The sequence below is a fragment of the Streptomyces sp. NPDC055254 genome, from assembly GCF_053606025.1.
Window position 1 is genome coordinate 57672 of the sequence record NZ_JBSGQV010000001.1, and the last position, 230686, is coordinate 288357.

At 71.6% G+C, this 230686-nt stretch carries 193 protein-coding genes, 5 tRNA genes, 2 pseudogenes and 1 riboswitch (2 of these 201 only partly in view); of the genes and pseudogenes, 62 read left to right on the forward strand and 138 right to left on the reverse strand.

The annotated features are described in order from the left end of the window. A protein-coding gene (locus ACWFQ8_RS00230) for a DUF4190 domain-containing protein (RefSeq protein WP_453783943.1) crosses the window boundary here: on the reverse strand, nucleotides 1-119 show its 5' end (the start). It extends 619 nt beyond the left edge of the window; 119 of the gene's 738 nt are visible here — the first part of the coding sequence; its start codon is at nucleotides 117-119; the stop codon falls past the left edge of the window. A gap of 109 nt (nucleotides 120-228) precedes the next feature. Between ACWFQ8_RS00230 and ACWFQ8_RS00235 the strand changes: the two genes are divergently transcribed. Together ACWFQ8_RS00235 and ACWFQ8_RS00240 are read left to right on the forward strand one after the other, a co-directional pair. Further along, nucleotides 229-1254, forward strand: a complete 1026-nt coding sequence (locus ACWFQ8_RS00235; RefSeq protein WP_453783944.1) for an adenosine deaminase — start codon at nucleotides 229-231, stop codon at nucleotides 1252-1254. 36 nt (nucleotides 1255-1290) lie between these two features. Next, nucleotides 1291-1995 carry a glycerophosphodiester phosphodiesterase gene (locus ACWFQ8_RS00240; RefSeq protein ID WP_453783945.1) on the forward strand — a complete coding sequence of 235 codons (705 nt, stop codon included), beginning with the start codon at nucleotides 1291-1293 and terminating at the stop codon, nucleotides 1993-1995. 174 nt (nucleotides 1996-2169) lie between these two features. On the opposite strand, the gene ACWFQ8_RS00245 is transcribed toward ACWFQ8_RS00240, so the two are convergent. Continuing rightward, the gene (locus ACWFQ8_RS00245; RefSeq protein WP_453783946.1) at nucleotides 2170-3609 is read right to left on the reverse strand and encodes a gamma-aminobutyraldehyde dehydrogenase; all 1440 of its coding nucleotides are present in this window, start codon (nucleotides 3607-3609) and stop codon (nucleotides 2170-2172) included. A gap of 170 nt (nucleotides 3610-3779) precedes the next feature. Between ACWFQ8_RS00245 and ACWFQ8_RS00250 the strand changes: the two genes are divergently transcribed. From ACWFQ8_RS00250 to ACWFQ8_RS00295, 10 genes are all read left to right on the forward strand, one after another. Then, on the forward strand, nucleotides 3780-4283 hold the full coding sequence (locus ACWFQ8_RS00250; RefSeq protein WP_037686641.1) for an Lrp/AsnC family transcriptional regulator: 504 nt from the start codon (nucleotides 3780-3782) through the stop codon (nucleotides 4281-4283). Beyond that, the gene (locus ACWFQ8_RS00255; RefSeq protein WP_453783947.1) at nucleotides 4268-5647 is read left to right on the forward strand and encodes an aspartate aminotransferase family protein; all 1380 of its coding nucleotides are present in this window, start codon (nucleotides 4268-4270) and stop codon (nucleotides 5645-5647) included. The genes ACWFQ8_RS00250 and ACWFQ8_RS00255 overlap by 16 nt, the downstream gene beginning before the upstream one ends. A gap of 234 nt (nucleotides 5648-5881) precedes the next feature. After that, the gene (locus ACWFQ8_RS00260) at nucleotides 5882-6631 is read left to right on the forward strand and encodes an ABC transporter ATP-binding protein (protein ID WP_453783948.1); all 750 of its coding nucleotides are present in this window, start codon (nucleotides 5882-5884) and stop codon (nucleotides 6629-6631) included. Next, complete coding sequence (locus tag ACWFQ8_RS00265) at nucleotides 6613-7689, forward strand: hypothetical protein (protein WP_453783949.1); 1077 nt, start codon at nucleotides 6613-6615, stop codon at nucleotides 7687-7689. Before ACWFQ8_RS00260 ends, ACWFQ8_RS00265 begins: the two co-directional genes overlap by 19 nt. A gap of 26 nt (nucleotides 7690-7715) precedes the next feature. After that, a complete protein-coding gene (locus ACWFQ8_RS00270) occupies nucleotides 7716-8807 on the forward strand; it encodes an LOG family protein (protein ID WP_453783950.1) in 1092 nt (363 codons plus the stop codon). Between the two features lie 79 nt (nucleotides 8808-8886). Further along, nucleotides 8887-9792 (forward strand): hypothetical protein, encoded by a 906-nt coding sequence (locus tag ACWFQ8_RS00275; RefSeq protein WP_453783951.1) that lies wholly within the window; start codon nucleotides 8887-8889, stop codon nucleotides 9790-9792. A 107-nt stretch (nucleotides 9793-9899) separates the two neighbouring features. Next, nucleotides 9900-10535 (forward strand): hypothetical protein, encoded by a 636-nt coding sequence (locus tag ACWFQ8_RS00280; RefSeq protein ID WP_453783952.1) that lies wholly within the window; start codon nucleotides 9900-9902, stop codon nucleotides 10533-10535. A gap of 112 nt (nucleotides 10536-10647) precedes the next feature. Further along, on the forward strand, nucleotides 10648-10893 hold the full coding sequence (locus tag ACWFQ8_RS00285) for a ferredoxin (RefSeq protein WP_453783953.1): 246 nt from the start codon (nucleotides 10648-10650) through the stop codon (nucleotides 10891-10893). After that, nucleotides 10890-12296, forward strand: coding sequence for an NAD(P)/FAD-dependent oxidoreductase (locus ACWFQ8_RS00290; protein ID WP_453783954.1), 1407 nt, complete (start codon nucleotides 10890-10892; stop codon nucleotides 12294-12296). Before ACWFQ8_RS00285 ends, ACWFQ8_RS00290 begins: the two co-directional genes overlap by 4 nt. A 60-nt stretch (nucleotides 12297-12356) precedes the next feature. After that, complete coding sequence (locus ACWFQ8_RS00295; protein ID WP_453783955.1) at nucleotides 12357-13601, forward strand: cytochrome P450; 1245 nt, start codon at nucleotides 12357-12359, stop codon at nucleotides 13599-13601. Nucleotides 13602-13654: 53 nt separating this feature from the next. Here the strand turns inward: ACWFQ8_RS00295 and ACWFQ8_RS00300 are convergent, their stop codons facing one another. The 9 genes from ACWFQ8_RS00300 to rpsB form a co-directional block, all read right to left on the reverse strand. Beyond that, nucleotides 13655-14704 carry an ABC transporter ATP-binding protein gene (locus tag ACWFQ8_RS00300; RefSeq protein WP_453783956.1) on the reverse strand — a complete coding sequence of 350 codons (1050 nt, stop codon included), beginning with the start codon at nucleotides 14702-14704 and terminating at the stop codon, nucleotides 13655-13657. Continuing rightward, nucleotides 14704-16320, reverse strand: coding sequence for an ABC transporter permease (locus tag ACWFQ8_RS00305; protein WP_453784274.1), 1617 nt, complete (start codon nucleotides 16318-16320; stop codon nucleotides 14704-14706). Before ACWFQ8_RS00305 ends, ACWFQ8_RS00300 begins: the two co-directional genes overlap by 1 nt. An 89-nt stretch (nucleotides 16321-16409) precedes the next feature. Next, entirely contained in the window at nucleotides 16410-17510 is a 1101-nt protein-coding gene (locus tag ACWFQ8_RS00310) for a thiamine ABC transporter substrate-binding protein (protein WP_453783957.1), read from the reverse strand. 289 nt (nucleotides 17511-17799) lie between these two features. Beyond that, nucleotides 17800-18912, reverse strand: coding sequence for a 23S rRNA (adenine(2503)-C(2))-methyltransferase RlmN (gene rlmN, locus ACWFQ8_RS00315; RefSeq protein WP_453783958.1), 1113 nt, complete (start codon nucleotides 18910-18912; stop codon nucleotides 17800-17802). Between the two features lie 75 nt (nucleotides 18913-18987). Next, nucleotides 18988-20052, reverse strand: coding sequence for a phosphatidate cytidylyltransferase (locus ACWFQ8_RS00320; RefSeq protein WP_453783959.1), 1065 nt, complete (start codon nucleotides 20050-20052; stop codon nucleotides 18988-18990). Beyond that, the gene (gene frr / locus ACWFQ8_RS00325) at nucleotides 20052-20609 is read right to left on the reverse strand and encodes a ribosome recycling factor (RefSeq protein ID WP_360894482.1); all 558 of its coding nucleotides are present in this window, start codon (nucleotides 20607-20609) and stop codon (nucleotides 20052-20054) included. Before frr ends, ACWFQ8_RS00320 begins: the two co-directional genes overlap by 1 nt. 85 nt (nucleotides 20610-20694) lie before the next feature. Then, nucleotides 20695-21474, reverse strand: a complete 780-nt coding sequence (gene pyrH / locus ACWFQ8_RS00330; RefSeq protein WP_453783960.1) for a UMP kinase — start codon at nucleotides 21472-21474, stop codon at nucleotides 20695-20697. Between the two features lie 162 nt (nucleotides 21475-21636). After that, complete coding sequence (gene tsf, locus ACWFQ8_RS00335) at nucleotides 21637-22473, reverse strand: translation elongation factor Ts (RefSeq protein WP_453783961.1); 837 nt, start codon at nucleotides 22471-22473, stop codon at nucleotides 21637-21639. A 138-nt stretch (nucleotides 22474-22611) separates the two neighbouring features. Further along, nucleotides 22612-23541, reverse strand: a complete 930-nt coding sequence (gene rpsB, locus ACWFQ8_RS00340) for a 30S ribosomal protein S2 (RefSeq protein WP_453783962.1) — start codon at nucleotides 23539-23541, stop codon at nucleotides 22612-22614. A 244-nt stretch (nucleotides 23542-23785) separates the two neighbouring features. On the opposite strand from rpsB, the gene ACWFQ8_RS00345 reads away from it, so the two are divergent. Next, the gene (locus ACWFQ8_RS00345; RefSeq protein ID WP_453783963.1) at nucleotides 23786-24238 is read left to right on the forward strand and encodes a M23 family metallopeptidase; all 453 of its coding nucleotides are present in this window, start codon (nucleotides 23786-23788) and stop codon (nucleotides 24236-24238) included. A gap of 15 nt (nucleotides 24239-24253) precedes the next feature. Here ACWFQ8_RS00345 and ACWFQ8_RS00350 read toward each other — a convergent pair whose 3' ends face one another. The 18 genes from ACWFQ8_RS00350 to proS all read right to left on the reverse strand — a co-directional run bounded on the left by ACWFQ8_RS00350 (nucleotide 24254) and on the right by proS (nucleotide 39272). Then, nucleotides 24254-24811, reverse strand: coding sequence for a TetR/AcrR family transcriptional regulator (locus tag ACWFQ8_RS00350; RefSeq protein WP_453784275.1), 558 nt, complete (start codon nucleotides 24809-24811; stop codon nucleotides 24254-24256). 52 nt (nucleotides 24812-24863) lie between these two features. Then, on the reverse strand, nucleotides 24864-25700 hold the full coding sequence (whiG, locus tag ACWFQ8_RS00355; RefSeq protein ID WP_453783964.1) for an RNA polymerase sigma factor WhiG: 837 nt from the start codon (nucleotides 25698-25700) through the stop codon (nucleotides 24864-24866). Between the two features lie 209 nt (nucleotides 25701-25909). Beyond that, complete coding sequence (dprA, locus tag ACWFQ8_RS00360; RefSeq protein ID WP_453784276.1) at nucleotides 25910-27190, reverse strand: DNA-processing protein DprA; 1281 nt, start codon at nucleotides 27188-27190, stop codon at nucleotides 25910-25912. Between the two features lie 527 nt (nucleotides 27191-27717). Continuing rightward, complete coding sequence (locus ACWFQ8_RS00365) at nucleotides 27718-29349, reverse strand: YifB family Mg chelatase-like AAA ATPase (RefSeq protein WP_453783965.1); 1632 nt, start codon at nucleotides 29347-29349, stop codon at nucleotides 27718-27720. Then, nucleotides 29349-29720: a YraN family protein gene (locus tag ACWFQ8_RS00370; protein WP_453783966.1), complete on the reverse strand. Its 372-nt coding sequence runs from the start codon at nucleotides 29718-29720 to the stop codon at nucleotides 29349-29351. Before ACWFQ8_RS00370 ends, ACWFQ8_RS00365 begins: the two co-directional genes overlap by 1 nt. A gap of 140 nt (nucleotides 29721-29860) precedes the next feature. Then, nucleotides 29861-30169, reverse strand: a complete 309-nt coding sequence (locus ACWFQ8_RS00375; RefSeq protein WP_005311352.1) for a DUF2469 domain-containing protein — start codon at nucleotides 30167-30169, stop codon at nucleotides 29861-29863. Nucleotides 30170-30224: 55 nt separating this feature from the next. Then, the gene (locus ACWFQ8_RS00380; protein WP_453783967.1) at nucleotides 30225-30731 is read right to left on the reverse strand and encodes an NUDIX hydrolase; all 507 of its coding nucleotides are present in this window, start codon (nucleotides 30729-30731) and stop codon (nucleotides 30225-30227) included. Further along, the gene (gene lepB / locus ACWFQ8_RS00385; protein ID WP_453783968.1) at nucleotides 30721-31557 is read right to left on the reverse strand and encodes a signal peptidase I; all 837 of its coding nucleotides are present in this window, start codon (nucleotides 31555-31557) and stop codon (nucleotides 30721-30723) included. The genes ACWFQ8_RS00380 and lepB (ACWFQ8_RS00385) overlap by 11 nt, the downstream gene beginning before the upstream one ends. A gap of 43 nt (nucleotides 31558-31600) precedes the next feature. Next, a complete protein-coding gene (gene lepB / locus ACWFQ8_RS00390) occupies nucleotides 31601-32497 on the reverse strand; it encodes a signal peptidase I (RefSeq protein WP_453784277.1) in 897 nt (298 codons plus the stop codon). 113 nt (nucleotides 32498-32610) lie between these two features. Further along, nucleotides 32611-33459, reverse strand: coding sequence for a signal peptidase I (gene lepB, locus ACWFQ8_RS00395; protein ID WP_453783969.1), 849 nt, complete (start codon nucleotides 33457-33459; stop codon nucleotides 32611-32613). Beyond that, entirely contained in the window at nucleotides 33452-34192 is a 741-nt protein-coding gene (lepB, locus tag ACWFQ8_RS00400; RefSeq protein ID WP_453783970.1) for a signal peptidase I, read from the reverse strand. Before lepB (ACWFQ8_RS00400) ends, lepB (ACWFQ8_RS00395) begins: the two co-directional genes overlap by 8 nt. A 44-nt stretch (nucleotides 34193-34236) precedes the next feature. Then, nucleotides 34237-34587 carry a 50S ribosomal protein L19 gene (rplS, locus tag ACWFQ8_RS00405; protein WP_453783971.1) on the reverse strand — a complete coding sequence of 117 codons (351 nt, stop codon included), beginning with the start codon at nucleotides 34585-34587 and terminating at the stop codon, nucleotides 34237-34239. Between the two features lie 132 nt (nucleotides 34588-34719). After that, nucleotides 34720-35541 (reverse strand): tRNA (guanosine(37)-N1)-methyltransferase TrmD, encoded by an 822-nt coding sequence (gene trmD / locus ACWFQ8_RS00410; protein ID WP_453783972.1) that lies wholly within the window; start codon nucleotides 35539-35541, stop codon nucleotides 34720-34722. After that, nucleotides 35541-36092 carry a ribosome maturation factor RimM gene (gene rimM / locus ACWFQ8_RS00415; protein ID WP_453783973.1) on the reverse strand — a complete coding sequence of 184 codons (552 nt, stop codon included), beginning with the start codon at nucleotides 36090-36092 and terminating at the stop codon, nucleotides 35541-35543. The genes trmD and rimM overlap by 1 nt, the downstream gene beginning before the upstream one ends. Nucleotides 36093-36173: 81 nt before the next feature. Further along, nucleotides 36174-36413 carry an RNA-binding protein gene (locus tag ACWFQ8_RS00420; protein WP_042810017.1) on the reverse strand — a complete coding sequence of 80 codons (240 nt, stop codon included), beginning with the start codon at nucleotides 36411-36413 and terminating at the stop codon, nucleotides 36174-36176. Nucleotides 36414-36415: 2 nt separating this feature from the next. Then, nucleotides 36416-36853, reverse strand: coding sequence for a 30S ribosomal protein S16 (gene rpsP, locus ACWFQ8_RS00425; RefSeq protein WP_453783974.1), 438 nt, complete (start codon nucleotides 36851-36853; stop codon nucleotides 36416-36418). Between the two features lie 203 nt (nucleotides 36854-37056). Next, nucleotides 37057-37653: a hypothetical protein gene (locus tag ACWFQ8_RS00430; protein ID WP_453783975.1), complete on the reverse strand. Its 597-nt coding sequence runs from the start codon at nucleotides 37651-37653 to the stop codon at nucleotides 37057-37059. Nucleotides 37654-37859: 206 nt separating this feature from the next. Further along, complete coding sequence (gene proS / locus ACWFQ8_RS00435) at nucleotides 37860-39272, reverse strand: proline--tRNA ligase (protein WP_453783976.1); 1413 nt, start codon at nucleotides 39270-39272, stop codon at nucleotides 37860-37862. Nucleotides 39273-39403: 131 nt separating this feature from the next. On the opposite strand from proS, the gene ACWFQ8_RS00440 reads away from it, so the two are divergent. Further along, the gene (locus ACWFQ8_RS00440) at nucleotides 39404-40126 is read left to right on the forward strand and encodes a methyltransferase type 11 (protein WP_453783977.1); all 723 of its coding nucleotides are present in this window, start codon (nucleotides 39404-39406) and stop codon (nucleotides 40124-40126) included. Nucleotides 40127-40195: 69 nt separating this feature from the next. Here the strand turns inward: ACWFQ8_RS00440 and ftsH are convergent, their stop codons facing one another. The 6 genes from ftsH to nsdA all read right to left on the reverse strand — a co-directional run bounded on the left by ftsH (nucleotide 40196) and on the right by nsdA (nucleotide 50031). After that, nucleotides 40196-42172 (reverse strand): ATP-dependent zinc metalloprotease FtsH, encoded by a 1977-nt coding sequence (gene ftsH / locus ACWFQ8_RS00445; protein WP_453783978.1) that lies wholly within the window; start codon nucleotides 42170-42172, stop codon nucleotides 40196-40198. 103 nt (nucleotides 42173-42275) lie between these two features. Continuing rightward, nucleotides 42276-43847 carry a signal recognition particle protein gene (ffh, locus tag ACWFQ8_RS00450; protein WP_453783979.1) on the reverse strand — a complete coding sequence of 524 codons (1572 nt, stop codon included), beginning with the start codon at nucleotides 43845-43847 and terminating at the stop codon, nucleotides 42276-42278. 225 nt (nucleotides 43848-44072) lie between these two features. After that, nucleotides 44073-46499, reverse strand: coding sequence for a [protein-PII] uridylyltransferase (locus ACWFQ8_RS00455; RefSeq protein ID WP_453783980.1), 2427 nt, complete (start codon nucleotides 46497-46499; stop codon nucleotides 44073-44075). Between the two features lie 17 nt (nucleotides 46500-46516). Further along, on the reverse strand, nucleotides 46517-46855 hold the full coding sequence (locus ACWFQ8_RS00460; RefSeq protein ID WP_453783981.1) for a P-II family nitrogen regulator: 339 nt from the start codon (nucleotides 46853-46855) through the stop codon (nucleotides 46517-46519). Then, the gene (locus tag ACWFQ8_RS00465; RefSeq protein ID WP_453783982.1) at nucleotides 46852-48198 is read right to left on the reverse strand and encodes an ammonium transporter; all 1347 of its coding nucleotides are present in this window, start codon (nucleotides 48196-48198) and stop codon (nucleotides 46852-46854) included. The genes ACWFQ8_RS00460 and ACWFQ8_RS00465 overlap by 4 nt, the downstream gene beginning before the upstream one ends. A gap of 342 nt (nucleotides 48199-48540) precedes the next feature. Further along, complete coding sequence (gene nsdA, locus ACWFQ8_RS00470) at nucleotides 48541-50031, reverse strand: transcriptional repressor NsdA (protein ID WP_453783983.1); 1491 nt, start codon at nucleotides 50029-50031, stop codon at nucleotides 48541-48543. Between the two features lie 392 nt (nucleotides 50032-50423). Here nsdA and ACWFQ8_RS00475 point away from each other — a divergent pair, with 392 nt between their 5' ends. Then, complete coding sequence (locus ACWFQ8_RS00475) at nucleotides 50424-51092, forward strand: bifunctional DNA primase/polymerase (protein WP_453784278.1); 669 nt, start codon at nucleotides 50424-50426, stop codon at nucleotides 51090-51092. Nucleotides 51093-51164: 72 nt separating this feature from the next. Here the strand turns inward: ACWFQ8_RS00475 and ftsY are convergent, their stop codons facing one another. Beyond that, nucleotides 51165-52388, reverse strand: a complete 1224-nt coding sequence (gene ftsY, locus ACWFQ8_RS00480) for a signal recognition particle-docking protein FtsY (RefSeq protein ID WP_453783984.1) — start codon at nucleotides 52386-52388, stop codon at nucleotides 51165-51167. Nucleotides 52389-52624: 236 nt separating this feature from the next. On the opposite strand from ftsY, the gene ACWFQ8_RS00485 reads away from it, so the two are divergent. Beyond that, complete coding sequence (locus ACWFQ8_RS00485; RefSeq protein ID WP_453783985.1) at nucleotides 52625-53611, forward strand: LLM class flavin-dependent oxidoreductase; 987 nt, start codon at nucleotides 52625-52627, stop codon at nucleotides 53609-53611. Between the two features lie 42 nt (nucleotides 53612-53653). Here the strand turns inward: ACWFQ8_RS00485 and ACWFQ8_RS00490 are convergent, their stop codons facing one another. The 4 genes from ACWFQ8_RS00490 to ACWFQ8_RS00505 all read right to left on the reverse strand — a co-directional run bounded on the left by ACWFQ8_RS00490 (nucleotide 53654) and on the right by ACWFQ8_RS00505 (nucleotide 60447). After that, nucleotides 53654-55084: a sugar porter family MFS transporter gene (locus ACWFQ8_RS00490; RefSeq protein ID WP_453783986.1), complete on the reverse strand. Its 1431-nt coding sequence runs from the start codon at nucleotides 55082-55084 to the stop codon at nucleotides 53654-53656. Nucleotides 55085-55286: 202 nt separating this feature from the next. Then, a complete protein-coding gene (locus ACWFQ8_RS00495) occupies nucleotides 55287-59447 on the reverse strand; it encodes an AAA family ATPase (RefSeq protein ID WP_453783987.1) in 4161 nt (1386 codons plus the stop codon). 151 nt (nucleotides 59448-59598) lie between these two features. After that, nucleotides 59599-59817 carry a hypothetical protein gene (locus ACWFQ8_RS00500; protein ID WP_030032603.1) on the reverse strand — a complete coding sequence of 73 codons (219 nt, stop codon included), beginning with the start codon at nucleotides 59815-59817 and terminating at the stop codon, nucleotides 59599-59601. Between the two features lie 348 nt (nucleotides 59818-60165). Then, nucleotides 60166-60447 (reverse strand): acylphosphatase, encoded by a 282-nt coding sequence (locus ACWFQ8_RS00505; protein WP_266636384.1) that lies wholly within the window; start codon nucleotides 60445-60447, stop codon nucleotides 60166-60168. Between the two features lie 136 nt (nucleotides 60448-60583). On the opposite strand from ACWFQ8_RS00505, the gene ACWFQ8_RS00510 reads away from it, so the two are divergent. Next, the gene (locus ACWFQ8_RS00510; protein ID WP_453783988.1) at nucleotides 60584-61486 is read left to right on the forward strand and encodes a CAP domain-containing protein; all 903 of its coding nucleotides are present in this window, start codon (nucleotides 60584-60586) and stop codon (nucleotides 61484-61486) included. 26 nt (nucleotides 61487-61512) lie between these two features. Here ACWFQ8_RS00510 and ACWFQ8_RS00515 read toward each other — a convergent pair whose 3' ends face one another. Next, a complete protein-coding gene (locus tag ACWFQ8_RS00515) occupies nucleotides 61513-62133 on the reverse strand; it encodes a flavodoxin family protein (RefSeq protein WP_453783989.1) in 621 nt (206 codons plus the stop codon). A gap of 122 nt (nucleotides 62134-62255) precedes the next feature. Here ACWFQ8_RS00515 and ACWFQ8_RS00520 point away from each other — a divergent pair, with 122 nt between their 5' ends. Next, entirely contained in the window at nucleotides 62256-62630 is a 375-nt protein-coding gene (locus ACWFQ8_RS00520; RefSeq protein ID WP_453783990.1) for a winged helix-turn-helix transcriptional regulator, read from the forward strand. Here the strand turns inward: ACWFQ8_RS00520 and mutM are convergent. From mutM to ACWFQ8_RS00565, 9 genes are all read right to left on the reverse strand, one after another. Further along, entirely contained in the window at nucleotides 62603-63472 is an 870-nt protein-coding gene (gene mutM / locus ACWFQ8_RS00525) for a bifunctional DNA-formamidopyrimidine glycosylase/DNA-(apurinic or apyrimidinic site) lyase (protein WP_453783991.1), read from the reverse strand. The two genes, ACWFQ8_RS00520 and mutM, sit on opposite strands and share 28 nt — an antisense overlap. Nucleotides 63473-63637: 165 nt before the next feature. Beyond that, the gene (gene rnc, locus ACWFQ8_RS00530) at nucleotides 63638-64504 is read right to left on the reverse strand and encodes a ribonuclease III (protein ID WP_453783992.1); all 867 of its coding nucleotides are present in this window, start codon (nucleotides 64502-64504) and stop codon (nucleotides 63638-63640) included. 19 nt (nucleotides 64505-64523) lie between these two features. After that, nucleotides 64524-64697, reverse strand: a complete 174-nt coding sequence (gene rpmF / locus ACWFQ8_RS00535) for a 50S ribosomal protein L32 (RefSeq protein WP_003965982.1) — start codon at nucleotides 64695-64697, stop codon at nucleotides 64524-64526. Between the two features lie 2 nt (nucleotides 64698-64699). Continuing rightward, nucleotides 64700-65410 (reverse strand): YceD family protein, encoded by a 711-nt coding sequence (locus tag ACWFQ8_RS00540; RefSeq protein ID WP_453783993.1) that lies wholly within the window; start codon nucleotides 65408-65410, stop codon nucleotides 64700-64702. A 68-nt stretch (nucleotides 65411-65478) separates the two neighbouring features. Next, nucleotides 65479-66624, reverse strand: a complete 1146-nt coding sequence (locus ACWFQ8_RS00545) for a cell division initiation protein (protein WP_453783994.1) — start codon at nucleotides 66622-66624, stop codon at nucleotides 65479-65481. Between the two features lie 103 nt (nucleotides 66625-66727). Continuing rightward, nucleotides 66728-67207, reverse strand: a complete 480-nt coding sequence (coaD, locus tag ACWFQ8_RS00550; RefSeq protein ID WP_453784279.1) for a pantetheine-phosphate adenylyltransferase — start codon at nucleotides 67205-67207, stop codon at nucleotides 66728-66730. A 29-nt stretch (nucleotides 67208-67236) separates the two neighbouring features. Then, entirely contained in the window at nucleotides 67237-67815 is a 579-nt protein-coding gene (rsmD, locus tag ACWFQ8_RS00555; RefSeq protein WP_453783995.1) for a 16S rRNA (guanine(966)-N(2))-methyltransferase RsmD, read from the reverse strand. 72 nt (nucleotides 67816-67887) lie between these two features. Continuing rightward, nucleotides 67888-70092: an ATP-dependent DNA helicase RecG gene (gene recG / locus ACWFQ8_RS00560; RefSeq protein WP_453783996.1), complete on the reverse strand. Its 2205-nt coding sequence runs from the start codon at nucleotides 70090-70092 to the stop codon at nucleotides 67888-67890. Between the two features lie 60 nt (nucleotides 70093-70152). Continuing rightward, entirely contained in the window at nucleotides 70153-71826 is a 1674-nt protein-coding gene (locus ACWFQ8_RS00565) for a DAK2 domain-containing protein (RefSeq protein ID WP_453783997.1), read from the reverse strand. Between the two features lie 242 nt (nucleotides 71827-72068). Here ACWFQ8_RS00565 and rpmB point away from each other — a divergent pair, with 242 nt between their 5' ends. Beyond that, the gene (gene rpmB / locus ACWFQ8_RS00570) at nucleotides 72069-72254 is read left to right on the forward strand and encodes a 50S ribosomal protein L28 (RefSeq protein WP_007266795.1); all 186 of its coding nucleotides are present in this window, start codon (nucleotides 72069-72071) and stop codon (nucleotides 72252-72254) included. A gap of 127 nt (nucleotides 72255-72381) precedes the next feature. Here the strand turns inward: rpmB and thiD are convergent, their stop codons facing one another. Both thiD and ACWFQ8_RS00580 read right to left on the reverse strand, forming a co-directional pair. Next, nucleotides 72382-73182 (reverse strand): bifunctional hydroxymethylpyrimidine kinase/phosphomethylpyrimidine kinase, encoded by an 801-nt coding sequence (gene thiD, locus ACWFQ8_RS00575; protein WP_453783998.1) that lies wholly within the window; start codon nucleotides 73180-73182, stop codon nucleotides 72382-72384. After that, nucleotides 73179-74162 (reverse strand): thiamine-phosphate kinase, encoded by a 984-nt coding sequence (locus ACWFQ8_RS00580; protein ID WP_453783999.1) that lies wholly within the window; start codon nucleotides 74160-74162, stop codon nucleotides 73179-73181. The genes thiD and ACWFQ8_RS00580 overlap by 4 nt, the downstream gene beginning before the upstream one ends. A gap of 245 nt (nucleotides 74163-74407) precedes the next feature. Between ACWFQ8_RS00580 and ACWFQ8_RS00585 the strand changes: the two genes are divergently transcribed. Beyond that, nucleotides 74408-74641, forward strand: coding sequence for an Lrp/AsnC family transcriptional regulator (locus tag ACWFQ8_RS00585; RefSeq protein ID WP_030028650.1), 234 nt, complete (start codon nucleotides 74408-74410; stop codon nucleotides 74639-74641). Between the two features lie 23 nt (nucleotides 74642-74664). Next, entirely contained in the window at nucleotides 74665-75165 is a 501-nt protein-coding gene (locus ACWFQ8_RS00590; protein WP_453784000.1) for a DUF3515 domain-containing protein, read from the forward strand. Between the two features lie 128 nt (nucleotides 75166-75293). Here ACWFQ8_RS00590 and ACWFQ8_RS00595 read toward each other — a convergent pair whose 3' ends face one another. Genes ACWFQ8_RS00595 through ACWFQ8_RS00605 form a run of 3 tightly spaced genes read right to left on the reverse strand, consistent with a single transcriptional unit; the run spans nucleotide 75294 to nucleotide 78250 of the window. Beyond that, complete coding sequence (locus tag ACWFQ8_RS00595) at nucleotides 75294-76451, reverse strand: D-alanine--D-alanine ligase family protein (protein WP_453784001.1); 1158 nt, start codon at nucleotides 76449-76451, stop codon at nucleotides 75294-75296. Nucleotides 76452-76490: 39 nt separating this feature from the next. Next, nucleotides 76491-77501 (reverse strand): NAD(P)H-dependent glycerol-3-phosphate dehydrogenase, encoded by a 1011-nt coding sequence (locus ACWFQ8_RS00600; protein WP_453784002.1) that lies wholly within the window; start codon nucleotides 77499-77501, stop codon nucleotides 76491-76493. Continuing rightward, a complete protein-coding gene (locus ACWFQ8_RS00605) occupies nucleotides 77498-78250 on the reverse strand; it encodes a lysophospholipid acyltransferase family protein (protein ID WP_453784003.1) in 753 nt (250 codons plus the stop codon). Before ACWFQ8_RS00605 ends, ACWFQ8_RS00600 begins: the two co-directional genes overlap by 4 nt. Before the next feature lie 190 nt (nucleotides 78251-78440). Between ACWFQ8_RS00605 and cofC the strand changes: the two are divergent. Next, nucleotides 78441-79097, forward strand: a pseudogene (gene cofC / locus ACWFQ8_RS00610) (2-phospho-L-lactate guanylyltransferase); the annotation flags it as partial. 275 nt (nucleotides 79098-79372) lie between these two features. Here the strand turns inward: cofC and ACWFQ8_RS00615 are convergent. From ACWFQ8_RS00615 to leuC, 4 genes are all read right to left on the reverse strand, one after another. Beyond that, a complete protein-coding gene (locus ACWFQ8_RS00615; RefSeq protein WP_453784004.1) occupies nucleotides 79373-80053 on the reverse strand; it encodes an HU family DNA-binding protein in 681 nt (226 codons plus the stop codon). A gap of 145 nt (nucleotides 80054-80198) precedes the next feature. Further along, on the reverse strand, nucleotides 80199-80426 hold the full coding sequence (locus ACWFQ8_RS00620) for an SCO5555 family protein (protein ID WP_384537935.1): 228 nt from the start codon (nucleotides 80424-80426) through the stop codon (nucleotides 80199-80201). A gap of 137 nt (nucleotides 80427-80563) precedes the next feature. Then, on the reverse strand, nucleotides 80564-81157 hold the full coding sequence (gene leuD / locus ACWFQ8_RS00625; protein ID WP_453784005.1) for a 3-isopropylmalate dehydratase small subunit: 594 nt from the start codon (nucleotides 81155-81157) through the stop codon (nucleotides 80564-80566). Between the two features lie 3 nt (nucleotides 81158-81160). After that, a complete protein-coding gene (gene leuC, locus ACWFQ8_RS00630) occupies nucleotides 81161-82585 on the reverse strand; it encodes a 3-isopropylmalate dehydratase large subunit (protein ID WP_453784006.1) in 1425 nt (474 codons plus the stop codon). Between the two features lie 185 nt (nucleotides 82586-82770). On the opposite strand from leuC, the gene ndgR reads away from it, so the two are divergent. After that, nucleotides 82771-83487: an IclR family transcriptional regulator NdgR gene (ndgR, locus tag ACWFQ8_RS00635; protein ID WP_073911130.1), complete on the forward strand. Its 717-nt coding sequence runs from the start codon at nucleotides 82771-82773 to the stop codon at nucleotides 83485-83487. Between the two features lie 177 nt (nucleotides 83488-83664). Here the strand turns inward: ndgR and ACWFQ8_RS00640 are convergent. From ACWFQ8_RS00640 to ACWFQ8_RS00680, 9 genes are all read right to left on the reverse strand, one after another. Beyond that, nucleotides 83665-83737 (reverse strand) — tRNA-Glu (locus tag ACWFQ8_RS00640). Between the two features lie 27 nt (nucleotides 83738-83764). After that, nucleotides 83765-83836: transfer RNA gene (locus tag ACWFQ8_RS00645), tRNA-Gln, on the reverse strand. Between the two features lie 24 nt (nucleotides 83837-83860). Next, nucleotides 83861-83933 (reverse strand) — tRNA-Glu (locus ACWFQ8_RS00650). Nucleotides 83934-83994: 61 nt separating this feature from the next. Further along, nucleotides 83995-84067, reverse strand: a tRNA-Glu gene (locus ACWFQ8_RS00655). Nucleotides 84068-84094: 27 nt separating this feature from the next. Further along, nucleotides 84095-84166, reverse strand: a tRNA-Gln gene (locus ACWFQ8_RS00660). Between the two features lie 86 nt (nucleotides 84167-84252). Beyond that, a complete protein-coding gene (locus ACWFQ8_RS00665; protein WP_453784007.1) occupies nucleotides 84253-84981 on the reverse strand; it encodes an HAD family hydrolase in 729 nt (242 codons plus the stop codon). A gap of 152 nt (nucleotides 84982-85133) precedes the next feature. Continuing rightward, the gene (gene gltX / locus ACWFQ8_RS00670) at nucleotides 85134-86609 is read right to left on the reverse strand and encodes a glutamate--tRNA ligase (protein ID WP_453784008.1); all 1476 of its coding nucleotides are present in this window, start codon (nucleotides 86607-86609) and stop codon (nucleotides 85134-85136) included. Continuing rightward, entirely contained in the window at nucleotides 86602-87390 is a 789-nt protein-coding gene (locus tag ACWFQ8_RS00675) for a fumarylacetoacetate hydrolase family protein (protein ID WP_453784009.1), read from the reverse strand. Before ACWFQ8_RS00675 ends, gltX begins: the two co-directional genes overlap by 8 nt. Nucleotides 87391-87486: 96 nt before the next feature. Continuing rightward, nucleotides 87487-87672 carry a hypothetical protein gene (locus tag ACWFQ8_RS00680; protein WP_453784010.1) on the reverse strand — a complete coding sequence of 62 codons (186 nt, stop codon included), beginning with the start codon at nucleotides 87670-87672 and terminating at the stop codon, nucleotides 87487-87489. Between the two features lie 564 nt (nucleotides 87673-88236). Between ACWFQ8_RS00680 and ACWFQ8_RS00685 the strand changes: the two genes are divergently transcribed. The 8 genes from ACWFQ8_RS00685 to ACWFQ8_RS00720 all read left to right on the forward strand — a co-directional run bounded on the left by ACWFQ8_RS00685 (nucleotide 88237) and on the right by ACWFQ8_RS00720 (nucleotide 98586). After that, complete coding sequence (locus tag ACWFQ8_RS00685) at nucleotides 88237-91938, forward strand: nitrate- and nitrite sensing domain-containing protein (protein ID WP_453784011.1); 3702 nt, start codon at nucleotides 88237-88239, stop codon at nucleotides 91936-91938. Nucleotides 91939-91947: 9 nt separating this feature from the next. Beyond that, nucleotides 91948-92361: a roadblock/LC7 domain-containing protein gene (locus tag ACWFQ8_RS00690; protein WP_150212026.1), complete on the forward strand. Its 414-nt coding sequence runs from the start codon at nucleotides 91948-91950 to the stop codon at nucleotides 92359-92361. 151 nt (nucleotides 92362-92512) lie between these two features. After that, entirely contained in the window at nucleotides 92513-92905 is a 393-nt protein-coding gene (locus ACWFQ8_RS00695; RefSeq protein WP_453784012.1) for a DUF742 domain-containing protein, read from the forward strand. Then, on the forward strand, nucleotides 92886-93470 hold the full coding sequence (locus ACWFQ8_RS00700; RefSeq protein ID WP_243337754.1) for a GTP-binding protein: 585 nt from the start codon (nucleotides 92886-92888) through the stop codon (nucleotides 93468-93470). Before ACWFQ8_RS00695 ends, ACWFQ8_RS00700 begins: the two co-directional genes overlap by 20 nt. Before the next feature lie 293 nt (nucleotides 93471-93763). Next, nucleotides 93764-96952, forward strand: a complete 3189-nt coding sequence (locus ACWFQ8_RS00705; RefSeq protein WP_453784013.1) for a nitrate- and nitrite sensing domain-containing protein — start codon at nucleotides 93764-93766, stop codon at nucleotides 96950-96952. A gap of 10 nt (nucleotides 96953-96962) precedes the next feature. Then, nucleotides 96963-97376, forward strand: a complete 414-nt coding sequence (locus tag ACWFQ8_RS00710) for a roadblock/LC7 domain-containing protein (RefSeq protein ID WP_267717653.1) — start codon at nucleotides 96963-96965, stop codon at nucleotides 97374-97376. Nucleotides 97377-97469: 93 nt separating this feature from the next. Continuing rightward, the gene (locus ACWFQ8_RS00715) at nucleotides 97470-98021 is read left to right on the forward strand and encodes a DUF742 domain-containing protein (protein WP_453784014.1); all 552 of its coding nucleotides are present in this window, start codon (nucleotides 97470-97472) and stop codon (nucleotides 98019-98021) included. Beyond that, the gene (locus ACWFQ8_RS00720) at nucleotides 98002-98586 is read left to right on the forward strand and encodes a GTP-binding protein (protein WP_403631347.1); all 585 of its coding nucleotides are present in this window, start codon (nucleotides 98002-98004) and stop codon (nucleotides 98584-98586) included. Before ACWFQ8_RS00715 ends, ACWFQ8_RS00720 begins: the two co-directional genes overlap by 20 nt. A gap of 159 nt (nucleotides 98587-98745) precedes the next feature. On the opposite strand, the gene ACWFQ8_RS00725 is transcribed toward ACWFQ8_RS00720, so the two are convergent. Together ACWFQ8_RS00725 and ACWFQ8_RS00730 are read right to left on the reverse strand one after the other, a co-directional pair. Beyond that, entirely contained in the window at nucleotides 98746-98949 is a 204-nt protein-coding gene (locus tag ACWFQ8_RS00725) for an acyl-CoA carboxylase subunit epsilon (RefSeq protein ID WP_453784015.1), read from the reverse strand. A 21-nt stretch (nucleotides 98950-98970) separates the two neighbouring features. Further along, a complete protein-coding gene (locus tag ACWFQ8_RS00730) occupies nucleotides 98971-100554 on the reverse strand; it encodes an acyl-CoA carboxylase subunit beta (RefSeq protein ID WP_453784016.1) in 1584 nt (527 codons plus the stop codon). Nucleotides 100555-100827: 273 nt separating this feature from the next. On the opposite strand from ACWFQ8_RS00730, the gene ACWFQ8_RS00735 reads away from it, so the two are divergent. Further along, nucleotides 100828-101454 carry a YceI family protein gene (locus ACWFQ8_RS00735; protein ID WP_453784017.1) on the forward strand — a complete coding sequence of 209 codons (627 nt, stop codon included), beginning with the start codon at nucleotides 100828-100830 and terminating at the stop codon, nucleotides 101452-101454. Between the two features lie 56 nt (nucleotides 101455-101510). On the opposite strand, the gene ACWFQ8_RS00740 is transcribed toward ACWFQ8_RS00735, so the two are convergent. The 6 genes from ACWFQ8_RS00740 to ureA form a co-directional block, all read right to left on the reverse strand. Beyond that, nucleotides 101511-102845 (reverse strand): hypothetical protein, encoded by a 1335-nt coding sequence (locus tag ACWFQ8_RS00740; protein ID WP_453784018.1) that lies wholly within the window; start codon nucleotides 102843-102845, stop codon nucleotides 101511-101513. Nucleotides 102846-102946: 101 nt separating this feature from the next. Continuing rightward, a complete protein-coding gene (gene cimA, locus ACWFQ8_RS00745) occupies nucleotides 102947-104551 on the reverse strand; it encodes a citramalate synthase (RefSeq protein ID WP_453784019.1) in 1605 nt (534 codons plus the stop codon). A gap of 388 nt (nucleotides 104552-104939) precedes the next feature. Then, nucleotides 104940-105557 carry a TetR/AcrR family transcriptional regulator gene (locus tag ACWFQ8_RS00750; RefSeq protein WP_453784020.1) on the reverse strand — a complete coding sequence of 206 codons (618 nt, stop codon included), beginning with the start codon at nucleotides 105555-105557 and terminating at the stop codon, nucleotides 104940-104942. A 41-nt stretch (nucleotides 105558-105598) separates the two neighbouring features. Next, nucleotides 105599-106654: an agmatine deiminase family protein gene (locus ACWFQ8_RS00755; protein ID WP_453784021.1), complete on the reverse strand. Its 1056-nt coding sequence runs from the start codon at nucleotides 106652-106654 to the stop codon at nucleotides 105599-105601. 28 nt (nucleotides 106655-106682) lie between these two features. Then, nucleotides 106683-108416 (reverse strand): urease subunit alpha, encoded by a 1734-nt coding sequence (locus ACWFQ8_RS00760; protein ID WP_453784022.1) that lies wholly within the window; start codon nucleotides 108414-108416, stop codon nucleotides 106683-106685. Beyond that, nucleotides 108413-109222 (reverse strand): urease subunit gamma, encoded by an 810-nt coding sequence (ureA, locus tag ACWFQ8_RS00765; RefSeq protein ID WP_453784023.1) that lies wholly within the window; start codon nucleotides 109220-109222, stop codon nucleotides 108413-108415. Before ureA ends, ACWFQ8_RS00760 begins: the two co-directional genes overlap by 4 nt. Nucleotides 109223-109389: 167 nt before the next feature. On the opposite strand from ureA, the gene ACWFQ8_RS00770 reads away from it, so the two are divergent. Then, nucleotides 109390-110820, forward strand: coding sequence for a cytosine permease (locus ACWFQ8_RS00770; protein ID WP_453784024.1), 1431 nt, complete (start codon nucleotides 109390-109392; stop codon nucleotides 110818-110820). A gap of 11 nt (nucleotides 110821-110831) precedes the next feature. Here ACWFQ8_RS00770 and ACWFQ8_RS00775 read toward each other — a convergent pair. The 5 genes and pseudogenes from ACWFQ8_RS00775 to ACWFQ8_RS00795 all read right to left on the reverse strand — a co-directional run. Continuing rightward, nucleotides 110832-111914: pseudogene (locus ACWFQ8_RS00775) on the reverse strand (branched-chain amino acid aminotransferase); the annotation flags it as partial. 228 nt (nucleotides 111915-112142) lie between these two features. Then, nucleotides 112143-113183, reverse strand: coding sequence for a 3-isopropylmalate dehydrogenase (locus tag ACWFQ8_RS00780; RefSeq protein WP_453784025.1), 1041 nt, complete (start codon nucleotides 113181-113183; stop codon nucleotides 112143-112145). A 141-nt stretch (nucleotides 113184-113324) separates the two neighbouring features. Continuing rightward, a complete protein-coding gene (locus tag ACWFQ8_RS00785; protein ID WP_384538003.1) occupies nucleotides 113325-113453 on the reverse strand; it encodes a hypothetical protein in 129 nt (42 codons plus the stop codon). 260 nt (nucleotides 113454-113713) lie between these two features. After that, the gene (locus ACWFQ8_RS00790; RefSeq protein WP_453784026.1) at nucleotides 113714-114085 is read right to left on the reverse strand and encodes a hypothetical protein; all 372 of its coding nucleotides are present in this window, start codon (nucleotides 114083-114085) and stop codon (nucleotides 113714-113716) included. Beyond that, nucleotides 114086-114631 carry a GNAT family N-acetyltransferase gene (locus ACWFQ8_RS00795; RefSeq protein ID WP_453784027.1) on the reverse strand — a complete coding sequence of 182 codons (546 nt, stop codon included), beginning with the start codon at nucleotides 114629-114631 and terminating at the stop codon, nucleotides 114086-114088. It abuts the gene before it with no gap. Nucleotides 114632-114707: 76 nt separating this feature from the next. Here ACWFQ8_RS00795 and ACWFQ8_RS00800 point away from each other — a divergent pair, with 76 nt between their 5' ends. Continuing rightward, nucleotides 114708-115409, forward strand: coding sequence for a nitroreductase family protein (locus tag ACWFQ8_RS00800; protein WP_453784028.1), 702 nt, complete (start codon nucleotides 114708-114710; stop codon nucleotides 115407-115409). An 83-nt stretch (nucleotides 115410-115492) separates the two neighbouring features. Here the strand turns inward: ACWFQ8_RS00800 and pruA are convergent, their stop codons facing one another. Together pruA and ACWFQ8_RS00810 are read right to left on the reverse strand one after the other, a co-directional pair. Further along, nucleotides 115493-117133, reverse strand: coding sequence for an L-glutamate gamma-semialdehyde dehydrogenase (gene pruA / locus ACWFQ8_RS00805; protein ID WP_453784029.1), 1641 nt, complete (start codon nucleotides 117131-117133; stop codon nucleotides 115493-115495). Between the two features lie 30 nt (nucleotides 117134-117163). Further along, a complete protein-coding gene (locus ACWFQ8_RS00810) occupies nucleotides 117164-118090 on the reverse strand; it encodes a proline dehydrogenase family protein (RefSeq protein WP_453784030.1) in 927 nt (308 codons plus the stop codon). Nucleotides 118091-118249: 159 nt separating this feature from the next. Between ACWFQ8_RS00810 and ACWFQ8_RS00815 the strand changes: the two genes are divergently transcribed. Continuing rightward, on the forward strand, nucleotides 118250-119638 hold the full coding sequence (locus ACWFQ8_RS00815) for a PucR family transcriptional regulator (RefSeq protein WP_453784031.1): 1389 nt from the start codon (nucleotides 118250-118252) through the stop codon (nucleotides 119636-119638). 396 nt (nucleotides 119639-120034) lie between these two features. On the opposite strand, the gene ACWFQ8_RS00820 is transcribed toward ACWFQ8_RS00815, so the two are convergent. The 7 genes from ACWFQ8_RS00820 to ACWFQ8_RS00850 all read right to left on the reverse strand — a co-directional run bounded on the left by ACWFQ8_RS00820 (nucleotide 120035) and on the right by ACWFQ8_RS00850 (nucleotide 130581). Further along, complete coding sequence (locus ACWFQ8_RS00820; RefSeq protein WP_453784032.1) at nucleotides 120035-120622, reverse strand: TetR/AcrR family transcriptional regulator; 588 nt, start codon at nucleotides 120620-120622, stop codon at nucleotides 120035-120037. Nucleotides 120623-120856: 234 nt separating this feature from the next. Further along, the gene (gene serA / locus ACWFQ8_RS00825; protein ID WP_453784033.1) at nucleotides 120857-122446 is read right to left on the reverse strand and encodes a phosphoglycerate dehydrogenase; all 1590 of its coding nucleotides are present in this window, start codon (nucleotides 122444-122446) and stop codon (nucleotides 120857-120859) included. A gap of 272 nt (nucleotides 122447-122718) precedes the next feature. Beyond that, nucleotides 122719-123720: a ketol-acid reductoisomerase gene (gene ilvC / locus ACWFQ8_RS00830; protein ID WP_453784034.1), complete on the reverse strand. Its 1002-nt coding sequence runs from the start codon at nucleotides 123718-123720 to the stop codon at nucleotides 122719-122721. Between the two features lie 111 nt (nucleotides 123721-123831). Continuing rightward, nucleotides 123832-124356 (reverse strand): acetolactate synthase small subunit, encoded by a 525-nt coding sequence (gene ilvN / locus ACWFQ8_RS00835; RefSeq protein WP_384542584.1) that lies wholly within the window; start codon nucleotides 124354-124356, stop codon nucleotides 123832-123834. 31 nt (nucleotides 124357-124387) lie between these two features. Further along, on the reverse strand, nucleotides 124388-126274 hold the full coding sequence (locus ACWFQ8_RS00840) for an acetolactate synthase large subunit (protein ID WP_453784035.1): 1887 nt from the start codon (nucleotides 126272-126274) through the stop codon (nucleotides 124388-124390). A 204-nt stretch (nucleotides 126275-126478) separates the two neighbouring features. After that, a complete protein-coding gene (locus tag ACWFQ8_RS00845; RefSeq protein ID WP_453784036.1) occupies nucleotides 126479-129292 on the reverse strand; it encodes a putative bifunctional diguanylate cyclase/phosphodiesterase in 2814 nt (937 codons plus the stop codon). A 341-nt stretch (nucleotides 129293-129633) separates the two neighbouring features. Then, nucleotides 129634-130581, reverse strand: coding sequence for a 2-hydroxyacid dehydrogenase (locus ACWFQ8_RS00850; protein WP_453784037.1), 948 nt, complete (start codon nucleotides 130579-130581; stop codon nucleotides 129634-129636). 73 nt (nucleotides 130582-130654) lie between these two features. On the opposite strand from ACWFQ8_RS00850, the gene ACWFQ8_RS00855 reads away from it, so the two are divergent. The 3 genes from ACWFQ8_RS00855 to ACWFQ8_RS00865 all read left to right on the forward strand — a co-directional run bounded on the left by ACWFQ8_RS00855 (nucleotide 130655) and on the right by ACWFQ8_RS00865 (nucleotide 133357). Beyond that, nucleotides 130655-131662, forward strand: a complete 1008-nt coding sequence (locus ACWFQ8_RS00855) for an aldo/keto reductase (RefSeq protein ID WP_453784038.1) — start codon at nucleotides 130655-130657, stop codon at nucleotides 131660-131662. A gap of 300 nt (nucleotides 131663-131962) precedes the next feature. Then, entirely contained in the window at nucleotides 131963-133135 is a 1173-nt protein-coding gene (locus ACWFQ8_RS00860) for a PQQ-dependent sugar dehydrogenase (protein ID WP_453784039.1), read from the forward strand. A gap of 33 nt (nucleotides 133136-133168) precedes the next feature. Further along, on the forward strand, nucleotides 133169-133357 hold the full coding sequence (locus ACWFQ8_RS00865) for a DUF6191 domain-containing protein (RefSeq protein ID WP_453784040.1): 189 nt from the start codon (nucleotides 133169-133171) through the stop codon (nucleotides 133355-133357). Here ACWFQ8_RS00865 and ACWFQ8_RS00870 read toward each other — a convergent pair. The 7 genes from ACWFQ8_RS00870 to ACWFQ8_RS00900 all read right to left on the reverse strand — a co-directional run bounded on the left by ACWFQ8_RS00870 (nucleotide 133320) and on the right by ACWFQ8_RS00900 (nucleotide 142464). Next, on the reverse strand, nucleotides 133320-136388 hold the full coding sequence (locus tag ACWFQ8_RS00870; protein ID WP_453784280.1) for a helix-turn-helix transcriptional regulator: 3069 nt from the start codon (nucleotides 136386-136388) through the stop codon (nucleotides 133320-133322). The genes ACWFQ8_RS00865 and ACWFQ8_RS00870 overlap by 38 nt on opposite strands. An 82-nt stretch (nucleotides 136389-136470) precedes the next feature. Further along, nucleotides 136471-136638, reverse strand: coding sequence for a hypothetical protein (locus ACWFQ8_RS00875; RefSeq protein WP_453784041.1), 168 nt, complete (start codon nucleotides 136636-136638; stop codon nucleotides 136471-136473). Nucleotides 136639-136807: 169 nt separating this feature from the next. After that, nucleotides 136808-138259, reverse strand: a complete 1452-nt coding sequence (locus ACWFQ8_RS00880; protein WP_453784042.1) for an MFS transporter — start codon at nucleotides 138257-138259, stop codon at nucleotides 136808-136810. 66 nt (nucleotides 138260-138325) lie between these two features. Further along, nucleotides 138326-138928, reverse strand: coding sequence for a hypothetical protein (locus tag ACWFQ8_RS00885; RefSeq protein WP_453784043.1), 603 nt, complete (start codon nucleotides 138926-138928; stop codon nucleotides 138326-138328). A gap of 91 nt (nucleotides 138929-139019) precedes the next feature. Further along, nucleotides 139020-139574 (reverse strand): GNAT family N-acetyltransferase, encoded by a 555-nt coding sequence (locus ACWFQ8_RS00890; protein WP_453784044.1) that lies wholly within the window; start codon nucleotides 139572-139574, stop codon nucleotides 139020-139022. Between the two features lie 38 nt (nucleotides 139575-139612). Beyond that, complete coding sequence (locus ACWFQ8_RS00895) at nucleotides 139613-141862, reverse strand: MMPL family transporter (protein ID WP_453784045.1); 2250 nt, start codon at nucleotides 141860-141862, stop codon at nucleotides 139613-139615. Nucleotides 141863-142071: 209 nt separating this feature from the next. Further along, nucleotides 142072-142464 (reverse strand): signal peptidase I, encoded by a 393-nt coding sequence (locus ACWFQ8_RS00900; protein ID WP_453784046.1) that lies wholly within the window; start codon nucleotides 142462-142464, stop codon nucleotides 142072-142074. Nucleotides 142465-142523: 59 nt separating this feature from the next. Between ACWFQ8_RS00900 and ACWFQ8_RS00905 the strand changes: the two genes are divergently transcribed. Both ACWFQ8_RS00905 and ACWFQ8_RS00910 read left to right on the forward strand, forming a co-directional pair. Beyond that, entirely contained in the window at nucleotides 142524-143354 is an 831-nt protein-coding gene (locus ACWFQ8_RS00905) for a GNAT family N-acetyltransferase (RefSeq protein WP_453784281.1), read from the forward strand. Nucleotides 143355-143437: 83 nt separating this feature from the next. Next, entirely contained in the window at nucleotides 143438-143938 is a 501-nt protein-coding gene (locus ACWFQ8_RS00910) for a DinB family protein (protein ID WP_453784047.1), read from the forward strand. Between the two features lie 48 nt (nucleotides 143939-143986). Here the strand turns inward: ACWFQ8_RS00910 and ACWFQ8_RS00915 are convergent, their stop codons facing one another. Then, complete coding sequence (locus ACWFQ8_RS00915; RefSeq protein WP_453784048.1) at nucleotides 143987-144727, reverse strand: siderophore-interacting protein; 741 nt, start codon at nucleotides 144725-144727, stop codon at nucleotides 143987-143989. 77 nt (nucleotides 144728-144804) lie between these two features. Here ACWFQ8_RS00915 and ACWFQ8_RS00920 point away from each other — a divergent pair, with 77 nt between their 5' ends. Together ACWFQ8_RS00920 and ACWFQ8_RS00925 are read left to right on the forward strand one after the other, a co-directional pair. Continuing rightward, on the forward strand, nucleotides 144805-146931 hold the full coding sequence (locus ACWFQ8_RS00920; RefSeq protein ID WP_453784049.1) for a penicillin acylase family protein: 2127 nt from the start codon (nucleotides 144805-144807) through the stop codon (nucleotides 146929-146931). After that, on the forward strand, nucleotides 146928-147530 hold the full coding sequence (locus ACWFQ8_RS00925) for a GNAT family N-acetyltransferase (RefSeq protein ID WP_453784050.1): 603 nt from the start codon (nucleotides 146928-146930) through the stop codon (nucleotides 147528-147530). The genes ACWFQ8_RS00920 and ACWFQ8_RS00925 overlap by 4 nt, the downstream gene beginning before the upstream one ends. 81 nt (nucleotides 147531-147611) lie before the next feature. On the opposite strand, the gene gatB is transcribed toward ACWFQ8_RS00925, so the two are convergent. From gatB to ACWFQ8_RS00970, 9 genes are all read right to left on the reverse strand, one after another. After that, entirely contained in the window at nucleotides 147612-149066 is a 1455-nt protein-coding gene (gatB, locus tag ACWFQ8_RS00930) for an Asp-tRNA(Asn)/Glu-tRNA(Gln) amidotransferase subunit GatB (protein ID WP_453784282.1), read from the reverse strand. A 69-nt stretch (nucleotides 149067-149135) separates the two neighbouring features. Beyond that, entirely contained in the window at nucleotides 149136-149381 is a 246-nt protein-coding gene (locus ACWFQ8_RS00935; protein WP_453784051.1) for a hypothetical protein, read from the reverse strand. Then, nucleotides 149378-150871: an Asp-tRNA(Asn)/Glu-tRNA(Gln) amidotransferase subunit GatA gene (gatA, locus tag ACWFQ8_RS00940; RefSeq protein ID WP_453784052.1), complete on the reverse strand. Its 1494-nt coding sequence runs from the start codon at nucleotides 150869-150871 to the stop codon at nucleotides 149378-149380. Before gatA ends, ACWFQ8_RS00935 begins: the two co-directional genes overlap by 4 nt. 5 nt (nucleotides 150872-150876) lie before the next feature. Beyond that, complete coding sequence (gene gatC / locus ACWFQ8_RS00945; RefSeq protein WP_165335824.1) at nucleotides 150877-151173, reverse strand: Asp-tRNA(Asn)/Glu-tRNA(Gln) amidotransferase subunit GatC; 297 nt, start codon at nucleotides 151171-151173, stop codon at nucleotides 150877-150879. Between the two features lie 230 nt (nucleotides 151174-151403). Continuing rightward, nucleotides 151404-153584 (reverse strand): putative bifunctional diguanylate cyclase/phosphodiesterase, encoded by a 2181-nt coding sequence (locus ACWFQ8_RS00950; protein WP_453784053.1) that lies wholly within the window; start codon nucleotides 153582-153584, stop codon nucleotides 151404-151406. A gap of 388 nt (nucleotides 153585-153972) precedes the next feature. After that, on the reverse strand, nucleotides 153973-156174 hold the full coding sequence (gene ligA / locus ACWFQ8_RS00955) for an NAD-dependent DNA ligase LigA (protein ID WP_453784054.1): 2202 nt from the start codon (nucleotides 156172-156174) through the stop codon (nucleotides 153973-153975). A 30-nt stretch (nucleotides 156175-156204) separates the two neighbouring features. Then, the gene (locus ACWFQ8_RS00960; protein WP_453784055.1) at nucleotides 156205-157185 is read right to left on the reverse strand and encodes a methionine synthase; all 981 of its coding nucleotides are present in this window, start codon (nucleotides 157183-157185) and stop codon (nucleotides 156205-156207) included. Continuing rightward, nucleotides 157182-157871: an SDR family oxidoreductase gene (locus ACWFQ8_RS00965; protein ID WP_453784056.1), complete on the reverse strand. Its 690-nt coding sequence runs from the start codon at nucleotides 157869-157871 to the stop codon at nucleotides 157182-157184. Before ACWFQ8_RS00965 ends, ACWFQ8_RS00960 begins: the two co-directional genes overlap by 4 nt. A 67-nt stretch (nucleotides 157872-157938) precedes the next feature. Beyond that, complete coding sequence (locus tag ACWFQ8_RS00970; protein WP_453784057.1) at nucleotides 157939-158904, reverse strand: GlxA family transcriptional regulator; 966 nt, start codon at nucleotides 158902-158904, stop codon at nucleotides 157939-157941. Nucleotides 158905-159007: 103 nt separating this feature from the next. On the opposite strand from ACWFQ8_RS00970, the gene ACWFQ8_RS00975 reads away from it, so the two are divergent. Beyond that, complete coding sequence (locus tag ACWFQ8_RS00975; RefSeq protein ID WP_453784058.1) at nucleotides 159008-159931, forward strand: NADP-dependent oxidoreductase; 924 nt, start codon at nucleotides 159008-159010, stop codon at nucleotides 159929-159931. Nucleotides 159932-159964: 33 nt separating this feature from the next. Here ACWFQ8_RS00975 and mnmA read toward each other — a convergent pair whose 3' ends face one another. After that, nucleotides 159965-161098 (reverse strand): tRNA 2-thiouridine(34) synthase MnmA, encoded by a 1134-nt coding sequence (gene mnmA, locus ACWFQ8_RS00980; protein WP_453784059.1) that lies wholly within the window; start codon nucleotides 161096-161098, stop codon nucleotides 159965-159967. Between the two features lie 68 nt (nucleotides 161099-161166). Here mnmA and ACWFQ8_RS00985 point away from each other — a divergent pair, with 68 nt between their 5' ends. Continuing rightward, nucleotides 161167-161841 carry an N-acetylmuramoyl-L-alanine amidase gene (locus ACWFQ8_RS00985; RefSeq protein WP_453784283.1) on the forward strand — a complete coding sequence of 225 codons (675 nt, stop codon included), beginning with the start codon at nucleotides 161167-161169 and terminating at the stop codon, nucleotides 161839-161841. Between the two features lie 15 nt (nucleotides 161842-161856). Here the strand turns inward: ACWFQ8_RS00985 and ACWFQ8_RS00990 are convergent, their stop codons facing one another. The 11 genes from ACWFQ8_RS00990 to ACWFQ8_RS01040 form a co-directional block, all read right to left on the reverse strand. Beyond that, nucleotides 161857-163020, reverse strand: coding sequence for a cysteine desulfurase family protein (locus tag ACWFQ8_RS00990; RefSeq protein WP_453784060.1), 1164 nt, complete (start codon nucleotides 163018-163020; stop codon nucleotides 161857-161859). Nucleotides 163021-163233: 213 nt separating this feature from the next. Beyond that, entirely contained in the window at nucleotides 163234-164091 is an 858-nt protein-coding gene (locus ACWFQ8_RS00995) for a thioesterase family protein (RefSeq protein ID WP_453784061.1), read from the reverse strand. 58 nt (nucleotides 164092-164149) lie between these two features. After that, nucleotides 164150-164806 (reverse strand): trimeric intracellular cation channel family protein, encoded by a 657-nt coding sequence (locus ACWFQ8_RS01000; RefSeq protein WP_453784062.1) that lies wholly within the window; start codon nucleotides 164804-164806, stop codon nucleotides 164150-164152. Nucleotides 164807-164944: 138 nt separating this feature from the next. Further along, on the reverse strand, nucleotides 164945-166024 hold the full coding sequence (locus tag ACWFQ8_RS01005) for an ABC transporter ATP-binding protein (protein ID WP_453784284.1): 1080 nt from the start codon (nucleotides 166022-166024) through the stop codon (nucleotides 164945-164947). Nucleotides 166025-166065: 41 nt separating this feature from the next. Beyond that, complete coding sequence (locus ACWFQ8_RS01010) at nucleotides 166066-167178, reverse strand: ABC transporter ATP-binding protein (RefSeq protein WP_453784063.1); 1113 nt, start codon at nucleotides 167176-167178, stop codon at nucleotides 166066-166068. Next, complete coding sequence (locus ACWFQ8_RS01015; RefSeq protein WP_453784064.1) at nucleotides 167175-168173, reverse strand: ABC transporter permease; 999 nt, start codon at nucleotides 168171-168173, stop codon at nucleotides 167175-167177. Before ACWFQ8_RS01015 ends, ACWFQ8_RS01010 begins: the two co-directional genes overlap by 4 nt. 146 nt (nucleotides 168174-168319) lie before the next feature. Next, entirely contained in the window at nucleotides 168320-170098 is a 1779-nt protein-coding gene (locus ACWFQ8_RS01020) for an ABC transporter substrate-binding protein (RefSeq protein WP_453784065.1), read from the reverse strand. A 90-nt stretch (nucleotides 170099-170188) separates the two neighbouring features. Beyond that, entirely contained in the window at nucleotides 170189-171184 is a 996-nt protein-coding gene (locus tag ACWFQ8_RS01025) for an ABC transporter permease (protein ID WP_384540415.1), read from the reverse strand. A 418-nt stretch (nucleotides 171185-171602) separates the two neighbouring features. Next, on the reverse strand, nucleotides 171603-172343 hold the full coding sequence (locus tag ACWFQ8_RS01030) for an enhanced serine sensitivity protein SseB C-terminal domain-containing protein (RefSeq protein WP_453784066.1): 741 nt from the start codon (nucleotides 172341-172343) through the stop codon (nucleotides 171603-171605). A 96-nt stretch (nucleotides 172344-172439) separates the two neighbouring features. Further along, nucleotides 172440-173180 carry an enhanced serine sensitivity protein SseB gene (locus tag ACWFQ8_RS01035; protein WP_453784067.1) on the reverse strand — a complete coding sequence of 247 codons (741 nt, stop codon included), beginning with the start codon at nucleotides 173178-173180 and terminating at the stop codon, nucleotides 172440-172442. Between the two features lie 45 nt (nucleotides 173181-173225). After that, the gene (locus ACWFQ8_RS01040) at nucleotides 173226-173882 is read right to left on the reverse strand and encodes an AAA family ATPase (RefSeq protein WP_453784068.1); all 657 of its coding nucleotides are present in this window, start codon (nucleotides 173880-173882) and stop codon (nucleotides 173226-173228) included. 205 nt (nucleotides 173883-174087) lie between these two features. Beyond that, nucleotides 174088-174191, forward strand: a riboswitch (glycine riboswitch). Between the two features lie 187 nt (nucleotides 174192-174378). Between ACWFQ8_RS01040 and gcvT the strand changes: the two genes are divergently transcribed. The 4 genes from gcvT to ACWFQ8_RS01060 all read left to right on the forward strand — a co-directional run bounded on the left by gcvT (nucleotide 174379) and on the right by ACWFQ8_RS01060 (nucleotide 178983). After that, entirely contained in the window at nucleotides 174379-175494 is a 1116-nt protein-coding gene (gene gcvT, locus ACWFQ8_RS01045; RefSeq protein ID WP_453784069.1) for a glycine cleavage system aminomethyltransferase GcvT, read from the forward strand. Between the two features lie 112 nt (nucleotides 175495-175606). Next, the gene (gene gcvH, locus ACWFQ8_RS01050; protein ID WP_453784070.1) at nucleotides 175607-175990 is read left to right on the forward strand and encodes a glycine cleavage system protein GcvH; all 384 of its coding nucleotides are present in this window, start codon (nucleotides 175607-175609) and stop codon (nucleotides 175988-175990) included. Nucleotides 175991-176005: 15 nt separating this feature from the next. Continuing rightward, entirely contained in the window at nucleotides 176006-177262 is a 1257-nt protein-coding gene (glyA, locus tag ACWFQ8_RS01055; protein ID WP_453784071.1) for a serine hydroxymethyltransferase, read from the forward strand. Between the two features lie 338 nt (nucleotides 177263-177600). Then, nucleotides 177601-178983 carry an L-serine ammonia-lyase gene (locus tag ACWFQ8_RS01060; RefSeq protein ID WP_453784072.1) on the forward strand — a complete coding sequence of 461 codons (1383 nt, stop codon included), beginning with the start codon at nucleotides 177601-177603 and terminating at the stop codon, nucleotides 178981-178983. Between the two features lie 127 nt (nucleotides 178984-179110). Here the strand turns inward: ACWFQ8_RS01060 and ACWFQ8_RS01065 are convergent, their stop codons facing one another. The 3 genes from ACWFQ8_RS01065 to ACWFQ8_RS01075 form a co-directional block, all read right to left on the reverse strand. After that, complete coding sequence (locus ACWFQ8_RS01065) at nucleotides 179111-179359, reverse strand: hypothetical protein (RefSeq protein ID WP_453784073.1); 249 nt, start codon at nucleotides 179357-179359, stop codon at nucleotides 179111-179113. A gap of 479 nt (nucleotides 179360-179838) precedes the next feature. After that, on the reverse strand, nucleotides 179839-180426 hold the full coding sequence (locus ACWFQ8_RS01070; RefSeq protein ID WP_453784074.1) for a DUF6000 family protein: 588 nt from the start codon (nucleotides 180424-180426) through the stop codon (nucleotides 179839-179841). A 38-nt stretch (nucleotides 180427-180464) separates the two neighbouring features. Continuing rightward, nucleotides 180465-187445 carry a polymorphic toxin-type HINT domain-containing protein gene (locus ACWFQ8_RS01075; protein ID WP_453784075.1) on the reverse strand — a complete coding sequence of 2327 codons (6981 nt, stop codon included), beginning with the start codon at nucleotides 187443-187445 and terminating at the stop codon, nucleotides 180465-180467. Between the two features lie 573 nt (nucleotides 187446-188018). On the opposite strand from ACWFQ8_RS01075, the gene ACWFQ8_RS01080 reads away from it, so the two are divergent. From ACWFQ8_RS01080 to ACWFQ8_RS01090, 3 genes are all read left to right on the forward strand, one after another. Further along, a complete protein-coding gene (locus ACWFQ8_RS01080) occupies nucleotides 188019-192845 on the forward strand; it encodes an FG-GAP-like repeat-containing protein (protein ID WP_453784076.1) in 4827 nt (1608 codons plus the stop codon). Between the two features lie 173 nt (nucleotides 192846-193018). Then, nucleotides 193019-193543: an AMIN-like domain-containing (lipo)protein gene (locus ACWFQ8_RS01085; protein WP_453784077.1), complete on the forward strand. Its 525-nt coding sequence runs from the start codon at nucleotides 193019-193021 to the stop codon at nucleotides 193541-193543. 142 nt (nucleotides 193544-193685) lie between these two features. Continuing rightward, nucleotides 193686-194234 carry a PadR family transcriptional regulator gene (locus ACWFQ8_RS01090; RefSeq protein ID WP_453784078.1) on the forward strand — a complete coding sequence of 183 codons (549 nt, stop codon included), beginning with the start codon at nucleotides 193686-193688 and terminating at the stop codon, nucleotides 194232-194234. A gap of 44 nt (nucleotides 194235-194278) precedes the next feature. On the opposite strand, the gene ACWFQ8_RS01095 is transcribed toward ACWFQ8_RS01090, so the two are convergent. Next, nucleotides 194279-194491, reverse strand: a complete 213-nt coding sequence (locus tag ACWFQ8_RS01095) for an EF-hand domain-containing protein (protein WP_453784079.1) — start codon at nucleotides 194489-194491, stop codon at nucleotides 194279-194281. Between the two features lie 254 nt (nucleotides 194492-194745). Between ACWFQ8_RS01095 and ACWFQ8_RS01100 the strand changes: the two genes are divergently transcribed. Beyond that, a complete protein-coding gene (locus tag ACWFQ8_RS01100) occupies nucleotides 194746-195510 on the forward strand; it encodes a tRNA-dependent cyclodipeptide synthase (RefSeq protein ID WP_453784080.1) in 765 nt (254 codons plus the stop codon). Next, a complete protein-coding gene (locus ACWFQ8_RS01105) occupies nucleotides 195491-196732 on the forward strand; it encodes a cytochrome P450 (protein WP_453784081.1) in 1242 nt (413 codons plus the stop codon). Before ACWFQ8_RS01100 ends, ACWFQ8_RS01105 begins: the two co-directional genes overlap by 20 nt. 54 nt (nucleotides 196733-196786) lie before the next feature. Here ACWFQ8_RS01105 and ACWFQ8_RS01110 read toward each other — a convergent pair whose 3' ends face one another. From ACWFQ8_RS01110 to ACWFQ8_RS01140, 7 genes are all read right to left on the reverse strand, one after another. Then, nucleotides 196787-197974: a YncE family protein gene (locus tag ACWFQ8_RS01110; RefSeq protein ID WP_453784082.1), complete on the reverse strand. Its 1188-nt coding sequence runs from the start codon at nucleotides 197972-197974 to the stop codon at nucleotides 196787-196789. After that, nucleotides 197971-198777: a polysaccharide deacetylase family protein gene (locus tag ACWFQ8_RS01115; protein ID WP_453784083.1), complete on the reverse strand. Its 807-nt coding sequence runs from the start codon at nucleotides 198775-198777 to the stop codon at nucleotides 197971-197973. Before ACWFQ8_RS01115 ends, ACWFQ8_RS01110 begins: the two co-directional genes overlap by 4 nt. 364 nt (nucleotides 198778-199141) lie before the next feature. Further along, nucleotides 199142-199657, reverse strand: coding sequence for an ATP-binding protein (locus ACWFQ8_RS01120; RefSeq protein ID WP_453784084.1), 516 nt, complete (start codon nucleotides 199655-199657; stop codon nucleotides 199142-199144). Between the two features lie 234 nt (nucleotides 199658-199891). Then, nucleotides 199892-200659, reverse strand: a complete 768-nt coding sequence (locus tag ACWFQ8_RS01125) for an enoyl-CoA hydratase/isomerase family protein (protein WP_453784085.1) — start codon at nucleotides 200657-200659, stop codon at nucleotides 199892-199894. Nucleotides 200660-200753: 94 nt separating this feature from the next. Further along, on the reverse strand, nucleotides 200754-201980 hold the full coding sequence (locus tag ACWFQ8_RS01130) for a L,D-transpeptidase (RefSeq protein WP_453784086.1): 1227 nt from the start codon (nucleotides 201978-201980) through the stop codon (nucleotides 200754-200756). A gap of 350 nt (nucleotides 201981-202330) precedes the next feature. After that, nucleotides 202331-204544: a choice-of-anchor A family protein gene (locus ACWFQ8_RS01135; protein ID WP_453784087.1), complete on the reverse strand. Its 2214-nt coding sequence runs from the start codon at nucleotides 204542-204544 to the stop codon at nucleotides 202331-202333. Between the two features lie 225 nt (nucleotides 204545-204769). Beyond that, a complete protein-coding gene (locus ACWFQ8_RS01140; RefSeq protein ID WP_453784088.1) occupies nucleotides 204770-205966 on the reverse strand; it encodes an Ig-like domain-containing protein in 1197 nt (398 codons plus the stop codon). A 206-nt stretch (nucleotides 205967-206172) separates the two neighbouring features. Here ACWFQ8_RS01140 and glgX point away from each other — a divergent pair, with 206 nt between their 5' ends. Both glgX and ACWFQ8_RS01150 read left to right on the forward strand, forming a co-directional pair. Beyond that, nucleotides 206173-208515, forward strand: coding sequence for a glycogen debranching protein GlgX (gene glgX, locus ACWFQ8_RS01145; protein WP_453784089.1), 2343 nt, complete (start codon nucleotides 206173-206175; stop codon nucleotides 208513-208515). A 200-nt stretch (nucleotides 208516-208715) separates the two neighbouring features. After that, nucleotides 208716-209438: a CDP-alcohol phosphatidyltransferase family protein gene (locus ACWFQ8_RS01150; protein WP_453784090.1), complete on the forward strand. Its 723-nt coding sequence runs from the start codon at nucleotides 208716-208718 to the stop codon at nucleotides 209436-209438. On the opposite strand, the gene ACWFQ8_RS01155 is transcribed toward ACWFQ8_RS01150, so the two are convergent. Next, nucleotides 209419-209907, reverse strand: coding sequence for an adenylyltransferase/cytidyltransferase family protein (locus ACWFQ8_RS01155; RefSeq protein ID WP_453784091.1), 489 nt, complete (start codon nucleotides 209905-209907; stop codon nucleotides 209419-209421). The two genes, ACWFQ8_RS01150 and ACWFQ8_RS01155, sit on opposite strands and share 20 nt — an antisense overlap. A 172-nt stretch (nucleotides 209908-210079) precedes the next feature. Between ACWFQ8_RS01155 and ACWFQ8_RS01160 the strand changes: the two genes are divergently transcribed. From ACWFQ8_RS01160 to ACWFQ8_RS01170, 3 genes are read left to right on the forward strand one after another with little or no spacing between them, the layout of a single operon-like run. Then, nucleotides 210080-211285, forward strand: coding sequence for a glycosyltransferase family 4 protein (locus ACWFQ8_RS01160; protein WP_453784285.1), 1206 nt, complete (start codon nucleotides 210080-210082; stop codon nucleotides 211283-211285). After that, on the forward strand, nucleotides 211282-213045 hold the full coding sequence (locus ACWFQ8_RS01165) for a lipopolysaccharide biosynthesis protein (protein ID WP_453784092.1): 1764 nt from the start codon (nucleotides 211282-211284) through the stop codon (nucleotides 213043-213045). Before ACWFQ8_RS01160 ends, ACWFQ8_RS01165 begins: the two co-directional genes overlap by 4 nt. Then, nucleotides 213042-214262, forward strand: a complete 1221-nt coding sequence (locus tag ACWFQ8_RS01170) for a hypothetical protein (RefSeq protein ID WP_453784093.1) — start codon at nucleotides 213042-213044, stop codon at nucleotides 214260-214262. Before ACWFQ8_RS01165 ends, ACWFQ8_RS01170 begins: the two co-directional genes overlap by 4 nt. A 31-nt stretch (nucleotides 214263-214293) precedes the next feature. On the opposite strand, the gene ACWFQ8_RS01175 is transcribed toward ACWFQ8_RS01170, so the two are convergent. Beyond that, entirely contained in the window at nucleotides 214294-215805 is a 1512-nt protein-coding gene (locus ACWFQ8_RS01175; protein WP_453784094.1) for a hypothetical protein, read from the reverse strand. A 96-nt stretch (nucleotides 215806-215901) separates the two neighbouring features. Between ACWFQ8_RS01175 and ACWFQ8_RS01180 the strand changes: the two genes are divergently transcribed. Both ACWFQ8_RS01180 and ACWFQ8_RS01185 read left to right on the forward strand, forming a co-directional pair. After that, the gene (locus ACWFQ8_RS01180; protein WP_453784095.1) at nucleotides 215902-216441 is read left to right on the forward strand and encodes a WcaF family extracellular polysaccharide biosynthesis acetyltransferase; all 540 of its coding nucleotides are present in this window, start codon (nucleotides 215902-215904) and stop codon (nucleotides 216439-216441) included. Beyond that, on the forward strand, nucleotides 216438-217556 hold the full coding sequence (locus ACWFQ8_RS01185; protein WP_453784096.1) for a glycosyltransferase: 1119 nt from the start codon (nucleotides 216438-216440) through the stop codon (nucleotides 217554-217556). The genes ACWFQ8_RS01180 and ACWFQ8_RS01185 overlap by 4 nt, the downstream gene beginning before the upstream one ends. A gap of 29 nt (nucleotides 217557-217585) precedes the next feature. Here ACWFQ8_RS01185 and ACWFQ8_RS01190 read toward each other — a convergent pair whose 3' ends face one another. From ACWFQ8_RS01190 to gmd, 4 genes are all read right to left on the reverse strand, one after another. After that, a complete protein-coding gene (locus ACWFQ8_RS01190) occupies nucleotides 217586-217804 on the reverse strand; it encodes a DUF6458 family protein (protein ID WP_453784097.1) in 219 nt (72 codons plus the stop codon). 151 nt (nucleotides 217805-217955) lie between these two features. After that, on the reverse strand, nucleotides 217956-218636 hold the full coding sequence (locus ACWFQ8_RS01195) for a hypothetical protein (protein WP_453784098.1): 681 nt from the start codon (nucleotides 218634-218636) through the stop codon (nucleotides 217956-217958). A 100-nt stretch (nucleotides 218637-218736) separates the two neighbouring features. Then, nucleotides 218737-221514: a CBM96 family carbohydrate-binding protein gene (locus ACWFQ8_RS01200; RefSeq protein WP_453784099.1), complete on the reverse strand. Its 2778-nt coding sequence runs from the start codon at nucleotides 221512-221514 to the stop codon at nucleotides 218737-218739. Between the two features lie 246 nt (nucleotides 221515-221760). After that, on the reverse strand, nucleotides 221761-222774 hold the full coding sequence (gene gmd / locus ACWFQ8_RS01205) for a GDP-mannose 4,6-dehydratase (RefSeq protein WP_453784100.1): 1014 nt from the start codon (nucleotides 222772-222774) through the stop codon (nucleotides 221761-221763). A gap of 302 nt (nucleotides 222775-223076) precedes the next feature. Here gmd and ACWFQ8_RS01210 point away from each other — a divergent pair, with 302 nt between their 5' ends. After that, a complete protein-coding gene (locus ACWFQ8_RS01210) occupies nucleotides 223077-224021 on the forward strand; it encodes a GDP-L-fucose synthase family protein (RefSeq protein ID WP_453784101.1) in 945 nt (314 codons plus the stop codon). 17 nt (nucleotides 224022-224038) lie between these two features. On the opposite strand, the gene ACWFQ8_RS01215 is transcribed toward ACWFQ8_RS01210, so the two are convergent. Then, complete coding sequence (locus ACWFQ8_RS01215; RefSeq protein ID WP_453784102.1) at nucleotides 224039-225514, reverse strand: sugar transferase; 1476 nt, start codon at nucleotides 225512-225514, stop codon at nucleotides 224039-224041. A gap of 381 nt (nucleotides 225515-225895) precedes the next feature. Here ACWFQ8_RS01215 and ACWFQ8_RS01220 point away from each other — a divergent pair, with 381 nt between their 5' ends. Further along, on the forward strand, nucleotides 225896-228163 hold the full coding sequence (locus ACWFQ8_RS01220) for a M4 family metallopeptidase (RefSeq protein ID WP_453784103.1): 2268 nt from the start codon (nucleotides 225896-225898) through the stop codon (nucleotides 228161-228163). Between the two features lie 133 nt (nucleotides 228164-228296). Here the strand turns inward: ACWFQ8_RS01220 and glgP are convergent, their stop codons facing one another. Then, nucleotides 228297-230686, reverse strand: partial view of an alpha-glucan family phosphorylase gene (gene glgP / locus ACWFQ8_RS01225; protein WP_453784104.1) — the 3' portion only. It continues 247 nt past the right edge of the window; the window shows 2390 of its 2637 coding nt (coding positions 248-2637); its start codon lies beyond the right edge, outside the window; its stop codon occupies nucleotides 228297-228299.

The following is a 230686-nucleotide window of genomic DNA, read 5'->3' on the forward strand; positions in this document are numbered from 1 at the left end:
GCCGTCGGGCCGCCCTGCTCGGACGGCGGGCCCGGCACCCCCTGCTGGTCGCGCGGATCCCCCGCCGGCCCGGGCGGCGGTGCCCACGGGTCCAGCGGCTCGGAGCTCTTCCCGGTCATACGGCGCCCCCCTCTCGTACAGCCATGCTATGCGCTGCCACTGACAGTCACCGGGCTGCCTACGATGAAGCCGAATCACCCGCACCCGCGTCCACCCGGAGGCACCTTCATGACCGACCTGCACCCCTTCATCGCGGGCCTGCCCAAGGCCGAACTGCACGTCCACCACGTGGGATCGGCGTCTCCGCGCATCGTGGCCGAGCTCGCCTCCCGGCACCCCGACTCGAAGGTCCCGACCGACCCCGAGGCGCTCGCCGACTACTTCACCTTCACCGACTTCGCGCACTTCATCGACGTGTACCTGTCGGTCGTCGACCTGGTCCGCACCCCGGACGACGTGCGCGACCTCACCTACGACATCGCCCGCGACATGGCCCGGCAGAACATCCGCTACGCCGAGCTGACCATCACGCCGTACTCCTCCACCCGCCGCGGCATCGACGAGAAGGCCTTCATGGAGGCCATCGAGGACGCCCGCAAGGCGGCCGAGACGGAACTCGGCGTCGTCCTGCGCTGGTGCTTCGACATCCCCGGCGAGGCGGGCCACGAGGCCGCGGCCGAGACCGCCCGCCTCGCCGTCGACCTGCGCCCCGAGGGCCTGGTCTCCTTCGGCCTCGGCGGCCCCGAGATCGGCGTGCCGCGCCCGCAGTTCAAGCCCTACTTCGACCGGGCCCGGGCCGCGGGCCTGCACAGCGTGCCGCACGCCGGCGAGACCACCGGCCCGGAGACGATCTGGGACGCCGTCCGCGAGTTGGGCGCCGTGCGCATCGGCCACGGCACCAGCGCCACGCGGGACCCGGAGCTCCTCGCGTACCTCGCCGAGCACCGCATCGCGCTGGAGGTGTGCCCGACCTCCAACATCGCCACCCGCGCGGTGACCGACCTCGACCTGCACCCGGTCAAGGAGATGGTCGCGGCCGGCGTGCTCGTCACCATCAACAGCGACGACCCGCCGATGTTCGGCTCCGACCTCAACAACGAGTACGCGGTGGCCGCCCGCCTCCTGGAGCTCGACGAGCGCGGACTCGCCCAGCTCGCCAAGAACGCCGTGGAGGCCTCCTTCCTCGACCCGGCCGGCAAGGCTCGGCTCGCCGAGGAGATCGACGCGTACACCGAGGCGTGGCTCGCGCGCTGACGCCGCTTTGATCGCGCAGCCCCCGAGAATGGGCCCATGCGCACCCTGACTGCCGTCGGCCACCGCGGCGATCCCTACCGTGTCCGAGAGAACACCCTGGCCTCGATCCGTTCCGCCTTCGCCCGCGGGGCGGACGCGGTCGAGATCGACGTACGGCTGACCCGTGACGGGGTGCCGGTCCTGCTCCACGACGAGACGCTCCAGCGGCTGTGGAGGCACGACGTGCGTCTCGACGCCGTCACGGCCGCGCAGCTCAAGGAGTTGACGCAGGGCGGGATCCCGACCCTGCGCGAGGCCCTGATGGCGGCCGGGGCGGGCCGGGTGATGCTCGACCTGCCCGGCGCCACCGCCGAGTCGGTACGGACGGTGGTGGGCCAGGTGCGGGAGTGCGGGGCGCGCGACCGTACGTACTACTGCGCCGGCCCGGACAGCATGCTGGCGGTCCGCGCCGCCGATCCGGGGGCGGAGATCGCGCTGACCTGGACCACGCTGTCGCCCCCGCGCCGGGTGCTGATCGACGCCGTGGCGCCGCGCTGGCTCAACTACCGCTTCGGGCTGGTCGGCCCGGAACTGGTGACCGCGCTGCACCGGGACGGGCTGCTGGTCTCGGCCTGGACCGCGGACACCAGGAGGACGATGCGCGCGCTCGTCGGCGCCGGGGTCGACTCCGTCACCACGAACCGGGTGGACGTGCTGGACGACGTACGGTCCCGCGCCGGCGTGCCGGCCGCGTCGCGGTGAGACCCGCACTCGCCCGAGGAGATGTCCCGGCAGGCGGGTTCGGGCATGCGCACCGCCCGGGCGACGGCGAAGGGGCGGACCATGGACGTGCTGTCCACTGTCCGCCCCCGAGGCGCTGTGCTCCGGCCGCAGCGACCGGCTACGGGCTGATCAGCTGCTGACGCCGGCCGGCGATCAGCCGTCGAGCGAGGTCATCACGTGCTTGATGCGCGTGTAGTCCTCGAAGCCGTAGGCGGAGAGGTCCTTGCCGTAGCCGGACTTCTTGAAGCCGCCGTGCGGCATCTCGGCGACGAGCGGGATGTGGGTGTTGATCCACACACAGCCGAAGTCGAGGTTCTTGGACATCCGCATCGCGCGGCCGTGGTCCTTGGTCCACACGGAGGAGGCGAGCGCGAACTCGACGCCGTTCGCGTACTCCAGGGCCTGGGCCTCGTCGGCGAAGGACTGGACGGTGATGACGGGGCCGAAGACCTCGTTCTGGATGATCTCGTCGTCCTGCTTGAGGCCCGAGACCACGGTCGGGGCGTAGAAGAAGCCCTTCTCGCCGACCTGGTGGCCGCCCGCCTCGACCTTGGCGTGGGCGGGGAGGCGCTCGATGAAGCCCGCGACCTGCTTGAGCTGGTTCGGGTTGTTCAGCGGGCCGTAGAGCACGTCCTCGTCGTCCGGCAGGCCGGTCTTGGTGTCGGCCGCGGCCTTGGCGAGCGCGGTCACGAACTCGTCGTGGATCGACTGGTGCACGATGACGCGGGTGGCGGCCGTACAGTCCTGGCCGGCGTTGAAGTAGCCCGCGACCGCGATGTCCTCGACCGCCTTGGCGATGTCGGCGTCCTCGAAGACGACGACCGGGGCCTTGCCGCCGAGCTCCAGGTGAACGCGCTTGACGTCCTTCGAGGCGCTCTCGGCGACCTGCATGCCGGCGCGCACCGAGCCGGTGATGGAGGCCATCGCCGGAGTGGAGTGCTCGACCATGGCCTTGCCGGTCTCGCGGTCACCGCAGATGACGTTGAAGACGCCCTTGGGCAGGACCGAGTCGATGATCTCCGCCATCAGGACGGTGGAGGCCGGGGTGGTGTCCGACGGCTTGAGCACCACCGTGTTGCCCGCGGCGATGGCCGGGGCGAACTTCCACACGGCCATCATCATCGGGTAGTTCCACGGCGCGACCTGGGCGCAGACGCCGACCGGCTCACGGCGGATGATCGAGGTCATCCCCTCCATGTACTCGCCGGCCGAACGGCCCTCCAGCAGTCGGGCGGCGCCCGCGAAGAAGCGGATCTGGTCCACCATCGGCGGAAGCTCCTCGCTGGCCGTGAGGCCCAGCGGCTTGCCGGTGTTCTCGGACTCGGCGGCGACGAGCTCGTCGGCGCGCGCCTCGAAGGCGTCCGCGATCTTCAGGAGCGCCTTCTGGCGCTCCGACGGGGTGGTGTCGCGCCAGCCCGGGAAAGCCGCGGCCGCGGCGGCCATCGCGGCGTCGACATCTGCCTGGCCCGAGAGCGGCGCGGTCGCGTAGGCCTCGCCGGTGGCCGGGTTGACCACCTCGGTGGTCCGCCCGTCGGCGGCGTCCTTGAACTCCCCGCCGATGTAGTTGCGCAGACGACGCAGTTCGGTGGTCACTACAGCCACACTCCTGATCACATGTCCAACGATTGAGACGATTCCCCCAGCCTAGCTCCTCGGCGGAGGCTTTCGACAGACCCGGACATCACCAACTACGAAATCCGTGAGATCCAGCTCGCCAAACAACGGATTTCATCGATTCCGTCTTGCGGAACAGACGACTCCTCGTGCAGAGTGAGGTCGTGGTCAGTCGAAGCGCAGATTCCAGGAACAGACAACCGTCCCCTTCGGTCGATGCTGTGTCCCTGGCGATCATCGAGCAACTGCAGGAGGACGGCCGCCGTCCCTACGCGTCGATCGGCAAGGCCGTCGGCCTGTCCGAGGCGGCCGTCCGCCAGCGCGTGCAGAAGCTGCTCGACCAGGGCGTCATGCAGATCGTCGCCGTCACCGACCCGCTCACCGTGGGCCTGCGGCGTCAGGCCATGGTCGGCATCAACGTCGAGGGAGACCTCGACCCCGTGGCCGACGCCCTGACCGCCATGGCCGAGTGCGAGTACGTGGTGATGACCGCGGGCTCGTTCGACCTGATGGTGGAGATCGTCTGCGAGGACGACGACCACCTGCTCGAAACGATCAACAAGAAGATCCGCACGCTCCCCGGCGTGCGATCAACCGAAAGCTTCGTTTACTTGAAGCTGAAGAAGCAGACCTACATGTGGGGAACCCGATAACCGTGAGCCAGGACCTCTCCAAGACCGCGTACGACCACTTGTGGATGCACTTCACCCGCATGTCGTCCTACGAGAACTCCCCCGTCCCCACCATCGTCCGGGGCGAGGGCACCTACATCTGGGACGACAAGGGCAAGCGCTACCTCGACGGTCTTGCCGGACTCTTCGTGGTCAACGCCGGTCACGGCCGCAAGGAACTGGCCGAGGTCGCGTACAAGCAGGCGCAGGAACTCGCGTTCTTCCCCATCTGGTCGTACGCGCACCCCAAGGCCGTCGAGCTCGCCGAGCGCCTCGCGCACTACGCCCCGGGCGACCTGAACAAGGTCTTCTTCACCACGGGCGGCGGCGAGGCCGTCGAGACCGCGTGGAAGCTCGCCAAGCAGTACTTCAAGCTCCAGGGCAAGCCCACCAAGTACAAGGTCATCTCGCGTGCGGTCGCCTACCACGGCACCCCGCAGGGCGCCCTGTCCATCACCGGCCTGCCGGCCCTGAAGGCCCCCTTCGAGCCGCTGGTCCCCGGCGCGCACAAGGTGGTGAACACCAACATCTACCGCGCCCCGATCTACGGCGACGACCCCGAGGCCTACGGCCGCTGGTGCGCCGACCAGATCGAGCAGGAGATCCTCTTCGAGGGCGCCGACACCGTCGCCGCCGTCTTCCTGGAGCCGGTGCAGAACGCCGGCGGCTGCTTCCCGCCGCCGCCCGGGTACTTCCAGCGGGTCCGCGAGATCTGCGACGAGTACGACGTCCTGCTGGTCTCCGACGAGACGATCTGCGCCTTCGGCCGTCTGGGCACCATGTTCGCCTGTGACAAGTTCGACTACGTGCCGGACATGATCACCTGCGCCAAGGGCATGACCTCGGGCTACTCCCCGATCGGCGCCTGCATCATCTCCGACCGCCTCGCGGAGCCCTTCTACAAGGGCGACAACACCTTCCTGCACGGCTACACCTTCGGCGGCCACCCGGTCTCCTCGGCGGTCGCGCTGGCCAACCTCGACATCTTCGACAAGGAAGGCCTCAACCAGCACGTGCTGGACAACGAGGACGCCTTCTTCTCGACGCTGAAGAAGCTGCACGACCTGCCGATCGTCGGCGACGTCCGCGGCAACGGCTACTTCTACGGCATCGAGCTCGTCAAGGACAAGGCCACCAAGGAGTCCTTCACGGACGAGGAGACGGAGCGCGTGCTCTACGGCTTCCTCTCCAAGGCGCTCTTCGAGAACGGCCTGTACTGCCGGGCCGACGACCGCGGCGACCCGGTCATCCAGCTCGCGCCGCCGCTGATCGCGGACCAGGGCACCTTCGACGAGATCGAGGGAATCCTGCGCTCCGTGCTCACCGAGGCGTGGACCAAGCTGTAACCGGGGTGTAGTCCCGCCCCCGGCGGGGCCCCCACCCTCCGGCCACCGGCCCGGATCCTCCGTTCGAGTGAGAACGCGGGGGTCCGGGCCGTGTGCTGTCGGCAGACAAGACGTTCATCTCTTTACATCTCTCTACGACGCCAGTGACCGATCGGGCTCCGCCTTCGTTCCCCCGGACGGGGAAGCCGGGCTGGTCCAGCCCCGATCCGCAGTCGAACCGAAGAGGTGTACGCCATGGTGTCCCCACCGGACAACGATGTGCTCTGGGCACGCTCCCTGCACTACTCCCACAGCGGCTCGCCCGGTCTCATCGGCGTCTCCGTCGGAGTCCGCCAGGGCGAGATCCTGGCGCTGACCGGCCCCCGCGGCAGCGGCAAGACCACCCTGCTGCGCTGCCTGTCCGGGCAGCTGCCGCCCGAGCAGGGCGAGGTCTGGTTCAACAGCGTCCCCGTGCACACCATGGGCGACCTCGCCCGCGAACGCCTGCGGCGCGACCGGTTCGGCTGGATCGGCCCCGAGCCGCAGCTGCTCCCCGAGCTCAAGGTCTGGGAGAACGCCGCCCTGCCGCTGCTGATCGCCGGCGCCCCGCACCGCCGCGCCCGCAGCGCCGCCTGCGCATGGCTGGACCGCCTCGACATCGGCGCCTTCGCACGCAAACGCCCCGGGGCGCTGACCCGGGCCGAGTCCCAGCGCGTCGCCCTGGCCCGGGCCCTGGTCAACGAGCCCGCCGTGATCTTCGCGGACGACCCCACGGCGCCGCTGCACCGGGCCGAGCGCGCGCTGCTGCTCCGTACGCTGACCACCGCGGCCCGCTCGCACGAGATCACCGTGCTCCTCGCCACCCACGACGAGGAGGCCGCGGCCGTCGCCGACCGCCGGGTCTCCCTGCTGGACGGACGGCTGGCGAGCACCGCCGCCGCGGCCGCCGCCGCGGCCGACGCCGAGACCCAGGAGGGCCAAGCCGCGTGCTCGCTCTCCGCCTAGCCCGGGGATCCCGGCCCCTGGTCCAGCTGCGCCGGATGCTCGTGGCCGCCGCCTCGGCCGGCACCGGCTTCCTGCTGCTGTACGTACTCGTCGGGGCCGTGGACCGGCCCGCCGGATCGTTCCCTCGCCTGCTGTGGGCCCTGATCCCGCTCGCCGCCACCGTCCAGTTCGCCGTCGCCGTGGCCCGTACCGACCCCGCCACCCGGCCGAGGGAGGGGCTCGACGCCGTCGGGCTGGGTCCCGTACGGCTGCTCCTGGCCGCGGCGGTCTCCACCGCCGTGGCCTGCACCCTGGGCAGCGCAGTGGCCCTGGCCGCCTTCCTCCACCTGCGGGGGGACCTGGCCGGTCTGCCGTTCGACGGAGCCGGGGCCCACCTGCTCCATGCCGAGCAGCCGCTGCCGGTCGCGGCGGCCCTCACCCTGCTGGCCCTGGTCCCGCTCGCCGCCTCGGCGGGCACCGCCCTCGCGCTGCGCCCCCGCGTCCGGCCGCCGGCTCCGCAGACCGTGCTGCCCTGGGGCATCACGCTGACCGCCTGCGGGATCGCCGTCGAGGCGTACGCGGGCCCCGGCGGGGCCGGTGTGCTGGCCGGATGGTCACTCACCGCGCTCGGCCTCGCCCTCGCCGGGCCCGGCCTGGCCCACGCCTGCGGCACCCTGCTCCTCGCCGTCCGCCCGGGTGCGCTCCGCCTGCTCGCCGGGCGGGCCCTCCAGGAGGAGGCGTCCCGGCTCGGCCCTCCCCTCGGCGTGCTGTGCGCGGTCGGCGCGGGCGCCCTCACCGCGCTGGCGCTGCGCGACCGGGGCGGGATGCTGGTCCCTCTCGGCCCGCTGACCGGGCCGGCCGCCGCGCTGGTGGCCCTCTGCGCGGCCGCGACCCTTCTCACATCCGCGGTCGAGACCCGCCAGAACCGGAGCTCCGGTCGGGAGGCCCTGCTCGACCTGGGCGCTCCGGCGAAGGTCCTGCGTACGGCGGCGAGCGTGCGGGCCGCCGCCCTGGCCGCGGTGTGCCTTCCGCTGAGCTGGGGTGTGGCGCAGCTGACGTCGCTGGCGTTGACCCGCTGACTCGGGCAGCCCTTAGGGTGGGCCGAATGGTCAACGCAGACATCGAGATCGAGACGCTCGCCGAATTCGACCAGGTCGCGGCCCGCGGATCGCTCAGCGGCTACCGGATCCAGTCGGTCAACCTGCTGGAGCGGACCTTCGCGCTGCTGTCCGCGGACACCTCGGCCGCCGTGTTCCTGGGCTGCCCGATGGAGCCCGACGCCTCGGTGAAGGTCCGGGCGGACGGCGCGCTGGTCTTCCCGCCGGTCCCGGACCTGCCCTTCAACCCGTACCGGGGCCTGCTGTACACGCCGGAGGAGCTGTACGCCGGCCTGCCCTCCGGTTACGAGGCCACCCCGGACGCCCAGGCCTACGCCTGGTTCCAGGAGACCAAGGCCGACGGCGACGTCTTCTCCTCGATGCTCCGCTCCCTCCACGACGACGCCGTCTCCGACGCCCTGGACGAGCACCTCGACGGGGCCCGCGTGGTCGGGGTCATGGGCGGCCACGCCATGTCCCGGGGCGGTACGGACTACCGGGGCGCGGCGGAGCTCGGCCGGTCGCTGGCCCGGTCCGGTCTGACGGTCGCCACCGGCGGCGGCCCGGGCGCGATGGAGGCGGCCAACCTCGGCGCCTACCTGGCCCCCGCTCCGGACGACGCCCTGGAGGAGGCATGGGAGATGCTGGCCAAGGCTCCCTCCTTCGTGCCGTCGGTCTCCGACTGGGCGCGCGCGGCCTTCGCCGTCCGCGAGCGCTGGCCGGCCGGCGGAGACTCGGTGGGCATCCCCACCTGGTTCTACGGGCACGAGCCGCCGAACGCCTTCGCCGGCCACGTCGCGAAGTACTTCGCGAACGCCACGCGCGAGGACGGCCTGCTCGCCCGGTCCACGGCGGGCGTGGTCTTCCTGCCGGGCGCCGCGGGCACCCTCCAGGAGATCTTCGACAGCGCGACCCCGAACTACTACGAGTCGCGGGGCGAGCCCGCGCCGATGGTCCTGGTCGGGTACACCCACTGGACCGAGTACCTGCCCGCGTGGCCGCTGCTGCGGGCCCTGGCGCGCGGCCGGTCGATGGAGTCCCGGATCGCGCTCGTGGACTCGGTGGACGAGGTCCCCGGCGCCCTCGCGACAATGGCCTGAGTTCCGAGGCAACTTCCCGGCCCGTTCTCGCGTCTGGCAGGGGTACCGCAAAACCTGCCAGACGTGAACGGAGCCCTTGGTGCTCATAGGCCTGCTGACCGCTGTCGCGGCGTCCATCTGCTACGGCACGGGTTCCGTGCTCCAAGCCGTGGGCTCGCGCCGCGCCGCCCGGATGTCCCCGCCCGCCGCCGGGGTGACGGCCCACGGCGGCCCCAATCTGTCGTCCACCGCGAAAGCGGCGATGACCTGGGAGTTCATCGTCGGCACGATCCTGGACTTCGTGGGATTCGGACTGGGCGCGCTGGCCGCGCGGATGCTGCCGCTGTTCCTCTCACAGACCGTGATCAGCGCCAACCTGGTGATCACGGCCGTGCTGAGCGTGAAGATGCTGGGCATCAGGCTCTCCCGCAAGGAGTGGACCTCAATCGGGGTCGTCTGCACGGCGCTGGTGCTGCTGGCGACGGCCGCGGGCCACGAGGGCGGGCACCACGCGCCGATGGCCACCCACTGGTGGCTGCTGGGCATCACCGTGCTGCTGATGGCGGGCGGCACGGTGGCGGTACGCCTGCTCGGCGGCGGCGCCGCGATCCTCGCGGGCCTGCTGTCGGGCCTAGGCTTCGGCGCGCTGGGCGTCGGGGTCCGGATCCTGAACGGCGTCGACCCGTTCGACCTGGGCGCGCTGCTCACGGACCCGGCCCTCTACGCGATCCTCGTGGCCGGCTTCGGCGGCATGTACCTGCACACCGTCGCCCTGCAGATCGGTTCGGTCAACGGCGCCACGGCCGCGCTGGTCGTGGGTGAGACGGTCCTGCCCGGAGCCATCGGTGTCCTGTGGCTCGGTGACGCCTCCCGGCCGGGCCTGGCCTGGCTGGCCGTCCTCGGCTTCGTCCTCGCCGTCGCCGGCGCGGTGGCCGTCGCCTGGTACGGCAAGCACGAGGCCGCCGACCCGGAGCCCGCGGTCCCGCAACCGGCGCCCGTCGGCTAGCCGGGCCGTGCGGCGAGGCCGTGCGGGGGTCACCCGCACGGCCTCGCCCCGGTGGTGGCGGGCGGGCGGCTGCCGCTTGCTGGACCGGGGGAGAAAGCGAGGGGCCCATGGAGCCCACGACGGAACGCATGCGCACGCCCCGGGCCGCCGGAACGGCCGGGATCGCCTTCGCGGTGCTGCTCGCGGCGGCGATCGTCCTCATGCGGATCGCCGTCCCCACGGGCAGTGCCGCCGACGCCGTCATCGCCTCGGGTGACCGCTGGGCGGTACGGCTCGCGCTGGAGATCGTGCCCTTCGCCGGCATCGCCTTCCTGTGGTTCATGGGCGCCCTGCGCGCACACGCCGGAGAGGCCGAGGACAAGTTCGTCGCCACCGTCTTCCTCGGCAGCGGGTTCGTCTTCGTCGCCGCCCTCTTCGTAGCCGCCGGTTCGGCGGGCACCGTGCTCCAGGACACCGCGGACGCCGTCTTCGGCCGCCACTACGCGTACACCCTGCTGACCACCTACGCGATGCGCATGGCCGCCGTGTTCGTCTTCGCGACCTCCACCATCGGCCGCCGACTCGGCATCTTCCCGAGGCCCCTCGCCCTCGTCGGCTACGCGGCCGGGCTGGTCCTGCTCGTCGTGGGCTCCGGCGTCCCCTGGTCCGAGCTGGTGTTCCCGGCCTGGGCGCTGGTCGTCAGCGTGCACATCGTGCGCGCCCGGCGCGACGGCGCTCCCGACGACCGGTCCTACCTCCCCTGAACTGGCGTTCCGCACTCCAGCGGGCGGTCCTCGGGGCCCGCGTGCATCCTGGGGGAAGGGACGGGGGCTCGGGGCGACGGGGATGATCAGGCCAGCGAAAGGCAGATCCGTCATGAGGCTTGTCGTCGACCTCAACCGCTGCCAGGGATACGCGCAGTGCGCCTTCCTCGCTCCCGACGTGTTCGCCATGCACGGCGACGAGTCGCTGCTGTACAACCCGCAGGCGGCCGCCGAGCAGCGCGAGAACGTGGCCCGCGCCGTGGCCGCCTGCCCGGTCGGCGCCATCCTCGTGGAGCTCGCGGACGAGGACCTGGAGGCCGTGACCACCGCCGGGGCCCCCACCGGAGGCGTGCGGTGAGCGGTGCGGGAGCGCACGACGGATCCCTGGAGCGGCTCAAGCGCGAGGGCCGCATCGTCGTCGTCGGCGCTTCGCTGGCCGGCCTGCGGGCCGCCGAGACGATGCGCGAGAAGGGGTTCACCGGTTCACTCACGATGATCGGCGACGAACCGTACGAGCCGTACGACCGGCCCCCGCTGTCCAAGCAGGTCCTGCTGGGCAACGCGGTCGCCGACCGCACCGCACTCCCCCGCCGCCGGGCGATCGACGCCGACTGGCGCCTGGGGGTGCCCGCCACCGGCCTGGACATGGGCGGGCGCCGGGTCCGGCTGGGCAACGGGGACGAGGTCGAGTACGACCGGCTGTTGATCGCGACCGGAGTACGGGCCCGGCCGTGGCCCCACGAGGACGAGGCCGCCCTCGACGGGGTCTTCGTCCTGCGCACCCGGGACGACGGCGAGGGACTGCAACGGGCGCTCGCCGCCGGTCCCCGCCGGGTGCTCGTCATCGGAGCCGGGTTCACGGGCTCCGAGATCGCCTCCGCCTGCCGGGAGCGCGGCCTGGACGTCACGGTCGCCGAACGGGGCGCCGCGCCGCTGGTCGGCGCGCTCGGCGGGGTCATCGGCGAGGTCGCGGCCGACATGCACCGCGAGCACGGGGTCGACCTGCGCACGGGGGTCATGGTGACCGGCCTGGAGGGCGACCCCTCGGGGCGGGTCCGTGCCGCCCACCTCTCCGACGGGTCCACCGTCGAGGCCGACGTGGTCGTCGTCTCGCTGGGCGCGCAGCGCAACACCGAGTGGCTCGCCGGTTCGGGACTGGGGGCCGGCCCCCGGGGCATCGCCTGCGACGCGGGCTGCCGGGCGTTCGACATCCGGGGCATCGTCACCGACGACATCTACGTGGCGGGTGACGTGGCCCGCTCCCCGCACGCCCTGTTCGGCTACCAGTTCCTGTCCCTGGAGCACTGGGGCAACGCCGTCGCGCAGGCCGACACGGCGGCGCACAACATGCTCAGCGAGAGCGCGGACCGCCGCCCCCACCTGTGGGTCCCCGCGTTCTGGTCCTCCCAGTTCGGCGTGAACATCAAGTCGGTCGGAGTGCCCCCGATGGGGACCGAGATCCTCATCACGCAGGGCTCCCGCGCCGAGCGCCGGTTCGCGGCCGTGTACGGCTACCAGGGGCGCGTGATCGCCGCCGTCACCTTCGACAACTGCCGGTGGCTCCCGTTCTACGAGCAGCAGATCGAGACGACCGCGCCCTTCCCGCCGCCCTTCGCGACGGTGGACCGCAGGCCGGAGGGGAGCAAGCCGGTGCCGGCGGACTTCCCCGACCCCTCGGTGCCGACCCACGGGCCGACGATCACCCTCAGCGGCTACTCCCCGGCCGACCGGAAGATGACCTTCGTCCCCGCACGTCCCTGACCGCGCCACGAGCCCGCCGCCACCGCACCGCGCGCTCCCCGAGGATCACGAGGACCCGTCATGACACAAGCCATCCTGCGGGAGATCATCGACTACGCGAACCGCGCCGACCCGTACCCGCTGTACGAGGAGCTCCGCAAGACGCCGGTCTCCCACGACGGGGACGGCCCGTACGTCGTCAGCACGTACTACGAGATCCGAAGCCTCCTCCACGACCCCCGGATCAGCTCCGACGCACGCAACCTGAAATCGGGCGCGGAGGATCCGCTGGGGCAGTCCGAGGAGGAGGGGACGACCCTGCCCCCGTCCTTCCTCAAGCTCGACCCGCCGGACCACGACCGCTTGCGCCGGATGACGAACCGGCCGTTCGGGCCGCCGCACGCCCCCCACCGGGTGTACGACATGCGGGGCGAGCTCGGCGGCCTCGTCTCCGGCCTGGTGGACGGCCTCGTCGAGGCCGGGAACCTGGACCGCATCGACCTGGTCGACCAGTTCGCGTACCCGTTCCCGGTCTCGGTGATCTGCCGGCTGCTGGGGGTGCCGCGGGAGGACGAGCCGCGCTTCCACGTGTGGGCGGAGACCCTCGCCGCCAGCCTGGACCCCGACCCGGACGCGGATCCCGCCCAGCACGGCAAGGGGTCGCAGGACGCCCGGATGGAGCTGGGCATGTACCTGGCCGGGCTGATCGAGGAGCGCCGCAAGAACCCGGGCGGGGACATGCTGTCCCAGCTGGCGACGGCGGAGGGCCCGGACGGGTCGATGACCACGATGGAGGTGCTCAGCACTTCCGCGCTGCTGCTGATCGCGGGCCACGAGACCACCGTCAACCTGATCACCAACGGCATGCTGACCCTGCTGCGCCACCCGGACGTGCTCAAGCGGCTGCGCGGCGAACCGGAACTGGTCGTACCGATCGTCGAGGAACTGCTGCGGTACGAGCCCCCCGTGCAGCTGCTGCCCCAGCGCAGCACCCTCTCCGAGATCGAGGTCGCCGGGGTCACCATCCCCAAGGGCGCTTCCCTGTGGCTGATCCTGGCCTCGGGGAACCGGGACCCGCGCCGCTTCGAGCACGCGGACCGCTTCGATCCGGACCGCGGGGACATCCAGCACCTCGGCCTCGGCAGCGGGATCCACAGCTGCTTCGGTGCCCCCCTGGCCCGCCAGGAGGCCCAGTTGGCGCTGAGCGAGCTGGCCCGCAGGCTGGAGAACCCGCAGCTGCTGGAGGACCCGCCGCCGTACCGCCAGAACGCGGTCCTGCGCGGCCCCCGGCACCTGCCGATCTCCTGCGACGGCATCCGGGCCTGAACGCTCCCCGCCGGATCCTGCGACGGCATCCGCGCCTGAACGTCCCCGCCGGATCAGGGGGACACGGGAGCCGCGTCCCGCCCCGCGGCCGGCAGGACGACGACCTCGGCCGGAGCGAAGGCCACCGCGACCCGGTCCCCCGCGGCCGGGGCACCGGCCAGTGCGCACTCGGCCTCCAGCTCCGGTCCCGACTCCGGCCGCAGCAGCAGCGCGACGTGCGTTCCCTGGAAGGTGCGCGACAGCACCTCGCAGGCGAGCCCGTCCTGCGCGAGCAGGACCCCGGCGGGCCGGACCAGCAACTGCCGCTCCCCCTCGGGGGAGCCGGCGGGGACCGGAACCTTCCCCCACGGGGTGACCGCCGCGCCGCCCGAGACCGTCGCGGGGACCACGTTCTCGAAGCCCAGGAACCGCGCCACGAACTCCGACGCCGGCCGCTGCCACACCTCCAGCGGGCTTCCGGCCTGCGCGATCCGCCCGTCCCGCATCACGACCACCCGATCGGCCAGCGCGAAGGCCTCTCCCTGGTCGTGCGTCACGGCCAGCACCGTCGTCCCCAACCGGGAGAACAGCCCCCGCAGCTCCACCACGAGCCGCTCCCGCAGCCCCCGGTCCAGCTGCCCCAGCGGTTCGTCGAGCATCAGGAGCCGGGGCGAGGGCGCGAGCGCGCGGGCCAGCGCGACCCGCTGCTGCTCGCCGCCCGACAGGGAGGCCACCGCCCGGCCCCGCGCCCCGGGGAGGCCGACCAGCTCCAGCAGCTCCGCGACCCGGGGCCCGTACGAGGCCTTCCCGGCGCCGCGCATCCGCAGGCCGAAGGCCACGTTGCCGCCGACGTCCCGGTGCGGGAACAGCTGGTGGTCCTGGAACATCAGGCCGACGCCCCGCCGGTGCACGGGTACGCCGGCCTGGTCGGCCCCACCCAGCAGCACCCGCCCACCGGACACCGGCTGGAGCCCGGCGACGACCCGCAGCAGCGTGGACTTCCCGCTGCCGCTCGGCCCGAGCACGCACACGATCTCGTGTGCGGCGACCGCGAGGTCCACGGCGTCCACGACCGCCCGCGCGCCGAACCGGACCGACACCCCTTCCAGCTGAAGCAGGGTCATCAGAACTCTCCGGAGGTCTTGTCGGGCCGCAGCCGCTCCAGCGCCAACAGGGACGCGGCGCACACCAGCATCAGGATCGTGCTCAGGGCCATCGCCTGCCCGTAGTTCAGTTCCCCGGCCCGCCCCAGCAGCCGCGCCACGGCCACCGGCAGCGTCGGCCGGTCCGGCCGCGCGATGAAGACGGTCGCACCGAACTCGCCCAGCGAGACCGCGAAGGCGAACCCGGCCGCGATCAGCAGGGCCCGCCGCACCAGCGGCAGGTCCACCTCGCGCCACGCCCGCAGCGGCGAGGCGCCGAGCACGGCGGCCGCCTCGCGCAGCCGGCCGTCGACCGCGCGCAGCACCGGCAGCATGGTGCGTACGACGAACGGCACGCCCACCAGCGCCTGGGCCAGGGGCACCAGGATCCACGAGGTCCGCAGGTCGAGCGGCGGCTCGTCCAGGGTGATCAGGAAGCCGAAGCCGACGGTCACGGCGGACACCCCCAGCGGGAGCATGAGCAGCGCGTCGAAACCGCGCACGAAGCGCCCGGCGCGCCGGGTCAGCGCCGCGGCCGCGAGCCCGCCGACGAGCAGGGCGATGGCGGTGGCGGCCAGGGCGTACTGAAGGGAATTCCAGATCGCCTCCAGCGGCGGCACGAGGAAGGTCCCGCCCCCGGCGCCCGCGTCCCCCAGAGCCCGGTAGAAGCCGAGCCCGTATCCGCCGGGAGCGTCGAAGGACCGCTCCACCAGCACCGCGAGCGGCAGCACGATGAGCAGGGCGATCGTCAGGAGCACGCCGCCCAGCAGCGAGCGCTGGGCGACGCCGCGCGGCGGGTGCCCCGTACGCCCCGGATCCACGAGCCGCAGGGCGGTCTCCCGTCTGCGCACGGTCCAGGCGTGCACCACGAGGATCCCCCCGACGGCGGCGAACTGCACCATGGTCAACACGGCCGCCGTGGGCAGGTCCAGGAGCTGCGCGGTCTGCCGGTAGACCTCCACCTCCAGGGTGGAGTACGACGGCCCGCCGAGGATCTGCACGACGCCGAAGGAGGTGAAGGTGAACAGGAACACCATCACCGAGGCGGCGGCCACGGCCGGGACCAGCGCGGGCAGCGTCACCCGCCGCCAGGCCGCGAACCGGCCCGCGCCCAGCACCCGGGCGGCCTCCTCCTGGCGCGGGTCGAGCTGCGCCCACAGACCGCCGACGGTCCGCACGACCACCGCGTAGTTGAAGAAGACGTGGGCGAGGAGGATCGCCACGACGGTGGTGTCGAGCCGGACTCCCCCCAGCTCGTCCAGCAGCCCGCCGCGGCCGACCAGCGCGAGGAAGGCGGTGCCGACGACCACGGTGGGCAGCACGAACGGCACGGTCACCAGGGCGCGCAGCAGTTGTTTTCCGGGGAACTCGAAGCGCGCGAACACGTACGCCGCGGGTAGCGCGACCAGCAGGGTCAGCACGGTGGAGGCGAGCGCCTGCCAGGTGGTGAACCACAGCACGTCTGCGATGTCCGGGCGGGCCAGCACCTCGCGGATCCGGCCGAACTGCCACCCCGCACCGGTCTTGAGCCCGCGCCCGACGATCGCGGCGACGGGCCAGCCGAAGAACAGCCCGAAGAACGCGAGGGGCAGGGCCATCAGGGCGAGGCGCGCGGCGGTCGCCCGCCGGCCCTCGCCGGATGCGGGCGCGGCGCCCCCCGGCGCCGCGCCCGTGTGCCCGGTGCCGCTTACTTCACGACGAGCGAGGTCCACGTCTTGACCCACTGCTCACGGTTCTTGGCGATGACGTCCGGAGTCACGTTCTCCGGCTTCTCGATCACCACACCGTGCTTCGTGAAGATCTCCGGCAGCGCCGCGCTCGCCGTCACCGGGTTCACGAACATCTGGAGCGGCATGTCCTCCTGGAACTTCTTGCTGATCAGGAAGTCCAGCAGGGCCTTGCCGCCCTCCGGGTTCTTCGCGCCCTCCAGCAGGCCCGCGAACTCGATCTGGCGGAAGCAGGTGCCGGCGGCGACGCCCGTCGGGGCCTCGGTCGGCTGCGGCTCGCCGTACAGCACCTCGACCGGCGGGCTGGAGGCGTAGGAGACGACCAGCGGGCGGTCGCCCTTGGCCTTCTTGCCGCCCGCGGAACCGGAGAACCGCTCGTTGTAGGCCTGCTCCCAGCCGTCGACGACCTCGACGCCGTTGGCCTTGAGCTTGGTCCAGTAGTCCTTCCAGCCGTCCTCGCCGTACTTGCCGACGGAGGCGAGCACGAATCCGAGGCCGGGCGAGGAGGTCGCGGCGTTCTCGGTGACGAGCAGGTTCTTGTACTCCGGCTTGACCAGGTCGTCCAGCGTCTGCGGCGGGGCGATCTTCTTGTCGGCGAAGTACTGCTTGTCGTAGTTGACGCAGATGTCACCGGAGTCGATCGGGGTGACCCGGTGCTGCTTGTCGAGGTGGTACTCCGGCTTCACGTCGCCCAGGCCCGCGGCCTCGTACGGGGTGAAGATCCCGTTGTCCAGGGCGCGCGAGAGCAGGGTGTTGTCCACGCCGAAGAACACGTCGCCGCGCGGGGAGCCCTTGGTGAGGATCTCCTGGTTCAGCGCCGCGCCCGCGTCCCCGGACTTCAGCACCTTGACGGTGTAACCGCTGTTCTGCTCGAACTCCTTCAGGACCGTGTCCGTCGCGTTGAAGGAGTCGTGGGAGACCAGCGTGACGGTCTTGGACTTCGGGGCGTCGCTCCCGCCCGCCGGCTTGTCCTTGGCGTCGCCGCCGCCGCAGGCGCTGAGCGCGGTGACGCCCAGCGCGGCCGCGAGCGCGGCGCCCGCGATCTTCTTGGTGGTGCTCACTGGTGATTCCTCCTGGGATGTCCAGGAGAAGACGCGGCCCTGCCCGGCGCTCTGGTGCGAGCGGACGCCGGGCAGGGCGCAACAGCTTGAGTGATGACCGAACTTCCTACCCCGAATGACCGGGGCGAGGTTCAGAGGGTCTGCGGATGACGGATACCGCACTCTCAGCGCTGTGGCGCTCCCCTGTCGGAATATGCAATTGGTTCGGCCACAGAGTACCCCGCGGTCGAACAGGGACGACTCGGGCCGGATCCAGTGCTGTGACCGGCACGGTTCGCCGGTCACGGCACTAGCGCTCCGAGGCGGCCAGCTGACCGCAGGCGCCGTCGATCTCCTGACCCCGGGTGTCCCGTACGGTCACGGGCACGCCGTGCCGGGCGATGGCCTCCACGAAGGCCTTCTCGTCCTCGGGGCGCGAGGCGGTCCACTTGGAGCCCGGCGTCGGGTTCAGCGGGATCAGGTTGACGTGGACGCGCTTGCCCTTGAGCAGCTTGCCCAGCAGGTCACCGCGCCAGGCCTGGTCGTTGATGTCGCGGATCAGGGCGTACTCGATGGAGATCCGGCGGCCGGACTTCTCCGCGTACTCCCAGGCCGCGCCGAGCACCTCGCGGACGTTCCAGCGGGTGTTCACGGGGACCAGGGTGTCGCGCAGCTCGTCGTCCGGCGCGTGCAGCGAGACGGCCAGACGGCACTTGAAGCCCTCGTCGGCGAACCGCAGCATCGCCGGGACCAGGCCGACGGTGGACACGGTGATGCCGCGCTGCGACAGGCCCAGGCCGTCGGGTTCCGGGTCCGTGAGGCGTCGGATGGCGCCGACCACGCGGTTGTAGTTGGCCAGCGGCTCGCCCATGCCCATGAACACGATGTTCGACAGCCGGGCGGGGCCGCCCGGGACCTCGCCGTCGCGCAGCGCCCGCATGCCGTCGACGATCTGGTGCACGATCTCGGCGGTGGACAGGTTGCGGTCCAGGCCGGCCTGGCCGGTGGCGCAGAAGGGGCAGTTCATGCCGCAGCCGGCCTGCGAGGAGATGCACATGGTGACCCGGTCCGGGTAGCGCATCAGCACGGACTCGACGAGCGTGCCGTCGTGCAGCTTCCACAGGGTCTTGCGGGTGGTGTCGTTGTCGCAGCTGATGTGGCGCACGACGTTCATCAGGTCCGGGAGGAGCTCCTGCTGGAGCTTCTCGCGGGAGCCCGCGGGGATGTCCGTCCACTCGGCCGGGTCGTGCGCGTAGCGGGCGAAGTAGTGCTGGGAGAGCTGCTTGGCCCGGAAGGGCTTCTCGCCGATCGCGGCGACCGCCTCGCGGCGCTCCTGCGGCGTGAGGTCGGCGAGGTGCCGGGGCGGCTTCTTGGCCCCGCGCGGGGCGACGAAGGTGAGCTCTCCCGGAACAGGGCGGGCCATGGCAGGTACTCCTCGTAAGACGAAAGGCGCGCCGCAGAAGCAGCGCGCCTTTCAAGAGTAACCGTTTGGGCGGTATCAGCCCGTGCCCACGAAGGCGGCCAGCAGCAGCCACACCACGGGGGCGGTCGGCAGCAGGGAGTCCAGGCGGTCCATGATGCCGCCGTGACCGGGCAGGAGCGTGCCCATGTCCTTGATGCCCAGGTCCCGCTTGATCATCGACTCGCCGAGGTCGCCCAGGGTGGCGCTGACCGCGACCGCCAGGCCCATTACCAGGCCCTGCCACCAGGAGCCGCCGTCGATCAGGAACTCCATGCACAGGGCGCCCGCCGCCATCGCGAAGGCGACGGCGCCGAAGAGCCCCTCGCGGGTCTTCCCGGGGCTGATGCGCGGCGCGAGCTTGGTCTTGCCGAACCGCCAGCCGACGGCGTAGGCCCCGGTGTCGCTGACCACGGTCAGCACCAGGAAGGTGACCACCCGCTGCGGTCCGTCGTCGGCGGTGAGGAGCATCGTGACGAAGGTGGCCAGGAAGGGCACGTAGAACGCCGCGAAGACGCCGGCCGTGACGTCCTTGAGGTAGTCCTCGGGCGGCTCGGTCATCCGCCAGACCAGGACCGCCAGCGCGGTAAGGGCCATGGCGACCCAGGCGCCCTCGGCCCCCCGGACGTACCCGGCGATGACCATGGCGGCTCCGCCGATGGCCAGCGGAACCAGCGGAGCCTTGATGCCCTTCTGCTCCTGGAGCCGGGACGTGAGCTCCCACAGGCCCACGACGACCGCCACGACGACGACGCCGACGAAGACCGCCTTGACGACGAACAGCGACGCGAAGATCACCGCGCCGAGGCCGACGCCGACCCCTATGGCGGCGCGCAGGTCCCGCCCGGCACGCTTCTTGGGCGGTGGGGACGCGTCCTGCGGCTGCGGGGGCGGGGGGCTGGGCATGGGCTCCTGCGGCGGCGTCTCGGCGCGGAAGAGGGGGCCGCCGTCCGCGGCGGCCCCCCGATCGCGTGCTTCCCGGTCGTCGAAGTCACGGCCGGCGGCATCGGGCACGATGGGCATGGGCCGAGTGTGCGGGCCCACCTGCGCATCGTATGCGGGACCCGCCGGAACCGGCTCCGGCTGCCAGGAAGAGTCGTTCATCAGACTTCGAGGAGCTCGGCTTCCTTGTGCTTGAGCAGCTCGTCCACCTGCGCGACGTACTTCGCGGTGGTGTCGTCGAGCTCCTTCTCCGCGCGGCGCACCTCGTCCTCGCCGGCCTCCTTGTCCTTGACGAGCTTGTCAAGGGCGTCCTTCGCCTTGCGACGGACGGAGCGGATGGAGACCTTGGAGTCCTCGGCCTTGTTCTTGGCGACCTTGATGTACTCCTTGCGGCGGTCCTGCGTCAGCTCGGGGAAGGTCACCCGGATGATGCTGCCGTCGTTGCTGGGGTTGACCCCCAGGTCGGAGTCGCGGATCGCCTGCTCGATGTTGCGCAGGGCGCTCTTGTCGAACGGGGTCACGATCGCCATGCGCGGCTCGGGGACCGAGAAGGAGGCGAGCTGGTTGATGGGCGTGATGGCGCCGTAGTACTCCGCCACGATCTTGTTGAACATCGCCGGGTGCGCACGGCCGGTGCGAATCGCGGCGAAGTCTTCCTTGGCGACGACGACGGCCTTTTCCATCTTCTCCTCGGCCTCGAGGAGGATCTCTTCGGTCACCACGTGCTCCTGCATGTCTTGAATGGATGGTTCAGGCTGGCGGGACGGGACGGACGGGTCCGGGCCGGGTCCGGTCGCGGACCGCTCAGGACCGGGTTCCCTGGTCGCTGACGAGCGTGCCGATCTTCTCACCCTTGACCGCGCGGGCGATATTGCCCTCGGCGAGCAGTTCGAAGACGAGGATCGGCAGCTTGTTGTCACGGCACAGCGTGATGGCCGTGGCGTCCGCGACCTTGAGGTCGCGGGAGAGCACCTCGCCGTACTCCAGCGCGTCGAACTTCACCGCGTCCGGGTTCTTCTTCGGGTCGGAGTCGTAGACCCCGTCGACACCGTTCTTGCCCATGAGCAGGGCCTCGGCGTCGATCTCCAGGGCACGCTGGGCGGCCGTGGTGTCGGTGGAGAAGTAGGGCATGCCCATGCCGGCGCCGAAGATGACGACGCGGCCCTTCTCCAGGTGCCGTACGGCACGCAGCGGAATGTACGGCTCGGCGACCTGCCCCATCGTGATGGCGGTCTGCACGCGCGAGTCGATGCCTTCCTTCTCCAGGAAGTCCTGGAGGGCGAGGCAGTTCATGACCGTGCCGAGCATGCCCATGTAGTCGGACCGGGCCCGGTCCATGCCGCGCTGCTGGAGCTCGGCGCCGCGGAAGAAATTGCCGCCGCCGATCACGATGGCGATCTCCGCGCCGTCGCGGACCACCGCCGCGATCTCACGTGCGATGGCGTGGACGACGTCGGGGTCGACGCCCAGTCCTCCGCCACCGGAGAAGGCCTCGCCCGACAGCTTCAACATGAAGCGGCGGCCCTTCTTCTGCTGGTCGCTCTTGTCGTCGGAAGCGGTGTGGTGGTCCACGCCCTGATTCATGGAGATCTCCTCGTGCACATACGAAGAAGGCCATTGCCGGTGGGTCCTCGCGGTTCCCTCTACGGCAATGGCCTCCTCGTCAGATCTGCGGTCGTCCTGCGCGAGCGCGGACGACTGCCTCAGACCCTACCGGGGTCCGGTGTCCGTCGCGTACGGACGGACTCAGATGCCGACCTTGATGCGGCTGAAGCGCTTCAGGGTGACACCGGCCTCGTCCAGAATCTTCTGGACGGACTTCTTGTTGTCCAGCGCGTAGGGCTGGCCGAGGAGGGTGGCCTCCTTGAAGAAGCCGTTGACGCGACCCTCGACGATCTTCGCGATGGCGGCCTCGGGCTTGCCCTCCGCGCGGGTGACCTCTTCGGCGATGCGACGCTCGGACTCGACCTTCTCGGCCGGGACGTCCTCGGCCGACAGCCACTGCGGCGCGAACGCGGCGATGTGCTGCGCGACGCCGCGGGCGACCTCGGCGTTCTCCTTGTCGAGCTCGACCAGGACACCGATCTGGAACGGCAGGTCGGGCATCGTGCGGTGCATGTACGAGGTCACGTAAGCGCCGGTGAACTGCGCGAAGCGGTCCAGGACGATCTTCTCGCCGAGGTTGGCGTTGGCCTCGTCGACGAATGCGGTGACGGTCTTGCCGGGCTCGATCTCGGACGCGAGCAGCGCCTCGATGTCGGCCGGGGAGGTGGCGGCGACGTGCGCGGCCAGCTGGTTGGCGACGGCCAGGAACTTCTCGCCCTTGGCGACGAAGTCGGTCTCGCACTTCAGCTCGACGATGACACCGGAGGTGTTGTCGTCGGCGATGAGGGAGACGACCGCACCGTTCTCGGCAGAACGGCCCTCGCGCTTGGCGACGCCCTTCTGACCCTTGATGCGGAGCGCTTCCATGGCCTTGTCGACGTCGCCGTCGGCGTCCACGAGCGCGTTCTTGCAGTCCAGCATGCCGGCGCCGGTGAGCTCGCGGAGCTTCTTGACGTCAGCGGCGGTGTAGTTCGCCATGAGTCTGTGATTCTCTCTCGAAGTCGTAGATCTACGGGTGAACGGCGGAGGCGCCGCGCCCTCGGGCGCGGCTCCCCCGCCGTCATCGTCCGTGCTGGGAGTGCCCGGCGCGTGAACGCCGGACACTCTCTCAGTGGGTCAGGCCTGCTCGGCGTCGGCGGCCGGGGCCTCGGTGGCCGGGGCCTCGGTGGCGTCGGCGGCCGGAGCCTCGACGGTCTCGGCGGCCGGGGCCTCGACGGTCTCGGCGGCGGCCTCGGCCGGAGCGGCCTCAGCGGCGTCGTCGGCCTTCTTGTCGCCCTCGAGCAGGTCGCGCTCCCACTCGGCGAGCGGCTCGGCGGCGGCCTTCTCGCCCGGCTTCGAGTCGCCGGTCGCAGCGCCGGAGCGGGCGATGAGGCCCTCGGCGACGGCGTCGGCGATCACGCGGGTGAGCAGGGTGACGGAGCGGATCGCGTCGTCGTTGCCCGGGATCTTGTAGTCGACCTCGTCGGGGTCGCAGTTGGTGTCGAGGATCGCGACGACCGGGATGTGGAGCTTGCGCGCCTCACCGACGGCGATGTGCTCCTTCTTGGTGTCGACGATCCAGACGGCGCTGGGGACCTTCGACATCTCGCGGATACCACCGAGGGTCTTCTCCAGCTTGATCTTCTCGCGGGAGAGGACCAGGAGCTCCTTCTTGGTGAGACCCGAGGCGGCGACGTCCTCGAAGTCGATCGCCTCAAGCTCCTTCAGACGCTGGAGGCGCTTGTAGACGGTGGAGAAGTTGGTGAGCATGCCACCGAGCCAGCGCTGGTTGACGTAGGGCATGCCCACGCGCGTCGCCTGCTCGGCGATGGCTTCCTGAGCCTGCTTCTTGGTACCGACGAACATGATGGAGCCACCGTGCGCGACGGTCTCCTTCACGAACTCGTAGGCGCGGTCGATGTACGACAGCGACTGCAGCAGGTCGATGATGTAGATGCCGTTGCGCTCCGTGAAGATGAAGCGCTTCATCTTCGGGTTCCAACGGCGGGTCTGGTGACCGAAGTGGACGCCGCTTTCCAGCAGCTCCCGCATCGTGACGACGGCCATGGCCATCTCCTTGGTTTCTCGGTTTGGTCCTGACGCCCCGCCGCGCCCTGCCCCGTGGGACCGAGAGACGCTGCCACCTGGCCGTTTCGGGCTGGTGGTGGGGCGTGCGAAGTCGACCCGGTGACCCGGATCGCCACAAGAAGTGTACGGGACCCGGCGGTGTGCCGGGTGACGCCGTTGTCCACAGTCCCCGCCCTGTCCACAGGCCCGGCGGGGTGCCGCGTCGGGGCGGGACGCTGGGGCCATGACGACACTGCTGCTCGGCCTCCTGCTCGTACTCGCCCAGCTCTCCGGCTCCGGGGTCCGCCCGCTGCCCGCGCCGCTGGTGGTGGCCCGCTGGTGGGATCCGCCGCCGACGCCGTACGCGGCCGGCCACCGCGGGGTGGACCTGTCCGCGCCGGTGGGCACGGAGGTCCGCGCGGCCGGCGCGGGCCGGGTGCACTTCGCGGGCCCGGTCGCCGGGCGCGGGGTGCTCTCGGTCGCCCTGCCGAACGGCTTGCGCACGACCTACGAGCCGGTACGCGCACTGGTCGCCGAGGGCGAGGAGGTGACGGCGGGGCAGGTGGTGGCGGTGCTCACCGCGGGCTCCCACTGCCCGTCCCCGTGCCTGCACTGGGGCCTCCTGGCGGGCGAGGCGTACCTCGACCCGCTCACGCTCCTGGCCCGCCCGACCCCCCGGCTGCTGCCGGGGCCGTGAACGAGGGCCGGGGCGTCAGCCCCGGACGCCGCGCAGGGCCATGGCGACGGCCGCCTCGGTCACGACGGCGGGATCCTCCGCAGCACCCAGCTCGATGCGCCGGACGGCGGCGTCCACCATGCCCTGGAGGAGCATCGCCGCGAGCCGGGGCTGCTCGTGCCCCAGGGCGGCCAGCGCCTCGACGATCATCGCCACCAGGCCCCCGTGCGCCGCGCGGATCTTCTCCCGCGCCCCGGCGTCCAGCTCGCTGGCGGAGATCGCCACCACGGCCCGGTGCCTGCGGTCGCCCACCAGCTCCAGCTGGCTCCGCACGTAGGCCTCGATCTTCACCTCGGGCGCCTCGGCCCGCTCCATCGCCGCTTCGATCTCGGCGGCCCACACGGGAAAGTCCACGGCGCACAGCTCTTCGACCACGGCCGCGCGGGACTTGAAGTACTCGTACACGGAGGACCGGGCGAGCCCGGTCCGCTCCGCGAGGGCGGGGAAGGTCAGGGCTTCCGTCCCGCCTTCGGACAGCAGGGAACGCGCGGCGTCCAAGAGGGCGCCGCGCTGCATCGACCGGTGCTCGGCCACGGAGGCCGCTCGAATCCTGGGCACGCGTCCACTCTACGGAGGTACCGCAAGGTCACCGGCCGACGTCCGCCAGCTTGGCCCGCAGTTGCAGCACCGACTTGGTGTGGATCTGGCTGACGCGGCTCTCGGTCACGCCGAGCACATGGCCGATCTCGGCCAGGGTGAGGCCCTCGTAGTAGTAGAGGGTCACCACCGTCTTCTCCCGCTCGGGAAGCGTGTTGATGGCCCGTGCCAGCAGGCGCCGCAGCTCCCGGTCCTCGGCCACCTCGACCGGGTTGTCGGCGGCGGTGTCCTCCAGGGTGTCCATCAGCGAGAGGCGGTCGCCGCCCTCGCCGCCGACGTGCAGCAGCTCCTCCAGCGCGACCACGTTGGCGAGCGACAACTGGCTGAAAACAGCGTGGAGATCCTCCACGGCGATGCCCATCTCGCCCGCGACCTCGCACTCGGTCGGGGTGCGCCGCAGCTGGGCCTCCAGCGTCGTGTAGGCGCGCTCCACGGCCCGCGCCTTCTGCCGGACCGAGCGGGGGATCCAGTCCAGCGCGCGCAGTTCGTCGATCATCGCGCCGCGGATCCGGGTGATCGCGTACGTCTCGAACTTGATCGACCGGTCGATGTCGAACTTCTCGATGGCGTCGATCAGCCCGAACACCCCGGAGGAGACGAAGTCGGCCTGCTCCACATTGGGCGGCAGGCCCACGCTGACCCGGCCGGCGACGTACTTCACCAGGGGCGAGTAGTGCAGGATCAGCTGCTCCCTGAGCCGCTCGTCGCCCGAGTCCTTGTACGAGCGCCAGAGCATGTCCAGGGACGAGGGCGCGGTGGACCGCACGCTGCCGCGGGCAGCGGGAGGCACCGCAGCGCGGTCAGACCCTGAGGTGTGCTGGGGCATGCTTCGCCTTTGCCGGAGCCGGATTCGTTGGGAGCGTAGCGTGACGGAATCGTCGCGGTGCGCGAAGAGTACGGGATCGCGCGGGGGCGCAGGCGCGCCCCGGATCGCACGGGTCGCCCGGGACCGGCGCCTGGCGCACGGTCCCGGCGACTGCCACCGGGAGGACCGCGTCTCTCATCGGTTTCACTCTTTCACCGGAACTCCCCAGGTCAACGACCGCCTCGCCGGGCGGCCCCGGATTGTGTGCCCGTGAGAAGTGCCCGCCCGGCCAACTGCCAGCCGTCGCCCTGCCGTTCGACGAACCCCAGAGAGTGAAGTTCGTACAGTCTGCCGATGACTTCATCGGTGCCGGTGCCGGAGGCAAGTGCCAGCTCCGCCAAGTCCGCCGGCCGTCCCGCCGGCAGCGCCTCCAGCACCCGCGCCGTGTCGGGGTGCAGCAGGTCCCGGGCGACCACGGGGCCGCGCCGCTCGGGAGCCAGCTCGCCCATGGAGCCGACGAGTTCGGCGATCTCGGCCGCGTCCGTGACGAGCACGGCGCCGTTCTCACCGCGCAGCAGTTCGTGCACGCCGGCCGAGAGTCCGCTGGTGGCCGGGCCGGGCACGCCCATGACGAACCGGCCCAGTTTCCGGGCCCGTCGGGCCGTGACCAGGGAGCCGCTGCGGTGGGCCGCCTCCACCACGACGGTGCCCCGGGTGAGGGCGGCGATGACCCGGTTGCGCAGTACGAATCGGCTGGGGGTCGGATGGCTGCCGGGCGGCAACTCCCCCAGCACCAGCCCCTGGGCGGCGATCCGGCCGAGGAGCCCGGCGTGGCCCCGGGGGTACGGCACGTCCACCCCGCAGGCCAGCACGGCCGCCGTGGCGCCGCCCGCGGCGAGGGCGCCCCGGTGCGCGGCGCCGTCGATCCCGAAGGCCGCCCCGGAGACCACGACCCAGCCGCGCTCGGCGAGCCCGGCGGCCAGGTTCTGCGCCATGTGCGCGCCGTACGGGGTGCACGCCCGGGCCCCCACGACGGCCACCGAACGCAGGGCCCAGGTCCGCAGGTCGGGCCGGCCGCGCAGCCACAGCCCTACCGGCCGGGCGTCGCCGAGGTCGTCGAGCTGCGTGGGCCACTCCGCGGTCCCGGGGCGGACGAACCGGCACCCCGCCTCCGCGGCCAGGGCCAGGTCCCGCGCGGGGTCGGCGAGGGCCGCCCGCCGGCGGTACCCGTCGAACCGCTCCCGCCCGACCCCCGCCGCGGCCGGCGGCTCGGCCCCGGGGCCGGTCAGCAGCCGTATCAGTCCCACCGCGCCGTACTCCCGCAGCCAGCGCCCGCCGTGCTCGTCCCCGGGCTCCAGCACCCGGGTCAGCGCGGCCCGCGCCAGCAGCTCCGGATCCGACCCCCCGCCGCCGCCCCCGGTGTCCCGGCCTCCCCGACCCCCGGCACCCGGAGCGCCGGTACGCACATCCCCACGCCTCGAACCCCGGGCACCCGCGACCCCGGCGCCGATACCGGCACCAGCAGCGGCACCGGGGGGACCCGGACCCGGACCGCCGTCATCCGGAACCCCCGGGGCACCGGCACCCGGATCCCCGCGGCCCGGACCCCGGGCAGCCGCGGCCCCGTACCCGGGGCCCGGACCGCCGGCATCCCCGGACCCGGGGGCACCCGCAGCACCGTCCCCGTGACCCGGGGCACCCGGACCCGGATCTCCCCGGCCGGGGCCTCCGGCTCGATCTCCGGCACCCGCAGCATCCGGCCCGGGAACCCCCCGGCCGGGGGCCCCGGCGCCCACTGCACCCGGGTCCCCGCCGTCGGGGCCGGTGCGAGCCGTATCCCCGCCGCCGGGGCTCGCCCGGGCCGGCTCCCGGCGGCCGGGGCGCCCGCCCGCGTCCCCGCCGTCGGGGCTCGCGGCGGGCGGGCTCCCCGTGGGTGGGGCTGTTCGCCTCCGAGGTTTCGGGGGCTGCGCCGGGGGTGGGGCGGCGCCCGGCGTTTCGGGGCGGTCGGGCGCGGGCCGGACCGGCTCCCGCTCCCCCGTCATGACCGGGCCCCCGCCGCCAGTGCCGCGCCTCGCGCGATCCCCGTCCGCAGCTCCAGCGCGACGGCCACGTCCACCGCCTCGGGCCGGCCCCCGCCCCTCAGGTCGGCCACGGTCCAGGCGACCCTCAGCACCCGGTCCAGGCCCCGCGCGGTGAGCAGTCCCCGTTCCAGATCGCGCTCGGCCTGCGCCAGGGCCCCCGGTCCCACCGGCCACCGCGTGCGCAGCTCCTGGCCGGGTACCTCCGAGTTGAGCCGCCAGGGGGTCTCGGCGAGCCGGTGCGCCGCGCGGTCCCTGGCCTCCCGGACCCGCTCCGCGACGACCGCCGTGGACTCCCCGCGCCCGCCCCGGCCCAGCAGGTCCGAGCGGGTCACCGGCTCGACCTCCACCCGGAGGTCCACCCGGTCGAGCAGCGGTCCCGACAGCCTCGCCTGGTACCGGCGAATCACCGCGGGCGGGCATTCGCACCCGGCCCCGTGCAGGGTGTGGCGCCCGCAGGGGCACGGATTCGCCGCGAGGACCATCAGGAACCTGGCCGGCAGCCGCACCACCCCGGCGGCGCGCGCGATGACCACGTGACCCGATTCCAGCGGCTGGCGCAGGGCGTCCAGCGCCCGGCCGTGGAACTCGGCGGCCTCGTCCAGGAAGAGCACGCCCCGATGGGCGAGGGAGACCGCCCCGGGCCTCGGGACGCCGTTCCCGCCGCCCACCAGGGACTGCATCGTCGCCGAATGGTGCGGAGCGCAGTAGGGCGCTCTGGTGACCAGCGGTTCGCCCGGCGGCAGGATCCCCGCGACCGAGTGGACGGCCGTGACCTCCACGGAGTCGCGCCGGGTGAGCGGTGGCAGGAGCCACGGCAGCCGCTCGGCGAGCATCGTCTTGCCGGCTCCGGGAGGCCCGCTGAGGAAGAGGTGGTGCCCGCCGGCGGCGGACACCTCCAGCGCCCGGCGCGCACCGTGCTGCCCGGCCACGTCGGCGAGGTCCGGAGCGTCGTGCGCCTCTGCCCCCGGGCGCCCCGGGGCCAGCCCCGTGCCCAGCCCGGCCCCCGGCAGGACCAGACCGGCCAGCATCGGGTCCGGCCGGCCGGGCGGGCCGGCGCTCTCCTCCTCCGGGACCACCCCGTCGGTCAGGACCGCGATCAGCTGGCGCAGGCTGCGCACGCCGAGGACCGCGACGTCGGGCACGAGCGCGGCCTCGGCCGCGCACTGCTGCGGCACCACCACCTGGCGGTAGCCCGCTTCCGCCGCGGCGAGCACGGCGGGCAGGATGCCCCGGACCGGGCGCACCCGGCCGTCCAGGCCCAGCTCGCCGATGAGGACGAGGTCGGCGATCGACCCCGGATCCACCACCTCGGCGGCCCCCAGGACCGCCGCGGCCACGGCCAGATCGAAGCCCGCGCCCGATTTCGGTACCGAGGCCGGACTGAGCCCGACCGTGAGCTTCTTCTGCGGCCAGGCCGCCCCCGAGTTGACGACGGCGGCCCGCACCCGGTCCCGGCTCTCGACCAGGGTCTTGTCCGGCAGCCCCACCAGGGTGAAGGCCGCCACCCCCGGCTCCAGATCGGCCTGCACCTCCACGACCACGCCGTCGACGCCCACCAGGGCCACCGAACAGGCTCGCGCGAACCCCATCAGGCCGCCCCCCTGACGTGCTCCACCAGGGGCGCACCGCGCGCCGGCAGCAGGACTCCGACCAGGTCGATGCGCACCCCGCCCGGCGGTGGCCCACCGTGATCGGCGAGCCACCGCCCGGCGAGGCGGCGCAGCCGCTCGGCCTTGCCCGGCCGCACGGCGGCCATGGGATGCTCGAACGCTCCCGCCCTGCGGGTCTTCACCTCGCACACGACGAGGGCGTCCCCGTCCCGCGCGACGATGTCGATCTCCCCGCTGCGGCACCGCCAGTTCCGCGCGATCACGGTCATCCCGGCCTCGGTCAGCCGCCGCGCCGCTAGCTCCTCGCCGTACCGCCCCAATGCCTGCTGTGCCACGCCCTTCGCGTTCATCCGGCACCACCTCCGGCACCGACGATCCCGCGTCCCCACCCACCCCGTGGATCTTGGTGGACAACCGGAGCATTGTGGAAAACCCCGTCACTCTTTCGGCTGACAGACCCCGGACGGCGCGGTCGGGCGCGGCCCCCGCCTCAGCTGCCGGGCAGTTCGAGGTCGCTCTTGTTGAGCTCCTCGATGTTCACGTCCTTGAAGGTCAGCACGCGGACCTGCTTCACGAAACGGGCCGGCCGGTACATGTCCCAGACCCACGCGTCAGCCATCGAGACCTCGAAGAAGACCTCCCCCTGGACCGAGTGCACCTGCATCTCGTAGTCGTTGGTGAGATAGAAACGACGTTCGGTCTCGATCACGTACTTGAACAGCCCGACGACGTCGCGGTACTCCCGATAGAGCTTCAGCTCCATCTCGGTCTCGTACTTTTCGAGGTCCTCGGCACTCATGGCATGTTCCCCTTCAGCCGTGCGTCCCCCTATTGTGCGCCAGGCCCGTGTGCCCCTAAACGATTTCCGGGGCCAGGACCACCGGCGCACCCGGAGGGCCGTCGTCGAGCAGCGATCGGAGCAGCTCGGCGAGTCTGGTCGGGTACACCGTCTCACGGGCCGCCAGAAGTTCCTCGGAGGTCCACCACCTGGCTCCGGTGACGCTGCGTCGCTCCAGCTCGGTGAGCCCGGCCGGCTCGATCGCGGTCCGGGTGGTACGGGCGAGGAAGTACCACTCGTCCTGCTCCCAGCGCCGCCCGTCGAAGGGGAAGGCGCAGTACCGCTGCCACAGCACCGGCCCCAGTTCCACCTCTGTGATCCCCGTCTCCTCCGCGAGCTCGCGCAGCGCGGCCTGCTCCCGGGTCTCGGTGCTCTCCAGCCCGCCGCCCGGCGTGAACCACCAGTCGTCGGCCGGGTCCGCCGGCTCGAAGCCGTGGAGCAGCAGGATCCGGTCCTCGGGGTCCAGCAGGATCACCCGCGACACCTTGCGCGGCCCCTCGGCCGCGGCCGGCTCAGCGGACACCGCTCCGCTCCCGACGTCCGCGTCCCAGGAGCCGTACGAGGGGCCCGTACGCGGACCCCAGCACCACCAGGGCGGCTCCGACCACCACCGCCGCCAGCTGGAGCCGCAGCGGTCCCGGCCGGGAGGTGCCGCCCGGCAGGGCGGCGTACGTGTTCGGGCGCTCGACGGCGGTCAGGGAGGGCCACACCAGGGTGTCGACGCGGGCCTGGACCGCGGATCGGGGCACCGTGCCCTGTCCGGCCTCCTGGAGGTGCGCCCGGGAGTCCACGGAGGCACCCCGCCGGTCGCCCAGCAGGAAGAGGTTCCCCTCGGGAACGGTCACCTCGAAGGGGGTTCCGGTGGCGGGGGGAGTCAAGGACGGCGAGGTGGGAGCGGCCCCGGCGACGGAGTCGGCCCCGCCCCCGGTCCCCGTACCGGCGCCCGCGGCGGGCTCCGCGCGGTCGATGTACGACTCGTCGAGGACCGCGCCGTTCACCGTAAGCTCGCCGCCCGCGCCGCAGCACTTCACGGTGTCGCCGCCTACGCCGACGACCCGCTTGAGCATGGGGGAGTCGCTCCACAGGGAATCGATGAAGACGACCACGTCTCCGCGCCGCACCTCGCCGCCGTCGATGCGCTCCGCCAGCACCCGGTCCCCCGGCCGCACGGTGGGCACCATCGAATCGGTCGGCACGGTGTAGGGCCGGTAGACGAGCGCCCCCCAGAGGAAGCCCCCGAGGAAGAGCGCGAAGCCGATGGCCACGGCGATCCCCGACAGGACGTGACCGGGGCCGCCGTGGCCATCGCCGCCACCACGTATACGACGTGTTGTTACCGTTCCGCCCATTGCAGCGCCCCCACACTCGGAGATCGTCGACCTGGGCGGCACCCTACCGGGCGGTAGTCCCGCCGGTCAGCCTCCGCCGCCGCCACAGGACGAGCGGCACCGCTCCGGCGAGGCCCAGGGCTGCGGGTCCCAGCCCGACCGGGGCGAGACCGGCGGCCCCGAGGCCGAGCGCGGTCGCCGCGGCCTGGTTGCCGATGCCGGGCTGGTCGAAGGTGTCCGGAACCGGCAGCGTGGACCAGCGGGTGATCGGCCACGCGACCACCACGGCCCGCCCGACGACCTTGTCCACCGGCACGAAGCCCTGGGTGGAGTCCTGCATGTGCCAGCGGGAGTCCTGGGAGTTCTGGCGGTGGTCGCCCATGACCCAGATCTTGCCCTTGGGCACGGTGATGGGGCCGAAGGGGGCGTCGTCGCACGCGGTGTTGCCGGGGAAGATGTACGGCTCGTCCAGCTCCTTGCCGTTGACGACGACCGGTCCCCCCTTCTTGCACTCGACCGTGTCCCCGCCGATCGCGATGGTCCGCTTGATCAGGTCCTTCTCCTCGGCGGACGGCATCAGGCCGATCCAGCTGAGGGCCTTCTGCGCGATGTTCTGCTCCGGGGTGGGCTCACCGGCCAGCCAGTTCGCCGGGTCGTGGAAGACCACGACCTCACCGCGCTCGGGCTCGGAGCCGAACCACGGGGTCAGCTTGTCCACCAGCACCCGGTCGCCCCGCTGCAGGGTGTTCTGCATCGAGTCCGACGGGATCGAGAACGCCTGCACCAAAAACGTCTTGATCAGCAGGGCCAGCAGCAGTGCGATGCCGATGAGGAGCGGCAGCTCCTTCCAGAACGAGCGCTGCGCGTGCGCCGCGCTGCCACCGTCCTCGGCCTCGCCCTCGACGGCGTCGTCCGGCCGCTCCTCGCCCTCGCCGCGTCCGGATCGTGCGCCCACCGCCACATCCCCCACATCCACTCCTCACTCGCAAATCGCCGCCCGCGCCGGATCGGGCACGGGCCCTCCCCTCCCCTAACGAGCGGGAGTTCCCTAAGGCGCGGGAGACCCAGGACACACTATGCGAACGCCGTGCCCCGGCGGCGCCGACCGCGACCGCGTCCCTCGCGTCTCGCCTGATCGGGGACCATCAGGAAGGTCGCGGGCTGCTCCAGCCGCTGCCAGTGCGCGTAGGGCCAGGCGATCACCACGGCCTCCCCCACGACCTCGTCCTCGTCGATCGTGCCCTGGAAGGCCTCGTCGAGGTGGAAACGGGAATCGGCCGAGTTCGCGCGGTGGTCGCCCATCACGAAGATCCGCCCGGCGGGCACCGTCACTTCGAAACGGATCTCCGAGGGCGCGTTGCCCGGGTTCACGTACGGCTCGTCGAGCGGCGATCCGTTGACGGAGACCCGGCCCTTGCCGTCGCAGCACCGGACGGTGTCCCCGCCCACGCCGATGACCCGCTTGATCAGGTCCTGCTCGTCGGCCGAGGGCAGCAGCCCGATGAAGGTCAGCGCCTGCTTGATCTGCTTGACCCCCACCGGATCGGGCTCCGGACGGGCGGCGTCCTTCGCGAGCCAGCCCCCGGGGTCCTTGAACACGACGACGTCGCCGCGCTCGATCTCCGAGCCGAACCACGGGGTCAGTTTGTCCACCAGTACCCGGTCACCGATCCGGATGGTCTGTTCCATCGAGCCCGACGGGATGAAGAAGGCCTGCACGAGGAAGGTCTTGAGCACCAGGGCGATGCACAGGGCGACGACCACCAGCAGCGGCAGTTCACCGGCCCGGCGCGTGCGGCGGCGCCGGCGCACCCTGCGGGCCGTCCGGCGCCGCTCGGCCCGGCCCCCCTCGACCACGACGGGTTCCGGCTCCGGCTCCGGTTCGGGCTCCCGTCCGGGCCGGGGCCGTCCGCGGCTACCCATGTCCGCCTCCGGCGCGGGTCGCGGATCCGACCGAACCCCACCGCGAGACCGGCCAGCCGATCCAGTCGGCCCGCCCGATCACCTTCTCCACCGGCACCATCCCCCCGCCCGGTTCGCCCAGGTGGTCCCGCGAGTCCCGGGACTGGGAACGATGATCACCCATCACCCACAGGGTCCCAAGGGGTACGACGATCCGGAAGGGCACCTTCGAGGCCGCGTCACCGGGGTACAGGTACGGCTCGTCGAGCGCGACGCCGTTGACCTCGATCCGGCCGTCCGCGTCGCAGCACACCACGTCGTCACCGCCCACGCCCACGACCCGCTTCACGAAGTCGGTGTCGGAGGGCTCCGCGAGCCCGAGCGCCGACGCCGCGCCGTGCAGGGCCTCGCCGATCGGACCGCCCTCGGCGGCCTCCCGTACGAACGACCCCGTGCCGTCGAAGACGACCAGGTCGCCGCGGACCGGTTGATCGCCGAAACGGTAGGCCAGCTTGTTGACCAGCACCCGGTCCCCGACCCGCAGGGTCGGCTCCATCGACCGGCTCGGGATCAGGAACGGCTGGACCAGGAAGTTGCTGACCAGCAGGAGGGCGACGGTGCAGACGATGCCCAGCACGCCGGCCCGCCTCCAGGAGAGGCTCCGCCACGACGACGGAAACGCGAAACGCGACCGCCCCTCCCCCTCGCCGGGGGAAGAGTGGCCGCGTGTCGTGTGAGGTGCTTCGGTGTCCATCGAGGGCGAGCCTATCCGGCCGCCCCCGGAACCCGGAGTGGACCTCAGTTGTCGCGCTTCTCCTTGATCTTCGCGGCCTTGCCGCGGAGCTCACGGAGGTAGTACAGCTTGGCGCGGCGCACGTCACCGCGGGTGACGAGCTCGATCTTCTCGAAGATCGGCGAGTGCACCGGGAAGGTACGCTCCACGCCGACGCTGAAGGAGACCTTGCGGACCGTGAAGGTCTCGGAGACACCGGCGCCCTGGCGACGGATGACGACGCCCTTGAACTGCTGGATACGGGAGCGGTTGCCCTCGATCACGCGGACGTGGACGTTGACGGTGTCACCCGGGCGGAAGGCCGGGAGGTCCGAGCGGAGCGCGGCGGCGTTGACGCCATCGAGCAGGTGAGACATGTTCTTCGTCTGCTTTCTTCGCACGACGCCACAGGTCGCCGGGCGGGTTTCCGTAGAGAGTTCGGGAGCTGTTACGACCGACGGGCGACGGTCCCCCTGTGGCAGGGGCGCTCGTGGGCGTACAGCAGCCGCCTATTCTTCCACGGCTCGCGGCCTGCGCCAAAATCGTCCGTCCGCGGACGGACGCCAGCCCAGGATGCCGAGGATCTCGCGGTCCTTCTTGTCGAAGGCCCCCGCCTCGCAGCGCTCGATCAGGTCCGGCCGGAACCGGGCGGTCCGGCGGAACGCCTCGTCGCGGCGCCACCGGGCGATCTTCCCGTGGTGGCCGCTGAGCAGCACCTCGGGGATGTCCCGCCCGCGCCACACCGGGGGCTTGGTGTAGACGGGCCCTTCCAGCAGGTTGGCCATCCCGCCGGGCGCGAAGGAGTCGTCCCGGTGCGACTCGGCGTTGCCGAGCACACCGGGCAGCAGCCGGGCCACCGCCTCGGTGACGACCAGGACGGCTGCCTCGCCGCCCGCCAGGACGTAGTCGCCGATGGAGACCTCGTACACCGGCATACGCGTGGCGTACTCGTCCACGACCCGGCGGTCGATGCCCTCGTACCGGGCCGGCGTGAAGATCAGCCAGGGGCGTTCGGAGAGCTCGACGGCCAGGTCCTGGGTGAAGGGCCGGCCGCTGGGGGTGGGCACGACCAGGACGGGCTCGCGCGCACCCGTCTCGTAGCCGTCGGCCAGCGCCGCGTCGAGGGCCTCGCCCCATGGCTCGGTCTTCATGACCATGCCGGGACCGCCGCCGTACGGGGTGTCGTCGACGGTGTTGTGCCGGTCGTACGTCCACTGCCGCAGGTCGTGGACGTGCACGTCGAGCTCGCCGCGGGCGCGGGCCTTGCCGACGAGGGAGACGTTCAGCGGCTCCAGGTACTCGGGGAAGATCGTGACGACGTCGAGACGCATCAGGACCCTTCCTCCACGTCCCTCGCGGAGGCGATCTCCGCGCGGTCGTCGATCAGCCCGGGCGGCGGCGTGATGACGCAGCGCTGCTCCTCCAGGTCGATCTCGGCGACGATCTCCTCCACGAAGGGGATCATGACCTCGGACCCGTCGGGCCGCTCCACGATGAAGAGGTCCTGCGAGGGCAGGTGGGAGATCTCGGTGATCCGGCCGATCCCGGTGCCGTCCACCAGGACCACGTCCAGGTCCATCAGCTGGTGGTCGTAGTACTCGTCGGGCTCCTCCGGGAGCTCCGCCGGGTCCACCTCGGCGATCAGCAGGATGTTGCGCAGCGCCTCTGCGCCGGTGCGGTCCTTGACGCCCTCGAAGCGCAGCAGCAGCCTGCCGCTGTGCACCCGGCCCGTCTCGATGGTCAGCGGTCCCGCCGACGCCGGTTCGGTCCGGAGCACGGCGCCGGGGCCGAGCCGCTGCTCGGGCTCGTCGGTCCGTACCTCGACGGTGACCTCACCCTTGATGCCGTGGGCGCGGCCGATCCGCGCGACTACCAGCTGCACTGTGTGTCTCTCCTGTTCAGACGACGACGGGCCGGGGCGGGCACGTGTGCCCTCCCCGGCCCGTGCCGGTGATTCAACTACTCAGCGGACCTGGTCCACGTCGACGAGGTCGACGCGGATCCCCCGGCCGCCGATGGCGCCCACGACGGTACGCAGGGCACGTGCGGTGCGGCCGTTGCGACCGATCACCTTCCCGAGGTCCTCCGGGTGAACCCGGACCTCCAGCACCTGCCCGCGGCGCAGGTTGCGCGAGGCGACCTGCACGTCGTCGGGGTTGTCCACAATGCCCTTCACGAGGTGCTCAAGAGCCTCCTCGAGCATGCTCAGGCCTCGGTCGACTCGGCGGCGGCCTCAGCCTCGTCCGCCTTCTTGTCGGCCTTCTTCGCCTTCTGCGTGATGGCGTCGCCCTTGGCGTCGCCACCCTCAAGGGCCTTGGCGAACTCGTCGAAGGAGCGACGCTTGCTCTCCTTCGTCACCGGCTGCAGCAGCGGCGCGGGGGCGGGGAGGCCCTTGTGGGCCTGCCAGTCACCGGTCAGCTTCAGGATGGCGAGCACAGCCTCGGTGGGCTGGGCGCCGACGGACAGCCAGTACTGCGCACGCTCGGCGTTGACCTCGATGCGCGACGGGTTGTAGGTCGGGTGGTAGATACCGATCTCTTCGATCGCGCGACCGTCCCGGCGGGTGCGGGCGTCGGCGACGACGATGCGGTAGTGCGGCTGGCGAATCTTGCCGAGGCGCTTGAGCTTGATCTTGACTGCCACTGGAGTGGTGTCTCCTGAACTTGACGTGGTTGGGCACATGAGATGCCACGTGGGGTTGCGGTACTCGGGTGCCCGATGGACGCGTCAGCCGGAGGAGAGAGGGGTCCTATGCGACTGTCGAGTACAGCTAGCCATTGTGCCATACGCCCGCGCCGCCCTCCGCCGGGCGGGTCGGCCCGCACCCGGCTCACCCGGCAGCGCCGTCAGGAGGCCGCCGCCGTGGTGACATCGGGGATGCGGAAGGGCTTCATGCAGCCGCCGCACACGATCGGCGCCTGGGCCAGGACGGAGGGCACGACCCGTACGTTGCGCCCGCAGTCGCAGACGGCCTTCACCCGTACGCCGCCGCCGGAGGAACCGTGCCGGGCGGCCGGCCCCCGGAAGCTGCGCTTGGTGTCCGCCGCCGTCGCGGCCGTGTGCGCCTTCAGGGCGCGCTGCAGCCGCTCCATGGTGGGGCGGTAGCGCTTCTTCGCCTCGGGGTTCAGGGTCACCAGGGAGAAGCCGCTGCTCGCGTGCGGCTCCTCGGAGTGGTCCAGCCCCATCTCCTCGGCGATCGCGAGGAATCTGCGGTTGTGGTAGCGGCCGGCGCGCGAGGTGTCGCGGACTCCGCGCGCGGCGGCGATGCCGTGGACTGCCTCGTGCAGCAGTCGCTCGAAGGAGAGCTCGCCGCCGCAGGCGGACGAGGACTCTCCGATCAGGGACTCGGGCGCGGCAAGGTCAGGCAGCTCGGGGTGGTACCGCTGAATATCGGCCCACGCCTGCGCCAGCTCTGCGGCGAGAACAGGGGGTGTCGTGCTCACGTCGTGACAACGAGCCGAGGTGCCCCGGTGTTCCGATTCCGGGCCATTCCAAATTTTTTGCACGTACCAGTCAGTTCAGTCTGATGCGTCCTGACGAGGACGGGTGCGTCGATCCCAGGAGGAGTCGGTACGTAACGACGACTACGCCCCGGCGCGCGGCTGGTGCCGCACGCCGGGGCGCGGGAGATCGACTCGGGCCGACCGGCTCAGTAGGAGCGGGCGACGATCGCGAGGGTACCGGGAGCGTCGTCCGTCTCCGGGACCGACCCGTCCGCGGCGATCAGGCAGCGTACGGAGACGGCCTGCTCGGCCAGCTTGGCCTCGCCCTCGGGGCCGAGGTCCGCCCACGGGATCCGGGCCCAGCCACCGGCGACGGCGGCCTCGGCGGCCTCCTCGATGGTCGAGACGTCGGACGTACGGGCCTCACGGCGCTCGCGGGACTCGCGCAGCAGCTGCGCCTGGTCCTCCTCCAGCACCTTGGGCAGCAGGTCGGCGAGCGCGTCGATCCGCACGGGGGTCTTGCCGCCCGGGATCCGGCGGGCCAGCATCGCGGTGCCGGCCTCCAGGTCGCGGGGACCGATCTCGATGCGGACCGGTACGCCCTTGAGCTCCCAGTCCACGGCGCGGCGCCCGAAGGGGGTGTCCACGCGGTCGTCGACCTGCACGCGCAGGCCCGCGGCCTTGAGCTGGGCACCCAGCTCGCGGACCTTCGCGACGGCCTCGTCGCCCTTGATCGCCACGACGACGACCTGGACGTGCGCCAGACGCGGCGGGACCCGCAGGCCGTCGTCGTCGCCGTGGGACATGATCAGGCCGCCGACCATGCGGGTCGAGACGCCCCAGGAGGTCTGCCAGACGAGCTCCTGCTTGCCTTCCTTCGACAGGTACTGCGTGTTGAACGCCTTGGCGAAGTTGGTGCCGAGCTCGTGGCTCGTGCCCAGCTGGAGCGCCTTGCCGTCGCCCATCATGCCTTCGAGGGTGAGGGTGTTGATGGCGCCGGCGAAGCGCTCCTTGGCGGTCTTGCGGCCGAGCACGACGTCGATGCCGAGCACGTTCGTCATGAAGTCGCCGTAGACGTCGCGGTGGATCCGGGCGGCGTAGTCGCGGGCGTCCTCGTAGGTGGCGTGGGCCGTGTGGCCCTCCTGCCAGAGGAACTCGCTCGTCCGGAGGAAGACGCGCGGACGCATCTCCCAGCGGACCACGTTGGCCCACTGGTTGATGAGGAGCGGCAGGTCGCGGTAGCTCTGGACCCACTTGGAGAAGTAGTCGTTGATGATCGTCTCGGACGTGGGCCGGACGACGACCGGCTCATCCAGCTCCTTGCCGCCGCCGTGCGTGACGACCGCGAGCTCGGGGGCGAAGCCCTCGACGTGCTCCGCTTCCCTCGTCAGGTACGACTGCGGGATGAACAGCGGGAAGTACGCGTTCTGGGCGCCCGCGTCCTTGATGCGCGCGTCCATCTCCTGCTGCATCCGCTCCCACAGGCCGTAGCCGTACGGCCGGATGACCATGGTGCCGCGCACCGGACCGTTGTCGGCCAGCTCGGCCTTGTTGATCAGATCCTGGTACCAGCGGGGGAAATCCTCCGCCTGCGGGGTGAGAACGGGTGCCTTTGCCATGGCGCGAATGGTACGGCGCCGCGTGCGCCGAGCGTGAATCGGGTGGCGCGCTCCTCTGGACGCGAGGGCGAATGGGGAGTTCCCTGGCAACGGGGGCAAGGGGGCGAAACGGAATCAGGAGCGCTCTTTCGATGACATTGACGCCGACCGCGACGCTCGTCGCCCGGGACTGGGCGGAGATCCAGGAACGGATGCTGGTACCGCTGTACGAGGCGGTCTACGACCGGCTGGAGGTCGGGCCGGGAGACCGGCTGCTCGGCCTCGACTGCGGGGCTGGCCTGGCCCTGCTGCTGGCGGCCGGGCGGGGAGCCGCGGCCACGGGCGTGGAGGCGGATCCGGCCCGCCGGGCGCTGGCCCGGGAGCGGCTGCTGGAGGTGCTGCCGGCGCCGCCCGCCCCGACCCGCCCGTACGACGCCCTGCTGGCCTTCTCCCCGACGCCGGCCGCCCTGGCGGCAGCGCTGCCCGCGGTCCGGCGGGGCGGGGCCGTGGTGCTGGCCGACTGGGGCCCCTCGGAACGCTGCACGGTGCCCGCGGTGCTGGGCGGCGGCCCGGCGCCCCAGGACCTGGACGCGCTCGCGGAACGGGCCGGGCTCAGACCGGACGGCTCGGGGCTGGTGTTCTGCCCCTTCGGGTACGCGGACCTGGACAGCGCCGTGCGCGGGCTGCTGTCGACCGGGCTGTACTGCGCCGCGGGGACCGGCTCGTGCGGGGCCGGGGGCGCGTCGACCTTCGCGATGTTCGACCCGGCGCTGGCGGAGAAGGAACTGGCCGAGGCCCTTCACCCGTACGAGCGGCCCGACGGCGCCGTGTGGCTGCCGAACATCTTCCGGTACGTCATCACCCGGGTGGCCTAGGGAGTTCGGGCGGATCGGCGGGCGGTAGCGGCCGGGGGACGCGGGCACCGGCGGCCCCGGCCGGCCGGCTCAGTCGGTGCCCGGTGCCTTCGCCAGGCGGGGGATGCCCGCGGCGGCGTAGGCGGCCGCCTCGTCCAGTGTCTCGGCGGCGAGGAGTGCCTCGGCCAGGGCGTCGAGCTTCGGTCGGTTCTCGCGCAGCAGACGGCAGGCGTCCTCGTAGCACTCGTCCACGATCCGCCGCATCTCGTGGTCCACCGCGTCGAGGGTGGCGGGGGCGGCGGACAGCCCGTAGGGGCTCTGCCCGTCCGCCGGGATCGCGGTGAGCCGGCCGACGCGCTCGCTCATGCCCCAGCGGCCGACCATGCCGCGGGCGAGGCCGGTGACCTGTTCCAGGTCGCTCTCCGAGCCCGTGGTGATCACGTCGTAGACCACGTGCTCGGCCGCCATGCCGCCCAGCGCTCCGATGATGCGGCCGCGGAGGTAGTCCTCCGTGTACGCGTACCGGTCCGCGTCCGGGGTGGAGAGGGTGACGCCGAGCGCGCGGCCCCGCGGAACGATGGTGATCTTGCGGACCGGGTCGGCGCCCGGTTGGAGCATGCCCAGGAGCGCGTGCCCGCCCTCGTGGTAGGCCGTCCGGCGGCGCTCCTCCTCCGGCATCACCAGGGAGCGCTCCGCGCCCAGCTGGACCTTCTCCAGGGCGTCGGACAGGTCGGCCCGGGTGACGGTCGGCTGCCCGCGCTTGACGGCCAGCAGCGCGGCCTCGTTGGCCAGGTTGGCGAGTTCGGCGCCGGTCATGCCGGGGGTGGTGCGGGCCACGTGGGCCAGGTCCACGTCGGCCGCGAGCGGGATGTCGCGGGTGTGGATGCGCAGGATGGCCTCCCGGCCGGTGCGGTCGGGCGGCGAGACGACCACCGTGCGGTCGAACCGGCCCGGCCGGGTCAGGGCGGGGTCCAGGACGTCCGCCCGGTTCGTGGCCGCCAGCACGATCACGCCCTCGGAGCCGGTGAACCCGTCCATCTCGGTGAGGATCTGGTTGAGGGTCTGCTCGCGTTCGTCGTGGCCGCCCACGCCCGCGCCCGCGCCGCGCGCCCGGCCGATGGTGTCGATCTCGTCGATGAAGATGATCGCGGGGGCCACCTTCCGCGCCTCGGTGAACAGTTCGCGGACCCGGGAGGCGCCGACGCCGACGATCATCTCGATGAACTCGGAGGCGGAGGCGGAGAAGAACGGCACCCCGGCCTCGCCCGCGACCGCCCGCGCCAGGAGGGTCTTGCCGGTGCCGGGCGGACCGGACAGCAGGACGCCCCGGGGCATCCGGGCGCCCATGGCCCGGTACGCCTGCGGGTTCCGCAGGAAGTCGACGACGTCGTTGAGCTCGCCCTCGACCTCGTCGATGCCCGCCACGTCCTGGAAGGTGGTGCGTTTCGCGCCCTCCTGCAGTTCCACCGGCTTGGGCGGGGCCTTGCGGCCCAGCCCGCCCATGCCCCCGCCCATCGCGCCGCCCATCCGGCGGGCGATGAACACCCACAGGAGGATCAGCAGCAGCATCGGGGCCAGGGAGATCAGCAGGTTCGCCAGGAGGCTGCGCTGCACGACGACCGGTTCGGCCGTGACGTTCACGTTCCGCTTGGTCAGGTCGGCCCACAGCTGGTCGTCGGCGAAGGCGGGGCGCTGCGTGACGAACTTGGTGTAGTCGCCCTCGTCGCCGTCGGGCAGCGGCTGCTTCGCCTTGAGCTCGCCCTGGATGGCGTCGCCCTTGGAGTAGATCTTCGAGACGTTGCCGGCGCCGACCTGCTTGCTGAACTCGGTGTACGAGATCGTCGGCTCGTCGCCCTCGTTGAAGAACGACAGCACGAGGTTGGTGATCAGGTAGACGATCAGGGCGGCGAGGATCAGCCCGCGCCAGCCGCCCGGCATCCCCCTTCTCGGCGGCGGGGCGGACGGGGCACCCTCCGAGCGCCAGGGCGTGTCGGCCCGGTCGCGGGGCGGTACGGGGGTGGGGCTGGGCACGGGGCGCCTCCTTCTGCCGTCCTCTCGGCCGACCATAAGGGACAAAACGCACCGTCGCGCCGGGAAGAACGGCGGGCCCCGGCCGTGTGAACACGTCCGGGGCCCGCCGCGAGCACCCGTGCGGGTGCTCCTTCACGCACTACTTCATGAACTTCTTGAACTCGTCCGGGAGGTCGAAGTCCCCACCGGGCTGACCGGCCGCCGGCAGGCCGAAGGGGTTGCTCGCGTCCGCGGGCTCGATCGCCTGCGGACCCTGCTCCCGGCGCGCGGCGGCTGCGGCTTCCTCTTCCCTGCGCTTCATCGGGTTGCCGCTCTTGCGCTTGCCCTTGGCCTGCTTGACCTGCTTCTTCTGCCGGCCGGGGCCGCCACCCATCCCGGGAATGCCGGGCATCCCGGGCATGCCGCCGCCCTGGGCCATGCGGGACATCATCTTGCGGGCGTCGAAGAAGCGCTCGACGAGGGACTTGACGGCGCTGACCTCGGTGCCGGAACCCTTGGCGATACGGGCGCGGCGCGAGCCGTTGATGATCGTCGGGTCCTGGCGCTCGGCCGGGGTCATCGACTTGATGATCGCGGCGGTGCGGTCCACGTCGCGCTCGTCGATGTTGTTGATCTGGTCCTTGATCTGACCCATGCCGGGGAGCATGCCGAGCAGCTTGGAGATGGAGCCCATCTTGCGGACCTGCTCCATCTGGGCCAGGAAGTCGTCGAGCGTGAACTCCTTGGGACCCTTGGCGAGCTTGGCCGCCATCTTCTCGGCCTCGGCCTGCGAGAAGGTCTTCTCGGCCTGCTCGATGAGGGTGAGCATGTCACCCATGTCGAGGATCCGGCCCGCCATGCGGTCCGGGTGGAAGGCGTCGAACTCGTCGAGCTTCTCGCCGTTCGAGGCGAACATGATCTGCTTGCCGGTGACGTGCGCGATCGAGAGCGCGGCACCGCCGCGGGCGTCGCCGTCGAGCTTGGAGAGCACGACGCCGTCGAAGCCGACCCCGTCGCGGAAGGCCTCGGCGGTGTTGACCGCGTCCTGGCCGATCATGGCGTCGACGACGAACAGGATCTCCTGCGGCGACACCGCATCACGGATGTCGGCCGCCTGCCGCATCAGTTCCTGGTCGATGCCGAGACGGCCGGCGGTGTCGACGATGACGATGTCGTGCTGCTTGGTGCGCGCGTACTCGATGGAGTCCTTGGCGACCTGGACCGGGTCGCCGACGCCGTTGCCGGGCTGGGGCGCGTAGACCGCGACGCCCGCGCGCTCGGCGACGACGGACAGCTGGTTGACGGCGTTGGGGCGCTGGAGGTCGCAGGCGACGAGGAGCGGGGCGTGGCCCTGCCCCTTGAGCCAGAGGCCGAGCTTTCCGGCGAGGGTGGTCTTACCGGCACCCTGGAGACCGGCCAGCATGATCACGGTGGGCGCGGTCTTGGCGAACCGGAGCCGACGCGTCTCGCCACCGAGGATGGTGACCAGCTCGTCATTGACGATCTTGAGGACCTGTTGCGAAGGATTCAGCGCCTTGCTGACCTCCTCGCCGCGGGCCCTCTCCTTGACGTTCGCGATGAAGGAGCGGACGACCGGGAGGGCGACGTCGGCCTCAAGGAGCGCGATACGGATTTCCCGGGCCGCTGCGTCGATGTCAGCCTCGGACAGCCGGCCTTTGCCGCGCAGGCCCTTGAAGGTATTCGCCAGGCGGTCGGAGAGAGTATCGAACACGGCGCTCGTAGGTCCTTGGGGTCGGAGGCGGTGGGTCGTCCTCCAGAGTATCCGGCCCCACAAATGAATCGACCTCGCCTGTCGGAATAGGCAGGCGAGGTCATGACCCCGCATTCGTGGGGAGCAAGCGTTGCCGATCTTCAGGACGTGCTGTCCGGGTGGGCCATCCCCGCAGTGATGGGGAGCACAGCCCGATCAACGTCGGCCTTGCCGTGACGGTTACGGTCACCTCAAACCCGCCTCCACCGCCCCGGCCAGGGCGGCCGCCGCGGGGGCGGGCAGGGGTTTGCCGTCGGCGTCGACCACGTACACGGTGTCCACCGCGTTCGCGCCCAGCGTGGAGACGTGCGCGCTGCGGACCCGTACGCCCCCGGCCTCCAGGGCGCGCCCGATGCGGTGCAGCAGCCCCACCGCGTCCGGGGCGCGCACCTCCAGGACGGTGGCCAGCGAGGACACGTCCGGGACCGCGGTGACGCGGGGCGGCGGCGGGACCACCCCGCGCCTCTTCGGGTAGGCCGCCTCGCGCTCCGCCAGCTTGGCCGGGACGTCCAGCGAGCCGTCCAGGGCGCGCACCAGGTCGGTACGGAGCCGGGCGGCCTGCGGCAGCGAGCCGTACTCCGCCGCCACCAGCCAGCGCAGGACGAGCACCTCCCCGAGCCGGTCGGGGAGCTCCAGGGAGCGCAGCTCCGCCGCCCGCACCGTGAGCCGGTGCAGCGCCAGCACTCCGGCCACCGCGGGGAGGACACCCGGCTGGTCGGGGACGGCCACGACCAGCTCCCCGCCCACGGCGTCCTCCTCCTGCCGGGGGTGCAGCGCGAGCACCGGCTCGCGGGTGCGCAGGGCCTCCACGGCCAGTCGCTCCTGTTCGGTGGTCGGGACCTCCAGGTCACGGGCCGCCGGGGCGGCGCCCTCCAGGACGGCGGCGACCCGCGCGACCAGGTCCGCCACCAGTGATCCGCGCCACGCGCTCCACGCCGCCGGTCCGGTGGCCAGGGCGTCCGCCTCGGTCAGGGCGTGCAGGATCTCCAGCGTGCCGATCGACCCGACGGCCCGCGCCACGGACTTGACGGTGGCCGGATCGTCCAGGTCGCGACGGGTGGCGGTGTCGATCAGCAGCAGGTGGTGGCGTACGAGGGTGCCCAGGACGGCGACGTCCTGCGCGTCGAAGCCGACCCGGGCGGCCATGTCGCGGGCGATGACCTCGCCGGCCACGGAGTGGTCGCCGGGCCAGCCCTTGCCGATGTCGTGGAGCAGGGCCGCCATCAGCAGCAGGTCGGGCCGGCCGACCCGGCGGGTCAGGGCGGAGGCCCGTACCGCCGTCTCGATCAGGTGCCGGTCCACGGTCCAGGTGTGCACGGGATTGCGCTGGGGGCGGCACCGCACCCGCTCCCAGTCGGGCAGCAGCCGTGTGATCAGGCCTTCCGCCTCCAGGGCCTCCCACACGGCCACCATCGGCTCCCCCGCCCCCAGCAGGGTGAGCAGCTGCTCGCGCGCCTCGGCCGGCCAGGGCACCGGGAGCGGCTTCGCCTGCGCCGCGAGCCGGCGCAGGGCGTGCAGGGAGACGGGGAGTCCCGCCTGCGCGGCGGCCGCGGCGAGCCGGAGCGGCAGGACGGGGTCCCGGTCGGGCCGCGCGGCCAGGGCGAGTACGGCCTCTCCGTCGGACTCCACGACGCCTTCGGCCAGGGGGGCCCGTTCGGTCGCCTGGGTGCCCCGGGGGCCGAGCAGTCCGCGCAGCCTGGGGCGGGCGGCGCGGGCCCGCAGGACCCGTCCGACCTCCCGCCAGGTCACGTCGCCCGCGTACGCGACGACGTGCGCGGCCGCGTACACCTCGCGCAGCAGCGCGTCCGCGTCGAGCAGCCCGAGCCGCGCCGCGACCTGGTCCTGGTCCTGGAGGGAGAGCCGGTCGGTGGACCGGCCGGTCACGAGGTGCAGGGCGTCGCGCGCGTCCAGGAGCCGGCGCCGGGCCTCGACGAGGCCCTCGCGGGGGGCGTCGGCCAGCCAGGACGCCGCCACCGCGCGCAGCGCGGTGGCGTCCCGGAGGCCGCCGCGGGCCTCCTTGAGGTCGGGTTCGAGCAGGAAGCGGAGTTCGCCGGCCCGCTCGGCCCGGTCGCGGCACAGGGCGTGGAGCTGCGGGAGGCGTTTGGCGGCCTGGTTGCGCCAGTCGGCCAGGACGGAGGTCCGCAGGCCGGCGAGGAGTCCGGCGTCGCCCGCGACGACCCGGGAGTCGAGCAGCCCGAGGTGCACCTTGAGGTCCTCGGCGGCGGTCTTGCGGGCCTCGGCGGGGGTGCGTACCGAGTGGTCGAGGGCCAGGCCCAGGTCCCACACGGGATACCAGACGCGGTCGGCCAGGGCGCTCAGCGCCCGGGGCTCCGCCTTGCCGTCGTGCAGCAGCACCAGGTCGAGGTCGCTGCGCGGGGAGAGCTCGGCCCTTCCGTAGCCGCCGACGGCCACGAGGGCCGCACCCCGCACGCCGGTCTCCCGTACGGCGGTCGTGAACAGCGAGTTCAGCCAGTCGTCGGTCAGCCCGGCGAGGGCGGAACGCCGGGCGGGCCCGGACCGCGACTCCTCCTGGAGGAGTCGCAGCCGGGCCGCGGCGTAGCCGCTGGGTCCCGAGTCGGCCGTGTGATCCGTGCTCTCTTCGACGCTCGACACCCAGGGGCTCCCGTCACTCAGAGCGCGTCAGCGCCGCGTTCGCCGGTGCGGACCCGGATGACCGACTCCACGGGGACGCTCCACACCTTGCCGTCACCGATCTTCTCGGTGCGGGCGGCGGCGACGATCACTTCCATCACGTCGTCGGCCGCGTCGTCCTCGACGACCACCTCGATGCGGATCTTCGGTACGAGGTCCACGGTGTACTCGGCGCCCCGGTAGACCTCGGTGTGGCCGCGCTGGCGGCCGTAGCCGCTGGCCTCGGAGACCGTGAGGCCCTGGACGCCGAAGGTGTGCAGGGCGTCCTTGATCTCGTCCAGCCGGTGCGGCTTCACGATCGCGGTGATGAGCTTCATGCGTCAACCTTCTTGCTCGCGGCGGCAGCGGTGGCGGTGGCGGAGGTGCTCCGGGAGGAGGCACCGCCGCCGGCTCCGCTGAAGTCGTAGGCGGTCTCGGCGTGCTCGACCTGGTCGATGCCGGAGACCTCGTCGTCCTCGCTGACGCGCATCCCGATCGTCTTGTCGAGGAGGAAGGCGAGCAGCGCGGACGCCACGAGAGAGTAGGCGAGGACGGCGAAGACCCCTACGGCCTGCTTGCCGAGCTGTTCCAGGCCGCCGCCGTAGAAGAGGCCGGCGACGTCGGACTGGACCCCGCCGGTGGCGAAGAGGCCGACCAGGAGGGAGCCGGCGATCCCGCCGACGAGGTGGACCCCGACGACGTCGAGGGAGTCGTCGTAGCCGAACTTGTACTTCAGGCCCACCGCCATGGCGCAGAGCAGACCGGCGATGGCGCCGACGGCGATCGCGCCGAGCGGGCTGACCGCGCCGCCGGCCGGGGTGATGGCGACGAGGCCGGCGACGGCGCCGGAGGCCGCGCCGAGGGTGGTGAAGGAGCCGTGGCGCAGCTTCTCGTAGGCGAGCCAGGCGAGCATGGCGGCAGCGGTGGCGACCTGGGTGTTGACGAACATGACGGCGCCGACGCCGTCGTCGTTGCCGAGCCAGGAGCCCGCGTTGAAGCCGAACCAGCCGAACCACAGGAGGCCGGCGCCGAGCATCACGAGGGGGAGGCTGTGCGGGCGCATGGGGTCCCGCTTGAAGCCGACGCGCTTGCCGATGACCAGGATCACGCCGAGGGCCGCGGCGCCCGCGTTGATGTGGACGGCGGTGCCGCCGGCGAAGTCGATGACGCCCAACTCGAAGAGCCAGCCGCCGGCGCCCCAGACCCAGTGGGCGACGGGGAAGTAGACGACCGTGACCCACAGGGCGGTGAACAGGGCCCAGGCGCTGAACTTGACGCGGTCGGCGAGCGCGCCGCTGATCAGGGCGGGGGTGATGACGGCGAACATCAGCTGGAAGACGGCGAAGACGTAGACCGGGATGGTGTAGCCGTCCCACAGCTCGGTGATGCCGATGCCGCTGAGGCCGACGTAGTCGGAGTTCCAGCCGATGAGGGAGCCGGAGTCGGTGCCGAAGGCGAGGCTGAATCCGTAGAGGACCCAGAGGATCGTGACGATCCCGAGGCTGATGAAGCTCATCATCAGCATGTTGAGACTGCTCTTGACGCGGACCATGCCCCCGTAGAAGAAGGCGAGTCCCGGGGTCATCAGCATGACCAGGGCGGAGCAGATGAGCATGAACCCGGTGTTCGCGGCAGACAGCGTCGGGGCGTCTGCCGCGAGGGTCGTGATGGCTGATGCCATCGGCGTCTCCTCGTCGTCGGTACGTTCGCGTGCGGGCGATCGTGAAAACCTGAGCGGCGTTAAGGGAACCGGCCGGGTGGGGGGCCTTGCCGGTCAATGGTCCTGAGATTCGCGCAGGCCGGTTTCCGGCGGCGCCGCTCGGTGTTTCACCGCGATGACGAAGACGCGCGGGCTGTTACGGGGGGATGAACACGGCCGCCGCCGTTCAGATGGCGGAGCTGGGCCCGCCCGGGGCGGTCCCGGCCGCGGCAGCACCCGGATGACCTGGCTGGGGGAGCCTGATCGGGCTTCTCGGGGTGTCTGCCGCGGCCGGGAGCAGGAGGGAGACGGCCGCGCGGACCGTCAGACGGCCTCGGCGGCTTCGGGGAGCCGCGAGGCGAGGTGGTCGGTGAGCCGGACCACCTCGGCGACGTCGCCGTACTCGCGGGCGGCGGTGTCGACGGTCTTGCGCAGGCGGGTGTTCACCCGTTCGGACCGGACCTTTCCCGCCACGTCGAGGGCGCGGCCGACCAGGACGGCGGCCTGCTCGGGCTCGCGCCGGAGCAGGTGCACGGTGGCCATGCCGATGAGGTTGAGGGCGTAGGAGCGCTGGTGCTCCTCGTCCTTCTCGAAGAGCTCGACGGCCCGCTCCATGACGGGTTCGGCGAGGGAGGCGTAGGTGGGGCTGCGGCCGGCCACGTAGGCCAGGTCGCGGTAGGAGTGCGCGTTCTCGCCGTTCAGTTCCGCCTCGGAGAAGAAGCGGATCCAGTCGGGCTCGGGTTCGCCGCCGAAGCCGGCGTCGCCGAAGGTGTCCTCGGCCATGCGCACCGCGCGCTTGCAGCGGCTGGGCTGCCCCATGTTGGCGTAGGCGCGGGCCTCCATCGCATACAGCATGGCCTGGGTGCGCGGGCCGGCGCAGTCGCGGCTGCCGTACTGCGCGAGGTGGATGAGTTCCAGGGCGTCCTCCGGCCGGCCGAGGTGGATCATCTGGCGGCTCATGCCGGAGAGGATGTACGAGCCCAGCGGCTTGTCCCCGCCCTCCTTCGCGGCGTGCAGCGCGAGGACGAAGTACTTCTGGGCGGTGGGGTGCAGCCCTATGTCGTAGCTCATCCAGCCGGCCAGTTCGGCGAGTTCGGCGGCGACCTTGAACAGCCGCTTCATCACCGGGGCCGGGTGGTTCTCCTGGAGGAGGTCGGTGACCTCGTGGAGCTGGCCCACGACGGCCTTGCGGCGCAGTCCGCCGCCGCACTGGGCGTCCCACTGGCGGAACATCACGGTCGTGGCGTCGAGGAGGTCGAGCTCGGGCCCGGACAGCCTGGGGGGCCGGGGGCCGCCGAGGGCGCCCGCCGGTCTGGCCTCGCGCGCTCCCGGGTCGGCGCTCGGGGCCGGGACGAGCCAGCGCTGCATGGGCTCGATGAGGGCGGGACCGGCGGACAGGGCGAGCGAGGTCCCGAGGAAGCCGCGGCGGGCCAGCATCAGGTCGCTGCGGGAGAACTCGCCGAGCAGCTCGACGGTCTGCGGGCCGGCCCAGGGCAGGTCCACCCCGGAGACGGAAGGGGTCTGGTGCGCGGTGCGCAGGCCGAGCTGTTCGATGGCGACGACGGAGCCGAAGCGTTCGGAGAACAGCTCGGACAAGATCCGCGGGACGGGCTCGCGCGGCTGCTCCCCGTCGAGCCAGCGGCGCACGCGGGAGGTGTCCGTGCTGATGTGGTGGGCGCCCATCTGGCGGGCCCGGCGGTTGACCTGGCGGGCGAGTTCGCCCTTGGACCAGCCGCTGCGGACGAACCACGAGGTCAGCTGCTCGTTACGGGCAGCCGGGTCCTCGATCGCTCCGCTTGCGCCGTTGCCGCCCACTGGAACGCCCCCATCCGCTCTGCTTCTCCACCCGAAACCCTGGCGGGGGCGCCGAGCGCCGCCACGGACCTTCACAGATCCTTCACGCCTTGCCTCCGGCATACCCACGATCGGGTCCGCCTCAGGGGTTCGTGCACCGAAAGTAATCCTACGATCACCCCTGCGGCGAGGGCGATTCCGGAAACGCCACCATTCGCCACCCCTTTGAACGAACTCGCCACCAGCCAGGCGCGATTCACTTGACAGCGAGGTGAAAACGGATGGGTGGACGGGAGTGCGCGAGGGGCGTGCGCCGGGGCGGCCCCGGAGGCCACCCCGCGGCGGACCGTCGGCAGCGGGCCCACCGCGCTCGTAACCACCGGCGCGTCCGACCCGTTGGAGGGGGCATGGGCATGGGCTTCACGATCGGCGGCAGCCGAGGCACCAGGGAGTTCCGCACCGGCGCCCGGCGCCGCGGCCGGACCTCGGAGTGCACGGTGGTGGCGGAGTACACAGGGCTGTGGGGCTGGGACGTGGTGCCCGGCGCCCGCGCCGCGGCACCCTCGCGCGACTGCTCCTGCGGGGACGCGCGGTGCGCCGCGCCGGGCGCGCATCCGCTCGACTTCGCCCCCACGGTCCCCGCCGGGGCAACCCTGGACGAGGTCACCAAGACCTGGGGCGAGTACCCGGGCGCGGCGGCGCTGCTCCCCGTCGGCCGCTTCTTCGACGTCATCGAGGTCTCCGAGGAGGTCGGGCGGCGCGCACTGGTCCGGTTGGAGCGGATGGGCCTGCCGCTGGGCCCGGTGATCGTCACCCCCGACGGCCGGGCGCAGTTCTTCGTGGCGCCGGGCGCGGCGGCGGAGCTGCCGCAGCTGCTGTACCGGATGGGCTGGGACGACGCCGACCTCGATCTGTGCGCCCTGGGCCACGGCGCCTTCGTGACGGCCCCGCTGTCCGACCGGGCCGGGCTCGGTCCGGTCGGCTGGCTGCGGCCGCCCGCGCTCGACTCCGCCGGTGGCCCGCCGCAGGCCCGGCTGCTGCTCGGCACCCTGGCGTACGTCTGCCACCGCTCGCGGAGGTAGTCCCGCTCGCGCCGGTGCCCCCGCGTTCCGGACGGAACGCGGGGGCACCGGCGTAGGTGCGCCGAGGGGTGCTCAGTCGCCGATCAGGGCGTCCACGAACGCCTCCGGCTCGAAGGGCGCCAGGTCGTCCGGGCCCTCGCCGAGACCGATGAGCTTGACCGGGACGCCCAGCTCGCGCTGGACGGCGACGACGATGCCGCCCTTGGCGGTGCCGTCGAGCTTGGTCAGCACGATGCCGGTGATGTCCACGACCTCGGCGAAGACACGGGCCTGGGTCAGGCCGTTCTGCCCGGTGGTGGCGTCCAGGACCAGCAGGATCTCGTCCAGCGGGCCGTGCTTCTCCACGACGCGCTTGACCTTGCCGAGCTCGTCCATCAAGCCGGTCTTGGTGTGCAGGCGGCCCGCGGTGTCGATGAGCACCACGTCGGCGCCCTCGGCGATGCCCTCCTTGACGGCGTCGTAGGCGATGGACGCCGGGTCGCCGCCCTCGGGACCGCGCACGGTGCGCGCGCCGACGCGTTCGCCCCAGGTCTGGAGCTGGTCGGCGGCGGCGGCGCGGAAGGTGTCCGCCGCGCCGAGCACCACGCTGCGGCCGTCGGCGACGAGCACCCGGGCGAGCTTGCCGGTGGTGGTGGTCTTGCCGGTGCCGTTGACGCCGACGACCATCACGACGGCCGGGGTGTCGACGCCGCTCTCGGTCTTCACGGCGCGGTCGAAGTCGGTGCCGAGCAGGGTCAGCAGTTCCTCCTTGAGCAGGGTGCGCAGGTCCGCGGGGGTACGGGTGCCGAGCACCTTGACCCGCTCGCGGAGCCGGTCGACCAGTTCCTGGGTCGGTACGACACCCACGTCGGCGATGAGGAGGGTCTCCTCGATCTCCTCCCAGGTGTCCTCGTCGAGGTGCTCGCGGGAGAGGAGCGTGAGCAGCCCCTTGCCGAGCGAGGTCTGCGACCGGGCGAGGCGGGAGCGCAGCCGGACCAGGCGGCCGGCGGTGGGCTCGGGCACCTCGATCCCGGGCGCGGGCGGAGCCTCGACGACCGGGTCCTCGACGGCGGTCGGGGATTCGAGGGCGGCCCCGGCGTCGGGGAGGCCGACCTCCTCGATGGTGCGGCGCGGCTCTTGCGCCGTCGGTGCGGCGTCCTCCCCCACCTGGGGTTCGGCGGGCGGGGCAGTGATGGTCGGCGTGCTCGACGGAGCCGGGGGCGGCAGCTGCTTCTTCTTGCGGCTGCCGATCACGAGCCCGCTGATCGCGCCGACCGCGACCAGGGCGATGACTACGGCAAGGATAAGGATGTCCATAACCCCTCCAGTATCAGCCACCGCGTGCGGCCGGGCCGGTGCCCCGCGGGCGACGGGCCCGCCGCAGGCTCGTACGGGGCATTGAGCCTCCGCTCATCGGGGTGGCGCGGTGGGGCGTACTGCCGGCCGTGGCCCTTCTCCGGGCGGTACCCGCCGGGACCCTGTCCAACTGACGCCACGTCAGCTAACGTCCCCCTTCGCCCGCCCACCCGCATCCGGCGAAGGGGGACTCCTCCATGCCCGTCACCGTGGCCCGGTTCAATCTCGTCGACCCGAACGGCACCCCCGCGTCCCTCTCCGCCCGGTACCGCACGGCCCTGGAGATGGCGCGCTACGCGGACGACCGGGGGATCGACACCGTCCAGACCGAGGAGCACCACGGCACCGCCAACAACTGGCTGCCCTCCCCCTTCGCCTTCGCCGCCGCGGTGTTCGGCGCCACCCGCCGGATCGCCGTCACCGTCTCGGCGATCATCGGCCCGCTGTACGACCCGCTGAGGGTCGCGGAGGACATCGCCGTCCTCGACCTGCTCAGCGGCGGCCGGCTCGTGACGGTCGCCGGCATCGGCTACCGGCCCGAGGAGTACGAGCAGCACGGGGTGGCGTGGAGCCGGCGCGGCAGCCTGCAGGACGAGCTGCTGGAGACCCTGCTGAAGGCCTGGACGGGCGAGCCCTTCGAGTTCCGCGGCCGGACGGTACGGGTCACCCCGACGCCGTTCACCCGCCCCCACCCGCTGCTGCTCGTCGGCGGCAGCTCCGAGGCGGCGGCCCGGCGCGCGGCGCGGCTCGGGCTGCCGTTCTTCCCGAGCGCGCACCTGCCGGATCTGGAGGCGTACTACCGCGCCCGGCTCGCGGAGTTCGGCACGGAGGGTTTCTGCATGATGCCCGCGGCCGAGACCCCGCTGCTGCACATCGCGGAGGATCCGGACCAGGTCTGGGCCGAGCACGGCGAGCACTTCCTGCACGAGGCGGGCATGTACGCGTCCTGGCAGTCCAAGGACATCCGCAGCGCCGTACGGTCGGGCGCGCGATCGGTGGCGGAGCTGCGCGCGGAGGGCGTGTACCGCGTCCTCACCCCCGACGAGGCGGTCGCGTACGCGCGGGGCGCCGGCGAGGCGGGCAACCTCGTCCTGCACCCGCTGTGCGGCGGCATGCCGCTGGACGAGGGCTGGCGCAGCCTGCACCTCCTGTGCGAACAGGTACTGCCCCGGCTCAAGGACTGAGCCGGGGCAGTATCGAGGAGACGGGGTGGTGGCGGGGGATGGTTACCCCATCTCCTCCAGCGCCTTGCCCTTGGTCTCCGGCACCCACTTGAGGATGAACGGGATCGAGAGCAGGGCGAAGGCTGTGTAGATCACGTACGCACCGGACAGGTTCCAGTCCGAGAGCGTCGGGAACGTGACGGTGATGACCCAGTTGGCGACCCACTGGGCCGCGGCGGCGACGCCGAGCGCCGCGGCCCGGATGCGGTTCGGGAACATCTCGCCGAGCAGCACCCAGACCACCACGCCCCAGGACAGGGCGAAGAAGAGCACGAAGGCGTGCGCGGCGACCAGTGCGACCGTGCCCTGGGCGTCGGGCATGGTGATGTTGTCGCCGGTGCCGGTCTTGAAGGAGAACGCCCACGCGCAGACGCCGAGCGAGACGGCCATGCCGGCCGAGCCGATGAGCGCGAGCGGCCTGCGGCCGATCCGGTCCACGAAGATCATCGCGATGACCGTACCGATGATGTTGATGATCGACGTGGTGAACGAGTACAGGAACGAGCTGGTCGGGTCGATACCGACCGACTGCCACAGCGAGGAGCTGTAGTAGAAGATCACGTTGATGCCGACGAGCTGCTGGAAGACGGAGAGGCCGATGCCGATCCAGACGATGGGCAGCAGCCCGAAGCGACCGCCGAGCAGGTCCTTGAAGGTGGACTTGTGCTCGGAACGCATCGCCAGGTCGATCTCGGAGACGCGGGCGTCCAGGTCGATCTTCGAGCCCTCGACCTCGCGCAGCACCTGCCGTGCCTGCTCCGTGCGGCCGACGGAGATCAGGAAGCGCGGGGACTCCGGGATGACGAAGGACATCAGCCCGTAGAGCACGGCCGGCACGACCATGACGCCGAGCATCCACTGCCAGGCCTCCAGGCCCGCGATCTCGCCGCGCTGGTCGCCGTCGGCGAGGTTGAGGATGCCCCAGTTGACGAGCTGCGAGACGGCGATGCCGATGACGATGGCGGCCTGCTGGAAGGAGGCGAGCCGGCCTCGGTAGGCGGGCGGGGACACCTCGGCGATGTAGGCGGGGCCGATGACGGAGGCCATGCCGATGCCGAAGCCGCCGATCACGCGCCACATGGCGAGGTCCCAGAGGGCGAACGGGAGGGCCGAGCCGATGGCGCTCGCGGTGAAGAGGACGGCGGCGATCTGCATGCAGCGGATACGGCCGATCCGGTCGGCGATGCGGCCCGCGGTGGCGGCGCCGAACGCGCAGCCGATCAGGGCGGCGGCGATCACCTGGGCCAGGACCTCGGAGCCGACGTCGAACCGGTCGCGGATCGCTTCGACGGCGCCGTTGATCACGGAGCTGTCGTAGCCGAAGAGGAAGCCGCCCATGGCCGCGGCCGCGGTGATGAAGATGACGTGGCCGAGGTGGTCGGGCTGCGACCTGGATCCGCCGCCCGGCGACGAGGCCTGCTCTGTGCTGGTCAAGATGTGCTCCGTGGGGGTTTCGTCCGTCCATACAGTGGCGCACAGGTCAAGATCGGGCACCACCCGAGGGCGGGAGACAGCGGAGCCGAGCCTATGCGTTCATTTTATGAAGTCAAGAGCTGCCATCTACTTCACATCGGGCGAGGAGGGGGCACACTGAGTTCACTTCTTGAATATGCAGTCGATGAACGGGCCGCCGCTGTCAGCGGAGCCGCTGGCTGATGACCTTCGAGACCCCGTCGCCCTGCATCGATACGCCGTAGAGGGCGTCCGCGACCTCCATCGTCCGCTTCTGGTGCGTGATCACGATCAGCTGCGAGCTCTCCTGGAGCTCCTCCATGATCCGGATCAGCCGCTGCAGGTTGGTGTCGTCGAGCGCGGCCTCGACCTCGTCCATCACGTAGAACGGACTCGGCCGCGCCTTGAAGATGGAGACCAGCAGGGCCACGGCCGTCAGCGAGCGCTCGCCGCCGGAGAGCAACGACAGCCGTTTGACCTTCTTGCCCGGCGGACGGGCCTCCACGTCGACCCCGGTGGCCAGCATGTTGCCGGGGTCCGTGAGGACGAGACGGCCCTCTCCGCCGGGGAACAGCCGGGAGAACACGCCCTCGAACTCCCGGGCCGTGTCCCGGTACGCCTCGGTGAACACCTGCTCCACGCGGGCGTCGACCTCCTTCACCACTTGAAGGAGATCGGCCCGGGTCTTGCGCAGGTCCTCCACCTGCTCGCTGAGGAACTGGTGGCGTTCCTCCAGCGCCGCGAACTCCTCCAGGGCCAGCGGATTGACCTTGCCGAGCTGCTGGTAGGCGCGTTCGGCCGCCTTGAGCCGCTTCTCCTGCTGAGCGCGGACGAAGGGGCCGGGCCGGTTGCGCGGGTGCTCCGGGTCCTGCGGGAGCTCCTCGCCCTCGGCCGGCGGAGACGGCGGCACCGGCTGGTCGGGCCCGTACTCGGCCACCAGGCCGACGGGCTCCATCCCGAACTCCTCCAGCGCCCTGCCCTCCACCTGCTCGATGCGCAGCCGCTTCTCGGCGCCGAGCACCTCGCCCCGGTGCACCGAGTCGGTGAGCTTGTCGAGCTCGCCCTTGAGGTCCCGGCCCCGGTTGCGGGCCTCCCCCAGCTCCCGTTCGCGCAGGCCCTTGGCGTACTCGGCGCCCGCGCGCTCCTCGTCGGCGCGGCGCAGCGAGACCTCCACGTGCGCGAGCAGCTGGCGTGCGCCGTCCGCCACCGCGCCGGCCACCTCCGCCTCCTGCCGCAGCCGGGCCCGGCGCCGCTCGGCGCGGGCACGGGCCTCGCGTTCCGCGCGGGCCCCGCGATCCAGCGCATCGGCCCGGCCGGCCAGTGCCTTGACCCGCTCCTCGTGCGTCCTGAGCTGGAGACGTGCCTCCATCTCGGTCTGCCGCGCATTGGCCCCGTCGGCGGCGAGCCGGTCCCGCCGCGAGGTGTCCGGCTCCTCCTCGACGGGCATCTCCTCGGCGGTCGCCAGCCGCTCCGCGCACTCCTCCACCTCGGCCAGGGCCTGCTCCAGGGCGGTCTGCGCCGTGGCCGCGGCGGCCGCGCTGCGCTCGGCCTCGCCCGCCGCGCCCTTCGCCTGCCCGGCGAGGCGTCCGAGCTGCTGCGCGGCGCCGGCCCGGGCTCGCTCGCCGGCCCGGCGCCGCTCCCCCAGCTCCTCGACCAGGACGGCCGCTTCCTCTCGGCGTGCCTGCGCCGCCGCCTGGGCCTCGCCGAGCTCCCGGCAGCGCCCGTCCAACCGGGCCAGCTCGGCCTCCGCCTCGTCGACGGCGGCCTGCACCTCGATCAGGCTGGGCGCGCCGGCGGAGCCGCCGTGCGCGAGGTGCGCGCCCAGCACGTCCCCATCGAGGGTGACGGCCACCAGCTCGGGCCGCTCCGCGATCAGCGCCTCGGCCTCGTCGAGGGTCGCCACCACCACGTGGTCCCGCAGGACCCGGCCTACGGCCCGCAGCAGCGCGGGGTCCCCGTGCACCAGGGCGGCGGCGCCGGCCGGGCGGTCGGTCGGCCCGCTCCCGGAACCCGCCCCGGCGAGGACGGCTCCGCCCTCGGTGCCGGCGCTCGGGCCCCGGGAATCCGGGTACCGAGGTACGGCCGGACGGGGGACGCCCGCCTGCGCCGCCCCGGCGGGCTCCGGCCCCACCCCCAGAAGTCCACCGACCGCGGCGCCGCCCGCCCCGACGGCCACGGCGCCGGGCGCGGCCTCGGGCGCGGCGCTCCCCGCCCCGCCCGGCACGGCCCCCCCGGCACCGCCCGGGGCCGCGGGGGCGGAGTCAGGGCCGAAGCCCGGGGCGCTGGTCGGCGCGGAGCCCGGGGCCGATCCCGGCACGGAGCCCGCGGCGCTCCCCGCCCCGCCCGGCACGGCCTCCGCGGCGACGCCTGGGGCCGATCCCGGCACGGAGCCCAGGCCGAAGCCCGGCGCGGAGCCCGCCGCACCGCCCGGGGCAACGCCCGCCGCAACGCCCGGCGCGGAGTCCGGAGCGGAGCCCAGGCCGAAGCCCGGCGCGGAGTCCGGGGCAACGCCCGGCGCGGAGCCCGGGACAACGCCCGGCGCGGAGCCCGGGGCAACGCCCGGCGCGGAGCCCGGGGCCGATCCCGGGGCGGAGCCCGGGGCCACGGACTGCTCCGGGACCACCGGGGCGGGCGGGGTGATCAGGAGCGTGGCGCGGCCGGCGTCCGACGCGCGCAGATGGCGGATCGCCCCGGCCGCCGATCCGGGCGAGGCCACGGCCACCGCGTCCGCCGCCGTGCCCAGCGCGGCGGCGATCGCGACCTCGTACCCCGGGGTCACCGAGAGCCGCTCGGCCGCCGGTCCCAGCAGCCCGGCCAGCCGCTCCCGCGCCGCGAGCAGCGCCCCCGTACCGTCCTTGCGGCGCAGCCCGAGCGCCAGCGCGTCCCGGCGTGCCGACACCGCCGCCCGCGACCGCTCCGCGGCCGTGACCGCGTCCCGGGCGGTGCCCAGCCCGGCCTCGGCCTCCGCGAGGGCGACCCGCGCCGCCTCGTACCGCGCCGCGACCGCCGCGTCGGCGTCCAGCGGTCCGACCTCCGCCGCCAGTTCCTCGTACTCCTCCCGCGCCGCCACCGCCCGGGACTCGGCCTCGTCCCGCGCCGCGACCAGCCGGTCGATCTCCGCCTGCGCCGCCCCCGCGCGGGAGCGGGCCGCGCCGAGCCGTCCCGTCAGCCGCGCCAGCGCCTCGCGCCGGTCGGCGACGGCCCGCGCCGCGTCCCGCAGCCGGCGCTCCTCCTCGGCCAACCCGCGCTCCAGCTCGGCCCGGTGCCCGGCCGTGTCCTCCAGGGCGTGCGAGGCCGCCTCCAGGGCGGCGGCCAGCTCCGCCTCCTGCTCGCGGATCCGGGCGGCCTCCTTCTCCATGTCCTCGGGGTCCCGGCCGCGCCGCTCCTCCTCCACCGGAGCGGTCGCGCTCCTCACGCGCGCCCGCGCCAGGGACTCCGTACCGCGCACCCGTTCCGCGAGCTGCGACAGCTCGTACCAGGTCTGCTGCGCGCCGCGGAGCCTCGGCGCGAGTTCCCGTACCGCCTCTTCCAGCTCCGCCTCGCGCCGCAGGGCGTCCGCGAGCTGGGCCTCGGCGGCCTCCTTGCGGTCCTTGAGCGCGGCCTCGTCGGCGACTTCCGCGTCGAGCGCGCGCCGCAGCGCGACCAGGTCGTCGGCGAGCAGCCGCAACCGCGCGTCGCGCAGGTCCGCCTGGATCACGGCCGCGCGCCGGGCCACCGCCGCCTGCCGGCCGAGCGGCTTGAGCTGCCGCCGCAGCTCGTCGCCCAGGTCCTGCACGCGCGCGAGGTTGGCCTGCATCGCGTCCAGCTTCCGCAGCGCCTTCTCCTTGCGCTTGCGGTGCTTCAGTACGCCGGCGGCCTCCTCGATGAAGGCGCGGCGCCCCATGGGATCGGCGTGCAGTACGGAGTCCAGCTGGCCCTGGCCGACGATGACGTGCATCTCGCGGCCGATGCCGGAGTCGGAGAGCAGTTCCTGGATGTCGAGGAGGCGGCAGGTGTCCCCGTTGATCTGGTACTCGCTGCTGCCGCCGCGGAACATGATCCGGGTGATGGTGACTTCGGCGTAGTCGATGGGCAGCGCGCCGTCGGAGTTGTCGATCGTCAGCGACACCTCGGCGCGGCCGAGCGGCGGGCGCCCGGTGGTCCCGGCGAAGATGACGTCCTCCATCTTCCCGCCGCGCAGTGATTTGGCGCCCTGCTCACCCATGACCCAGGACAGCGCGTCCACCACATTGGACTTGCCCGACCCGTTCGGGCCGACCACGCAGGTGATGCCGGGTTCGAAGCGCAGGGTGGTGGCGGAAGCAAAGGACTTGAAGCCACGCAGGGTCAGGGACTTGAGGTGCACGCCGCCGGACTCTACCTTTTACGGGCGGTTTCACCCATGAAGATGGAGGGCACGGCTCACCTCGGGCAAAGACCCCGGCAAAGAAAGAAGGGACGCCGGAGCGTCCCTTGCAGATCATGCGAGGCTGGAATCGAGCGACGAGTGGTGCGAATCAGGTGAGCGCAGGCTCCGCCTGGGGTACGTCGATGTCGATGCTGTCCAGCAGCGAGTCTCCGTCGTGCTGAGCGGCGGCCGCGTTCAGCGCGTCATTTTCGGACTGAATCCGTACGAGCTCGGACTCAAGGTCCTGGACGCGCTGCTGAAGCCGTCGCATCTCGGCGAGGAGTCGCGGGTCGGAACCGCCGACGTAACCGAGAAGCGCCTTTGCCATGATGGATGGTCCTCCACACTGAGTGACCGACCGAAGCGGTGGGGTCGTGAGGGAATGGCACCCGCGGATGTCCGGCAGCGACTGACAGTCACTGCGCTTACTACTGCCAACACTGCCAAACAGCTCAGGTGCGCGGGGCTTCCAGCGTCTCACCAAAAAGTTTGACGGTCAACACGATCACGCCCCGTATCGACGGGCGGCCCGGTCCCCGCAAGGGACCTGGAGATCATCCTCACTTCCGAGCTTTCCACGGATCACCTCCCTCGGCAACGCGTCACGGAAGAACGCGCAGTTCCGGGCCGGTACGGACACCCCCGAGGTGTGATCAGTACATGATCAGTCGTTCGGTCAGCGGATCGCGAACCCGTCGTAGCCACCGCGCGGTGTGCCCCAGATCTCTGTCACCCCGTCCACCCGCCCGGGCGTGTCGGCGGACCGCAGCCAGTCCAGCAGCCGGTGGCAATTCTCACGTTGACCTTCGGCCACCACCTGCACCCGCCCGTCGTCCAGGTTGAGTGCGAAGCCGACGACCCCGCCGATCTCCAAAGCATTCGCCCTGGTGAACCATCGGAAGCCCACTCCCTGTACACGGCCGCGCACCCAGGCGGTCAGGCGGACATCTTCATTCATGCGTGAACGCTAACCGGGCAAACACTTTCGGGGCACATCGCCCCCCTGGCCCCATGGCGTACAGTCGCGCACCAATGAGCTCACCCGTTCGGGCGAGTCACCACGATCTCGATCTCGCAAGGAAGGCCCGACGCCGATGGGACGCCACCGACTCCACGCCGCTCCGCGCCGCGGCGGCACGCGCGGCACCGTCGTGCGCACCGGTCTGCTCGGCGCTTCCGTGGCCGTGGCCCTCGGTGCGGCGGCCGTCACCACGGGCATGGTCCCGGTCGGCGGGTCCTTCCCCTATGTGGGCGTCAGCGGCTCGGACGAGGAGCGCACGCGGGCCGGGGCCGAGCCCTCGCGTGCCCCCGCGGGTGCCTCCGAACAGCAGGGCGGCCTCGCCAGCCTGTCCGGCCGCGGCGCGACCGGCGCCGAGACCGGATCGCCGTCCGCCGCCGCCTCGGCGTCCGCCTCGCCGTCGACCTCCGCGAGTCCGTCCCCGTCCGCTTCCGCGCCCCCGTCCCCGTCGGCACCGGCCTCGCCGAGCGCGACCCCGTCCGCGGCGCCGGCCCCCTCCACCAAGGCTCCGTCGAAGCCCACCAAGGCTCCGTCGAAGCCCGCCCCGGCTCCGGTCAAGCCGGCGCCGTCCACTCCCCCGGCCCCGCCGGCCGGTGACGGGCACTCCGCCGAGGAGGCCGCCGTGGTCGCCCTGGTGAACCAGGAGCGCGCCCAGGCCGGCTGCGGTCCGGTCCGGGCCAACCCGCCGCTCGCCGCACTGGCCGGAGCGTTCAGCAAGGACATGGCCGCCCGCGGCTTCTTCGGTCACACGGACCCCGACGGCAACACCCCGTGGGACCGTGCCGAGAAGGCGGGCCTTTCCGGTCTCGGCGGCGAGAACATAGCCCGCGGCCAGGGCGACGCGGACGCCGTGATGAAGGCCTGGATGAACAGCCCGGGCCACAAGGCGAACATCCTCAACTGCGAGTTCCGCACCCTGGGCGTCGGCGCGCACTTCGCCGCCGGCGGCCCCTGGTGGACGCAGAACTTCGGCTTCTAGCGGCGGCTCCCGCGGGGCGGCTCGGCTCAGACCGGGATGAGGGCCTCGGTGGCCAGGGCCGCGCGCCCCGCGAGGACGGTGCGGGCCTGCTCGGTGACGCGGCGGCCGAGGTGCTCGGCGGTCGCGACGTCGGCCGGGTGCACTGCCTCCGGACCCTCGTCGGAGTTGGTCTGGGCGGCGGCGCCGGAGAAGAACCCGAGGCGGTTGAGGTCGTTCTCGCTGCCGGTGCTGGAGTTCCAGCCCGGCTTCAGCCCCAGGTTGACCCAGCTCATGCCGTGCTGCGCGGCCAGGGTCTGGAAGAACTGCAGGGTGTGCAGCTTGTCGCCGCTCTTGGAACCGGAGTTCGTGAAGCCGGCGGCCAGCTTGTCCTGCCAGATGTCGCCGAACCAGCGCTTGGACGTGGCCTCCGCGAAGACGTGGAAGGCACCCGAGGCGGTGCCCATGTAGGTCGGGGATCCGAAGACGATCGCGTCGGACGCGTCGAGGAGTTCCCACTGGGCGTCGTCGATCTCGTCGACCTTGATCAGGTGGACGGTCGCCCCGGCTTCGGCGGCGCCGCTGCGGACGGCCTCGGCCACGACGGCGGTGTGCCCGTACCCGGAGTGGTAGGCGATCGAGACGACGGGGGCGTACGTGGATGCGGACATGGCGGCTTCTCCCTCGGGACGTTGCGGCACCCCTCGAAGTGCGGGGCGACGAGGAAAAGAGAAGCACTAACTTTTTGAAAGCGCAACCTGTCGGTTAGCGCTGCGTCGGGTACGCTCATTCCATGGAGACACTTCCGTTCGACGTGTTCGCGCGTGTGTGCCCCTCCCGGGAGACTCTGGAACACGTCACCGGCCGTTGGGGCAGCCTGACCGTGGGCGCGCTCCGCGAAGGCCCCACCCGGTTCAACGAGCTGCGCCGGCGCGTCGAGGGCGTGAGCGAGAAGATGCTGTCCCAGACGCTGCACGCGCTGGAGCGCGACGGGATCGTCCACCGCGAGGCGCAGCCGACGAACCCGCCGCGCGTCGACTACGAACTGACCCCGCTCGGCGTCGAGGTCGCGGACCGGCTGCTTTCCCTCATCCACTTCCTGGAGGGGAGCATGCCCGAGGTGCTGACGGCCCGGCAGTCCTACGACGAGATACGCGGCGGGCGCTGACAGCGCGGGCAGAAGTAGCTCGACCTGTTCATCCACGGCCGGCGGCGCATCGGCGTCCCGCAGCGGCGACAGGGCTCGTCCTCGCGGCCGTAGGCGTCGAGCGAGCGGTCGAAGTACCCCGACTCGCCGTTCACGTTGACGTAGAGGCTGTCGAAGCTGGTACCCCCGACGTCGAGGGCGGCGTTCATGACGTCCCGGACATGGCCGAGGAGTTCGGCGCTCCGGGGGCGCGTGAGGGTGCCGGCGGGGCGCTCGTAGTGCAGCTTGGCCCGCCACAGCGCCTCGTCGGCGTAGATGTTGCCGACCCCGCTGATCAGGGACTGGTCCAGCAGGGCCCGCTTGACGGTGGTCCGCCGGGCGCGCAGCGCCAGGTGGTAGGCGCCCTCGTCGAACCGCGGGTCCAGGGGGTCCCGGGCGATGTGCGCGATGACGTCGGGCAGCCCGTCGGCGCTGTCGGCGGCGGTCTCGTGCAACGAGAGCCCGCCGAAGGTCCGCTGGTCCACGAAGCGCAGCTCGGTGCCCTGCCCGTCCTCGAACCGGACCCGGATCCGCAGGTGCTTCTCGTCGGGGGCGTCCTGCGGCTGCACCAGCAGCTGCCCGCTCATCCCGAGGTGTCCGAGCACGGACAGGTCGTGGCCCTCCAGCGGCAGCCACAGGTACTTGCCGCGGCGCCGCGGCACCTCGATGGTCCGCCCGGTGAGCCGCGCCGCGAAATCGGCCCCGCCTCCGGGGTGGCGGCGTACCGCGCGCGGGTGCAGGACCTCGACGGACTCCACGGTGCGACCGGCCACCCAGCGTTCCAGACCCCGCCGCACGACTTCGACCTCGGGCAGCTCGGGCACGGTGGTCCTCCGGAGTGGCAGCGGGGGGGGGCGACGGTTGCGCGGCGGCGCGCGCGGAGCGGCGCCCGCGCCGAGCCTACCGGCCTTGGCGCAGGGCCCCGGAAACGGGACCGCCCCGCCGCCTGCGGTGCAGGTGGCGGGGCGGGGACACCCAGAAGGAAGAGGTCAGGCACCCGGCGTCGGACCGGCGGGCGTCGGCGCCCCGTCGTCCTCGGCCGGAGCCCCGCCGTCGGCGCCGTCGCCGGCCGGAGCCGTTGACGCACCTGCGGCGACGGCCGGGGCTTGCGCCCCGGTCCGCTCGTCCGCCGCGGCGCGGATCCCGCGCCACGCGGACTCGGCAGCCTGCTGTTCCGCTTCCTTCTTGCTGCGGCCGGTGCCGGTGCCGTACGAGACACCACCGACGCGAGCGGCAGCTGTGAAGGTCTTCTCGTGGTCCGGACCGGTCTCGGTGACCAGGTATTCCGGTACGCCAAGACCTTCGGCCGCCGTGAGCTCCTGGAGACTGGTCTTCCAGTCCAGGCCGGCCCCGAGGTTCGAGGACTTCTCGATGAGCGGGTCGAAGAGCCGGTGAACCAGCTCCGAGGCCGCGTCGAGGCCCTGGTCGAGGTACACCGCGCCGATCACCGCTTCAAGGGTGTCGGCGAGGATGGAGGCCTTGTCCCGGCCGCCCGTGCCCTCTTCGCCCCGGCCGAGCCGGATGAAGGAGCCGAGTTCGAGGCCGCGCCCGACCTCCGCCAGTGCGCGCGAGTTGACCACCGCGGCCCGAAGTTTGGCCAGCTGGCCTTCGGGGAGATCCGGGTGGGTCGTGTACAGCGTGTCCGTGACCACCAGGCCCAGCACGGAGTCCCCGAGGAACTCCAGCCGTTCGTTGGTGGGCAGACCGCCGTTCTCGTACGCGTACGAGCGGTGGGTCAGCGCACGCACCAGAAGGGCGGTCTCGAGTCGATACCCGAGCCGCCCTTCCAGAAGCGTGTGGGACGAGGCCGCGTTCTTACTGTCTGCCTGCTTCTCAGCGTTGGACAGCTCAGACATTGCGCCTCTCACCAGCCGCTCAGACCTCGAGGACCTGGCGCTTGTTGTAGGTGCCGCAGCTCGGGCACGCAATGTGCTGGAGCTTCGGCTCCTGGCAACGCTCGCACGAAACCAGGGTGGGGACCGCAGCCTTCCACTGCGACCGGCGGTGGCGCGTGTTGCTGCGCGACATCTTCCGCTTCGGAACAGCCACGGCTACTTCTCCTGCTTCTCGGCGGCGCTCTGAACGTCGTCAGATGCAGTGCCGCTCATGTTGTCCTTCTCGTCGTCCTGATCGGTCACGACGAGTTCCTGCAAAGCCGCCCAACGGATGTCGACGGCGTCATGGTGGTGGTCCGGGTCGTCGTTCAGGCCGAGCCCGCATTCGGGACACAGTCCGAGACAGTCCTCCCGGCACACCGGCTGCAGCGGCAGTGCGAGCACCACCACGTCGCGCAGCACGGGTTCGAGGTCGAACAAGCCGTCCTCGAGGAAGAGCGTGTCCTCGTCGTCCTCGGCGTCGTCGGCCGGTTCCGCCTTGGAGCGGCTCCGGTCGTCGGCGTCAGGGTACGAGAACATCTCCTGGAAGTCCGCCTTGAGCTCGCGCTCCACGGACTCCAGACACCTTACGCACTCCCCCTCGGCCGATGCACGGGCGGTGCCTGTGACAAGCACCCCTTCCATGACCGATTCGAGGCGGAGCCTGAGCTTGAGCGGGGTGCCTTCCGGCACTCCGATGACGCCGGCGATACCGAGGTCCGCCGGTGCCGGGATCTCGCGGGACAACCGCTGCATGGCACCAGGACGCCGACCCAGCTCGTGCGTGTCGAACACGAGGGGGTTGTGGTGGTCGAGGCGGGTATTCAGGGCCGTTCCTGCTTTCACTGATCGCTCAAGATCAAAAGTTCCGCCACACAAGGGCAGCATGGATCGCGGTGCATACGCGCGACCGAAGAGCCAGGATACCCGGCACGGCGCCCTGAGCCCAATCCGGGCTAGCGACCCTGTTCGTACTGGCGCAGCTGATCCAGGTTGATCATGCTCGTGTCGAAGAAGCTGGTCTCGTCGAGCCCCGGCTGCGGCGGCTGCTGGGCCTGGGGCTGCTGGTAGGCCGCGTACGGGTCGGTGCCGCCGTCGCCGTAGTGGGCCGCGTACCCCGTCCCGGCGCCGTCCGTTCCCGCCCCGGCGTAGGGGTCGGGCTGCTGCTGGTAGCCGGCGTACGGGTCCGCGTAGGAGGGCGCGGTGTAGGCCGCCCCGGCGCCGGAGTACGTGTCCTGCCCGCCGCCGGAGTGGTCCGAGTACTGAGCGGCGTAGGCCTCCAGGTCGGAGCCGGCGCCCGCGCCCGGGTACGACTCGTACAGCGGCTGCGCCGGGACCGGGGCCTGGGCCCGGCCGACCGGCTCGGGCTCGGCCAGGCCCGCCAGGAAGTCCGCGTCGCTGGCCGAGCGGGAGGGCTGCGCGTCCGCCGCGTCCTGGGCCGCCATGTGCGCGCCGAGGTCGTCGGACGGGACCCGGCCCAGCAGCTTCTGGCGGCCCCGGCCGACGGCCTCCAGGGTCTTGGCGAGCACCGCCTCGAAGGTGGCCAGCTTGGTGTCCACGTACGCGTCCGCCTGCTGCCGCTGCGTCTCGGGGTCGTGGCTGCGCTCGGGGGCGTCCAGGTAGTCGGGGTCCCCGTAGCCCTGGCCGTCCGGGCCCGGCCCCCGGCCCAGCAGCTTCTCCCGGCCCCGGTCCACCGACCCGATGGTCTTGGTGAGCACGACCTCGAAGTTCGCGAGCTTGCTGTCGACGTAGTCGTCCGCCTCGGCCCGGATCTCCTCGGCCTCCCGGCGGGCCTCGTCCAGGATCCGGTCCGCCTCCGCCCGGGATCGCCGCGCGATCTCGGTGTCGGAGATCAGCGAACCGCGCTGGTTGTGCGCGGACTCGATGATCCGCTCCGCCTCCCGGCGGGCGTCCTCGACCATCTGCTCGCGGCCGCCGATGAGCTCCTGGGCCTGCGCGAGCGAGCCCGGGAGCGCCTTGCGCACCTCTTCGAGCGCTTCGAGCAGCTCGGCGCGGTTGATCACGCAGGAGGCGGACATGGGCATGGAGCGGGCGCCGCCGACGGCCGCGACGATCTCGTCGAGCTTCTTCTGCACGTCCATGGGGGCTCGCACTCTCTCGGCCTCGGGCGGTTCCTGAGACGGACGGGACGACTGTAAGGCCACCGGGCGGGCCACCGGCACCGACTGATGGCCCGTCAGCCGGTCAGCGGTCGCGCAGTCGTTCCAGCAGCGCGGCGTGCACGTGGGCCGGCAGCAGGTGGGCGACGTCGCCGCCCCAGGCCGCGACCTCCTTGACCAGTGAGGAGGACAGGAAGCTGTAGGTCGGGTTGGTCGGGACGAAGAGCGTCTCGACGCCGGAGAGGCCTATGTTCATCTGAGCCATCTGGAGCTCGTAGTCGAAGTCGCTGACGGCACGCAGGCCCTTGACGATGGCCGGGATGTCCCGCTGCTTGCAGAAGTCGACGAGCAGTCCGTGGAAGGACTCGACCTCGATGTTGCCGTAGTCGGCCGTGGCCTCGCGGATCAGCTCGATCCGCTCCTCCACGGTGAACAGGCCCTGCTTGGACTGGTTGATCATCACGGCGACGTGGACCACGTCGTAGAGCCGGGAGGCTCTGCCGATGATGTCGAGGTGTCCGTTGGTGATGGGGTCGAACGACCCCGGACAGACGGCGCGGCGCAACTGAAGTCCCTCGCTCTCCGGTACGGACATCATGACTCTTCGCTGGTGGAGGCGGCGCGGCCGTACCAAAGGGTGCCCTCGCCGTACTTCCTCGACCGGAGCGGCTCGAACCCCTCGGGCCACGGGAAGGCGCCGCTCCTGGTGCTGCGCTCCACGGTGACGAGCGCGTCGTCCGTGAGCCAGCCATTGGACCGTAGTGTGAGGAGGATCTCCCGGAGGTCGTCATGGGTGACGGCGTAGGGCGGGTCCAGGAAGACGAGGTCGTACGGGTCCCCGGCGGCCTTCGCCGCGACGATCTGCTCGGCCTTGCCGGGCCGGAACTCCGCGCCGGGCAGGCCGACCGCCGTGATGTTGTCCCGGATGGACGTGGCGGCCTTGGGGTCGGTCTCGACCAGCAGGGCCCGCTCCGCGCCCCGGGAGAGTGCCTCCAGGCCCACGGCGCCCGAGCCGGCGTACAGGTCGAGGACGCGGGAGCCCTCGATGCCGTGCAGCGACTCCCAGGTGGAGAAGAGGCCTTCGCGCATCCGGTCCGAGGTCGGCCGGGTTCCGGTGCCCGGGGGCACGGCCAGCCGTCGCCCGCCGGCGCTGCCGGCGATCACGCGGGTCATCTGGGGTCCTTCGGTACGACGTCGGGGAGGTCCGCGGCGGCGCCGCGGACCTCCAACGATAGGTCGTACCGCTCAGCCCTTCTCCAGGTACTGCTCCCGGTCGGTGTCCAGCAGGGCGTCCAGCGCGGTCCGCAGTCCGGGCAGCCGCTCCAGGGCCGGGTCCTCGGCGACGACGCGGGTGGCCTCCTCCCGGGCCTGGGCGATGACTTCCTCGTCCTCGATGACGGCGAGCATCCGCAGCGAGGAGCGCACTCCGGACTGGGCCTGGCCCAGTACGTCGCCCTCGCGGCGCTGCTCCAGGTCGATCCGGGAGAGCTCGAAGCCGTCGAGGGTGGCGGCCACGGCCGCCAGCCGGGCCCGGGCCGGGCTGGCCTCGTGCATCTCGCTGACCAGCAGGCACAGGCCGGGCGCGGAGCCGCGGCCGACGCGGCCGCGCAACTGGTGCAGTTGGGAGACGCCGAACCGGTCCGCGTCCATGATCACCATCACCGTCGAGTTGGGGACGTTCACCCCGACCTCGATGACGGTGGTGGCGACGAGCACCTGGACCTCGCCCGCGGCGAAGCGGCGCATGACGTCGTCCTTGTCGGCCGGGTCCATCCGCCCGTGCAGCACCTCGACGGACAGCCCGGCGAGGGGTCCGCGGCCGAGCTGCTCGGCGATCTCCAGGACGGCGAGCGGGGGCCGCCGGTCCCCGTCCTCCGCCGCGGCCTTCTTCTTCTTGGCCCCGGCGCCCTCGTCGTCGCCGTCGCCGATCCGGGGGCAGACCACATAGGCCTGGTGCCCCTTCTCCACCTCCTCCCGGACCCGCTCCCAGGCGCGGGTGAGGAAGTGCGGCTTGTCCTGCGCGGGCACCACGTGGGTGGCGATGGGCGAGCGCCCGGCGGGCAGCTGGTCCAGGACGGAGGTCTCCAGGTCGCCGAAGACCGTCATCGCGACCGTGCGCGGGATCGGGGTCGCGGTCATCACCAGCAGGTGCGGGGGCTGCTTGCCCTTGGACCGGAGGGCGTCGCGCTGCTCCACGCCGAAGCGGTGCTGCTCGTCGACGACGACCAGGCCCAGGTCGTGGAACTTGACCTTGTCCTCGATCAGGGCGTGCGTGCCGATCACGATCCCGGCCTCGCCGGTGACCAGGTCGAGCAGGGCCCGGCGGCGGGCCGGCACGCCCATCGAACCGGTGAGGAGCACCACCTTGGTGCCCCGCTCGCAGCCGCCCAGCACGCCGCCCTCGGCCAGCTCTCCCATCATCTCGGTGATGGAGCGGTGGTGCTGCTGCGCGAGGACCTCGGTGGGCGCGAGCATCGCCGCCTGCCCGCCGGAGTCGACGACGGCGAGCATCGCCCGCAGGGCCACCATCGTCTTGCCGGAGCCGACCTCGCCCTGGAGGAGGCGGTGCATGGGGTGGCTGGTGGCCAGGTCGTCGAAGATCTCCTTCGAGACGGTCCGCTGGCCGTCGGTGAGGGTGAAGGGGAGCTCGGCGTCGAAGGAGTCGAGCAGCCCGCCGGGGGCGGGGCGCCGGGGCACGGCCGGGAGCTGGGCGTCCGCGTGGCGGCGGCGGGCCAGCGCGACCTGCAGGACGAAGGCCTCGTCCCACTTCAGGCGCCGGCGGGCGTCCTCGATGTCGGCCTTGGTGCCCGGCCGGTGGACCTTCAGCAGGGCCTCGGTCAGGGGGACCAGGCCCCGTCCCTCGCGCAGCACGGGCGGGAGCGGGTCCACGGTCTCGTGGACGGCGGGCAGCACCGCGTCGACGCACTTGGCGATCTTCCAGGACTCCAGCTTGGCGCAGGCCGGGTAGATCGGGATGAGCTGGTTCGCGAAGGCGCTGGCCGCGTCCCGGTCCGAGGCGTCGGCGCCGAGCGGCTCGTAGGCCGGGTGGGAGAGCTGGAGCTTGCGGTTGAACATGCCGACCTTGCCCGCGAACATCGCGCGGGTGCCGGGCAGCAGGTCCTTGTGCGGTTTGTGGACGCCCGCGCCGAAGAAGACGAGCTGGAGCCTGCCGCTGCCGTCGGTGATGGTGACTTCCAGGCGTTTGCCGCGGCCGCCGTTGAAGGTCAGGATCCGGGCGTCGGCGACCTGCGCGACCACCGTCACGTGCTCGTCGAGCTGGTCGGCGAGCTCGGCGAGCGGCGTCAGCTCGCCGCGCTCCGCGTACCGGCGGGGGTAGTGGTGCAGCAGGTCCAGGGCCGTGTGCAGGCCGAGCTGCTCGGCCAGCACCTTCGCGGTGGCGGGGCCGAGGGTCTTCTTGAGGTCTTCGTCGAGCGCGGGCACGTGTTCCATTGCACACCATGGCGCCGACAAGCCCGCTCCGCGACCCCGCTCGCGGCCCGCCCGGCGCTGCTACTCGACCCCGATGAGGAGGGGCGCCGAGTAGCGCCCGCCCCGGTAGGTGACCGTGTCCACGGCCAGGTGCCCGTGCTGGACGTACGCCTCCAGGCGCTCGGCCAGGGCGTCCGGCACATCGGGACCCAGGACCAGGGTGACCAGTTCGCCGCCGGAGCCGAGCATCCGGTCCAGGACGGCCTCGGCGGTCTCGGGCAGGCCCGGGCCGATCACGGCGACGTCCCCGTCGATGAGCCCGAGCACGTCGCCGGCCTGGCAGATGCCGGCGGAGGTGAAGGACTGCCGTTCGGCGACGGCGAGTTCGCCGTACCGGGTGGCGCCGGCGGCCGCGGTCATGGCGACCACGTCCTCGTCGAAGCTGCCGTCCGGGTCGTGCACGGCGAGGGCGGCCAGGCCCTGGACGGCGGACCGGGTGGGGACGACGGCCACCCGTACCCCCTCGGCGCGGGCCTGTTCGGCCGCGGCGGCCGCCGCGGCGCGCAGTTCGGAGCCGCCCTGCAGGAGCACGACCTCGCGGGCGTGTGCGCGCCGGACGGCTTCGAGCAGTTCGGCGGCGGCCGGGGGCTCGCCGGGGCGCGCGAGGACGGTGGTCGCGCCGGCCTCGGCGCAGAGTTCGGCCAGTCCCTCGCCGGGGACCACGGCGACCACGGCCCGCTGGGCGCGCTCCCCCCGGGCCCGGCGCCGTTCGTCGCCGAAGTGGGTGATCCGTATCCGGTAGGGCCGCCCGGCGACGACGCCGGCCTCCACGGCCGCGCCGGGGTCGTCGACGTGGACGTGGACGTTCCACAGGCCCTCGCCACCGACGACGACCAGGGAGTCGCCGAGCCCGTCGAGCCGGGCGCGCAGTTCGCCAACCGCCGTCTCGGTGGCCTCCAGCAGGTACACCACCTCGTACGCCGGTCCGGCCTGCTCCCGCGCGCAGGGCTCCGGCGGCACGGGTACGGGTACCGCCCTGCCGCGGACCGGTTCGTCGGCCGGCGCCTGGCCGGACAGCGCCTGCCACAGGGCGCCGAGTACGGCGACCACCCCGCAGCCGCCGGCGTCGACGACTCCGGCCCGGCCCAGCTCGGCCAGCTGCCCGGGGGTCTCGGCCAGCGCGGTGCGGGCGCCGTCGTAGGCGGCCCGGGCCACGTCCGCGGCGGTGCCCGCGGCGGCCTCCGCGGCCGCGCCGGCCCGGGCCGCGGCGGTGGCGACGGTGAGCATGGTGCCCTCCACCGGGTGCGCGACGGCCTCGTACGCGGATTCGGCGGCCCGGGTCAGCGCCTGGGACAGCAGCCGGCCCGGACCGCGCGCCCCGGGCTCGTCGGCGAGGACGTCGGCGACCCCGCGCAGCAGCTGCGCCAGGATCGTCCCGGAGTTGCCCCGGGCCCCTACCAGCGCTCCGTGCGCGTAGGCCCGTACGGCCGTGGCCAGGGAGGTGGCGGCTGTGGCGTCCGTCATACCCGTCCCGCCGGGGCCGGTGTCCTCGAAGGCCTCGTCCAGGGCGCGGTCCGCCGACTCGGCGGTCAGGTAGAGGTTGGTCCCGGTGTCCGCGTCGGCGACGGGGTAGACGTTGATCGCGTCGATGTCCTCGCGGGCCCGGCCCAGTGCGGCCACGGCCAGCGAGCTCCAGGTGCGCACCGCGTCGGCGTCGAGCTCATCAGGGGGCTGCGGCTGCGGCTCGTGCGGCACCGGGCGTTCCTCCTTGTGCGGGCCAGGGTTCACCGCAGGGTAACGAAGGGCTGCGGGGGCGCCGGGACCGCGGGGCGGGGGCGGTGGCGGCCGTGGTAGTTTTCTTGGGCCGGTGCAGGCGTTGTATGCTGCTCCGGTTGCCCGATGAGAGTCGGGCCATTCCCCCTGGCGAACCACTTCAGATCCTTGATCCGGTGCGCCGGGTTTCACTGTAAGTGCATCTGAAGTCTTTGGAGTGACCTGTGGCTGCCAACTGCGACGTTTGCGCCAAGGGGCCGAGCTTCGGCAACAACATCTCCCACTCGCACCGCCGCACTTCGCGTCGCTGGAACCCGAACATCCAGCGCGTCCGTGCCGTGGTCAATGGGACGCCGAAGCGCCTCAACGCCTGCACCTCGTGCATCAAGGCCGGCAAGGTCTCGCGCTGACGCCTCCCGTCGTAGCGCAGCCCTTTCCGGTTGCCAAGAAGGCCGGTTCACCTCTGGTGAACCGGCCTTTTGTCTTGCCCGGTTCCGGAACGCGTTCCGGGGTCGGTTCCGGGGCGGGGGACGGCGCTCAGCGCCACCGCCAGGCGTGATCCACCGGGCCGATGCCCGCGCCGAGCGAGAAGCCGGCGGCGACGGCCCCGGTGACGTACTCCTTGGCGGCCGCGACCGCCTCGGGGACCTCCAGGCCCTTGGCCAGACCCGCCGCGACGGCACTGGCCAGGGTGCAGCCCGTGCCGTGCGTGTGGCGGTTGTCGTGGCGCGGGGCCCTCAGCCAGTGCTCCTCGGACCCGTCGGTCAGCAGGTCCACGGCTTGCCCGCCGTGCGCGGACAGATGCCCGCCCTTGATCAGCGCCCACCGGGGCCCGTACCCGAGGACGGCGGCGGCGGCCCGCCGCATGTCGTCCTCGGTCTCCACCACCAGGCCCGTGAGCTGCTCCACCTCGTCCAGGTTCGGGGTGGCGACCGTGGCCCGCGGCAGCAGTTCCTGTCGTACGGCGTCCAGGGCGGACGCGGCGAGGAGCGCGTCGCCGTGCTTGGAGACGCCGACGGGGTCCACGACCACCGGGGCCCCGGTCCCGGCCAGCAGGGCCGCCACCGTCTCCACCAGCACGGCGGAGGACAGCATCCCGGTCTTCACCGCCCGCACGCCGATGTCGTCCACCACGGCCCGGTACTGGGCCGTGACGGCCTCGGCGGGCAGTTCCCAGGCTCCCCGCACCCCCAGCGAGTTCTGAGCGGTCACGGCGGTCACCACGCTCATGCCGTGGACGCCGAGGGCCAGCATGGTCTTGAGGTCGGCCTGGATGCCGGCCCCGCCGCCGGAATCGGATCCGGCGACGGTCAGGCACAGCGGCGGGGCGCCGCTCACCGGGGGCTCTCCTCCGCGGCCGGATCGGAGCCGAAGTGGTCCCAGCCGCCGGTGCTGGTCCAGGGCGCGCCGTCCACGGTGACCTGGGGCAGCGCGGAGCGGTTCAGCACCTCGCCGATGACCTTCCAGCGGGCCGGCAGCTTCACGTCTGGCGGGAAGGTCGCCACCATCGCGTGGTCCTCTCCCCCGGTGAGCACCCACTGCAGCGGGTCCACGCCGACGGCCTGCCCGATGTCGTGCATCTGGGTCGGGATGTCGACCGCGGACGAGCGCAGGTCGATCCGCACCTTGCTGGCCTCGGCGATGTGCCCGAGGTCGGCGATCAGGCCGTCGCTGACGTCCGTCATGGCCGTGGCGCCTAGGCCGGCGGCGGCGGGGCCCGCGTGGTACGGCGGTTCGGGGCGCCGGTGCGCCTCGACGAAGGCCCGCGGGGAGCGGAAGCCGCGCGAGAGCACGGCGAACCCGGCCGCGGACCAGCCCAGCCAGCCGGTGACGGCCACGACGTCGCCGGGCTGGGCACCGGAGCGCAGGACGGGCTCGTGGTTGCGCAGGTCGCCCAGGGCGGTGATGGCGACCGTGATGGTGTCCCCGCGCACGACGTCGCCGCCGACCACGGCCGCCCCCGCGACCTGGCACTCGTCGCGGATGCCGTCCATCAGCTCGGTGGGCCAGGTGACCGGCAGTTCGGCCGGGACGACGAGCCCGAGCAGCAGCGCGGTCGGCACCGCGCCCATGGCGGCGATGTCGGCGAGGTTCTGCGCGGCGGCCTTGCGGCCGACGTCGTAGGCCGTGGACCAGTCGCGCCTGAAATGCCTGCCCTCCAGCAGGATGTCGGTGCTCGCCACGACCCGCCGGTCGGGGGCCGACACCACCGCGGCGTCGTCGCCCGGCCCGAGCCGGACCGCCGGGGTGGTGGTGAGCCGTGAGGTGAGCTCCCTGATCAGCCCGAACTCCCCCAGCTCGCCCACAGTGCCCTTCATCGCTGTGCCCCTTCTTGCCCAGTCCGCTTGCGGTCGCGAGCCGTCACAGCTCTGGGTACCGTCAACAGATACGTCAACTTCTGCTCTGCGTACGCCCCGCCGTGCGCGGCGCCGGGCCCGCAGGTCTCCCCGCGGCGCTCGGCGACGCGGTACCGTGGCGTCCCTTCTTCCCCGGGCCCACCCGATCTCCCAGGGCCCATCCGAAGGTTAGGGGAAATGATCCTCGTGGCCGCCCTGGAGGTTCCGTGGTACAGGCGTACATCCTCATCCAGACCGAGGTGGGCAAGGCGTCGTTCGTCGCCGAGTCCATCGGGCAGATTCCGGGAGTGATTCAGGCCGAGGACGTGACCGGGCCGTACGACGTGATCGTGCGCGCCCAGGCCGACACCGTCGACGAGCTCGGCCGCATGGTCGTGGCCAAGGTCCAGCAGGTGGAGGGGATCACCCGCACCTTGACCTGCCCGGTGGTCCATCTGTAGCCCCCGTCTAGTCTTGGCCGGTGATGTCCCTCCACCGCCGGCCCCTCCGTCTCCTGGCCCTGCCCGCCGTACCGGTCCTGCTGGCCCTCCCGGCCTGCGCCCCGGACGGCTCCCGGGTCCGTGTGGACCCGCCGCCCACGCCGCCCGCCGCCGTCGCGGAGCTCTGTGCAGCACTGCACCACAAGCTCCCGGAGACGGTGGCCGGCCTGGCGCGGACCACCACCGAACCGGAGTCCGCTCTGACCGCCGCGTGGGGCGGCTCGGCGATCGTACTGCGGTGCGGTATCCCCAAGCCCCCCGAGATGGCTGATCCGGAGCAGGAGGGGGTCCACGTGAACGACGTGGCCTGGCTGCTGGAGAAGCTGCCCGAAAGCGCCGGCGGGGGGTTCCGGTTCACCACCGGGCTGCGGAAGGCGTACACGGAGGTCCGGGTCGACAAGGAGCATGCCACGGACGCGGGGATGCTGGTCGGGCTGTCCGCCGCGATCGCCGAAACCGTGCCCGAGGGCATCTCCCCGTACTGACGGGTGCCGGCCGCGCGGACGGGCCGCGCACCGCAGCGGCTCCCGCGCGGCAGGCCCCCCGCACACCGACCGCCCGCCGGGAATCCCGGCGGGCGGTCGGCCGTGCTCGCGGGGGCCGCGCGCGGTCGCTACCGCAACCCGGTGGAGCGGCGCAGGGCCGCCTGGATCAGGAGGTCCACCAGTTCCCGGTACTCGATGCCCGACTCCTGCCACATGCGCGGGTACATGGAGATCGGCGTGAAGCCCGGCATCGTGTTGATCTCGTTGATGACGAAGGTGCCGTCCTCGGTGAGGAAGAAGTCGGCGCGCACCAGGCCCTCGCAGGACGCGGCCTCGAAGGCCTCGATCGCGAGCCGCTGCACCTCGGCGGTCTGCTCCGGGGTGAGCGGGGCGGGCACGATCCCGGAAGCCGAGTCGATGTACTTGGCCTCGAAGTCGTAGAAGTCGTGGCTGGAGACCGGCGGGATCTCGGCGGGCGCGCTCGCGCGCGGGCCGTCCTCGAACTCCAGCACCCCGCACTCGATCTCGCGGCCGCGCAGCAGCGCCTCCACGATGATCTTCGGGTCGTGCCGGCGGGCCTCGCGGATCGCGGCGTCCAGGCCGGAGGCGTCGTCGACCTTGGTGATGCCGATCGAGGAGCCGGCCCGGGCGGGCTTGATGAACAGCGGCCAGCCGTGCTCGGCGGCGAAGTCCAGGATCTTCGCCTCGGCGGCGGACGGGTCCGCCTCCCACTCCCGGGGGCGGATGGTCACGTACGGGCCGACGCGCAGCCCGAAGGAGGTGAACACCCGCTTCATGTAGTCCTTGTCCTGCCCGACGGCCGAGGCGAGGACGCCCGAGCCGACGTACGGGATGCCGGAGAGCTCCAGCAGGCCCTGCAGGGTGCCGTCCTCGCCGTAGGGGCCGTGCAGCACGGGGAAGACGACGTCGATCTCGCCCAGCGCCTTGGGCACGGCGCCCGGCTCGGTGTAGACGACCTCGCGGTGGGCGGGGTCGACGGAGAGCACGACGGCGCCGTCCTCGGACTCCGCGAGCTCCTCGACGTTCGGGAGCCTGCGGTCCGCGATGGCCATCCGCGCGGGCTCGTCGGCGGTCAGCGCCCACCGGCCGTCCGTGGTGATGCCGATGGGCAGCACCTCGTACTTGGACCGGTCGATGGAGCGCAGCACGGCGCCCGCGGTGACGACCGAGATGGCGTGTTCCGAGCTGCGGCCGCCGAACACGACGGCTACGCGGGGCTTGCGGCCCTGCTGCTCAGGGGTCTGGGGGAGGTTCTCGCTGCTCATATCGCCACGAGAGTACCCGCTCATGCGTCCGGAACGGAGTCAGTGCCGTTCCGGTTTGGCGCTGCGTCCCATCAGTTCCTTGAGCGCCACCAGGGTCGGCTTGCCGTGGTGGACGATGTCGACGACCGTGTCGGTGATCGGCATGTCGACCCCGTAGCGGCGCGCCAGATCGGCCACCGACTGGCAGGACTTGACGCCCTCGGCGGTCTGCTTGGTGACCGCGATGGTCTCCTCCAGGGTCATCCCGCGGCCCAGGTTGGTGCCGAAGGTGTGGTTCCGGGAGAGCGGCGAGGAGCAGGTGGCGACCAGGTCGCCGAGGCCCGCGAGGCCGGAGAAGGTGAGCGCGTCGGCGCCCATCGCCAGGCCCAGACGGGTCGTTTCGGCGAGGCCGCGGGTGATGAGCGAGCCCTTGGTGTTGTCGCCGAGTCCCATGCCGTCCGCGATGCCGACGGCCAGGCCGATGACGTTCTTGACGGCTCCGCCCAGCTCGCAGCCGACCACGTCGGTGTTGGTGTAGGGGCGGAAGTACGGGGTGTGGCAGGCGGCCTGGAGGCGCCGGGCCACGTCCTCGTCCACACAGGCGACCACGGAGGCGGCCGGCTGGCGGGCGGCGATCTCGCGGGCCAGGTTGGGACCGGTGACGACGGCGACGCGCTCCCCGGGGACCTTGGCCACCTCCTCGATGACCTCGCTCATCCGCTTGGCCGTGCCGAGTTCGATGCCCTTCATCAGGGACACGAGGACGGTGTCGGGGGCCAGCAGCGGGGCCCACTCGGCGAGGTTGCCGCGCAGCGTCTGGGAGGGGACGGCGAGGACGGTGAAATCGGCGCCGCGCGCGGCCAGGGCCGGGTCGGTGGTGGCGCGGAGGTTCTCCGGGAGCACGACACCGGGGAGGTAGTCGGGATTGGTCCGGCCGTCGTTGACGGCGTCGGCCAGTTCCTGGCGGCGGCCCCACAGGGTCACGTCGCAGCCGGCGTCGGCGAGCACGATGCCGAAGGCCGTGCCCCAGGAGCCGGTTCCGTAGACGGCTGCCTTCACGGGACGTGTCACTTCTTGCCCTCCCCCGCGGCTTTGCGCCGCTGTTCCGCCCTGGCCTTGCGATGGTCGTACGGCTGCGCGGGCGCGGTTTCGCCCCGCACCTCCTCCAGGAGCCCGGTGATGGCCGCCATGATGGCCTCCGTCGCCTCCTTGAGCACGTCCGGGGTGGGTTCCCGATCGTAGAAGGCGGAGAGGTCCACGGGCGGTCCGGCGAGCACGCGGAGGGTCTTGCGCGGGAAGAGCCGTACCTTCTTCTCCCGCGCGTACGGCGGCACGGCGAGGTTCGCGCCCCACTGGGCCACCGGAATGACGGGCGCCCGGGTGATCAGGGCGACACGGGCGGCGCCGGTCTTGCCGGCCATGGGCCACATGTCCGGATCACGGGTCAGGGTGCCCTCGGGGTAAAAGGCCACGCATTCGCCGCGCTCGATCGCTTGCACCGCGGCCCGGAATGCGTCCAGGGCGTTGGTGCTCTCGCGGTAGACGGGGATCTGCCCCGATCCGTGCAGGATCGTCCCGACGAAAGGCACTTTGAAGAGGGCGGCCTTGGCGAGCAATCGCGGCACCCGGCCGGTGTTGTACTGGAAGTGCGCGTAGGAGAGCGGGTCCAGATACGAGTTGTGATTCACGGCGGTGATAAATCCGCCCTCGGCCGGAATGTGCTCCATTCCCCGCCAGTCCCGCTTGAAGAGCACTACCAGCGGCGGTTTTGCGATGACCGCCGCCAGGCGGTACCAGAAGCCGATTCTGCGGCGGGACACTCGGACACCTTCCTCTAGGACCGGGGCGCGGCCTGCACGCCTCGTCCGCCGGACAAGTGTCGCCTCAGGGCCCGGTCTCTGTCGAGGACACGGTACGCCCCGCTCGCGGCACCGGACTCCCGGGCCGCCCGGCGGAGGCGACAATGGGCCGACACAGGACCCGGCCCTGACCCGGCCATGGCCTACGACCGTGCCGGAGCGCACCGGAGGGAAGGGGTCGGCCACGAACGCCGTCTGGAGTCTGGTGGTCCCGCTGAAGCCCTTGGCGTCGGCCAAGAGCCGTCTCGCGGCGGCCGTGGGCGCGTCCCGTCCGGGGCTCGCGCTGGCCTTCGCCCAGGACACCGTGACGGGGGCGCTGGCCTGCCCGGCGGTAGCGGATGTGGTGGTCGTCACGGACGACGCCCTGGCGGGAGCGGAACTGGCCCGGCTGGGCGCGCGGATCGTCGCGGACGCCCCGGGCGCGGGGCTCAACGCCGCCCTGGCCCACGGGGCGCGGGAGATCCGTACGGACCGGCCCGGGGCGGCGGTGGCCGCACTGAACGCCGACCTGCCCGCGCTGCGGCCGCTCGAATTGCTACGCGTGCTCGAAAACGCCTCGGTATTCCCCAGGGCATTTCTGGCGGATGCGGCCGGAATCGGAACGACCCTGCTTTCCGCGGCGCCGGGAGCGGAATTGGCGCCTTCGTTCGGCGGCTCGTCCCGGGCCCGGCATTCGGCATCGGGGGCGGTGGAAATCGGCCTGACGGGTGTCGACAGCGTGCGCCGGGACGTGGACACCGGTGCCGACCTCCGGACGGCGCTCGCCCTCGGTGTGGGCCGTCACACCGCCCGATACAGTGCCGGTATGCAGGCGACCGCGTACACGTACGACTCCCGGACCCGCAGCGGCAGTGTGCTGCTGGACGACGGCACTCCGGTCCCCTTCGGGGCGCCGGCCTTCGACGCGGGGGGTCTGCGGCTGCTGCGTCCCGGGCAGCGGGTCCGGATCGAGACGGACGGGGAGGGCCCGGGCCTGCGGATCACCCTGGTGACGCTCCAGACCTTCTGACCCGCGAGGGCAGCACCGCGGGCCGGTCCCCCCGCCGACAGGGGAAACCGGCCCGGCGCGTGTGACCCGTACCCCTACTTCTTGCGGGCGGTGGTCTTCTTCGCGGTGGCCTTGCGCGTCGTCGTCTTCTTGGCGGGCGCCTTCGTCGCGGCGGTGGTCTTCTTGGCCGCCGGCGCGGTCTTCTTGGCGGTGGCGGTGGTCTTCTTGGCCGCCGGGGCGGCCTTCTTGGTGGTGGCCGTGGCCTTCTTCGCCGTACCGGTCGCCTTCTTCGCGGTGGCCGTGCTCTTCACCGCGGTCTTCTTGGCGGTCGCGGTGGTCCTCTTGGCCGCGGTCTTCTGTGCGACCGTGGTCTTCGCCGCGGACTTCTTGGCGGTGGTCGCCTTCTTCGCGGCGGCCTTCTTGACCGTCGCGGAAGCACCACCGGTGAGGCTGCCCTTGGGCGCCTTCTTCACCGACACCTCGCCGCCCTTGGGGAGCTTCTTGGTGCCGCTGACCAGGTCCTTGAAGCCCTGGCCGGCGCGGAAACGGGGCACGGAGGTCTTCTTGACCCGGACGCGCTCACCCGTCTGCGGGTTGCGGGCGTAGCGGGCCGGGCGGTCGACCTTCTCGAACGAGCCGAAGCCCGTGACCGAGACCCGGTCGCCCGCGACGGTAGCGCGGACGATCGCGTCCAGTACCGCGTCGACAGCGTCCGCGGCCTGCTGGCGGCCGCCCAGCTTGTCGGCAATCGCTTCTACGAGCTGCGCCTTGTTCAACGTCTTCCCCTTCGGAGACTTCGCCAGAACGAATGTGTTCAAGCTTATTTCGCACGTTAGGCGGATATATACCGCAAATCAAACACGAAACGGGCTAATCACCCTAGTGCCGCAACGCTGTAGGCCGTTACGGAGTTCCTTCGCATCAGTCGCCTTCAGGGAATCGACCCTCGTCGAGGTCCTTCATCAACCTGTCCAGGCGCCTTGCCGCATCGGCGAGATCGTGCTTCGCCGCGGCCGTGACGACCAACAGCTTCCGGGACAGCGCCATCCTTACGCCCTCCGGGACTTGCAGTGAGCGCACCCTTGCGTGAGCTTCTTTCAGCCGGTCCGCGACGAGCTCGTAGAGCTTGAGTTGACTGTCGCGTTCCATGCACAGATTGTGCCATCTGGGGCGAGTTGTCGCCTCACGGGGCCTCAACAAACGGCTGTGCCCCCCACCGGAGGGTGGGGGGCACCGTGTTGCCGGTGTGATCACCAGCGGCCGAATAAGGGCTGATCAGGCGGGAATCAGGCCTGAATCGTACGCGGCTTGTGGGCCGGCCGGCCGCTTTCGTACGTAGCGATGTCCGCTTCGTTCTGAAGGGTGAGGGAGATGTCGTCCAGACCCTCCAGAAGCCGCCAGCGGGCATTGTCGTCGAGCTCGAACTCCGCCTCGACGCCCTCGGCTCGCACCTGGCGGTCGACCAGGTCGACGGTGATCTCGGCGGTGGGGTCCGCCTCGGTCAGCTGCCACAGCCGCTCGACGGTCTCCTGCGGGAGCACGACCGTCAGCAGGCCGTTCTTCAGCGAGTTCCCGCGGAAGATGTCGGCGAAGCGGGAGGAGATGACCGTCTTGAAGCCGAAGTTCTGCAGGGCCCAGACGGCGTGCTCGCGGGACGAGCCGGTACCGAAGTCGGGGCCGGCGACCAGCACGGTCGCGCCCGCGCGCTCCGGGCGGTTCGTGACGAACTCCGGGTCCTTGCGCCAGGCCTCGAAGAGCCCGTCCTCGAACCCGTCACGGGTGATCTTCTTCAGCCAGTGGGCCGGGATGATCTGGTCGGTGTCGACGTTGCTGCGGCGCAGCGGGACGGCCCGGCCGGTGTGGGTGGTGAAGGCTTCCATGGTTCAGACTCCGGCGGTCGCGTGGGCGTCGGACAGGTCGGCGGGCGAGGCCAGATGGCCCAGTACCGCGGTGGCCGCGGCCACCTGCGGGGAGACCAGGTGGGTACGTCCGCCCTTGCCCTGCCGGCCCTCGAAGTTGCGGTTGGAGGTGGACGCGGAGCGCTCACCGGGAGCCAGTTGGTCGGGGTTCATGCCCAGGCACATCGAGCAGCCCGCGTGCCGCCATTCGGCGCCGGCCTCCTTGAAGACCTGGTCCAGGCCCTCTTCCACGGCCTGCAGGGCGACCCGGACCGAGCCCGGGACGACCAGCATCCGTACGCCGTCGGCGACTTTGCGGCCCTCGATGATCCCGGCGACGGCGCGCAGGTCCTCGATGCGCCCGTTCGTGCAGGAACCTACGAAGACGGTGTCGACCTTGATGTCGCGCAGCGGCTGCCCGGCGGTCAACCCCATGTACTCCAGGGCCTTTTCGGCGGCGTTGCGCTCCGAAGGGTCCTCGTACGATGCGGGGTCGGGGACGTGGGCGGACAGCGGAGCGCCCTGGCCCGGGTTGGTGCCCCAGGTGACGAACGGGGACAGGGTGGTGCCGTCGATGACGACCTCGGCGTCGAAGACCGCGTCCTGGTCGGTGCGCAGCGTCTTCCAGTACTCGACCGCCGCGTCCCAGTCCGCGCCCTCGGGGGCGTGGTCGCGGCCCTTGAGGTAGTCGAAGGTGGTCTGGTCGGGGGCGATCATGCCCGCCCGGGCGCCGGCCTCGATCGACATGTTGCAGATGGTCATGCGGGCTTCCATCGAGAGCTTCTCGACGGCCTCGCCGCGGTACTCCAGGATGTAGCCCTGGCCGCCGCCGGTACCGATCTTGGCGATGATCGCCAGGATCAGGTCCTTCGCGGTGACACCCTCGGCCAGCGCGCCGGTGACGGTGATCGCCATCGTCTTGGGGCGGGCCAGCGGCAGCGTCTGGGTGGCCAGCACGTGCTCGACCTGGCTGGTGCCGATGCCGAAGGCCAGCGCGCCGAAGGCGCCGTGCGTGGAGGTGTGCGAGTCTCCGCAGACCACGGTGGTGCCGGGCTGCGTCAGACCCAGCTGCGGTCCCACGACGTGGACGACACCCTGCTCGACGTCGCCCAGCGAGTGCAGGCGGACACCGAACTCGGCGCAGTTCTTGCGCAGCGTCTCCAGCTGGGTCCGGGAGACCGGGTCCGCGATCGGCTTGTCGATGTCGAGGGTGGGGGTGTTGTGGTCCTCGGTCGCGATGGTGAGGTCGAGGCGTCGGACTTTGCGGCCGGCCTGGCGCAGGCCCTCGAAGGCCTGCGGGCTGGTCACCTCGTGCAGCAGGTGCAGATCGATGAAGAGGAGGTCGGGCTCGCCTTCGGCGCGCCGGACGACATGGTCGTCCCAGACCTTCTCCGCGAGTGTCCTACCCATCGCTTTCCCTCCGGCCGGCCGGTTGTGCCGGCGCTTCATAGAGATCTTTTGCGCCTGGTCGCCCGTACCCCACGCGCGGGACGACCGGCTCGGACCCAGTGGTTCGTGGACCCGCACATACAGACTCGCTGGTTCTTGGAAAAATTGAACTTGCGTTTCACAGTGTGAGACGCGAATATCGTTTCATGGACAACTCTAGCGGCGTCGGCGTTCTCGACAAGGCAGCTCTGGTATTGAGCGCACTGGAGTCCGGTCCGGCCACCCTCGCCGGGCTGGTCGCGGCGACAGGGCTCGCACGACCCACGGCACATCGCCTCGCCGTGGCACTGGAACACCACCGGATGGTGGCGAGGGACATGCAGGGCCGGTTCATCCTCGGACCGCGGCTGGCGGAGCTCGCCGCCGCGGCCGGCGAGGACCGTCTGCTGGCCACGGCGGGACCGGTACTCACCCACCTGCGCGACGTGACGGGCGAGAGCGCGCAGCTCTACCGGCGGCAGGGAGACATGCGCATCTGCGTGGCGGCCGCGGAGCGGCTGTCGGGACTGCGGGACACCGTCCCGGTCGGCTCCACGCTCCCGATGAAGGCCGGCTCGGCCGCGCAGATCCTGATGGCCTGGGAGGAGCCCGAGCGGCTGCACCGCGGCCTGCAGGGCGCGCGCTTCACGGCGACCGCGCTCTCGGGCGTACGACGCCGGGGCTGGGCCCAGTCGATCGGCGAGCGGGAGCCCGGCGTGGCCTCCGTATCGGCTCCGGTCCGCGGACCGTCGAACCGCGTGGTGGCCTCGGTATCGGTCTCCGGGCCGATCGAGCGGCTGACCCGCCACCCGGGCCGGATGCACGCACAGGCCGTCATCGACGCGGCCGCGCGCCTCTCGGAGGCACTGCGCCGCTCCGGCTGACCCGCACCTCCACCTCTGTCCACCCCCGGGCCCGGGGGCGCGTACGACGCCGCACACGTCCGAACACGCGCCGCCGGGCCCGTACTTGTCCCGCCTCGTCCGCGCAACCACCGGTGCCCGGCAGGAAACGCCGAAGAGGCCCTCCGCGATGATCGCGGAGGGCCTCTTTTCGATGTGTACCCCCGACCGGATTCGAACCGGCGCTACCGCCTTGAGAGGGCGGCGTGCTAGGCCGCTACACAACGGGGGCAAAGCACTGCGCTACTTCTGCACTGCGCTGGGCTACCAGGACTCGAACCTAGAATAAGGGAACCAGAAACCCTCGTGTTGCCAATTACACTATAGCCCAAAGTGGTCTAGACCAGACCAACAGTACCCCCGACCGGATTCGAACCGGCGCTACCGCCTTGAGAGGGCGGCGTGCTAGGCCGCTACACAACGGGGGCCCTAGCGATCCTGCATCAAGACGTCCGGGTGCGACCCTGGAGATCTCGCGGGAAGGATCTGTACCCCCGACCGGATTCGAACCGGCGCTACCGCCTTGAGAGGGCGGCGTGCTAGGCCGCTACACAACGGGGGCAAAGCACTGCGTCACTACTGCACTGCGCTGGGGTACCAGGACTCGAACCTAGAATAAGGGAACCAGAAACCCTCGTGTTGCCAATTACACTATACCCCACCGAAAGTCAACCCCTGAGGGGTTTTTCTTTTCTGGTGGCGCCTCCGTCCGGCCTTTCGGCCCGCACCGGCGGCGCAGAAAGAACATTACCGGATGCCTGACCGTGCTCCAAAACGGGTATCCCCGGCCAGCAGGTCGGGGAGCCCGGCGAGTCCCTCGATCCGGTGCACGCCGTCTGGTCCCGGCCCCCGGACACCGTCCCGGTCCAGCCAGACCGCCAGCAGGCCCGCGTCCCGGGCCCCGCGCGCGTCGATCTCCGGCTGGTCGCCCACGTAGGCCACTTCGCCCGGGGACAGGCCCAGCGCTTCGCAGGCAGCGAGGAAGGCCGCCGCGTCGGGCTTGCTGAATCCGAGCTCCACGGCGCAGACCAGCACCTCGAAGCGGTCCCGCAGGCCGAGGTGGCGCAGCTTGGGGTCCTGGTTGGCGAGGGAGGCGTTGGAGAGCACGCCGTGCCGGTAGTCGACGGCGAGGGCGTCCAGCACGGGCACGACGTCGGGGAAGACGGTCCAGGCGGTCTTGTAGTGCTCGATGTACTGGTCGAACCAGGCATCGGCGGCCCGGGCGGTCATCTCCGGCGCGCCGAGGAAGTCGCGTACCCGGTCCCGGCGCTGCCCCTGGAAGGTGACCGCGCCCTCGGCGAAGCGCGCCCAGTGCCGGTCGGTGAGCTCCCGCCAGACCGCCAGCGCACGCTCGGGGCTCCCGTACCGGTCCCCCGGCTCCGTGGCGTCCAACTGCCGGGCGAGCCCGGCGGCGTCCGCGCCGGTGTAGTCGAACAGGGTGTCGTCGACGTCCCACAGCACGGCTCGGATCGGCATGCGCCCGACCCTACTCCGCCCCGTCCGTGCACGGGACCCGCCGGGGAGAACACCCCGGGGGCGGCAGCCCGGTGCGGCTGCCGCCCCCGGGGGGAGGTACGGGTGGGGCGGGCGGCCAGTGCTGTGGCCGGCACGGTTTGCCGGCCACAGCGCTAGGCGGCGAGCTTGGCCAGGGCCGCGTCGATGCGGGACAGCGACCTGTCCTTGCCCAGGATCTGCAGGGACTCGAAGAGCGGCAGGCCGACCGTGCGGCCGGTGACGGCGACACGGACCGGGGCCTGGGCCTTGCCGAGCTTGAGGCCGTGGGCCTCGCCGGCGGTCAGGACGGCCTGCTTGAGGGACTCCGGGTCCGACCAGTCGGCGGACGCGAGGTTCTCGCGGGCCGTGGTGAGCAGCGCGGCCGGCTCGCCCTTCATCGCCTTCGTCCAGGAGGCCTCGTCCTCGACGGGCTCCTTGAGGAAGAGGAAGTCGACGTTGGCGGTGATGTCCGAGAGGACCGTCACGCGCGTCTGGGCGTACGGGGCGATGGCCGCCCAGGCCTCGGCGTCGAAGTCCTGCGGTGCCCAGTTGGCGTGCGGGGCCCGCAGCCAGGGGGTGCAGGCGTCCGCGAAGGCCTTGGGGTCCAGGAGGCGGATGTGGTCGGCGTTGATCGCCTCCGCCTTCTTGAGGTCGAAGCGCGCCGGGTTGGCGTTCACGTCCGGGATGTCGAACTTCGCCACCATCTCCTCGATGGTGAAGATGTCCTGGTCCTTGGAGAAGGACCAGCCCAGGAGCGAGAGGTAGTTCAGCAGGCCCTCGGGGAGGAAGCCGCGCTCGCGGTACAGGTTGAGCGAGGACTCGGGGTCGCGCTTGGAGAGCTTCTTGTTGCCCTCGCCCATCACGTACGGCAGGTGGCCGAACTCGGGGACCGCCTTGGCGACGCCGAGCTCGATCAGCGCCTTGTACAGCGCGATCTGGCGCGGGGTGGAGGACAGCAGGTCCTCGCCGCGCAGGACGTGGGTGATCTCCATCAGCGCGTCGTCGACCGGGTTGACCAGGGTGTACAGCGGAGCGCCGTTGGCCCGGACGATGCCGAAGTCCGGAACGTTCTCGGGAGTGAAGGACAGCTCGCCGCGCACCAGGTCGGTGAAGGTGATCGTCTCGTCGGGCATCCGGAAGCGGACGATCGAGGTGCGGCCCTCGGCCTCGTACGCGCTCTTCCGCTCGGCGGTGAGGTCGCGGCAGTGGCCGTCGTAGCCGGAGGGCCTACCGGCGGCGCGGGCGGCGTCGCGGCGGGCGTCGAGCTCCTCGGTGGTGCAGTAGCAGCTGTACGCGTAGCCGCCGTCCTGGAGCCGGCGCGCGATGTCCGCGTAGATGTCCATGCGCTGGGACTGGCGGTAGGGGGCGTGCGGACCGCCCACCTCGGGACCCTCGTCCCAGGTGAAGCCGAGCCAGCGCAGCGAGTCGAGCAGCTGGCCGTACGACTCCTCGGAGTCGCGGGCCGCGTCGGTGTCCTCGATGCGGAAGACGAACGTGCCGCCGTGGTGGCGGGCGAACGCCCAGTTGAAGAGGGCCGTCCGGACCAGGCCGACGTGGGGGTTGCCGGTCGGGGAGGGACAGAAACGGACGCGGACGGGTGCGTTAGCCACGCTTGATCACCTTGTTGGTGAGAGTGCCGATGCCTTCGATGGTGACGGCGACCTCGTCGCCGACGTTGAGGGGGCCGACTCCGGCCGGGGTCCCCGTGAGGATGACGTCGCCGGGGAGCAGCGTCATGGCCTCGGTGATGTGGACGATCAGGTCCTCGATCGAGCGGACCATGTCGCTGGTGCGGCCGAGCTGGCGCTGTTCGCCGTTGACCGTGCACTGGACGGCGAGGTCGCTCGGGTCCAGGTCGGTCTCGATCCAGGGGCCGAGCGGGCAGGAGCTGTCGAAGCCCTTGGCCCGGGCCCACTGCTGCTCGCGCTGCTGGACGTCGCGCGCGGTGACGTCGTTGGCGCAGGTGTAGCCGAGGACGACGTCCTTGACGCGCTCCCTGGGCACTTCCCGGCACATGCGGCCGATGACCACGGCGAGCTCCGCCTCGTGGTGGAGGTCCTGGGAGAAGGAGGGGTACGTGATCGGGTCGCCCGGGCCGACCACCGAGGTGGAGGGCTTGAAGAAGGTGAGCGGGGTCCCGGGGACCTCCTGGCCGAGCTCCGCCGCGTGCTCCGCGTAGTTGCGGCCGACGGCCACGACCTTGTTCGGGAGAACGGGCGGCAGCAGCCGGACCTTGCTCAGCGGGACCTTGGTCCCGCTGAGCTCGAAGTCCGCGAACGGGATGCCCTTGATGATGTCGAGGACGAGCGTCGATTCGTCGCCGGGGGCGGTGCTGCCCTCGACCGCGCCGAACGCGACGTTGCCGTCGATCGAGAACCTGGCGATGCGCACGTGTTGCGTCTGCCCCTCTGTTTTCCGCTGGCTGGAGTCTGCGGGCTCCAGGCTAACGCGGCGGGCAGGGGCGCTTCGCGCTCCTTCGCGGGGCGGCTACGACGCGGCGGCGGCCACCGGCGCGTCCATCAGGATCGTGCGCCGCGGGTTGGCGGTCTGCGTCGGCAGCTCGACGGAGTGTTCCGGGGCCAGGGGGGCCTGCAGCTCCTCGGCGTCCTTCAGGTGCACGAGGGTGGTGCGGCGGGGGTTGGCTATGTTGCGGAACATCGTCGTCGTCTTCATCGGAGTCTGCGGTCCTCGGTTCGGTCTCGGGGTCTCGGTTGTCGCGCGCGCCAACCCTGTAAAGGGAAAGGCTAAACATCTGAATCCCCGACTCAACCGGGAAGTAATGGCCACGGCTGTGTGAGTTTGCTCACCCGTGACCTGACAATACCGGCATAACGGTCAGTCACTTTGACCCGAAGAAACGGACATTGTGCCACTGAATGAGCCATTCCGCTCCTGATCATCTCGACTGGGACACCTTGCCAGGCACAGCATTTGGTTGATGTAAGTCCGAATTCTCCCCATAGGCGCCCCACATGGCGTAGTGCACCCGTCACATGACGTGACCGACTCTCCGGGCCGACACGCGCACCTTGTTGGAGATCCGCCTCTGTGCTGGAATTCGCGGGACCGCCGCGGGAACAGCCGGCGCGCAGGTGGCGCGACACAGCGCCGAGCGCGGCGGCAAGGAGAGGGAGACGCGCCGGTCACCGACGACCACCATGGGGCGTTCTGCCCCACGACTCGACACCGTCCCACCGGTCGCCCGGCGGGACGCCTGGTCCAGAGGTTGCGACGCTAGTGCAGGGACGATTCAAGAGGGATGGCAGCGCTGCGGCGGAGCAGGAGCCGCGCGGCGGGACCGACCGTGGCTCCTCGCCCCAGCACGCCCAGAACCGCGGGCCGGCTGTAGAGGGCGCGGGCCCGGACTCCTCCGCCTCGGTGAAGGCGAGGGGCCGCGGCAAGTCCGCCAAGGGCAAGGCCAGGGACAACGCCGGACCGGTCGAGCAGCAGGACGTGGCGATACCGAAGGCCCCCAGCGGGCCCGGTTCTCGTCTGGCCATGCAGAACTGGCGCATCAGCACGCGACTGGTGTCACTGCTGACCCTGCCGGTCGTCGCTGCCACCACGCTCGGTGGCGTCCGCATCAACGACTCGCTCAACGACATCGCGCAGCTGGAGCACATGCAGCTGCTGACGACGATGACCCGGCAGGCCACCAACCTGGCCGCCGCGCTCCAGGAGGAGCGCGACAAGTCCGCAGGTCCGCTGTCGGTCGACAAGTCGGGCAAGCCCAACAGCACCGTCGACGGCGTGCGCGCGACGACCAACGCCGCCGCCGAGTCCTTCGCCGCCGCGACCGACCGGGTCGACAGCGTCTCCGACAAGGACGAGACCCTCAAGTCGATCCGCAACAACATCCTGCAGATCGGCCGCCAGCTCACCAACATCGAGGAAATCCGGCGCAAGGCGTACGCCAACGGCGCCCAGCAGACCGTCACCGAGTACAACGCGCTGATCGTCTCGCTGCTCTCGCTGTCGCAGGACATGGCCCAGGCCACCTCCAGCCCCGAGATGATCAAGCGCACCCGCGCCCTGGCGGCGTTCTCCTCCGCCAAGGAGTACGCGTCGATCCAGCGCGCGATCATCGCCGCCTCGCTCCCGAGCACCAACGCGGAGCAGGGCGAGCTGAAGGAGAACGACCGGCTCTACGCCCTCTCCGCCCTCAAGGGCGAGAGTCAGGCGAAGACCACCTTCACGCTCGTCTACCAGGGCCGGCCCGAGGAGCTCCTCGGCGCGCTGGGCGACGGCAACACGGAGATCGCCAGCGCCGACCACTACGCGCGCCGTGTGCTGAGCACCAAGGACCAGTTCGCCAAGGAGAAGAACCGGTCCTGGATGGACTGGTACGACGCCGACGACACCAAGCTCCAGGCCATGAAGGTCATCGAGCTGACCCTGCTCGAAGACATGGAGCAGAAGGCCCGCGAGCTCAAGAACGAGTCGCAGCAGGACGCCATCATCAACGGTGCCCTGATCCTCCTCGTCCTCGGTGTCTCGCTCGTCGGCGCCTTCGTCATGGCGCGCTCGATGATCCGCTCGCTGCGCCGCCTGCAGGACACCGCGACCCGCGTCGCCCAGGACCGTCTGCCGGAGCTCGTCAAGCAGCTGTCGGAGTCCGACCCGCAGGACGTCGACACGTCCGTGGAGTCGGTCGGCCTGCACACCCGCGACGAGATCGGCCAGGTGGCCGCGGCCTTCGACGACGTGCACCGCGAGGCCGTCCGCCTCGCCGCCGAGCAGGCCCTCCTGCGAGGCAACGTCAACGCGATGTTCACCAACCTCTCGCGCCGTTCGCAGGGCCTCATCCAGCGCCAGCTCTCGCTCATCTCGGAGCTGGAGTCGCGCGAGGCCGACCCGGACCAGCTGTCCTCGCTCTTCAAGCTCGACCACCTCGCGACCCGCATGCGCCGTAACGGCGAGAACCTCCTCGTCCTCGCGGGCGAGGAGCCGGGCCGCCGGTGGACCCGCCCCGTCCCGCTCGTCGACGTGCTCCGTGCCGCCGCGTCCGAGGTGGAGCAGTACGAGCGCATCGAGCTGTCGTCGGTGCCCGGCACCGAGGTCGCCGGCCGCGTCGTCAACGACCTCGTGCACCTGCTCGCCGAGCTGCTGGAGAACGCCACCTCGTTCTCCTCCCCGCAGACCAAGGTCAAGGTCACCGGTCACGCGCTGCCCGACGGCCGGGTGCTCGTCGAGATCCACGACACCGGCATCGGCCTCTCCCCCGAGGACCTCGCCGCGATCAACGAGCGGCTCGCCGCGCCGCCGACCGTGGACGTCTCCGTCTCCCGCCGCATGGGCCTGTTCGTGGTCGGCCGCCTGTCCCTGCGACACGGCATCCGCATCCAGCTGCGCCCCTCCGACTCGGGCGGTACGACGGCGCTCGTCATGCTCCCGGTCGACGTCGCCCAGGGCGGCAAGAAGCCGGCTCCGATGCCGGGCCAGGGTGGCCAGGCCGGCGGTGCCCAGGGCGCCCCCGGTGCCCAGGGCTCCGTGGCCGGTGCGGGCGCCCGCCCGCCCGTCGGCGGTGCCCCGCAGCGCGGCCAGGTCCCGTCGGGCAACCAGCGTGCCGCCCTGCCGGGACGCGACGGTTCCGGTCCGCAGGGCGGACGGCCCGGCCAGCAGGGTGGTCCGGGTGCTCCCGGCGGCCGCCCGCAGCAGGGTCCGACCACCGCCGGCCAGGGCCAGGGCGCCTTCGGCGGCGGTGCGCCGCAGCCGGGCCGCGGCCCGCAGGCCCGGCCGGTCGGCGCTCCGTCGGCAGCCGGCCCGGCCGCGTTCCCGCAGGGCAACGGCTTCGAGCGTCCCCAGCAGAACCAGCAGCCGCAGAAGCAGCAGCACCAGAACCAGCAGCCGCAGCAGTCGCAGAACCAGCAGCCGGCCGCTCCCGCGCCGGGTCAGGGCCAGGGGCCGGGTCAGGCGCCGCGCGGCGCCCGGCCGCAGCTGCCGCCCCGCGGCGGCGCCGCGCGTGCGGAGCTTCCCGGCGCGCAGACCGCCAGCTGGGGCGCCGACCAGGCCCGCGGGCACGACGAGCTCGCGGGTCCCGGCTCGACCGCCGAGTTCCCCCGCCCGGACTTCAACGCCCCTCCGCCCCGGGCGGACGGCGGCAACAGCACCACCGGGCAGTTCGAGCGTCCCGACATACGGGGGCCCCTGAACCCGTCCACCACGGGCCAGTTCGAGCGTCCCGAGCTGCGCGGTCCGGCGGACCCGTCCTCGACGGGACAGTTCGCCCGGCCCGGTACCCAGGCCCAGCGGCCCGGCGGCCCGGGAGTCGGCGGCTTCCCCCACCAGCCCCAGGCACCGCAGCAGCCCCAGGCACCCCAGCCCGGCGGCGCGTACGCACCCGTACCTCCCGCCGCCCGGCCCGAGGCGCCCCGGCTGCCGCAGGCGCACCGGCCGGAGGCCCTGCCGCCGGCCCGCAACGCCGGCGACGGCCGCAGCCCGATCTTCGACACGCTGGAGTCGAACTGGTTCCGCGAGGAGGGGCAGCAGCCCTCCGCGCAGGGACCGTCCGTACCCCAGCAGCCGCAGCAGTCCGCCCCGGTGTCCCCGGCCCCGCAGCAGCAGTCGCTGCCGCAGCGCGGCCAGGAGCCCGCGGCCGAGCCCGCCGCGACGGCGACCGGCAGCATGCCGACCGTCAGCTGGCGGTCCTCGCCGAACGACGAGCTGATGCGGCAGGCCGAGCGCGTGCGCCAGCCCGCCGCCGGCGGTATCACGACCTCGGGGCTGCCCCGCCGGGTCCCGCGGGCGAACCTCGTGGCCGGCACCGCGCAGCAGCAGTCCGAGGCACAGGCCGGTCCGCAGGTCTCGCGGGCGCCGGATGAAGTCCGCGGCCGTCTGACCAACCTCCGACGCGGTATCCAGCAGGGCCGTCAGGCCGGCAACAGTGGTCCGGCGACCGGCAGTTACCACATCGACCCCACATACCAGCAGGAGCGATAGTTGAGTTCGATGAGCCAGGCGGCACAGAACCTGAACTGGTTGATCACCAACTTCGTGGACAACACCCCTGGGGTGTCCCACACCGTGGTGGTCTCCGCCGACGGACTCCTTCTGGCGATGTCCGAAGGATTCCCCCGCGACCGCGCCGACCAGTTGGCGGCCGTGGCGTCCGGACTGACCTCGCTGACCGCCGGGGCCTCCCGTATCTTCGAGGGCGGCGCCGTCAACCAGACCGTGGTCGAGATGGACCGGGGGTTCCTCTTCCTCATGTCCGTCTCCGACGGGTCCTCGCTCGCCGTACTGGCGCACCCCGAGTGCGACATCGGCCTCGTGGGCTACGAGATGGCCCTCCTCGTGGACCGGGCCGGCAGCGTCCTCACCCCGGACCTGCGCGCGGAACTGCAGGGAAGCCTGCTCAGCTGACAACCCCCCTCCCGGCCGGACGGTACTTCCGGCCGGGGGACCCGGGCCCACGCCCAGGAACCCAGTACCCCCGCCAGGCCGTCATACCGTCCCCCCACCGGCCGCCCCGTCAGACGGCACGCTGACCACTGCTGTCCAGCCCGGAGGATCAATGACCCCGCCCCCCGCCTATCCCGACACGTACGGAGATTCGTACTCGGAAGGCGACCAGCCGCTGGTGCGTCCGTACGCGATGACCGGCGGCCGGACCCGGCCGCGCTACCAGCTCGCCATCGAGGCCCTGGTCAGCACCACGGCCGATCCGATGCACCTGTCCGGCCTCCTCCCGGAGCACCAGCGCATCTGCACCCTGTGCCGCGAGGTGAAGTCGGTCGCGGAGGTCTCCGCACTGCTGTCGATGCCGCTCGGTGTCGCCCGGATCCTCGTCGCCGACCTGGCGGAGGCCGGAATGGTGGCCATCCACCAGCCGGGCAATGGAGAGGCCGGCGGTACGCCGGACGTCACGCTGCTCGAAAGGGTGCTCAGTGGACTTCGCAAGCTCTAACGGCGGAGCGGCTCCCCGCTCCACCACCTCCGCGAAGATCGTGGTGGCGGGCGGCTTCGGCGTGGGCAAGACCACGTTCGTCGGCGCCGTCTCCGAGATCAACCCGCTGCGCACCGAAGCCGTCATGACCTCCGCCTCCGCGGGGATCGACGACCTCACGCACACCGGTGACAAGACGACGACGACCGTCGCGATGGACTTCGGGCGCATCACCTTGGACCAGGACCTGATCCTGTACCTCTTCGGTACTCCGGGCCAGGACCGCTTCTGGTTCATGTGGGACGACCTCGTCCGCGGCGCCATCGGGGCGATCGTCCTCGTCGACACGCGCCGCCTCGCCGACTGCTTCCCCGCCGTCGACTACTTCGAGAACAGCGGCCTGCCGTTCGTCGTGGCCCTCAACGGCTTCGAGGGACACCAGCCGTACACCCCGGAGGAGGTTCGCGAGGCCCTGCAGATCGGCCCGGACGCCCCCATCATCACCACCGACGCCCGCCACCGCGCGGACGCCAAGAGCGCGCTCATCACCCTGGTCGAGCACGCGCTCATGGCCCGGCTCAAGTAACGGGGTCGCGACTGCCGCGCGGGAGGGGCGGGCTGTGTCTTACGACACGGCCCGCCCCTGTCGTTCATAACGTTTCGACAGACAATTGCCGCCGATCGGCCACCCGGTGCGTTCGGTTGGTACCGCTACGCGCACAGCGCCCCTCACATTTGCCGCAGGACGCTCTTTATGTCCGATTTATGTGGGGCATAAGGCTCCGTGCCGCGCCGAATTCAACTGTTTGGAACACGGCCGTCAACCGTGCTGGAATTCAACGAACTAGCTAGTAGTACCGCCGAGAGGTTGTTGGTCGAGTGAGGCGAAGCAACTCAAGCCCCGCGGATGAACCCGCGCGCGGCAACTTCACCCCGCCGCCGCGAGCGGCCGCGTCGCCCGTCGACGTGCCCGTGGAGCCGCCCGCGAGCAGCGGAAGCACCAGCAGGTTCTCGCCCCGCAACTGGCGCGTGCCGACCCGTCTGAACGCGATCCTGCTCGTCCCCGCCCTGGTCGGTCTGGTCATGGGCGGCTTCCAGGTGAAGGGTTCCGTCGACACCTGGAACGAGGCCAAGGACGCCGAGAAGATAGCCAGGGTCGTCCAGGCCGCCTCCGAGTACAGCCAGGCGCTGCTCAACGAGCGCGACCTCACGGCCGAGCCCCTGCTGAGCGGCGACACCAAGAGCGAGGTCGTCACCACGGCCTACGGGGCCACCGACGCCGCCAAGGTGAAGTTCGACCAGGCCGTCCAGGACATGCCCAAGGACCAGGGCCTGGAGCGCCGCCTCGCCCTCTTCCGCACGGACGAGCCGAAGCTGAAGCTCGTCCGCGAGAACGCCTACGTCCAGGCCCGCGAGAGCGCCAAGAAGAACCTGCCGACCCTGCCCGGTCCCATCCCGACCGAAGAGGGCTATGTGCTGGTCCAGCACTACCTCATGCAGTTCGCCAACGAGCTCGGCCTCGGCACCGGCAACGTGACCTCGTACGGCCGCATGGTCTACGCGATCCAGCTGGCCAAGGCGGCCAACTCGCTGCAGCGGTCCGTCGGCACCCACCTCCTGGTGCGGCCCAACCCCGACGAGAACATCCGCAAGTCGCAGCTCGTGGCCTTCTCCTCGTACGCCTACCTCGAAGAGATCGCCATCGGCGAGTACGTCGCGGCGGGCACCGAGGAGGACACCGCCCGCCTCAAGGAGGTCATGGCCCAGAAGGCGAAGGACGGAGCCGCAGCGCTCGCCGACGCCAAGGGCAAGGCCGAACTCGCCGGCAAGGAGTTCAAGGCTCCGCCGGTCATCAACGACTCGGCGCTGCTCGGCATGACCGACGCCATCGCCAGCGGCGACAAGAACACCACGCTCGCCAAGAACGGCACCACGCCCCAGTTCTGGCAGTACGCGGCCACCGCGAAGTTCGACGGCTACGACCAGATCGAGAGGGAACTCCTCGACAAGGCCGTCAAGGACGCCGTCGCGATCTCCGACGAGGCCCGCAACGACGCGATCGTCAACGGCGCCATCGTCGTCGTGGCCCTGCTCGCCGCCTTCATCCTGGCGGGTCTCATGGCGCGCCAGATGGGCCGCGCGATGCGCCGCCTGCGCGGCGCCGCCTTCGACATCGCCGAGCAGCGTCTGCCGATGCTCGTCGACCAGCTCTCGCGCACCGATCCGGGCAAGGTCGACACCCGCGTCATGCCGATCCCGATCGACTCCCGGGACGAGATCGGCGAGGTCGCCCGTGCCTTCGACCAGGTCCACCGGGAAGCGGTGCGACTCGCGGCCGAGCAGGCCCTGCTGCGAGGGAACGTCAACGCGATCTTCACGAACCTCTCCATGCGCAACCAGTCTCTGATCGAGGGCCAGCTGACCCTCATCACCGAGTTGGAGAACAACGAGGCGGACCCGGACCAGCTGGAGAACCTCTTCCGCCTGGACCACCTGGCCACCCGTATGCGCCGCAACGGCGAGAACCTCCTCATCCTCGCGGGTGAGGAGCCGGGCCGCCGCTGGGACCAGCCGGTGCCCCTCGTCGACGTCCTGCGCGCCGCCTCCTCCGAGGTGGAGCAGTACGAGCGCATCGAGCTCTCCGGCGTCTCCGACGCCGAGATCCACGGCCAGGCCGTGACCGACCTCGTGCACCTGCTGGCCGAGCTCCTGGAGAACGCCACCACGTTCTCCTCCCCGCAGACCAAGGTCCGCGTGAACGCCACGCGTCTGCCCGACGGCCGCGTGATGGTCGAGATCCACGACAAGGGCATCGGCCTCACCGCCGAGGACTTCGCGGACATCAACCACAAGCTGGCCAACCCGCCGACCGTGGACGCCGCGATCTCGCAGCGCATGGGTCTGTTCGTGGTCGGCCGGCTGGCGGACCGGCACAGCATCCGCGTCCAACTGCGCCCCTCGGGCGAGGCGGCCGGCACCACCTCACTGGTCATGCTCCCCGACGCCATCACCCACGGTGGCGGTGGCGAGGGCATTCCGGACGACGACTTCACGGTCTCCTCGATCATCCCGGAGCAGCAGAGCCAGCAGGCCGCGCCGCTGCGCACCGCCGCGGAGCTCGGTTTCGACGACTCGCGCTACGACGCCCCGGGCGCCGACGGCCAGTCGGTCGACCCGGTCGTGCGGTCCCTGAAACGCGAGGAGCGCCGAGCCGCGCTGGAGGCGCAGGTCGCCTACCCGCAGGGGCAGCAGTACGCCGAGCCCGCCGCCCAGGACTATCCGGAACCCCAGCCCGAACACGGGTACCAGCAGTACCAGGGGTACGATCAGCAGCCCGAGCCGGGCTACGACGGCTCGTACGCGCCGCAGGGGGCCCAGCAGGGCTACGACGAATACGCGCAGCAGGAGTACGCGTATCCGGAGGCCGGCTACCAGGACCAGCCGCAGGCCGCCCCGTCCTACGACGGCGGCTACGAGGCCCGGCCCGAGCAGGCCCAGTGGCCCGAGCAGAACACGTATCCGGCGGGCTACCAGCAGGATTACGGGACCGAATCGGAATCACCCGCCGGTCCCGAAGCAGCCCCGGAGCGCGTAGGCTTCGACCGTCCGGATGCCGCTGCCGACACCGGTCACCAGGTGACCGGAGCGGGCCTGCCGCGCCGCGGCAGCCAGCAGCAGTGGCAGCCGGCACAGAAGGAAGCGGAGTCCACCGGATCCCTCTTCGAACAGCGGCCGCAGCGTCAGCAGCAGCCCGCTGAACCGGAGCGGTCCCCGGAGGAGACGGAAGGCACGGCGGCTTGGCGTTCACGCAACGACGAGCGCTGGCAGCAGGCCGGAAAACTCCGTGAGCCGAAGGCCGGCGGGGTCACCCCCTCCGGTCTCCCTCGGCGGGTGCCCAAGGCCAACCTGGTCGAGGGCGCGGCGGAGACGACCCCGCAGGGCGGCCCCCAGGTCTCCCGCGCTCCGGAGGACGTCCGCGGCAGGTTGAGCAACCTGCGGCGGGGTGTCCAGCAGGGACGCAATGCGGGTTCTGAGCAGTCAAGTAACAGCTATGACCAGGAGCGTTAGTGTGAGCCCGATGAGCCAGGCGGCACAGAACCTGAACTGGTTGATCACCAATTTCGTGGACAACACCCCTGGGGTGTCCCACACCGTGGTGGTCTCCGCCGACGGACTGCTTCTGGCGATGTCCGACGGGTTTCCGCGCGACCGCGCCGATCAGCTGTCGGCCGTGGCGTCCGGACTGACCTCGCTGACGGCCGGGGCCTCCCGTATCTTCGAGGGCGGCGCCGTCAACCAGACCGTGGTCGAGATGGACCGGGGGTTCCTCTTCCTCATGTCCGTCTCCGACGGATCGTCCCTCGCGGTACTGGCGCACCCCGAGTGCGACATCGGTCTCGTGGGCTACGAGATGGCTCTTCTGGTGGATCGCGCGGGCAGTGTCCTCACCCCGGACCTTCGCGCGGAACTGCAGGGCAGCCTTCTCAACTAACAGACAGGCAGTGCGTTTCGCGCCATCGCACCATAGGGTGCGGTGGCGCGGTTCCACAGGGAGTACTGCGCATTTGGAGTCGGAGGAGGAGACGTGACAACACCCGGAGGACATCCCTATGGCGGCGCACAGCAGCCGCAGGGTGGGCACGACCAGAACCGCTTCAACTTCCCCTCTGCTCCCAGCCGGCCTTCGCCGGAGCACAACCCCTACCAGCAGCAGCCGTACGGGCAGCCGCAGCAGCCCCCTGTACCTCCGCGGCAGCAGCCGCCGCGTGCCCCGCGGCAGCCGGCTCCGAAGGCGCACAACCCGCTGGTGCGTCCGTACGCGATGACCGGCGGCCGGACCCGGCCGCGCTACCAGCTCGCCATCGAGGCGCTGGTCAGTACCACGGCGGACCCCGCGCGGCTGCAAGGGCAGTTGCCCGAGCACCAGCGCATCTGCCGCCTGTGCCAGGAGATCAAATCCGTCGCGGAGATCTCGGCACTTCTTTCCATTCCTCTTGGTGTCGCCCGGATCCTCGTCGCCGACCTGGCGGAGGCGGGCCTTGTCGCCATTCATCAGCCCGGCGGCGACGAGTCTGCCGGCGGCCAGCCAGATGTGACACTGCTCGAAAGGGTGCTCAGTGGACTTCGCAAGCTCTAACGGCGGAGCGGCTCCCCGCTCCACCACCTCCGCGAAGATCGTGGTGGCGGGCGGCTTCGGCGTGGGCAAGACCACGTTCGTCGGCGCCGTCTCCGAGATCAACCCGCTGCGCACCGAAGCCGTCATGACCTCCGCCTCCGCGGGGATCGACGACCTCACCCACACCGGTGACAAGACGACGACGACCGTCGCGATGGACTTCGGGCGCATCACCTTGGACCAGGACCTGATCCTGTACCTCTTCGGTACTCCGGGCCAGGACCGCTTCTGGTTCATGTGGGACGACCTCGTCCGCGGCGCCATCGGCGCCGTCGTGCTCGTGGACACGCGCCGCCTCGCCGACTGCTTCCCCGCCGTCGACTACTTCGAGAACAGCGGCCTGCCGTTCGTCGTGGCCCTCAACGGCTTCGAGGGACACCAGCCGTACACCCCGGAGGAGGTTCGCGAGGCCCTGCAGATCGGCCCGGACGCCCCCATCATCACCACCGACGCCCGCCACCGCGCGGACGCCAAGAGCGCGCTCATCACCCTGGTCGAGCACGCCCTCATGGCCCGCCTGCGGTAGTCGGACAGCCGGCTGCCCCGCGCCGCCGAAGGCTCCCGAAAGGCCCCCCGTGTCACCGACCGGGGGGCCTTCGCCGTATGCGGGGAGCGGCCGGGCCGGACAGGCCGAAGGCCCCGCACCCGGGCGACGGGTGCGGGGCCTTCGGTCGTGCTCGGGTACTCAGCCCTGCCAGCTGTGCGGCGCCCGGAAGCCGGGCGTGCGCTCCAGGCGGCGCCAGCCGGCCTGGGAACGGCCCGTGCGGGCCGAGGCGCCCTCGGGGGTGGCGACGGCGCGGGCGAGCAGGATCGCGGTGATCGCGGCCAGCTCCTCCGGCTCGGCGTGGCCCTTCTCGACGCGCAGCAGGGTGTCCGTGGCAATGCTCATCGTTGGCAAGTCTCCTTCGTCTTACTGCGGCGGGTTGCCGTGCTTGCGCGACGGCAGGTCGGCGTGCTTGTTGCGGAGCATCGCGAGGGCGCTGACGAGGACCCCGCGGGTTTCGGCGGGGTCGATGACGTCGTCGACGAGGCCTCGCTCGGCCGCGTAGTAGGGGTGCATCAGCTCGGCCTTGTACTCCTTGACCATGCGGGTGCGCATGGCCTCGGGGTCCTCGGCGTCCGCGATCTGCTTGCGGAAGATGACGTTGGCGGCACCCTCGGCGCCCATGACGGCGATCTCGTTGGTGGGCCAGGCGTAGGTGAGGTCGGCGCCGATGGACTGGGAGTCCATGACGATGTACGCCCCGCCGTAGGCCTTGCGCAGGATCAGCGAGATCCGCGGGACGGTGGCGTTGCAGTACGCGTACAGCAGCTTGGCGCCGTGGCGGATGATGCCGCCGTGCTCCTGGTCGACGCCCGGCAGGAAGCCGGGGACGTCGAGGAGGGTGATGATCGGGATGTTGAAGGCGTCGCAGAGCTGGACGAAGCGCGCCGCCTTCTCGGAGGCGTGGATGTCCAGGACACCGGCGAGGTGGCCGGGCTGGTTGGCGACGATGCCGACGACCTGGCCGTCGAGCCGGGCCAGGGCGCAGATGATGTTGCGCGCCCAGCGCTCGTGGATCTCCAGGACGTCGCCCTCGTCGACGAGCTCCTCGATGACCTTGAGCATGTCGTACGGGCGGTTGCCGTCCGCGGGCACCAGGTCCAGCAGGACCTCGGAGCGGCGGTCCGCCGGGTCGTTGGTCTCGTGGACGGGCGGGTTCTCGCGGTTGTTGGAGGGCAGCATCGTGATGAGGTAGCGGACCTCGGCGATGCAGGTCTCCTCGTCGTCGTACGCGAAGTGCGCGACGCCCGAGGTCTCGGCGTGCACGTCCGCGCCGCCGAGGCCGTTCTGGGTGATCTCCTCGCCGGTGACCGCGCGGACCACGTCCGGGCCGGTGATGAACATCTGCGAGGTCTCGCGGACCATGAACACGAAGTCCGTCAGGGCCGGGGAGTACGCGGCGCCGCCGGCGCAGGGGCCCAGCATGACCGAGATCTGCGGGATGACGCCGGAGGCCTTGGTGTTGCGCTGGAAGATGCCGCCGTAGCCGGCGAGGGCCGAGACGCCCTCCTGGATACGGGCACCGGCGCCGTCGTTCAGGGAGACCAGCGGAGCCCCGGCCGCGATGGCCATGTCCATGATCTTGTGGATCTTCGTGGCGTGGGCCTCGCCCAGGGCGCCGCCGAAGATGCGGAAGTCGTGCGCGTAGACGAAGACCGTGCGGCCCTCGACCGTGCCCCAGCCGGTGATGACACCGTCGGTGTAGGGCTTCTTGTTCTCCAGGCCGAAGCCGGTCGCCCGGTGGCGGCGCAGCTGCTCGACCTCCCGGAAGGAACCTTCGTCGAGCAGCAGCGCGATGCGCTCACGGGCGGTGAGCTTGCCCTTGGCGTGCTGGGTCTCGGTCGCGCGGTCGCTGGGGCCGCGCCGCGCCTGCTCGCGCAGGGAGTGCAGCTCGGCCACGCGCCCACGGGCGTCCGTCGGCTCGCTCGGGATCTGGTCCACAACGGTCATGTACCGACCTTACGAAGCGCGCGGTCAAAAACCTCCGTTGATACCGCACAGTCTCAGCACTGATCCGCTGTGCGGCCCGGACAGAACCGCCCCCGGAAGTACGGACTCCGCCAGCCGGGACCTTCACCCTTTGTGGGACTCCCACAAATTCGCGCGACATAGGATCTGGAAGTTGAAATTTGAACAAGATGAGCCTAGTCTCGAACTCGTCGAAGTAATTGAAGCTTCAACGAACCTGTCCCGCGGAACGCGGGACCTACCGAGGAGGAAGTCATGGGTCTCTTCACCCGCCGCAACCACCAGGCCGCGCCCGCCCAGAACGGCACCACCGCCGTCGCCACGCTCGACCTGGACCCGGCCCTGGCCGCGCTCACCGGTGACTACGCCATCGACGCCGCCCACAGCAGCATCGGCTTCACCGTCCGCCACGCCATGGTGACCAACGTGCGCGGCGCCTTCGCCGGGCACGAGGGCATCCTCCACCTGGACGGCGCCGACCCGTCCCGGTCCACCGCCTCCATCGACGTGCGGACCGCCTCCGTCGACACGGGCATCGCCGACCGCGACGGCCACCTGCGCGGCGGCGACTTCTTCGACGCCGAGACCTTCCCCCTGATGACCTTCCGGTCCACCGGGGCCCGCCGCGTCGGCGCCGACACCTATCGCATGACCGGCGACCTGACGATCAAGGACGTCACGCGTCCGCTCTCCATCGACCTGGAGTTCAACGGGTCCGCCACCGACGTCTACGGCGCCGAGCGCGTCGGCTTCGAGGGCTCGGCCGAGATCTTGCGCTCCGACTGGGGCCTGACGTGGAACGCGGCACTGGAGGCCGGCGGCGTGATGGTCAGCGACAAGGTGAAGCTGACCTTCGACATCTCGGCCGTCAAGCAGGCCTGACCGGGCACCGGACCGCTGGACACGTGGGGCACGGCACCGGCCCCGGGGGCGGGCGGCTAGAAGCCGCCCCCGCCGTCGAAGCCGCCACCGCCGCCACCGAAGTCCCCGCCGCCGAAGTCGGACGGGTTGAAGTCGGCGCCGGAGGTGTCGCCCCCCTCGAAACCGCCGCCGAAGTCGGAGGCGTAGGCCGGGCCGGACATCATCGAACCGAGCATCGTGCCCATGAGCAGCCCGGGCAGGACGCCGCCGCCGAAGTAGCCGCCGGCCCACGGCCCGTACACGGGGCCGGCGTCGTAGTAGGGGCGAGGCCCGTGCTCGGTGTCGACCGTGCGGACCGCCGGGTCCAGGCCGTCGCGCAGCCGTGCGGCGTCCGCCGCGCAGACCGGAACGGTACGGGGAGTCCCGCCGGCCGGCGCCCAGCTCGCGTCCTCGGTGCTCGGACCGTGCCGCGGATCGAAGAAGCAGGGCGAGCGGCGCTCGGGAACGGGCGCGCCCCGCCGCCTCGCGTCCAGGCACGCCAAGGCGTACCGGCCGTCCTCCAGGGCCTGTGTGACCCCTTGGACCTCCTCGGGGCGCTGCACGGAGGCCATGGTGTGCTTGGCCTTGTCGTACGAGTCGAGGCCCTGGGCGTAGTCCTTGCGCATGGCGTCGTCCGCGCCGGGCTCACCGGGGTGGAAGTCGAGGCGTTCGAGTTCCTCGCCGAAGGCCGTGATGTCCTCGTCGACGACCACGCCGAGCCGGGCGACGGCCTCGCGGCGGGCCTCTTCCTTCTTCTTGCGGTTCCGGCGGACCAGGGCGTACGCGCCGCCACCGCCGACCACGGCCACCGCGCCGAGCACGACCAGCCCGCCGACCGGGGCGCCGTCGGCGGCGCGGGCGCTGTCCCAGGAGGCCGGAGCGGAGCCCCGGACCTGCCTCAGGGCCTGGTCCACGAAGTTGTTCAGCTGGGTGCCCGCGTCCACCGGCCCGCCGGTCTTCACGGACTCGCTGAGGTTGCGCACGGCGTTGCCCGGCATGACCGCGCGGTCGGCGGCCGCGTCGAAGCCGCTGCCGAGCCGGATCGCGTAGAGCCCGGTGACGCCGGTGCCGGCCCGGACCGCTTCGAGCACCTTGTCCGGCGGGAACTCGGCGGTGGCCGGCAGTACGGCGACGAACACCGGCTTCCCGGCGTCCTCGATCTTTTGCGCGAGCGCGTCCGCTTCGGCCGGTGGCAGCTGCGCCCGGGCCCGGGGGTCGACGTGGACCGGCCCGTTCTTGAGGGCCTCGGCGACAGCGGCGGTCCCGGTGGCGGCCGACGCCTGCGGCGCGGCCCCGAGGGCGGTCGCCGCAAGGGCCAGCAGCAGACCGGACAGCAGTGATCCCACGCGTACGGATATCAGCCTGGTCCTCATGTCACCGACGCTACCCGAACCGGCACTTTCTCGTGTGAGTAGGACATAAGGGTCATTTCTCGGCCGGCTGCACGTGCGCGGCCGGCCGGTGCTGCTCTCGGCTACTCGGCCGGTTCCACGCCCGCGTGGAGGAGGCCGTACGTGAACGCGTCCTCCAGGGCCTGCCAGGACGCGGCGATCACGTTCTCGGCGACGCCGACCGTGGACCACTCGCGGACGCCGTCCGTCGTGGCGATCAGCACCCGGGTCGTGGACTCCGTGCCGTGCTTCCCCTCCAGGATGCGGACCTTGTAGTCGACCAGCTCGAACTTGGCCAGCTGCGGGTAGAAGCGCTCCAGCGCCACCCGCAGGGCCCGGTCCAGGGCGTTGACCGGCCCGTTGCCCTCCGCCGTCGCCACGATCCGCTCCCCCTTGGCCCACAGCTTGACCGTGGCCTCGTTGGCGTGGGTGCCGTCCGGGCGGTCCTCGACGATGGCCCGCCAGGACTCGATGCGGAAGTACTTGCGGGCCCGGCCCTCCGCCTCGGCGCGCAGCAGCAGCTCGAAGGAGGCGTCGGCCGCCTCGTACGTGTAGCCCTGGAGCTCCCGCTCCTTGACCCGCTCCACGACCCGGGAGATCAGCGCGCGGTCCCCGCCGAGGTCGACGCCGAGCTCCTTGCCCTTGAGCTCGATCGAGGCGCGGCCCGCCATGTCGGACACGAGCATCCGCATGGTGTTGCCGACCCGCGCGGGGTCGATGTGCTGGTACAGGTCGGGATCGACCTTGATGGCCGAGGCGTGCAGACCGGCCTTGTGCGCGAACGCGGAGACTCCCACGTACGGCTGGTGCGTGGAGGGGGTCAGGTTGACGACCTCGGCGATGGCGTGCGAGATGCGGGTCATCTCGGCGAGCGCGCCCTCGGGGAGCACCTGGCGGCCGTACTTGATCTCCAGGGCGGCCACGACGGGGAAGAGGTTGGCGTTGCCGACGCGCTCGCCGTAGCCGTTGGCGGTGCACTGGACGTGGGTGGCCCCCGCGTCGACGGCGGCCAGGGTGTTGGCGACGGCGCAGCCGGTGTCGTCCTGGGCGTGGATGCCCAGGCGGGCGCCGGTGTCGGCGAGGACGGTCGCGACGGTAGCCGTCACTTGGGCGGGCAGCATCCCGCCGTTCGTGTCGCAGAGGATGACGACGTCGGCGCCGGCCTCGTGCGCGGTGCGCACGACGGACTTCGCGTACGCGGGGTCGGCGCGATAGCCGTCGAAGAAGTGCTCGCAGTCGACGAAGACCCGGCGGCCCTGGGCGACCAGGTGGGAAACGGTGTCGCGGACCATCTCCAGGTTCTCGTCGAGGGTGGTGCGCAGCGCGAGTTCGACATGGCGGTCGTGGGACTTGGCGACGAGCGTGATGACCGGTGCGCCGGACTCCAGCAGGGCCCGGACCTGGGGGTCCGTGGCGGCCGAGCCGCCGGCCCGCCGGGTCGCGCCGAAGGCGACCAGCTGGGCGTGCTTGAAGTCGATCTCGGCACGGGCGCGGGCGAAGAACTCGGTGTCACGGGGGTTGGCGCCGGGCCAGCCGCCCTCGATGAAACCCACTCCGAAGTCGTCCAGGTGCCGCGCGATCGTCAGCTTGTCGGCGACGGTCAGGTTGATGCCTTCGCGCTGCGCCCCGTCGCGCAGCGTGGTGTCGAAGACATGGAAGCTGTCGTCGAGGACCGATGTCGTCGTCATGCTGATCTGACTCCTGTCGGATGAGTGGCTCCGGGTACCCGGGATCCACTGCCCCCATCATCGCGCGCTGCCCGGCCCCGGCCGGTTGGGCCGGGAAACGAAAAAACCCCTCGCGGGTGCGAGAGGTCGGCGCGCGGGTCTGGGGCACGATGGCCGCCGCCGCGAAGTTCTTCCACGGTTCAGCGGTCAGTGCGGACCGGCGCGCTGCTGCCGATAATCATGGGCTGAGCAAGCACGCCGGCAGTCTGCCATACACCCCGCGGCGCGCGGACACGGATCTCACGATGCGGGCAGCGGGCATCCGGCCCGGGCCCGTCGTCGTTGTCGTTGCCGCCGTTGCCGCCGTTGCCGCCGTTTTGTCGCCGTCGCCGTCCGCCCGGGGCGGGCGTCAGTGGGGGGTCAGGGTGTCCGTGAGGAACTCCGTGACGTGGGCCAGGATGGAGGACCGGTCCAGGGTCGGCAGGCCCACCGCGAGCTGGATGCTGAATCCGTCCAGCAGGGCCCGGATGCGCGTCGCGACGCGGTCGGGGTCCACCGCGCGGAACTCGCCCCGCGAGACGCCCTCGGCGAGCAGCGCCACCAGGTCGCGGTGCCAGGCGCCCTCGATGGCCGCCTGCCGGTCGCGTTCCTCCGGTCCGGCGTTCTGCGAGCGGTTCCAGACCTCCAGCCACAGCGTCCAGTGCGGATCGCGGGGGCGCGTGGGCACGTACAGGTCGACGTACTCCCGCAGGCGCTCGGCCACCGGGCCGCGCCGGGACAGCAGCGCCCGCCGTTCGGCGCCAAGTTCCGCCTCGCTCCACTCCAGGGTCTGCAGCAGGAGCTCGTCCTTGCTGCGGAAGTAGTAGAGGAGGTGGCCGCTGCTCATGCCGACCTCGCGGCCCAGCCCGGCCATGGTCAGGCCCTCAAGGCCGCGTTCGGCGATCGTGGCCATGGCGGCGACGAGTACGTCCTCGCGCGGGGGCGCGTTCTTGCGCGCCGCACGTACCGGTACTCCACCCGCCGCCATGGGCCACTCCTCGTCGTCCGGTCGCCGGTCCCCCGTGCGGGTCAGACCTTCGGCTGCTGCTGGGTGATGCAGTGGATACCGCCACCCCCGGCGAAAATCGTACGTGCGTCGACGAGGGTCACGGTCCGCTCGGGGAACAGGCCCCTGAAGATCTCGGCCGCTTCCTCGTCGCGCGGGTCGTCGAAGGCGCACAGCACCACGCCGCCGTTGCACAGGTAGTGGTTGATGTACGAGTAGTCCACCCACTCCCCGTCCTCCACCAGCACGGTCGGCGCGGGGACCTCCACGACCTCCAGCTGCCGCCCGCGGGCGTCGGTGGACGCGCGCAGGATGGCGGCGATGGTCTTGCAGCGCTCGTGGTCCGGGTGGGCCGGGTCGGGCTGGGTGTGGACCACGACGACGCCGGGGCGGGCGAAGGCGGCGACGATGTCGACGTGGCCCTGGGTGCCGTAGGTGCCGTAGTCGCCCGCCAGGCCGTACGGGAGCCAGATCGCCTTCGTCGTGCCGAGGTGGGCGTGGATCTCGGCCTCCACCTGCGACCGGGTCCAGCCGGGGTTGCGGCCCTCGCCCAGCTGCACGGTGTCGGTCAGGAGCACGGTGCCCTCGCCGTCGACGTGCACGGCGCCGCCCTCGTTCACGAGAGGGGTGCTGAAGGTACGGGTGCCGGCCACGTCGGCGACGTGCCGGGCGATCTTCGCGTCGTGGTCCCAGCGGGCCCACTCCTGGGCACCCCAGCCGTTGAAGGTCCAGTCCACGGCGGCCAGCTCGCCGGCGTCGTTGCTGACGAAGGTCGGGCCGATGTCGCGCATCCAGGCGTCGTCGAGCTCGCGCTCGACCAGCTGCACCTCGTCGCCGACGATCGCGCGGGCGCTCTCCGCGTCCCCGGGCGAGACCACGAGCGTGACGGGCTCGTACGCGCGCACCGCGCGGGCCACCGCGCCCCAGGCCTCGCGGGCCTCGGCGAGCTCCTGTGCGTTGGTGAAGGTCGGATTGGGACCGGGCCACGCCATCCAGGTGCGCTCGTGGGGGGTCCACTCCGCGGGCATCCGGAATCCGGCGTCGGCCGGCTTGGCGGGGTTCTCGGGCTGTTCGGTCATGGCAGGGGTCCTTACGGGCGGTGCTGACTTACAAGAAGTAAAGGCGGTTCAGGGGGACCGAGTCGGCGGCTTCGGAGCGCAGCGGCTCCCCGTCGAGCGAGACGAGGCCGCTGCGCGCGTCCACATCGACCGCGCCGACCCGGGAGTTGAGGAGCAGGTCCCCGGGCCCGATGCCGCGGGTGCCGCGGACGGCGACGCGCCGGCGGCGGGTCGGCATCCCGTCACTGCCGAGGGCGGCCGCGGCGGCCGAGACGAAGGCGACGGAGATGTCCGCGGCGGTGGCGCCGTACGCGCCGAACTGCGGACCGAGGACCAGCGGTTCGCAGGTGTCGGTGGCCGCGTTCGGGTCACCGGTGACCCCGTAGGCCGGAAAGCCGGACTTGAGGACCAGCTGCGGCTTGGCGCCGAAGAACTGCGGGCGCCACAGCACGATGTCGGCGAGCTTGCCGACCTCGATGGAGCCGATCTCGTGGGCCAGGCCGTGGGCGATGGCCGGGTTGATGGTCAGCTTCGCCATGTAGCGCAGCACACGGGCGTTGTCGTCGCCCTCGCCGTCGCCGGCCAGCGGTCCGAGCTCGCCCTTCATCTTGGCGGCCATGGCGAAGGTCCGGCGGATGGTCTCGCCCGCCCGGCCCATGCCCTGGGCGTCGGAGGAGGTGATGCCGATCGCGCCCAGGTCGTGCAGTACGTCCTCGGCGCCCATGGTGCCCGCGCGGATCCGGTCGCGTGCCATGGCGGCGTCGCCCGGGAGGTCCGGCTTGAGGTCGTGGACGGAGACGATCATGCCGTAGTGCTCGGCGACCGCGTCCCGGCCGAAGGGCAGGGTGGGGTTGGTGGAGGAGCCGATCACGTTCGGCACGCCCGCCATCTTGAGCACGTTGGGGACGTGCCCGCCGCCGCAGCCCTCGATGTGGAAGGCGTGGATGGTGCGGCCGTCCAGGACGCGGAGGGTGTCCTCGACGGAGAGGCACTCGTTGAGGCCGTCGCTGTGCAGGGCGACCTGTACGTCGTGCTCCTCGGCCACCCGCAGGGCGGTGTCCAGGGCGCGGGTGTGCGCGCCCATGTCCTCGTGGACCTTGAATCCGCTGGCGCCGCCCTCGGCCAGCGCCTCGACGAGGGGGGCCGCGTCCGAGGAGGACCCGCGGGCGAGGAAGCCGATGTTGACGGGCCAGGCGTCGAAGGCGTTGAAGGCGTGCTTCAGAGCCCACGGGGAGTTGACGCCGACGCCCCAGACGGGGCCGAACTCCTGCCCGATGATCGTGGTGACGCCGGCGGCGAGCGAGGCCTCCATGATGCGCGGGGACAGCAGGTGGACGTGGGTGTCCACGGCGCCCGCGGTGGCGATCATCCCCTCGCCGGAGACGATCGAGGTCCCCGTGCCGACGACGACGTCGACACCGTCGAGGGTGTCGGGGTTCCCGGCCCGGCCGATCGCGTGGACACGGCCCTCGCGGATGCCGATCGAGACCTTCCGGATGCCGAGAACGGCGTCGATGACGAGCACGTTGCTGATGACGACGTCGCAGGTGTCGCGGACGGCGGCGGCCTTCAGGTGCAGGCCGTCGCGGGCGGTCTTGCCGAAGCCGGCGAGGAACTCGTCCCCGGGCTTCTGCGCGTCGGACTCCACCCGGACGGTGAGCCCGCAGTCGCCGAGCCGCACCCGGTCGCCGGCGCGGGGGCCGAAGACGGAGGCGTACTCGTGCGGGTCGATGTGCCGGCTGCCCGGCGCGCAGTGGTCGCTGTGCGGGGTCTTCTTGCTCACGTCTGGTCTCCGTCCGCGGGCTCGGTCGTGCCGGGGGCCGAGGTCCCGCGGCCCGGTGCCGCGCCGGGCCCGGTGGCGCCCTTGCCGCCGGTGCCCGGTCGGCCGGCGTCGGGCCCCCGGTGCGCGTCCGCTCCCAGGTACCCGCAGGCCGCCGCTCGCGCCAGGGCCTGCGCCTTGGCGCCGGGGGCGTCCAGCGGGCCGTCGACGAGGCCGGCGAAGCCGATGGCGACGCGGCCGCCGCCGATCGGGACCAGGCCGACCTCGCCCTCGCCGTGCGGGTCGAACCGTACGGACGAGCCGGCCGGTACGCACAGCCTCATCCCGTAGGCCGCGGCCCGGTCGAAGTCGAGGCGCGGGTTGGCCTCGAAGAAGTGGAAGTGGGAGGTGACGCTGACCGGGACGGGGGCCGTGTTGCGCACCCGGAGGTGCAGGACCGGCTCCGGCTGGGGGACGCCGGGGCCGGGCACGACCGCGCCGGGGGCGTCGTCGCCGAGCGGGACGGCGCCCCGGATCGGGGAGGAGACCACGGCGAGCCGGGAGCCGTCGTCGAAGACGGCCTCGACGTGCACCTCGGTGACCACGTCCGCGACGCCCGGCAGGACGTCGTCGGGGCCGAGGACGCTCCGGGCCTCCTCGATGGCCTCGGCCAGCCGCTTGCCGTCGCGCGCCGCCTCGCAGACCGTGTCCGCGACGAGCGCGGTGGCCTCCGGGACGTTGAGCCTCAGGCCCCGGGCCCGCCGGGCCCGGGCCAGTTCGGCGGCGCTGCGCAGCAGCAACCGGTCGCGCTCCGTTGGGGTCAGCCGCACGCCGATCCACCACCTCTTGAGTCGATGGGTTAGAGCATCACTCTAACTCTTCATATCCTGCGAGGGAACCATTGACCGGACAGCTCGGCGTGCGTCACATTGAGTGTCGCTCAAATCTTTCACCGCACCAGCGCGTGGCCCACGCCGCCCTGCCGAGGGAGTCCCCCATGCCCGTAGAACAGCGCGGAGTCGACACCATCCCGGAAGAGGAGCGGACGAGCGGTCCCCGGGACCTGGTATCGATCCTGCTCGGCTCCAACCTCTGCCTCGGCGTGATCGTGTTCGGCTGGCTGCCCCCGTCCTTCGGACTGGGCCTGTGGCCCTCGGTCACCGCCATCGTGACCGGCACCCTCGTCGGTATCGCCTTCACCGCGCCGCTGGCCCTGGTGTCCCTGCGGACCGGGACCAACCTCTCCACCTCCAGCGGCGCCCAGTTCGGCGTCCGAGGGCGGCTCGTCGGCTCCGTGGTCGGCCTGCTGCTGTCCCTCGGCTACACCGCGCTGACCCTCTGGATCGGCGGCGACGTGATGGTCGGCGTCCTCTCCCGCCTGACCGGACTCCCGGACACCGGCGCCTCCCGGGCCGCGATGTACGGGGTCCTGGCCGCCTTCACCGTCGTCGGGGCCGTGTTCGGCTACCGGCTGCTGCTGCGCCTGAGCAAGGTGCTGGCCGTCGCCATGGTGGTGCTGCTCGCCGTCGGCGTCTTCGCGTACGCGGGCGAGTTCACGACCGCCGCCCCGCCCGGGACCCCGTACCTCCTCGGCTCCTTCTGGCCGACCTGGCTGCTCGCGACCGTCGCCGCCGGGCTCAGCGGGCCCGTCGCCTTCATCACCCTGCTCGGCGACTACACCCGGTACGTCTCCCCGCGCCGGTACGGCTCCCGCACGGTGCTCGGGGCCACCTGTATCGGCCTGTTCCTCGGCCTGCTGGTCCCGCAGCTGTTCGGCACGTACACCGCGCTCGCCGCCCGGGCCGGCGCGGACTACGCGGGACCGCTCGTCGAGGCCGCGCCGTACTGGTACCTCGTCCCGCTGCTCGCGGCGGCCGCGGGCGGCTCGGTCGGCAACGCCGGGCTGATGCTCTACTCCATGGGCCTGGACCTGGACGCGATCGTGCCCAGGACCACCCGCACCGCGGCCACGCTGATCGCCGCCGCCGTCGCCACCGGCTTCGTCTTCCTCGGCTCCTTCGCCTGGAGCGCGCAGGCCGCGATGACCTCCTTCGTCCTGCTGCTGACCGCCCTCGGCACCCCCTGGGCCGTGATCACCCTCATCGGGTACGCCCGCTGCCGGGGCCGGTACGACGCCGACGCCCTCCAGGTCTTCAACCGCCGGTCGGTGGGCGGGGTCTACTGGTACCGGAACGGTTGGAACCCGGCCGCCACCGCGTCCTGGGTCCTGGGCGCAGGCGTCGGCCTGCTGGGCGTGTCCACGCCCTTCTACGAGGGCCCGCTGCTCGCCCTGACCGGCGGCGCGGACTGCTCCTTCGTCCTGTCCGCCCTCGCGGGCGGCCTGGCCTACGCCGCCCTCACCGCCCGCGCCGCCGCTCCCGTCCCCGCGCACCCCGCGCACCGAGCCGAGGAGCCGGCCCGGACCTGAGGACCGGGTCCGCCCACGCGGTGCATCCAGCCGTGGGTGTCGGCGGTCCGGCCGGTCTGGATGTCCATCAGGGCCCTGCGCAGGCGCATGGTGACCTCACCGGGCTCGCCGTCGCCCTGCGTCCAGTCGGCGCGCTCGGACTTGACCCGGCCGACCGGGGTGATCGCGGCCGCGGTACCGCAGGCGAACACCTCGGTGAGGCTGCCGTTCGCGGCGTCGCGCTGCCAGTCCTCGGTGCTGATGCGGCCCTCCTCGGCGGTGTAGCCGAGGTCGCGGGCGAGGGTGAGGAGGGAGTTGCGGGTGATGCCCGGGAGCAGCGAGCCGGTGAGCTCCGGGGTGACGATGCGGTCGCCGTACACGAAGTACAGGTTCATCCCGCCCATCTCCTCGACCCAGCGGTGCTCCACGGCGTCGAGCCAGACCACCTGGTCGCAGCCGTGCGAGGCGGCCTGGGCCTGGGCCACGAGCGAGGCCGCGTAGTTGCCGCCGGTCTTGGCCTCGCCGGTGCCGCCCTTGGCGGCGCGGACGTAGTCCTCGGAGAGCCAGACGGAGACGGGCTTGACGCCGCCGGGGAAGTACGCGCCGGCGGGCGAGGCGATGACGATGAAGAGGAACTCGTTGGCCGGACGGACGCCGAGGCCGACCTCGGAGGCGAACATGAACGGCCGCAGGTACAGGGAGGCCTCGCCGGAGTCCGGCACCCAGGCGCGGTCCTGCGTGATGAGGGCGTCGCAGGCCGCGATGAACAGGTCGGTCGGCAGCTCGGGCATCGCCATGCGGCGGGCGGAGGCCTGGAAGCGCTCGGCGTTGGCCAGCGGACGGAAGGTGGCGACGGTGCCGTCGGGCTGACGGAAGGCCTTGGCCCCTTCGAAGATCGTCTGCGCGTAGTGGAGGGTCATGTTCGCCGGGTCGATCGACAGCGGCGCGTACGGAACCAGCTCGGCGTCGTGCCAGCCGCGTCCCTCGGTCCACTTGATCGTCACCATGTGATCGGTGAAGTGGCGGCCGAAGCCGGGGCTGACCAGGATCGCCTCGCGCTCCGCGTCGGACAGCGGGTGCGAGGAGGGCTTGAGCTCGATCGTGGGCGTCGTCATGAGTGCGTGTCCTTCACCGGTTGTGTATGGCGGACCGCGCTCACGGCGTACTAGGACGTCCGAGCTTCCCCGCATTCCGCGGCCTCGCGTTCGATTATCGCGCGCGCGACTGCTTCGGAGAAACGGGGGATTGCGGCCCAGGGGAGATGGTGGCACCCGGGGCCGCGCAGGAAAAGCCGCCGGGTGGTTGTGTGACCCGGCGGCTCTGTCCGATGTGGAGCTGCCGGGTCAGCCGGCTACGCGAGCGGCGAGTGCGTCGCCGATCTCGTCGGTGGAACGGAAGGTGCCGTCGCGCTCGGCCAGGTCGGCGGAGACCGCGTCCTCGATGCGGGCGGCCCGGTCTTCGCGACCGAGGTGGCGCAGCAGGAGGGCGACGGAGAGGATCGTCGCGGTCGGGTCCGCCTTGCCGGTGCCCGCGATGTCCGGGGCCGAGCCGTGCACGGGCTCGAACATGGACGGGAAGGCACCGGTCGGGTTGATGTTGCCGGAGGCGGCGAGACCGATCCCGCCGGTCACGGCGGCGGCCAGGTCGGTGAGGATGTCACCGAAGAGGTTGTCCGTGACGATGACGTCGAAGCGCTCGGGCTGGGTGACGAAGAAGATCGTCGCGGCGTCGACGTGCAGGTAGTCGGTGGTGACCTCGGGGTACTCCTGGCCGACCTTGTCGAAGATGTTCTTCCACATGTGGCCCGCGTACACGAGGACGTTGTTCTTGTGGACCAGCGTCAGCTTCTTGCGCGGACGGGCGTTCGCCCGCTCGTACGCGTCGCGGACGACGCGCTCGACGCCGTAGGCGGTGTTGATGCTGACCTCGGTGGCCACCTCGGCGGGGGTCCCCGTGCGCAGGCTGCCGCCGTTGCCCGTGTACGGACCCTCGGTGCCCTCGCGCACCACGACGAAGTCGATCTCCGGACGGCCGGCGAGCGGGGTGGCCGTGTTCGGGAAGAGCTTCGAGGGGCGCAGGTTGATGTAGTGGTCGAAGGCGAAGCGGAGCTTCAGCAGGAGGCCTCGCTCCAGCACGCCGGACGGGACCGACGGGTCGCCGATGGCGCCCAGCAGGATCGCGTCGTGGTGCTTGAGGGCTTCGAGCTCGGCCTCCGGGAGCGTCTCACCGGTGCGGTGCCAGCGCTGGGCGCCGAGGTCGTACTCCTTGGTCTCCAGCTTCACATCCTGGGGCAGGACCGCGGTAAGGACCTTGAGTCCCTGAGCCACGACTTCCTGGCCGATGCCATCACCGGGGATCACTGCGAGATTGATGCTGGTCGACATGGCGAAACCGTACTCCGTGTCCCAGTCCTCAGACATATCGCGTCCATCATGTGGACCAATCAGGACGCGACACGCCTGGGGCCGGGCGGGTGAGGGGGCCGGGGGCCCGGCGAGTGAGGCGCCGGGCGGGTGAGGGGCCGCTCAGTGGCCGGTCGACCCGCCGTTGTCGCGGCGGTCGAGGGCGCGCTGGAGGGCGGCGGCGGCGTTCTTGCGGTCGGCGTCGGCGGTGGAGGAGTGGCGGACGCGGCGGCCTGCGGTGATTGCGGTCATGGTGATCGACTCCTTGAGATCACGGCGTGGCGGGGCCACGGACGAGGGGTTCCTTCAAGGCGCCGGAAGAGGCGGGGAGCAGTGCGCCGCAGGGGTTGCCTGCCAGGGGCGCGCGCTCTCGACCGCCATTCGCCGGATCGGCGAGACGTTCGGCTCCTACAAAGCTAGGGCAGGTCCCGCTGTATGTCTCCGCAATTACTCGGACTTCCTACTATCTGAGACGCCGAACGGCCCGGAACAACCCTCCAAAGCCTCCGCTTTCACCTCTTCTCGGAGCGGAGTTCCCTGATCAGAGCGCATACAGCGAATGTTGAAGCTGATTCCGGCACAGTGACGTAGCCCACCTTTCCCACCGGCCGGTAAGGCCCCAGATCAGTGATCTCGACCGCCTCGCCGGCCTCCCGCAGCGAGAGCTGAGGCCGGATCGCCCTGCCGAGCCCGCGGCCGACCATCGTGAGGTGCGGGGCCGCGCTGCGGAACGCGGCGATCCGCAGCACCCCGTCCACGGTGTCCCGGCCCGCGCCGCGCGCCTCCGCGCCCATCACCTCGTACAGCCACGCACGGCCCGAACCGGTTCCTGCGGCGCTTCGTCGGCGACGCCTTCCGACCGGCACGGTGTGCCGGTCACGCACCTAGAGCACGTCCCCGTCGCGCCAGTCGAAGTCGAGCCGACCGGCGGGATCGGGCAGGACCCCGCCGGGCGGCGCCCACAGGTAGGTGGAGCCCTCCTCCTCGGGCAGGAGGACCGGGCCCACGGGCGCCAGGGCGCCGATCCGGCCGCCCCACACCGTCCATCCCCGCCCGGCGTACAGGGCGGCTCCCTCCTCGGAGGCCGACAGCCCGCCGAGCACGTACGCGCCCGCGATGACCTCCTCCAGGGCGGCCATGACGAGGCCCCCGAGCCCCCGCCGCCGCAGGTCGCGGCGGACAGCGACCGCCTCGACGTACCCCAGGCGCAGGGCCCGGCCGCCGTGCACGACCCGCCGCTGCACCACGCTCCCGTGGGCGACGAGCTCGCCGCCCTCCCGCACCAGGGCGTGCATCCCGCCGAGCCCGTGCTCGAAGTCCTCGTCGGAGAAGTCCCCCTCGAACGCCGCGTCCAGCAGGGCCCGGACATCCTCCAGCGCTCCGGGGCCCAGTCGGGAGGTGTGCACGAGGCGTGTCCGCGTATCGGTCATGGCACCAGTGTCCCTGCGCCAGGATTCGGCCTGCACCTTCCTGGTCCTGCGCGGGACCCGCCAGGACACTCGGTCCATGTCTCCTGATACCCAGCAGTGGAGCCCCACCCACGGGCTGCCCTACCGCGGCGCGGCCTACCGGCCCGAGCGGATGCCCGGGGCCCAATCCCTCGCGCGCGCCGCCGCATTGCGGGCGCGGATGGACGAGCGGCGGACCGTACGCCACTTCTCCCCCGACCCGGTGCCCGAGCAGGTCGTCCGGGACGCCGTCGCGTGCGCCGCGACCGCCCCCTCCGGAGCCCACCAGCAGCCGTGGACCTTCGTCCTGGTGAAGGACCCGGCCGTACGGCAGCAGATCCGCGCCGCCGCGGAGCAGGAGGAGGCGCTCTCCTACGACGGCCGCCTCGGCGACGAATGGCTCGCGGCCCTGCGCCCCCTGGGCACGGACGCGGTGAAGACCCACCTCACGGACTCCCCGGCCCTGCTGGTGGTCTTCCAGCAGCGCTACTGGCTCGGCCCGGACGGCACCAAGCGCAAGCACTACTACGTCGACGAGTCGGTGGGCATCGCCGTCGGCATGCTCCTGTCCGCCCTGCACCTGTCGGGGCTGGCCGCCCTGGTCCACACCCCGAGCCCGATGCGCTTCCTCGGCCACGTCCTGAACCGCCCGGAGAACGAGAAGGCCTTCGCCGTCGTCCCGATCGGATACCCGGCGGCGGACTGCGAGGTCCCGGACCTGGTCCGCAAGTCCCTGGCCCAGGTCATGGTGGAGGTCTGACCCGCACGCGGGCCGTGAACTGGGACCGCCCCCGCTCCGGGCTTGGGGGTACCGGAGCGGGGGCGGGGTTCAGCGGGGGGCGGTCAGCCCATGTGGGGGTAGCCGTACTCGGTCGGCGCGACCAGGGTCTCCTTGATGGAGCGGGTCGAGGTCCAGCGCTGCAGGTTGGAGGCGGCGCCCGCCTTGTCGTTCGTACCCGAGGCGCGGCCGCCGCCGAAGGGCTGCTGGCCGACGACGGCGCCGGTGGACTTGTCGTTGATGTAGAAGTTGCCCGCCGCGAAGCGGAGCTTCTCCATCGCGTCCGCCACCGCGTACCGGTCCGCGGCGATGATCGAGCCGGTCAGGGCGTACGCCGAGACGGACTCCATCTGGGCCAGCATCGCCTCGTAGCCGTCGGTGGAGGCGTCGTCGTAGACGTGCACGGCGAGGATCGGGCCGAAGTACTCGGTCGTGAAGACCTCGTTCTCCGGGTCGGTGCACACGATGACGGTCGGGCGGACGAAGTAGCCCTTGGCGTCGTCGTACGTGCCGCCGGCGACGATCTCGCAGGTCGGGTCGGCGATCGCGCGGTCGATCGCGGCCTTGTTCTTGGCGAAGGATCGCTCGTCGATGACGGCGCCGATGAAGTTGTCCAGGTCCCGGACGTCGCCCATGGCGATGCCGTCGACCTCGGCCGCGAAGGCCTCCTTGAAGCCGTCGTTCCAGATCGACGCCGGGACGTAGGCGCGCGAGGAGGCCGAGCACTTCTGGCCCTGGAACTCGAAGGAGCCGCGGGTCAGGGCGGTCTTCAGGACGGCGCGGTCCGCGGACGGGTGCGCGACGACGAAGTCCTTGCCGCCGGTCTCGCCGACCAGGCGCGGGTAGGACTTGTACGTCTCGATGTTGTTGCCGACCGTCTTCCAGAGGTACTGGAAGGTCTTGGTCGAGCCGGTGAAGTGGATGCCGGCCAGTTCGGGGTGGTTCAGGGCGACCTCGGAGACGGCGATGCCGTCGCCCGTCACCAGGTTGATGACGCCCTTGGGCAGGCCGGCCTCTTCCAGGAGCTCCATGAGGAGGACCGCGGAGTGGGTCTGCGTGGGGGACGGCTTCCACAGGACCACGTTGCCCATGAGGGCGGGGGCGGTCGGCAGGTTGCCGGCGATGGCCGTGAAGTTGAACGGCGTGATCGCGTAGACGAAGCCTTCGAGCGGACGGTGGTCGCTGCGGTTCCACACGCCGGCGCTGTTCGCGACCGGCTGCTCGGCCAGGATCTGGCGGGCGAAGTGGACGTTGAAGCGCCAGAAGTCGACGAGCTCGCACGGGGTGTCGATCTCCGCCTGCTGCGCGGTCTTCGACTGGCCCAGCATGGTGGAGGCGGCGAGCTTCTCGCGCCACGGGCCGGAGAGCAGCTCGGCGGCGCGCAGGATGATCGCGGCGCGGTCGTCGAAGGACATCGAGCGCCAGGCCGGGGCGGCGGCGAGGGCGGCGTCGACGGCCTCCTGCGCGTCCTCGCGCGTGGCGTTCGCGTAGGTGCCGAGCACGGACTGGTGGTCGTGCGGCTGGACCACGTCGAAACGCTCGCCGCCGCCCATCCGCTTGACGCCGTTGATCGTCATCGGGAGGTCGATCGGGTTCTCGGACAGCTGCTTGAGCTGCGCTTCGAGGCGCGCGCGCTCCGGGGTGCCGGGGGCGTACGAGTGGACCGGCTCGTTGACCGGCGCGGGGACCTGGGTCACAGCATCCATGGGGCTGGTAACTCCTTGACCTGGTTCTGGCTAGTTCTTGGTGATCATCGAGCGGAGGAAGAACAGGAGGTTGGCCGGCTTCTCCGCGAGGCGCCGCATGAAGTAGCCGTACCAGTCCGTCCCGTACGCGGTGTAGACGCGCATCCGGTGGCCCTCGGCGGCGAGCCGCAGGTGCTCCTCGCCGCGGATGCCGTACAGCATCTGGAACTCGTACTCGTCCAGCTTGCGCCCGGCCTGCCGGGCGAGCTCCTGGGCGATGGCGATCAGCCGCGGGTCGTGGGACCCGATCATCGGGTAGCCCTCGCCCTCCATCAGGATCTTCATGATCCGGACGTAGGCCTTGTCGATCTCGGCCTTGTCGAGGTACGCGACCTCGGCCGGCTCCTTGTAGGCACCCTTGACGATGCGCACCCGGCTGCCGGCGGCGGCCAGCCGGCGGGCGTCGGCCTCCGTGCGGAAGAGGTAGGCCTGGATCACGCAGCCGGTCTGCGGGAAGTCCCGCCGCAGCTCCTCGTGGATGGCGAACATCGAGTCGAGGGTGGTGTGGTCCTCGGCGTCCAGCGTCACGGTGGTGCCGATGGCCGCGGCGGCCTCGACGACCGGGCGGACGTTGGCGAGGGCCAGCTCGTGGCCGCCCTCCAGGGACTGCCCGAACATCGACAGCTTGACCGACATCTCGACGGTCTCGCCGAGGCCCAGGACCGCCAGGTGCTCGACGAGCCGGAGGTAGGCGTCACGGGCGGCGTACGACTGCTCCGCCGCGGTGATGTCCTCGCCGACGACGTCGAGCGTGACCTCCAGGCCCTTGCGCGTGAGCTCCTCGACGATCGGGATGACCTGTTCGACCGTCTCGCCGGGGATGAACCGGGTCACCACGGGCTTGGTCACCGGCGCGGCGGAGACGATTCGGCGCATCTTGTCGCTGCGCGAGGCGGCGAGGATCACGGGACCCAGCACGGGGCACCTCCAACGGGTGGCAGAAGCGGACATACGATCCGTCGCCGGTGCGGCGGGGCCGTAAGGAAAACGCAAGAGAAACCACCGTGAAACCTAAGGATCGCTCCGATCCTCTGCCATCGACAGCTGTCACGCATCCGTGGTCCGGATCTCATACATATGTATGAGGAGGCTGCTCCGGGGTGGGAGAATGTCGGGGTGAAGGGCGATTACCAGGACCTGGTGGACGAGATCTCGGCGTTGCTCGGCGCCCCGGCGACGCTGGAGAACCGGGACTTCCGCCTCATCGCCTTCGGCGCCCACGACAGCGACGACGACGCCGTCATGGACCCCGTCCGGACCCGGTCGATCCTGACTCGGCAGTCGACGGCGGCCGTCCGGTCCTGGTTCGAGGGCTTCGGCATCGCCCGCGCCACGGGACCGGTACGGATCCCGGCGGCGCCCGACGCGGGGGTGTTCCGGGGGCGGATCTGCCTGCCCGTGCGGTACCGGGGCATCGTGCAGGGCTACGTGTGGCTCCTCGACCGGGAGCCCGGTCCCGGGCCGGACGCGCTGGCGGCGGCCATGGCGGTGGCCGAGCGGATCGGGGTGCTGCTCGCCGAGGAGGCCAAGGCGGGGGCGGACCTGTCCCGGGAGTTCCTGGCGGTGCTCACCGCGGGGCGGGGCTGGCAGCAGGACATGGCGGTGGCCGCGCTGCGGGCCGCCTTGGGCCCGGGCGGGGACGGACCGCACGCGGCGGTGTGCGTGGCGCCCTGGTCCGGGGAGGCTCCGGCCTCGGTACCGGGCGCGGCGGCGGTGTGCGTCGTACCGGCCCGCGGCGAGGACCGCCCGGCGGACGCCGCCGGCCCGGGGCCGCGGGCGGGCGGTGACGCGGCCCTGGCCGTCCTGCTGCGGCTGCGCTCTACGGACGCACTGGCTCCGGCCCTGTCGGCGGTGGGCCGGCTGCTGCCGCACACCGGCGCGGCGGGGACGGCGGGCGGAGCGGGCACGGCAGGCGCGGCGGGGGCGGCAGGGACGGCGGGCGGAGCGGGCGCGGTCGCGGGCACGGGCACGGGCGGCCCGGGCACGGGCACACCGGCGGGCCCGGCCGGGGCGGGCGGCCGCGCCGCGGGCCCGGGCGGCGCGGGCCACCGGGTGACCGCCGGGGTCGCGGACCCCGTCCGGACCCTGGCGGAGCTGCCCACGGCCTGGGAGCACGCGACCGCCGCGGCCCGGGCCGCCCGCGCGCAGCCCCGACTCGGTCCGGTGGCCCGGTGGTCGGAGATCGGACCGTACCGGCTGCTGGCGGCCCTGTCCGCCGACCCGGTGGACGACCCGGCGGCCCGCACCCTGCTCACCGCACCCCACCGCGAACTGGCCCGTACCGCCGAGGTGTTCCTGGACTGCGCCGGCCAGGCGGGCCGCGCGGCGGCGGCCCTGGGCGTGCACCGCCAGACCCTGTACTACCGCCTCAACCGGGTGGAGCAGCTGACCGGCCTCGATCTGGACGAGGGCGAGGACCGCCTGCTCCTCCACATGGCGCTCAAGGCGAGCCGCCTGCACGGCTGATCCGGCATCCCATCGGTCCAACCGCCGGCCCGACTCACGGGCAGCGCCGGCCGTCCGCCGGGCGACGCACCTCCGCACGCGCGCGTGCGGTACGGAGGCCCGGTGGCGTCGCCCAGGACCGCTACGGCCCGCCCGACGTACGGGAGTTCAGGACGGGACCCGGCTGCGCCCCCGGCGACGAGGTGTTCGACGAGGCCGAAGGGTTTTCGCCGCGTACGTGCTCATGGGCTTGCGCGACCTGGGGCGGGTCGGCCCGGGGCAGCGGGTCCTGACCGACGGGGCGTCAGGAGGCCTGGGCACCATGACAGATCACCATGGCCTTCGGCGCGCCTCGTGGGCAACCGCTCGCTCGGCGGCTGCCCACGAGGCGCGCCACCGGGGGCCGGGCCGCCGCGGCTACTCGGGCACGACGCGGGAGCGCGTCAGTCCCTCGGCGGCCCGTCGCATGCCCTCGGTGAACTCCGCGGCCGTGGGCGCCGATTCCGGGTCGAAGAGCCACTGGATCATCAGGCCGTTGAGCAGCGCCTCGTAGAAGGCGCCCAGCGTGCGCACGTCGCGGTCGTCGAGCTCCTCCTCCGGGGTGCCGGTGAGCATGGAGATCAGGCCCCTGCGGCCTTCGGCCTGCGAGGCGGCGAGCAGCGCCCGCAGCTCCGGGCGCTGGTCGCGGCCGAGCGCGACCTCCAGGCCGGCCGACCAGACCGGACCGGATTCCTCGTGCCGATCGAGCACGCCCTCCCAGACGGCGCGGAAGCGCTCCAGCGATCCACCGTCGCCGGCCGGGCCGGTGTGGAAGCCGGCGCCCCACTCCTCGGTCAGGGCGATGAACGCCTTGGTGAGCAGGGCGTCCTTGGAGCCGTAGTGGTAGCCGATGGACGCCAGGTTCGTGCCGGAGGCGCTGACGATGTCGCGCGCGGTGGTGCGCACGAGCCCCTTCTCCACGAGGCACTTCTTGGCGCCTTCGAGCAGGTCTTCGCGATGTCCCATGCCGACACCGTACAGCGGCACTGTACAACCGTCCCATACAACCGTCATATACAAATGTTCTATACGATTGCGCATGGCTGCTCATGACGAAATCCCGCTGCCGCACCCGACCTCGCGGGCGCGCGTCCGGCGGAGTCGTCGGTACGGCCGAACGGCGCAACGGCGGCGCCGCCGAACGGCCGAACGCGAAAGGGCCCGGGGTCTGCCCCGGGCCCTTCGCCTGTCTCACACGGATCAGCCGAGGCTGACCGTACGCGCCGAAACGGCACCGATCTCGGCGGAGATGTCCGCCAGCACACCGGCCGGCACCTCGGCGTCGACCGTCAGCACGGCGAGCGCCTCGCCGTGCTCCTCCGCACGGGCGACCTGCATGCCCGCGATGTTCAGGCCGGCCTCGCCGAGCACCCGGCCGACCGCGCCGACCACGCCCGGGCGGTCGGTGTAGCGCAGCACGACCATGTAGTCGGCGAGCGCCAGGTCGACGTCGTACTCACCGACGCCGACGATCTTCTGCAGGTGCTTCGGGCCCGCCAGCGTGCCGGAGACCGAGACCTCCTGGCCGTCCGACAAGGTGCCCCGGACGGTCACCACGTTGCGGTGGTCCGGGGACTCCGAGCTGGTGGTCAGGCGTACCTCGACGCCGCGCTCCTGCGCGAACAGCGGGGCGTTCACGTAGGAGACCGTCTCGTCGACGACGTCCTCGAAGACACCCTTGAGCGCGGAGAGTTCGAGCACCTTGACGTCGTGCTGGGTGATCTCGCCGCAGACCTCGACGTCGAGACGGACCGCGACCTCGCCCGCGAGGGCGGTGAAGATGCGGCCGAGCTTCTCGGCGAGCGGCAGGCCCGGACGGACGTCCTCGGCGATGACGCCGCCCTGGACGTTGACCGCGTCCGGCACCAGCTCGCCGGCGAGGGCGAGGCGCACCGACTTGGCGACCGAGACGCCGGCCTTCTCCTGGGCCTCGTCCGTGGACGCGCCGAGGTGCGGGGTGCAGACGACCTGGTCGAGCTCGAACAGCGGGGAGTCCGTGCAGGGCTCCTTCGCGTACACGTCGAGACCGGCGCCGGCGACGCGGCCCTCCTTGATGGCCGAGTACAGGGCGGCCTCGTCCACGATCCCGCCGCGCGCGGCATTGACGATGCGCACGGACGGCTTCACCTTGCGCAGCGCCTCGTCGCCGATGAGACCGAGGGTCTCCGGGGTCTTCGGCAGGTGCACGGTGATGAAGTCGGCGACCTCCAGGAGCTCGTCCAGCGTCAGCATCTTGACGCCCATCTGGGCGGCGCGCGCGGGCTGCACGTAGGGGTCGTAGGCGACGACCTTCATGCCGAAGGCCGACATGCGCTGCGCGACCAGGACGCCGATGCGGCCGAGGCCGACGACACCGAGGGTCTTCTCGCTGAGCTCGACACCCGTGTACTTGTTCCGCTTCCACTCGCCGTTCTTCAGGGCGGTGTTGGCCTGCGGAATGTTGCGGGCCGTGGCGACGAGCAGGCCGCAGGCGAGCTCGGCGGCGGTCACGATGTTCGAGGTCGGCGCGTTGACGACCATCACGCCGGCCTTGGTGGCGGCGGACACGTCGACGTTGTCCAGGCCGACACCCGCACGGGCGACGACCCGCAGCTTCTTGGCGGCGGCGATGGCCTCGGCGTCGACCTTCGTCGCGGAGCGGACGAGGATCGCGTCGACGTCGACGATCGCGGGCAGCAGCTCCGCGCGGTCGGCGCCGTTGCAGTGCCGGATCTCGAAGTCCGGGCCGAGTGCCTCCACGGTGGCGGGCGACAGCTCTTCGGCGATGAGTACGACAGGTTTCGAGCTCACGTGGGTCCTCACAAGTCCAGTGCGGACGGCCGTCCCGACGGCCGCAGGCGTGGAGGGGGTAGCCGCGTGGAAGACGCACGACACTGTGGGCCTGACGCGTATGTGTTGAGCAGTGTAGTGGCGCGGACGGACCGGATTTCCGCCTGTACGGAAGGATCACCCGTCCGTGGTTGGCCGAGGTGGACAAGCCGGGCGGGCCCAGCCGCGCTTTCGGGCCGGTCCGGATGCGCGGCGGGGCCGGGACACACCGTTCCGGCCCCGCCGCGAGCCGATCAGCTCTCGTCGCTGTCGACCCAGCTCATCAGCTTGCGCAGCTTCTTGCCGGTGGTCTCCAGCAGGTGCGCCTCGTCGGCCTTCTTGTACTCGTTGTACTTCGGCAGACCGGCCTTGTACTCGGCCATCCAGGTGTTGGCGAACTCGCCGCTCTGGATCTCCGCCAGGACCTTCTTCATCTCCGCCTTGGTGGCGTCGGTGATGACACGGGGGCCGGTGATGTAGTCGCCCCACTCGGCGGTCTCGGAGACCGACCAACGCATCTTCTCCAGGCCGCCCTCGTACATGAGGTCCACGATGAGCTTGAGCTCGTGCAGGCACTCGAAGTACGCGATCTCCGGCTGGTAGCCGGCCTCGGTCAGGGTCTCGAAACCGGCCTTGACCAGGGCGGAGGCGCCACCGCAGAGGACGGCCTGCTCACCGAACAGGTCGGTCTCGGTCTCCTCCGTGAAGGTGGTCTTGATGACGCCGGCGCGGGTGCCGCCGATACCGGCCGCGTACGAGAGCGCGAGCGCGAAGGCGCTGCCCGAGTGGTCCTGCTCGACGGCCGCGATGCACGGGACGCCGCGACCCTCCTCGTACTGGCGGCGGACCAGGTGGCCCGGGCCCTTCGGGGCGACCAGGGCGACGTCCACGTTGGCCGGGGGCTTGATGAAGCCGTAGCGGACGTTGAAGCCGTGGCCGAAGAAGAGCGCGTCGCCGTCCTGGAGGTGGTCCTTGATGGACTCCTCGTAGATCTCGGCCTGCAGCGGGTCCGGGGTCAGGATCATGATGACGTTCGCCCACGCGGCGGCCTCGGCCACGGGGACGACCTTCAGGCCCTGCTCCTCGGCCTTGGCCTTGGACTTCGAGCCCTCCTTCAGGCCGACGACGACGTCGACGCCGGAGTCACGGAGCGACAGCGCGTGGGCGTGACCCTGGCTGCCGTAACCGATGACCGCGACCTTGCGGCCCTGGATGATGGACAGGTCGGCGTCGTTCTCGTAGAACAGCTCGGCCACTGGGATATCTCCTTGGTGCGCTGGTGTTGCACCCACCGTACGGCGGGGAACGGAATCTGAGTTTCTCGGTCTCGCGATGCGAGCGGTCGGACCTGCCGGACGCGTCCGGGGTCAGGCGCTGCGGTCGAGCGCGCGCAGGCTGCGGTCCGTGATGGACCGGCCGCCGCGCCCTATGGCGATCGTGCCGGACTGCACGAGCTCCTTGATGCCGAAGGGCTCCAGCATCTTGAGCATCGCGCCCAGCTTGTCGGTGCCGCCGGTGGCCTCGATCGTGACGGCGTCCGGGGAGACGTCGACGGTCTTGGCGCGGAACAGCTGGACGATCTCGACGATCTGCGAGCGGGTCTCGTTGTCGGCGCGGACCTTCACCAGGACGAGTTCGCGCTCGATGGCGTTGTGCGCCTCCAGCTCGACGATCTTGAGCACGTTGACCAGCTTGTTGAGCTGCTTGGTCACCTGCTCCAGCGGGAGGTCCTCGACGTTCACGACGATGGTGATGCGCGAGATGTCGGGGTGCTCGGTGACGCCGACCGCGAGGGAGTCGATGTTGAACCCGCGGCGGGAGAACAGCGCGGCGATCCGGGCGAGGATGCCGGGCGTGTTCTCGACCAGGACGGAGAGCGTGTGCTTGGACATGTGGGTCGTTCTCTCTCTCGGCTCTCTCGGCTCAGTCGTCTTCGTTGTCGCCGAAGTCGGGACGGACGCCCCGGGCTGCCATGACCTCGTCATTGGAGGTGCCTGCGGCGACCATCGGCCACACCATGGCGTCCTCGTGGACGATGAAGTCGATCACGACCGGGCGGTCGTTGATCGCGTTGGCCTCCGCGATGACCTTGTCCAGGTCGGCCGGGTCCTCGCAGCGCAGCGCGACACAGCCCATGGCTTCGGACAGCTTGACGAAGTCCGGGACGCGCGTGCCCTTGCGGGGGGCGGTGGACTCGCCGAGCTGGGAGCCGACGGTGCCGTGACCGGTCTCGTCCGCGTGCAGCACCGTGTTGGAGTACCGCTGGTTGTAGAACAGCGTCTGCCACTGGCGGACCATGCCCAGGGCGCCGTTGTTGATGATCGCGACCTTGATCGGGATGTTGTTCAGCGCACAAGTGACCAGTTCCTGATTGGTCATCTGGAAGCAGCCGTCGCCGTCGATCGCCCAGACCGTGCGCTCGGGCATGCCGACCTTGGCACCCATCGCGGCCGGGACCGCGTAGCCCATGGTTCCGGCGCCGCCGGAGTTCAGCCAGGTGCGCGGCTCCTCGTACTTGACGAAGTGCGAGGCCCACATCTGGTGCTGGCCGACGCCGGCCGCGTAGATGGTGCCCTTCGGCGCGAGCGCGCCGATCCGCTCGATGACCTGCTGCGGCGAGAGCATGCCGTCCTCGGGCAGGTCGTAGCCCAGCGGGTAGGTGTCGCGCCAGCGGCTGAGGTCCTTCCACCAGGCGCTGTAGTCACCGGCGTGGCCGTCGGTGTGCTCGGCCTGGACGGCCTGGATCAGGTCGGCGATGACCTCGCGGGCGTCACCGACGATCGGGACGTCGACCGCGCGGTTCTTGCCGATCTCGGCCGGGTCGATGTCCGCGTGGATGATCTTGGCGAAGGGGGCGAAGCTGTCCAGCTTGCCGGTGACGCGGTCGTCGAAGCGGGTGCCGAGCGCGATCAGCAGGTCCGCCTTCTGCAGCGCGGTGACGGCCGTGACCGCGCCGTGCATGCCGGGCATGCCCACGTGCAGGGGGTGGCTGTCGGGGAAGGAGCCCAGCGCCATCAGGGTGGTGGTGACAGGGACGCCGGTCAGCTCGGCGAGGACCTTGAGCTCGGCGGTGGCGCCGGACTTCATCACGCCGCCGCCGACGTACAGGACCGGGCGCTTGGCCTGGCAGATGAGCTTGGCGGCCTCGCGGATCTGCTTGGCGTGCGGCTTGGTGACCGGCCGGTAGCCCGGGAGGTCCTGGGTGGGCGGCCAGCTGAAGGCGGTCCGCGCCTGGAGGGCGTCCTTGGCGATGTCGACCAGGACCGGGCCGGGACGGCCGGTGGAGGCGATGTGGAAGGCCTCGGCGATCGTCCGCGGGATGTCCTCGGCCCTGGTGACGAGGAAGTTGTGCTTGGTGATCGGCATGGTGATGCCGACGATGTCCGCCTCCTGGAAGGCGTCGGTACCGATCGCCTTGGAGGAGACCTGACCGGTGATCGCGACGAGCGGCACGGAGTCCATGTGCGCGTCGGCGATCGGGGTGACCAGGTTGGTGGCGCCCGGGCCCGAGGTCGCCATGCAGACGCCGACCTTGCCGGTGGCCTGCGCGTAGCCGGTGGCGGCGTGGCCGGCCCCCTGCTCGTGGCGGACCAGGATGTGACGGACCTTCTGCGAGTCCATCATCGGGTCGTACGCGGGGAGGATGGCGCCGCCCGGAATGCCGAAGACGGTGTCGCACCCCACCTCTTCGAGAGAGCGGATGAGGGACTGCGCACCCGTGACGGGCTCAACGGCGGCGGACTGGTGTCCTCCGGAACGGGGCCGCGGCTGCGGATGGTGGGCCCCGGTGGCCTGCTCGGTCATCGGCATTCTCTTCTCGAAGCTGAGGGTTTCACGAGGATTCGACTCTGTGCCAGTGCAACAAAAAACCCCTCGTGCCGGGAGGCAGGCGAGGGGAGCGCGTCGGGTGCGTTGAGCGGGGACATGCTGGTCCCGGCTTCAGCCGACGCGCTTTCCAAGTACGAGAATTCGGGTGCGCATGGCACTGACCCTCCCTCCGGCGGGAGGTGGATGTCAAGTAGGTGGGACGGGCGTCTCATTATGTGAGCCTCTGCGGATGACCATCGAACCCCCGGGGGAACCGCCGGCCAACGCCGGTTGGGCCGCTCCGCCCGGTACTGGGAACGTACCGCGCACGAGCGCACGGCGCAGCCTGTACTCGTCGAGAGGGCCGGAGAAGGCCATCCCCTGGCCGTGCGTGCAGCCCATCGCGCGCAGCGCCATGACCTGCTCGGGCAGGTCCACCCCCTCGGCCACCGAACGCATGCCCAGGTCGTTTGCGATCCGCAACAGTCCGGCGGTGATCTTGTGCAGGCGGGCGGACTCGACGACGCCCTCCACCAGGCCCCGGTCCAGCTTGAGCATGTCCACGGGCAGCCTGCGCAGGGCGCTGATGGCCGCGTAGCCGCTGCCGAAGCCGTCCAGGGCGATTCCCACCCCGAGCCGGTGCAGGGCCGTCAGGCGCCGCTCCAGGTCGTCGAAGGGCACTCTGGGGTCGGAGACGGCGAGCTCCAGGACCAGGGCGCCCGAGGGCAGCCCGTGCCGGGTCAGCAGGGCCTCGACGGAGGCCAGGGGTACGGCGCGGTCGAGCAGCCGCTGGGCCGTCATCCGGACGGCCACCGGGGCGTCGTGCCCGGCGCGGCGCCGGTCGGCGGCCTGTTCCACGGCCTCCTCCAGCAGCCATCGCCCCAGCTCGGCGGTGCGTGAGGCGTCCGGGCCGGCGGTGGCGGCGGCACCCTCGCTGTACTCGGCGACGCGGAGGAACTCCGCCGGGGTGAAGAGGATCCCCTGGGCCGAGCGCCAGCGGGCCTTGGCGGCCACGGCCGCGATCTCGCCCGTGGCCAGGGACACCACCGGCTGGTGCAGCAGCGCGAACTCCCCGTCGTGCAGCGCGGTCCGCAGCCGCCCGGCCAGCTCGGCCTTGCGGACCACTTCGGCCTGCATCTGCGGGGCGTAGAGCTCGACGCGGTCCTTGCCGCCCGCCTTGGCGCGGTACATCGCGAGGTCCGCGTTGCGCATCAGGTCCGAAGGGGTGATGCCGGGGTCGGCGAAGGCCACGCCGATGCTGGCGGCGACCCGGACCTCGCTGCCGGAGATCCGGTACGGCTGCGCGAGGGTGGTGCGCAGCCGGTCGGCGATCTCGCGCACCTGGTACTCGCGGGCGCTGCGGTCGCGGCTGCCGTCGCCCAAGATCAGCGCGGCGAACTCGTCCCCGCCGAGGCGGGCCGCGGTGTCCCCGGCCCGGACCGAGTCCTGGAGCCGGCGCGCGGCCTCGACGAGCAGCTCGTCGCCGGCCTGGTGGCCGATGGTGTCGTTGACGGCCTTGAAGCCGTCCAGGTCGATGAAGAGCACGGCGGTGCTGTGATCGCCCGAGCGCCGGCCGGTCAGGGCCTGGCGGACCCGGCGGGTGAACAGGGCGCGGTTGGGGAGGTCGGTCAGCGCGTCGTGCTCCGCGCTGTGCTGGAGCTGGGCCTGGAGCCGGACCCGCTCGGTGACGTCCCTGCTGTTGAGGATGAGCCCGCCCTGGTGGCGGTTGATGGTCGACTCCACATTGAGCCATTCGCCGTCACCCGAGGCGAACCGGCATTCGATGCGCGTGGTGGGCTCGTCCGAGGGCGGCGCCGCGAGGAACCGGCGCACCTCGTGGATCACGCGGCCGAGGTCGTCCGGGTGGATCAGGGCGGCGAGCTCGGTGCCGATCAGCTCCTCCGCCTCGCGGCCGTAGACCCCGGCGGCGGCGGGACTGACGTAGCGCAGGATCCCGGTGGGGGCGGCGATCATGATGACGTCGCTGGAGCCCTGCACCAGGGAGCGGAAGTGGTTCTCCTTCTGGGCCAGTTCCTGCGTGAGGGCGATGTTGTCGAGGAGCATGATGCCCTGCCGGATGACGAGGGCGAGCACCACCGTGCAGCCGGTGAAGACGACCATCCGGTCGACCTTCCGGCCGTCCACGACGTTGTAGAGGATCCCGAGGGTGCACACGGCGGCGGCGAGGTACGGGGTGAGCGCGGGCAGCGATCCCGTGATCGGGCGGCTGTGCGGACGCTCCGCGCGCGAGGGCCCGGGCGGCTCCGGGGGCGGGTGCATGCGCCGGGCGCCCCAGGGCGCGTACGCGAGCAGCAGCGAGCCGGCGAACCAGCCGGCGTCGAGCAGCTGTCCTGACTGGTATTCCGCGCTCAGCAGCGGGGAGGTGAAGAGGGCGTCGCTCAGCACGGTCAGGGCGAGCGCCGCGATGGCGGTGTTGACGGCGGAGCGGTTGGTCTCGGAGCGCCGGAAGTGCAGGACCAGGACCATCGAGACGAGCGCGATGTCCAGGAGCGGATAGGCGAGGGAGAGCGCGGCGCGCGGGACGCTGCCGGGGGCGCCGGACTGGGCGGTCTGCGCCGCATGGGCGAGGGCGAGGCTCCAGGACAGGGTGAGCAGCGAGCCGCCGATGAGCCAGGAGTCGAGCCCCAGGCACACCCAGCCGGCGCGGGTGACCGGGCGTTTGGCGAGGACGAGCAGACCCACGATGGCGGGCGGGGCGAAGCACAGGAACGCGAAGTCGGCGAGCGAGGGTTTGGGCACCTCCTGCCCGAGGATCACCTCGTACCAGCCCCAGACCGCGTTGCCGCAGGCACCCATGAGGGAGGAGAACGCGAAGAGCAGCCAGGCCGGGCGTTCGCGCCGGTCGATGGCCCGGGCGTAGGAGTAGCAGGAGACGGCGGCGAGCAATCCGGCCGCGCTGAGTCCGAAGTCGCCCATGATCTCGGCGACTTCCACCGAACCCCAATTGAGGGCGGCGCCCACCGCGTACCCTCCGCTGATCACCGCGAGGAGCAGCTGCATCCCCAGGCCCCTACCGGCGCTCGGGACCGCCGGCCGGTTCAGGAGCGCCGCCCCCGGGGCACTCACCGGTCCCCCTCGCCGGCCGGTTCCGGTGCACCCCATCGTCGCCTCCGGCGGCTCTGCCGCATCGGATCCTTCACCCATTGGCCGTGCATCGCCCGTCGCCCCCCAAAGTGTCCGATCACTCCCCAGCGCCAGACGTTCGCGGCGCAGCCCCTTCTTCCGGACGATACACCAATTTCGTCACTCAGGGACATAGTTGCTCTACTCTCCGTTACCACGTGGGGAGTTGAGCCCACCTTGCGCGTTCGAGTGACTGCGGAGCGTACGCATCACGGGTGTCACTCGGTGATCAGTACCGTGTGCTCCACGGGCTCCCCCGCGGCGAACCGGGTCAGCTGGCGCGCGATCAGGCGCTTGGCCCGCGGCTCGAACGCCGTGCTGCCGCCGCCCACATGGGGCGTGATCAGGACGCGGGGAGAGTGCCAGAGCGGGTGATCGGCCGGCAGCGGTTCGGGGTCGGTGACGTCGAGCGCGGCGCGCAGCCGACCCGACTCGACCTCCGCCAGCAGGGACTCGGTGTCGACGACGGGTCCGCGCGCGACGTTCACGAGCAGCGCGCCGTCCTTCATGCGGCGCAGGAAGTCGGCGCCGGCCAGGCCCCGGGTCTCCTCCGTCAGCGGGGTGGTGAGCACGACCACGTCGGCGTGCGGCAGCAGCCCGGGCAGGTCGGCCAGGGCATGCACTTCTCCGCGGTCGGTGGTGCGCGCGGTGCGAGCGACGCGGGTGATCCGCTCGCACTCGAAGGGCGCGAGGCGGTCCTCGACGGCCGAGCCGATCGATCCGTAGCCGACGATCAGCACCGACTTGTCGGCGAGGGCGTCGTGGACGCCGAAGCGCCACCGGCCTCGGTCCTGGTCGCGGACCATGCCGGGGATGCCGCGCAGCGAGGCCAGGGTCAGGGCCAGGGCCAGTTCGGCGGTGCTGGCCGTGTGGACCCCGGCGGCGTTGCACAACCGGACGCCGGAGGGCAGGCCGCCGATGCCGCCCAGGATGTGGTCCATGCCCGCGGTCAGGGTCTGGACGACCCGGACGGCGGGCATCCCCGCCAGCGGGCGGACCGTGACCTCGGCGGACTTCATGTAGGGGGTCACGTAGAAGACGCAGTCGGCGGGATCGGCCGGAAAGGCGTCCTCGCCGTCCCACTGGCGGTAGCGGAAGACGTCGGGAAGGCCTTCGATCTCCCGGGCGGGAAAGGGGAGCCAGATGTCCCCGGTCTGTGCGGTCATGATCACGAGGCTATGCGAAGGCATCTTGATCAAGCCGTTATTTTGATTGCCGGACCGGGAGGGGGACGCGGGAGTGGAGCGCAGGTCGATCGGGGCGGGGGCGCTGGCGGTGGGCGCCATAGGCCTCGGCTGCATGCCGATGAGCTGGGGGTACGCGCCTTCGCGCCGTCGGGGCGCGGAATCGCTGGCCGCCGTCCACACGGCGCTCGACCTGGGGTCGAACCTGCTGGACACGGCGGACGTCTACGGGCCGTACACCAACGAGCTGCTGCTCGGGCGGGTGCTGCGGGAGCGGCGCGCGGACGCCTTCGTGTCCGCGAAGGTGGGGCTGCGGGCGGGTGAGCAGCACGTGGTGGCCGACGGCCGGCCCGCTTACGTGCGGCGGGCGTGCGACGCCTCGCTGCGGCGGCTGCGGACCGACGTCATCGACCTCTACCAGCTGCACCGGGTGGATCCGGACGTGCCGGTGGAGGAGACCTGGGGGGCGATGGCGGAGCTGGTGGGGGCGGGGAAGGTGCGGGCGCTCGGCTTCTGCGCGCTGGGTGCGGGCGCCGGACCGGGGGCGGGCCGCGGCGGGGACCCGGCGTACGGGGCGACGCTGGGGCACCTGGAGCGGGTGCAGCAGGTGTTCCCGGTGAGCGCGGTGCAGGCGGAGCTGTCGGTGTGGTCGCCGGAGGCCGCGTGGCAGCTGCTGCCCTGGTGCGCGGCGCGGGGGGTGGGGTTACTGGCGGCGATGCCGCTGGGCAGCGGGTTCCTGACCGGGACGCTGACGCCGGGCGGGGGCTTCGAGTCGCAGGACGCGCGGGCGCGCCATCCCCGGTTCACGGCGGAGGCGATGGCCTCGAACCAGGTGCTGGTGGCGGAGCTGCGGCGGGTGGCGCGGCGGCACGGGCCCGAGGTCACGGCGGCGCAGGTGGCGCTGGCGTGGGTGCTGGCGCAGGGCCCGCAGGTGGTGCCGGTGCCGGGCGCGGACCGCGCGCACTGGGCGGCGGAGAACGCGCGGGCGGCGGAGGTCCTTCTCACGGCCGGGGACCTGGCCGCGGTGGCCGCGCTGCCGGCGGCGGTCGGAGCCTGGGACTGACCGCCAACCACTCGATCGGGTGTACGAGTGGTGGAACTTCGATGGGTGCCCGGGGTGTTGAGACGGGTGAAGGGCACGATCGGAGGACCGGAAGGGAGCAGGGCGATGCGATACGCGGTGCGGTACGCGATGCGACGTGCGATGCGGTACGGACGGGCGGCGGGGCAGGGGTACGGGTCCCCCGGGGCGTACGGATCCGGGCCGGGGCACGGGGCGGCCGGACGGGGCGGGGTGGCCGGGCACAGCGGGGCGGCGTTCGGCCCGGGACGGTCCGGGGCACCGGTCGCAGGGCGAGGGCCGGTGCTGGCGGCGGTGGCGCTGGCCGGTTGCGGGGCGCTACTGGCGGCGGGGTGTTCCCCACCGGGCGGCAGCGGCGCGGGGCCGGGGGGATCGCCACCGGGGACGGCCGCTTCCGGGGCCGGTTCGTCGGGGCCCCCGGGGAGCGCGGCCGCCTCGCCGCAGGCCACCCCTCCGCCGGCGGCGGGCTCGGTGACGGTGACCGGGGAAGCCGCCAAGGGGCTGGAGTCCCCCTGGGGCGTGGCTCCGCTGCCGGGCGGGGACCTGCTCGTCGCCTCCCGCGACAAGGGCACGATCAGCAGGGTCGCGGCGGGCTCGGGCACGGTGACCCGGATCGGGGAGGTTCCCGGGGTCGATCCCGGTGGCGAGGGAGGACTTCTCGGGCTCGCGCTGTCGCCGGACTTCGCCGCGGACCGGATGGTGTACGTGTACTTCACGACCGCGTCCGACAACCGCATCGCCCGGCTGCGGTACGACGAACGGAGGGCTCCGGGTCAGCAACTGGCCGCGCCGGACACGGTGTTGCGCGGCATCCCCAAGGGTCTCGTCCACAACGGGGGGCGCATCGCGTTCGGTCCGGACAAGATGCTCTACGCCGGGACGGGTGAGACCGGACAGACGGGACTGGCCCAGGACAAGAAGTCGCTGGGCGGCAAGATCCTGCGGATGACGCCGGACGGGGATCCCGTGCACGGCAATCCGGAGGCCGATTCGGTCGTGTACTCCTTCGGGCACCGCAATGTGCAGGGCCTCGCCTGGGACAAGGACAAACGGCTGTGGGCCGCCGAGTTCGGCCAGAACACCTGGGACGAACTGAATCTGATCGAGCCCGGCGCGAACTACGGCTGGCCGGAGGCCGAGGGGAAGGCCGGGAAGCCCGGGATGAGGGACCCGGTGGCGGTGTGGGACCCGGGCGAGGCCTCGCCGAGCGGCATCGCCTGGGCGGAGGGCTCGGTGTGGATGGCCGGATTGAAGGGCAACCGGCTCTGGCGGATCCCGCTGGCCGGCACGGAGCCGGTGGCCCGGCCGGAGGCCTTCCTGGAGGGGAAGTACGGCCGGCTGCGGACGGTGGTGGCGCTCGGCGGGGACAGATTGCTGCTGGTCACGAGTGAGACGGACGGCCGCGGGTCGCCGGAAGCCGGCGACGACCGGATCCTGACACTGACGGTTCGATGAGCGGCGGAGCCCCTGCGGAGGGCGGAGAGAGCGGTGGGCGCGGTGTTCAACCAGATCGAGGAACTGTTCAGTCCCGGACGCAAGCACACGGACGAGGAGAAGAAGCGGCTGGAGTCGTCCCGGACCGATGTCAATGACGGCGACCCGGGACGGGGTCCCATAGACCTCGACTCCGGCAAGGTGCTCATACGCGTCGAGGAGCCGGCTCCGGAACAGCACTGACGGGGACGGGGACGGGCGCGGCGAAGAGCCGGAGCCGGTGCGCGAGGGCGGCCGCCTCGCCGCGCCCGGCGACGCCCAGCTTGGCCAGGATGTTCGAGACGTGCACGCTCGCCGTCTTCGGGGAGATGAAGAGCTCCTCGGCGATCTTGCGGTTGGTGCTGCCGGCCGCGACCAGGCGCAGGACGTCCCGCTCGCGGCTGGTCAGGCCGAGCGCCTCGACGGGATCGGTGGGAGCGGGCGCGCCGGGCGGCTCGTCGGGCTCGGTGAGCGGGAGCCGGGCGCGCTGGGCCAGCAGTGCCAGGTCCTCGCGCAGCCGGCGGGCGCCGAGGCGGTCGGCCGTGGCGTGGGCGTCGCGCAGGAGCTCGGCCGCGGCGTCCCGGTCGCCGCCCCCGGCGAGCAGGGCCTCGGCGAGCCGGTGGCGGGCGCGGGCCAGCAGGTACGGGCGCTCCAGCGGGCGGACGGCCGCTTCCACCGCGGTCCAGTCGGCCGCGGTGTCCCGGGCCTCGGCCCGGAGCAGCTCGGCGCGGACGTACTCGGAGTGCGCCACCCATACCGGGAAGGGGGTGGCCAGGGAGCGGGCGGCGGTGCGCAGCACCTGCAGGGCCGCCTCCCGGCCGGGGTCGGCAGTGGGGAGTCCCCGGCTGTCGGCCTCCGCGGAGGCGGCGGCGAGCAGCAGCGGCCAGGCGTAGCGGTGCTGACCCAGCGGGAATCCTGCGGCCACGGCCGCGGCGGTCTCGGTGCGCACGTCGCCGATCCGGCCCTCCCCCGCTGCCACGCCGACGGCGAGGCGGTACAGCGGAATCCGGTGCTGGGGCTGGATGAAGTGGGTGCCGTAGTGGGTGTGGGCGGCGGCGAGCCGGGCGGCCGCCTCGGTCAGTTCGCCCCGGGCCAGGGCCAGGTGGGCCAGCCGCGTGGCGGCGCAGCCGCGCGGGGCGGCGCTCTGGCCGACGTTCAGGGTGCGGCCGGCCGCCTCGGCGGCCTCGTCCCAGCGGCCGAGGCTGTACAGGCTCTCGGCCATGTTGCCGCGCACCCAGGCCTCGGTGTCCAGCAGCCGGGCCTTCTTGACCAGTTCGGCCCCTTGTTCTGCCAGTTCCACGGCTTCGCGGGACCGGCCCATGCTTTCCAGCTGAGAGGTGAGATTGATATGTGCGCGACCCGCGATCATGGTGAGACCGAGCGCCGTGGCCCGTTCCCTGACCGCGTGCATCTCGGCGAGGCCGTCCTCGCCGTCGCCGGAGTCGGTGAGCAGGGAGCCCACCGTGATCCGGGCGTAGAGCTCGGTGTCCTCGGCGCCCACCATCCGTGCGTACTCGACGGCGCGTTCGGCGGCGGCGAGGTTGCCGGGGCCCGGGTTGTGGAGCATGCCCCAGCCCGCGGCCCGGACGAGGACTTCGGCGTGCACCTGGGACGGGGGCATCCCCCGGACCAGTTCCTGGGCCCTGGCGATCTCCTCCCAGCCGTCGCCGCGCGCGAGGCTGGAGACCAGCCGGGAGCGCTCGGTCCAGAACCAGGCGGCCCGCAGTGGATCGCCCCCGTCCTCCAGCATGCGCAGCGCCGTCTTCGTGATCTTCAACGCGCGTTCGCGCTCCCCACCGAAGCGGGCCGCGACGGTCGCCTCGGCCAGCAGGTCGAGGCGCTGCAGCGGAGTGGTCGCCGGGTCGCAGCCGCACGGCGGGTACGCGTCCGTGTAGTCCGCCGGGCGCAGCGCCTCGCGGACCTCCTCCGGGGTGCTGTCCCACAGGTCCATGGCCCGTTCGAGCAGGCGCAGTTGCTCCGAGTAGGCGTGGCGGCGGCGCGCGGCCACGGAGGCGGCGAGCACGGCGGGCAGCGCCTTGGCCGGGTCGTTGGCGTGGTACCAGTAGCTGGCGAGGCGGATGACCCGCTCCTCCGCGCGGATCAACGTGTCGCCGGCCTCCAGGGCCTCGGCGTAACGGCGGTTGACCCGGGAGCGTTCGCCGGGCAGGAGGTCGTCGCTGACGGCCTCGCGGACCAGCGAGTGGCGGAAGCGGTAGCCGTCGCCCTCGGGGGTCGCGAGCAGGATGTTGGCGCCGACGGCGGCGCGCAGGGCCTCGATGAGCTCGTCCTCGCTGAGTCCGGCCACGGCGCGCAGGAGGGGGTACTCCACGGTGGAGCCGCCCTCGGCGACGACCCGCACCACGCGCTGGGCCTCGTCCGGGAGGACCTCGACGCGGACGAGGAGGAGGTCGCGCAGGGATTCGGTCAACCCGGCCCGGCAGCCGTTCTCCTGGGAGGCGACGAGCTCCTCGACGAAGAAGGCGTTGCCGTCGGAGCGGTCGAAGACGGATTCCACGAAGCCCTCTTCGGGCTGCGAGGCGAGGATCCCCGCGAGCTGGCGGCGCACCTCGGCCCGGTTGAAGCGGGGCAGTTCGAGGCGCTGGACGGTGCGGAGCCGGTCGAGTTCCGCGAGCAGCGGGCGCAGCGGGTGGCGGCGGTGGACGTCGTCGGCGCGGTAGGTGGCGACGATGACCAGCCGGCCGGTGGCAAGGGTGCGGAAGAGGTAGGACAACAGGTGCCGGGTGGAGGCGTCCGCCCAGTGCAGGTCCTCCAGGACGAGGACGACGGTGCGGTCGGCGGCGAGGCGTTCCAGCATCCGGGCCGTCAGCTCGAACAGCCGGGCGGTGCTCTCCTCGTCGTGCGGCCCGCGCGGGGTGTCCCCGAGTTCGGGGAGGATCCGGGCGAGTTCGTCCTGCTGGCCCGCGGCCGCGGCGGCCAGTTCGCCGGGGAGCAGCCGGTGCAGGGTGCGCAGGGCCGTCGAGAACGGGGCGAAGGGAAGGCCCACCGCTCCGATCTCCACGCAGCCCCCGACCGCGACCACGGCGCCGCGGCGGGCGGCCTCGCAGAGGAACTCCTCCGTGAGGCGGGTCTTGCCGACCCCGGCCTCGCCGCCGACGAGCAGGGCCTGCGGCTCCTGGCCGCAGGCGCGTGTCAGTGCGCTGGTGAGTGCGGCCAGTTCGTCGGCGCGGCCGACGAACACCGGGCTGACAGATCTGGTCTCCACGTCGCCGAGCATCGCACAGGCGTCCGGCTCGGCGGCACTCGTTATCGGTGCGCTCCTCATCGCGCGTCAGGTCACGCGGTGGGCGCGGCGCGGGTCACGCGGCGCGGGCGAAGAAGCCGCGGTGCTCTCTCACCGGCCCCTCCGGTTCCTGGCCGCGGGAAGTGGACCGGCGCGCCCTCCTGGCCTCGCGCGCCAGCCGGTAGGCGTCGGCCTCGCGGATCAGGTCGGCGCGGCGGGCGATGGCCATCTCGTACTCGAACATCTCGTACTCCCCTGGTGGCGTTTCTCGTGCACCTCGTTCGGTGTGGTCCAAGGGTCGCGTCCCGCAGGGGGCCGGCACATCGGGCTCATGCCCCATCCGCGCGGGGCGGGGGTCCTTAGGCCGCCGCCGGTCCTCGCCCCGGGCGCCCTAAGGCGGGCGGGTCGGCGTCCTAGGAGCGGGGCTCACGGGCCCCGTTGCGGGCCGCGGGGTCCGCAGGGGGCGGGTGGTGGGCGCGGATCAGGGGAATGAGGGACGCCGCCGCGGCGAGGGCCATGAGGGCCGCCACCCGCAGGACGCCCTCGATCGCGGGTCCGTCGGCGGCGGCGCGGGCCGCCGAGCCGCTCAGGGCCTCCAGGACCGTGGACGCCACGGCGACAGCTACGGCGCCGAGCAGGACCAGGGAGGTGAAGACGAGTCCGGAGGCGGCGGCCAGGCGCCCGGCGGGGACGTAGGCCTGGGTGGCGACACTGGTCAGCGCCCATCCCAGACCGAGGCCGAAGCCCACCACGGCGAACACGGCCGTGTACAGGGCGAGGGGGGTGGTCCAGGTGAGGACCAGCAGGCTCGCCCCGCTCAGGACGAGCCCGGCCGCCATCAGGACCTCCGGCCGGCGGTGCAGCGCCAGGTGCCCGGAGCCGAAACTGGCTGCCCCCGCTCCCACCGAGAGGGCGAGGAAGACCAGCCCGGCGTCCAGGGGGGACAGGCCGCGCGCCTGCTGGAGGTAGAGCGCGCACAGGACCGCGACCAGGCAGTAGACGATGTTGGAGACGGAGCCGACGGCGGTGACGGTCACGAAGGGCCGGTTGCGCAGCATCGAGAGGTCCAGGAGGGGCTCGGGGGTGTGCCGCTCGATCACGAGGAACGCCACGAGCAGGGCGGCGCCGGACACGGAGCAGACCAGGCCGGCCGGTGACGTCCAGCCCCACCGGCCGCCCTGGTCGACGGTGAGCATGATCGCGGTGAGGCCGCCGGCGAGGGTGACCGCGCCGGGCAGGTCCAGTCCCTTGGCCGCCCGCTCGTCGCGGGTGTCGGCGACGCGGCGCAGCAGCAGGACCACCGCGGCGGCGCAGACGGGTACGTTCAGCAGGAAGACGGCGCGCCAGCTGAGGTGTTCGGCGAACACCCCGCCGACGAAGGGTCCGAGCGCGGTGCCGATGGCGCTGAAGGCCAGCACGGTGCCGACGGCCCTGCCCTGCCGGTCGTCCCGGAAGTGGGCCGTGACGACGGCGACGGCGACGGGCAGGACCAGGGCCGCCGTCGCGCCCTGGACGACGCGCCCCACGACCAGCCAGGGCACGTTCCGCGCCGCCGCGCACACCACCGAGACCAGGGCGAAGCCGGTCAGACCGCAGACCATGACGGTGCGCCTGCCCCGCAGGTCGGCGGCCCGCCCTCCGATGATCATGAAGGCGCCGAGGGTCAGCATGTAGCCGCTGACCAGCCATTGGAGGTCGGTGGTGGGCGTGCCGAAGTCCTCGGCGATCGCCGGCAGCATCAGGTTGAGGGCGAACCAGTCCATCTGGACCAGCAGCATGGCGAGGGAGGCCGCCGCGATGACCGCGCGGTCCCGCCCCGCGAACAACGCGCGCTGCCGCGCCTCGCCGTGCCTGAAGGGGTCCATGGGGCTCCCATCCGCGCCCTCACCCCATCGTGCACCCCGTGCCGCGGGACGGCACGGTCAGCCCGTTCAGGTCGCCGGGACCGAGGGGAGCGGCAGGAAGTACATGATGCCGAAGACCACCACGCCGAGCGCGGCGAGGACGACGGCGGCCCACGCGACGGCGCGGACCCAGGTGGCGTGGGTGCGTCCGGGAGCGCCGAAGGCGGGGCTGGCCAGCACGAAGACGGCGATGAGCAGCGCGATCGTGGACAGCACGCCGTTGGTGAGCGCCGTGAGGTGCCAGGCGTCACCGTAGAGGGCGGATATCTGGTCGGCGGGCGGAGCCGACTTGTTGCCCTCGATCTGGCCGACGAGGGTCTGCCGTTCGGCCAGGACACGCGAGACCCAGCTGCCGCTGAGGGCGACCAGGCCGAGGCCGGCGGCGACGACGGCGGCGGCCGCGGAGCCGACGCCGGTCGGCTTCGCCCCGGCCTCGTCCGGGTCAGCGTCGAAGTCGTCCTCGTCCAGGTTCTCGTCGGCCTCGGAGACGACGCCACCGTCCGCGGGCACGGCGTCGGTGTCGCTGCCGCCGGCGGCCTCGGCGGGCCGGGTGGCCTCGCCCTTCGTGAGGTCGGCCGGGGTGTTGTCCGCCTCGGGGGCGTTCGGGGCGGGGGGCTTGGTGGTGTCCATGCGGGGCACCGTAGGCGCCCTGTCTGAGAGGTTCATGAGAATCCGCCGGACCCCGCCCCCCGGCGGCGCCGAAGGGTCCGGCCGGGACGTCCTAACGCCCGGCGGAGGCGGCCCACTCGTGGGTCAGGATCGCCCAGACCTCGGTGTCCTGACGGACGCCCCGGTGCGGGTAGTTCTGCCGCATGACGCCCTCGCGGGTCATGCCGAGGCGCGCGGCCACGGCGAGGCTCTTCTTGTTGGCGGCGGAGGCGAGCCACTCCACGCGGTGCATGCCGCGCTCGCCGAAGGCGTGGTCGAGCAGGACGCGGCAGGCCTTGGTGACCAGGCCCCGGCCGGAGGCCGCCGGTTCCAGCCAGCAGCCCATCTCGCAGTTGCCGGTGGCGGTGTCGAAGGTCCGGAACAGCACGCCTCCGACGAGGGTGCCGTCGACGCGGATGCCGTAGATGCGCCCGCCGTCGGCCGCCGTGCGCTGCGCGTAGTCCGCGAGGAACGCGCGCGTCGCGTCGAGGTCGGTCGCGAGGTCGGGAAGGACGATGTGCTCGCCTATGTACTCCCGGCCCCGGTCCATGTGGGCCAGGAACTCCTCGGCGTGCCGGACCTCCAACGGGAAGAGCTGGGCGTCGTCGGCGAGGGCGATCGAGAACATTCGGGTCTTCCTCGGGTCTCGTACGGGCGGATGCCGGTTCAGCGGGACACTGCCGCGGGCTCGGCGCCGTCCTCGCTCGTGGCGGGTTCCGCGTCGGGCCGTTGCGTCGGAAGTTTCGCATGCGGGCGGCATTGCGAGGGTTCGATGCTGATCCTCGGCAGCCGCCGGTCGAGCCAGGCGGGCAGCCACCAGTTCGCGCCGCCGAGCAGGTGCATCAGGGCCGGGACGAGGAGGGTGCGCAGGACGAAGGCGTCCAGGGCCACGGCCGCGGCGAGCGCGATGCCGAACATCGCGATGATCCGGTCTCCGCTGAGCACGAAGGCGAGGAAGACCGCGATCATGATGACCGCCGCCGAGTTGATGACGCGGCTGGTCTCGGCGAGGCCGACCCGCACGGCCCGCCGGTTGTCGCCGGTCTCCAGCCACTCCTCGTACATCCGGCTGACGAGGAAGACCTGGTAGTCCATCGACAGTCCGAACAGGACGGACACCATGATCACGGGCAGGAAGGGCTCGATCGGTCCGGCGCTGCCCAGGCCCAGCAGCTCGCTGCCCCAGCCCCATTGGAAGATCGCCACGACGACGCCGAAGGAGGAGGCGACGGCGGCGACGTTCATGACCGCGGCCTTGACCGGGATACCGATGGACCGGAAGGCCAGCAGCAGGAGCACGCAGCCCAGGGCGACGACCACCCCCACGAAGAGCGGCAGCTTCCCGACGATGACCTCCGCGAAGTCGTCGTAGCCGGCCGTCACCCCGCCCACGTGGACCCGCATCGAGTTGCCCTCCTCCGCGCGCGGGACGACGTCCGTGCGCAGGGTGTCGACGAGGTCGCTCGTGGCGCGGGACTGCGGGGCGGAATCCGGTACGACGGTGATCGCCGCGGTGTCGCCGCCCCGGTTGAGGACGGCCGGACCCACCGAGGCCACGCCGTCGGTCGCGCGGAGCGCGTCGGTCAGCCGGGCGACGGCGAGCCGGTCGCCGGCGCCGTCCAGGCGGGCGACGACGGTGAGCGGGCCGTTCGTGCCGGGGCCGAACCCGTCCGCGAGCAGGTCGTAGGCCTGGCGGGTGGTGGAATGCGCCGGGTTGTTGCCCTGGTCGGAGGTGCCGAGGTGCAGGAACAGGGTGGGCAGGGCCAGCACGGCCATGACCGCGGCGGCGACGGCGCCGAGCAGCTTGGGGCGGCGTTCCACGAAGGCGGACCAGCGGACGGCGAACCCGGTCGTCCGCTGCGGCGCCGGGCCCTCGGCGGCCAGCCTGCGGCGCTCGCGGCGGGACAGCGCGCGCATGCCGATGTACGAGAGCAGGGCGGGCAGCAGGGTCACGGACGCGGCGACGGTCAGCACCACGGTCACGCAGGCGGCTATCGCGACGCCGTTGAGGAAGTTCAGCCGCAGTACCAGCATGCCGAGCAGGGCGATGCAGACGGTGGCCCCGGCGAAGACGACGGCCCGGCCGGTGGTGGCGACGGCGTCGCGAGCCGCCTCCTCGACGGCGAGCCCTCGGGCGAGGCCCTTGCGGTGCCGGGTGACGATGAACAGGGCGTAGTCGATGCCGACGCCCAGGCCGATGAGGGTGCCGAGCATCGGGGCGAAGTCGGCGACGGGCATGACGTGCCCGAGCAGGGTGATGCCGAAGTAGGCGGTGCCCACGCTGACCAGGGCGGTCGCCAGGGGCAGCAGGCTCGCGGCGAGCGAGCCGAAGGCGAGGAAGAGGACCAGGGCCGCGACGGCGACACCGATGGCCTCGGCGAGGTGGGCGGTGGGGGCTTCGGTGAGGGCGATCGCGCGGCCGCCCAGTTCGACCTGGAGGCCGCCGGCTTCGGTGGCCGGGCTCTTCGCCGCCTTCACGACGGCCTCGGCCTGGGCCCTGGGGACGGCGTCGCCCGGGAGGTCGAAGGTGACCACGGCGTAGGCGGTGCGCCCGTCGCCGCTGATCTGCGCGGCGCGCTCGGGCTCGGGCCCGTAGGGACCGCTGACCGAGGCGACGCCGGGAAGTGCGGCGACGGTCTCCAGGGCCCGGGTCATGCGCTGTTCGATGTCCGGGGTGCGGACGCTGTGTCCGTCGGGGGCCCGCCACACGAGGGTGTCGGTGTCTCCGCCCCGGCCGTGGAACCCCTCGCGCAGGAGGGCGGCCGCCCTGCCCGACTCGGTACCGGGGACCTCGTAGTCGTTGGAGAACGCCGCTCCCGCCGACACGGCGGCCGCCGCGGTCCCGCCGAGTGCGAGCAGCCAGATCAGGACGGCGAGGAGGCGGTGGCGCATGCACCACCGCGCGATTGCTGCCAACGGACGTGCTCCCTGGTGATTCGCATCTTTAGCGGGGAGACAGCCCGTCGCAAAGAACGCGTGAACTCGATGAAGGCCCGGCCGTGGCCCGGGGGGTCGCCCCAGGGTGCGGCCCAGGTGGTCTGCACCGCCACGATCGCAGCGTTTCGTGATCGTTGGTCCCTTTCGTGTGCATTATCACAGGGAGCCGGGGCGGCGCCGGACCCGCGTCATCGGGGCGGGGGGCCCTCCGGCTCGTCGACCCGGTAGCCCGGAACGGAGGGCCAGCGGACGGTGAGGACCACCGCGTCCTCCTCGGCGTACCAGGAGTGGTCGGTGCCGCGCCCCCACACGACGTAGTCCCCCTGCTCGGCGAGGACCACGCTGCGCCCCGGGAACTCCATCCGGAAGCGGCCGCTGATCAGCACCAGCAGCGCGGTGCGCTTCTCGGCGGTCGCCCACCGCGCCCGCTCGTCGCCCTTCGGGTGGACGCCCCACTTGATCTCCACGTCCTCGCTGTGGCGCGGGTCGCCGGGGTCCTTGAAGTGGCCGAGCAGCCAGCCCCGGTCAGCGGCCGCGTCCGGGGCGGCCCGGCCCGTGTAGATGGTGGAGTCGTCGTTCACGGGGCGAGGTTAATGCAGTTGTCGAGCCCGGCCGGACCTGATGGCCTGGGGCGATGACGATGGAACAAGGGGAACTGCTGAGGATCCGGGCCGAGTACGACGCCGGGATGCGACGGGACGCGCGGCCCGACGCCGCGCACGCGCGGGTGGAGCGGGTGGGCCCGGTCGTGCGGCAGACGGTCGCCGGGGCGGGGCCCGGGTCCGGGCTCGGGGTCGGGTGGAACGGCGTGCTGTGGTCGGACCTCGACGAGGACACGGCGGACGGGGAGATCGCGGCGCAGGTGGCGTACTTCGCCGGGCGCGGGGCGTCGGAGTTCGAATGGAAGCTCTACGGGCACGACCGGCCGGCGGACCTCGGGGACCGGCTGCGCGCGGCGGGCCTCGTCGCGGAACCGGCCGAGACGCTCATGGTGGCGCGGGTGGCGGATCTCGCGGACCTGCCGGTGGATCCGCCGGAGGGCGTCACGGTGCGCGCGGTGACGGACGAGGCCGGGGTGGACCTGATGATGGAGGTCCACGCACGGGCCTTCGGGACCGAGCAGCCGCGGATCAGGGAACTGATGCTCACCCTGCTGCGCGAGGAGCCGCGGAACATCGCGGCCGTGCTGGCGATGGCGGGCGACACCCCGGTCAGCGCGGCCCGGATGGAGATGCGGCCGGGGAGCCCGTTCGCGGGGCTCTGGGGCGGCGGCACGGTGGCGGGGTGGCGGGGGCGGGGGATCTACCGCCTGCTGGTCGCCCACCGGGCCCGTCTGGCGGCCGAGCGCGGTATCGCGTACCTCCAGGTGGACGCCTCGGACGACAGCCGCCCGATCCTGGAACGGCTGGGCTTCGGGGTGCTGGGCGTGACCGTGCCGTACGTGTGGACGCCGGGCGCCCGCACCGCCTGAGGGCCGGGCGGTGCCGGGCGGGGCCGAGCCGTCCGCCCCGGTCCCCTTCCCCCGACCCGGCCGCGAAGGGCAGGATCACGCGCATGGAACGCATCAGCCCGCCCCTGACCGGCGACGAACGCGAGACCCTCCGGGCCTACCTCGATTTCCACCGGGCCACCCTCGCACTCAAGTGCGAGGGCCTGACCGACGAGCAGCTGCGCCGCGCCTCGATGCCGCCGTCCACCCTGTCCTTGCTGGGGCTGGTCCGGCACATGGCCGAGGTCGAACGGCACTGGTTCCGGCGCGTGCTGAGCGGCGAGGACCTGCCCCACCTGTGGTCGGACACGCACGACTTCCAGGCCGCCTACGACGCCTCCGGCTCCGGCCGGGCGGAGGCGTTCGCCGCGTGGGAGGCCGAGGTGGCGCACGCCCGCCGCATCGAGTCCGCCGCCGCGTCGCTGGACGTGACGGCGTACGCGCCGGGCTGGAACGAAGAGGCCTCGCTGCGCGTACTGATGCTCCACCTCATTCACGAGTACGCCCGGCACAACGGTCACGCCGACTTCCTCCGCGAGGCGATCGACGGCGCCACCGGCGCGTAGCGGACCGGCGCAGCGCGAGGGCGTGGCGGACCGGCGCAGCGCAACTCCCTAGCCGCCGGTGCCCGGCCTCCAGTAGCCGAGGCCGTTCACCCGCTGCTTGGGCAGGCCCACTTCCTTGCGCAGGTACGCCGTCAGCGTGCGCGTCGTCGCCGTGTCGCAGGCCAGCCAGACGTACGCGCCCTCCGGGTCCGCGACGAGCTCCGGGAGTTCGTCGCGGACCCGGTCGATCAGCGCGGCGCCGGCCCGCGCGACACGGCGGACGTCGTGGCGGTCCGCGTCGGCGCGCAGCGGCAGGTCGGCGTCGGACGCGTGCTGCGTCTCCAGCCAGATCGTCGCGGGGGTCCCGGGGTGGGAGTCCAGCAGGGAGTTGACCGCGGGCAGCGAGGCGGGGTCGCCGATGACCAGCAGCCGCTCGGGCGCCGGGTCGGGGGCGGCGAATCCGGTGCCCTGGACGGTGGCGTCGATGGTGTCACCGACCTGCGCCGTGCGCGCCCAGTCGCTCGCGACGCCGTCGTGGAGGGCGAACTCGAAGGAGAAGGTGCCCGCTTGCGGGTCGGGGTCCACGAGCGTGTACGCGCGCTGGTGCGGCTTGCCCGCGCCCTGGAACCACACCCGGACCCACATGGTCGGGTGCAGGGAGTCCCCGGCGGCCGCCAGCAGCCCGCCGTCCGTGAAGTGGACGCGGCGGTAGTGCTCGGTGACGTCCTCCGCCCCCGTGACGGTGAACGTGAAGTCCTTGCCCCGCAGGAGCTTGAGGACCACGCCCTCCCACCCTTTGCCGACCGCCATGTTCGACTCCTCCCCGGACACCTCTATATAGTTAGGTCAGCCTAACCTAATGCACCGTGGGGAAGAGTGTGAGCAGCGTGAACCGTGTGAATGACGACCACGAGGTCTACCGCGACGCGTGGGGCGTTCCGCACGTCCGCGCACGCGACGGCCTCGCGCTCGCCTTCGCCCAGGGCCGCGTCACCGCCCTCGACCGCGCCTGGCAGTTGGAGGTCGAGCGCCACCGCGCCGAGGGGTCCAGCGCCGCGTTCCTCGGCCAGGAGGCGGTCACTTGGGACCGGTTCGCCCGCCGGAGCCGCCTCGCCGACACCGCCCGCCGCTGCTACGAGGCCCTCGACCCGGAGACCGCCGCCTGGGTCCGCGCGTACGTGGACGGCGTGAACGACGGACTCGCCGACGGCGCGGCCCGCGACGGGAACTTCGCGCGCACCGGCCACACCCCGCTCCCGTGGGAGCCGTGGGTGCCGCTCGCGGTCTGGACCGCCACCCACATCCTCTTCGCCGGTTTCGCCACCAAGCTGTGGCGCGACCGCGTGGGCCGCGCCCTCGGCGACGACGCGGTGACCCTCTTCGCCACCGACGGCCCGGGGACGGCCGGCAGCAACGGCTGGCTGGTCCCGGGCGACCGCACCGCCTCGGGAGCCGCGATCATCGCGGGCGACCCGCACCGGTTCATCGAGAACCCGGGCGTCTACCAGCAGATACGTCTCTCCTGCCCGGAGTACGACGTGCTCGGCCTGGCCGTCCCCGGCGTCCCCGGCCTCGCCCACTTCGGACACGCGGGCACCGTCGCCTGGGCGATCACCAACGCCATGGCCGACTACCAGGACCTGTACGTCGAACAGGTGCGCCGCGGCGAGGGCGACGCCGTCGAGGCGCTGGGCCCGGACGGCGTGTGGGAGCCCGTGCGGCGGCACGTCGAGACCATCGCGGTGGCGGGCGGCGAGGACGTCGAGGTGGAGGTCCTGGAGACCGCCCGCGGCCCCGTGGTCATCGGCGGCGTCCCGGACGGGACCCCCACCGACACTGACACAGAGGACACCGACGGAGCCGGCGCAGACGGAGCCGGAGCGGACCGGACCCTCTCCCTGCGCTACCCGCCCCGCGTCCGCCGGGACCTCGGCTTCGCCGCCCTCCCCGCCCTGCTGCGCGCCCGCACCGTCGCCGACGTCGACCGCGCCCTGGACGGCTGGGCCGAGCCCGTCAACGTGGTCCACGCCGCCGACGCGGAGGGCGGCCTGCTGCACCGGGTCGCGGGAGCCGTTCCGCTGCGCGACCCCGCCAACCGCCTGCGCCCGGTGCCCGCCTGGGACGCCCGGTACGCCTGGCAGGGCTGGGCCGAGACCCCCGCGGAGCCGGTCCAGGGCTTCGCCGTCATGGCCAACGCGCGCGGCATCGCCTCCCCGCTGGGCGTGGAGTTCGCGCCCCCGCACCGCGCGAACCGCATCCGCGAGCTGCTCAGCGGCTCCGCGGACTGGTCGCCGAAGGCGATGGCCGACGTGCACGGCGATACCCATCTGGCCTCCGCCGCGCCCCTGCTGGCGCTGCTGCCCGCGCTCGACGGCCTGTCCCCCGAGGCCGAGTCCCTGCGGACCCGGCTGCTCGGCTGGGACCGGCGCATGGCGGCCGACTCCACCGACGCGACGGTCTTCTCGGCGTTCCGGACCGCGACGGTACGCCGGCTCGCCGCCGACCCCGTCTTCGCGGGCCTGGCCGGAGCGCCCGGCGGCCCGGAGGTGTTCCACCCCTGGCTGTACCTGGTCCCCCGCGTCGGCTACGCCCTCGAAGGCCTGCTGACGACCTCCCTCCTGCCCGGCCTCGACCGCGCCGCGCACGTCCGCGCCGCCCTGGAGGAGACGGCCGCGGCCGCCACCCCCGACACCCCGTGGTCCGAGGTCCACCGCCTCACGCCCTGGTCGGCGCTCCCGGACCCGCAGACGCGCTGGCCCGGCCTGGGCGGCGACCACGACTGCGTGAACGCCACTTCCTCCGTCCCCGGCTTCACCGACCTCACCGCCCGCGCGTCCGCCGCCCGTTATGTCTGGGACCTCGCCGACCGCGAGGACAGCCTCTGGGCGGTTCCGCTGGGTGCCGACGGCGTGCCCGGCTCGCCCCACCACCTCGACCAGCTGCCCCTGTGGGCCCGCTGCGAACTCGTCCCCGTCGTCACCGACTGGGCCCGCCTCACCAAGGAATCCAGATGATCTCCACCGGACAGCCCGTGCACACCCGAGTCGTCGAGGGCTTCGGCACGGTCGCCCTCACCGCGGTCGACCCGGCCGCCGACTCCGCCCTGATCCACAGCTGGGTCACCGAGGAGCGGGCCCGGTTCTGGGGCATGGCCGACGCGGGCCGCGAACTCGTGCAGGAGATCTACGAGGACGTCGACCGCCGCACCACGCACCACGCGTACATGGTCAGCCGCGACGGCGAGCAGGTGGCGCTGTTCCAGACGTACGACTGCGCCGAGGACCGGGTCGGCGAGTGCTACGAGGTCCGGCCCGGGGACGTCGGCGCGCACCTGCTCGTCGGCCCGGTCAAGCGCGCCGCGGAACCGGGTTTCACGGGCACCCTGATGTCGGTTCTCCTCGGATTCGTCTTCTCGGACCCCGCCGCGCGCCGCGTCGTCGTGGAGCCGGACGCCCGCAACGAGAAGGCCGTCGCCCGTATGGAGCGCGCGGGCTTCACGCTCGGCCCGGAGGTCGAGCTCCCGGAGATCGACCTCCCCGAGGTCTACCTCCCGGCGAAGCGTGCCCGCCTCGCCTTCTTCGACGCCCCGGAGCGCGTCCGCGCGTCCCGGTGACGCGGGCGGCAGCGCCGAAGGGGCGGTGTTCCGGGTCTCCCCGGAACACCGCCCCTTCGTTCGGAACGCGACGGCGGCCGCTCAGCCCTCCGTCACGCCCAGGCGCTCCAGGATGAGCTCCTTGACGCGGGCCGCGTCGGCCTGGCCGCGCGTGGTCTTCATGACCGCGCCGACCAGGGCGCCGACCGCGGCGACCTTGCCGCCGCGGATCTTGTCCGCGATGGCCGCGTTGCCCGCGATGGCCTCGTCCACGGCCGCACCGAGCGCGCCCTCGTCCGAGACGACCTTCAGGCCGCGCTTCTCGACGACCTCGTCCGGGGTGCCCTCACCGGCGAGGACGCCTTCGAGGACCTGGCGGGCCAGCTTGTCGTTCAGCTCGCCGGCCGCGACCAGCGCCGCCACCCGGGCCACCTGGGCCGCAGTGATCGGCAGCTCGTCGACGACGACGCCCTGCTCGTTGGCGTTGCGGGCCAGCTCGCCCATCCACCACTTGCGCGCGGCGGCCGCGTCGGCACCCGCCTCGATGGTGGCGACGATGGAGTCCACCGCGCCGGCGTTGAGGATGGACTGCATGTCGTGCTCGGTGACGCCCCACTCCTCGCGGAGCCGGTTGCGGCGCACCCGCGGCATCTCGGGCAGACCGCCGCGCAGCTCCTCGACCCAGGTGCGGGCGGGGGCCACGGGCACCAGGTCGGGCTCCGGGAAGTAGCGGTAGTCCTCGGCGTTGTCCTTGATGCGGCCGGCCGTGGTGGAGCCGTCCTCCTCGTGGAAGTGCCGGGTCTCCTGCACGATCGAGCCGCCCGACGAGAGCACCGCCGCGTGGCGCTGGATCTCGAAGCGGGCCGCGCGCTCGACGGAGCGCAGCGAGTTGACGTTCTTCGTCTCGCTACGGGTACCGAAGGGCGCCTCGGGGGTGGGGCGCAGCGACAGGTTCACGTCGCAGCGCATCTGGCCCTTGTCCATGCGGGCCTCGGAGACGCCGAGCGCCTTGATGACCTCGCGCAGCTCGGCGACGTACGCCTTGGCCACCTCGGGGGCCCGCTCGCCCGCGCCCTCGATCGGCTTGGTGACGATCTCGATGAGCGGGATGCCGGCGCGGTTGTAGTCCAGCAGGGAGTGGGACGCGCCGTGGATACGGCCGGTGGCGCCGCCGACGTGCAGCGACTTGCCGGTGTCCTCCTCCATGTGGGCGCGCTCGATCTCCACCCGGAAGATCTCGCCGTCCTCCAGCTGCACGTCGAGGAAGCCGTTGAAGGCGATCGGCTCGTCGTACTGCGAGGTCTGGAAGTTCTTCGGCATGTCCGGATAGAAGTAGTTCTTCCGGGCGAAGCGGCACCACTCGGCGATCTCGCAGTTCAGCGCGAGGCCGATCTTGATCGCGGACTCGATGCCGATCGCGTTGACGACCGGCAGCGCGCCGGGCAGGCCCAGGCAGACCGGGCAGGTCTGCGAGTTGGGCTCGGCGCCGAGCTCGGTCGAGCAGCCGCAGAACATCTTGGTCCTGGTGCCGAGCTCGACATGGACCTCCAGGCCCATGACGGGGTCGAACGAGGCGAGAGCGTCCTCGTACGACAGCAGTTCGGTGAAGCTCACGGATGTTCCCTCTCAGCCCAGCAGGACGTCGTCGTCGCCGAGGCGCTTCAGCTCGCGGTACAGGATCGCGAGGCCGGTGATGATGGCGGCGGCGGACACTGCGGCGTCGATCAGCCTCAGCGTGTCCTGCTCGGTGCGGGCCTTCCTGGCCTGCTTGAACACGCTGAGGGCACCGAATGCGGTGGTGCCGATCGACAGGTAGGTGCCGGACTTGGACTTCTTGAAGCCCTTGGCCTTGGACAGTGTGCTGGTGCTCACAGGGACGGTGCCTCCTCAAGCAGCGGGTGACCCCAGCGTGCGACGAAGGCGGCCTCGACGGCGGCACCGACCTTGTAGAGCCGGTCGTCCTTCATCGCCGGGGCGATGATCTGCAGCCCGACCGGCAGACCGTCCTCCGGCGCCAGGCCGCAGGGCAGCGACATGGCGGCGTTGCCGGCCAGGTTGGTCGGGATGGTGCACAGGTCCGCGAGGTACATCGCCAGCGGGTCGTCGGTGCGCTCACCGATCGGGAAGGCGGTGGTCGGGGTCGTCGGGGAGACGATCACGTCGACCTGCTCGAAGGACTTCTCGAAGTCCTTCGTGATGAGGGTGCGGACCTTCTGGGCGGAGCCGTAGTACGCGTCGTAGTAGCCGGAGCTGAGCGCGTACGTGCCGAGGATGATGCGACGCTTGACCTCGTCGCCGAAGCCGGCCTCGCGGGTCAGGGCGGTGACGTCCTCGGCGGACTTCGTGCCGTCGTCGCCGACGCGCAGGCCGTAGCGCATGGCGTCGAAGCGGGCCAGGTTGGAGGAGGCCTCCGACGGCGCGATCAGGTAGTACGCGGCCATGGCGAGGTCGAAGGACGGGCAGTCCAGCTCTACGATCTCGGCGCCGAGCTCCTTGAGGAGCTCCACCGACTCGTTGAAGCGCTGGACCACACCGGCCTGGTAGCCCTCGCCGGCGAACTGCTTGACCACACCGACGCGCATGCCGGCGACCGAGCCGTTGCGGGCGGCCTCGACGACCGGCGGGACCGGGGCGTCGACGGAGGTGGAGTCGAGCGGGTCGTGGCCGGCGATGACCTCGTGCAGGAGCGCGGCGTCCAGGACCGTACGGGCGCACGGGCCGCCCTGGTCGAGGCTGCTGCTGAACGCGACCATGCCGTAGCGGGAGACGCCGCCGTAGGTCGGCTTCACACCCACCGTGGCGGTGACGGCGGCGGGCTGGCGGATGGAGCCGCCGGTGTCCGTGCCGATCGCGAGGGGTGCCTGGAAGGCCGCGAGGGCCGCCGCGCTGCCGCCGCCGGAGCCGCCGGGGATCCGGGTGAGGTCCCAGGGGTTGCCGGTGGGGCCGTAGGCGCTGTTCTCGGTGGAGGACCCCATGGCGAACTCGTCCATGTTGGTCTTGCCGAGGATGACGACGCCGGCGTCCTTCAGCTTGCGCGTCAGCGTGGCGTCGTAGGGCGGGATCCAGCCTTCGAGGATCTTCGAACCGACGGTGGTCGGGACCCCGACGGTGGTGAAGATGTCCTTGAGGGCCAGCGGTACGCCGGCCAGCGGGCCGAGCTTCTCGCCGGCCGCGCGCTTCGCGTCGACGGCGCGGGCCTGGGCCAGGGCGCCTTCGCGGTCGACGTGCAGGAAGGCGTGCACCTTCTCGTCGGTGGCGTCGATGCGGGCCAGGTGGGCCTCGGTCACCTCGACGGCCGTGAGCTCGCCGGAGGCGATCTTCTCGGCGGTCCGGGCGGCCGTGAGCTTGATGATGTCCGTCATGGTGGTTAGTCCTCCCCCAGGATCTGCGGCACCTTGAAACGCTGCTGCTCCTGGGCGGGAGCGCCGGAGAGCGCCTGCTCGGGGGTGAGCGAAGGACGGACCTCGTCCGCGCGCATGACGTTCGTCAGCGGCAGCGGGTGGGAGGTCGGCGGGACGTCTTGGTCGGCGACCTCGGATACGCGGGCGACCGCGCCGATGATGTCGTCGAGCTGTCCGGCGAAGTGTTCCAACTCTTCGGCCTTGAGCTCCAGACGTGCCAGCCGAGCGAGGTGGGCGACCTCCTCGCGCGTGATGCCAGGCATGCAGCGATCCTCTGGGGGTGGTGAGCGTGTAGGTTTCGGGCCCAATCCTATGGGGCGGGGCCCGCTCACCACGAAACCGTTTCCCCCGGAGCGGTCCGGCGGGCCCGTGCGGCACCGCCGCGCGGGCCTTTCCGGGCGCTGCCCGGACCCGCGCCGGGCCCGGCGCCGGACCCGCGCCGGACCCGCACCCGGTGCTCTCAGCGGACGTCGGCCGCCCGCACCCGGTGCTGTCAACCGGCGTCGGCCTCGGCGGCCGCGAGCTCGGCCGAGATGTCCGCCGGCCGGCGCCAGCCACGCTCGCCCCGGGCCAGCAGCCAGGCCGTGGCCTCCTGCGGCGGCATCGCGGCGGCGACCAGCCACCCCTGCACCGCGTCGCAGCCCAGGTCCCTCAGCCGCTCCCAGGTCTCGTCGTCCTCGACGCCCTCGGCCACGACCAGCAGGCCCAGCGAGTGCGCCAGGTCCACCGTGCAGCGGACGATCTCCGCGTCCTGCGTGTCGACGGCCAGCCGGCCCACGAAGGACCGGTCGATCTTCAGTTCGCTGACCGGCAGCCGGCGCAGGTGGACCAGTGAGGAGTAACCGGTGCCGAAGTCGTCCAGCGACATCTTCACGCCGTGGCCGGTGAGCCCGGCCATGGTGTCCGCCGCCCGCTGCGGGTCCTCCAGCAGCACGTGTTCCGTTATCTCCAGCTGCAGGCCGCTCGCCGGCACCCCGTGCCGGGCCAGTCGGGCGGCCACGGCCCCGGCGAAGCCCGGGGTGTGCACGTCGCGCGGTGAGACGTTGACGGCCACCGGGACCTTGAGGCCCTGCGCCCGCCAGCGCGCCACCTGGGCGAGCGCCGTCTCCAGGACGTACTCCGTCAGGTGCGGCATCAGACCGGAGGTCTCGGCGATCGCGATGAACTCGTCCGGGGAGACCCGGCCGCGCTCGGGGTGCACCCAGCGCACCAGTGCCTCCAGCCCCGCGACCTGCCCGTCGAAGCGGACCTTCGGCTGGTAGTGGAGTTCCACCTCGCCGGCGTCCAGGGCCCGGCGCAGGTCGCCGAGGAGCCCGAGGCGGTCGGGGGTGTTGCTGTCGCGCTTGGACTCGTACACCTCCACGCCCGTGCGGTCGCGCTTGGCCTGGTACATGGCCACGTCCGCGCGCCGCAGCAGCCCCTCCGCGTCGAGCGCGTGGTCGGGGAAGACGGCGAGGCCCGCGCTGGCCTCCAGGACCAGGGTGAGGCCGTCCAGGTCGAGCGGGGAGCTGAGCTCCGCGACCAGGTGGCGGGCGATCCGCTGGGCGCTGGTGGTGGAGTCGGCGACGGGCAGCAGCACGGCGAACTCGTCGCCGCCGAGCCGGGCGGCCTCCGCGTCCTCGGGCAGGGCCTGGCGCAGCCGGTCGGCGATCTGCAGCAGCAGCCGGTCGCCCGCGAGGTGCCCGAGGGTGTCGTTGACCGCCCGGAAGCGGTCCAGGTCGATGAGGACGAGGGCCGCGCGGGTGCCGGAGCGTTCGGCCTCGTCCAGTGCGGTCCAGGCACGCTCCAGCAGCCACTGCCGGTTCGGCAGACCGGTCAGCGGGTCCCGTAGCTGCTCCTCGGCGCGGGCGCGGGCGATCCACAGCGTGGAGTCCAGCGCGATCAGCGGTACGGCGAAGAGGGGCAGCAGCACGGGCTGGGTGACGGCGACGACGCAGATCAGCGGGGCGATGCCGAGCAGTGCGACGGCCACCAGCGCCTGCCGGACGAGGGCGGTGCGGGCGACCGTGGGCAGGCCCCCGCCGCGCGGCGCCAGCGCGATCCACAGCAGGAGCCGGGTGACGAGCAGGTAGGCGACGGCGACCAGGATCACCTCGGGGGCCGCCTCCGGCCCCCAGGTGGTGGGCCGCCACGGGGTCTCGACGCTCGGGGACTCGCCGAAGGCGGAGAGGACGAGGGCGCCCGCGCCGATGCCGAGGACGTCGACGGCGCCGTGCAGCAGGCCCTGCCGCCAGCGGTGCCGGCGGGCCGCGCCCACCAGGGTGACCACGGCCAGGGAGACGAGTCCCGCGGGCACCCATCCGTAGAGGATGAGCACGCCGAGGGTGAGCGCGGCCCCGGATCCGGTCCCGCCCCACCAGCGGTCGCGGCCCAGGGCGACCAGGTGGCCGACGATGATCCCCGTGAGCAGGGCGAGCGCCCAGCCGACCGCCCCGCCGGGGAACAGGGCCTGACGACCGGTCAGTGCGGACACGATGCCGGCGCCGAGCACCACCACGGACAGGCCCACGATGACGAAGGGCAGCACGCTGCGCCGGCCGGGAGGGCACGCTCCGGTGTCCAGCGGCCGGGTCTCCGGTGTCCTGGTACCCAGGACACCGAGCCGGCCCGCCCGCATGGACGGGAGGTCCCCGCCGAATTCAGGTGACGGGTCGGCGCTTTCGGTGGGTTTCATGCCCGTCCCTCTCACAGCCGGCGATGCCGATGTCACGCGATGGCCCCGTTGCCATGCCATCACGGCTGGAAGCGCGTCACGCAGCCGTGCACGACAGGCACACCCCTCAACAGTAGGACGCGAGAGGCTCCCAGGGGCAGCGGTCGGCGGTGGTTGCCCGAATGCGACCCAGCCATCCTCATCAGTACGGTATCCGCCGAACGGGTGAGTTTGGACCAGGAACCTCCGGTCACCCCTCCGATGATCCGACAGCTCACCGCCCTGTCACCAGGCTTGTACCAGCCGTTTACCACCGCCTGCCACGCCGGGCGTGCGCCCGCCCGTACGGCCGCACGCCACGCATCAGTTCGCCTCCGCTACTCCCTCACGGCAGCCTCCACCGGTGGTACTACTCCGCGCCGGCGTCGCCGTCCAGGGGCAGCGCGACCTCACGGGCCGCGTCGGGGCCCTGCTCCAGGAGTACCGCGAACCCTGCGTCGTCGAGGATCGCGAGCTTCAACTGCACGGCCTTGTCGTACTTCGAGCCCGGGTTGTCGCCGACGACGACGAAGGAGGTCTTCTTGGAGACGGACCCGGTGACCTTGGCGCCCCGGCTCTGCAGGGCCTCTTTCGCGCCGTCCCGCGTATGGCTCTGCAAGGTGCCGGTGACGACGACGGTCAGCCCCTCCAGCGGACGCGGACCCTCCTCCTCGCCGGAACCTTCCTCCTCCATCCGGACACCGGCCTCCCGCCACTTGCGCAGGATCTCCTCGTGCCACGGCTCGGCGAACCACTCCTTGAGGGAGCTGGCGATGATGGCCCCGACCCCCTCGGTCGCGGTCAGCTCCTCCTCGGTGGCGTTCCTGATCGCGTCGATCGACCGGAACTCGCGGGCGAGCGCCTCGGCGGCGACGGGCCCGACGTGGCGGATCGACAGGCCGTTGATGATGCGGGCGAGCGGGCGCTGCTTGGCGGCCTCGATGTTCTCCAGCATCGCCAGGGCGTTCTTCCTCGGCTCGCCCTTCTGGTTGGCGAACACCGTGGCGATCTTCTCCTCGCCCGTCTTCGGGTCCCGCTTGGGCAGCCCGCTGTCCTGGTCCAGGACGTACGCCTTGATCGGCAGCAGCTGCTCGATGGTCAGGCCGAAGAGGTCGCCCTCGTCCAGCAGCGGCGGCCGGGCCGGCTCCAGCGGGCCGGTCAGCGCGGCCGCCGCGACCATGCCGAAGTTCTCGATGTCCAGGCTCTGGCGGCCGACCAGGTAGAAGAGCCGCTCGCGCAACTGCGCGGGACAGGTCTGCGCGTTGGGGCACCGGACGTCGATGTCCCCCTCCTTCATCGGGCGCAGCGGCGTGCCGCACTCGGGGCACTCGGACGGCATCACGAACTCCCGCTCGCTGCCGTCCCGCAGGTCGACCACCGGTCCGAGGATCTCGGGGATGACGTCGCCCGCCTTGCGCAGGACGACGGTGTCCCCGATGAGCACGCCCTTGGCCTTGACGACCTCCTGGTTGTGCAGGGTCGCGAACTCGACCTCGGAGCCCGCCACCGTGACCGGTTCCACCTGCGCGTACGGGGTCACGCGGCCGGTGCGGCCGACGCCGACCTTGATGTCGATCAGCTTGCTGTTGACCTCTTCGGGTGCGTACTTCCAGGCGATGGCCCAGCGCGGGGCACGGGCCGTGGAGCCCAGTCGGCCCTGGAGCGCGATCTCGTCGAGCTTGACAACCACACCGTCGATCTCGTGCTCCACCGAGTGGCGGTTCTCCCCGAAGTGGGCGATGAACTCGCGCACCTCGTCGAGGCTGGAGACCACCTTGTTGTGCTGGGCGGTGGGCAGGCCCCACTCGCGCAGCAGCTCGTACGCCTGCGACTGGTGGGCGATCTCGAAGCCGTCGCGGGCGCCGATGCCGTGCACCACCATGTGCAGCGGGCGGCTCGCGGTGATCTTCGGGTCCTTCTGGCGCAGCGAACCGGCGGCCGCGTTGCGCGGGTTGGCGAAGGGCTTGCCCTCGGCCTCGACGAGCCGCGCGTTGAGCTCCTCGAACTTCTCCATCGGGAAGTAGACCTCGCCGCGGATCTCGACCAGGGCCGGGATCCGGTCGCCCTTGAGGCGGTCCGGGATGTCGGCGATGGTGCGGACGTTGGGCGTGATGTCCTCGCCGGTGCGGCCGTCGCCGCGGGTGGCGGCGCGGGTGAGCCGCCCGTTCTCGTAGGTGAGGTTGACGGCGAGGCCGTCCACCTTCAGCTCGCACAGGTAGTGGTAGTCGGAGGTGTTGGCGTCCCGGGCGACGCGCTCGGCCCAGGCCGCCAGTTCCTCCTCGTCGAAGGCGTTGTCGAGGGAGAGCATCCGCTCCCGGTGCTGGACGGAGGCGAAGTCCGTCTGGTACGCCCCGGCGACCTTCTGGGTGGGCGAGTCGGGCGTGCGCAGCTCCGGGTACTGCTCCTCCAGCGCCTCCAGCGAGCGCAGCAGCGTGTCGAACTCGGCGTCGCTGACGACCGGCTGGTCGTTCACGTAGTACCGGAAGCGGTGCTCCTCGACCTGCTCGGCGAGCAGCTGGTGCTGCTCACGCACCGCCGCCGGTACTGCCGTGTCCTGCTGTTCGGCTGCCATGCCGTGTCCTCCCGTGGCCCGTCCCGACCGTCACTCAGGGTTGTCGGCGAGCGACCTCGCCGCCCTGACGCAATGGGCCTGCACCGCGCGGGCGTAGGCGGGTGAGGCACCCGCCAGACCGCACGAGGGAGTGACCACGACGGACTCCGCCAGAGTCCCCGGGGCCAGCCCCAGCCTGCGCCAAAGCTTCCTGACACCCATGACGCTACCGGCAGGGTCCGACAACGGGGCGTCGGTGCCCGGCACCACTCCGGCGAAGAGTTTCGTGCCGCCCTCGACGGCCTCGCCGATGGCGTCGTCCTCGCGCTCGGTGAGCAGTGAGAAATCGAACGACACGCCTGTGGCGCCGGCCCGCCGCAGCAGGGCGAAGGGCACCTCGGGGGCGCAGGAGTGGACGGTCACCTCCCCGTCATGCACCGCGAACAGCTCGCGCAGCATGCCCTCGACCACCTGCCGGTCGACGGCGCGGTAGGTGCGGTAGCCGCTCGCCGAGCGGACCCGCCCGAGCAGCACCGAGGTCAGGGACGGCTCGTCGAACTGGAGCACGACCTGGGCGCCGGGCACCCGCTTGCGTACGTCGGCCAGGTGGTCGCGGAGCCCCTCGGCCAGCGATCCGGCCAGATCCCGGCAGGCGCCGGCGTCCTGGAGCACGGCCTCGCCGCCGCGCAGTTCCAGCGCGGCGGCCAGCGTCCACGGTCCGACGGCCTGCACCTTGAGGGGGCCGGTGTACCCCTGGGTGAACTCCTCCAGGGCGTCGAGGTCCTCCCCCAGCCAGGACCGGGCGCGCTTGCTGTCGCGGCCGGGGCGGTCACTGATGCGCCAGCCGCTCGGCTCGACGTGCGCGTACATGTCGACGAGCAGCCCCAGGGAGCGGCCGATCATGTCCGCGCCGGGTCCGCGCGCCGGCAGCTCGGCGAGGTGGGGGAAGTCCTCGAAGGAGCCGGTGACCGTCCTGGCGGCCTCGCGGGCGTCGCCCCCCGGCAGGGACCCGACCCCGGTCGCCCCGCTCATCGGCCCGGCCGGACGGAGAGGTCGTTGACCTCGGCGTCGCGGGGAAGGTCGACGGCCATGACGATCGTGGTGGCCACGGACTCGGGGTCGATCCAGGCGGACGGGTCGTACTCCTTGCCCTCCTGGGAGTGCACCTTGGCCTGCATGGGGCTGGCGGTGCGGCCCGGGTAGACGGAGGTGACGCGGATGCCGTGCTCCCGCTCCTCCTCGCGCAGCGAGTCGGCGAGGGCCTTGAGTCCGTGCTTGGAGGCCGCGTACGCGCCCCACTCGGCGTGGGCGCGCAGGCCCGCCCCGGAGTTCACGAAGACGACGGTGGCGCGCGAGGCCCGCAGGGTCGGCAACAGGAGCCGGGTGACCTCCGCCGGGGCGATGAGGTTCACGTTGAGCTGCTGGTGCCAGGTCTTGGGGCGCAGGTCGCCGACGGGGCCGAGGTCCACGATCCCGGCGATGTGCAGCAGGGAGTCGATGCGCTCGGGGACGGCCTGCTTGGAGAAGGCCCACGAGAGCCGGTCGGGGTCGCCGAGGTCGCCGACGAGCGCCCGGGATCCGGGGAAGCGCTCGACGAGCTGCTTGGCGCGGGCGGCGTCGCGGGCGAGCAGGACGAGGTCGTCGCCGCGGGCGTGCAGGCGGGCCGCGACGGCGGCCCCGATGCCGGAACCGGCACCGGTGATCAGGTGAGTAGCCATGGTGTCCATGCTCGCACCCCGCCGGGCCGCGCCGTCGCCGCGGGCGCGGGCCGGCGCCCCGGCCCGATCATGCGGTCTGCGGCTGGAAGGTGCGGCGGTAGGCGATCGGGGAGGTGCCCAGCGAGGCCCGCATGTGCTGGCGCAAGGAGTTGCCGGAGCCGAAGCCGGACCGGTGGGCGACGAGGTCGACGGCCAGGTCGGTGGACTCCAGCAAGTGCCGTGCGATCTCCAGGCGTTGCGCGGTGAGCCACTGGACGGGGGTCATGCCGACCTCGTCGCGGAACCGGCGGGTGAAGGTGCGCAGGCTCATCCGGGCGTGGGCGGCCAGTTCGGCCAGGGCGATCGGCTCGGCGAGGCGTTCCAGGGCCCAGGCGCGGGTGGCGGTGGTGGTGGCGACGGTCGGTTCGGGCACGGGCCGGTCGATGTACTGGGCCTGCCCGCCGTCGCGCCAGGGCGGTACGACGCACAGCCGTGCGGCGCGGTTGGCGACGGCGGTGCCGTGGTCCTGGCGCACCAGGTACAGGCACAGGTCGACGCCGGCGGCCACGCCCGCGGAGGTGAGGATGTCGCCGTCGTCGACGAAGAGGACCTCCTCGTCGAGGCGGACACGGGGGAAGCCCCGTTGGAAGGCGGGCGCGTGCAGCCAGTGCGTGGTGGCGGGCCGGCCGTCGAGCAGGCCGGCGGCGGCGAGCACGTAGGAGCCGGTGCAGATGGAGACCAGGCGGGTGCCGGGCCTGATGGCGGCGAGGGCGTCGGCCAGTGTCCGGGGCAGGGGCGCGCCCTGAGCGAGCTCGTCCATGGCGTGCGTGGGCGTGACGATCACGGTGTCGGCGGCGGCGAGGGCTTCGGGGCCCGCGGACACGCCGACGGTGAAGCCCGCGTCGCTGGCCACCGGCCGGCCGTCGGCGGTGCAGACGGTCACCTCGTACAGCGGGTTCCCGGCCTCGTCCAGGGCGTTACCGAAGACCCGCGAGGGGATGCCCAGCTCGAACGGGGGGACGCCCTCAAGGGCGAGTACGGCGATCCTGTGCATGGCCAGATCCTGACACATGGTGGCCGTCCGGCCAATACCGTGGCCTCGCTCCGGCCCCGAAGCTGGTGTCGCAGCACCACCGGAACCACCTGAGGAGAAACACATGCGCGCCGTCGTCGTCAGCCAGTGGGGCGGACCCGAGGTACTCACCGAGACCGAGCTGGAGCGTCCGGAGCCGGGCCTGGGAGAGATCCTGGTGCGCGTGCACGCGGCCGGGGTGAACCCCGTGGACTGGAAGACGCGGGCCACGGGCGCGGTCATCCCCTGGCGGGAGGTCCCGGCCGTCGGCTGGGACGTGTCCGGCACGGTCGAGGCCGTTGGACCGGGCGTGACGATGTTCCGGGCCGGGGACGAGGTCTTCGGAATGCCGCGCTTCCCCGCACAGGCGGGCGGCTACGCCGAGTACGTCACGGCGACGGCCCGGCACTTCGCCCGCAAGCCCGCGGGCCTCGACCACGTCGCGGCGGCCGCCCTCCCGCTGGCCTCGCTCACGGCCTGGCAGGCGCTCACCGACACCGCGGGCCTCCGGGCCGGGCAGCGGGTCCTGGTCCACGCGGCCGCCGGAGGCGTCGGCCACTTCGCCGTCCAGATCGCCAAGGCCCTCGGCGCGTACGTGATCGGGACCGCCAGTGCCGCCAAGCACGAGCTCGTCCGCTCACTGGGAGCCGACGAGATGATCGACTACCGGACCGCGGACTTCGAGGACGTCGTCTCCGAGGTCGACGTGGTGATCGACGCCATCGGCGGGGACTACGGGGTCCGCTCCCTCAAGGTGCTGCGCCCCGGCGGACACCTGGTCACCCTGAACGGCCCGGAGGACGTGCCGGCCGACGCCGAGGGCTTCCGCACCGGCTGGACCCTCGTCGAGCCGGATTCCGCGGGCCTGAGGGCCGTCGCCGCCCTGGTCGCGGAGGGGAAGCTGCGCCCGGTCATCGACACGGTCCTGCCGCTGGCGGACGCCGCGAGGGCCCACGAGATCGGCGAGCGGGGCCGCACCACCGGCAAGATCGTGCTGACGGTCGCCTGAGCCACCGCTCCCGACGGCGGCCCCGGACGGCGGTCAGGCGGTGGCCGCCGCCTGCGCCCGGGTCGTCGTCGCGATGGTGGCGGAGCCGACCACGCGCGTGCCGTCGTAGAGCACGATCGCCTGGCCGGGGGCCACGCCGCGGACCGGTTCGGTGAAGGAGACGCGCAGCTCGTCGTCCACGAGTTCGGCGAAGACCTCGCTCTCGCCGCCGTGGGCGCGCAGCTGCGCGGTGTAGGTGCCCGGGGCGGCGGCCGTGGATCCGCACCAGCGGGGCCGGATCGCGGTCAGGGCGGTGACGTCGAGGGCCTCGACGGGGCCCACGGTGACGGTGTTGTTCACCGGGGAGATGTCGAGGACGTAGCGCGGCTTGCCGTCGGCGGCGGGGTGGCCGATCCGCAGGCCCTTGCGCTGGCCGATCGTGAAGCCGAAGGCGCCTTCGTGGGTGCCGACCTTCTCGCCGCTCTCGTCGACGATGTCGCCCTCGGCCCGGCCCAGCCGGTTCGCCAGGAAGCCCTGGGTGTCGCCGTCGGCGATGAAGCAGATGTCGTGGCTGTCGGGCTTCTTCGCCACGGCCAGGCCGCGCCGCTCCGCCTCGGCCCGGATCTCCTCCTTGGTGGTGAGGGTGTCACCGAGCGGGAAGAGGGCGTGGGCGAGCTGCTTCTCGTCGAGGACGCCGAGGACGTACGACTGGTCCTTGGCCATGTCGGACGCGCGGTGCAGTTCGCGCGATCCGTCCTCGCGCCGCACGACGGTGGCGTAGTGGCCGGTGCAGACGGCGTCGAAGCCGAGCGCCAGGGCCTTGTCGAGCAGCGCCGCGAACTTGATCTTCTCGTTGCAGCGCAGGCAGGGGTTCGGGGTGCGCCCGGCCTCGTACTCGGAGACGAAGTCCTCGACGACGTCCTCGCGGAACCGCTCGGCCAGGTCCCAGACGTAGAAGGGGATGCCGATGACGTCGGCGGCGCGGCGGGCGTCGCGGGAGTCCTCGATGGTGCAGCAGCCGCGGGCGCCGGTCCGGAAGGACTGCGGGTTCGCGGAGAGCGCGAGGTGGACGCCGGTCACGTCGTGCCCGGCTTCGACCGCGCGGGCGGCGGCGACGGCGGAGTCCACACCGCCGGACATGGCGGCCAGGACGCGAAGGGGGCGGGGGCGCGGCAGGTTCTCAGTCATAGCACCGTCCAGGGTACGGGGAACCGTGGGGAGTCACAGCGCGTTATCGGGTTCAGGGGGTGGATCACATCGTCAAGCAGGGAAACAGCGAGAAGAAGCCGGCGAGCCGGACCCGCAGGGCGGTGCTGTTCGGCGGGCTCGGCGTGGCCGCGGCGGCGGCGGTCGCGGGCCGGGAGGAGATCGCCCGCGCCTGGTGGCTGCTGCCGGGGGTGGCCAAGCCCCGCAAGGAGGGCGAGCTCGACCACGCGGGGGCGAGCTGGACCGCGGCTTCGCCGGCGAACTGGCGGCTGGCGGACCGGCCCGACGACTACCGCGTGGACCGGATCGTGGTGCACGTCACGCAGGGCGGCTTCGCGTCCTCGGTGGACGCCTTCAAGAATCCGTGGCACAAGGCGTCGGCGCACTACATAGTGCGTCAGGACGGCCACATCGAGCAGATGGTCCGCGAGCTCGACGTGGCCTTCCACGCGGGCAACCGCTCGATGAACGAGCGCAGCGTCGGCATCGAGCACGTCGGCTTCGTCGACCGCCCGAAGGACTTCACGGACGCGATGTACGCGGCCTCGGCCCGGCTGGCCGCCGACATCTGCCGCAGGTACTCGATACCGGCGGACCGCACGCACATCGTCGGGCACTCCGAGGTGCCGGGCGCCGACCACACCGACCCCGGCCGCCACTGGGACTGGAACCGCTACGTGGGTCTCGTCCAGGACGCCCTGAAGACCGGCCCGCGCTTCAGCTGAAGGCCGGCCCGGGCGTCAGCTGAGGCCCGCCGTGCGGGCGCGTTCGACCGCCGGGCCGATGGCCGCGGCCAGCGCCGCGACGTCGTCCTCGGTGGAGGTGTGGCCGAGGGAGAAGCGCAGGGTGCCGCGGGCCAGCTGCGGATCGGTGCCCGCGGCCAGCAGGACGTGGCTCGGCTGGGCCACGCCCGCCGTACAGGCGGAACCGGTGGAGCACTCGATGCCCTGGGCGTCGAGCAGGAGCAGCAGCGAGTCACCCTCGCAGCCGGGGAAGCTGAAGTGGGCGTTGGCCGGGAGCCGGTCGACGGGGTCGCCGCCGAGGACGGCGTCCGGCACGGCCGCGCGGACGGCGGCGATCAGCTCGTCCCGCAGGCCGCCGATCCGGGCCGCGAAGCGCTCGCGCCGCTCGGCGGCCAGGACGGCGGCCACCGCGAAGGCCGCGACGGCCGGGACGTCGAGCGTGCCGGAGCGCACGTGCCGCTCCTGGCCGCCGCCGTGCAGGACGGGTACGGGACTCTGGTCGCGACCCAGGAGCAGCGCACCGATCCCGTACGGGCCGCCGACCTTGTGGCCGCTGACGGTCATCGCTGCCAGCGCGCTGTCGCCGAAGCGGACGTCGAGCTGTCCGAGGGCCTGGACGGCATCGGAGTGCAGCGGAATCCCGAACTCCCCGGCGATGGCGGCCAGTTCGGCGATCGGCATGACGGTGCCGATCTCGTTGTTGGCCCACATGACGGTGGCCAGGGCCACGTCGTCCGGGTCGCGCTCCACGGCCTCGCGGAAGGCGTCGGCGTGCACGCGCCCGTAGCGGTCCACGGGCAGGTATTCGACCCGTGCGCCCTCGTGCTCGGCGAGCCAGTGGACGGCGTCGAGCACGGCGTGGTGCTCGACGGGGCTGGCGAGGACCCGGGTCCGGGCGGGGTCGGCGTCACGGCGGGCCCAGTAGAGGCCCTTGACGGCGAGGTTGTCGGCCTCCGTGCCGCCCGCGGTGAAGACCACCTCGCTCGGGCGGGCACCGATCGCTTCGGCGAGGGCCTCGCGGGCCTCCTCGACGGTACGGCGGGCCCGGCGGCCGGCGGCGTGCAGGGAGGAGGCGTTCCCCGTGGCGGCGAACTGCGCGGTCATCGCCGCGGCGGCCTCCGGCAGCATCGGGGTGGTGGCGGCGTGGTCGAGGTAGGCCATGATCCCCCGATTCTACGGACCCGACGGGCGGCCGGTTCCCGGTGGTGCTCCGAGGCGGTCCGGGGCGGTCCGGATCCCGCCCCGCTCGTCACCCGCTACCCGCCGGCTCCCTCACCCGCTTCCCGCCCGGACCCCTGCCCGGGCGGAACACGAACCCGTACGGCTCGGCCTCCGCCGGGACGCCCTCGCGGGCCCCCCGCCGGGACGCCGCCCTCAGGCCTGGCGGGGGGCGCGCGCCAACTGGCGGGACTGGGCGACCAGGTGGTCCGCCGCGTCCCAGACCTCCGCGTCCTCCTCCAGGAAGCCGCCGGCCAGGTTGCGCGTGGTGATGGCCACCCGGAGCGGGCCCGGGGCGGGTCGGCGGCGGATGTGGGTGGTGAGCTCCACCGTCGGCGTCCAGCCCATCAGGCCCAGGTCGAAGGCGGTCGGCGGCAGCGCGTCCACCGCGAGGAGCAGGGAGAGCGGATCGGCGTCGCGCCCGTCGGCGAGCTCGAACCAGGCCCGCATCTCGCCCTTGCCCGAGGGGGCACCGAGGGCCCAGCCCGCCGTGGCCGGATCCAGCCGCAGCCGCAGGCGGTCCACGATCGCGGAGCTGCCGGGGATGGGGGCCGGGCCGGCCTCGGGGCCGAGGCAGTCCTCGTAGGCGGGCATGACCGGCGGCCGGGCCACCGTCCGCACCTCGTCGGAGAGCGTCGAGAGGTCCCCGTAGGAGGCGAGGACGCGGATGCGCTCGATCTCGGCTCCGCTCTCGTCGTACTGGAACAGCGAGGCCTGGCCGGTGGAGAGGGTGCGGCCGACGCGGACGACCTGGGTGCGGATCACGGCGGGGCCGGGCACGGAGGAGGTCAGGTAGTGCGCGGAGACCGTGAAGGGGTCCGGGTGCGGCAGGGCCGCGGACAGGGCCCGGCCGACCAGGGCCAGCAGGTATCCGCCGTTGACGGCGGCGATGATCGTCCAGCCGGCCGAGAGTTCCGTGTCGTACACCCCGGGCTCGCCCGCGCGGGGGCTGATCGTGGTGTCGCGGTCGAACTCGCTGTCGCCGATGGATGCCTGGGCAGCTGCGTGTGACATGAAAACGACGGTACACCGGGAAGCTACTAAGCGGTAGCTTTCTTCGATCGAGAGATCCCTACGGCTCTTCGGCGACCGCGGAGCGGCGGTTCCAGGCCAGCGGCGCCCGCCAGTGGTAGTGCATCGCCAGCAGCCGCAGCACGAAGGTGGCGACGATGGCCAGGCCCGTGGTGAAGGCGTTGAGGGCCTCGAAGCGGATCGACAGGGCGACCATCGAGGCGCCGACCACCGCGGGGACGGCGTACATCTCGCGGTCGCGCAGCAGCGAAGGCACCTCGTTGACCAGCACGTCGCGCAGCACGCCGCCGCCGACCGCGGTGGCCACGCCCAGGGCGGCGGAGGCGGTGAGGCCCAGGCCGAACTCGTACGCCTTGGTCGTGCCGGTCACGCAGAACAGCGCGAGGCCGGCCGCGTCGAAGACGTTGATCGCGCGGTTGATCCGCTGGACCTCGGGGTGCAGGAAGAAGACGAGGGCGGCGGCGACCAGCGGGGTGACGAAGAAGCTCAGCTCGCCGAAGGCGGCCGCCGGCGTGGCGCCGATGACCAGGTCGCGGAAGAGGCCGCCGCCGAGGGCCGTGACCAGGGCGAGGACGGCGATGCCGAAGACGTCGAAGTTCTTGCGGACGGCGAGCAGGGCGCCCGCGGTGGCGAAGACGAAGATGCCGGCGAGATCCAGGGCATGCTGGATCCCGGGCGGGAAGAGATCATGGAGCACGCCGCCATTGTCGCCTGCGGCGCGCTCGCCGGACGCCGGGCCGGAGGCGGTGGCGGGTGCGGGTGCGGTGGCGGGTGCGGTACCGGCGGGGCTGGAGGGGCCGTGGTACGGCGTCCGGCCCCGCCGGTCTTTCGGCCGCTACTCCGAAACCGTGGCCACCGCGTCGGCCGCGCCCGGCAGGGGCTGGTCGCCCGGCACCTGGTCGGGGGCGTTCTCCGGGTGGTGGCAGGCCACCTGGTGGCCCGTCTTGAGGGCCACCAGCGGCGGCTCCTGCGTCGTGCAGACCTGCGTGGCCTTCCAGCAGCGCGTGTGGAAGCGGCAGCCGCTCGGCGGTGAGATCGGCGACGGCACGTCGCCCTTGAGCAGGATGCGGCCGCTCTTCGCCCCGCGCCGCCGCGGGTCCGGCACGGGCACGGCCGACATCAGCGCCGTCGTGTACGGGTGCATCGGCGCCTCGTAGAGCGACTTGCGGTCGGCGAGTTCCACGATCTTGCCGAGGTACATGACCGCGATCCGGTCCGACACGTGCCGGATGACCGACAGGTCGTGGGCGATGATCACGTAGGTGAGGCCCAGCTCCTGCTGGAGGTCGTCCAGCAGGTTGACCACCTGGGCCTGGATGGACACGTCCAGGGCCGAGACGGGCTCGTCCGCGACCACGAGCTTCGGCTTCAGGGCCAGGGCCCGCGCGATGCCGATGCGCTGGCGCTGACCGCCCGAGAACTCGTGCGGGTAGCGGTTGTAGTGCTCCGGGCTCAGGCCCACCAGCGACAGCAGCCGCTGCACCTCCGCCTTGAGGCCGCCCTCCGGGGTGACCTTCTGGAGCTTGAACGGAGCGCCCACGATGGTGCCCACCGTGTGGCGGGGGTTCAGCGAGCCGTACGGGTCCTGGAAGATCATCTGCACGTCGCGGCGCAGCGGCCGCATGCCCGCCACTCCGAGGTGCGTGATGTCCTTGCCCTCGAACTCGACGGTGCCGGCGGTCGGTTCGAGCAGCCGCGTGATGAGCCGGCCCATCGTCGACTTGCCGCAGCCGGACTCGCCCACGATGCCGAGGGTCTCGCCGCGCCGGACGTCGAAGTCGATGCCGTCGACGGCCTTGACCGCGCCGGCCTGGCGTCGCAGCAGTCCCTTGGTGATCGGGAAGTGCTTGGTCAGTCCGGTGACCTTGAGGAGCAGATCGGGCTCGGGGGCCTCCGCGTCCTGCTGCTTGGGGATGACGGGCGTGTCGGACGCGCCAGGCGTCTCAGGCGTCTCGGTCACAGCTTCGGCGCAATCTCTTCGGTCCAGATCCGGGTCCGCTCCTCCTGCGACATGTGGCAGGCGGACCAGTGGCGGCCGCCGTCCTGCCCCGGCTCGTCCGGCGCCGTCAGTTCGGGCCGTACGGTGCGGGTCACGTTGCCCTTGGGGACGTCGGCGTAGGGGCAGCGCGGGTTGAAGGCACAGCCGCTCGGGATGTTGATCAGGCTGGGCGGCGAGCCCTTGACCGGGATGAGGCGCTCGGTCTGGTCCCGGTCGATGCGCGGCATCGAGCCCAGCAGTCCCCAGGTGTAGGGGTGCCTGGGTTCGTAGAAGACCTTCTCGGCGGTGCCCCGCTCCACGCACCGGCCGCCGTACATGACGAGGAGTTCGTCGGCCATCTCGGCGACCACGCCGAGGTCGTGCGTGATCATGATGACGGCGGAGCCGAACTCCTTCTGCAGATCCCTGATCAGGTCGAGGATCTGCGCCTGGACGGTGACGTCCAGGGCGGTGGTCGGCTCGTCGGCGATGAGCAGTTCCGGGTTGTTGACCAGCGCCATCGCGATCATCGCGCGCTGGCGCATGCCGCCCGAGAACTCGTGCGGGTAGCTGTCGACCCGCTTGTGCGGCTCGGGGATGCCGACCCGGTCGAGGAGGTCCACGGCCCGCTTGCGGGCGGTCTTCTTGTCGACCTTGTGGTGGACCCGGTACGCCTCGGCGATCTGCTTGCCGACGGTGAAGTACGGGTGCATCGCGGACAGCGGGTCCTGGAAGATCATCGCGATCTCCCGGCCGCGCAGCTTGCGCACCTCGTCCTCGTCGGCGGAGAGCAGTTCCCTGCCGTTCAGCCAGATCTCGCCGGAGATGCGGGCGCGCTGGCGGCCGTACTGGCCGACGCGGTGCAGGCCCATGATGCCCAGCGAGGTGACCGACTTGCCGGAGCCCGACTCGCCGACGATCCCGAGGGTCTTGCCCTTCTCCAGGGTGAAGGACAGCCCGTCGACGGACTTGACCAGACCGTCCTCGGTCGGGAAGTGCACCTTGAGGTCGCGGACCTCCAGGAAGGCGGTGGAGGGCGCGGTGGCGGCGACCGGTGCGTTGAGCGCTCCGGTCTTCGTCAGGTCGGTCATGACAGCCTCACTCGGGGGTCGATCACCGCGTACATGAGGTCGACGAAGAGGTTCGCGGCGACCACGAAGAAGGCGGAGATCAAGGTGATGCCCAGGATGACCGGCAGGTCGTGGTCGCTGATCGCCCGGACCGCGTTGTATCCGAGGCCGTGCAGCGAGAACGTGGACTCGGTCAGGACCGCGCCGCCCATCAGGGCACCGAGGTCCAGGCCCAGGACGGTCAGGATCGGCGTCATCGTGGAGCGCATCGCGTGCTTGCCGATGACGACGGGTTCCGTCAGCCCCTTGGCGCGGGCGGTGCGGATGTAGTCCTCGTTGAGCACTTCGAGCATGGTCGCGCGGGTGAGCCGGGCGTACATCGCCGCGTAGAGGAACGCGAGCGAGACCCACGGCAGGACCATGCCGTTGAACCACTTGGCGGGATCGTCGGCGAAGGTCTGCTCCGGGCGCCCGAACCAACCGAGCTGGTCGGAGAAGAACGCGATGAAGAGCATGCCGGTGAAGTAGATGGGGAGGGAGACGCCGGCGAGGGCCACGCCCATCGCCGAGCGGTCCAGGACGGTGCCGCGCTTGAGTGCGGAGACGACGCCGGTGGCGACACCGCCGATCACCCAGAGCACGACGGCGCCCGCGGCGAGCGAGAGGGTGACCGGGAACCAGTCCAGCAGCAGCGGCCACACCTCCTGCTCGGTCTTGAAGGAGTATCCGAAGCAGGGCGCGGCGCATTGCGTGACGTCGGAGCCGTTGGCGTACGTGCGACCCGCCACCAGCCCGACGACGAACTTGCCGAACTGGACGAGGATCGGGTCGTCGAGACCCATCTTCTGCCGGATGCCCTCGATGGCGGCGGGGTCGGACTGCTTACCGACGAAGTAGAGCGCCGGATCCGTCCCGATCATCTTCGGGAAGAGGAAGAAGATTCCGAAGGTCACCAGCGAGATGACCAACAGCATGACGATGACGGCGAAGATCCGTCGGATGAGATATGCAAGCACTGCGCTCGGCCTGGCTGCGGCCCGGGGGCGCCCTCTTCTGGAGAGCGCCCCCAAGCCGCACCGCGGCCATCACCTGCCCTTCGTGCCTAGCGGGTGTGGCACTGGAACACTGGATACTGGACGGGACAACCTGGTCTGACGGGGAACTACTTGACGACGCCCAGGGAGGCGTAGTCGTACCGGCCGTTGTAGGCGTCGGAGGTGTAGGCGTTCGTCAGACGGCTGCTGCGCCAGGTGATCGTCTTGTCGTAGACGAAGGGGAGGTAGACAGCGGCCTCGGAGACCTTCTGGTTCATCTGCTTGTAGATGTCGCCGGCCTTGGCCGGGTCGGTCTCCGCGATGGCGTCGTCGAACAGCTTGTTGATCGCCGGGTCGTTCAGCTCGGAGAAGTTGTTGTTACCGCTCTGCAGGATGAAGCGGCCGTCGACCAGCGGCTGGGAGAAGCCCTGACCGGTCGGGAAGTCGGCGCCCCAGCCCATGATGATGATGCCGTAGCCCTTGTCCTTGACGACCTTGGGCGAGCCGATGATGCCGGAGGTCTGGGCACCGTCGAACTGGTCGACCTGGGCCTCGATGCCGACCTGCTTCAGCGCGTTCTGCAGGGAGACGGCGGTGGCGATCTCGACCGGCTTGTTGTTGCGGACCGCGATGGTGGTCTTGAAGCCCTCGGGCTTGCCGCAGGCGGCCAGGTGCTCCTTGGCCTTCGCGATGTTGGCCTTGCCGTCGTCCTTCAGCACGCCGTACGGGTCGTAGGAGGCGTCGGAGCCCTTGATGCCCAGCGGGAGCATGTTGGGGGCGATGTCGCCACCGGCCTGCGGGCCGCCGCGGGCGGTCTGCAGGGACTTCTTGTCGGCCGCGTAGATGACGGCCTTGCGGCAGTCGATGTTGTCGAACGGCGCGACCGTCTGCGGGAAGACCGCGTAGCGGATGAAGCCGGTCTGGCCGTTGTCGAGGTTGTTCTTGTGGTCCTTGAGCGCGGTGGAACGGGCCGCCTGGCCGATGCCGGTCGCGTTGATGTCCAGGTCGAACTCGCCGTTCATCAGGCGCTTGTCCATGTCGTCCGCGTTCGCCATGAACGTGACCGAGATGGTGTCCGGGAGCGCCTTGCGGATGGTGTCCGACTCGGGCTTGTAGTTCTCGTTGCGCGAGAGCTTCATGCTCTTGTTGGGCTCGTACGAGTCGATCTTGTACGGGCCGTTGGAGAAGGGCTTGAGGCCGTACTTGGCGGCCGTGTCCTTCTCCTGCTTGACCGGGCTGGCGGCCGGCATGGCGAGCATCTGCTCGAAGTCGCCGTTGGGCTGCGGGAGCTTGAAGACGATGGTCTTCGCGTCCGGCGTCTCGATGGCCTTGAGGCCGAGCTTGTCCGGGCTGGGGTCCTTGTACGGGCCCGGGTACTCGGCCTTCGGGTCGAGGACCTGCATCAGGTAGACCGGGCCGCCGGAGATGACGTCCTGGGCCCAGGTGCGCTCGATGCCGTACTTCACGTCCTGGGCGGTGACGGGGGTGCCGTCCTCCCAGGTCACGTTGTCCTTGAGGGTGTACTTGTAGGTCTTGCCGCCGTCACTGATCTCGGCCTTGGCGGTGGCGAGGTCGGGGACGAGCTCGGTGCTCTCCGCGCCCGGGGCCGCCTTGAAACTGACCAGCTGGCGGGCGTAGTAGCGGGAGAAGTCCCACATGAAGCCGTAGTAGCCGCGCTGCGGGTCCCACGAGTCGGCTTCCTGGGTACCGACGAACTTGAGCTCGCCGCCCTTCTTGTCGGAAGGGTTGGAGACCTTGCCTATGCCGGAGTTGAAGCCACCGCCGGCGGCGGCCGACTTGTCCTCGGTCTTCTCCTTGCCGCCACAGGCGGTCGCGGTCAGCATGGCGGCGAGCACGACGGCCGTGCCAGCGGCAAGCCTGCGCTTCGACGTGCGATGGGTAGTCACGATGCTCGCAACCCTCCGTTGTAGTTCCGGTGTACTTCCGGCCCGGTGCACTTGCGGCCCGAAGCCGATTTCTGGGTGACCTGCGGTGTACTAGCGCGAGCCCTTCGGGTCGAGGGCGTCACGGACGCCGTCGCCGAAGAGGTTGAAGGCCAGCACGGTGATGAAGATCGCTACGCCGGGGAAGATCATGAAGAGCGGATCGTCCTCGTAGGTCCGCACGGCCGTGGAGAGGGTCTCCCCCCAGGACGGCGTGGGCGGCTTGACGCCGACTCCGAGGAAGCTCAGGGCGGCCTCGGTCAGCACGTTGGTCGGGATCATCAGCGTCGAGTAGACGGTGATGGGTGCCACCAGGTTCGGGAGCAGTTCGCGGAAGAGGATGTACAGCCGCCCGGCTCCCAGGCTGCGCGCCGCCTCGACGTATTCGCGCTCGCGCAGCGACAGGGTCTGTCCGCGCACGATGCGGCCGATGTAGGGCCAGCCGAAGAAGCCGATGACCAGCACCAGTACGGCGATCCGCAGGCCGGACCCCTCGAAGCCCCACAGCTCGCCCGGGATGACGGAGATCAGCGCGATGATGAACAGCAGCTGCGGGAAGGCCAGCAGCAGGTCCATGACACGGCTGATGGCCGCGTCGACCCAGCCTCCGAAGTAGCCGGCGATGATGCCGAAGAAGGTGCCCATCGACACCGCCACGAAGGCGGAGAGGAAGGCCACCAGCAGGGAGATGCGGGCGCCGTAGACGATCCGGCTGAAGACGTCGCGGCCGTTGACCGGCTCGACCCCGAGCAGGAACTCGCCGCTGATACCGCCCCAGTCACCGGCCGGCAGGCCGAGGAGCGGGTCCAGCATGTCCTCGTGCAGCTCCTCCGGCGGGTGGCCGAAGGCCTTGACGATCAGCGGCGCGAACAGCGCGACGAGGATCAGCAGGATCACGATGACGCCGCCGGCCAGGGCGACCTTGTCACGCTTGAGCCGCAGCCAGGCGATCTGCCACGGCGAGCGGCCCTCGATCGCCTTCTGCGGGACTTCGGGGGCGGCCACGGCCGCGGGATCTGCCGCGTCGGTTTCGTGCAGTGGTGCCGTCATCGTGGTGGGGACCCCTCTCGGCCGACGGTTGCCGGCCCATGCCCGCCGCTGTGGCGGCTTCGTTCTATCGGCGTCACTGATGGTGCGAAGGCGCGGAATACGCCTGAAGTGCACGTGAAGAGCAGGTGCTTACGGGATTGACCGGCCTTCGGTGGGGGGAGTCTTCAACGGCGTCGGAACCGGCCGCCAGACCTGCCGGGGATGTGATGCGCAACCGTGATCTGCGTCTACACCTTCCGTTATCCGAACCGCGCGCCCTGTTCAGCGGTGAAAGACCGCCCGTTCGGTACCGAACCGGACATCAGGGCCAACTGCCCTTTCGCGCATGCTTCTTGGGTGTATTCGGCGGATATGGCGAAGGCCGCACCGGTGGGTCCGGTGCGGCCTTCGAGACGGATGTCTTGATATGCGGACGTGCTCAGTACGACGGCGCCTGGCCCTCGCGGTCGTAGAACGGCCGGGTCTGCGCGCGCAGCCACATGGCCACGGGGTCGTGCTCGTCCGCCAGGGCGACCGTGCACACGGGTACGCCCTCGGGCACGACTCCGACGGACTGGCGCATCATCTCCCGTACGGATTCCAGCGCGGACGCGGAGGCGTCGTACAGGTCGAGCCCGACGGCGAGGTACGGCGACCCCAGCGCCGGCTGCACCCACGCGCGGCGCAGCGACCGGACGGCCGGGGTGCGGTGCGCGTGTTGCGTCAGCAGCCCGTAGAACTGCGGGAGCTCGATGGCGGGCTCGGTCAGCCGCAGCGGGCCGGCCGGCATCCGGTCGAGGCCGGTCGCGATCCGTCGCAGGTCCGCCCAGGGGATGCCGAGACCGCCGCCCTGGACGTGCGGGTTCAGCCACAGGCCCCAGCGGTCCGGGTAGAGGGCGCGGGCGATGTCCCGGCCCGTGACCACCTCGTAGCCCCGGTTCCAGCCGCTGGCGGCCAGTTCCTGCGGGGAGGTCACGCAGGGCGCGTACCCGAGGCCCTCGACCTCCATGCCGCCGTACTGGGCGTCCGGCGATCCCGGCTGCCCCTGCCAGAGCAGCATCCACAGCCGGCCCTCGGCGAGGGCGCCCAGGAGCGACTCGTAGCTCTCGTAGCGCCCCGGAGTCACCTGGCGCAGCATGTGCTCGACCTGCCCGGCCGCGGCCGTGCCTGACGCACTCACCCGGTACCCCTCTTCGTCCGCCCGTCGCTCCACGCGTTCCTCCCGTTCCGGCGCGGTCACACGCACGACCGGGAGATGTAACCAGCTTATGCGGCCCTACGGCAGGTAGAAGGGGCGTACGCGCTCACGAATCCAGTCCGTGACCGGGTCCTGCACCGCGTCCAGGAGGATCAACTGCACGGGCCAGGGCGCCGGTACGCGCGCCAGGGCCCGGCCGAGCGCCTCCATCGGCGCGTTCGCCGACTCGGCCTCCCATCCCACCAGTCGGACACCGATGAACAGTTCCGGGGCCCCGCCCTCGACGCTGGCCAGGCAGCGGTGCGCGGCGGCGACCGTTCCAGTGGCCCGGAACTCCTCGGCGGCGGCGGCCAGGAAGTCGACCGGGTCCTCCTGCCAGTCGGGCTCGTACAGCCGCACCCGGCCGCCGCCGGCCGGACCGTCGAGCGGCGTCCGGCCGGTACGGCACAGCTCCGCCACGGCGGGCGGGGGCAGCGGCACGCCGACCGCGCCCTCCGGGTTCACCGCGATGCCCAGCTGCGGGGGCAGGCCGCGCGCGAACTCGGCGGCGGGGGCCACGGCGAAGTCCATGCCGGGTCCGACGCAGGCGAGGAACTGGGCCTCGGAGCTGTAGACCGGGACGTACGCCGTCCCGCCGATGTCCATCGTGGGCAGGGTGAGGCCGCTCGGGCCCGGCTCGGGGCCGCCCCCGGCGGGCAGCGGCACCCACACCTCGCTGCGCCCGAGCACCTCCAGGATCCGCGCACCCGCGTCCCTCTGCCCGAGCGCCGCCCCCAGCACCCGCTCCAGCTCGTTGCCCGGCCAGCCGCTGCCCTGCATGTTCCCCTGCCTCCGTGTGGTCCCGCCCCGTCGTCGTGCCGAAGGTTACGCGGGGAAGTCGATGCCGGTCACGGCGGCCGCCGAGGCACGGTCCAGGAGCACCACCGAGGCGCAGCCCGCCGGCGGCCGGCCGGCCTCGGCCTCGCGCAGCAGCCGGCCCACCGCCGCGCGGTGCCGGGCGAAGGCGTACGCCGACACGCTCCGGCCCCGCGCCCGCTGCCCGGCGAGGGCCTCCTCGGGGCTGGTGTCCAGGAGCAGCAGGTGCAGTGCGCTGCCCCGGCGGCGCACGGCGGCCGCGAGCAGGCCCCGTACCCAGCTCTGCGTACCGCAGTCGTGGACGACGAGGGAGGCGCCCGAGCGCAGCAGCCGCCACAGCCCCCGGTAGTGCGCGACGCGGACGAGCGGCCGGTACACCGCGTAGGGCAGCGCCGAGGGCATCCGGTGCTCCCAGCGCTCGCGGGTGTTCTGCGAGTCGACGGCGCCGTCCGCGGCGGCCGCCCGCTCGATCAGCGTGCTCTTCCCGCCGCCGGGCAGGCCGGAGACCACCACGATGTCGCCCGCGGCGAAGCGGAGCCGGTGCGGGCCGCGCACCTCCGGTCCGCGCAGGTCGCGCACGGTTGCCGCGCCCGCCCCGGCCGCTCCCCCGCACGCGCGCGGGCCGCGCCGCGCGGGCACCGCGTCCACGGTTCCCGTCGTCGTCACCACTCCGAATCTCCGCACAGTGTCGCCTCCCCCGAATCGGGTCGCCAGGACCCTTGCCCACTGAGTGTAAAGAGACGGTCATCTCGCATGGCCGGTTCCGGTCCGGCCCGCCGCGGGTCCGCGCCGTCTTTCGGACCCGTACGCCCGATCACCGCGGTGGCGTGCAATGATGTGCGCCATCTGGACCAACTGCATACCGGCCGCTTGAATCCGCGCGGGAGAGTCCCGGCACGCCGCAAGGCCGTGCGCGGGCGCCGAAGGAGCAAGAACCTCCCTTGAATCTCTCAGGCCCCGTACCGCGTGGATGAGGCAGATCTGAAAAGCGAGCCGTGTCCCCACTCTCCGTGAGGCGCGTGCTCCACCCAAGGTGCAAGTCGCGAATCCCGTCCCGAACGATCGACGGAGCTCGCGGCGAACCTCTCAGGTTCCGATGACAGATGGGGAGGAACGTCCTCGTCATGTCATGTCGATGCCCTGGGACCCGGGAGCCACACCCATGAGCACTGCCCCCCGTCTGACCGCCCTCGATGCGCTGCACCGCTCCCTCGGTGCGACCATGACCGACTTCGCGGGCTGGGACATGCCGCTGCGGTACGGCAGCGAGCGCGACGAGCACAACGCCGTCCGCACGAAGGCCGGTCTCTTCGACCTCTCCCACATGGGCGAGATCACGCTGACCGGCCCGGAGGCCGTGAAGGCCCTGGACTACGCGCTGGTCGGGAACATCTCCACGGTCGGCGTCGGCCGCGCCCGCTACACGCACATCTGCCGGGCCGACGGCGGCATCGTCGACGACCTGATCGTCTACCGGCTGGGCGAGACGGAGTACATGGTCGTCGCCAACGCCTCCAACGCCCAGGTCGTCCTCGACGCCCTGACCGAGCGCGCCGCCGGCTTCGACACCGAGGTCCGCGACGACCGCGACGCGTACGCGCTGCTCGCGGTGCAGGGACCGGAGTCCCCCGGCATCCTCGCCTCGCTCACCGACGCCGACCTGGACGGCCTCAAGTACTACGCCGGCCTGCCGGGCACGGTGGCCGGGGTGCCCGCGCTGATCGCGCGTACCGGCTACACCGGCGAGGACGGCTTCGAGCTGTTCGTCGCCCCCGAGCACGCCGTGGAGCTGTGGCAGGCCCTGACCAAGGCGGGGGAGGGCGTCGGCCTGGTGCCGGCCGGCCTGTCCTGCCGCGACACGCTGCGCCTGGAGGCGGGCATGCCGCTGTACGGGCACGAGCTGAGCACGGAGCTCACCCCCTTCGACGCGGGGCTGGGCCGGGTCGTGAAGTTCGAGAAGGAGGGGGACTTCGTCGGCCGCGCCGCGCTGGAGGCCGCCGCCGAGCGGGCCGCCACCAAGGCGCCGCGCAAGCTGGTCGGTCTGATCGCCGAGGGCCGCCGTGTCCCGCGCGCCGGTTTCCCGGTCGTCGCGGACGGCCGGGTCATCGGCGAGGTCACCTCCGGCGCCCCGTCCCCGACGCTGGGCAAGCCGATCGCGATGGCGTACGTGGACGCGGCGCACGCCGCGCCCGGAACCTCCGGCGTCGGCGTCGACATTCGCGGTACGCATGAGGCGTACGAGGTCGTTGCCCTGCCGTTCTACAAGCGGCAGAAGTAGTTCCGCACACGCCTTCACCGCACGCGCGGCCGTACGGGAACCCGTACGGCTCCGTCTCAGTACCCAAGACCGCTGTTCGCATCCACTCCCCCGCATCCAGGAGAATCAGGCCATGAGCAACCCCCAGCAGCTGCGTTACAGCAAGGAGCACGAGTGGCTGTCGGACGCCGAGGGCGGCGTCTCGACGATCGGCATCACCGAGTTCGCGGCCAACGCGCTCGGTGACGTCGTCTACGCCCAGCTTCCCGCGGTCGGCGACACGGTGACCGCGGGCGAGTCCTGCGGCGAGCTGGAGTCGACCAAGTCGGTCAGCGACCTGTACTCCCCCGTCTCCGGCGAGGTCGTCGAGTTCAACCAGGACGTCGTGGACGACCCGGCGCTCGTGAACACGGCCCCGTTCGAGGGTGGCTGGCTGTTCAAGGTGCGCGTCTCGGAGGAGCCGGCCGACCTGCTCTCCGCCGAGGAGTACGCCGCGCTCACCCACTCCGACAACTGACCTCAGGGGATCTTGATGTCTGTGCTGAACACCCCTCTCCACGAGCTCGACCCGGACGTCGCCGCCGCCGTCGACGCCGAACTCGTGCGCCAGCAGTCGACCCTGGAAATGATCGCCTCGGAGAACTTCGCTCCGGTCGCCGTCATGGAGGCCCAGGGCTCCGTCCTGACCAACAAGTACGCCGAGGGCTACCCGGGCCGCCGTTACTACGGCGGCTGCGAGCACGTCGACGTCGTCGAGCAGATCGCGATCGACCGCATCAAGGCGCTGTTCGGCGCCGAGGCGGCGAACGTGCAGCCGCACTCGGGTGCGCAGGCCAACGCCGCCGCGATGTTCGCGCTGCTGAAGCCGGGCGACACGATCATGGGCCTGAACCTGGCCCACGGTGGTCACCTGACCCACGGCATGAAGATCAACTTCTCCGGCAAGCTCTACAACGTGGTCCCGTACCACGTCGACGAGACCGGACAGGTCGACATGGCCGAGGTCGAGCGCCTCGCCAAGGAGTCCAAGCCGCAGCTGATCGTCGCGGGCTGGTCCGCCTACCCGCGCCAGCTGGACTTCGCCGCCTTCCGCCGGATCGCGGACGAGGTCGGCGCGTACCTGATGGTCGACATGGCGCACTTCGCCGGCCTGGTCGCCGCGGGTCTGCACCCGAACCCGGTGCCGCACGCCCACGTCGTCACGACCACCACGCACAAGACCCTCGGCGGTCCGCGCGGCGGCGTCATCCTGTCGACGCAGGAGCTGGCCAAGAAGATCAACTCCGCGGTCTTCCCCGGTCAGCAGGGCGGCCCGCTGGAGCACGTGATCGCGGCCAAGGCCGTCTCCTTCAAGGTCGCGGCCTCGGAGGAGTTCAAGGAGCGCCAGGTGCGCACCCTGGAGGGCGCCAAGCTCATCGCCGAGCGCCTGGTCCAGCCGGACGTCACCGAGGTGGGCGTCTCCGTCCTGTCCGGCGGCACCGACGTGCACCTGGTCCTGGTCGACCTGCGCAACTCCGAGCTCGACGGCCAGCAGGCCGAGGACCGGCTCCACGAGATCGGCATCACGGTCAACCGGAACGCCATCCCGAACGACCCGCGGCCGCCGATGGTCACCTCGGGCCTGCGGATCGGTACGCCGGCCCTGGCCACGCGCGGCTTCGGCGCCGAGGAGTTCACCGAGGTCGCCGAGATCATCGCGGCCGCGCTGAAGCCCGCGTACGACAGCGCCGACCTGAAGGCGCGCGTCTCCGCGCTCGCCGCGAAGTTCCCGCTGTACCCGTCGCTCTAGTCGGCGGTCCGAGAGGGGCCCGGCCTTGCTTGCGCACAGGACCGGGCCCTTCTCATGCCCGTGGCCCCGGGCGGGTGCGTGTCCGGCCGCCGGCTCGCGGCCCCGGGCGGGTGCGTGTCCGGCCGCCGGATCGGGTGCGAGGAGACTCCGGCGGGCCGGACGGGCGCAGCGGGCCCGGCGCGTCCCGCACACGCCCGACCCGTCCGCGTCACCCCCGCCACCCCGTCCGGCGGACGAGCCGTTCACCTCACCGCGTTAAGCTCGTCTGTCGGACAAAATCCGAACAATCCACCTGTCCTGCCCCCTCCCACCCCACGAGCAGACAAGGGAGTCCGCCAGTGGCCATCTCCGTCTTCGACCTCTTCTCCATCGGCATCGGCCCGTCCTCCTCCCACACGGTCGGCCCGATGCGTGCGGCACGCATGTTCGTGACGCGGCTGAAGAAGGACGGTGTCCTCGCCCAGACCGCCTCCGTGCGGGCGGAACTCTTCGGCTCGCTCGGCGCCACCGGCCACGGCCACGGCACCCCCAAGGCGGTCCTGCTGGGCCTGGAGGGCCACTCCCCGCGCACTGTGAACGTGGAGACCGCGGACGACGAGGTGGAGCGCATCCGCAAGAGCGGGCGGCTGCGGCTGCTGGGCGCGGAGATAGGCGGCGGCCACGAGATCGCCTTCGACGAGCCGAACCAGCTGATCCTGCACCGCCGGCGCTCGCTGCCGTACCACGCGAACGGCATGACCCTCTTCGCGTACGACGACTCCGGCGCCCCGCTGCTGGAGAAGACCTACTACTCGGTAGGCGGCGGCTTCGTCGTGGACGAGGACGCGGTCGGCGAGGACCGGATCAAGCTCGACGACACCGTGCTGAAGTACCCCTTCCGCTCCGGCGACGAGATGCTGCGCCTGGCGAACGAGACCGGCCTGTCGATCTCCTCCCTGATGCTGGAGAACGAGAAGGCCTGGCGCACGGAGGACGAGATCCGCGAGGGCCTCCTGGAGATCTGGCGCGTCATGCAGTCCTGCGTCGCGCGCGGCATGTCCCGCGAGGGCATCCTCCCCGGCGGCCTGCGGGTCAAGCGCCGGGCCGCCTCCACGGCGCGCCAGCTGCGCACCGAGGGCGACCCGATGTTGCACCGCAGCGAGTGGGCGACGATCTACGCGATGGCCGTCAACGAGGAGAACGCCGCGGGTGGCCGGGTCGTCACCGCCCCCACCAACGGAGCGGCGGGCGTGCTGCCCGCCGTGCTGCACTACTACATGAACTTCGTACCGGGCGCGGACGAGGACGGCGTGGTCCGCTTCCTCCTGGCGGCGGGCGCGATCGGCATGCTGTTCAAGGAGAACGCCTCCATCTCCGGCGCCGAGGTCGGCTGCCAGGGCGAGGTCGGCTCGGCCTGCTCGATGGCGGCGGGCGCCCTGGCCGAGGTCCTGGGCGGCACCCCGGAGCAGGTCGAGAACGCGGCCGAGATCGGCATGGAGCACAACCTGGGCCTGACCTGCGACCCGGTCGGCGGCCTGGTCCAGATCCCGTGCATCGAGCGCAACGGCATGGCGGCGGTCAAGGCCGTCACGGCGGCCAAGATGGCGATGCGCGGGGACGGCACCCACAAGGTCTCCCTCGACAAGGTCATCAAGACCATGAAGGAGACGGGCGCGGACATGAAGGTCAAGTACAAGGAAACGGCCCGCGGCGGCCTGGCGGTCAACGTCATCGAATGCTGACCGTCACCTGAACCGCACGCACGAACGCCCCGCCGGACGATCCGGCGGGGCTTTCGTCACCCCCGGTTACGAGTCAGTCAGGGACGGATCGCTACGGTCCCCCGCGACGGAATCATTTGAGATTGGATCACTTACCGGGAAACCAGGACGGAACAAAGGCAATCAGCTCTTCGTCCGTGACACCACCTTCGGTCCAACTCAACAATTCGAGCTTCTGCTTTACCGACCAGCCATACTCTTTACCGAGAGCGGATGCTGCGTTGATTTTCCTACCGCCGTTCTCTCCGAACACTCGAAGGGAGCCGGCTATCTCGATAATCGACGCTCCCTCTCGCTGCATTCGGCATGCCTCCGCAACCCAGTCATCCAGAGACATCGTTACGCCCCTTACGATCTCGTGAAGATTGGCTCAACCTTGGAATAATTCCCGGGCTCGCCGATAGGCTGAAGTGATTGCAGCACGCCAAAGCCGCTTCTCGTGGCCAGCTTCCCTGGGCCGGAGCCACCGGCAGACCTGGCGCCTGAGTGGGAGGGGTCCCTCGTCGGTCGGGCAGCTTCGCCGTACCAGGGTTCCCCGGGGGCCGCCAAGGCTCACACCGTGACGCTTGCGCTTGGCCTTGGCGGCCCCCGGGGGTTCCGCACCGCGCTCGGCAGCCCGGCGATCACCCAGGCCAACGGTGATAGCGACGAACCGCCGCCCTGCACCATCGTCCACTGACGTTGCCGTCATCTACTGCCGTCCCCCACGCAGAAGCCCCGCCAGGACGCACCCGGCGGGGCTTCAATTTCGCTATCGCGAACAGTTTCCCGCGAAGGAAACCTTGAGGAAAGAATGGAGATATAGCCTGTTAGTGATCAATCCAGGCTCTCGGCAAGCTCGATCCAGTCAGCTACTTCCCTCTCCCAATGAGAAGGATCATCAGCCTCAAGGAAGCCCGCCGCCGACCATCGATCCCACAACCCTTCGGGTGCAAGTAGATCTTTCGAAGCCATTGCGCCCAGGCGCCTCTCGATATGTAGCAGCGCACCAAGGCACCACGGCTGGTTTCCCCGATTTTGCGGCTCGCTCAGACTGCGCTCCAGATACTGCTTCAACGCATACGCATCAGAGGGTTGACAGAACCGAGCCAGCGCGAAGGCGACACCTTTCCCCGTGCGCCTGGCATCTCCTTCCGTGATGAGCCTGTGCAGCTCGTCTCGAAATTCAGATTTCTGCGCAAACCCGATGAGCCAACACGCCGTAAGAGCCTCCCGCCAGTCGCCCCCCAGGAGCTGCTCCAGCTCGCTCACCGAAGCCTGCCGACCGTCGTCCCTCATGGCCGCACCGAACTTAAGGGCCTGCTCACGACCAGCCCTCATGAAGCTCGCGGAGAGGAGTTTCTTATACCTGTTCCCAGGCAAGCAATAGCGCGCAAACAGATCACCCGCACTGGTTTCAGACACTCAAAACTCCTCTCCCGGACACGGCTACTTTGATTCCGTCACCCAAAAGGCCCCCATTCACAGCTCACCTGACAGCCTGTGACGCGACCCTCAATAAGGACTTCCAACTCTTCGAGTCCCCGTTGCCCGGCAACTCTCATGCGGCTTGGGTCGATTGCACTGCGCGGAATTCTGAGAACCAAAGCCCCCGCACTACCGAACTCCTCTGAAAATTCTCGCGCTGTCTCTAGGTCAGGTGACCACGAAGTGAAAACACTTTCCGTGTTATCACCCGAGTGCGCAACAGGATCGCTGTGGCCGCCGCGGGGCTCCGAAATTCCTGCTCTCGCCTCCGCCAGCTTGTAGTGATTATTAGTGACTCCCCGGTAGAGGTATTCGCCACTGGAGTCGCCGAGCTCCGCAGCCCGGTCAAACACATCGTCTACCGACGGGCCGCAATTGTGGACCAGGACCGGCGTGGCGCCCGCCAGCACATAGTACGTGTGGATGTCGGAAACCGTCAGGTTGTGGACAGTCGCCTGCTGTGTCCAGCGCTTGACCATCGATACCTGAACGAGGGTGCCGGCACCGGTCTGGAGCCAATTGCCCGGCTCCAGGTGCGCTGCGTCCACCCATTCGCCGAGTTCGGGCACCCAGAAGGGGTGACCGTCCGTCGCCGAGACTTCCGCAGTCGCAGAGCCGGCGTCGCCGTCGGTGTCGACAGTGACCTCGACGAGGTCCTTCGAACCTTCGCCAATGATCGTCGCCGACACGGCCTTGGTTGCCGTCTCACCCGTTTCGGGGTCAGTGGCGAGAACCTTGTCCCCGACTTCAACTTCCTCGATGGCCTTGGTAGTGCCATCCGCCATCAGGACCTGCGTGCCGGGCACAAAACTGTTCACGCGGCAACTCGTTCCAGCGCCGTCACCCGCGCCGTCGCCGCCTCCGCCGGAGTCGGTCCTCTCCGCGGCCGGCGCCTCCACCTCGTCGGCCTTCGCGGCCGCTGCAGCGTCCGCGTCGGCCTTCCTCTCCCAGGCAGCCATGTCCTCGGAGTACTTGGCCATGGCCTTGGCGTCGTCGTCCGCTCGACCAAGCGTCTTGGTGGCCCAGACGATGTCGTCTTTCCATTTATTGAACATCTGAACGGCGCGGGCCATGGCCTTGCCGAAGCGTTTCGCCTTGCCAAGGATGCCGAAGGCCTGTTCCACCGCCAGCATGCCGCAGGTCATGAGGTCCCCACCGATGCACGCGACGATGTCGTCGTACCCGGTGATGCCCTTGAAGACCTCCTTGGCGATGGAGAGGGCGACGTCCGCCTTGCTCTGCTGCTTCAGCTTGGTGGCGCGTTCGACGTCCTTGGAGGACACCGTCGGCTTCGGCCTCGACGGGGCGGGAACATCAGTCCGCCACAACGGCGGCGAGACCCGCTTCTCTACCTCCTGAGCCTCCTCCCAGCGGGGGTCCGTGTCATCGATGATGATTATTGCGGCCAGACCGGACGGGTCCGCGTACGTGGCCGGGCTGTTCAGCGCGTACGTGTACGGGTTCATCGTCTGCGACTCGGCCGTGTCCATCAGCGGGTCCACGGAGATGAACCGGCCGATCGCCGGGTCGTACTCTCGTGCCCCGAGATGGGTCAGGCCCGTGGACTCGTCGCGCGTGCCGCCCAGGAAGCCCTTGTCTCCGGGCCACATCGACGGCTTCTGGCCGCGCGCCTCGCCGAACGGCGTGAACTTCCGGCGGGTGACCGCCTGCGTCGCCCCGTCCACCGAGGTGGTCGCCGAACCATTGCGGTCGGCGAGCTGGTAGGACGTGGTGATCTTGCCGGCCTCCGCGATGCGGACCATGCCCGCGCCGTTCGGCCCGCTGTAGTACCGCGTGCCCTTGACGGCGCCCGTGGTCTTCGCCACGTGGACCTCGGTACCCGGCAGGTACAGCGTGGTGCCGGTCGGGTCACGGCGGATCAGTCGGTTGCCACTCGCGTCGTAGAGGTACTCCGTGTCCTTTGCGGACGTGCCCTCGCCCGAGGTGACCTTCTTCAGGTGGCCTTCGATGTCCCAGTCCAACTTCTGGGTGTCACCGAAGAGGGTGCGCTGCGTGGTGTTGCCCGCGGCGTCGTAGCCGTAGCTCTCGGTCCGGGTTCCCTCGGGCCCCTTGGTGTCGACCTTGAGCAGCTGGTTCTTGCTCGACCCGGTGGCCGGGTAGGTGTGGGTACGGGTGACGTCCTTGGCCTTGTCGCCCGCCGGGTCGTGCTTGATTTCCGACGTGCGGTTGCCCACGGCGTCGAAGGTGTACGAGTGCCAGTACGCGTCGGGGCCGCCCACCTTGGGTGCCGAGCCCGGACCGGAGGAACCCGGCCGGAGAGCGCAGTCGTCCGTCGCCGTCCAGGCGTCGGACATCCGGCGCAGGGGGTCGTACGCGAAGCACTGGGTGTCCGTGGCGGCCACCGAGCCGTCCAGCTTGTCGGTGATCTTCAGTACGTTTCCGGCGTCGTCATACTTCGCCGTGACGTCGCTGATCTGGGTGTATCCGGTGGTCCCGGTCTGCTGAGTGGTGTATGTGCGAGTGGGACGCCGCGTCTGCTCGTCGAACTCGAAGGTCGAGACGATCTGCTTGTTGAAGTCGCCCACCTGGGTCCTGACCAGGTCTCCCAGTTTCGAGAACTCGGAGCTGGTGAGGAAGGGCCTTCCGTTGACCGACGCACTGTGGGCCTGGTCCAGCCCGTTGTAGCCGACGATCATCCGGTCCGCGGGCAGTCCGGCCGTGGCCGGGAACTGCATCGACTGCGGCATGCCGAGCTTGGCAGTGTACGTGGTGCCGTACGTGTAGGTGCCGGCCAGCTTCCCTTCCTTGGCAGGAATGACGACCTTGCTACCCGTAGGCCGGTACTCGGCGTCGTAGCCGGTCACGGCTTGCGTGTACGCATTGCCTTCCTCGTCGTACCGGGTCGACGACACCGGCTTCCCGAGGGCACCCGGCAGCGTGTCGTACGTCCGTTCCGTCAGCTTGCGCCCCTGCAGCGAACCCTCGTGCGTCGCGGTGGCACGGCCGAGCTGGTCGTAGGCGAAGGCGATCGTCTTCTCAAGACCGTTGGTGACGCTCTGCAGACGGTCGCCGATGTCGTACGTGTTCTTCGTCAGGCCCTTGTCGGGGTCCTTGGCCTCGGACAGCCGACCACGCATGTCGTACGTGTACGACCAGACGTTGCCTCCCTGGTCCGTAACCGAGTCCAGCTGCCCCTTGGGGGTATACGCGTACTTGATGGAGTGCACGACCGGCCCGGAGGGACCGTCACCCGCGAACTGCTGCAGCTCGGTCTTGCGGCCCTGGGCGTCGAGAAACGCCTTGGTCGGGGTGTCGCCCTTCGGCGGGTCGACTGCGATCCAGTCGCCGCCGTACGACGTGGTCGTACGCCAGGTCTCCTCACCGCTCTTGCGCGCGATGGTGGCCACCGGGCGGCCCATGCCGTCGTACTTCGTGACCGTCGAGGACGGAATCTTGCTCTCGACCGGGACCCACATCTGGGCGGACGGCGGCTGGTCGTTGTAGTAGCCGCCGTTCTCCATCCGGACCTGGCCCCGGCTGTCGTAGAACGTGTCGGTGAGGACGCGGCCACCGTCAAGGGCCTGCTGCTGTGTTTGTCGCAGGCGCAACGAGCCGTCGTACAGGTCGTACCGCGTGCGGTAGTTGCCGCTCTCCAACAGGATCTTGTTGGTGATGACGACCGGCGCGTCCGCCGAACCGGGCCGAATGTCGTACGAGAACTCCGCGTCAGGAGTGACGCTGCCCGGGTCACGGTCCGGGGACCACGCCTTGAGGAGTCGGCCCAGCGGGTCGTACTGCATGGTCACGCGGCGCTTGTTCGCGTCCTCCTGCACGAGCGGGAGACCACGGCCGGGATCCACGTCGCTGACCGTCGTGTGGCCGAGCTGGTTCGTGGTGGTCACCTTGGTCACGATCCCGCCGGTGGCGGGGGTGTACGCGGTACGGGTGACTGCGCCGTAGACGTCCGTAGCGCTCGTGATGCGGCCGTACGCGTCGTGCGTGCTGCTGCCGGTCAGCGTGTACGTGGGCTTGCCGCCGTCGTACGAGGCGAGGCTCTCACCCTTGGCGACATTGCCGACGGCGTCGTACTCGACGCGCGTGTCGGAGACGACATCGGCCGGGCGGGCGATGTCGGTGGCATCGCAGGCCTTGCTCAGTGTCTCGACCCGGCTCTGCAGGGCGAACATCCACTTGGTGGCGTCGTCCTTGTACTCGTACAGCGCGCAGACGTCGTCCGTGGTCTTGCCGAGGTCGCCGCGGTCCGTGGTCTTGGTGACACGCCCGCGCCCGTCATAGGTGTGCTCGACAGCGGTGCGGCGCTGACCGCGGTTGTCGGACAGGACGGTACGAGAGGAGACCTTCTCTGTCCCGATGATCCAGGACTCCAGAGGAGCGGCGCCGTCGGAGCGCTTGCGCGTGGCGGTCGGGCCCTTCACCATCGGGGTGGTGACCGAGGCGGACTCCAGTGCGCCGCCCTCGCCGTGGAAGTACAGCGTCTCGCGTGTCTGACCTGCGAACAGCTTGTGGTCGGCGATCTCGCCGCCCTCGGAGTCCTTCACCTTGACGGACCGCTTGCCGCCGGGCTGAGAAGGCGCTTTGTCACCGTCCAAGCCGCGGAAGTAGAGGACCTCCACCTGGGAACGCGGGTCAGGGGCGGCACCTACCAGGGTGCGGACGCGCTCGTATCCGCGGTACTGGGACCACGTGCGCGCCTTCTCCGACAGTTGCTCCGACTCCTCGTCGTACGCCCAGGCCGGCGTACCGACGTACTGGTAGTTCGTCTCCTTGGTCGGAGACATGCCGTTCGGGTTCTCCTCACGGACCTGGTCCACACGGTGCTTGTGGAACCAGTCGGTGAAGTAGAGCTTCTTCTCGCCGGCAGGATCGGTCGGGTCCGGAACCTCCTTGATCACCGGATAGCAACGCAGCGTGTTGTTCTCGGGTGAGGACGGGAGCTTCTTGGGCTCCTTGGTGCTGCACTCGGTCGGCGCGTACTTGACCGCGATGACCGCCCCGGTCTCGGTGGTGACCTTCTCCACGCGCCAGCGCAGGAACGGCGGGCTGCCGTCCTCGTTGTTGTCCACGCGGTTCTCCAACTGAACGCCGGAGAAGACCACGGGAGGCATCGGGATGTCGGTGCCGTCGCCGTTCTTGCCGGTGTGCTGGAGCTGGGCCAGCCACATCGGGTATTCGAGGGCCACGCCTCCGTCACCGGTGGGTCGGAAGTCCTGGGTCAGGGCCCAGGTGTCAACCGCTTCGTGCTTGCCGCCCTTGAGGACACTGGTGGTGACGTCCTTCAGCAGCTTGCGGCTGAAGAAGGTCGGGGTGTAGCGGTCCTTGCACTCCCTGCCGACGTCACAGATCTGGTCGGCGGGGACGTCGGGCCAGTTCTTGGTGACATCCCACTTCGCGCCGTCGACGAGCTTGTTCTCGGCGCAGTCGAAGTCCTTGTTGGGGATGCAGCGCTCACCGACCCCGAAGTCGACGCGCGCAGGGGCGAGCGTGAACAGGTTGTCGGAACGCAGGCCGTAGTCGATGTGCTGGAGCCAGCCACCTCGGTCGTACGCCCTGGCCGTGGACTTGCCGTCCGCCTGGACGTTGGATCCGTAGTGGTTGCGTTCCTTGGCGTACCAATAGGTCATGGCGTTGCCGCGCGGGTCCACGACGTAGTCGAGGTTCCAGCGCCACGCCTGCTCGCAGGCCGAGTCGGCGTAGGAGGCCTTGTGGCACTCCTCACCGGCGTGGTTGCCGTAGACCGGAACGGTGAAGGCGGAGTTGGTCTCCGTCTTGCCCGCGCTCCAGCCGGGTATCCGGTTCAGCCCGAAGTAGTACTGGATTCCGTGGACACTGGTGATCCGCCAGTGCTGGCCCCCGGTGTCACCGTTGACCGCGCCGTCCAGGAGCTCGACCTTGGAACCGTCCTCCTGGGCGGGACGCCAGGTCTTCTTGGCCGGGTCCGCGTCGTCGAGCACCAACGGGGTGGACGAGCCGTTCAGCGACATCGTCATCACCGGGGGCCCGTGGCACAGGTCTCCGGTCGCCTGCTTGGGGTTGTTGAAGCCCGAACCGGCCTTCTTGTCGTCCGCGCAGGGTACGAAGGTCCGCTCGATGAAGTTCGACGAGGCCGGGATGTCCCAACCGTCGCCCGCCCACGAGGATTGGCCCGACGAGGCCGAGGTACGTCCGTCCACGGCGGCAGCCGAGTAGGCCAGGCCCATCGACGGTGCGGGACCACCAAGAGAGGCGGGGATCTCCATCGGATGGGACCAGGAGAAGCTGCCGGAGTTGCCGCCGCTCTCCCAGGAACCGGTGGCGCTCAGTGAGGTCGCCGTGAAGCTACCGGCGCTACCACCTGCGCCGGCCGTGGTGGCGAGCACTGTCGGCGCGGACGTCGCCGACCGGGCCTGGACACCCGAGGGCGCAGCCAGGGTGGCCGTCACCGTGCCGTTGGCCGGGTTGTTCTTGGACGCGACCGGGGTGCGCTTCTGGCACTCGGGCTTCGTCGGCGAGGTCAGCGCACACGCGGGGAGCTCGACTAGGTTGAGGCGCGAACCCCAGTTGCCGCCATAGGCGTTGCGGAACTTCGAGTAGTCCAGCTCGACCGAGAGTGGGACAGACGCCGACACGGCCTCGGCGGACTGGACGGCCATGACCACGCCGTCGATGCCGAGAGCCGCAGCCGTGGCCTGGTTCTTCACCTCGACCTTGGCCGACACCGCGGTCGGCGCGGGGTCGGTCGACGCCGGTACGGCTTTCAGCTTGACCGGGAGCGAGCCCGCGGGGACCGGGGGGGCCGGAGGCGCGAGGAGCGCAGAAGCCTTGACACCCGGGGCGGCAGGCACAGCGGACCCGCCCTTGGCGGGCACCGTAACGTCGGCGGTCCCGGGCTTGGGCAGCTCCACCGGAGGAGCACCCTTCCACGTGCGCTTCCCCGCCGAGTTGTCGGCCGGCTCGGGCTTCGCCCTGCCCGAGAGCTTCTGTCCCGGAACATTCACGAGCTTCTGGGTGCCGGGAAGCTCGGCTGCCGAGGCGGATCCGGTTACCGCCGGGAGCCCGGTTATCAGCAGCGCGGTGGCGACGGCAGATGCCGTCAGACCGGGTCGGATTGCCACCCGCTCCCACAGCATGCGTCTATGCCGCTTTCCCTGACGGAAAAGCGAACTGCTTAGTTTCACTCTACCTCCATGACAGGATCGAAACTGACGTCGGGTATTACTACCAGAGCGTCAACTAACGAGATACTTGAGGGCAATGACTCGCCCTCGATGCAGCAGAAGCCACATAAAGCCCGAACATCCCTAATCGGACACATTGCAGGTGGGACGGGTATCTTTCTCGCCGTACCGACCAGTAGAGCCGCACCGACTTCGACGCGGCGTGAGTGAAGGAAGAAAGTGAAACGAGAAGAACAGTCACGCCGCGGAGGCGGTCGGCGTCGACTGAGAGCAATCTCCGCCGTGATATCGACGGCGCTGGCCGCCGGTTTGCTGGGAGCGGCTCCCGCCGCGCTCGCCGCACCCGCGACCAATCCAAAAACAGAAACCGAAATGGATGGTTCCGCTCTCAGTGTGCGGCAGACCGAAGAGACGGATTCGGCGAAAAAGTCGGCGAAGTCCTCCGGTAAGCGCGTCGAGGTCGTCAGCCGGCGCACGGAGACGGACGAGGTGTACGCGAACGCGGATGGCTCCCTCACCCTCGACCGGGCACTCATGCCGGTCCGCGTGAAGCAGGGCAGCACGTTCGTTCCTGTCGACCCCACCCTCCAGGTGACGGGTCAGGGCCGGATCGCGCCCAAAGCGGCTCGCACGGACCTCTCCTTCTCCGGCGGCGGCCCCGGCGCGCTCGCCGTCATGCGCGAGAACGGCCGTGAGATCCAGCTGACGTGGCCCGGCAAGCTGCCCGCGCCGACGCTGTCCGGCGACACAGCCGTGTACGCGGAGGTACTGCCCGGCGTGGACCTGGCGATCAAGGCGACGGCCGAGACGTTCAGCCACTCCCTCGTGGTCAAGTCGGCCGAGGCGGCGAAGAACCCGGCCCTCGCGAAGGTCAACTTCGGCCTCAAGGGCAAGGGGTTGAGCATCAAAGCCGAAGCCGACGGGCGCCTGCGTGCCGTCGACCCGGCCGGCGAGACCATCTTCTCGACGCCCGAGCCGCGCATGTGGGACTCCGGCGCAGCGAAGCTGGCCGAGGTCTCAGGACCGGGCCAGAGCGTTCCGGAGGTGAAGGCTCCGGAAGCCAAGGCCCCCGAGGCGAAGGCCTCGGGAGTCGAGGCCGTGGTGCCGGCCGCCCGCAGCCTCGCCGCACCGACGACACCGGAAACACCACCCGCCAAACCCGCCCCGCGCGCGCTGACCGACGTACTGACCGGCACGACCGAGGGGTCCAAGCAGGCCGACCTCGGGGTGGAGCTGCGCGGCGAGACCCTTTCGCTCAAGACGGACGCTGCGCTCCTGAAGGCACCGGACACCGTCTTCCCCGTGATCATCGACCCCCAGTGGGGACCTGACGCGGCAAGGAACGCATGGTCCCTCGCCTACAAGCACACGGCGATCGGCGGCAGCGCCGACACCGTGTACTGGAACGGCGGCACGAACAACCAGTTCGCCCGCGTCGGCGTGGCGACCGACGGTGACCTGGGCGGCACCGTCTGGGCCAATACCTACTTCCGGGTCGGGACCGGAAACCTCCAGGGCAAGCAGATCCTGGAATCCGTGATGCGCATCAAACAGCAGCATGCCGGCTCCTGGTCCTGCAACTCCGGCGACGTCGAGCTCTTCGACATCGGACGTGACCTGCCGAACAACATCACCTGGAATCGGCAGCCCGCCAACAAGGGCTCTGTGGACCGTGCCGGCCAGTCCTTCGGCGGCCGCAACTGCCCCAACGCCAGCGACGGCGTGGTCGAGTTCGACGTCCTTCCCGCGATGAGCAAGGTTGCCGCCAACAACTGGGGCAGCTGGTCCTTCGGCCTGCGATCGGTCTCGAACCAGGTCAACACCTCCTGGCGCAAGTTCGACCCCAACTCGGCTCGCGTCTCGACCCGTTACAACACGGTCCCCTCGAAGCCGACCGAGACGCGCACCATCCCCTCAGTTCCCTGCGCCGGCGGCATCTTCGGTCTGACCAGCGAGGTCACTCTGCACGCCCGTGTGTACGACGCCGAGGACAACAACCTCGGCGCGTACTTCCACTGGGGCAAGGTCGGCAGCGGCGCGACCAGCTCCGCCCGGGCGGAAGCCACCAGCGGCAGCATCGCCGCGGTCCGCCTCGACGCCTCCACGATGGACGGCGAGTACTGGTGGCAGCTCCACTCCACCGACTGGGTCTCCGACAGCCCATTGTCCGACCCGTGCAAATTCACCATCGACCGGTCCCGACCTGCCGAGCTGCCCTCCGTCAGTTCCGCGGAGTTCCCGGAGACGGGCAGCGGCAAGCCCAGTATGCCCGCACGCACGAACGGCACCTTCGTCTTCGGCGCGAACAACGTCGGGGACGTCACCACGTACGTGTGGTGGTCCGACCAGGACAGCACGTTCCGTGAAGTGAAGGCCACCCACCCCGGAGGTCCGTCCGAGCCGGTGTCCTTCAAGCCCTACAGTGCCGGGCCGCAGTACCTCTACGTCCGCAGCGTCGACAAGGCCGGCAACCAGTCCGACCAGTACGCGTACCACTTCCAACCCGAGCGGACGCCCGGCCCGGACAAGCCCGGCGACCTCAACGGCGACGCCACCGTCGACCTGTGGGCCGTCGAACCGGGCACCGGCGTCCTGCGAACCTATCCCTGGCAGCGCGACGGCGCGACCGGCGGCACCCTCGGCGCCGGTGTTGCGGCGAGCAAGGTCAGCTTCGTCAACGCGTCCATCGCCCACCGCGGCTCTTGGGACGACGACAACTACGAAGACCTGATCACCCTGCGCCCTGGCGCGCAGGACCCGCAGACCAAGGAACTCTGGCTCCACAGGAACGACGGTTCCGGCCGACTCCGCGAGGAGTCGGGCACGTTCGAGTTCAGTGTCCTCAATCCCGACAACCGCAAGTGGTCGAACGCTGACCAGGTCCTGGTCATCGCAAGCGTCAATGACGACGACTACAACGGCACCGTGGACGAGGCCGACTATCCCGAACTTCTCGTCCGCAACGGGGCCAGCCTCTGGCTCTACCTCGGTTCGAAGGCGGACCGGAACCTGGACAGTTTCCAGGACCCGGTCTCCCTCGGCAACGCCGACTGGCAGAACATGACGGTCTCCGTCCCCGGCGATCTCAACGGCGACGGGCTCTCCGAGCTCTGGGCTCGCGACAAGACGACCGGCAAGGTGCATCAGTACAACAGCCGCAAGCAAACCGACCAGTACGGCGCCGTCAGCGCCGACCTCACCGTCTACGGGGACGCCGCCGTCCGAGCGGCTTCCCTCGGCATCATCCCCGTAGGCGCCTACCCGACACCCCTGAGCAACGGCGACTTCGAGGGAGACGGCTTCGCCGATCTCTACGCCCTCAGCACGGACGGCCTGCTCTACGAGTTCCCGGGCCGGACCCCGCAGAACGGCTCCGCCTTCGGCGACCCCCGCCTCCTGGTGAAGATAGGCACCCCGTGGAACGAGTGCGAGGTCGTCGAAGGCCAGCACACCGGGGGCAAGCGCACCCTGTGCGGCCCGATCCTCGCCAAGTTCAAGGCCCTCGGCGGGCTGAACTACGGTCACCCGGTCAGTGACCCCGTCGTCACACCGGACACCAAGGGCCGCTACGTCCACATGAAGAACACCTCCGGCGGCGAGGACCGCTCCATCTACTGGAGCCCCGACACCGGCGCCTGGTCCGTCCAGGGCGGCATCCGCGAGAAGTGGACCGAGATGAAGCGCGAGTCCGGGGTCATGGGCTACCCCACCTCGGACGAAATGGTCGTCTCCGGTGGTTCGGGCTGGGCCCACTCGTTCAGCAAGGACGGCACCGCCGGCGCGCTCTACTTCAGCTGGGCGACGAGCGGCCAGCCGATCCGGGGCCGGATCTACGAGTCGTTCCTCAAGCACGGCGGGGTGAGCACGTACGGCTTCCCCGCGGGAGCCGAGAACCCCACCAGCCCCAAGAAGGGCGAGTGGCAGGACTTCAAGGCCGTCGGCTCCAGCGCCGTGACGACGGTCTTCTACTCCAGCGCGGCCACGGGGGCCTGGCCGGTCAGCCACGCCATCCGGGGCAAGTACGCCGCGGAGAACTGGGAGAACGGCTGGCTCGGCTTCCCCACCTCGGCGTCCTACGCGGCCGGTTCCCTCCACCGTCGCAACGACTTCGAGGGCGGCTACATCAAATGGAACCGCCACAGCAACGCCACGACCTCCCACAAGCCGACCGACCGCACGGCGCACCTGCGCACCGATATCGCCGGTGACGTCAACGGCGACGGCCGTAGCGATCTGATCACGGCGTACGACTACGGAAACTCCACGGTCGGCCTGAACGTGTTCGACGCGAAGCCGGACGGCGGGCTCTCCGAGCCGCGCGACGCCTGGAACAGTGGGCAGGGCAACTGGGAGTACGGGCGCGCCAAGTGGGCGGCCGGTGACTTCAACGGTGACAAGCGCGCCGACGTCGCCGCCCTCTACAACTACGGGGACAGGAGCGCCGTCTTCACCTTCAGCGGCACTCCCGACGGAGCGTTCGGCACGTCCCTCGCCGCCATCCAGGTCCCGGCGGGCAAGTGGGACTGGAACAAGGCGACGCTGCTCACGGGTGACTTCAACGGCGACAAGCGCTCCGACGTGGCGGTCGTCCACGACCACGGCAGCGGCGTCATCGCCCTCACCACCTACACGAGCAAGGGGGACGGCACCTTCAACGCCGGAATCGACAGCTGGCGCTCGTCGAGCGGCTGGTACCTGGCGTCCGCGCAGTTCCACGTGGTCGACTCGAACGGCGACGGCCGCTCCGACATCGCCGCCGTGTACTTCAACGGCACCGTCGAGACGGCGATGCACACCTTCAGGGCGAAGGCGGACGGGGGCTTCGAAGCACCGTTCAAGTCCTGGTCGGCGACCGCGACCGCCTTCCAGGCGGCCCGCATCGAATCGACCGGAGGCGACTACAACGGCGACGGCCGGGGCGACCTCGCGATCGTCTACGACTACAGCAACGGCACGACGGGTACGCACACCTTCACCGGCAAGGCGGACGGCGGCTTCAACGCCCCGATCGCCAGCTGGAAGTCCAGTGAGGGTCACTGGTGGGCCGCCAGCAGTGGCGCCCCGGTCTCCGGGGACGCCGACGGTGACGGCCGTGCCGACATCCTGATGATGTACAACTACGCGGCCGGCGACACCAGGGCCTTCACCCTGGGCGGCCGGCCGGACGGCGGCTTCGGCGGAGTCCGCGCGTCCTGGTACGCGGCCCCCGGCATCTGGTAGCCACGGGCCGCTGAGGCGCGAGAGAGGCCCCGTCCCCCCGGTTCCGGCCGTGGGGGCGGGGCCCTCGCCGTGTCCGGACGTCTGTTCGGAGCCGGCCGGTGCAACCGGGGGCGGGCGGTGGGTGTCCTAGGGAGTGACACCCTGTCCCCGTCTCTGAGAAATCGGGGGACGTCATGATCCATCCGCGTTCACGTCTTCGTCCGCGCCGCCGGCAGCTCGTGGCACTGCTCACGGGCGTGCTGCTCACCGTCGGCATCGGGCTCGCCGCTCCGGCCTCCGCCGCCGGCGGGGCCCTGACCCAGACGCCGCTCGTCGTCAATGCCCGCTGGGGCGGACACTGCACGTACGACCGGCTCGTCATCGACCTCCAGGGGTACGTCCCCCAGGTCACCGTCACGCCCGTATCCCAGCTGTACTACGACGGGTCCGGCAAGCCCGTCCCGCTGGCCGGGAAGTACTTCCTGGAGATCCGCCTCAACCCCGCCGCCGCGCACAACGACGCGGGGCAGAGCGTCTACCGGGGCCCCCACCTGCAGAAGATCTACCTCAGCAAGCTCAAGGGCATCGCCCTGACCGGCGACTACGAGGGGTACGTGACCTTCGGCGCCGCCTTCGACACCAAGCCGTACTACAGCACCTCCGTCCTGCACGCGCCCGAGCGGTTCGTACTGGACGTCTCGCACCCGAACGTCTGCTGACCCGACGGATGCGGCAGGTGCCCGGGGCGCCGCACGCGCCCCGGGCAGTCTGCTGCCCGGGGACCCGCCGCCGGCGGGCCGGGTCCGTCCGGGGCCGGGCGCGATCGCCGTGCCGGGGCGGCCGCAAACCTAGGATGACGGCATGTCGCTGCCGCACGCCATCCTCACCGCCCTGCTGGAGAAGCCCTCGTCGGGGCTGGAGCTCACGCGGCGGTTCGACAAGTCCATCGGGTACTTCTGGTCGGCGACGCACCAGCAGATCTACCGCGAGCTCGGGCGGCTGGAGGAGGCCGGGCTGATCCGGGAGCTGCCGGGCGAGGTGCCCCTGCGCGGGCAGAAGAAGGAGTACGAGGTCATGCCCGCCGGCGGCGCGGAGCTGGCGCGATGGGTGGCGGAGAGCCAGGACCCCAAGCCGGTGCGCGATCCGCTGCTGCTGCGCCTGCGGGCCGCGGGGGTCGTCGGGACCGGGGGGCTCGCGCCCGAGCTGCGGCGCCACCTGGAGCTGCACCGGAGCCAGTTGGCCCAGTACGAGGCCATCGAGGAGAAGGACTTCCCGCCGGGGCGGGACGCGGTGGAGGACCGGCTGCGCCGACTCGTCCTGCACGGCGGGATCGCCCTGGAGACCTTCTGGCTCCAGTGGCTGCGGGAGGCCCTCGCCGAGGTCGAGGACATGAGCGGCGACGGGGCCTGACGGGCAGCGCCCCCGCCGGGCAGGAGGCGGGGGCGGACGGCGGACTACTTGTTCAGGGAGCCCCAGAACTCGTCGAAGCTCAGCAGGCCGTCGCCGTTCGCGTCCTTGGCGGCGATGACGGCGTCCGCCACCGGGCCGGTGACGAACGGGTCGCCCATGGCCGCCATGGCCGCCTTGAACTCGTCGGCCGTGACGAAGCCGTCACCGTTCACGTCGAACTTGCCGAACGTCGTCCGTGCGTTCTCGATGTCCGCCACTGGGTCCACCCCTTCTTGATGCTTGTTGACCGGCTCAGGGTAGCGGCCCGCCGGGGCCCTCTTCGCCGCGGGTCCCGTTCGAGCGGCAGATAGATATCCCATTACCCTTCCGTAATGTGGAAGCGATAATTCCAGCCAAGAAATCCGGCCCCCACTTGTCACGCTCCGGGATCACGGCATAACGTACCGACATTGCCGCCACACCAGGAGCGCAGGGCTCCCAGGGACAAGCGGCGACAAGGGCGATCACACAGGTGACGATCAAAGCCGACGCATCATTCGAAGTTCTGCCCTTCACTCGCACCTGCCGCCATATTTGGGAAGACGGCGACCATGTGCTCATCGGGGTGAGTCCCGGAAACAGCTACTTCAGTTCCGAGCGCATCAGCAGCCTCGCCCGGTGGGCCACGACCCGCTTCGCGCAGGTCGACTTCGTGTACGCAGACCTCCACGTGGACCGGATGTTCGCCGCTTTCGGCTACACCCGGGAGCACGCGGAGAAGCGCGCCACGAAGGAGATCAAGGCGGTCCGGAGAAGAATTCTCAAGGGTGTCGAGGAATCAGGGCCCCCGCATTCCGAGATCCGAGTGAGGGCACTTTCGGAGTTCCAGTCGAATCCCGTTTACCAACTCCTGCACCGCCGTGTGCTGCATTTCCTGGAGACCGACGACGTATTCCGTAAGGGCTGCGAGGAGATGGCCCTCCACTTCGTCGGATCCAAGGTGCCGGAAGGTGAATCCATCACGGCCGCGCAGTTGCAGGTCTGTTTCGATTACATGGCGGCGGAGCTTCCGTTCTTCGTGGACACCCCGAGCATTCTCGACGTGCCGTCCTCGGTGGCGGCCTACCACGTGAAGATGCCGATGACGGACGTCCTCTTCGCCCGGGGCGGCGGCCTGCGCGCGACCCGGAACCAGGCGTACGCCGTCGTACGGCCCGACGGGGCCGAATCCGTGCGCGCGCACGCCACCCCCCACGCACCGACCGAAAGGACCGTCGATGAGCGTCGAGCAGCTTGAGGGACCGGAGAGCCGGGAGCGGGAGCCGCTCCTCGACTTCCCCCTCTCACGGCGCGGTGACGTGCTCCCGCAGGAGTGCGCCTGGCTGCGCGAGAAGGCCCCGGTCGCCAGGGTCCGTACCCTCACCGGGGACCCGGCCTGGCTGGTGAGCAGTTACGCGCTGGCCAAGCAGGTACTGGAGGACGAGCGGTTCAGCCTCAAGGACACCGCGAACGCCGGGGTCCCCCGCCAGTACGCGTTGACGATCCCGCCCGAGGTCGTCAACAACATGGGGAACATCAACAGCGCCGGCCTGCGCAACGCGGTGATGAAGGCGGTCAACCCGCGCCAGAAGGGCCTCCAGGAGCTGCTGCGCGCCAGGGCCGGGGAGCTCGTTGACCGGCTCGTCGCCGAAGGCGGCCCGGCCGACCTCCGGGCGGGCTTCGCCGATCCCTACTCGGCGGCCATGCACTGCCGGATCCTCGGGGTGCCCTTCGAGGACTGGCGCCGGCTGATGTCGGGGCTGAACGTCGCGTTCATGACCGCGCGCGAGCCGTTCGCCGACTCCGCGCTCAACTGGTACAAGGACGTCGGCTACTTCGCCGAACAGCTGAACGCCCAGCTCGCGCTGCCCGCCGAGGAGCGTACGGGGCTCCTCGGCAGGTTCGCGGACCTGAAGGAGGCCGACCCGGAGTCGGCCCACCTGACGGACGACATGTTCGCGACCGTGGCCGTCTCGCTGTTCGGCGCCGGCGCGGTCTCCACCTCCGCGTTCCTGGTCCTGGCGGTCCTGGCGCTGCTGCAGAGGCCGGAGCTCATCGGCTACCTGCGCGAGCATCCGGAGCGCATGGGCGGGGCCGTGGACGAGCTGCTGCGCTGGAACCTGTCCGTCGGCGACGGCCTGCCGCGCATCGCCCTGGCGGACGTCCGGGTCGGGGACGTGCTGGTGAAGGAGGGCGAGCTCGTCCTCGTCCTGCTGGAGGGCGCCAACTTCGACCCGGAGGCCTTCGAGAACCCGGAAGAGCTGGACCTGGAGCGCCAGAGCTCCCGGTCCCACCTCGCCTTCGGCGCCGGCCGCCATTTCTGCCCGGCCTCCGCCCTCGGTCGGGTGCACGCCGAGATCGCACTGGAGGTGCTGGTCGAGCGGCTGCCCGAGCTGCGGCTCGCGGTGCCGGCGGAGAACCTGGTGTGGCGGACCGGCTTCATCAAACGGCTGCCGGAGCGCCTGCCGGTCGCCTGGTAGTGCGGCCGGGAGCATTCCGGCCGTAGCGGGCCGGACTGCTCCGGCCGGACGCGGCTACCGGAAGATGCCGGTGTGGCCGAGCGAGTACCGGCCGGGCTGCGGGTAGACGGCCAGCCCGTGGGGGCCGCCCCCGACCGGAATCCGGGCCAGCTGCTTGCCGGTCACCGTGTCGATCGCGTAGACCTCGGAGTCGTAGCGGCCCGAGAGCCACAGCACCTTGCCGTCGGCGGACACGCCGCCCATGTCGGGGCTGCCGCCGTCGGGCAGGACCCACTTCTTGGTGAGGCGGTTCTGCTTGAAGTCGAAGACCGAGATCGTGCCCTCGCCGCGGTTGGGAACGTACATCTCCTTGGAGTCGCGGCTGATGTACAGCCCGTGGCAGCCCTTTCCGGTGGGCAGCAGCTTGGGCGTCTCGAAGGTGTCGCCGCCGAGCACCCACATCCCGTGCGCCATCATGTCCGCGACGTAGAACGTCTTGCCGTCCGGGGAGACCTTGACGTCCTGCGGCATCGCGCCCTCGAACGGCAGCTTCTGCTGGCCGATGACCTCCATCTTCTCGGTGTCGACCTTGAGGAGTTCGCCGGAGAACTCGCAACTCACGATGAAGTAGCGGCCGTCGGCCGAGAAGTCCGCGTGGTTGACGCCATAACAGGTCACCGGGACGGTTTTCACACGGTCCATCGTGTGCGGATCGCGGAAGACGAGTTCCTTGTCGAGCGAGGCCATGACGATCGCGTACTTGCCGTTCGGCGTGAAGTAGAGGTTGTACGGGTCGTGGACCTCGACGGGCTGTCCGGCCTCGCCGGTGGCCGGGTTGATCGGGGTGAGCGTGTGGCCCCGGTTGTTGTTGACCCACAGGGTCTTCAGGTCCCAGGAGGGCACCACGTGCTGCGGCTGGACCCCGACCGGGATGGTGTCGATGACCTGGTAGGTCGCCGGGTCGATGACGGACACCGTGTTGGAGTTGGTGTTCGGCACGTAGATGCGGGAGGGGAAGTCCTTGACCACCGGGGACAGCTTCCCGGGTCGGTTCGCGGCGTAGACGTCGTTCGGATCGAGGACCGGGGGCATGCCGGGCAGGCCCGGCGGGGCGACCGGGGCGGCCTTGGCCGGCTTGGCCGGGCCCTTGGAGCCGAGGGCCTCGGAGGGCCCCTTTTCGGCCGATCCGCAGCCGGCCAGGGCGGCCAGGACCAGACCGGCGAGCAGCACGGTGGCCTTCCGGGGAAGGCGGGTGGTCTTCATGGGGTCAGCAGCTCCGTGGTGGTCACCGCGCGCAGGGTGCGGCGCGCGAGTTCTTCGAGGAGGGGCGGCATCGCGTCGACCGTGTCCGCGTAGCCGAAGTGCAGGCTCACCACCGATCCGCTGCGGATCGTCCCGGTGACGTTGCGGATGACGGCCGCGGCGCCGGGCGAGGTGAAGTCGAGGGAGTCCACGTCGTACGACAGGACGTGGGGGTAGCCGGCCCGCTGGGCCAGTTTCCGGACGAGCGGGGTCGCGTACTGGGCCTGGGAGGGCCGGAACCAGGTCCCGATGGAGCCGGTGAGGCGCTTGAGCCGCTGGGCGCAACCCGTGATCTCGGCGTAGGCCTCGGTCTCGGTCATGGTGTTGATCGCGAGGTGGCGCTGGGTGTGGTTGCCGAGCTCGTGGCCGCCGTCGAGGACGCGGCGGGCCATGTCGGGGTGGTCGTCGAGCCAGCTGCCGATCGCCAGTACGGTGACCCGCGCGCCCCCTCTCTCGGCCTCGGCCAGTACGGACCGGGCGATGGCGGGGTCGCCGTTGCCGTGGAAGGTGAGGGCGACCCGGGGGCGGTCGCGCGGGCCGTGGCCGATCTCCGCGGGCTGCCCGGCGAACCGACGGGGCGCGGCGGCGGCCGCCCGGGGCGGCCGGGCCGCCGGTCTGGCGGGGCCCGGCGGCGGGGTGGGGGCGCCCGGGGACACGGCCGGGGGCGGGGCGGCCGGATGGCCCGGTCCGCAGGCTGCGGTGAGGCCGACCACCGAGGCGGCACCCGCGCGCAGGGCCGCGCGGCGACCTGGATGTGAGAGCACCTGCCCATTTAAGGGGCGGATGGCCCGGAAGGTAATGATTGACCCAATTCGCGACTTTCGTCGAAGTAGGCTCCGAGCACCTCCACTCGCTACGTGATCAACGATTTACGCAGAGCAGTCGATAATTATTCATGGATTGCGAGGTGAGTGGCTCACCTCACCTAGGATTTAGCTAGAAAGTCTTGCTATTTGCACACTTATGTCCGAGTAGGGACTTTTGGCGTTCCGGCCCTCGTCTGCCATAGTCGGAATCACGGCTTCCCCATTGACCCGAGCGAAGTCGCCACGCCGAGGATCCCACCCCTTCGATCCTCGGCGCACCCATGAGGCCCCCGCACCGCCCCACCACGGCGCCCAGGGGGCTTCAGGCGTTCTGCCGGTCGGCGACGCGCATCTCGAACCAGGTGATCTTCCCCCGCGGCAGCAGGTCCGCGCCCCAGCGGTCGGACAGCTTGTCGACGAGGAAGAGCCCGCGGCCGGTCGTGTCCAGCTCGTGGACGGGCATCAGACACGGCAGTCCGCGCGAGGGGTCGCGCACCTCCACCCGGATCCAGCCGCGCCGCCGCAGCATGCGTAACCCGAAGGACCGCGCACCGGTGTGCCGTACCGCGTTGCCCACGAGCTCCGAGACCAGCAGCACGGTGTGCTCGGCGGTCTGCGGCGAGAGGCCCCAGAGGCGGATCACCACGCACTGGGTGAGCCGGCGGGCGGTGCTCGCCGACTCCGGCATGGACGGCAGCGTCACCTCCGACTCTGCGGGATTCCCGTGCAACTCCAGTGCTTTGAGGCCCTGTTCGTCTTCCAGAGCTGCCGCCGTGAGCCGCACGACCGAAGCGCTGCTGCGCTGCCGCGGCTCTTCCACACCCTCCAGGCCCGCCATGCACCCATCATGGACGGCCCGCCCGCCCCTCCGGGCCGTTCCCCGCGAAAACGCCCCCCGGGAAACGGAGTTCCCGGGGGGCGTTTTGTCATATGCGCAAGGCAAGCGGAGTCCCGACCCACCCGACCCGACCTGCGGTGACCCACCGCACGGAAACGATCACCGTGAGTGGATCAACGAAATTCCTTAAGGCTCCTTTAAGGCCTGGCTAATCCACCCCGGGGAGGGCGTCGCTCAGACGAACGTGGCCTTGCCCGGCCCCTCTTCGACGAAACTGCGCATCCCGCGCTCGCGGTCCTCGGTGGCGAACAGGCCCGCGAACCAGTTGCGTTCGATGGTCAGCCCGGTGTCGATGTCGGCTTCCAGGCCGGCGTCCACGCACTCCTTGGCGGCGCGCAGCGCGATCGCCGGCCCCTGCGCCAGCTTGGCGGCCCAGGCGTGCGCCTGCTCGTACACCTCGGCGGCGGGGACGACCCGGTCGACCAGGCCCAAGGTGAGCGCCTCGTCCGCTTTGACCATGCGCCCGGTGAAGATCAGGTCCTTGGCCCGGGAGGGACCGATCAGACGGGACAGCCGCTGGGTGCCGCCCGCGCCCGGGATCAGGCCGAGCAGGATCTCGGGCTGCCCGAACTTCGCGTTGTCGGCGCAGATCCGGTAGTCGGCGCACAGCGCGAGCTCGCAGCCGCCGCCGAGCGCGTAGCCGGTGACGGCCGCGACGACGGGCTTGGGGATGCGGGCCACGGCGGTGAAGGCGTCCTGCAGCGCACGGGACCGGGCGATCATCGCCGCGTGGTCCATCGTCTGCATCTCCTTGATGTCCGCGCCCGCCGCGAACACCTTCTCGCCGCCGTAGAGGATGACCGCGCGGACGTCGGACCGGTCGGTGGCCTCCGCGGCCAGCTCGCGCAGCCGGTCCTGGGTCGCGATGTCCAGGGCGTTCATGGGCGGGCGGTCCAGGCGGATGGTGCCGACGCCTTCGGAGACTTCGAGAGAGAGGGTCATGCGGGCCAGGTTAGCGGCGGTTAACGACGGGTGGCCCGGTGCTGTGTGTCACAGCACCGGGCCACGCGGCCGTTCCGGCCCCCGCGAACGGGACCTACTTGATCCACTCCGCCCACGGCATGTTCCAGCCGTTGAGGCCGTTGTCCGGGGCGATCTGCTTGTCCTTCGAGTTCTTCACGACGACCACGTCGCCGATCAGCGACTCGTTGAAGAACCAGGCGGCGGGCATGTCGCCGTCGCCCCCGCCGCGGGAGTCGCGCAGGCCGACGCAGCCGTGGCTGACGTTCTCCTTGCCGAAGGTGCCGGAGGAGGCCCAGTAGTTGCCGTGGACGAAGGTGCCGGAGTTCGACAGGCGCATGGCGTGCGGGACGTCGGGGATGTCGTACTCGCCCCCGAAGCCGACGGTGGCGCCGTTCATCCGGGTCACCTTGTACTTCTCGCTGATGACCATCTGCCCGTTGTACGTGGTCGTCGACGGGGCGCCCGCGGTGATCGGGACGTTCTTGAGCACCTGGCCGTCACGGACGACCTGCATCTGCTTGCTGCTCGCGTCGACGGTGGAGACCTGGGAGCGGCCGATCGTGAAGGTGACCGTACGGGTCTGCTTGCCGTAGACCCCGGGGCGGCCCTCGACGCCGTCGAGGGAGAGCTTCACGGTGACCTTGGTGCCCGCGGCCCAGTAGTTCTCCGGGCGGAAGTCGAGGCGGTCGTTGCCGAACCAGTGGCCCTCGATCGGCACGGACGGCTCGGCCGTGACGGTGATGGCCTTCTCCACGGCGTCGGGGTTGGTGATCCCCCGGGTGAAGTTGATCGAGACCGGCATGCCCACGCCGACGGTCGAGCCGTCCTCGGGCGTGTAGTGGCCGATGAAGGTGTTGGTCGGGGTGAGGGTGGTGAAGGTGGTGTCCTTGGCGGACTCGCGGCCCGCCTCGTCCTTGGCCACGGCGTGCACCTTGTACTCGGTCGCCGAGGCGAGGTGGCGCACCGGCTCCCAACTGGCGCCGTCGTCCGCGATCTTCCCCTCGACCGCGTTGCCCTTGGTGTCGGCGACGGTCACCGTCGCCAGCTTGCCCCCGGTGCTGGATATCTTCAGGACGCCGCTCGTGGCGACCTCCTTGGCACCGTCGTCCGGCTTGACGCTGACAACGGCCTTCGACGCCTCGGTACCGGTGGTGCCCCCGCCGCCGGCGCCCTTGTCGCCGCCATTGCCCCCGCCATTGGTTCCGCCCCCGCCGCACGCGGTGGTGAACAGCAGGGCCGCCCCCAGCAGGAGGGCCGGCAGGCCGGTGCGGGCGCGGCCGCGTATCGGCTGCAGGTTCACTCGTGATCTCCCCATGTCCCCCGCGCGCGGACAGTCGCGCGCTTGTCGACAGGTAATCACATGGGAGGATGACGAAGAGCTACGGTCTTGTCACCGTTCCGTCCCAAGTGCCCGGACGGCGCCCGGCCCCTCGACCGCCACCACGGTGCGGTAGGTGACGCGGCCGGCGCGGCGGGGCGGGGGCCGCCAGGTGAGCAGCGCCGTCGCAGACGGTACGGCCGATCGGACGGCCCCACGCGTCGCACCCGGCGCATCCGTCGCAGCCTTCGCGTTCCCCGCCGTCATGCGGGCCTCCTCGGCGCCCGCCGGCCGGGCCGCTGGGGGCGGCCCGGGCCGGCCGGGGACGGGGGTCAGGCCCGAGGGCCCTTGGCGTCCTTCGGGTGCTCGGGGTGCTTCGGGTGCTTGGGGTGCTTGGGGTGCTTCGGCTTGTCCTTGCCGTGGCCGCCCCTGCCGTGGTCGCCCTTGCCGTGGCCGTCGCGCCGGTTCTTCAGCGTGACCTCCAGGCGGCGGTCCGGGGTGGCGGCGTCCAGCCGCAGCGGGCCGGTCACCCGGTCGGCGGGCAGCACGTAGCCCTCGGGGACCGCGGTCTCCAGCAGGTAGTACCAGCCCTCGGGGAGCGGGCCGAAGTCGCACACGCCGGTCCGGTCGGTGGCGCAGCCGGATGCGACCCGGCGGTCCGGGTTGATGCCGATCGTCTGGAGCCCCGCGGTGTTGTTGCTCTCCTGCCAGACCTCGAAGACCGCGCCGCGCAACGGGCGCCCGGTCTTCGCGTCCTGCTTCACGATCCGGATGGAGCCCTCGTACTCCTCGCGCTCCGGGGTGTTGGGGACGGTGACCACGATGCCGCCGGCCACGTCGCCCTGGTCGAGGTCGAAGCGGGTGACCGGGTTCGCCGGCCGCTCGTACCCCGCCGGGGCGGCGGTCTCGCGCCAGTAATAGGTCCGCCCGATCGGCAGCTCCACCGTGCAGGTGCCGGTCGGGCCGGTCACACAGACCCCGTCGAGCCGGGTGTCCCCGCCGGGCGTGGCGGTCTGGAGCCCTTCGGTGCCGTTGCTCTCCCGCCACAGCTCGAACTCGGCGCCGGCCAACGGAAGGCCGGTGGCCGCGTCGGTCTTGCGCAGTTCGACCCGGGCGCCGTTCGGCGGCTCGGGGGTGCGCCGGTTGTCCGCCACGGCCCGGATCCCCGCCTCCGCGTTCTCGGCCGTGAGGGTCAGCTCGTGGACGGTTCGCTCCGGCAGGGCGTAGTCGAGGGGCGGCTGCGTCTCCCGCCAGTGGTACGTGCCGAGCCCGGTCGTCCGCTCGCAGACGCCGCTCGCCGGCGTGGTGCACTCGGTGACCAGGGTGTCGGCGTTCGGGGCGGTGGGCTGGAGCCCCGGCGTGCCGTTGGTCTCCCGCCACAGCTCGAACTGCGCCCCGGCGAGCGCCGCGCCCGTCACCGCGTCCCGCTTGAGGACGGAGACCGAGCCGGTGATCGGGGCCGGGCCGCCGCACTCGGGCAGGTCGCCGTTGAAGGGGTAGGCGTGGAACTCCTGGCCTCCGCCCCCGGTGGCCGCGCTGGTGTGGGTGACCGAGCCGGTGGTGAAGAAGCGGCCGTTGATGCCGGGCAGGGTGACCGTGGTCTCGGAGGACTGCTGCCCCATCAGGAAGCTGCCCTGGAACTGGCCCGTGCCGGCCAGGTTCACCGCGGTGGCGTCGGGGAAGTTCCACAGCAGCCGGTCTCGGTAGGCGTTGAGGGGGTCGGTGTCCTGGATGCCGCCGCTGTAGGTGTTGATCGTGCGGGCGGCGCCCAGGACGTTCACCAGGACGGTGGCCCCGGCCGGGATCCGGGCGAACCGGATGCCCTGCTGGCCGCCCCCGGAGGGGTTGACCAGGTTCGCGTCGGTGTTGAAGACCTGGAGCGCGGACGTGCCGTCGCCGGTGAACACCGTCTCGAAGCCGCTGTTGACGACGGTGCCGGTCGCCGGTCGCGGTCGCCCGTCGACCCGGGCGTAGCACTGGCTGGCGGCGCTGAGCCGGTCGCGCAGCCCCGCGTACGGGGTGATCTCTGCCGGGTCCGCGACCAGGCGGCCGGACACGGATCCCGTAACGGGGCCGGCGTGGCGGACCACGCCGCCGTCGGCGAGCAGGCGTTCGCCCTCCGCGACGGTGATCCCGCCACCGGTGGTGAGGAAGTCGGCGCCGGCCGGCGGCGGCACCAGCGAACCCGCGCCGACGATCCCCACGTTGTACCGGCTGTCCGCGCCGGCCACCTTGTCCTGGTCGAAGGCGCCGAGGACGACGAGGCGGCCCTCGGCCTCGGAGGCCCGCTCCCGGACCCGGAAGTCGCCGCCCACGAAGATGTTGATGCCGTTGTCCCGGCCGACCGGGACCCCGCCGGTGCCGATGGGCGGGTACGGGTCGGGGCAGCGCCCCGGGACGCAGGGGCCCGGACCACCGGGCAGCGGCGCCCTGTGGGCCGCGGCCGCCGGCCGTTCGCCGCCGGGACCCGCCGCGAGGGCGGTGGGCGCGGCCGAGGCCAGTACGGCCCCGACCGCCAGCCCGAGGGTCCACTTCCTGGCTGACATGACGCTCCGTCCGTTACGCGCTGCCCGATGTGCTCCGTGACAGGCTCGGGGCAGGCGTCGGCGGGGCGCCGCGCGGACACTCCCCGCTACGGCATTCCGATCACACGAATCACTCTTCCGGGCGGGGCGGGGCGGGGCAGACGGCGGGGGGCCGGTGGGCACGGCGTCGGGCGCGCCCCGGCGGCCGGGCGGCGGGCGCCCCGGCGGCGGGCGCCCCGGCGGCGCTCACGCGATGGCGGAGCCGGCCACCCAGTCCGCCCAGGACATGTTCCAGCCGCCCAGCCCGTTGCTCGGCGCCACCGTCTTGTCCTGCGAGTTCACGACCTCCACCACGTCCCCGATCAGGGTCCGGTCGAAGAACCAGCCGGCGGGGGTGTCCGAGCCGCCGCCCTTGTCGTCCCGCAGGCCGATGCACCCGTGGCTCATGTTGGTGGTGCCGAAGGTGTCCGGGTGGGACCAGTAGTTCCCGTGCAGGAAGGTGCCGGAGGACGTGAGCCGCATGGCGTGCGGGACGTCGGGGATGTCGTACTCGCCGCCGAACCCGACGGTCTGGCCGTTCATCCGGGTGACGTCGAAGAGCTCCATCACCACCATCTTCCCGTTGTAGGTGGTGGTCTTGGGGGCCCCGGCGCTGATCGGCACGGTGGACAGCAACTGCCCGTCGCGGCGGACCCGCATGGTGTGCGCGGCCGCGTCCACCGTGGAGATCTGGGAGCGGCCGACGGTGAAGGTGATCGTCTTGTCCTGGATGCCGTAGGAGCCGGGCGCGCCCTCGACGTCGCGCAGGTTCAGCTTCACGGTGACCTCGGTGCCGGGCTTCCAGTACTCCTTGGGCCGGAAGTCGAGCCGCTCCTTCCCGAACCAGTGGCCGACGATCTCCACGGCCGGGACGGAGGTGACGGTGATCGCCTGCTCCACTTCCGCGCGGCGCTCGACGGGACGGTTGAAGTTGAAGGAGACGATCATGCCGGTGCCGACCGTGGAGCGGTTCTCGGGCTTGAAGTAGCCGATGAACCGCTCCTCGGGGACGTAGGTGGTGAAGGTGGTGTGCCGGGCCTGGCGGCGGTTGTGCCCGTCCAGTGCCACCACGTCCACGGTGTACTTGGCCGCGAGCGCGAGCCGGCCGGCGGCGGGATCGGGGCTCCAGCTGAGCCCGTCGTCGGCGATGGCGCCGGGGACCTTCTCCTCCTGCGCGTCCTCCACCTTGGTGACCACGACCCGCTCCAGGCGGCCCTCGGGCACGGTGACCATCAGGCGCTCGTCGGCCGGGACGTCCTTGGCCTTGTCCTCGGGGGTGATGCGGATGGCCTCGTCCGGCGAGCGGGGTTTGCCGGGAAGCGCGATCTCGACCGGGGGCCGGCCGTCCTCGGTGCATCCGGCCAGGCCGCCCAGGAGGGCCGCCCAAGCCGCTACGGCGGCCAAGCCCGCCCCTGCCCGCCTCGTCAGAAGTGTCACGCTTCCTCAACGACGGGGGCCCTCCGGGGGAAACGAGGGCCCGGCCCACGTTCCGGGCAGAACTGTCCGGGCAGAACAGTGGGAAGGACCAGACGGGGGCGGGCCCGGGCCGGGACGCCGGGGCCGCACTCTCCCCTACCCCCGCCGGTACCCAGGAGCCGTGGAGGCGGGCATTGTCGAGCGCAGCCGAACAAGAGGCGGTGGAAGCCGCCGGGAACGTCGCGGACGCCATGGACGCGACGCGGAGCGGCCCCGCCGCGCCCGTACCGCGCGTCGACGGCCCGCGGTCCGGGACGGCGAACGGGCGACCGAACGGCCTGGTCTCGGGCCAGACCGTACGGGTGTCGGCCCGCCCGCCGGGGCCACCGGTGTGGCCCGGGTCCTCGCATCCCCTGGGCGCCCGCTTCCACGTGGGCCCGGACGGCACGGCGGGCACCAACTTCGCGCTGTGGGCGCAGGGCGCAGAGGCGGTGGAGGTCTGCCTGTTCGACGGGGACGGCCCGCACGCGGCCGAGACCCGCTGCGCTCTGACGGAGCTCACGCACGAGATCTGGCACGGCTTCGTGCCCGGCGTGCGCCCGGGGCAGCGGTACGGATTCCGGGTGCACGGCCGCTGGGACCCGTGGACGGGCGCGCGGTACAACCCGGCGAAGCTGCTCCTGGATCCGTACGCGCGGGCCGTGGACGGCGACTTCACGCTGCCGGCGGAGGTGTACGGGCACGTGCGGGACTGGCCGCAGCAGTACATCGCCGACACCGTGCGCGACGACCGGGACTCCGCTCCGTACGTCCCCAAGGGGGTGGTCGTCCACGATGACGACGACTGGTCGGACGATGTCCGGCCCAAGACGCCCTGGGCCGATTCGGTGATCTACGAGCTGCACGTGCGCGGCTTCACGATGCGTCATCCCGGGGTTCCGCGCGAGCTCCGGGGCACCTACGCGGGGCTGGCCCATCCGGCGGCCGTCGAGCACCTGGCGAAGCTGGGCGTGACGGCGGTCGAGCTGCTGCCGGTGCACCAGTTCGCGCACGAGGACCACCTGCTGCGCCGGGGGCTGCGCAACTACTGGGGCTACAACTCGGTCGGCTACTTCGCCCCGCACGCCGGGTACTCGTCCAGCGGCACGGCCGGGCAGCAGGTCGGGGAGTTCAAGCGGATGGTCCGGGCCCTGCACGCGGCCGGGATCGAGGTCATCCTCGACGTGGTCTACAACCACACGGCGGAAGCCGGCGAGCTGGGTCCGACGCTGTCCCTGCGCGGGATCGACAACCGCGGCTACTACCGGCTCCAGTCCGACCAACGGCGCTACGCCGACTACACGGGCTGCGGGAACACCCTGCACGCGGGGCGCCCGCATGTGCTCCGGCTCATCACCGACTCGCTCCGCTACTGGGTGACGGAGATGGGTGTGGACGGCTTCCGCTTCGACCTGGCGGCCGCGCTGGCCCGTTCGATGCACGACGTCGACATGCTGTCGCCGTTCCTGGCGGTCATCGCCCAGGACCCCGTGCTCCGTCGGGTGAAGTTGATCGCCGAGCCGTGGGACGTGGGCTCGGGCGGCTACCAGGTGGGGGCGTTCCCGCCACTGTGGACGGAGTGGAACGACCGGTACCGGGATGCCGTACGGGACTTCTGGCGGGGGGCGCTGCCCGACGTACGGGACCTCGGGTACCGGCTGTCCGGGTCGAGCGACCTGTACGCGTGGGGCGGGCGGCGCCCGTACGCCTCGGTGAACTTCGTGACCGCGCACGACGGTTTCAGCCTGCGGGACCTGGTGTCCTACGAACGCAAGCACAACGACGCCAACGGCGAGGAGGGCCGGGACGGGACGAACGACAACCGGTCGTGGAACTGCGGGGCGGAAGGCGAGACGGACGACACCGGGATCGGCGCCCTGCGCCGGCGTCAGCTGCGCAACCTGCTGACCACGCTGCTGCTGTCGACGGGCGTGCCGATGCTGGTCGCGGGGGACGAGTTCGGGCGCACGCAGGGCGGCAACAACAACGCGTACTGCCAGGACAACGAGACGGGGTGGGTGGACTGGTCGCTGCTGGAGGACCCGGCGTGGCGGGAGCTGTTCGCACTGGCGCAGCGGCTGATCTCCCTGCGCCAGGCCCATCCGGTGCTGCGCCGGCGGGCGTTCTTCTCGGGGCGGCCGCAGGGCGTGGACGGGCTGCGGGACCTGGCCTGGTTCACGGCCGGCGGTGCGGAGATGACGGAGCGGGACTGGTACGCGCCCGCCGCGTCCCTGGGCATGTACCTGTCGGGGCGGGACATCCCCGGCCGGGACGAGCGGGGCCGGCAGGTCACGGACGACAGCTTCCTCGCGCTGCTGCACGCCGGGGACCGGCCGGTGGACTGGGCACTCCCGGGAGCCCCGTGGGCGGAGCGGTACGAGCTCGTCCTGGACACCTCGCGGGAGGACCAGGCCGAGGCGCCCGCCACCACGCACCGGGGCGGCGAGACCCTGACGGTCCCGGCGCGGGCGGTCCTGCTGCTGCGGGTGACCGGCTGAGCCGCCGTCCCCCCGGAGCCCGGCGCACCCCTCGCGCCCGTCGCGCGGTTCGCGCCCGTCGCGCCCGTCGCGCGGCAGGCGCTTTTCGGGCGCGGGGGGACATCCCGCGCCGGAGTCCTCGCGCGTCCTGCGATGATGTGGCCGTCGTCGCACACGCGTGCACCTGCACACGCGTGCCATCGAGGAGGTCAGGGGTACGCATGGGCAAGGTCGGGACCGCACTGCGGGAGCTGCGCGGGGCGCAGAAGTCGGCGAAGGGGGTGTCCCTCTACTCGCGGTTCGTCAACCGGCCCGCCGGGCGGTACTTGGCCGCCGGGTCGTACGCGCTTCGACTCACTCCGAACCAGGTGACGCTGGTCAGCGCCGCCTTCAGCTTCGCCGGCGCGGTCGCCGTGGCGCTGGTCGCGCCCTCCTGGGGGCTCGGGGTGGCCGTCTGGGCCGCGCTCGCCGTCGGATTCGCCTTCGACTCCGCCGACGGGCAGCTGGCCCGGCTGCGCGGGGGCGGCAGCGCCGCGGGCGAGTGGCTCGACCACGTCGTGGACTGCGCCAAGCTCACCGCGCTGCACACCTGCGTGCTGATCGCCTTCTACCGCTTCCCCGAGCAGTACGGGACGGAGTCGGACGGCTGGCTGCTGGTGCCGCTGGGCTTCCAGTTCGCGGCGGTCGTGACCTTCTTCGGCGGGCTGCTGACCGAGAAGCTCAAGCCCAAGGCAGCCCCCGGCAGCGAAGCCGCCGCGCCGTCGACCCTGCGCGCGGTGGCGTTGCTGCCGGTGGACCACGGGGTGTTCTGCCTGGTGTTCCTGCTGCTCGGCGGCGGGCGGCTGTTCGCCTGGGCCTACGCGGCGCTGGGCGTGGTCGCCGCGCTGTTCCTGCTGGCGTTCCTGGCGAAGTGGTTCCGGGAGCTCAGCGCCGTTCGGCGGTGAGCGACACCTGGGCCGGGAGGGGTTCGGCCAGCGCGTCCAGTGCCCGGCGCAGCTGGGTGCTGGAGGTGTGGACGGTGTACGGGAAGTAGACGACGTCGACGCCGTGGGCGGCGAAGTCCTTCTCCAGCCGGTCGCCCTTGGCAGTGCCCCGCCAGTCGTCGCCCTTGAAGATGACGTCGAAGCGGACCTGCTTCCAGGTCTCGACCTTGTCCGGGACCGTCTCCACGAAGGCGGCGTCGACGTACCGGACGCTGCGCACGATCTCCAGCCGCTCGACGAGCGGGATCATCGGGCGGCGGCCCTTGGCCAGTTCCGCCATCTCGTCGGAGACCACTCCGGCGACCAGGTAGTCGCACTGACTCCGGGCATGCCGGAGGATATTGAGATGTCCGATATGGAACAGATCGTACGCACCTGGCGCATAGCCGACTCGATACGGCCTGCGCGCCGGCGCACCACGTTCGGACATATCCCGCTCCGTCATCTGTTACCCCCCAGCGGCCACACCCCCCGGTGTGGCGGATTAGCAGACAATAGCGTGCACGTTCCGCACCATGCCGGTGAACGAATAGGGTGGCGTGCGCATCATCCAGGGGAGAAGGGGACGCTCAGTGTCCAGATCCGGCCACCGGCGCCTACTGCTGGTTTCCACCAACTACGCTCCCGAGCACGCCGGGATTGGGCCCTACGCCACCCAGATCGCGGAGCATTGGGCCGATCTCGGACACGAGACGCACGTCCTCGCCGGCATGCCGCACTACCCGTCGTGGTCGCTCGAACCGGAGTACAAGGGGGCGCTACGGCGCACGGAACAGCGCGCGGGTGTCACTGTGCACCGGCGCGCGCACACCGTGCCGCCGCGCCAGACCGCCGTGCGGCGGGCGCTCTTCGAAGGATCGATCCTGCTGCACGGCGCCGTGGCCCCGCCCCGGATGCCGAGGCCCGACGCGGTGCTGGCCCAGATGCCCAGCCTGGCCGGCGGGGTGCTGGCCGCACGGCTGGCGGCGCGCTGGAAGGTCCCCTACGTCCCGGTCGTGCAGGACCTGATGGGCGCCGCCGCCGCGCAGAGCGGGATCAGCGGCGGTGACAAGGCGGCCGCGATCGCCGGCCGGGCCGAGGCGTACGCCCTCAAGCGGGCCACGCTCGTCGGCGTCATCCACGAGACCTTCGTCGAGCGGGTCGTGGGCATGGGCGTGGACCCGGCGCGGATCAGGCTCGTCCCCAACTGGTCGCACGTGGCCGTGCCCACCAAGCCGCGCGGCGAGACCCGCCGGCACCTGGGCTGGGCCCCCGACCAAACGGTGGTCCTGCACTCCGGGAACATGGGCCTCAAGCAGGGCCTCGAAGTCCTCGTCGGCGCCGCGCGGCGCGACCCGAGCGTCCGCTTCGTGCTCATGGGCGACGGCAGCCAGCGCTCGGCGCTCGCCGAGCTCTCCGCGGACGTGCCCAACCTTGACATCATCCCCCCTGCCGCCGACGGCGAGTTCCCGGATATCCTCGCGGCGGCGGACGTGCTCGCGGTCACGCAGCACGCTGCCGTGCTGGACATGAGCGTGCCGTCCAAACTCACCTCCTACTTCCAGGCCGGCCGGCCCGTCGTCGCATCCGTCGCGGCGCAGGGCGGGACGGCCCAGGAGGTGAGGCGTTCGGGCGCCGGGGTGCTCGTACCGCCGGAGGACCCCGACGCGCTGCTGAAGGCCGTACGGGCCCTGGCCGAGGACCCCGACGGCGCGGACGCGCTGGGGGCGGCCGGACCCCGCCACGTGGCGGCCCACCTGAGCCGTGAAGCGGGCCTGGCCCGCATCGACGCACTGATAGACGAAGCACTTGGGGGTTACCGGCCGTGATCGAGACGAACCGCCCGGCAGCGGCCCCGGCAGAGGACGAACCCGACCTCCTCAGGGACCAGTTCCGGCAGCTCCTGCGCTACCGCCGGCTCATCGGGGCGGGCGTCGGCATCGGCCTGCTGGGCGGCGTCTACCTCGGCATCTCCACGGCCGACACCTATGTCGCCACCGCCGACCTCGTGCTGCGCGCACCCACAGACGACCCGTTCAACCCGAGCCTCGCCCCCGACAAGGCGATCAACATCGGCTCGGAGCGCCAGGTCGCGCTCAGCTCCTCCATAGCCAACGAGGCGGCGAAGAAGCTCGGCGTCTCCGCCTCCGGCTTCGCGGCCCTGCGCAGCGGGCTGCAGGTGACCAACCCGCCGCAGTCCATGGTGCTCCGCTTCACCTACACCGCGTCCTCCCCCAAGGAGGCCGCCAAACGCGCCAACGCGATGACCGAGGCCTACCTGCTCAAGCGGCAGGAAGCCCTCGACGCCACCCGCGACAAGATGGTCAAGGGGTACAAGGACCAGCGCGACCCGGTCGCCAGGCAGCTCGACGAGCTCGTCAAGGAGATCGCCCGGATGCCGGCCGGCGCCCCGCGCGACGCCGCCACCTCCACCAAGACCGACCTCCAGAGCGAAGTCGGCCGCTACAACGGCAGCATCACCAAGCTGGAGGCCCTGGACATGACCCCGGGCCGGGTCACCAGCGCGGCCACCGCGCCGACCTCGCCCGACGGCCCCGGCATCCCGATGTCGCTCGCGCTCGGCGCGGCCGTCGGCCTGGCCCTCGGTCTGCTCGCCGCCTGGGTCCGGCTGGTCTTCGACCCCGCGCCCCGCTCCGAGGGCGACGTGGCCAGGGCCCTGCGCGCGCCCGTACTCGGCTCCCTGCCCCGGGACCGGACGGGCGGCGGACCGCTGCTCGCGGCCGGCGAGGAGGACCCCCGGCTCGCCGAGGAGTTCCGCTCGGTGGCCTTCCGGCTCGCCTACGACGCACGTTTCGCCGACCGGCGGCGGCTGCTCGTCGTCGCCCCGCGCGGCAGCAGCGAGATCGCCGCCGCGGTGGCCGTGAACCTGGCCGCCTCCTTCGCGGAGACCGGCAAGGACGTCCTGCTCATCGAGGCCGACCTGCGCACCCCCGTCCTGGCCAGCCAACTGCCGACGGACGCGGGCGGGCGGCCGCGCTGGAGCCAGACGCCGGGCGGCAAGGGCGCCGGCGCGCGCACCCCGCAGCACGGGGACGCCGAGTGGCCCGACGGACGACAGCTCGTCGTGGACGCCGGGGAGTCCGGCGCCTTCGACCTGATCCCCGGTGAGCGGGTGCGCAACGTCGCCCGCTCGCTGACCTCGCCGCGCGCCACCCGGCTCGTCTCCGAGGCCGACTCCCCCAACTCCACCGTCGTCGTGCTCGCGCCGCCCGTGCTCTCGTACGCCGACGCCCTCGCGCTCGTCGACCGCGTCGACGGCGTCCTGGTCGTCTGCGACCCGCGCGCCGTGCACCGTACGGACCTGTCCCGGATCCGCGAACTGATCAGCGGCGCGGGCGGCACCGTGCTCGGGGCGGTGCTGCACGCCCCGCTGCCCGGCGAGAAGCGCGGCGTCAAGGGCCGGGGCAAGGGCGACCCCGAATCCCCGTCCCCGGTACCGCCGGCCGCCGCGAAGCGGCACCCGCAGCCCCAGCCGATCCCCTACGAGGTGGCCGAGCCGGAGCAGGTCATCCCGGGCGACGGCACCGACACGGTCGCGCTGCGCACCGTCCAGCCGGGCCGGCGGTGAGCCGGCGCGGCCTCTCGGCGGTCGCGTCGGTCCTGGACCAGGCCGCGTCCAGCGCCACGAACATCCTGGTGCTGGTGCTGGCCGCCCGGCTGTCCTCGGCCTCCGGGTTCGCCGACTTCTCGATGGTGTACGTGGCCTTCAGTGTGCTCCTGGGGCTCAACATGGCCTACGTCGGCCAGAGCCTGGTCCTGGAGAAGGGCGAGCGCCTCGGCGCGGTCTGCCGCTCCGCGGTCGGGTTCACCGGGGCCGCCTCCGCGGTGGCGGGGGTCCTGCTGGGCCTCGTGGGCCTGTCGCTGCCCGGGGCGACCGGGTGGGCCTTCCTCGCCCTGGGCCTCGTCCTGCCGCTGGTCCTGCTCCAGGACGGGCTGCGGTACTGCTTCTCCGCGCTGCGGGCGCCCCAGCGGGCCCTGGCCGCGGACGCGCTGCGGCTGGTGTGCGTGGTCGCGGCGCTCGCCGTCCAGCCCCAAGGGGCCTCCGCGGGACGGCTGGTCCTGGTGTGGGGCGCCTCCGCGCTGCCGGCGCTGGCCCTCGGGCTGTGGCTGCTGCGGCCGTACGTGCGCGGGGTCCGGGCGGACCTGCGGCCGTACCTGCGGCGGGGACACCTGGGGCGGCGGTTCGTGGTCGAGTTCGCGGTGGGCAACGGCTCCAGCCAGCTCGCGGTGCTCGGCCTGGGCGTCTTCGCGACGCCGCTGGCCGTCGGTGCGCTGCGCGGCGCAACCACGCTCTTCGGGCCGCTGAACGTGCTGTTCAACTCCGCCAACGCCTTCGGCCCCCCGGTACTGGGGCGGCTCGGCAGCAAGCGGGCCACGGTCCGGGCGACGGCCCTGCTGGGCCTGGTACTGGCGGCGCTCGGCGCGGGCTGGGCGGCGGCCCTGTACCTGCTGCCGGACCGGCTGGGCCGGGAGCTGCTGGGCGACACCTGGACCGCGGCGTCCGCGCTGCTGCCGGCGACCGGCGCCCAGTACGCCGTGATGGGGCTGGGGACCTGCGCCCTGCTGACCCTGCGGGTGCTCGCCCCGAAGGCCACGCTGTCCTTGCAGGTGGTCTTCTCGCTGCTGTCCGTGGGGCTGCTGCTGGGCGGCTACGCGGTGTTCGGCGTCGCGGGCGCCGCGTGGGGCCTCGCGGCCGGCTCCGCGCTCAAGGCGGCCGCCGCGTGGTGGCGCGTGGCGCGCCTGCGCAGCCCCGCCCCCGAGCCCGCACCCCTGAGCGGGGTCTGACCCCCGGTGCGGCCCGCACCGCTGCGCGGGGTCAGCGGAGGGTGGTGGATTTGTCCTGGCGGTAGGTCGCGACCAGGGCCAGGCACAGCGCGGCGATCGCGACCCGACCCGACGCCTGGAGCAGCGGCCCCCGCAGCAGGATGAAGGAGTAGCCCGCGACCAGCGGGACCACCACCGAGATCAGACTGCCCGGCGGCGCCCGCCGCGTCGCGCGCTTCGCGTAGCGCCGGTCCACGCGGGCGGCGGCGTACCCCATGCCCAGCAGCCCGGCGCCCATGCCCAGCGGCCCGAAGTCGATCCACAGCTCCGCCCAGATCGGGGAGGAGAGGTTGGTGTTGACGGTGCCCATCCACTGGCCGACCATCACGCCGGTGTCCCGCGGCTTGCCGGGCCACACCGAGCGCGGCACCGCGAAGAAGAGCGATCCGGCGAGCTGGCGCCCGTAGAAGTGGCCGGGGCCGGACTCCGAGTAGGTGATCGTGTTGGCGAACATGCCGATCTGGTCGTAGTCCTTGAGCGCCATCGGCTCCAGGAACGACGTGGTCTCGACCGGCTTGTAGTTCTTCTCGTCGTACCGGAAGCGGTCCGCGAAGGGGAAGACGAGGAGCGCGACGACCACGGCCATCGACAGGGCCACCCGGTACATCGCCGCGCTCACCGGGAAGATCGTGAAGAGCAGCGCGAACATGACCGTCAGGAACCAGTAGCGCGGGTTCGAGATGGGGTTGTTGACCACCAGGTTGAGCGCGGCCAGTGCCGCCCAGGTGACGATGATCGAGACCTTGCGGCGGGCGAACTTCGAGGTGATCAGCCAGCGGGTGTAGAGGAGCAGGGCGAGCAGCGCGGGTACGGTGCCGAAGCCGCGCAGCAGTGCCTGGCCGGCCTGGCCGTCGCCGTTGGAGACGCCCGCCTCCTCGATGCCCGCGATGATCTCCTGGCGGCTGGAGAAGAAGACCGCCGGGCCGCCCAGCTTCATGACGAAGGCGGCGCTGCACACGAAGGAGAGGACCGTGAGCAGCTGGAGGCGTCGCCGGTGCGCCATGACCGGCTTCGATTCCTTCTGGGAGCCCCCCGCGCGGCCGGCGGGCCGGTGACGGGCCAGCAGGACGCCGACGTCGAAGGCGGTGCAGCCGAGCAGCACCAGGCCGATGGCGGCGGTGAGGTCGGAGCGCGGCCCGACCACGGGGGTCGGGACCTGCCCCAGGACGGCCTGTGCGAGCGGGGCCACGCCCATGGCCATGTAGACGAAGAGCCAGAAGGAGCCCTGGAGCAGCTTGCGGCGGCTGGTGAGAACCATCGCGGAGAGCCGGGCTCCGGCGTACATGGTGAGCAGGAGCTGGAGCCAGAAGGCCGCGTCGTGGGCCCCGGCGCCGGACTGGACGGCGACGAAGAGGGGCAGGAAGACGGTGAACCCGAGGGCGAGGGGCACGGACAACGCCCGGGAGAGCAGGGTGCGCGGGGTGGTGACCCGGCCCCACCGGCTCTCGTCCTCCACCGGGGGCCGGACGGGCGTGACGGTGGGCTTGCGTATGTCCGTTGCCACTGCCGCCCCCACCCCATGTACCTGATCCGGGCGCAGTCTAGTCTGACCTGGCGGCGCCCGGGGAGGCGCCGGCGGGGGTGACCGAGGGGAACGACTTTGCGTGATCTTCCTGCCTTCACGCTGGCCGGATACGACAAGGGGCGCGGCCTGCTGACGCAGGCGCTCTGGTTCGCGGTGATGAACACGCTGTTCATGAGCTGGTTCTGTCCGGCGCGGCTGCGGGTGTCCCTGCTGCGGGCGTTCGGGGCGAAGATCGGCGAAGGGGTGCTGATCCGGCACAGGGTGCGGGTGCTGTGGCCGTGGAAGCTCACGGTCGGGGACCACACCTGGATCGGTGAGGGCGCCTGGCTGCTGAACCTGGAGCCGGTGGCGATCGGCTCGCACGTGTGCGTCTCGCAGGAGGCCATGCTGTGCACCGGTTCGCACGACCACCGGGCCTCCGACTTCCGCTACCGCAATGCGCCGATCACCGTCGAGGACGGGGCGTGGGTGGCGGTACGGGCGACCGTGCTGGCCGGGGTGACCGTGGGCCGCTGCGCGGTCGCGGGCGCGGGCGCCGTCGTGCACAAGGACCTGCCGGAACTGACCCTGCAGACCCAGGACGGGCGGCGCCGCCCGGTGGAGGAGCCCAAGTGAGAGTCCTGCACGCCGTTACGCTGCACTCTCCCTCGCACGCCTTCGGCGGTCCGGTCCGGGTCGCGCTGAACCTGGCCAAGGGGCTGCGGGCCCGGGGCCACGAGGCTCGGCTGCTGGCGCTGGGCGAGGGATTCCCCGATCCGTGGCCCACGGAGGTGGAGGGCGTCCCGGCGAAGCTGTTCCCGGCGCGGCGGCTGCTGCCGCTGGGGTTCAGCGGGATGACCTCGCCGGCGCTGCTCGCGTCGGCCGGCCGGCTGGTGCGCGAGGCGGACGTCGTCCACGTCCACCTGGCGCGGGACCTGGTGACCCTGCCGGTGGCCCTCGCGGCGCTGCGCGCCGGGAAGCCGCTGGTGCTGCAGACCCACGGGATGGTCGATCCGAGCGGGAAGCTGCTGGCCAAGGTGCTGGACGCGGTGGCGGTACGCCGGCTGCTGCGCGGCGCGGACGCGGTGCTGTACCTGACCCCGCACGAGCGGGGCGGCCTGGACGCGGTGGTGGGCGCGCCGTTGGAGCGGGCGGTCCGCCTGGTCAACGGCACCCCGGCGCAGGAGGAGCGGCCCGCCCCGAGCGGCCCGCCGCGCATCCTGTACTCGGCGCGGCTCCAGGCCCGCAAGCGGCCGGTGGACTTCGTGGACGCGGCGCCGGCGGTCCTCGCCGCGCACCCGGATGCGCACTTCGTGGTGGCGGGTCCGGACGAGGGCGAGGCGGCGGCCGTCCGCGCCCGGATCGGGGAGCTCGGCCTGACGGACCGGTTCACGGTGCCGGGGGCGCTGTCCGGCGCGGAGGTCCTGGCGGAACTGCGCCGCGCCCATGTGTACGTACTGCCGTCGGTGGACGAGCCGTTCCCGATGTCGGTGCTGGAGGCGCTCGCGGTGGGCGTCCCCTCGGTGGTGACGCACTCGAACGGCCTGGCCCGGGACATCGCGGCCGGCGGCGCGGGCCGCGCGGTCGATCCCGGCGCGGCGGGTGTGGCGGCGGCGGTGCTGTCGCTGCTGGACCCGGGCGCCAACGGCGCCGCTTCCCGCGCGGCCCGGGAACTGGCCGCGGACTCCTTCTCGATGGACGCGGTGCTGGACACCCTGCTGCCGGTGTACGAGACCGCCCGCGGCCGCTGAGCGACTGTTCCAGGTCGCCGGACGGGATGTCAGATGACGTCCCGGCGGCGCTCCTCCACGACCGGGATCGCTCCGGCGGTGCGGCGGCGCTTGAGGACGCTCGTGTACACGGCGAGGCCGATGCCGCCCACCGCCATCATGATCAGTCCGACCAGATCGAGGTCGACGCTCTTCATCTCCCAGTCGGTGGCGAAGGTGAGGATCGCCCCCACCACGATCAGGCCGATGCAGCCGCCAAGACCGTTCATAGGACTCGCCTCCGGAGGTCGGGGTGTGTCGGTGTCGTGCTCCGGTCACGCGGTTACCCCCGCTCCCGCCACGGAAACGCCCGGGACGCGGAGTCGGACGGGGAACGCGAAAGCCCCCGGCCGGAGCCGGGGGCTTTCGGGTGGGGTGGGGCTACGCCGGGATCCAGGCGTAGCAGCCCGAGGAGTTGAACTCCGCAGTGCCCGCCGGGATCGTCGCCGTGATCTTGTCGCCCGCCTTGATCGGCGTCTCGGGGCCCGAGGACAGGACCGTCCCGTCCTTGCCCTTCGCCTCCCACGTGCAGTTCGTGGCCTGCGTCAGCGCCCGGTAGGTGCCCGCCGCCGGGGACGTGCGGGGACCCTCGGGGAAGCCCTTCTCGGCAGCCGCCAGGATCGGCTTCTGCTCCGGGCACAGGTGCGTGATCGCGTCCTTCGCGCCCGTGATCTCCCCGGCGATGACGGCCCCGGTCGCCGCGTCCTTGTCCCGCTTCGCGGTGCGCTCCACCCGCTGGCAGGCCTCCTGCCCCGTCTGCAGGACGGCCGCGGGGTCCATCTTGTCGGGGACCCGGCCACTCAGGTACTTCTTCTCCTGCGCCGTGAAGCTGCCCGTCTTCGGGGTGAGCTTCGCGTCGGGCAGGACCGGACCCGAGGGCTTGGCCTCGGGCGCGGGTGCCTCCCCGGCCTCGGCCGGTGAGTCCGCCGGGTCGGGGGCCGGCGACGAAGCCGGGGGCTTCGCCTTCGCCTCGGCGCCGGAGTCCTTCCCGCCGGAGCTGCAGGCGGTCAGCGTGAGGGCGGCGGTCAGCAGAACAGCAGCCGCTGCGGAGCGTCGGTACATCGGATGGCTCCCGTACTTACTGGGGTGGGACAGGAGTGCGGGGCCCGGCCACGTAGAGCCGGGCCCCGCACGCCGTCAGGCGGTTACTCGGTTCTGCCGGCTACTTCGTACCGAAGGTGAGGACGAGCTGCGGCGCGGCGTCGGCCGCGGAGGCCTCCGACGACCAGATCCACAGCGGGTCGGTACCCGTGCTCGTCAGACCCATGCTGTAGCTGCTGCCCAGCACCGCGGAGACCGCGGCGGTGTCCAACTCGACGTTGTGGATCGCCGAACCGTCCGGCACGCCCGCGATGCTGCCGAGCGGGGTGGTGCCGAGGGTGGGCTTGGTGTTGAAGGTCGTACCGGCGCCGCTCCACGTGCCGGTGACCGGGACCACGGACACGGTGTCGGCAGTGCCGGCACCCACCTGCGTCGTGGTCTTGACCTGCAGCGAGGCGGACTTCAGGACCTGCCCGGCCGGGGCGGCGGGGAGGGTGAAGCGCAGGTACGTCTCGTACAGCGAGGTGCCGCGCACGGCGAGCGAGGTGGCCGCGCCGTTCGCGGTGCTCGGGGCACCCTGGTTGATGTAGGTGTCCTCGGTCGCGCTCACCTTGGAGACCGTGTCCGTGGGCGCCTTGGCCAGGTCGAAGTGGTTCTTGATCTGGGCCGCCGTGAGCACGGTCGGGTAGATCGCCGTCTCGTCGATCTGCCCGGCGAAGAAGTTGGACGTCGGGCGGGTCGGCCAGCTGGTGAGGTTGTCGCCGCCGACGTGCCAGAAGCCGGCGTACGGCTCGTTGGTCGTCACGTTCTGCGTGCCCTTGAGCTGGCCGTCGACGTACAGGGCCATGCCGCCGGAACCCTGGGTGGCGACCACGTGGTGCCACTTGTTGTCGTTGTAGGTGTCGAACAGGCCGGTGGAGACGGTCTTGATCGAGCCCGGGTTCACGCCGAAGACCAGACGGCCCGAGTTGGTCATGTAGACGTGCTTGTCGTACCGGTTGCTGTTGCGCTCGGTGTTGTCACCGAAGCCGACCAGCTTGCCGCCGCGGGTGGTGTTCGTCTTGAACCAGGTCTCGATGGTGTACGAGCTGCCGACCGTCTGGCGGTGGTCGCTGTACACCTTCTGGCTGGTCCCGTTGAAGCCCATCGCGGTGCTGGCTCCGGACACGGCGCCGGGCGCCTGGCGCAGGGCCGGGGCGTTGAGCTGGACACCGCTGGTGTTGCCGCTGTTCGAGGAGTCGGCGACGTACGGGCTGACGGTGTCGTCGTAGCGCCAGTACAGCTCGGCGCCGTCGGTGCGGACCTGGTTCGGGTACGCCTGGACCCCGGTCGGGACGGTCACCGAGACGGTGGCCGACAGGGCGCTGGTGTTGCCGGCGGCGTCGGTCGCGGCGACCCGGTAGGTGTAGGACTGGCCGGCCTTGACCGTGGTGTCGTTCCAGGAGGCCTGCGGGCGGCGCCACTCCAGGGAGTCCGCGGTGACCGAGGCGATCGGGGTGGCCGAGCCGTTGCGGTAGACGCGGTACGTCAGCTTGCTGTCGTCCTGGTCGTAGCTGGTGCGCCAGCGGACCTGGACCGCGCCGGGCTTGACGCTGGAGACGCTGACCACCGGGCTGGTCGGCGCGCCGACGTCGCCCGTGGAGCCGAAGCGGGTCAGTGCCTGCTGCGGCTTGCCGTTGATGAGGGTGAACTCACCGCCGACCCACATGTACTTGACGTCGTTCTTCTCCGCCACCGCCATGACGCGCGGGCCGATGCCCTCGCCGAGGCCGTCGTTGGCCGTGGGGTGCCAGCCGAGCTTGCCCGGGCCGCGCACGAAGCCGTCCAAGGGCGCGGGGGCGGCGCCGGTGTGGTCGGTCGGCTGGGCCAGCAGGAAGTGCCGCTTGCCGTCGGAGAACTCCTGCTCCGTCTTGCAGTCGTGCGCGTGCGAGGAGCTGTAGAGCACTCCGTCGTACGGCAGGACGAACTGCGTGGCGCCGAGGCAGCGGTCGCGCCACTTCTCGGTGAAGTCCGTGAGGCGCAGGCCGATGCGGCCGTCGAAGACGCCGCCGCCCGAGCCCTCGTTGCCCGTGTAGAAGCCCGTGGCGTCGGTGGAGATGTCCTTGACGACCGAGTTCGACGGGATGTTGCTGTACGTCTTGGTGATCGCGCCGGTGGTGGAGTTGACCACGGCCAGCGCGTGCGAGTTGGTGCCGTTGATGCTGAAGAAGTCACCGCCCAGCAGCACGTTCTTGCCGTCCGGGGTGACCTCGATGGCGCGGCCCGGCTCGTCGGCGTTGGCGACGAAGGGCCGCAGGGCGCCGGAGGTGGCGTCGACCGCGGCGAACCGCTCCCGGGTCTGGTCCTCGACGGTGCCGAAGTCGCCGGCCGCGTAGAGGGTGTCGTCCGTGACGGCGAGCGCGCGCACGGTGGCGGGGAAGCTCGGGTGGAACGCGGCCTTGGGGGTGCAGGTCTCGATGTCGATCGCGGCGACGCTGGAGACCGGCGTGCCGTTGACGGCGCCGAAGTAGCCGCCCGCGTACAGCGTCTTCTCGTCCTTCGAGACGACCAGCGACCGCACCGTCGCGGTGCCGTCGCCGATGGTGAAAGCGAGCTTGCAGGAGGTCGGGGCGCCCGTCGCGGCGTCGAGCGCCACGAAGTTCACGGCCTCCTGCTCGCTGCCGGAGCCGCCCGCGGGCGGGTTGACGGCGGAGAAGGTGCCGGCGGCGAAGACGGTGCCGTTCGTCTGGGCCATCGCCCAGACGATGCCGTTCGGCTGCCACGTGGGCAGGTTGTCGGCCGTGAAGGCCACCGGCTGCGTGATGGCGGACGCCTGGGGCATCAGCACCAGGCCTATGCCGGTACCGGCGCCGGCCAGTGACAGGACGAGGGCAGCAGTCAGCCCTCTGGATCTACGCATGAGCCCCCCAGGGCAATCGCCCGGTTTGATGGCTGGAACTATCCGATCAGCCATATGTACTGGCGCAGACTAGGGCTCACGCGAGGGCCCGGTCACCTCACTTGACCCATTGCATACCAACTTGGAATCAACAGGGTTCAGCATGGAGGGTGCACTTCGGACATACGGCACGTTTGCCCCGGTCGCGACCGCAGAGACCTGCGGCCATGGCCGGAACACGGCAAATCGTAGGGGAAATATAAGGCCTCAGCGGTCGATGCGAACCGTCGCGCCCGCCAGTTGGTCCTCGACCTGGCGGATGTCGGCGTCGACCATGATCTTGGCCAGATCCGCCACCAGGACCGTCGGCTTCCAGTCGAGCAGCTCATTGGCCTTGGAGGCGTCGCCGATGAGGGCGTCCACCTCGCTGGGGCGCTCGTACTTGGGGTCGTAGCGCACGTGCTCGTTCCAGTCGAGACCCGCGTGCGTGAAGGAGGCCTCCACGAACTCGCGGACGGTGGCGGCCACGCCGGTCGCGACCACGTAGTCGGTGGCCTCGTCCTGCTGGAGCATCCGCCACATGGCGTCCACGTACTCCGGGGCGTAGCCCCAGTCGCGCACGGCGTCCAGGTTGCCGAGGTACAGCTTCTCCTGGAGGCCGGCCTTGATGCGGGCCACGGCGCGGGTGATCTTTCGGGTCACGAAGGTCTCGCCGCGGCGCGGGGACTCGTGGTTGAAGAGGATCCCGTTGACGGCGTACATGCCGTACGCCTCGCGGTAGTTCACCGTGGTCCAGTACGCGAAGACCTTGGCGGCGCCGTACGGGCTGCGCGGGTGGAACGGGGTGCCCTCGTTCTGCGGGGGCGGGGTGGCCCCGAACATCTCGGAGGACGAGGCCTGGTAGATGCGGGTGTCGACACCGCTGGCCCGGATGGCCTCCAGCAGCCGCAGCGCGCCGAGGCCGGTCACGTCGCCCGTGTAGAGGGGGGCGTCGAAGGAGACGCGGACGTGGGACTGGGCGCCGAGGTTGTAGACCTCGTCGGGGCGTATCTCGCGGAGCAGGTTCACCAGCGCGACGCCGTCGGACAGGTCGGCGTGGTGCAGGACGAAGGACCGGTTGGGGGCCTGCGGGTCCTGGTAGATGTGGTCGATGCGCTCCGTGTTGAAACTGGAGGACCGCCGCACCAGACCGTGCACCGTGTAGCCCTTGGAGAGCAGGAGCTCGGAAAGGTACGAGCCGTCCTGCCCGGTGACGCCGGTGATCAGTGCGGTCTTGCCCATGTGGGGTCCCCCTGGGAATCGTTGCGGTTGGTACTGACGAGCGGGGCGAGGCGGTGCCTCGCGGTTCGGGCCGCGCCGTACGGCACGGGATGCGCCCGTAAGGCCGGGGCACCGGCGGGTCCCGGCAGGGGGACGCGCGGTCGCGGACCGGGACCCGGGGCCGGATGGGTACCGTACACGCCCGGTCCGGCCTCCTTTGCGGCGGATTCCGCCGCCGCCGGGAGCCGGGCCGGGGCCGGGGACCGGTCCCGGGTCGCGGACTGCCGCCGTGCCCGCGGCGGCGGACTGGCATCATCGGCGGTATGACAAGTTCGCTGCCGCTCCTGCCCCCGCACGCCCGCGTCTTCGTCGCGGGCCACCGCGGCCTCGTGGGGTCCGCGGTCGCCCGCCGGCTGACCGCCGACGGCCACGAGGTGCTCACCCGGGGCCGGGCCGACCTCGACCTGCGCGACGCCGGTGCGACCGGGGCCTACCTGCGGGACGTCCGACCGGACGCCGTCGTGCTGGCCGCGGCCAAGGTCGGCGGGATCATGGCCAACAGCACCTACCCGGTGCAGTTCCTGGAGGACAACCTCAAGATCCAGCTCAGCGTCATCGCCGGCGCGCACGCCGCCGGTGTGAACCGCCTGCTGTTCCTGGGCTCCTCCTGCATCTACCCCAAGCTGGCCCCGCAGCCGATCAGCGAGGACGCCCTGCTGACCGGCCCGCTGGAGCCCACCAACGAGGCCTACGCCCTCGCGAAGATCGCCGGCATCGTCCAGGTCCAGTCGTACCGCAAGCAGTACGGGGCCTCGTACATCTCGGCGATGCCGACGAACCTCTACGGCCCGGGCGACAACTTCGACCTGGAGACCTCGCACGTCCTGCCCGCCCTGATCCGGCGCTTCCACGAGGCCGCCGCCGAGGGGCGCGAGGAGGTCACCCTGTGGGGCTCCGGCACCCCGCGCCGGGAGTTCCTGCACGTCGACGACCTGGCCGCCGCCTGCGCGGTGCTGCTCGGCGCGTACGACGGCGACGAGCCCGTCAACATCGGCTGCGGCGAGGACCTCACCATCCGGGAACTGGCCGAGACCGTCGCCGAGGTGACCGGCTTCCGCGGACGCCTCGCCTGGGACACGTCCAAGCCGGACGGGACCCCGCGCAAGCTGCTGGACGTCGGCCGCCTGACCTCCCTCGGCTGGAAGCCGGACATCCCGCTGCGGGACGGCATCGCCGCCACGTACCGGTGGTGGCGCGAGCAGAGCTGATCTCACCCGGGAACCCCTCAGTACGCTCCGCGGCCGTCGACGACGGCGCGGAGCGTACGGCCCATCACGTCGACGTCACTGGTGAAGGACCAGTTGTCGACGTACTGCAGATCGAGCTGGATCGTTTCGTCCCACGTCAGGTCCGACCTGCCGCTGATCTGCCACAGCCCGGTCATCCCCGGCCGGACGGTGAGCCGGCGCAGCTCGACCTCGTCGTACCGCGCCACCTCCTCCGGGAGCGGCGGGCGCGGGCCGACGAGCGACATGTCTCCGGTCAGTACGTTGATCAGCTGGGGCAGTTCGTCCAGTGAGGTGCGGCGCAGCAGCCGGCCGACCCGGGTCACCCGGGGGTCGCGGCGGATCTTGAACATCAGGCCGTCGTTCTCGTTGGCCCCGCTCAGCTCCGCCTTGCGCGCGTCGGCGTCCATGACCATCGTGCGGAACTTCCACATGACGAACGGGACCCCGTCGCGGCCGATGCGCTGCTGCCGGTAGAAGGCGGGACCGCGGGAGCCGAGCCGGATGGCGAGGACGATCCCGAGGAAGAACGGCGAGAGCAGGAACAGTCCGATGGCGGCGCCCGCCCGGTCCAGGGCGGACTTGAGCACGGTCTGCACGCCCCGGCTGACCGGCGGGACGACCCGGAGCATGGCGAGCCCGCCCGCGGAGAGCGTCTCCAGCCGCTTGACGGAGACCTCCACGAGTCCGGGGAAGACGGCGAGTTCCAGCCCGGCGTCGTGCAGGGCCCAGGCGACGCGGCGCAGGCGCTCCCCCGCGATGCGGGCGCCGGGGGCGACCAGCACCAGGTCGGCGTGATGGCTGCGGACGGCGCCGAGCACCGCTTCGGAGTCGCCGTGCGGGGCCTGCGGGGAGGCCGCGTCCAGCCGGGCCGCCACGGGGACCCCGCTGACGAGCGGTCCCGCGCCCACCGGGACCACGCCGACCACCACGTAGGGGTGGTCGGTGCGCGCGGCGAGGTGCGCGATGACGTCCTCGGCGGCGTCGGGCTCGCCGACCACCAGGACCCGGGAGACTGCCTGCGCCTCGCGGCGGGCGGCCGAGAGGTGGCGGTAGGTGAGCTTGTGGCAGGCGACGGTGATGAGCAGAGCGGGCAGCAGCGCCCCGAGGGCGGCGAGCCGGGGGGTGTTCTCCTCGGTCACGACCCGGGCGACGGCGAGCACGCCGATGAGAATCAGCCAGTCATGGACGACGGGCAGCACTCCGCGGGACTCGCCGAGCACGCGGCCGGCGTAGCGCCGGCGCAGCGCCTGCACCCCGGTCCACGCCAGGGCGGCGCCGAGGGCGCAGTACACCGGCCGGACCTGCTGCGCGGCCTCGAAGACGAGGCCTACGGGCACGGCGGCGCCGAGGAAGTCGGCACCGACGGCGGCGGGCAGGTACCAGCGGGCCTTGTCGCCGAGACGCCGCGCGGAACCAGCGGCCTCATGGGCCGTCCTGGCCACTCTTTGCGCAGGAAAATGGACATGCCTCATGGGCCCCCCTGGCACGTGGTCTATGGCAGCGGCGAGTGTCCCCGGCTTCCCCTGGCCTCGGACATCTGTCGCACCGGGAAACAGTACGACAAACGCCCGTACGGTAAATGCCGTTTGCGTCAACCAGACCTCTTGTTGCCCAAGCGTTAGCAACCGGTATCAGGTGTTCCGAATATTGGGCGTCCCTTTCGCACGCGAAGGTGAATGGTCCGGATACCGGATACGTCACTTCGGACAACGAACCGTTTCCAGCCAACCTTTTGACGCGGCCCTGACATCGCGTCGCCCAAGTGGCACTCTTCGACCGTTCATCGCACCAGCCCTGATCTGCCCGGAGGCCCACCCAGCCGTCCGGAACCCCCCTTGCAGAAGGAGTCTGCGTTGAGTCCCACCCCCCAGAGGCGTGCCACTGCGGCCGGCGCGCTCGTGGCCGCGGCAGCCCTGCTCGCCGTAGGCATACAGACCGGCACCGCGACCGCCGACGCCACCGCGTCACAGGCCCGCACGGCCGCCCGACCCGATCCGGGCGCGGCCAACCTCGAACTCAGCGCCTCGGAGCGTGCGACGCTCCTTGCCGACGCCAACTCGACCACCGCCCAGGCGGCCAAGGCCCTCGGTCTCGGAAGCGGCGAGAAGCTCGTCGTCCGCGACGTGGTCAAGGACGCGGACGGCACCACGCACACCTCGTACGAGCGCACCTACGACGGTCTGCCCGTGCTCGGCGGTGACCTCACCGTCCACGCCAAGGACGGCGTCACCAAGAGCGTCACCAAGGCGACCCACCACGAGATCAAGGTCGCCGACACCAACGCGTCGGTCACCCCGGCCGCGGCCGAGAGCCAGGCCGTCGCCGCCGCCGGCGCCGAGGGCTCGAAGGAACTCAAGGCCTCCAAGAACGCCCGCAAGGTGATCTGGGCGGCCGACGGCGTACCGGTCCTCGCGTTCGAGACCGTCGTCGGCGGCCTCCAGCACGACGGCACGCCGAACGAGCTGCACGTGGTGACCAACGCCAAGACCGGCGCCAAGATCACCGAGTGGCAGGCCGTCGAGACCGGCACCGGCAACACCATGTACAGCGGCCAGGTGACGCTGGGGACCTCCCAGTCGGGCAGCAACTGGACCCTGACCGACGCCGCCCGCGGCGCCCACAAGACGTACAACCTCAACCGCGGCACCTCCGGCACCGGCACGCTCTTCTCCGGCCCGGACGACACGTGGGGCAACGGCCTGCCGGCCAACCTGGAGACGGCGGGCGCCGACGCGCACTACGGCGCCGCGGTCACGTGGGACTACTACAAGAACGTGCACGGCCGCAACGGCCTGCGCAACGACGGCGTGGCCCCGTACTCCCGGGTCCACTACGGCAACAACTACGTGAACGCGTTCTGGCAGGACTCCTGCTTCTGCATGACGTACGGCGACGGTGACGGCAACGCGAAGCCGCTCACCTCCACCGACGTGGCCGCGCACGAGATGACCCACGGTCTGACCTCGGTCACCGGCAACATGACCTACAGCGGTGAGTCCGGCGGTCTGAACGAGGCGACCTCGGACATTATGGCCGCGGCCGTGGAGTTCTACGCCAACAACCCGCAGGACCTCGGCGACTATCTGGTCGGCGAGAAGATCGACATCCGCGGCAACGGCACCCCGCTGCGCTACATGGACAAGCCCAGCAGGGACGGCTCGTCCAAGGACAGCTGGTACTCGGGCATCGGCTCCATCGACGTCCACTACTCCTCGGGTCCGGCCAACCACTGGTACTACCTGGCCTCCGAGGGCTCGGGCGCCAAGGTCGTCAACGGCGTGAGCTACGACTCCCCGACCGCGGACGGCCTGCCCGTCGCCGCGATCGGCCGGGACGCCGCCTCGAAGATCTGGTTCCGCGCGCTGACCGTGGGCTACTTCAAGTCGAACACCAACTACGCGGCGGCCCGCACGGCCACCCTGCAGGCGGCTGCCGACCTGTACGGCCAGGGCTCGGTCACGTACAACAACGCGGCCAACGCCTGGGCCGGCGTCGCCGTCGGCGCCCGCATCCCGGTCGGCGTCAGCGTCACCAACCCGGGCAACCAGAACACCGCCACGGGCAGCGCCGTCAGCCTGCAGATCCAGGCCAGCAGCAGCAACGCCGGCGCGCTGAGCTACGCGGCGACCGGCCTGCCGGCCGGGCTGTCGATCAACTCCTCCAACGGCCTGATCTCGGGTACGGCCTCCACCGCGGGCACGTCCAACGTGACCGTCACGGTGACCGACTCGGCGAACCAGACCGGCACGGCGGCGTTCACCTGGACGGTCGGCACCTCGCAGCCGAGCGTCTTCGAGAACACCACCGACTACCAGATCGCCGACAACGCGACGGTGGACTCCCCGATCACCGTGAACCGCACGGGGAACGCGTCCAGCGCCCTCAAGGTGGACGTGAACATCGTCCACACCTACGTCGGTGACCTCCGGGTCGACCTGGTCGCCCCCGACGGCACCGTCTACAACCTGCGCAACCGCACCGGCGGCAGCGCGGACAACATCGTCCAGTCCTTCACCGTGAACGCCTCCTCCGAGGTGGCCGCGGGTGTCTGGAAGCTCCGCGTCGCGGACCTCGCCAGCCTGGACACCGGCTACATCAACAGCTGGAAGCTCACCTTCTGACCCTGACGGGCCGATCGTGAACCACGGCTGAAGCATCTCGACCACGGGGCCGCCCGGGAGGAAACCTCCCCGGGCGGCCCTGTTCCATTCGGCCCCGCAAGGGGCTCGGTGCGGCTCCGGTCGGCGGCCTGGGTCACCTCAGGAGGACGCCGCCTCCCGTGTCCGTGTCCTGGGGGCCCGCGACCAGGCCCAGTTCGCCCGGCGTCGCCAGCAGCGGGTGCGACGGGAGGATCCGCACGGTGTAGCCGAACGGCCCCGTGCGGTCGAGGGCGAGCGGGCCCTCGTACACCCAGCGCCCCTCCAGGTCCGGACCCGCGGCCGGCTTGAGCGGGAAGCTCCGGCCGTCCCGGATCACGTCCTGCGCGTCCACCCGGCCCGCGACGACCTGCACCTCCACGTCCTCGGGCGCCAGCACGTCCAGCGCCACCCGCACCCGGAGGGTGAGCGTGGCGCCCAACTCCGCGGTGCCGTTCACGGGCGCCGCGGCCAGTGCCTCCACGTGCTCGACGGCGACCCGGGGCCAGGCAGCCCGGACCCGCCCCTTCCACCAGGCCAGGTCCCGCGCCGCCTCGGCGGTCAGCGCGCGGTGGGCGAGCGCGGCCGGCGCGTAGAGCCGCTCCACGTACTCGCGCACCATCCGCCCTGCCAGCACCTTCGGCCCCAGTGACACCAGCGTGCGCCGCACCATCTCGATCCACCGCACCGGCAGCCCGGCGCGCCCGGTCCGGTCGTAGAACCGGGGCGCGACCCGACCCTCGATCAGCTCGTAGAGGGCGTTCGCCTCCAGCTGGTCGCGCCGGTCCTCGTCCGCGCCGAGCCCGTCGGCGGTCGGGATCGCCCAGCCGAAGTCCGGCTCGAACCACTCGTCCCACCACCCGTCCAGCACGGACAGGTTGAGGCAGCCGTTCAGGGCGGCCTTCATCCCGCTGGTGCCACAGGCCTCCAGCGGCCGCAGCGGGTTGTTCAGCCAGACGTCGCAGCCCGGGTAGAGCTTCTGTGCCATGGCCATGCCGTAGTCGGGCAGGAAGACGATCCGGTGCCGCACCCGCGGGTCGTCCGCGAACCGCACCAGCTCCTGCACGAGCCGCTTCCCGCCGTCGTCGGCCGGGTGCGCCTTGCCCGCCACCACGATCTGCACGGGACGGTCGGGGTCCAGCAGCAGCCCGCGCAGCCGCTCCGGATCGCGGAGCATCAGCGTGAGCCGCTTGTACGAGGGCACGCGCCGGGCGAAGCCGATGGTGAGCACGTCCGGGTCGAGCACCGAGTCCACCCAGCCCAGTTCGGCCTCGGCGGCGCCGCGCTGGCGCCACGACGCCCGCAGCCGGTCCCGTACCTCCTGGACCAGCTGCTCGCGCAGCACCCGCCGCAGGTCCCACACGTCCTGGTCCGGGATGTCCGCGACGGCGTCCCAGCGCGGGGAGCCGCCCACCGAGAGGGCGTCCTCGGTGCGGCCGGCGCCGATCTGCCGGGCTCCGAGCCGGACCACCTCGGGGGCCACCCAGGTCGGGGCGTGCACCCCGTTCGTCACGGAGGTGATCGGCACGTCGGCCGGGTCGAATCCGGGCCAGAGGCCGGCGAACATCTCCCGGCTGACCGAGCCGTGCAGGGTGGACACCCCGTTGGCCCGCTGGGCCAGGCGCAGCCCCATCACCGCCATGTTGAAGACGCCGGGGTCGCCCCCGGGGTAGGACTCCGCGCCCAGTTCGAGGATCCGCTCGACGGGTACGCCGGCTAGCTCGCCGCCCTCCCCGAAGTGCCGGGCGACCAGGGACCGCTCGAAGCGGTCGATCCCGGCCGGGACGGGGGTGTGGGTGGTGAAGACGGTGCCGGCGCGCACCGCCTCGACGGCGGCGTCGAAGCCGAGTCCCCGCTCGCGCTCCAGTTCCCTTATGCGCTCCAGTCCCAGGAACCCGGCATGGCCCTCGTTGGTGTGGAAGACCTCCGGCTCGGGATGGCCGGTGAGCGCGCAGTACAGCCGGACGGCGCGGACGCCGCCGATGCCCAGGAGCATCTCCTGGAGGAGCCGGTGGTCGCTGCCGCCGCCGTAGAGGCGGTCGGTCACCTCGCGGGCGGCGCTGTCGTTGTCCTCGACGTCGGAGTCCAGCAGCAGCAGCGGCACCCGCCCGACGCGGGCCTGCCAGATGTGGGCGTGCAGGGCCCGCCCGCCCGGGAGGGTGAGCGTGACCCGGGCCGGGGTCCCGTCCTCCTGGCGGACCAGGGCGAGGGGAAGCTCGTTGGGGTCCAGCACGGGGTAGTGCTCCTGCTGCCAGCCGTCGCGGGAGAGCGACTGGCGGAAGTAGCCGTGCCGGTAGAGGAGTCCCACTCCGACGAGCGGGACTCCGAGGTCGCTGGCGGCCTTCAGATGGTCCCCGGCGAGGATGCCGAGGCCGCCGGAGTACTGGGGCAGGGCGGCGGTGACCCCGAACTCGGGGGAGAAATAGGCGATCGCGGCGGGCAGGGCCCCCTCGGACTCCTGTCCCTGGTACCACCTCCCGCCGTTCACGTAGTCATCGAGGTCGGCGG

Coding starts and splice junctions, on each gene's coding strand:
- ACWFQ8_RS00320 (WP_453783959.1), bottom strand. CDS start 20,052: ATGAACGACTCTTCCTGGCAGCCGGAGCCGGTTCCGGCGGGTCCCGCA.
- ACWFQ8_RS00750 (WP_453784020.1), bottom strand. CDS start 105,557: ATGGCGGCGGGTGGAGTACCGGTACGTGCGGCGCGCAAGAACGCGCCC.
- lepB (WP_453783968.1), bottom strand. CDS start 31,557: ATGGGCGGAACGGTAACAACACGTCGTATACGTGGTGGCGGCGATGGC.
- rplS (WP_453783971.1), bottom strand. CDS start 34,587: ATGTCTCACCTGCTCGATGGCGTCAACGCCGCCGCGCTCCGCTCGGAC.
- ACWFQ8_RS01200 (WP_453784099.1), bottom strand. CDS start 221,514: ATGCGTAGATCCAGAGGGCTGACTGCTGCCCTCGTCCTGTCACTGGCC.
- ACWFQ8_RS01215 (WP_453784102.1), bottom strand. CDS start 225,514: ATGAGGCATGTCCATTTTCCTGCGCAAAGAGTGGCCAGGACGGCCCAT.
- ACWFQ8_RS00305 (WP_453784274.1), bottom strand. CDS start 16,320: ATGGCCCTGCCCCTCGCGTTCTTCGGGCTGTTCTTCGGCTGGCCCGTC.
- ACWFQ8_RS00505 (WP_266636384.1), bottom strand. CDS start 60,447: ATGAATGAAGATGTCCGCCTGACCGCCTGGGTGCGCGGCCGTGTACAG.
- ACWFQ8_RS00795 (WP_453784027.1), bottom strand. CDS start 114,631: ATGACCGATACGCGGACACGCCTCGTGCACACCTCCCGACTGGGCCCC.
- gmd (WP_453784100.1), bottom strand. CDS start 222,774: ATGGGCAAGACCGCACTGATCACCGGCGTCACCGGGCAGGACGGCTCG.
- ACWFQ8_RS00815 (WP_453784031.1), top strand. CDS start 118,250: ATGTATGAGGAGGCTGCTCCGGGGTGGGAGAATGTCGGGGTGAAGGGC.
- ACWFQ8_RS01120 (WP_453784084.1), bottom strand. CDS start 199,657: ATGGCGGGCCTGGAGGGTGTGGAAGAGCCGCGGCAGCGCAGCAGCGCT.
- ilvN (WP_384542584.1), bottom strand. CDS start 124,356: ATGTCCAAGCACACGCTCTCCGTCCTGGTCGAGAACACGCCCGGCATC.
- rlmN (WP_453783958.1), bottom strand. CDS start 18,912: ATGGCCCGCCCTGTTCCGGGAGAGCTCACCTTCGTCGCCCCGCGCGGG.
- ftsH (WP_453783978.1), bottom strand. CDS start 42,172: ATGGTCGGCCGAGAGGACGGCAGAAGGAGGCGCCCCGTGCCCAGCCCC.
- ACWFQ8_RS00965 (WP_453784056.1), bottom strand. CDS start 157,871: ATGGCTACTCACCTGATCACCGGTGCCGGTTCCGGCATCGGGGCCGCC.
- lepB (WP_453783969.1), bottom strand. CDS start 33,459: ATGGGTAGCCGCGGACGGCCCCGGCCCGGACGGGAGCCCGAACCGGAG.
- gcvH (WP_453784070.1), top strand. CDS start 175,607: ATGAGCAACCCCCAGCAGCTGCGTTACAGCAAGGAGCACGAGTGGCTG.
- glyA (WP_453784071.1), top strand. CDS start 176,006: ATGTCTGTGCTGAACACCCCTCTCCACGAGCTCGACCCGGACGTCGCC.
- gcvT (WP_453784069.1), top strand. CDS start 174,379: ATGAGCACTGCCCCCCGTCTGACCGCCCTCGATGCGCTGCACCGCTCC.
- ACWFQ8_RS00740 (WP_453784018.1), bottom strand. CDS start 102,845: ATGAGGACCAGGCTGATATCCGTACGCGTGGGATCACTGCTGTCCGGT.
- ACWFQ8_RS00960 (WP_453784055.1), bottom strand. CDS start 157,185: ATGAGCGGGGCGACCGGGGTCGGGTCCCTGCCGGGGGGCGACGCCCGC.
- ACWFQ8_RS00520 (WP_453783990.1), top strand. CDS start 62,256: ATGGAGACACTTCCGTTCGACGTGTTCGCGCGTGTGTGCCCCTCCCGG.
- ligA (WP_453784054.1), bottom strand. CDS start 156,174: ATGGCAGCCGAACAGCAGGACACGGCAGTACCGGCGGCGGTGCGTGAG.
- ACWFQ8_RS01010 (WP_453784063.1), bottom strand. CDS start 167,178: ATGACCGACCTGACGAAGACCGGAGCGCTCAACGCACCGGTCGCCGCC.
- ACWFQ8_RS00990 (WP_453784060.1), bottom strand. CDS start 163,020: ATGGCCTACCTCGACCACGCCGCCACCACCCCGATGCTGCCGGAGGCC.
- ACWFQ8_RS01035 (WP_453784067.1), bottom strand. CDS start 173,180: ATGCAGGGCAGCGGCTGGCCGGGCAACGAGCTGGAGCGGGTGCTGGGG.
- ACWFQ8_RS01090 (WP_453784078.1), top strand. CDS start 193,686: ATGTCGCTGCCGCACGCCATCCTCACCGCCCTGCTGGAGAAGCCCTCG.
- ACWFQ8_RS00850 (WP_453784037.1), bottom strand. CDS start 130,581: ATGACCGCACAGACCGGGGACATCTGGCTCCCCTTTCCCGCCCGGGAG.
- gatA (WP_453784052.1), bottom strand. CDS start 150,871: ATGACGGACATCATCAAGCTCACGGCCGCCCGGACCGCCGAGAAGATC.
- ACWFQ8_RS00465 (WP_453783982.1), bottom strand. CDS start 48,198: ATGGCATCAGCCATCACGACCCTCGCGGCAGACGCCCCGACGCTGTCT.
- ACWFQ8_RS00515 (WP_453783989.1), bottom strand. CDS start 62,133: ATGTCCGCATCCACGTACGCCCCCGTCGTCTCGATCGCCTACCACTCC.
- ACWFQ8_RS00695 (WP_453784012.1), top strand. CDS start 92,513: ATGACCCCGCCCCCCGCCTATCCCGACACGTACGGAGATTCGTACTCG.
- ACWFQ8_RS00735 (WP_453784017.1), top strand. CDS start 100,828: ATGGGTCTCTTCACCCGCCGCAACCACCAGGCCGCGCCCGCCCAGAAC.
- ACWFQ8_RS00440 (WP_453783977.1), top strand. CDS start 39,404: ATGACATTGACGCCGACCGCGACGCTCGTCGCCCGGGACTGGGCGGAG.
- ACWFQ8_RS00995 (WP_453784061.1), bottom strand. CDS start 164,091: ATGTCACACGCAGCTGCCCAGGCATCCATCGGCGACAGCGAGTTCGAC.
- ACWFQ8_RS00915 (WP_453784048.1), bottom strand. CDS start 144,727: ATGGCGGTCGGCAAAGGGTGGGAGGGCGTGGTCCTCAAGCTCCTGCGG.
- ACWFQ8_RS00475 (WP_453784278.1), top strand. CDS start 50,424: ATGGGCTTCACGATCGGCGGCAGCCGAGGCACCAGGGAGTTCCGCACC.
- ACWFQ8_RS01065 (WP_453784073.1), bottom strand. CDS start 179,359: ATGTCTCTGGATGACTGGGTTGCGGAGGCATGCCGAATGCAGCGAGAG.
- ACWFQ8_RS00690 (WP_150212026.1), top strand. CDS start 91,948: ATGAGCCAGGCGGCACAGAACCTGAACTGGTTGATCACCAACTTCGTG.
- ftsY (WP_453783984.1), bottom strand. CDS start 52,388: ATGGACATCCTTATCCTTGCCGTAGTCATCGCCCTGGTCGCGGTCGGC.
- ACWFQ8_RS00620 (WP_384537935.1), bottom strand. CDS start 80,426: ATGGAACGCGACAGTCAACTCAAGCTCTACGAGCTCGTCGCGGACCGG.
- ACWFQ8_RS00240 (WP_453783945.1), top strand. CDS start 1,291: ATGCGCACCCTGACTGCCGTCGGCCACCGCGGCGATCCCTACCGTGTC.
- ACWFQ8_RS00885 (WP_453784043.1), bottom strand. CDS start 138,928: ATGGACACCACCAAGCCCCCCGCCCCGAACGCCCCCGAGGCGGACAAC.
- gatC (WP_165335824.1), bottom strand. CDS start 151,173: ATGCCTGGCATCACGCGCGAGGAGGTCGCCCACCTCGCTCGGCTGGCA.
- whiG (WP_453783964.1), bottom strand. CDS start 25,700: ATGCCCCAGCACACCTCAGGGTCTGACCGCGCTGCGGTGCCTCCCGCT.
- rsmD (WP_453783995.1), bottom strand. CDS start 67,815: ATGACCCGCGTGATCGCCGGCAGCGCCGGCGGGCGACGGCTGGCCGTG.
- gatB (WP_453784282.1), bottom strand. CDS start 149,066: ATGGGCCTGGAGGTCCATGTCGAGCTCGGCACCAGGACCAAGATGTTC.
- ACWFQ8_RS01125 (WP_453784085.1), bottom strand. CDS start 200,659: ATGACCCTCTCTCTCGAAGTCTCCGAAGGCGTCGGCACCATCCGCCTG.
- ACWFQ8_RS00510 (WP_453783988.1), top strand. CDS start 60,584: ATGGGACGCCACCGACTCCACGCCGCTCCGCGCCGCGGCGGCACGCGC.
- ACWFQ8_RS00875 (WP_453784041.1), bottom strand. CDS start 136,638: ATGTTCGAGTACGAGATGGCCATCGCCCGCCGCGCCGACCTGATCCGC.
- ACWFQ8_RS00680 (WP_453784010.1), bottom strand. CDS start 87,672: ATGAAGACGACGACGATGTTCCGCAACATAGCCAACCCCCGCCGCACC.
- ACWFQ8_RS00870 (WP_453784280.1), bottom strand. CDS start 136,388: ATGCTCGGCGACGTGGAGACCAGATCTGTCAGCCCGGTGTTCGTCGGC.
- cimA (WP_453784019.1), bottom strand. CDS start 104,551: ATGACGACGACATCGGTCCTCGACGACAGCTTCCATGTCTTCGACACC.
- ACWFQ8_RS01190 (WP_453784097.1), bottom strand. CDS start 217,804: ATGAACGGTCTTGGCGGCTGCATCGGCCTGATCGTGGTGGGGGCGATC.
- ACWFQ8_RS00260 (WP_453783948.1), top strand. CDS start 5,882: ATGGTGTCCCCACCGGACAACGATGTGCTCTGGGCACGCTCCCTGCAC.
- ACWFQ8_RS00890 (WP_453784044.1), bottom strand. CDS start 139,574: ATGTTCTCGATCGCCCTCGCCGACGACGCCCAGCTCTTCCCGTTGGAG.
- ACWFQ8_RS01195 (WP_453784098.1), bottom strand. CDS start 218,636: ATGTACCGACGCTCCGCAGCGGCTGCTGTTCTGCTGACCGCCGCCCTC.
- ACWFQ8_RS00905 (WP_453784281.1), top strand. CDS start 142,524: ATGGAACAAGGGGAACTGCTGAGGATCCGGGCCGAGTACGACGCCGGG.
- ACWFQ8_RS00975 (WP_453784058.1), top strand. CDS start 159,008: ATGCGCGCCGTCGTCGTCAGCCAGTGGGGCGGACCCGAGGTACTCACC.
- ACWFQ8_RS00545 (WP_453783994.1), bottom strand. CDS start 66,624: ATGGACGTGCAGAAGAAGCTCGACGAGATCGTCGCGGCCGTCGGCGGC.
- ACWFQ8_RS00970 (WP_453784057.1), bottom strand. CDS start 158,904: ATGCACAGGATCGCCGTACTCGCCCTTGAGGGCGTCCCCCCGTTCGAG.
- proS (WP_453783976.1), bottom strand. CDS start 39,272: ATGGCAAAGGCACCCGTTCTCACCCCGCAGGCGGAGGATTTCCCCCGC.
- ACWFQ8_RS00420 (WP_042810017.1), bottom strand. CDS start 36,413: ATGCTCGAGGAGGCTCTTGAGCACCTCGTGAAGGGCATTGTGGACAAC.
- ACWFQ8_RS00540 (WP_453783993.1), bottom strand. CDS start 65,410: ATGCTGCCCTTGTGTGGCGGAACTTTTGATCTTGAGCGATCAGTGAAA.
- ACWFQ8_RS00270 (WP_453783950.1), top strand. CDS start 7,716: ATGGTCAACGCAGACATCGAGATCGAGACGCTCGCCGAATTCGACCAG.
- lepB (WP_453783970.1), bottom strand. CDS start 34,192: ATGGACACCGAAGCACCTCACACGACACGCGGCCACTCTTCCCCCGGC.
- ACWFQ8_RS00285 (WP_453783953.1), top strand. CDS start 10,648: ATGAGGCTTGTCGTCGACCTCAACCGCTGCCAGGGATACGCGCAGTGC.
- recG (WP_453783996.1), bottom strand. CDS start 70,092: ATGGAACACGTGCCCGCGCTCGACGAAGACCTCAAGAAGACCCTCGGC.
- ACWFQ8_RS00665 (WP_453784007.1), bottom strand. CDS start 84,981: ATGCCGATCCGAGCCGTGCTGTGGGACGTCGACGACACCCTGTTCGAC.
- ACWFQ8_RS00295 (WP_453783955.1), top strand. CDS start 12,357: ATGACACAAGCCATCCTGCGGGAGATCATCGACTACGCGAACCGCGCC.
- ACWFQ8_RS00770 (WP_453784024.1), top strand. CDS start 109,390: ATGCCCGTAGAACAGCGCGGAGTCGACACCATCCCGGAAGAGGAGCGG.
- ACWFQ8_RS00300 (WP_453783956.1), bottom strand. CDS start 14,704: ATGACCCTGCTTCAGCTGGAAGGGGTGTCGGTCCGGTTCGGCGCGCGG.
- ACWFQ8_RS01150 (WP_453784090.1), top strand. CDS start 208,716: ATGGGCAAGGTCGGGACCGCACTGCGGGAGCTGCGCGGGGCGCAGAAG.
- ACWFQ8_RS00710 (WP_267717653.1), top strand. CDS start 96,963: ATGAGCCAGGCGGCACAGAACCTGAACTGGTTGATCACCAATTTCGTG.
- mnmA (WP_453784059.1), bottom strand. CDS start 161,098: ATGACTGAGAACCTGCCGCGCCCCCGCCCCCTTCGCGTCCTGGCCGCC.
- ACWFQ8_RS00950 (WP_453784053.1), bottom strand. CDS start 153,584: ATGAAACCCACCGAAAGCGCCGACCCGTCACCTGAATTCGGCGGGGAC.
- ACWFQ8_RS00925 (WP_453784050.1), top strand. CDS start 146,928: ATGATCTCCACCGGACAGCCCGTGCACACCCGAGTCGTCGAGGGCTTC.
- rpsB (WP_453783962.1), bottom strand. CDS start 23,541: ATGGCCGTCGTCACGATGCGGGAGCTGCTGGAAAGCGGCGTCCACTTC.
- ACWFQ8_RS00880 (WP_453784042.1), bottom strand. CDS start 138,259: ATGGACCCCTTCAGGCACGGCGAGGCGCGGCAGCGCGCGTTGTTCGCG.
- ACWFQ8_RS00785 (WP_384538003.1), bottom strand. CDS start 113,453: ATGACCGCAATCACCGCAGGCCGCCGCGTCCGCCACTCCTCCACCGCC.
- ACWFQ8_RS00755 (WP_453784021.1), bottom strand. CDS start 106,654: ATGACCGAACAGCCCGAGAACCCCGCCAAGCCGGCCGACGCCGGATTC.
- leuD (WP_453784005.1), bottom strand. CDS start 81,157: ATGGAAGCCTTCACCACCCACACCGGCCGGGCCGTCCCGCTGCGCCGC.
- ACWFQ8_RS01135 (WP_453784087.1), bottom strand. CDS start 204,544: ATGTCAGCCAGGAAGTGGACCCTCGGGCTGGCGGTCGGGGCCGTACTG.
- leuC (WP_453784006.1), bottom strand. CDS start 82,585: ATGGGTAGGACACTCGCGGAGAAGGTCTGGGACGACCATGTCGTCCGG.
- ACWFQ8_RS00460 (WP_453783981.1), bottom strand. CDS start 46,855: ATGAAGCTCATCACCGCGATCGTGAAGCCGCACCGGCTGGACGAGATC.
- pruA (WP_453784029.1), bottom strand. CDS start 117,133: ATGGATGCTGTGACCCAGGTCCCCGCGCCGGTCAACGAGCCGGTCCAC.
- ACWFQ8_RS00580 (WP_453783999.1), bottom strand. CDS start 74,162: ATGAAGGGCACTGTGGGCGAGCTGGGGGAGTTCGGGCTGATCAGGGAG.
- pyrH (WP_453783960.1), bottom strand. CDS start 21,474: ATGAATCAGGGCGTGGACCACCACACCGCTTCCGACGACAAGAGCGAC.
- ACWFQ8_RS00485 (WP_453783985.1), top strand. CDS start 52,625: ATGCCCGTCACCGTGGCCCGGTTCAATCTCGTCGACCCGAACGGCACC.
- ACWFQ8_RS00595 (WP_453784001.1), bottom strand. CDS start 76,451: ATGAGCAGCGAGAACCTCCCCCAGACCCCTGAGCAGCAGGGCCGCAAG.
- ACWFQ8_RS00840 (WP_453784035.1), bottom strand. CDS start 126,274: ATGCCGATGACCGAGCAGGCCACCGGGGCCCACCATCCGCAGCCGCGG.
- ACWFQ8_RS00365 (WP_453783965.1), bottom strand. CDS start 29,349: ATGGGGTTCGCGCGAGCCTGTTCGGTGGCCCTGGTGGGCGTCGACGGC.
- trmD (WP_453783972.1), bottom strand. CDS start 35,541: ATGCGTCTCGACGTCGTCACGATCTTCCCCGAGTACCTGGAGCCGCTG.
- ACWFQ8_RS01085 (WP_453784077.1), top strand. CDS start 193,019: ATGATCCATCCGCGTTCACGTCTTCGTCCGCGCCGCCGGCAGCTCGTG.
- ACWFQ8_RS00345 (WP_453783963.1), top strand. CDS start 23,786: ATGACGACACTGCTGCTCGGCCTCCTGCTCGTACTCGCCCAGCTCTCC.
- ACWFQ8_RS01110 (WP_453784082.1), bottom strand. CDS start 197,974: ATGAAGACCACCCGCCTTCCCCGGAAGGCCACCGTGCTGCTCGCCGGT.
- ACWFQ8_RS00370 (WP_453783966.1), bottom strand. CDS start 29,720: ATGAACGCGAAGGGCGTGGCACAGCAGGCATTGGGGCGGTACGGCGAG.
- ACWFQ8_RS00280 (WP_453783952.1), top strand. CDS start 9,900: ATGGAGCCCACGACGGAACGCATGCGCACGCCCCGGGCCGCCGGAACG.
- ndgR (WP_073911130.1), top strand. CDS start 82,771: ATGGACAACTCTAGCGGCGTCGGCGTTCTCGACAAGGCAGCTCTGGTA.
- ACWFQ8_RS00500 (WP_030032603.1), bottom strand. CDS start 59,817: ATGGCAAAGGCGCTTCTCGGTTACGTCGGCGGTTCCGACCCGCGACTC.
- tsf (WP_453783961.1), bottom strand. CDS start 22,473: ATGGCGAACTACACCGCCGCTGACGTCAAGAAGCTCCGCGAGCTCACC.
- rnc (WP_453783992.1), bottom strand. CDS start 64,504: ATGTCTGAGCTGTCCAACGCTGAGAAGCAGGCAGACAGTAAGAACGCG.
- ACWFQ8_RS00910 (WP_453784047.1), top strand. CDS start 143,438: ATGGAACGCATCAGCCCGCCCCTGACCGGCGACGAACGCGAGACCCTC.
- ACWFQ8_RS00730 (WP_453784016.1), bottom strand. CDS start 100,554: ATGACCGTTGTGGACCAGATCCCGAGCGAGCCGACGGACGCCCGTGGG.
- ACWFQ8_RS00845 (WP_453784036.1), bottom strand. CDS start 129,292: ATGCAGCTGCTCCTCGCGGTGATCAGCGGAGGGTACGCGGTGGGCGCC.
- ACWFQ8_RS00800 (WP_453784028.1), top strand. CDS start 114,708: ATGTCTCCTGATACCCAGCAGTGGAGCCCCACCCACGGGCTGCCCTAC.
- ACWFQ8_RS00590 (WP_453784000.1), top strand. CDS start 74,665: ATGTCCCTCCACCGCCGGCCCCTCCGTCTCCTGGCCCTGCCCGCCGTA.
- ACWFQ8_RS00375 (WP_005311352.1), bottom strand. CDS start 30,169: ATGAGTGCCGAGGACCTCGAAAAGTACGAGACCGAGATGGAGCTGAAG.
- ACWFQ8_RS01210 (WP_453784101.1), top strand. CDS start 223,077: ATGACAAGTTCGCTGCCGCTCCTGCCCCCGCACGCCCGCGTCTTCGTC.
- ACWFQ8_RS00235 (WP_453783944.1), top strand. CDS start 229: ATGACCGACCTGCACCCCTTCATCGCGGGCCTGCCCAAGGCCGAACTG.
- ACWFQ8_RS01155 (WP_453784091.1), bottom strand. CDS start 209,907: ATGTCCGAACGTGGTGCGCCGGCGCGCAGGCCGTATCGAGTCGGCTAT.
- ACWFQ8_RS00820 (WP_453784032.1), bottom strand. CDS start 120,622: ATGGGACATCGCGAAGACCTGCTCGAAGGCGCCAAGAAGTGCCTCGTG.
- ACWFQ8_RS01105 (WP_453784081.1), top strand. CDS start 195,491: ATGAGCGTCGAGCAGCTTGAGGGACCGGAGAGCCGGGAGCGGGAGCCG.
- ACWFQ8_RS00780 (WP_453784025.1), bottom strand. CDS start 113,183: ATGTCGACCAGCATCAATCTCGCAGTGATCCCCGGTGATGGCATCGGC.
- ACWFQ8_RS00725 (WP_453784015.1), bottom strand. CDS start 98,949: ATGAGCATTGCCACGGACACCCTGCTGCGCGTCGAGAAGGGCCACGCC.
- ACWFQ8_RS01025 (WP_384540415.1), bottom strand. CDS start 171,184: ATGACGGCACCACTGCACGAAACCGACGCGGCAGATCCCGCGGCCGTG.